Source organism: Sporolactobacillus sp. PKPK-6, assembly GCF_056678885.1.
Map to the genome: position 1 here is coordinate 806,466 of NZ_JBWXPA010000002.1, position 230,686 is coordinate 1,037,151.

Sequence of the window (230,686 nt, forward strand, 5' to 3'; positions counted from 1 at the left end):
TTGATCCCGCAGGATCCTCTGAACCACTTGTTTGACATTATCTCGATAATGTCTTTCATGGCATTTGAAAAAGTACAGAGAAAAAAGTGACTTTGCGCTAAAAGAAATTTATGAAGCAATTCAAAAAAGCGAGCGAAATCTTAACATGATTTCGCTCACTTTTTTACGTATTACGGATTCTTTACTGATCAGCATGGATCCTTCCATCAACGACCGGCAGCAGTGTTTCTCCGCTCAACAAGAATAGTGTCATGCCAAGTTCCATCAGGCATCTGTGCGATTTTCTCACGGTAACCAATTTCGCGAAACCCACATTTTTTATGCAATGCGCGGCTAGCCTTATTTTCCGCAATAATCGCGGATTGAAGCGTCCAAAAGCCTTGTTTTTCAGAAGCCGCAATCACCGCGTTCATCAAAGCAGTTCCTATGCCATGCCCTCTGCCCTCCGAACGGATGTATATACTCACCTCGGCAACGCCTTTATAGCAGCAGCGGCTGGAAACGGGACTCAAAGCGATCCATCCAAAAAAACGCCCATCTGCCTTTGCTGCAAATCGACATGTCTCTAAATGAGCCTCATTCCAATCCTCCCAACTTGGGGCCTCATTCTGAAAGGTTGCTCTTCCTGTTTTGATTCCTTCAATGTAAACAGAACGTACTTCTTCCCAATCAGAAGGCAAAATGGGCACAATATGCACATCAAATAGTTCTGTCAACTTCTCCTGCTCCTTTCGTGCATCCGGCTTTTTTCCGAAACATATCCCTCTACTAATCTATAAATTATAGAATTACAATTTGTTTAGATCCGGATATTCAAAAACAAACCACAGGCATTTGCCTGCGGTTTGTTTGGTTGCTTCAGTATTATACACGTGGAATGATTGTCTGAATGCGTTTGAGTCTTGGCGCGAGCAGAACAACCACGAATGGTGTCAGCGCAATCGGAACAACGTCTGCAATGCCGATCCATACAACGCAGTACCAGTAGCCGAGACCTGTGAAGAACGAAAGCGACAGGCTGGTTGCAAGAATCATCAGGCAGCCGAACAACAGTGACCAGAACAATGATTTCCAAATAAACGAAGTCTTGTTCACGAGCAATTCGTCAAGCGACTTTTTCCGTGTCATGACATAAGCAGGAAGCGCGGCACTGAGCGCTACCGTGATTCCATCGGCAATCAATGTATGCGGCGCGATGAAATATCCGCCAAGAAGTGACCAAACCAATGTGCCGATATAGCCGGCGAAAAATCCGGAAACCGGGCCGAAAAGGAATCCAATAGCAGGAATAATAAACGCAAAAGTTCTGAAATGAACGGCACCCGGGATCAGCGGAATCGGGCTGCCGTAAGCCCAAAGCACGCCGGTAAATACACCGAAGATAACAAAGAAAATGATGTTGACAAAGGTGAATTTTTTCACTACGTAACGCCTCCTCAATAATTTGTTTTTGCAAAAGTAGATAGTATATCTTTAAGCTCTTTGACCGCATAGTCAAACAGCCTTTTGCCTTTTTCAGCAGTTGCATAGGTTGGCGCACCAATCACGCCGCTTTTGGTGACATCGCTTGTTTTCCAGCCGGCATTGTATGGCCCGAACAAGGTCACAAAATCGTTGTCACGCAGGGCCTCAATCGGATCTTCATCGACTGCAAGCTCCATATGCACGGTCTCCGGCGCCGCATGCAGCATCAGTGAGGTTTCCAGCTCGCAAGCATGGAAAACGCCGTATTTCCCAGACTGCTTTAACCCTTTGAGTCCCTTGTCCCAGAATGAGGTGAACCACCAATCGAAGACAAAGACATCCATGCCGAAATCAATTCTCAGGTCGCGGCTGATCATGTTGAGCATGTCCGTATTCCCGCCATGGCTGTTAAAAAGCACAAGCTTCTTAAATCCACTTTTGGCGATGGCACCGGCAATATCATGCAGCACCGCATAATAAGTCTGCGTGCCATAAGTGAGCGTACCGGCAAAACCCATATGTTCATTGCTCTTGCCAACATTCAGCAGCGGAGCAAAAAGCAGCGAACCTTCATCGAATTTCTGTGTCTCAATAAAATGGTCAATGAGCGTGGACAAAATAATAGCGTCTGTCCCAACCGGTAGATGCGGGCCATGCTGCTCGGTCGCCGCTGTCGGCAGGAACACAATCGCCGAATCTTTGTCAATGGCCGCAATCTCATCTCTCGTTAAGTTTTCCCATTTTGAAATCATTGCATGAATCCCCCTGTCCCTTGTAATAAATTCACAATCTTCAAATATTATTGACTGCAGTCAAGGAAAAAAAACATTTCCTGACTAAATCTGAATATAATAGTTGATCTGCAAGATGATCGTCAGCACTGTGGCAATAACAGTCACCGATGCAAAGAGTGCATCGGAATACGTTGCCTTGATCATTTTGTAAGAGGTACGCTTCACTTTAAAATTCAATTTGTAGTAATGCATGGCAAGCGAGATCGCATGGCCCTTACTGAGCACTCGGAACAGCAGCGGCAGTGAGATGATCACATAATTTTTCATCTTCGCAAATGCACTGCATTTATCGACTTCAAGCCCACGTGATTTCTGTGCTTCCATGATCGTCGCAAACTCCTGAACAATCATTGGAATGATCTGAAAAACGAGACCGACCCCGAAAGCGACGGCATAGGGTACGCGCCACGATTGCAACCCGAGAATAATCTGGCTGAAGTTCGTCGTCAGAATCACTGTGTAAAAGGCCGAAATCATTAAGAAAATGCGCAAGGCATATACGGCACCTTTATAAAAGTCGAACCAATCCAAGCTGAATACATAATGATTGCTGAAAATTGTGAATGCTGCCCGGTATATGGTCGGTCCCTCGTTAATGGTGAACGCTCCGAGCACCAGCCATAACAAAAAGATAAATAACAGAAGCACCTTGACTTTGTTTGCCAGCACAAGCATATACTTGCCGATGCGGCCAATCAGCCAAATCGCCAGAAATACGAGAAACAGGAACAAGAGCGCGACGCCACTTTTCACAAAAGAAGTCAGAACGGACATGATAATGAAAAAGACAAACTTTGTTCTCGGATCAAGTCGGTGCAGAAACGAATTCAATTCCACGTATTGCAAAAAGTCACCCATTGCTCGCACCTCCTGTAAAGCCGTCATTCTTTATTCCTGCTGCAATGGCATCTGCGAAACGTTCCGCGTCGCAAGCAAGGGTTTTAAATCCAAGCTTCTTAGATAAACGAACCACTGGAGGCAAATCAATATGGATCTTCTCAAAGAGCGCTTCATTGTCCGCTAACTGCTGCACGCTGCCTTCTTCCAGCTTCGAAGCATGGTCAAGTACGAGTAATTCATCGGACAGTTTAAAGACGAGCGGAATTTCATGGCTGATCAAGATTACCGTCTTGCCCTTGTCCTTCAGATGCTTTATGATGCCCTCCAATTGATTGCGCAAATGAAGATCCATCCCTAAGGTCGGTTCATCCAGTATGATCACATTGGCACTTGAAAACAGGACCGACAGAATCGTCAATAAATGCTTCTTGCCCATGGACAGATTGACCGGAAGCTCTTCCTTATCCTTGAGCAAATCATATTTTTCAAGAACAGATAGTGCCTCTTCTTCACTGAATGGAACGCCTTGAGCACGTGCACAAAAGGTTAATTCCTGATAAACATTTTCTTCAAAAAGCATGTGTTCAGGATGCTGAAATACGAGAATAATATCGCGACTGATTTCGGCTACAGATTTGTCTGAGGTTTCCGCACCCAGGTAGGCAACCCTGCCTTCAGTCGGGCGGTACAGTCCATTCAGATGCTTCACTAAGGTTGTTTTTCCAGAGCCGTTTTGCCCCAATATGGATATGATTTTTCCTTTTTCAAACCCGGCATCAATATGGTTCAATGCCTGAAACCCGTCTTGAAAACTCTTGCTGAGATCTGTTACCTCAAGCACATTTTCTGCATGTTCTTCAGATGGATCCAATGCAGCTGCCGCCTCCGGTTTTTCGAAGCGATCATGAAGCGCATCATATGCTTCATCTAATGTGGAAAAAGGCTGCAATCCTTTAATTCTTTTTGAAAGCTCTCGATAGATTTCAACCTCTTGAGGAATGATGACACCGAGCTGATGCTGAACATCAAACTTGGCGAAGAACTCATCCCTGCTCCCGTCAAAAACTACTTCACCGTTGTCGATTCCGACAACATGATCGACGATTCCCGAAAACCAATCCAGGTTATTATCGACAATAACAGTCGTTTGCCCAGTTGCGCGCAGCTGATTAAGCACCGACTGAATCAAATGCTTTCCCTGCGGATCCAGTGAGCTGACCGGTTCGTCCATGATCACCAAATTCGGACGCATGGCGAGAACAGATGCAATGCACACGGCTTGCCTCTGTCCGCCGGAAAGCGTCGACACAGCCCGTTTTCTCAAATGCTGAATATGCAGCAAATCAAGCACCGACTCGACACGTTCATGAATCTCATCGCTGGCGAGTCCCATGTTTTCCACACCAAACGCAAGTGCGTCTTCAACACCATAACCAAACAGCTGATTTTCAGGTGTCTGGCTGACTACGGAGATCATGACCTCTTCACCTGCCTGAAAGGAACCCGACAGTTCGCCTTTATTCATTAAAGTTGGAATCACTCCGCTAAGAATGCTGACCAGTGTCGACTTGCCGCATCCGCTCGGTCCGACAATCGCCGTAACCTCAGCTTCTCTGATTTCCATATTAATATTTTTTAAAATTTGCGGTGTATCCGCACTATATTTATAGCTGACATTCTCAATTTTGAAGCTCAACGTTATGGACTCCCCGCTTTATTGGATTGCATCAGACGGATCAATAGGGAATAATGGCAGTTCTTCCAGATAGATAATATCATCACGTTTCATAGCGTCATCACCCTCGGCGAGTATTGCGGCCTTGCCGACCAAAGTGCCTCCGGCTCTCTTAATCAACTTTTCCAGTGCCCGTACAGATTCACCGGTACTGATCACATCGTCCACAATCAGAATCCGCTTGCCTTTGATCATTTCGCTCTCTTCTTTTTCAATGCAGAGCAACTGTTTTCTTTGAGTGGTTATTGAGTAAACTTCCGTCACAAACGGATCACTCATATAAGGTTTGATGCTTTTGCGGGCAACAAAGTAACGCTTCTTTCCGCATATCCGTGATAATTCATGGATCAACGGAATTCCTTTCGCTTCCGCAGTAATGAAATAGTCCGCTTCAGGTATGCGTTCCTTCAGCGCCTCGGCGGATTTGGAAACAAGCTCTGTGTCACCTAAAATAACAAAACTTGCAATCTTGATATGATCCGCAATCCGGACAACCGGCAGTTTTCGTTCAACTCCCGCGACCTTGAGTATAAATTCATCCATTCGGTTCACCTGATTTCTTTCAAATTTAACTACACTGCTCGAAATAGAAAAAAGCAGGGAACGGGTGTCCTCTGCCTTGCGACAAGTTCCGTTCGCCATGACAAATGAAGCAATCATGCCGTAAAAATGCATAAAATACCCGATCCGCCAGGCTAAAAGGAACAAGAACACCATAGTGCAGGCAATTTACGGTTGCCGCGTAGAGACTTCTACACCTTATTTGCAGAGTTATATGGTTTCACATTGTATGTAATTCGATTTATTTCGACATCTTTCTTAATAAAAATTATATCACTGTAATAATCTTTTAGCAACAGAATCATTATTCAAACTATTAGTTGATCTTGACCTGACTGTTTGCAATTTATCCTGACGTTCCCAGTGTGCCGCTCGCCGGCATGCTTCAAAAAAAGCAGGCAAATCTTCTGTGCAATTGAGTGATACGCGAACACAGCGTTTGCCAAATAAAGCATTCACCAGCTGCTTCCTAAGATAAAGTATTTGTGCCGTATCATTGGTGTGGAACGAAAAGTAATCCCTCGTTGCAGAGAAAGCTATGTATTTTTGGTGCCATCGATAAGCAGGCATCCGACAAAAAATCGTCTCATCCCAATTCGGGAATGCACCACGCATAAAGGACACCATCGCGTACAGCCATAATTTTTGTTGATGATTAAATCGATTGAGATACTCCAATTGTTCCAAAAAATTCGTAACCGTTTCCATTACTTCAATCACCATCCAGACAAAGTTTAGTCAGGATTAGGATGGCAACCAGCGAACAATCTTATACCCCATTTGCAGCGACAAAAAAAACAAAGCGGAGCAAAAAGTGCCCGGTCCTTACTTTCACAGGATGTGATGACTTTCGCATTGCATACATGACGTACTTCCGCAGGATGCGGTGACTTTCGCGTTGCAAACAGCGTATGTGTCATTAGCGAAAGTTCATTACATTCGAAAGTTCATTACCATATACCGTAAAATAAGCGGAGATTTTCCGGTTATATGCATCATGGCGCTTGGTTCACAGGTACATAAGGGTAATTTTTCCGCCTATGCACAGAAAAACCTATCATTTTCACATTTTTCGATTCGATAAGGGGAAGTTCTCCGTCTATTTAAGCATTTTTTTCGTTCATTTTCTAATTATGCGGAATTTTTTCTTTTATTTCTCAGATCTGGCGCTTACCTGATCGCCTAACCGAATCTTATATGACCTTATCATCATACTGGCAAGGCAAAAAGCGATAAACTCTCATTACCTGTAAAAAAAAACGGAGCAAGTGGCAAACCACTTACTCCGTTTTTAACTGATTCCGTTTTTTAAAGACTTATTTTTTAATTTCCCAATAGCAGCGTTTTGGTGAAACGATTTTCTCTTCTTTCTTCAACTTAGTCATTACTTTGTTGACTTCTTTTTTGTCCAGTCCAGTTGCATCAGCAACTTTGCCTGCGTTTGCAGGTTCTGCGGCTTTTTCAAAATAGGCTAATACGGCATCGTAGCTCTCCATCGTTTGAATCCCTCCGATTATGTATCCTTTTTGAGGATCAACTCTATTATAATCACTCAAATTGGTTTGCGAGCACAAAGAGTTTGTCAATTGTTTTCCAATTTCGCGTTGTGCAATAAGGGCTCAATTTTTCGACACGCAGTGCCAGTTTCGAATTGCGGATACTGTGATGGAAGAGAAGATAGACATTCCGACCGGCAATTTGATAGCGATCCATGCCGAAGTCAGACTCTGATTGAAGCCGTACTTTTTCAGGATCAGGTGCAGTACTGAGCATCGTTACGTAGAGACATTCACCTACTGCGGTTTCCCGTGCACGGGCAATTTCATCTTTACGAAACGGACAATTCCGAATGATCGTTTCCAGTTCACTTTTGTCTCTCACAACAACATGAACGGTCAGACCGAACTGTTCATCAATGATGTGCTCAATCTGTCCTTCGAGCTCATGCTCAGTCTCCTCAGACTCAAGCAGTATGTTACCACTCTGAATATATGTGCGTACCTTTTGGAATCCGGCGATTTCAAGCGCTCCCCGTAAATCTGCCATTTTGATCTTATTTCTTCCTCCGACATTAATGCCGCGCAGCAGTGCAATATAGATCATTTTCTTACCTTCTCTCAAGATATATCATTTTAGCATTGCTTATTTTTACTTATATTTTACATAAACCCTGCTGGCGACTTCAAACTCTACTGATATATTGGTAGAAGCAGACTGCTCATTTAGTTAAATCGTCTTATGCAGTCCATGTACAGCAAAAGCCCATTTTTCGGGAGGGGATTACAATGAAGGATGAAACCACTCATTTGCTCATGATCTCACTTGACGCAGTGAGTACAACTGATACCAACACGCTCATGAAGCTGCCCAACTTTTCGCAGCTCTCATCTCAAGGCACACTTGTTCGAAATGTGCAATCCGTTTTCATCTCGAATACGTATCCTTGCCATAGTTCCATTATCACAGGCGTCCATCCCGACAGACATGGCTTGGTTGAAAATATTATGAGCCAGCCGGGCAATGATGCACCTGATTGGCGACGGGAAGCTCATTTAGTAAAAGCCCCTAAGCTTTATGATAAAGCTGCCGAGATTGGATTGGACGTCTGTTCAATCTTCTATCCAGTGACTTGCGGAGCAAAAATAAAATGGAATTTCCCTGAAGTACCTGGAAAAATGGGAATCCTCGAACGTGCTTCTGCACTGCTGAAAGGCGGAAGCTCGTGGTTCATCCTCTCCTCACTATGGCGAAATAGAAACTATTTGAAGAAAATCTCCGAGCCTTGCCTTGATGAATTTACAACCCATATTGCTCTTGATGCATTGATACAGAAAAAGCCCGACCTCCTGCTCCTTCATCTTCTTGATGTGGATGATCACAAGCATCGATTCGGACCGAGAAGTCAAGAGGCTGCTAACGCACTCACTCGCCTTGATGATCGACTAGGGCAATTAATGGATGCTGCATTTCAAGCATGGGGAGAAGAACACACGGCCATTATCGTATTCAGTGATCACGGATGTCTCAACGTTCATACCTCGGTTGATCCTAATGACTGGCTTAGAGAAAATGGGCTGATTCACAGAACAGAGGACGGCATCGAACACTATGATGCCTTTTTCCACAACGGCGGCGGTACATCATTTCTGAAAATCTTGAATTCATCAGTAAAAGAAACGGTGCTTCAGCATTTTTCCGATTACCTGTCCCACTCTTCAGTAAAACGAAAGCTGTCAGATGAAGAAATGGATATCAGCGGTCTCGATCGAGAATTTCTCTGCGGCATAGAAGCCGCCGATGGATACAGTTTCGGTGAACCGGTAAAAGGATCACATGGCTACAGTCTGGCTCACGATGAATATCAGCCTTTCTATCTTGCAGTCGGACCAAGAATCGGTAAAAATAAGGTGACCGAAGGCGGATGTATTATCGACATATGCCCGTTAGCCGCTGATTTACTCGGAGTACCGCTATGGTCGATGGATGGAAAAAACAGATTGTCAGGGAGCGATCAATTTGCCGAAATTCACTAAAACAGAAAAAAGCTGGATTATGTATGACTGGGCGAATTCGGTATATGCGACCATCATTATGTCCGCGGTCTTTCCCATCTATTTCGCTTCCATCGCCAGGTCCAACGGTATTGCCGGTGACGTCTGGTGGGGCTATGCGACATCAGCTTCTTCTCTGCTCATCGCACTGACTGCTCCCTTTCTTGGTGCACTTGGCGACTTCAAAGGGATGAAAAAAAAGCTGTTTACTTGTTCGCTCCTCTTCGGCGCATTTTTCACCGCGTTCATGGCCTTCACGGATCAACCACTGCTTATGCTGCTCGGCTACAGCTTTTCGTTCATCGGTTTTGAAGGCACTTCGCTCTTTTATGACAGCTTTCTGACCGATGTGACCACTCGAGATCGGATGAATAAAGTGTCGGCGTATGGCTATGCCATGGGTTATTTAGGCGGAAGCACAATCCCTTTCCTCATCTCAATCGCACTGATCCTGTTCGGCAGTTCAATCGGCGTCGATGGAACGCTTGCAGTCAAACTGTCTGTTGTGCTGACTGTACTTTGGTGGCTCATATTCAGCTTGCCTATCCTGCGTCATGTCCATCAGACGCATTACATCAGCATGCCGAAATCAAAAATGTTCAGAAACACCTTTGTAAACATCAAGGAAACTGTTCTTGCAATTATTCACAATCGAAAGCTTTTATTTTTTATGATTGCCTACTTTTTCTATATCGACGGTGTGGGTACAGTGATTTCCATGTCCACTTCATATGGAAGCACGCTGGGCCTAAGCAGCAGTCTAATGATTCTGGCTCTGCTTCTGACACAGATTCTCGCCGTCCCTTTTTCCATTCTGTTCGGTCGGCTTTCCGAACACTTCGGCACGCATCGCATGCTTCAAGGAGGCGTGTTGATTTACATGCTGATCTGTCTGCTTGGTTTTTATCTTGGTTTTTCTTTAGAACCGCATCAAAAAGCATATGAGAATGAGTTTATTCATGTCGTTAATCAATCCAATGCTCAGCTGGATCAGCAAACCATTAATACTGTAGAAAAAAACGGTCGTTCCATTCTAGCGAGTTCCGACCGCACAGAAGCATTTAATAAACAAATGGACGAACTTTCACAATCCATGAACAGCACAGAAAAAGCGGAGCTTCAGAAAATGAAAACGGATGTCGACAGCTTTTTATCCGACACGAATCGATCAAGCGAATATACAAACGCGCTTCACTTCTCGACACTGCTGTTTTGGGTCGTTGCGATTCTTGTGAGTACAAGCCAAGGTGGCATTCAGGCGCTCAGCCGCTCCTTTTTCGCCAAGTTGATCCCGGCTAACCGCTCAAACGAGTTCTTTGGTTTTTATGATATTTTCGGCAAATTCGCCGCTGTAATCGGACCGGCACTTTATGCGTTCAGCGCCGCTCTTACCGGAAGGTCATCCTTCGGCATTCTTAGTCTGCTCATCATTTTTGCTGTCGGTTTTGGCTCACTGACGTTGAGCAAGGTTCACATGAGTACGCAGAAATCAGTAGAAACCGAAGAAGTTTAATTGACTTTTGTTTTAAATTCAGCTTACCAAGTAAAAGGAGCACATGCGATGTGCTCCTTTTGTGATCAGTGATGTAGCAGTTTTGAGGATCCGGGGTACGGTTTATCAAGCGGTAGCTTGATACCGGCCGCCGGCACTTCAAACGGTCGTTCGCCGGAAAGGCCGAAGTAAATGTTCAGTTTGCTGATATCCATCTCCTCGGGATTGTAAAAGTCATTATACTGCAAGGTATGCCTGACACTGTCTAAAATTGTGTACGTCAAGGTTCTCAGATCCGGAACGGCAAATTCAGCTTTCTGATCATACAGCGGCCATTTGAAAAATGAGGCTTGATCGCTGAAAACGACTGTCATTCCCAATCGTCCAACTGATACCGGTTCGGCAAGGGAGAGATCCCATCCGGTCAGACGTGCGATTTCCTGAATTTGTTTTTCAGGAGTCAGCGTACCTTGGACATGAACTGGAAATCGCTTAAACTGTCCATCCATACCAATAAACAAGGTCCCCGACTCAGTTCTTGGCGCTGTACCGTCATCGATCTTGCTCTCAGCAGCCGATGCGGAAAAGGGCAACAAAAGAAAGCACATGGCAATGACAACGGATTTCATCAATGATTCATCGCTCATTTCTGTAAAGATTAGAGTGAACAGCACATTAAGATCATGCGCTTTCATTGTAAGTAGTATCCCTATTTGTCACGGCATCATGCGCCAGTATAAACGAATTCAGTTATTTTTTACTTTCTCTTCCTTTAGCCTCATTGTACCAATAGACTGCAGCCGCCGTAGAAAATAATAACGCGAGTAATCCCAAGGCAATACCCAAGTGCATCACTCCATTTTTGTAAGCGCTATAATATATTTAGTCTATACCCTCACAATGCTTACGTCAAAGTTGAAGACACCTATTTAAAAAAAATACTGCGCCTATTTTCATTTGCTGACTTGCTTTTTAAATGAATGAGCATTTCTTCAACAGCGCTCAGCAATGCGACCAACCCGACAATCCATAAAAATTCCACGCTCTTGAACGTAATATATACAACGGGAGCCATGAAAATAAGCAGACCCGCCAGCTTATTTCCCCATGTATGCACGCTGACAAACGCATGGTATTTATATGCCGCAATGAGTAAGCTTATTATTCTGACAGAGGCGATCAAGACAATGAATAGAGCAAATGGTACAAGAAGATTCCCGGCCCAATAAAAGAATAAAACACATAGAACGCCATACATCATGACATCCGCAAATGAATCCAGACGTGTACCAAACCTGCTCTGACTGTTAGTTTTCCGTGCAATGACGCCGTCAAGGATATCGGTCAGGCCTGTCAATACGTACAGCACGACAAATATCCAGCTGTTTTTATATGTAAAAAGAAGCAAGATTACAAAAATGATCCGGCTTATGCTCAAAATATTCGGTAAGTAGTTCAAAAGGTTCCTCCGGTTGACAGCACATTTCTGAATATCGGACTATAGCTTTTTCTTATAACCCTTGTGATCTTTTAAAAATCCATAGGATTCATAAAACCCGCAGGCATCCGTTCTGTTTCTTTCAGTCACAAGAATCATCTGCGAACACTGTCTTTCCCGTGCCCGTTTTTCCAATTCATTGAGAAGAGCCTTGCCTACACCCATTCGTCGAGCACCACGATCAACAATCATGTTCTCAATGACCAAGAAAGGCAGACAGTCTCCGTATAGCTCGTCACACACCACACCCATAACAGAACCGACCAATCGATCCTCTGAAACAGCACTTAATAATATGTGTGTCTTACGCTGATTTATTTTTCTAAATTGTGCCTTCATTTGATCGATATTGGAATCTTCATTCCAAAACTGGCGATACAAGATTGCGAGTTGTGGCAGGTCCTCAAGCTCCATTTGTCTTATATTCATCGACTCACCTCAGAACATAGGTTCACAGTTTAACAACACCAGATTCCAAAATAGCAAAACCGGGTTCATCGCAACGAATCTCAGCGAGTGCTCCGTATGGCAGGAGACATTTTGGTTCGTTGTGACCGAAACTGCCGTTATATAAAACCGGCAGTTCTTCTTTGCTAAATTCCGCCAGAATTCTTTTAATAATTTCCTTATATTCTTCGTAAAACGTTCCTCTGAACGGTTTGCCGAAAACCAGGCCATTAATTCGATCAAAAATGCCCATCATGCCATAGCTTCTCAAACTGTCTTCAAGCAGCCAAACCGGAGGCATTTCCTCAGATGTTTCAAGAAAAAGTATGGCATCATCGAAGTCGTTTAATTCCGGGAAAAGTGAGGTACCTTTGATCATGTCAATGACTTCCAGACAACCTCCGATCAGGCGCCCGGTTATTATTCCCGTTCCCTGTATGAGTTCGTAATCCGTATTTTTCTCGAATTTTCTTAGTACATTTTTATTTCCGATCACCCATTCAAGGCGCTGCGCTGTATATTCCTTAGAAACCGGAATCTCACCAATTGGCGCACTACTGAAGAGCACTTTATTCGCCCACTCCAAAGTATAGTCGGACATTTTGACGTTCTCAGCAAAATCATTCAGCAGCGACAAGCCGTAAAAACTTGAGATCCCCGCTTTAAGACAGAGAAAGTGAGTAACTGTACTGTCCGAATAGCCGGTCACGATTTTCGGATTGTTGCGGATCACATCAAAATCAATATAAGGGAGCATGCGGATGCTGTCGCTGCCGCCAATGCAGGAAATAATAGCCTTAATCGATGAATCGGCAAAAGCCTGCATCAAATCCTCTGCCCGTTTTTCCGGATGTTTGTAAACATACTCCGTGCCTTTCAAAGTGTTTGGCATTTCAACTACTTTTAATCCGAAAACTTGTTCCAAGCGTTGCTTCCCTTGCAAGTAACGCCAGTTAATTGCTTCGTCCCCAGCTCCGCCCCACGACGAGCTGACCGTTGCCACCGTGTCACCAGGCTTAAGCATCGGTGGCTTGATTAAATTCAGCATATATGTGTTTTCCTTTCGACAATGCACAGGTTCTCAAGAACACTGTTAATCATTTTCAATTACACGTGCAACATCATGGCCACATTCCGCACATTTTCCCTTTAAGATAATACCGAAACGATCCCTATTAATCGTATAACCTACAATTTCAACTGCTTTGCCGCAATTTGTGCAAAAGACATTTCGCTTCAATTGTTCTCGAGTTTGTTTAGGAATAGCTAACCATTTTTCATTTGCAGTAGTCATTCTCTCATTACCTTCGATTCAAGTTTTTTTCACATCTTGACCATACCATCAATTGAATGAAAACCTCTGCAATGATAAAAGCCTTCCATTTCGTCATTTCTGGATGTGAATACGATTGTATTCATTATACCTTTTATCCTTCAATCATTTCTCACATTCATTGAGCAATGGCTCTTTACTTTAAAAATATTGATACGACAATAAAACCTATTGTGATGACAAGGATAAGTAGTCCAATCCCCTTCCAGCCTAAGCTGCCCACTAAATCAACAAGACTGCCATTTTTTGCCCTATTAAACGCATCGTTCAAAGTTCCGGTTGGATTTCTTTTTAATTCTTCTTGTCTCAGTCTTTCTCTTCTTTTTTCAGGTGTTTCTTTGTCATCACTCATGACCACACCCCCACTTTCTATGATTTTAACCACTGTCTCTTAGTTTCTTTAAAATATAGACGGATACTGCAAAAAACTGCTCTATCAATAAACTACAATCTCATTTAATTTAATGACTATTAACAGAAAATCCTTTTCGATCCTATAGCTGATAAATATAACGCATTTCAGTCATCTGCTTCCCGCTAATATCCGATTGTTCCTTCGTCCCATCAAACGTATAGCCGTATTTTTCGTAGAATTTTCTCGCCCGTCGGTTCTCTTCAAACACCCATAAAGAGATCGTATGATAGGCGTGCTTCTTCAAATGGTTTACGGCAAAATCCATAAGCTGTCTGCCACAACCCGTTCCCCATACATCAGCAATGCAATAAATTGCACTGATTTCCGCAGTATCTTCAGACGCATCTTTGTCCCTTGAATGGCCAATCGACATCATTCCTACAGGCTTTCCTTTTAAATAGGCACCATAAAATTCATGTTGACTGATGGAAATCGCTTTTCTAAAAAAAGTCGCTCGCGATTCTGACGTCAACTGATCTAGAAACGTTTGCGGGACAATACCTCGATATGCCTGTTTCCATGATGTCGCATGCACGAACCCGAGGTCCTCAGCATTTGCCAAAACCGCTTTCATAATTTCAAGCATGTCAACGCATCCTTTCGTTACATATAGCCTATATACTTCATAAAAAAAACACGTTCAGTTTTTTCTTCCGGTCAGTGCCACAACATTTATCGTTGCAATATCCCACATTTTTTCCCCATTTTCATAGCAATGGATACGTTCATCAAACCGGTGATTGATTAACTCGTTCAAACGGCTTCGTTCTTGCTTGGTTAATGCAGCAGGATTCAAATTAAGCGCCTTGCTCATGCTATTTAACATGAACAAACGATTCACATTGATGCACTCAATTGCGCGTTCAACCGGCACATCAGCACTATCTGGTGCATAGCTCACCAGTGACATCACGTTGACATTAATGTCTCGAAATCCGTTTTTCTCCATTATTGGTGCATACTCTGACACTGATAGCGGATACTTCCGAATCTGAATTGGTGCCTCGGGCGCGGCCTGGAATGCCTTCTCAAATAGTTTTTGTTCTTCTCCGGCGGTCGGTTGCCAATTTTCACCACTCAGATTCAGCCCTGGCAATACTGTAAGCACAGCTATTGTTCCCCCAGGTTTTAAGACACGGTATTGTTCATGTAAAAAAGCGTTAGGTTCAATATGTTCCATGACCGTGAATGAATAGCACAAATCAAAGGTTTGATCAGTGAAAGGCATAGCAGTAGCATCGCCATTAGCAAACATGCAATCCAGTCCAAGTTCATGAGATTTTGCTTTCGCAAAAGCAATATGCCCCGAGTCAAAATCAAGTCCGGTGACTGTCGTGTGCGGTAAATAGGTTTTGACTCGATGAGCGAACAAACCGCTGCCGCACCCGACTTCAAGTACGGACATACCGTCTTGAATCCGCAACAAGTCCAACCATTTTGTTTTGTTCCCATCATGAAAACGCAATGCTCTGGATCGGTAAAGTTCTTCTGAAGTTTGTACATAATCGGACCAATTGCTATACACAATGCCATCTCCCTAACCACTTTTATTTGAAGCACAACTTCCTCATTCATGGTACTCTATCTTCATAAGGAAACGGGGTGCGGACAATACTTATAAAAGAGTTTTGCGCAGAAAACTTCACACAAATTCCTGCGGCCATTGATCATGGTGCCGATCGCATTGAACTTTGTGACAATCTGGCTGTTGGTGGCACCACTGTCAGCTATGGTGTGGCGGCGCATACTATTCCTTACTGCCACTCCCGCAACGTACCGGTGATGGTGATGATCCGACCGCGGTGCGGAAATTTTGTCTATTCTCATGATGAAGTCCGTATGATGTGCGCGGACATCGAGCAGGCGCGTCGGCTTAAAGCCGACGGCATTGTCTTCGGTTGCCTGACCGAACAGTATCAACTGGATAAAACAGCAACAAATAAATTGATTGAGGCAGCCGGCAATCTGGACATCACTTTTCACATGGCGTTCGACCAATTAGATAACAAGGCACAGCATACTGCCATTGATTGGCTGGCTGCCCATCGTGTTAAACGTATTCTGACCCATGGAGGAACGATGGACGAACCAATTGAGCGCCATTTTGATCATTTGCAGCAACTCATTCAGTATGCGGACGGCCGATTAATCCTTTTGCCCGGCGGAGGCATTTCTACAGAAAATATTGTTGAAGTGGCAAAAAAGTTACCAATTCAAGAAGTGCATGGTACTAGAATCGTGCCGCTCGCCTAGTGATTATTTAAAAATTTTCTTATATAAGTTCAAAAAATTGCCGCCGATTATCAAGCCGATTTCATTATCGCTGTAGCCGCGGCGAATCAATTCTTCCGTGAAAAGAGGAAGATCTTTATGGCTGGCAATCACGTCATATGAGTCGCGCGTGTGCCCCGCAGGCTTAAGCGGAATTTCACTCAGGAAGTTGCAAATATCCAAGCCGATTCCAACATGCTCGATCCCCACAAGATTGACAATGTAATCAAGGTGATCGATTAAATGACCGACATCGCCATCTTCATAAGTATCGGATACAAATGCATTAAACCCGTTCATACCGATCACGCCACCCCTAATCGCCAAGTCACATATTTGTTCATCGGTCAGATTGCGCATCGATGAGGCAATAAAACGCGCGTTGGAATGTGAGGCGATAATCGGCGTACTTGTCCGTTCCAGGACATCGATCAGGCCGACATCGTTCAAATGACTGACATCAATAATCATATTCAGCTTCTCTGCCTCTTTAACCAGCTGAATGCCGAACTCTGTCAACCCACCCTGATGTCCCTCATCTACAGCATGAAAATGGCTTCCGTCAGCAGCAAAATTACGTCTGCTCCATGTCAGTCCGACAAAACGCACACCTAATTTATAAAAAATCTGTAAGAGTCCTAGATCATTCGTTAACGGATCCACACCTTCGAGAGAAAGTAAGATTGCGAGTTTACGATGAGCATGCGCATCTAAAATGTCATCATAAGTCGTACATAGCTGAATTTCATCAGGTGATTCCTCAATCTCCGAATACAAAGCGCTCACCTGATCAAGCGCCATTTTCAACCCCATTTCCGGCAAATACTCACTGGAAATGAACAATGAGCACACCAGAGCGCTCACTCCGCCTGCACGAAGTATCGGCAGAAACTCTGTTTCAATGACTTTTCGATAACCGAGCTTCCTTCGCAGGTCTACTTCCATTAAAAGATCAAAATGAGCATCGAGCGCAATATACTGCTCATGCAGCCGCCTCGCATGTTCCTGTACAGATTCCGCCAACGTAAGTCCCTCCCTGTAAGCAACTCAAGATAATTGATGAGGATCATGAGAAGATAAAATAACGTAATCGAAAAAATTATTTTTATTTCAATTCATCATCCAGCGGAACAACAAATTCATCCAGTGTTTTTCTCCATTGACGTTTCATCTCTGGACCATATTTCAGTGGTTTGGCATCTGAATGAACAACTTTGTATTGATCAAATCGTTTACTGTCAATGATACTTCCGATATTCGGTATGGGGTCTGCCCCCACTACATATTGAATTGCTGATGAATAGAGCTCATTTTTATCCACAAACCAGGTATTCGCAAACACCTCGATCACATGATTACGAGCTTGTGTGAAATACCGACGCTTCACAACAAGAACATCTTCACCCGGATCAATCTCCTTGTTATCAATCGCATTCAATATTTTCCGATAGATTTGTTTGACATTTTCCGCTTTATTCAATTTTTGAAGTGCCTTTTCAATTTCATCACGGATATCTTGATTATGTGCAGTATAAGTGTCTAATAGTCGATCAATATACGCAGAATCAATATCGTACGCCTTTTTCGCATTTTCTCCAAAGAATTCAATTTCTGATAAGTCCGGTCCTATACCAACCGGACCAATTGGCAATGATCCTTTCACCGTATTATAGACACCCCTATATTCGTCTAATGTTTGGACTTGTTCTTGAAGTACTTTTGATTTTTCCATTTCATCATTATAGTCATCATAGGTGACAAGCGCTTCATAAGAATGATTCAGTTCCTGGAATGCTTTCACAAAATCAATTCGCATATTAACTGGCGAATGCTCGTCAATATCTGCTAAGTTAGGTATTGATGTTAATACTTTATGTGCTTTGATGAATCGCTTCTTCGATTCGTCATAGGTTGGATACACGAGGTTAGTTTCTTTTTGTTCCGATGAGTATAGCTTTATCGCTTCTGCCACATTCTTCTCCATTGTATAAGGCTTACGGAAGGTGACAATCAATCCCTTGCTCTTTCCCGGATAGGTTCGGTTGGTACGAGAGAACGCTTGGATCAGGTTTGCATAACTTAGGTTGCGATCCACAAACAGCGTTTGGATTGTCGGTGCATCAAAGCCAGTCAGTAAGCGGTCCACAACAATCACAAGATCAATTTGTTTCCCAAATTCTTTAAACTCTGCCTTCTTACGAGCCAGTCGATTATTGATGTCGCCATTGTAACGTTCAAGATCCTCTATAGACCAAGCAGTATGGTAATACGTATTATATTGTTTGATGATTTTTTCCATTTCATCTTGAATTTGTTTCGCATGATCTTCATTTTCTTGAACCGAATATGTAATCGCGATTCGTGGAAAGTCAGGATCTTCAATGATACGTCCTGTTCGCATGGGATGATCGGAAAATTCTTTAGTTAACCACTCTGGATCTTTAGTTAGTTCCTTGATCGCATAATAATAACGTTTTGCCATATCAATCGAGCTGGTCGTCAAAATAGCAGATTTTTGCGGGTGACCATTTTGAAAATCAAATTTGATATAGGCATTATCCGGGCGGAAAATCTTATGCAACACCTTTTGAATATGTTCGTCACGTTCAAAAACAGTAGGTTCCAGGTACTGTTCTTTTTTGATCCCATCCTTTTGATCAATCAGATCATTAATTCCATCCACACTATAGCTCGCGTACTTTTCGTTTACTTTCAATTGTTTATAAATGTAATTATTCAAAGAATTAGAGTCAATCGTATCTTCATGTTCGACCTGAAAACCTAAGACAGCGCCATCATCTAAGGCATTTTTAATTGTATAGGTATGGAGCACTTCGCCGTATTGATCACAGGTTGTTCGAGCCAATTGACCTTGAGCTTGTTTTTTGTTTTCATCAAATATGGGCGTGCCTGTAAAGCCAAACCAGGTTGAATTGGGAAAAAATTTTTTAATGGCTTCCATACCTTCCGCACTTAACGCTCGATGGCATTCATCAACAACAAAGACAATATGTCGGCCAAGTAATTTCTTAAATCGTTGTGTTCCATTTCGCTCTTCTTGTCTTTGCGCATAGCGCAACGCGGCTTCTAGTTTTTGACGTGTGGTAATGATCACCGTATTGGAATTCGCATCAGTTAAGAGCGTTGCACTTAACTCCTTCGCACTACCTGTACCTACAATCAGGCTATTCGACTTTGCACTGCCTGAAGAAATACCCGTATTGAATTCTGAAGCAAATTTTGTGAATTCCGTGGTGGTTTGATTGTCCAAGTCTTTTCGGTCAATCAACATAATCGTGCGATCAACGCCTGGTTTACGTGCTAATAACTTCGTTGAAACAAAGCTCGTTAATGTCTTCCCTGATCCTGTCGCATGCCAAACGTAACCTGACTCATGTTTCATCGCAGAGGTAAACAAAGCTTCAATCGCATGGATTTGATATGGATGTAAAACCATTAATGCTTTGTTGTCTTGGTCTTCGCTGACAATCATATAATTAGCAATCAACCGATGAGCATCCGGAATATTCAGAACTTGTTTGACAAATTCATAGAGATTGTCTACTTTACGATTATCTTTAGTTCGCCAACTAAAGACAGACTTCTTATACATATCTTTTGGTGAGGCATTGGCAAAATAACGCGTTGTCTGTTCATTGGAAATGACAAACAGCTGCAAAGTAGAAAATATATTATTTCGAAACATTCCTTCTTCAGCATATTTTTTTATTTGATTGAACGCCTGAAATACCCCATCTTTTGCACTAACCTGTTTCAATTCAATTTGAACAATCGGTAGCCCATTAATTAATAGGGTGACATCAAAACGTCGATTTCGACCTTCCATCTCGATCTTTTGTTTCGCAATTTGATGAACCACTTCATAGGTAGAAATTCCTCCACCTATGTCTTGATTAGAATACAAGATTAATGATAGCGAACCAAGCGAAACATCTTCCCGTTCTATGTGAATACGAGCAATTCCATTCTCCCCTTTTAGCCATTTTGCAGCGTCAAAAGGAGTTTGAGTATGTAATAATAATTCAGTCTTTATGCTATCAAATTCTTTATCAGTAATTGGGTAATCACCAAGTTCTGATAAATTATTTTGAGTTATTTTTTTACGTAAGTTCTGCCATAAGTCGTCTTCCGACTTTAAATCCGGACAATAATTCCATTGGTTATGACCTTCACCGAGCACTTCAATCAGCCGACGCTCTACTTCTGCTTCGTCATGGAGTGGATTTTTCATTATTATTACTTCCCCACCTTCGTTACAGCATGCATTTTTCCTAGATAAATTCTCCCAAATTATATCATGATAGTGCTATCTGTTGTGTCATTAAGCGAGTGTTGATACCTGGGAACAAGTAATTAATGAATGACGCAGTTAGCCGTGTACTCATTCAAGTGTACAACTATTTGTTCCAGATCAATTAACAAACATTGTATTATATCTGCCTTTTCACTTATCATTTTTGCCCTCCCTTAACTTATCTGTTTTATAAACGATATACCCTTCGTAATAATAACTGGCGTCAATGCCTTTCATATACACGTCACGGTCATTCACCTTGCTCGTCAAAGCCTCTTTTAACAAATGTTTGATTTCAATATCCTTAATCGGACTGCGTTCCATTGCCAACAAGTAGTCATCCTTATCAACCTGACTCCAGTCCACAACCTGTTTCAACTCTTTTTTTAGTATCAAATCAAGCCAGATGCGCGTGCTTCGCCCGTTTCCTTCACGAAATGGGTGAGCAATATTCATCTCCACATACTTTTCAATAATTTCATCAAAAGTAAACTGCGGCATCTCATCAATATGCTTTAGTGCAGCATCTAAATACATTACAGATGCAAAGCGGAAATTTCCCTTGGCGATATTGACATCACGAACCTTGCCCGCAAAATGATAAATCTCATCAAAAAGATAGGCGTGAATTTTTGCCAACGTTGCAAAAGTTCCTGGAGTCAAACGATTTAAAACACCTGTTTCAAATAACGCAATCGCCTTTGTTTTACTGATTTTTTCTTCCGCTCGCGCAAGCTCCACTGAATTAGTAATCCCTAATTTATTTTGCAGCATCTTACTCACCCTCGTATATTATCTTTGAGTCTAAGAAATTTTTTAATTCAGTATCTTCCTCTTATTATGACCTTCATTCAATATGACAATCATCCAACGCTCTACTTCTGCTTCATCATACAGTGGATTTTTCATTATTACTTCCCCATCTTCGTTGCAACCTAAGTTTTTCGGATAAGCACTATTAAATTATATCATGACAGTGCTCCCAGTTGCGTTTTTAAGCTGATTCTAAAACATGGGAACAGCGTAAGCTGGGGAATGTGACCGATGTTTTTGATGGAACGCATCAAACTCCTGATTATAAGGAGGAAGGAGTTATGTTTTTATCTGTTGAAAATATCAAGACATTACATTCCGAAAAATACATTTCCGAAGAAGCATTTGAAAAAGAATTTAAGTTTAGACCTGAAAAAGGTGACGTGCTTATGACTCGTATTGGGGATATCGGAACTGCAAATGTTGTTGAAACAGATGGACCAATTGCTTATTATGTAAGCCTTGCACTGCTAAAGCAGAAACAACTTAACCCATATTTTTTGCAAGCGAGTATTCATTCGCCATCAATGCAAAAAGAAATCTGGAGACGAACGTTGCACATTGCGTTCCCGAAAAAGATTAATAAAAACGAAGTAGCAAATGTGCCTATCAAAATTCCTAGTCATAAAGAACAAGAGGACATTGGCACTTTTTTTCAGAACCTCGACCACACTATCACCCTTCATCAGGAGAAGCGAGACAAGCTACGGCGCTTAAAAAAAGCTTTTCTGCAGCTAATATTCCCCAAAAGTGGTGAAACTGAGCCTCAGCTCAGATTCGCTAACTTTGTGTCTCCATGGGAACAGCGTAAGTTGGGGGATATCTCAGAAGTTCGAACCGGACCATTCGGAAGTACGTTGCATGCGGATGACTACGTAGAAAATGGTACTCCAATCATTACAACTGAACATTTTAAAAATGGGTTACTGCCAACAAACAAAGTGTCCATTCCGCAAGTTTCCAAGGAAGACGTAATACGTCTTCAAGGATACGTGCTCCACACTGGTGATATTGTTTTTTCACGAGTGGGATCAGTTGATATAAATGCAGTTGTGACTGAATATCATCATGGTTGGCTATTCTCCGGTCGGGTTTTGCGTGTGAGGACGAATTATGATTTAAGCAGTGAGTACATGCACTACGAGTTATCAACTGAAAGAGTTCGTAATGACGTAATTTCACGTGCTGTTGGACAGACAATGCCATCAATTAACACAGAAATTCTAAATGAAACGAAAGTGTGGCTACCATTAAATCATGAAGAACAAACAAAAATAGGTGTTTTTTTCAAGGATCTCGACCACACTATCGCTCTTCATCAAACTAAGCTTGAAAAGCTACAATCACTTAAAAAAGCTTACTTACAAAAAATGTTTATTTAAAAAGGCACATACAATGTACCTTTTTAAATGCTTACTTACATTAACAGAGATAAATGTCGCATGATTTTGTCATTATCTTGATTTTCTAATTCGTGAATAATGTGAAGATAAGTTTCTTGTGTGGTTGTCATGCTTGAATGACCTAATCTTGTTGCTACGCTCGCAATTGACACACCGGCAAAAAGCAGAAGTGATGCATGCGTATGCCGTAGTCCGTGAATGGTGATTATTGGTATATCGGCTTTCATACATAATGTTCTTAAGTGATTATTTACGGTAGAATTAAAAACTCTGCTCTTCACGAAAATCGGTTTATTTTTGTCCGCATTCTTTATTAGTTGAGAAAATTGCATTGCTGTTTGCCAATCAATTTGAACCTTACGCTTAGACGATTCGTTTTTAGTAGGTTGAAACTCTCCCATTGTTCCTTTATAGTTCCAAGTCTTGCTCACTATTATTTTTTGCTTTGAGAAATCAAAGTCATCCGGAGTAAGCGCTAATGCTTCTGAAAATCGTAGCCCTGTTTTTGTAACCAGGAGGATAAACCAATCCCAATTTATTTCTTCTGTGAGATTCAATTGCCTTAGTAGCGCCTGAACCTCAAACTGGTTTAGAAATTTTATTTTCTTTTCGCCAGGCTTCTTTCCTTTTATGATTATTTTTCTGGTTGGATTTTTCTCAATTAAGCCTTCATCCACGGCATCGAGAATTGCGCCTTTCAATTGATGATGAAAATCCATAGTTGTTTGCTTTTCGTGGGTCAATGCATAATCATTCAATAATTGCTGGTACTGTTTTCGATTTAGTTCACCAATTTTTAAATGGGGAGCTAATTCAACAATCCTTTGTTGACTCATGTAATATTTCTGGAGTGTAACAGATCGAATGGCACCAACTTTGTATAATTCAATCCATTCTTCGAAGTACTCATGAAACAATTGATCTGATTTTTTCTTTCTTGCCAAAATAAAACCTCCTAAATAATAGTCGATGAATGAATCATCACTTTAATTATTTAGAAGTTTTCTAATTCCCGCCAATAATTTTTTATATGAACATGAGTTGTAAATAGGCCTTTTTTAATTTTTTTAGTTTGTCAATTCTTTCATGATGAAGAGCAATGAGATGGTCGATATTTTGGAAAATTGTTCCAATTTTCTGTTGTTCTTCAATTGACGGAACCTTTAGCCCATATTCTTTCAATACTTTGATATACAAACGGACACGTGTTCCACCTTTCTTTTGCATTCTTGAGAAGTTCAAAAATAATGGTGCATTGTTAAGATGAGCAAGAATAAAACGTTGATCCGATAAGTCATTTGACTTGAACACTGGGTATTCTTGAGAGACCAATACATCAGTCCCTAAGTCATTTTGATTAAAGTGGAAAATCGAGTCGTCTGACATGTGCCGATATGTAATGTATTCTTTAGGTACAAGATGAAAATCGACTGATTCATCTATTCCTGTTCTGTCCCCTTTAAAATACTCATTCTGCAAAAATAACCCTTTTCGTGATGATGTAGCAACAGGAATGTCAGTCGTTCCTGGAACAACTTCAACGTGTTCTTCTATCAGTTCCCCCAACTTACGCTGCTCCCATGACGACACAAAACCAGTAAATCTTAGCCGAGGCTCTGTTTCACCATTTTGCGGGAACATGAGCTGCAGAAGGCCTTTTTTTATGCGCCTCAGCTTGTAAAGCTTTTCCAGATGAAGAGCGATAGTCCTATCAAGTTGTTTGAAGAAATCGCCGATCTTGGTTTGTTCTTCAATTGATAAAGGAACATTCATTTCTAACTTAATAAAATTCTTTTTATTGAGCACCCTGTTTCTTCCTGCACCTCCGGGAGAAATTAATTCCATTTTTCGTCTAAATGATTCTTGAGATACTGAAAAACGAATAAAATTAACATCTGATTTATCAATTAAAAATGTTGGAAAACGGTGTGATACCAACAATCCATCATCTTCTTTTGTAGCCACAGCAATAGCATGTTCCCAAGCAAAAGTAATGTTAACAATCAGATCATTCTCTTTAACAACATAAAGCTTGTCCATCGCTACTTTTTTAGGATCTTCAACGATTTGATGAAATGTCCCTTTCGCATGCGAGCGAACAGATATTCTTTCGTATGATTTATCAGGTTTTGGCACTTCTCGCAATATTGGGGTAACTAATTCTCCCAACTCACGCTGTTCCCAATCGTCAAAAAAGCCATCAAATCGTATCTGAGGTGTTACCCTCCTTTTCTCCATTATTGAAACACCGCCTTTGTTGCTGCGATGATATCTTTGGACTCGTCTGTTACTTTTAACTCGTCCAGTAGTTTCAAAAATTCTTTTTCAGACTGAGCAATTTCTTCATTTAAGGAGACTATTTCTTTACTCAACTCAATAATGTTAATAGGTTCCTCTTCTTCAAATGTATCGACATAACGAGGAATGTTCAAATTGAATTCATTCTCTTTTATTTCATCAAAGCTAGCAACATGGGCGTATTTCTCAATATCTTCACGTTTTTTATATGTATCAACAATCTTATTTATATTTTCTTTTGTAAGTTTGTTTTGGTTCTTGCCCTTCGTAAACTCCTTACTCGCATCGATAAATAAAACGTCTCGGCTTGTACGGTTTTTCTTTAAGATGATGACGGTTGTCGGAATGGACGTTCCGAAGAAAAGGTTTGCAGGCATACCAATAATAGTGTCAATACTGCCATCCTCTAATAATTTCTTTCGTATCACTCCTTCGGCAGCACCACGGAAGAGCACACCATGTGGCAAAACAATCGCCATCGTCCCGGAATCTTTTAAGTGATAATATCCATGCAATAAGAAGGCAAAATCCGCTTTTGATTTTGGCGCTAATCGTCCGTAACGGTTAAAACGAGAATCATCTAAGAATGTTGTATCCGCCGACCATTTAGCAGAATACGGCGGGTTCATTAAAACCGCGTCAAACGTATACGGTTCATCCGTTGGCCAATCTTTATTCAACGTATCGCCATTACGCAAGCGCATATCTTCTTTATCAACCCCATGCAGAATGAGGTTCATCTTAGCTAGATTATATGTAGTTGTATTAAGCTCCTGCCCATGATATTTCACACTGTCCGGATAGTTCAAATAATTCCGGACATTTAACATTAAGGAACCTGACCCCATGGTTGGATCGAATACACTAAACAAATTTTTAGATTCTTGTCCAATGGTCACGATCCGAGCCATCATATCCGATACTTCGTGCGGTGTGTAAAATTCCCCTGCCTTCTTCCCAGCTTCAGAAGCAAACTGAGAGATGAGGAACTCATAAGCATCACCTATGACGTCACCATTATGACCAATTACATCAACATCATTAAGCTTCTTCAATACCTCTGTAATCGTAATGTTACGTTGTTGATCATCTGACCCTAGTTTTTTTGAATTCAAATCGACATCGTCAAATAAACCATTAAACTGATCATATTTGGTAGACAAATCGATAAATGCTTTATTTAAGTCATTCAACTGAAAAACATTTTGTTTTGCTTGATCTGTCAATTTGTTAAATAGATATTTTGGTTCAATATCATAACCTAACGTATCAACTAAAGTTTCAATCAAATCACTTTTCGTGTCTTTATCGGCCAGAAGTTCATGATACAAATCTGTTTGTTTATCCTGAGTATCATATTTTTCTAACGATTCATCTGCCAATTCAACAACTTTCTCTAGCAATTTATCCGAAAGATATTTATAGAAAATCAGTCCTAATAAGTAGTCCTTGTACTCTGATGCATCCATCTTACTACGTAAATGGTCCGCAGCACTAAATAATTTTGAGTTTAATTCGGATCCCATGTTCTAACTCCCCTTAGGGTTTTTAGAACCATTTTACCATACGAACTTACGCTGTGATACAGCGACAATGTTCAGATGACATTTCCACTATTTTTAATTTAGTTCCTATCGTTCAAAAGTTTTTAAGCCCCCTTACATAATCACCATTAGTTCAATTTCACAAAGAAAAAATACCATCTAAAAAAGCTGGTATCCTGTCATCGTGTTTAGATATTGTCATTTATTATAGGCTCACCATTACGTACCTAAGTGAGGTTAGCTATTTTTTTCTATTCTCTAAATGCCACGTTTTTATGAAAATCGATAATTAAGCCGGATTTCATCATAAAATCAACTCCAAGAATTCCTTTAAACCCATACGTCTCCTTGGTCAATCCTAATTGAATCTGAAATGAACCCATTGAAAAATTTTCGATAGCTAAATCTGTTACGATTTGCTCGTAGCACAATTCACTTTCACCACCAACCGCCATACATTCTTTTCGGTCTGCCATTTTTGCTGTCTATGATAAGTCCAACTTTTTCAACTTCATCCGTATCAAAGATTGTGTTTGAACATCCTGTATCTAAAAGTACGTCATCTAATTGAATCATAGCTCTCTTATAGGCAAGTGACACAGATACGATTGGCAGTCCATCTTTTATAAGAATATTCATTGGAGCTGTTTCCTAATTCCAATAAATTTCTGTTCTTTTACCTCTAGAGTTTCATGATCTGTATGAAAAATATAATATTCTTGAGTAGGGTCGGCTAAATGTAGTTTTTTGTATGCTTTCCAGGCCAAAGTGGATTCGGGGAAATTTGCTATGACTGATAGTTCTTCAAGATAGCGGATTGAATTTTTTGAGTAGGCAGAGATTGCTTGAACAAGTACCCATTGTTCTGGATAGTGTTCACGAATTTGCTCCCATTTCAATTTTAACAGCTCCTTTCATTCTGTTTTACTTACTACATCTAATATATCATTTAATTGAAATTAGGGAACAAGCTGCACAAACTCTAGTGTATTCAATTATTATTTTAGCATCTGTATCCCCTAAAACTTGAATCAGTATTGAAGGAAAACAAGACCCTCCCGGTAGTTTAACCAGGAGGGCAAAATATTGTGAAATGCGTTTATTTTAATGGCCGTGATTATTTTTGTTCAATTCAAGCTTTGCGATGTAGTTGTTCCCTTCCGTGCCAAGCACATAAATGGTTAGCTTTGCACTTTTTCCGTTCAAATCTGTTTCCAGCTGCTTGACATCAAGCGCAATGTTGCCGTCTGATGTTTCATGTGTGTAGTAAGTTTTTGTTTGTGTTTCAATCAACAGACGCGTTCGTACATTCCTGCGTCTGTCCAAGCATAATTTTTATAATTTCACGATCGGTCTGCCGCATCCCTTTTTTTGCCAGAACGCCGACATTATGGATTGTGTTGTCGACTCCTTTTGTGACGATGCCGTCTCCGCTTAAAAACTGCTGATCATTTTTGTACATATTATATCCGAGGATACCTGCATCCACCGCCGCTGATATTTTGGCTGCGCACGAAGGCTTAGCCCCGTCACAGACAATGCCCGAAGTGATAGCGAGGGTGTTCACGATGGTGTGAGCAATCACATCATAATCTCCGCCATAAAGATAAGCGATTCCCGCACCTGCTCCGCAGCCCGCACTGACCGCCCCGCAGAAAGCAGAGAGGCGGCCTATTCCCGTCTTCTGATAGATTGTGACAAGATCGGACAGTACAACAGCACGGTAAAGCTTGTCACGGGATACGTGCAACTCCTTTGCATACTCAATCACTGGAAGGGACGCAGTCATCCCCTGGTTGCCGCTCCCTGAGACGATAACGACTGGCTTTTCGCATCCGCCCATCCGAGCGTCCGATCCTGCTGCCGCTGCAGCCCGGGCACGTGTTCTCACGTCGTTACCATAAGCACTCAGCAGCACCTTGCCGATATTCGCCCCCCAATTATTTTTCAGACCGTCGACAGAGATTGCAGCATTATAATCGATCTGCTGCCCAATCACTTCTGATATGTCTTCAATGCGCACACTGTCGGAAAAATCAACGATATCCTGAACGTTGAGACAGCTTCGATCAGTCAATCGGGTCTTTTCCTTTGATCCAGAGCCCGAGTCATACAATGTTTTTCCACTTCGTGTCATATGGACGATATTTGTATGATACTGTTCGATCACAACGGTTGCTTCATCCGTACCATTTTTGAGCGTAGCAGCAATATAAAAAACAATGTCGTTATCAGCAGGAACAACTGTGATCGGATGGGTCTCCATATATTCAAGCATACGTGTTTTGTCCGTTTCTTTGATGTCTGCCAGCACTTCCAACTTCCGCGAAGCGTTACCCGCGATAACCCCGGCCGCAACCGCCGCACTGATGCCTCTCAAACCATTCGTATTGGGAACAACGACGCTCTTAACATTTTTAATGATATTTCCGCTCACCGTTATGGTGCAGCTTTCAGGCAAAGTTCCCAGCAGCTCCCGCGCTTTCGCCGCTGCATAGGCAACAGCAATCGGCTCGGTACAACCCGTGGCAGGAATCAATTCTTCTTTCAGGATTTTCAAGTAATCGCAATAGATTTTATCGTTTGGCTTCATATTATTAATATATCTCCCTATTGTGCTGGATCAAAGAAACGTAGCAAAAGAGCATCCACTTACTTTTGCTCCGGCAGGCTACCTGACAAGACGGTTAAAAATACAGTTCTGTTCAAGCTTTCACTACCAAGCGTCATCTCTTCGAACCTGCTTATTTTCATCTTATTATTTAATAATACGTATATTAACCCTCATCAATGGAGATACAAGATGAAAATGTGTCCATAGATTGAAAAATGAAACAAAAGGGTCTTTAGGACCATCGCAGATGTCCTGCTGTTGCAGTTTTTATAGTCTACAGGATTCAAACCAACAGTGTGAACCAAGACTTCCCCCTGTTTTGGTTGAGGATTTGGAACATCCTCAATACTCATCTTTTTCCATTGTCCTTTATTTTTAACTATAATGCTTTCATCGCTGCCATCCCCCATCTTCTTACCTCACAAAGTTTCTCTTATCTATTCCTTTTCACTTAAAGACAAATCTTTTCCTCTATTGAACCCACTCAAAAATAAACTTCTAACTTAATCCTTGTTTCTTTTATTTTCTGTGCAACTTCTCATCTATCTTTAAAGATTTTTTCATTTAATAATTATTATAATTACTATTGTAATCTATCAAACCTTCTGCACTGGAGGACAAAGGACATGTTAAAACTAATGAGAGCGATGATTTTGCTTATCTATTTATTGAGCCCTCTCCCGGCAATTTGGATCGTCTATGCAGCGAATCCGCCGGCCTATCAAACACTAAGAAATTTATTACCTATGGTCCTTGGATCCATCTCCTACACATGGCTGCTGGCTGAGCTTGTCATCAGCGCTCGTCCCAAATTTATTGAACGATTTTTTGGGTTGAATCATTTCTACCAATTTCATGGTGCCGCCGCAATTGTGGCGATCACGCTCTCGATGCTCCACAAACAGCTCGAGGAGGCCATATGGTCCGGTTATCTGCATACGGTACGTCAATTTGGCGACCTGGCGCTCACACTATTCCTTGTTCTCGCTGGTCTCTCACTGATTTTCATGACCGGTTTCATTACTCGGCGAATTAGGATCCTCGGGTTTATTCGACATTGGCTTGAAAAAAAGCATATTCTTGATTTTAAATATAATGTGTGGATTCACAATGCTAACGTCATCGCAATTATTTTAGTTTTCCTTCACGTTTTCATATTCAGTGCCTTTTACCGGCAAAATTTCTGGATATGCGGCGTTTATACCGTTTATTTTCTAATCGCCTTTGGCTGCTATCTATACCATAAAATAATTAAAATCAAGCTTGCAAAACGTCAGCCCTATACTCTTGTACAAATCACAACTGAGTCGCCAAGTATCCATACTCTTGTTTTCAAACGCGAACGAGGTTATGTACCTCCATATAGAGCAGGTCAGTTTGTTTTTATCCGAATTCTTGATGGTGGTATTTCAGAAGAAGAACATCCTTTTTCTATTACTTCCAATCCAAATGATCGGCGTTATCTGTCTGTCACGGTCAAATCAATTGGAAACTACACCTCTTCGATTCCAAAATTATCTCCTGGAACGCACGCGACAATTGAGGGACCTTACGGGATACTTGGAAACAGCGCATACCGCACCAAATCCGATCTCGTACTCATCGCTGGAGGAATTGGCATTACACCTATGCTCAGCATATTAAAAGACTTAAGCTATAGAAACAGAAAGCGGCGCGTTATTCTTTTTTGGAACGTTCCGAATAAAAGCGATCTGATTTCCCCAAATTTATTTACTTCTTTAACCGAACAAATGCCTAACTTCACCTTTGTTCCTATTTTATCAAGGGAAGCAAATGATTATGGTGAAACCGGGCACCTGAATCGAGAAAAAATCATTCGTTATTTAGCCGCCCATCACTATCGAATGAAACGGACACATTATATCATTTGCGGCCCGTCGAAGATGATGGATTCGGCTATTGAAACGTTACGTAGGCTGAATGTGCAAAAAAAGAAAATTCATTATGAAAATTTTTCAATGTAAAAGGAGCGTTTCTAATTATGCTATTTATTAAAAAATATACAGTTTATATACTACTCACAGCCATGCTTTTATTAGCTGGCTGCGGAAATCTCGACGCACAGCCACAGAATAAATCGGCGAACAAGTCACAATCAGGAAAACTCAGTTTAAATAAAAAGCAGAAATTCACACTCACAGAATTAAATAAATATAACGGGAGAAACGGACGACCCGCTTACATCGCGGTTAAGGGAATGGTTTATGATGTGACCCACGCACCTGACTGGCATAACGGCAGTCACCATGGTGTTCAAGCCGGACAGGATCTAACTGCGGCGATTGAGAGCGCGCCGCATGGGGCATCCGTTCTCGCAGCCGTTCCAATAGTTGGCTATTTGACGAAAGATAAGAACGCGGTGACAAAAACAAATAACAGCACAACGAATAGCAGTCAATCGAATTCCAGCAAGAATAATAGACGAACATTCACATTAGTTGAGCTGAAGAAATATAACGGACAAAATGGGCAGCCTGCTTATGTAGCCGTTAAGGGAAAAGTTTACGATGTAACCCACGCATCAGGCTGGCATAATGGTCGCCACCACGGTGTTCAAGCCGGACAGGATCTAACTGCGGCGATTGAAAGTGCGCCGCATGGGACATCTGTTTTATCTGCTGTCCCGGTCATTGGCTATCTGACGAAAAATAAGAATACTGCGACAAAGAAAAATTACAGTACAAATCAAAGCAGTCAATCAAATTCCAACCAGAGTAATAAGCGAACATTCACATTAGCCGAATTGAAAAAATACAACGGACAAAATGGGCAACCTGCTTATGTGGCCGTCAAAGGGAAGGTCTATGATGTGACGCATGCACCCGGCTGGCATAACGGCCGCCATCATGGTGTTCAAGCCGGACAAGATCTAACTGCGGCGATTGAGAGTGCGCCACATGGGACGTCTGTGCTCTCATCACTTACCGTTGTCGGTTATTTGAAATAATCATTTGCCCTTCGTCTAGCTCGAGACTCCTATGTTATATCAGGTTGAGCTTGGGAAGAATAAATTATTGAGAAAAACAAAACCCTCCTTTTTGAAAATGGGAGGGTTCAACACATTCGTGATATGCATCTGTTTTATTGACTATTATGTTTTTTGTTCAGTTCAATTTTTGCAACGTAATTATTTCCTTCTGTGCCGAGCACATAAAAGGTTAGCGTCGCATGCTTTCCGTTCAGATCTGCTTCCAGCTTTTTAACATCGAGGGCAATGTTGCCGTCCACTGTTTCATGCGTATAATAAAATTTCTTTTGCGCGTCTGTTTCGTATTTTTTTCCATCGGAAATCGTGTAGCCAATGTACCAGATTGCTCAGTCAGAGGGCTGACATTTGCGGTAACGTTTGCTGGAATAGTGATCTTTTTCTTGCCAACGTAAAGTGCGTATTCGCTTTCCTGTTTCGTTAGCAGCGAAGACGCACGCACACGTTTCGCTGCGGCGTACCCTGCACCTTTTTCCTTGTCATGAACAATATAAGCGACACCGTTTGCCCATGCTTTTTAGAACTGATCGATCTTATATTTTCGAACAGCTGTATCATCGGATGATGCGAATGAATCGTTGACAATGACATAGTCCTGACCGTCAATCGTCTAAGCCCTCTGACGAGAATCAAATGACCAGGTATTGTCCCAGGCGCACCTTTCACATAATGATAGCGTGTGTTGGTTGGATCATTTGTATATTTAACACTGACCGCCGCCGGATATCCTTTGGCAATTTTCTTCTTCAATCCATCGATGTCGGTGAACACGGAATACGATTTATAGCCGTAGCATCCTGCAAGTGCTGAGCTGAATACCCATTTGTCAAAGCCGTCATAGTCATAATAAGCCGTTTCTTCGAGCAGTAAATTTTCTCCCATGCGATTCATCGCCATCGTAATCGTTGTCAGACTGCAGATCGAGTTAGCAATCTTCGGATCACGAATCATTTGCGAATAGGCAGGTGTATCAATATCTTTATTCAGCGTGATCGTGCTCGGATGTTTGCTGGTCGAGTTCCAGCCCAGTTCGGTCGAAGTACCAAGCAGCCGAACGGTCGGTGCCACACGCGGATTGTCGCTGAGCTGGTGATGTACGTATGATCACTCTCTTTCTCATAACCTGACCTTTGGCATGTGCCGAAATGACGGTGCAGGCACAATCGCCAGCATAAAGGCCGCCACGAAAACCATAGCCACTCTAAACATATTTACGAGATGCTTCCTGCCAACCATTATTTGATAGATTATTAAATAAAGCAATAGACAACCAACAATCTCTACCATAGCCCGTAAAAAAGAACGAGACTTGTGTCTCGCTCCCTATTTTCAGTAGATTTATAGAATTCTAAATTTTTAACAAAATCAGCATTACATCACCTTTGTCACTCGGTTTATGCCTTCTTGGAGAAAAATATTAGGAATTTATTACCATGAAAAACGAGTGGGTTAACTAGATGGTAGATTTGTACATTCGGAATGCACGTAGAGGGTGCCTGTTACGATGCTCCATGGAAGAGGGGTGCCCGCACGAACTCCATCAAGGGTCACCTAATGATTGTGGATCTTGCCCAAATGATTGAGCATCCCTCTGATCCGCACAATCTTTACATGCAGCGCATAAATTATTGTTATCAGCCTATGAAAGGATTGACCTAGATGTATCCTTATCAAACATGCTTTAGTCCTAATTTAAGACATGCGCCAAGAAACATCATGTACAATGCTTGTCCCTACCCTTACTACGTAAACGTGCCGAGACTAAATACGTACTTTTCAAATCAGTATGTTCCTTTTCCCTATGGAGCGGGGTATCAATCACGATCTGATGTATCACCGACTGCAATTAATCTGAAGGATTACGGACAGGAGCCGTTTGTCGTTAATATTGAGCAAGCGACGAAACAAAACACTGCTTTTCGAAGAGCTTTATGGACGGGATCCCATTTGCAGCTTACCTTGATGAGTATCAATGTCGGCGAAGACATCGGTCTTGAAGTTCATCCTCACCTTGATCAGTTCATACGGATCGAAGATGGCCAAGGGCTTGTCGCAATGGGCGATCAACAAGATCAACTTAATTTTCAAAGACAAGTATACAAGGACTTTGCGTTCATTATTCCCGCCGGAAAATGGCACAACTTAATTAATACTGGTGATCGGCCAATCAAATTATATTCGATCTATGCACCGCCTCAGCATCCATATGGTACCGTTCAAGAAACAAAAGCCATTGCAGAAGCCGCAGAAAGATACGGCAGCGACTAATTAGAGCATCACAGCCGAACATTGCATAAGCGCATCGCATAAAAAAAGTTTAAAATGATAAGTGCATAAACAAGCATTTATCTTTTAGAAACGGCGGTGCATTTCTGTGTCATCTCTTGACTTTTCTCATGTGTTCTTCACCAACGACAATCAATCTATTCTTAAAGACGTATCCGTCAGCATTGATGCTGGGGATTTTCTTTCAATTGTTGGCCCGTCAGGAAGCGGCAAAAGTACCTTCCTCAAGCTTTGCTGCCATTTAATCAGCCCGACCGATGGAGCAATTTCATTTAAGGGGAAAAATCTGAACGATTATAATCCGATGGAATTAAGGAAACAGATTGCTTATTGCTTTCAAATGCCCTATTTATTCGGTGATCACGTCAAGGAAAATCTTGAATTTCCTTTTGTAGTCAGAAATGTTCCCTTTGAACAAGAGCGAGTCGATGAACTTTTTTCCGTCTTCCATATGGCAAACGATTATTTACATAAAGAAGTGAAAAACCTTTCAGGAGGCGAAAAGCAGCGGATTGCATTGATCCGCAGCTTGCTATTCAAGCCGGAAATTCTGCTTCTCGATGAAGTGACCTCTGCCTTAGATACAGCAAATACCGAAATCGTTGAGCAGGCTGTCAAATCACTCAATCAAAAGGGGACAACCATTCTGTGGATCACACATAACACGGAGCAAAGCAGGAAACATGCCAATAAGCTGCTCACTATTGAAAATGGCGAGATTCACACTTTGGAGGCGATCCAATGAACGGTTCAACAACTATCCATGTCACATCGCTGATGATCGCTTCATCACTGGTCTTTGTCACCCTTTTCTTCTCTTATTGGCAAAAGCTGAAGCTTGAAAAAGAAACCATTATTAGTGTGGTTCGTGCGGTCATCCAGCTCGTCGCAGTTGGTTATGTCTTAAACTTTGTATTCGGTTATAAAAACCCGGCATTTACAACTCTTTTGCTGCTGTTCATGACCTTTAATGCTTCCTACAATGCCGCAAAAAGAGGCCGAGCCATCAAAAGAGGTTTGTTGATCTCCTTCTTGTCCATCGCCGTCGGCACACTTGTGACGTTATTGATCCTGATTCTGTCGGGAATCATCCGCTATGAGCCCTATCAGATGATTCCGATCGGCGGCATGATCATCAGCAACTCAATGGTTGCGCTTGGACTATGCTACAAACAAATGGCATCCGATTTTAAAAATAAGCGAGACGAAATCGAAACAAAGCTCGCACTCGGCGCAGATATTCTTCTTTCATCCAAAGAAATCATCCGCGACTCAATAAAAACCGGGATGCTTCCGACCATTGATTCAGCCAAAACACTCGGCATCGTATCGCTTCCCGGAATGATGACCGGTTTAATTCTTGCCGGTACATCACCGATGGAAGCCATCAAATATCAAATTATGGTTACCTTCATGCTGCTCTCGACAACCGCGATTTCTTCATTCATTTCGTGTTATCTGTCCTACAGAGGGTTTTTCAATAACAGAAAACAGCTCGTTAATCGGCGTGAAAATTAAAAGCACGGTACTTTTCTCATCGAAAAGTACCGTGCTTGTTTTTACTCTTGTAGGCTTTTTCTAAAAGCAGCGCGGTCTAGCTATAGGATTAAACGGTGGAATCGGCGGAATTGGTATTGTTGCCGGCCCGGTGCTTGGAGGATTGTTGGTACATGGAGATAATTGGCGATGGATATTCTTGATAAATGTACCCTTTGGAATTGCGACCGTCCTCTTAACGCTTCTGTTTGTACATGAGAAACAGAACAATAAGGCATCAAAAAAAATAGATTGGAAGGGTCTCATCGTTCTATCCATCGGATTACTTTCTATCCTATTATCTTTTACTCAAGCCGAAAAAAGAGGGTTCCAGTCGGAAAGTGCCTTTTACCTAACAGCAGGCTTAGTCATCTTGTATTTCTTTATACGGCTTGAACGTCGAACACGTGAACCGTTGATTGACTTTGCACTATTTAAATCGATTCATTTTACTCTGCCTTGTATCAGTATGCTGCTCTTTTCGGCCTCATTATTTGGTTCTCAGCCCTATTGGAGCATGTTCTTCCAAAATTTCTGGGGCTTCTCACCTTTATACGGCGGCCTTGCCTTTTTACCTGCTACCTGCTTAATTGCAGCCCTCACACCGATTGCCGGGATTATCGGTCAGAAGAGCGGAGATAGACTGCGTTTTGTCGTCATGTTTGGCGCGCTAATGACCGGTATAAGTTTCATATATGCAGCCGGTATAAATACTGAAAGCTCATACTCAACCGTGCTTCTGCCATCCTTGTTGATTCGCGGAATTGGTATTCCCTTTCTTGTCTCTTCCACCTCATTAATGATGATGAATTCTGTTCCACCCGACAAATCCGGATTAGCCGCCGGAATACTGAACATGAGTAAGAATGTTGGCACTTCATTGGGAGTGGCTGTTCTAGGGCAACTCTTTACATCTGATACCGGTCATACGATTTCAGCTCTTTCCAGGGGATTCTCTGGAAGCACCTTATTAAAGGTAAAGGAATTGGCAACACAATTTATTGTTGTAAAAGATTCAGCCGCAGCACCTATCGCTCAAACGGCAATCATACGCGGCTTTAGTCATCTCGCATTATTCTGTGCTCTTGCATTAATTCCCGTTTTTATCAGCGCCTCAACGCTAAGAAAGAAAAGAAAAAGAAACTAATCTTGTTTCAAAGTGGCAATATCTATTTTTTTCATTTGAAGCATCGCCTGCATCACACGTTGTGCTTTTTCCGGATCAGGATCTTGCAACAGTTCACCTAAAATAGTCGGGATGATTTGCCAGGATACGCCGTATTTATCTTTGAGCCAGCCGCATTGCTCGATCACACCGCCCTCGGACAGCTTGTCCCACAAGGTGTCGACTTCTTCCTGAGTCTCGCAGTTCACAAACAATGAAATGGCTTCGTTGAAAGTAAATGCGTGATCCAATCCGCTGTCCATTGCCTTGAATTCCTGCCCGGCAAGGTGAAACAATGCGTGCAGGACGGTTCCCGCCATCTCCCCTGCGTCATACCCATAACGCTCGATTTGATCAATCGCCGAATGATCAAAAAGGGAGATATAGTCACTCATCGCTTGTTCCGCTTTTCCATGCTGCTTCCCGACGAACATCAGCGACGGGGTGATCATCTGATCGCGATGACCCAGATTCATCTGCCATGAGATACCGAATTGATCCTGAATCCAACCGAATTTCTTGCTGAACGGATAGCTGCCAAGCTCCATCAGAACGATTCCGCCTTCCGAGAGTTTCGCCCAATAGCTGTCCACTTCTTCGGGTGAATCACAATTTACGAAGAAGGAAATTGCAGGTGTGAAGGTAAAATGCGGACCGCCGTTCAAAGCGATAAAGGTCTGACCTTCAAGTTGGAACGTGACGCTCATGATTTTCCCATTTTGTGAGGAATCCGGAGCTGCATCACCATAGCGAGATGTGTTCATGATCGTTGACTGTTTAAAAAGTGACGTGTAAAAAATCGCTGCTTCTTCTGCCTGATGATCAAACCATAGATATGGCACAATTTTCTGCATCAAAATTCCTCCCGCAACTGTAATCGAAGCACATGCTTCATTTCTTCCTTTTTACTTTGCTTTCCGCCTTTTTCACGTTTTCGTCCATGCGAAACGCAACGATACGGTGAATCAATTCATAGGGAAGCGGCTGATCAATGGGAAACTGAATGGCTCCCTTTGAAGTTTTGAGGCCGGTGAGCTCACTTTGAAAAGCGGCAACTCCGCTCGGCGTCGGATAAAAGCCAATATGATTCGCGTATGCAGCAAAATGCACCAAATTTCCGTGCAGCACGAAGGTCGGCATTTGATAACTGATCTTCTCAGTTGCCTCCGGCGCTGTCTCACAGATCACTTTTCGTAACGTTTGAAGTGTTTCCTGTACCTCAGCAGGGAATTGCGCGATGTATTCATCAATGGTTTGGTAAGTCGATTTAGTTTCCATAGATTGCCCCCTCTAAAAACTATGTACTCTGCTCTTGTCATACCCTTTCGAAACGGATCATATGCATCAGTCGCCATTGAGTAATTCGCTGAGGCAACTGTTCTTTTCGTTTTGACGTCTTGTCCTTCACTATAACAAAAAAAACACCTTTAGATGTCAGCGGACACTCTAAAGGTATTAGCACTTATTTTATACAGATTGGTCCATAGAGAACGGATCAATCAAGCGCTTTGACAATCGCCTCATTAAATTCAGGCAGATCATCGGGAACACGACTTGTCACCAATGCATGATCAACGACAACCGGCTGGTTCTTAACTACTGCTCCTGCGTAATACAGATCAGGCTGAATCGATTCATAAGCAGTGAGCGTACGGCCCTTTACCAAACCGGTCTGGATAAAGAGTTGCGGACCATGGCAGATGGCAAAAAGCGGCTTGTCATAGCCCAAAAAATATTTTGTGAATGCCACGAAGCGAGGATCCACGCGTAATTGATCCGGTGAAAAACCGCCGGGAATAAACAAAGCATCGAAGTCTTCCGGTTTTACTTCGTCAATACTTTTATCAATATGAATCTTAGTCCCATGCTTGCCTGTCACTTCGCTGCCGGCTTCTTTTTCGATCACTGTAACTTCGTGACCTGCAGCTTCTAGTGCTTGCTTTGGTGACGTAAATTCAATGTCCTCAACATCATTGGTAACAATAATTGCAATCTTGCTCATCGAACGGTTCCTCCTTAGTTTCTTTTTAATGCCTACAAGATCATGATATACTAGGGCTGTATTTCCTTAAAGTACGCACTTTTTTGTTATTCGGTAACTTAACGGTAACTAAGAATCTGAAATGGGGCAGTAAAATGACTGATGAAGTACGCACAGATGTCCAGGAAAAATTGCTCTCCGGAGACTACAGCTGTGCGAAGGAACTGACACTATCCATGTTCAGCGGAAAATGGAAAATCGTCATTCTCTATCATTTAGGTAAAGACGGTATCTATCGTTTCGGTGAATTAAAAAAATTGTTGCCGAATGCTTCCAATAAAGTGTTGACACAGCAGCTGCGCGAATTGGAACAAGACGAGCTGATCACGCGCACCGTATACCCTGAAGTTCCGGTACGTGTTGACTATCAAATTACAGAGCTTGGACTTAGCCTGATTCCGATCATTGATTTGATGTACGAGTGGGGAACGCAGCGATTAAAACAGCTCACACACGTACCACCGCACAATATTAATGAAGATGCCATTAAAAATAATGAGTGAATCCAACATTTCTCGTGTCGCTTGACATGAGAGATGCTTTTTTTATGTGATTTTTTTTGCCAATTTTTGTTCTATTAGCAAAAAATTTGTTATATTATGAATAGCAAACAAATTGAATGTTCGCGCGCTAAAAATACATCAAAGGGAAGACTAACCATGGACACGAACCTAAAAACAGCTGATCATGATGCTGCCTGCATTCCTCCTCTTATTCTGATCAGCTGCTATTTCTTGTCTTGCTTCATTACGCTCATTGTGTATCTTACAGATGGGACGTCGAACGTCTATTCCAATTTTATGTACTTGCCCATTGCCATTGTTTCCGCATCACAGGGCAAGAAGCCAGGCATGATTCATGCTGCTGTCAGCGCGCTGCTCATCGGCCCCTTTATGCCCTTAGATGTCTCCCTGCATCAAAGCCAGCCACTCGAAAACTGGATGATCCGCCTTACCTTATATGTGATTATTGCATTTGTTATCGGCTTCTTTGCGGATTATTATAAACAAGAATTTGATCGAAACCTCAGACACGAAAAAGAACTCTATGAATCTCAAATTGCTACGATCTACTCATTGGTGCGCTTATTAGAATCAAGAGATGTGACATCCGGTTTTCATGTTGAACGCGTTTCCACACTGTGCAAGCTGCTCGCTGAATATCTGCAGCGTTTGCCTAAATACAAAACCATAATTAATGATGTATTCATTGATAACCTGTATAAATCAAGTCCCTTGCATGATATCGGAAAAGTCGGCATACCGGATAAAATTCTGCTTAAGCCAGGTAAGCTTACTGTAGAGGAATTTGAGGTGATGAAGACACATACAACGATTGGCGCAAATACACTCACACAAGTGCAAGATAAGTATTCGGGAAATAAATTTCTCGAGCTCGGTATTGAGCTCACACGTTGGCACCATGAAAGATGGGATGGAACCGGATATCCCGACGGACTGAAAGGTGAAAAGATCCCGCTTTCCGCACGAATCGTTGCCATAGCTGATGTCTATGAGGCACTGCGATCCAAGCGCGTCTATAAATCGGCTTATTCCCATGAAAAAGCTACTCAGATTATTAAGGAATACCGCAGTTCACATTTCGATCCGAAGCTGGTTGACGTATTTCTTGAGCATGCGGATGCGTTTGAAGCTGCCTTTGATCAATTTAGCAGCTAATTGTCTCAGAAAAACCATGTCATCAATTCCTTGGCGGTGATGCAACCCATTCATACAAAAGGTCATCCAATCCCTCCTCATTTTCATGACCCCGCGCAATAATCACAAATCCATTCCGTTCATAAAAACGCTGCGCCTTATGATTGACCTCGAATGTATACAGCCGAAGCCGCCCACAGGATTCTTTTTTTGCCAGGTCTACAAAAGTCCGTCCAATCCCGCAATTTTGATAGTCTGGATATACGTACAGTTGATTAATTTCCTGCCGATTAAAAGCAAGCAGCCCGGCAACACGATCTGATTGGCTCTCAATGGCAAGCTTAATGTCGTTGTCTTTATTCAACATGTGATTAAGAAAATAGACGTGATTTTCAAACGAATGGCCTTCCTTCCGACCAATCGCCTGCTCCTTGCTTTTCCGCCACATTGTCACAGTTTTCTTGGCGTAGCGCGGATCATAGTCGATGATTTTGATGGTTGGGTTCATAGCACTCCCTAATCCTTTACTCAATTTCTGTAACCTGCTGCAATTGTTCCCCGATTCGGTCCTTACACTGCCTACATTTTTGCTGCATAGCCCTCTTTTTCCGCATAACCAAGCAGATATAAAAATGCCGGAGCAGGGATTCGCACGACTGGGATTCTTGTATGATGGGCGGTCACACCATAATCCTCCGCCCGCTTCGTGATGACAAGAGCACCTTGTGTCTTCTTGCTGTTATCATTAGCAAGCTCAATAATTGCATCTGTTTCCGGAATACGCGAATTTTCCCGATACTTAACTTCGCATAAAATTCTGGCGGCAGGAAGTTCGACCACAACATCGACTTCTTTTTCGTTCTCTTTAAGCTTACGATAATAACCCACCTGCGCATTTGTTGTGTAGTAAAAAGCAGCAATATGCTTATATACTGTCGTTTCAACCATAACGCCCATTTCATTCGGGTCAGTGATGACATCTTCCAACATCAGTACAGCATTACGTATGGCAGCATCAGCGACATAGATTTTTGATCTGCCTTTTAAAATCCCTTTGCCGTCAACCCCTATTGGATCACTTATATAGATTAAATTTGCTTCTTTCAAAAAGCGTATATAATTTGATAAAGTGATCTTGTTCATGCTATCAAGCTCTTTAGCCATCGCTGATATATTGATGATATTTGATGAATTCATACATAGGTACAAAAAGACTTTTTCGAGCTGCAAGGGATTTCGTACATTAAAGAGTGTTAAAATATCTCGCTTGATTACTTTATCGACTACATCTTCACGAAGCATTCTTTGTGAAAATGCATCATCATGCGACAGAGCAAGTTCTGGAAACCCGCCTACGGTAAGATAACGACTAAAGTGCTGTTGCAATGGAGAGAGTTTGGTCATGAGATCAGTTAAATCAGTCTGAGGCATTCGATAAAGCTGCGTTGGACGTATTCCTGACCCGAGTTGCGGTCTTGAAGGTACCTGTAAAAGATCGCAGTATTCATAGAAAGACAAGGTAGGAATTTTGAGCACACTCCATCGGCCTACGCCGCTATCGGCCGAACCCTTTTCTAGAGCCGGGCTCGCCGAACCTGTTGCAACAAGGCGCAAATTGAGATGTGTATCATATAAGGTCTTGATCCATACTTCCCAATCCTCCGCATACTGAACTTCATCAAAGAAAAAATAAAGTTCTCCTTCTGTAGGATAAGCATTCTCATATACCCTTAGTACTCCGTCAAAGCCACCCAGCTTTAGGATCGGATTATCAAAAGATAAGTAAACGATATTTCTAGCGGAGACTCCTTTTTCCAAGAGATCCTGAATGAGCTGATACATAATGGTTGTCTTACCAACTCGTCTTGCGCCTGATAAAATCACAAATCTGCGCACATCTCTATGAAAGAGCAGCTTTTTCGATTCATAATAAGCAAACCGATGGTGCGGCGGTGCCGTTTTCTCAGAGACGGGTATGCCTTTCCACCAGGGATTATATTGAATTAACAAATTCAGTAATTTCTCATCAGTAAATGAAATCATGATTATCCCTCCATATTTATATATCATACTATACATTTTCGTCACATTTATGAATAGTATACTATAAACGTCAAATTCATCATATATCATTATTGATCAGTTTCTACCCCATCATCGAAAATTCAGCTATAACTTATGTACTACACGTGTAAGAATTAAGAAGGTTGCTCATGAAGGAGTTACCTAAGATTTGCACGGCCGAATATGAAGTCATGAAAGTGATCTGGAACCATGCCCCTATCAGCACCAACGAAGGCACAGAAAAATTGAAACGGACGACCAAATGGAAAGGGAAGACATCCAGACAATGTTGAAGCGCCTCGTTCAAAAAGGCGCACTGACCTATCCTTTCTCGCAACAGCAGATTTATCCGCATATCGACTTGATCCGCTTAATGAAACGCGTTCGCTCGTCTTTATTTCTCAGTAGCTTTCTCACCCTTTTCCGTGATGAAAAGTAAGCCCTGAACTCTTGATCTTCTTCAATGAACGTGCTAATCGAAGGATGCTCCTTTACCAATTGCTGAAACCAGTATCGCTCTTGAACGGAACGGACATTGAATGCTCTTTTCTGCTCTCTTGACAAGAAAAAGTACTTACAATAGGAAAGAGAGTCTTTAATCAGTTCCCATAACCCTTGTTCATCGATCATGTCCTTCACCTCAAATATTGATTTTCAATACACCGCGCCGGTCTGAATTCATAAAGACTGATGGAATCGATGGTTGCGCGAAACGGTTTAAAGTGTTCTGCAACAATCGGAAGTGCTTTCTGCACTGCTTCAGACTCATCGATTAACAACGTGGCATGCGCCGCCCATTCATGCTCATCTCGGTTGCCCTGAATAAAATGACTTTGGAGATCAAGCAAGTCATGAGTCACATTAGGTGCAAGAAACAAAACAGTTAAGCCAAATAAGCCAATATGACTGAGTGTCAAATTAAAACTGCTGGTCTCATGACATACAGTTTGCAACCGTTCCTTAATCTCTGATTCTTGATTCGAATCAAAGGAAGCTAACGTCAAATGATAGAGTAGATTGGAGGTTTGTTGTCCACTAATCCCTTGTTCCTTAAGCAATTGCTGAATGTGATTCATTTTGCTCTGTGTTTCGCGGTCAAATTGAGCGAGCACGTATAACATTTTGTCCGGCATTATTTTCCCCTTCATTCATCAACTATAGACCAACGTGTTTCTACCTCATTCTTAAAAAGATCAATTGTCTCGATCTGCTGACATACTTGCCCTTCAAAAGTAAATTTCACAATCCACGGCATTAAGTGCTTCATTCGTTCAAAATCCTCGAATCCGTATGTAGGATCATAATAATTGATGATCGTGCTAAGTGCCGTACCGTGACTTCCGACAGCCAAAATTTTACCACTGTGTTCATTCAGCAAATGATTCAGCTTGCCAATCGTTCGCTCCTGAACCTCGCTCAGGCTCCCTCCATCCTGCAGTTTAAAGCTAAAGTCTTCCCATTGCCTCTTTGAAAACGCATGAAAATCATCAATCCATTCACCGCCCACTTTTCGCTCACGGAAATCTTTAACAAGATGTACATGAAAGTTTTGTTGATCTGCGAATTGCTTGACTGTGTCCACCGCTCGCCTATAAGGGCTGGATAAGACAACATCCACATTCTTATCTTGCAGATAGCCCGTCACCAATTCTCTGTCCTTCATTCCTTTGTCGGTGAGCGGCCGGAGCTTGTCATTATGCACACGGATATCCGATTCAGCATGTCGCACAAAATAAATAATGGTCATTTGGAAATCCTCTCAGTAGATTTTGCCCGAAGATAATCCTCTTTCAGCATGCCAAAAATCTTTGTATCAAAATAGTCGTTATTGTAGCAAATCGCCTCACGTTGAATCCCTTCAAGCACAAACCCATTCTTACGGTAGACTTTTTCCGCCCGGGGGTTAAAGCTGTAAACGCCTAGCTCTACTTTATGAAGACCAAGCACTATGAACCCGTAATCCAAAAACAGTTTAATAGCTTCCGTACCAAATCCTTGATCGCAACCCGCTGCGCCGATCAAGATGCGAAAATTCACATTGAGTGTGCTTTCATCAAATTCGTTGAAAACAACCTCTCCGACTAATTCTCCATTGTCTCTTCGAACAATTCCAAGATCCAGACGATCGGCCTGCTCGCTACGCAATTTGTACCATTCTTTGATTCGTTCCACTTCTTCAGGAGGGAAAGGAGCATTCGCTTGCTCATCACTGTCAACCGATCCAGTCAAACGCCTAAGCTCCGGCTCAGATATTATGTCAATCATTTTTTCCCAATCATTTGCTTCAAAAGGTCTTAAAATAACCTTGACGCCTTCTAAAACAGGCTTCGTGCGAAAATCAAGTTCAGACTTCATGTGCTGCTCCTCATAAAGTTATTCTTAGCAAAAAAATCTCCAATATGGAGAAATAGGTACGTGTGATCAACTTTTCAGCTATTATTATTATTCGGATCTCCAAATAAAATTTTCATGTAATCGCGTCTACCATAAAGCACACGCAAGACATAGATATGATCATGCTCATGACGATAAAAAACAAAATAACTTCCGACTATTAAGAAACGACAATCAATTTGTATGCTCGCTTTTGAAGATAAAAGAGCTCCTGAATCAGGAAATTCAGAAAGTCTGTGGATGGATTTTGTGATTTTGGTAATCGTATTAATCGCTGCTTCTGAGTTTTCAAGCTCCGACTCAATATATTTCTTGATCTCTTTTAAATCGACTTGCGCCATGGGAGATATAGAAATGATCATGTTACAATCCCAATGACTTTTCTACTTCATTAAGCGTTAACCAGCCTTTATCACGTCCGGCTTTTTCGCCTTCAGCGAGCTGTGCCATCAACTTCATGGTTGCTTGCGTTTTCTCGTAATCGGCAAGATCAATGATCGCGTATCTCCCTCTTCCATTCTTAGTAAGAAAGACCGGCTCACCTTCAGCAACATCACGCAACACTTCATTGTAGTTTCTTAAATCCGAAACAGGTTTAATATTCGGCATTGGCTCACTCCTTTAATCGTTGTTTTTATTATACGTTAATCTGACGTAAAATAACACATCAAAAACAACAGCAAGATGACTTATTGGGAAAGATTTAGCACAGCGGTTCGCAGCCTTTTTAGGCACTTGTTAAAAATAAAATTCACATAAAAATGAAACAAGTATCGCTTACTTAACAGTTAACAAACATGCACTGTTGCTAGTATTTAAGGTCAGTCGTTCAAATCTAATCAAAATATAAGAGAAATTACAGGTATTATTATGGGAAGAATCATGTTGGTGTGGCAGAACATCTCCTGCCTGAAGTGGGTCAAACGATACGTTAATTCGAATAATTGCTGGCAGCATTTGCAGAACATATGTTAATAGTGTAAAAATTGGACGTTCAAATTAGAGGATATTCAAGCCGCTTTTGATAAAGTTATAGAAGGAAAAGGAATAATCCAAGTCATCGTCGATTTGTCCTTATTTTCCGATAACAATTTTGTGACGCTTTCATCTGAAACAGAACGGCCAAATGATCATCATCATTTAATCTTGGTATAGCCTAAAAAATGCTGTTAATCATCTTCCAAATCTTCATCCTCAGATAAGCCCAAATATTGTTTTTCTAACTCTATATCCAATAAATCGGCAAACATGAGCACGAGACCGTCTTTATTACTCTTTTCCGCTTCTTCTTCAATTGTTTTCAGAAAATGCCGTTCTTCATACCACTCAACTTTTTCGATCAGTGCATCAAGAAAAACAATTCGTTCATTGATCATGCGAGCGATTTTTAAAATTTCATTTAAAACACACTCTCCGATTCCATTACGTTGATAATCTGTACGAATCGCTAAACGTTCAATATATAAAAAACTACTTTGATCAATCTCTTCAAATCTTCTTATTTCATGTCTCTGTAAAGTAAAATAACCAACTATTTCATCATTATAAAAAACTAAGCTGGTTGCTGCCTCTTTAGTTATTGTGGAAAAATAAGCATCATTTATTAAAAAACGATCCATGCTTGAGTTTGTACATTTAAATTCTTGTATAAGTGATAGTCGTCCTGAGAAACTAGTTCAAAGCGAACGAGAGAAAAATTAATGTCTTTTGCCATCTGAGTCCAATTTCGCCTTTAAACTCTTAATTCGATCTTCTATTAATTCATTATTTTTTCTGATAACTTCAGAAATTTTTTCCGCATCTCGATCATTAATTGTGGGCTTCTCACGAAGAGCAGCTGGCATATTTTTCTCTCCCTTCTTATCGTACATATCAGTACACCACCATATTATTCAATGGTAACAGTATATGCACCTTCTGATTAAACTATAGGTATGCGTTTCAAAATGTACATCATCAGCTACATTTCTATGCCTACATTTTTTCGGAGTCTTACCTCTGTATGGATATTGTTGCAAAAAAAGAGCTCTCCCACTCTTTTACGTGTCAAATGACAGTAGAAGAGCAGAAAAGCAAAGATCTATTATTGGAGTTTAAAAGAATGAACACAGATTTAACATTTTGATTCCATAACCACGTCTTCATTCAGTTCAACGGAAAGCCGTCCGCCTCGCCATTGCACTGAAACGCGGTGATCGCATTCATTTTTCAGTAGCCTTTTCTTGTTCATCTTTTACTAGTTTTTCATCATAGTACTTGATGAATGGAAAGTAAATTAAGAATGCCGCTACCGCACAGATTATAGCTAATATAATAGCCTTCCAATCTCCTGCTGTTCCAATAAACGCTCCAAGTCCTATTGGTGTCGGCCATGGCACTTGGGCAATGATTGGAAGAACGATTTTCAACTTGATGGCAAAATAGGCAATAGATGCAGATGTGATGGGTGCTAAGAAAAACGGAATTGCCAAATATGGGTTATACACAATCGGAAGACCAAAGATGATTGGCTCATTAATGTTGAATAATCCTGGGACGATTGATGCACGGCCCAAAATTTTCAGCTGCTCTGATTTGGCAACAAATGTAATAAACAGAATCAGACCCAACGTCGCTCCTGAACCACCAAGGAATACAAATGAATTTTGAAATTCTCCCGCAAATGGGATATTCGCGCCGTTTATGTTTGCCTGCATATTTGCTAAAACAATCGGAGTCGTGAAGGCAGTGACAACATTGGCACCGTGGATACCTACAATCCATAGCGCACAGATTATGAAATAAATCACGCAAATACCTAACCAACTATTCGTTAAATTGGTTACAAACCCAAATGGAATCGCTACCATTTTAAAAATGTCTGTTCCAAGAATAACTAATGTCCCATTAATGATTAACACGACAAAGGCGATGATGAATGCCGGAATCAATGCCGTAAATGCACGTGATACACCTTGTGGCACAGTATCCGGCATCTTGATGATCCAGTTACGTTTTACGCACAAGCAATAAAGTTTCACTGCAATCACAGCCATAATGATGGCGGTAAAGATTCCTGCTGTTCCTAACCGTTGAATGGTATCACCGATACGAAGGCCATTAACGACCTTTTCGGTATCCGTAATGGAATTCACCAATGCCATTTTTCCATTATTAAACACTAATTCCGGAAGGCATAAGAAGAAAGCAAATAATGAGAGTAACGCACCGTTTAGTGGGTTTACATTGAGTTTGGATTCGGTTTCTTCGATCCTAGTTAATTCGTAGCCAATAACCAAGCCGAAGTAAAGGGCTAAGATCCCCATCGTACTTACATTGGCTAACATGTATAGATCGCTGAAACGATAGAAAGTATTATTGAAGAATCCGCTTAAAGATGGGAAGGTGAGCGGTAAAACGTTGAATACTAAAAACATAGAACCGACGATTGTAAACGGGATGCTTGCTACCCCGGCAGCCATTACAGCTCTGACGATTTTCAACTGAGAAATTTTGGCCATAGGTTGCATTAAATATTTTTCTAGAATTGCAAATCCATTATTCATGTTGTCGCTCCCTTTCGATTGTGAAGTGTCTTTTCATAGTGTTTGATTCTTTTAAAATGTCGATCTTGATTGTGGCGAATCGTTTGTAATCTTTTCAAGATAACCAAGCAGAGTATACTGCTGCCGACTAAAACGATTGAAAGCAGCTGCCCTGCTTCCTTTGTATTTGCCATAATGGGAAATAGTTCAGGAAACAGTGGCGAAAAAATCACCGGCAACAGTGCTACATTGATGAGCAATTGAACCCAATAGTACAACTTAGTCATCGGTGTATTGTTTGTATGGGTGCTATACAGTTTCACTTGTTCAGCTGCCACCAATACTAAAAACGCTAGTAAGCTGACCGGAATAAAAGCGAATTTAGAATGTGCCAGCATTAAAAACAAAAACCAGTATAGATTCACAAAGAAAAAAGCAGCGGTCAGATATCGAACAAGTAAATAGCGATTATAATACATCGTTTTCAAGCTTAATTTGGTCCGGTTGCGCTCCAAATTTCTTTTAATATCTGCCATGTAGGTTCTCCTTTCAATGGAAGCGTTATCATTATTTTCGATACAAATGTTCCATTTCAATAGCGACCTCACGTAAAGTCATGGTCGTCATTAGATGATCCTGTGCATGGATCATGATGATCTCCATCTCAATTTTCTTGCCCTTTGCATAGTCTTGTAGTAATTGTGTTTGAGATTTATGGGCTTTCAGTAACTCTTGATTGGCATCTTCCAACTTCTTATCAGCCATTTCAAAATGACCTTCGCGCATAAATTGAAATGCCTCATGAACCATCGTTCGAGCAGAACCGCTGTGAAGAATAATATCAAATGCAATGACTTGCAAATTTTCATCCATACTAAACCCTCATTTCTTACATTAATCTAATAAAACTTTGGCGAAATTGTTCAAAATTATTCTCACTCAGAATCTCTTTTTGATTTTCCGGTAAATCGATCAGACGAACAATCACTTTTGTGATTGCGGTGAGTTCCTCATTTTTTAGATAAGAAGGGGACAGTAAAAAGATGATCTTGATTTCAGGAAAATCTTGATTCCAATATAACCCTTCAGGAACGATCCCTACAGCAATTTTCGTCTGAAGACCCATAGGTGTTGTTGGATGAGGGACGGCGATCAAATTACTGAAAACGACGGAACTCATCCGTTGTCTACGTCTGATTTCTTCCTTCATTTTTTCTACATAGTTTTCCGATTCGTCTTCACTTAATCGTTGAAGCAGTGCATCAATGACTTCTGTCTTTGTCTTTTTTCCTTTAAAAATGTGAAACCATCTTTCGTTTACTTGCCGGTCAAACAGTTGCTCCTTTTGTTCGAGTGAGATGGCTGTTTTTGTCGATGGTATCGGTCTACGACTACTTTTCGTGTAATGCTCGTCAAGGTACTTCCTAATTTGAGAGATATCCTGCTCATTCAAAAAGACACTAACATGCAGGACGGGTACCCCAAATACTACGGTAGATAAATCGATAGAAGAAATGATCAGATCAATGTTGGCTAAACTTTGATTATTGATTTCATAGTACCCTTGAACATCTACGATATTTAGATGTTTTCCAAACTCCTTGATCACACGATTTCTTATTAGTTGTGCACTTCCGTAACCGGTAGCGCAAATGATCAGTACCTGTAGTTTGCGCCGATCTTTATATTTTTCAATGGCTGCCATCAAATGAAGGGTCAAGTATGCCCATTCATGGTCGTCCACCGTGTAACTTGCCAATGTCGGCATTTTTTCCAGATAACTTTTTGTCAATTGAAAGGCATCTGCATGGTCTCTGATAATTTCTTTGACTAAAGGGTTTTCTAGATGAATCCCTTCCTTCAAACGGACCAACAAAGGTCTCAAATGATCCAAAAGTCCGTTCCTGAGCGGATAATCTTCAACGACCGGGTATCCGGTATCTTCTTCCATTTCTTTTAGAACAGTTCGTAACTCATCCTCCAAAAGGTAATGGGTCTGCTGATGATTGGTCTGCTGACGATTAGACTTAGCCATCAAATGCAGCGCCAAATAAGAAACTTCCTCTTTGGGAATTTCGATGCAAGCAGTTAGTTCAATCCGTTGAACAATTTTTTTCGCAACCGAGTATTCAATATCGCCGATCAATCCTTGCTCAACACCTAGATTACTGATCTTGAAGCCTTTTTTAATTCGCTTGATACTTAATGCTAAATGCAGCACTAAGTTTTGAATAATAAAATCGGATAATTTAATTTTTGCTTCACGACATTCATCTAAAACGATGATTGTCATTTCATCAAAATGAACATCTTTAAAATAGTGACTGTTTCCCATATATTTTTGGAAAGAATTAATAAAGGTTTGTCCAAAAAAGTAATTCATGATGAAATGACGTCTGTCTCGTTCACTTCCCTCGATCCAAACCCCTTTATTAGCAGAGCTCTCCACGGTCAATCCATAGGGCTTCAAAAGATGTTTGATCTTGGAAAAATCTTTTGTTAATGTGGAACGACTTACATATAAACGTTCTGCTAAATAATCCAGCAAAAGGCTCTCGTCTTCGAGCAGTAGCTTATTCAAAATATAATTTTTGCGATCATCCATTTCTTCTGTCGTCGCTTCATTTTCTTTAGCATAGATTTTCGTGTCTTCACATTGAACCAAGAACAAATCAAAGGTCAGTTGCCGAGCAATCGTCAATTGAAACCCATACCCCCGCTTTGAGATGATCTCACCACCATTTTCGTGGATTGTTTTCCTCATATTTTGGATATAGGAACGTATGGTGCGATCCGTTAAGGATAATGCCACCGCAAGTTCATGACTGGTAACAAAGTGATTTTTATGCTCTACTAAAAAGTGAAGCAATTCTCGTTCTTTTTGTTTCATCTTCATCCCGCTTTTCTTACAAGCAAATTGCTAAAGCTAAAAATGTGTCGCTGTCTAATCATTTTGAGAAAAAAAACGATCAGCCTCCGCTTTTCATGGATTAGTTAACACGTCTTTAAAGATGTTCGACGATTAAATCCGCCATTTTTTCAATTCCTGAAGGTATTGGAATATAAGCTTGAAATGGAATACTGACTACCGGTTTCCCGACTTCAACACCAATTGCTTTGAACTGATTGAGATACATCTTGGTTTGTGGACTGATTAAGAAAAGATCAAAATCACTGCTGCGAATCTTTTGTTCACCTTCAGTTGCAGGCACCGCATCCACTTCAATATCGTTTCCTTTTTGTTTGAATAGGTTTGTCGTTTTACTTGCCATTATAGACGATGACATACCAGCTGCACAGATGATCAATACTTTTTTCATAGTTAACCCTCCAAAACATTTAGTTTAAATTGTCGCCATTTGACATGATCACTTGTTTGAACCATTCAAAAGAATCTTTCTTGCTGCGTTCCAACGTTCCTTCTCCCGCATTGTTTTTATCGACATAAATAAAACCGTACCGTTTATCCATTTCGCCGGTACCTGCGGATACTAGATCAATGCACCCCCATGGTGTATAGCCGATCAGATCGACTCCATCATCAACTACCGCCTTTTTCATTTGTTCAATGTGCGCCCTCAAGTAATTGATTCGATACTGATCATGAATCGAGCCGTCAATTTCCACTTTGTCATAGGCGCCCAATCCATTTTCGACAATGAATAACGGCAAATGGTACATATCGGTCAGCCAATTCAATGTGTAGCGTAGTCCTTCCGGATCAATCTGCCATCCCCAGTCGGAAGCTTCGACAAATTCATTTCTCACCAAATCACGACTTTCATCATACGCATAATCACGGTTTTCTTCTTCGTGTTGGATGGCTAATGACATATAGTAACTAAACCCGATATAGTCGACACATCCTTGCTTCAAGTCAGCTTCGTCTTCCGGTGTGACATCGATCTTGAAACCTTTTCCCTCCCAATAATTCAGAATATGGTTTGGATAAAAGCCATGAACATGAACATCCGCAAAGAAATACCGTTTTTCCATCGCCTTTTGTGCCATTAGCACGTCACTAGGTTTACACGTTTTCGGATAGATCGGTCCCATCGCAATCATACAACCGATTTGGAAATCCGGATTGATCCGATGACCGATTTTCACCGCTCGGCTACTTGCCACCAATTCATAGTGAGCTGCCTGGTACATGATCTCTTCCCGATTGTCCCCGGATTGATAATAAATTCCTGAATTGGTAAAGGGAGCAAAATCCGCTTCGTAGTTGGTTTGATTATTAATTTCATTGAAGGTCATCCAGTATTTCACTTTATCTTTGTATCGATTGAAACAAACGGTGGCAAAACGCTCGAAAAAATCAATCAATTTTCGATTACGAAATCCGCCGTACGTCGTTACGAGGTGATACGGCAATTCAAAATGGGAAAGTGTTACCACAGGTTCAATCCCATGCTTTAAACATTCATCGAATAAATCATCGTAAAATTTCAACCCTTCTTCATTTGGTTCAAGTTCATCGCCTTTTGGAAAGATTCGTGTCCAAGCAATTGATGTTCGAAAACATTTAAAGTTCATTTCGGCAAACAATGCAAGATCTTCCTTATAGTGATGATAAAAGTCAATCGCCTCATGATTGGGGTAATATTTACCTTGAACAATACCTTTTGTGATTTCACGGGGATTATCTTTTGAACCAATCGTCATCACGTCTGCAACACTGATTCCCTTACCACCTTCTTGCCAGGCACCTTCTAATTGATGGGCTGCTACTGCCCCACCCCACAAAAAATCCGGACGTAAACTGTTTATCATGTTTCTTCCTCCTCGTATAATGATCTAAGAGTTCGACTTGGCTGAACTCAACTAGATCTGAATACTTAAGATAGTGCTCGTTATCACTACTTCAGTATAAAAATAAAGCGTTTACATAACCAGCGGTACTTTTTCCTTAACACTACGGAAATTCACAAAAAAACTTTGGGCTTTATGGGTGCAGCTTCAAAAAAACAAAAAAAGCTCTCCCACTCTTTTACGTGTCAAATGACAGTAGAAGAGCAGAAAAGCAAAGATCTATTATTGGAGTTTAAAAGAATGAACACAGATTTAACATTTTGATTCCATAGCCGTGTCACCATTCAGCGCAACGGAAAGACGTCCGCCTCGCCGTTGTACTGAAACACGGTGATCGTAGAAAGCGGTCATAATTTCAGGCGTCATGACCTCGCTTGCATGTCCGGATTTGAATACAGTTCCTGCTTTGAGCAGGAGCGTGTGGTCAAAGCACGGCAGAAGTTCTTCGACATGGTGCGTCACGAAAATCATGGACGGTGTCTCTGTCGAATTTGCCAGTTCGGCAATCATGGACAGCATCTGTTCTCTTGCGAACAGATCTAAACCGTTGCAGGGTTCATCCAGAATCAGCAGCTCAGGATCCGCCATTAACGCGCGGGCGATCAGCACGCGCTGCTTTTCACCTTGCGATAAAAGCCCGAACGGCCGTTTTTCAAATGATTCGCAACCAAGTTTGTGTAATAATTCTTGCGCTTTCGCGCACTCGACAGACGATGTCTGATCATAAAGACCGATTGAGGCAAATTTGCCGCTGAGAACGATCGCCTCCGGACGTTCGTCCTGCCTAATTTTCTCAGAAAGGGCTGAACTAACCCAGCCGATTTTCTTCCGCAATTCGCGCAAATCATATGTTCCAAACCGATGATTCAATACGGATAGTGTGCCGCTCGTCGGCCAGATGTAGCCGTTGATCATTTTCAAAAGAGTCGTTTTCCCCGAACCATTCAGCCCGACAAGCGACCAGTGTTCACCCGTGCGGACCTGCCAGTCCACGTTCTTGAGAACCGTGTGATCCGAACGCACCCAACTGATCTTTCGAGCATCAATGATCATACATGGTCCCACCTTTCAGAGATTGCAGACATTCCGATTTTCAACCGAAACCATTTGTTTGAGCAGGGCCAGTTCTTCCAGATCAGCGTTGCCGCCGCTGACAATTAAACCGACATGCTTTGCTTTCACAGGCACACGGTCGAAAAGCACTGCCGCAAGCGAAGCAGCCCCGGCACCTTCGACCAGCATCTTGCTTCGTTCAAGCATCAGAAGCATTGCCTGGGCAATTTCCGAATCTGTGACGGTTACCAAATCATCAAGATAATGTCTCAGGACAGGAACGGTACGTTCGCCTGGTTTATCAACGAGAATCCCTTCGGCTATGCCTGGCGATTGGCGATTTGCCTGTTTCTTAGCATGATGAAAAAGGTTATACGCCGCTGGTGCATGATCGGATTGAACGCCAATCACACGTATGCTTGGCTTAGCACTTTTTAAATAACAGACCGTTCCGGCTGCCAGTCCCCCGCCGCCTATCGGTACGAGAACGGTGTCAAGCTCCGAACATTGTGTGAACATTTCTGCGGCGACTGTCCCTTGGCCGGCGATCACTTGATTATCATCGAAAGCATGAACAAAAACAGAATGATTAGCTTGACATTCGGCAAGCGCCGCTTCATAGGCTTCCTGATAAGATGCGCCCACCAGCACAACCTCAGCACCATAAGCGGCAGTTGCTTGAATTTTCGCCTGCGGGGTACGCTCCGGCATAAAGATTTTTGCCAATGCACCTCGTTTGGATGCTGCATAAGCAATCCCTTGGGCATGGTTGCCCGCAGACGCGGTCACAATACCGCGGTCCAGTTCTTTTACTGGCAAATGAGCCATTTTATTAAAGGCACCGCGCAGCTTAAATGATCCGGTCCGCTGCATATTTTCCAGTTTCAAATGCAGATGTGCTCCGCTGATTCGGTTCAAGGTTGCCGACTCAAGCATCGGTGTACGATGAACAACAGGCGTCAGTATTTCGCGCGCCTCCGTGATATCCGCTGCTGAAACATAATCCCCAATGGTCTTCACCCCTTCATCTGTTGCGATTCGGATTGGTAAAACGGTTTATTGTGCAACATTTGCTGTGATATCTTCGCTGTCCTGCTTGCCTTCTTTAACAAAAGGCATCAGTTTGCGCAATTCTCGTCCAACACGTTCAAGCTCCGAATTGTTTTCTTTTTGCTGAAGTGCATTGAACATCGGACGTCCAACTTTGTTTTCAAGCACCCAGTCGCGTGCAAATTTGCCAGATTGGATATTTTCTAGGACTTTTTTCATACGGGCTTTCACCCCATCATCGATAACATAGCGGCCGACAGTGAAGTCACCGAATTTGGATGTATCGGAGCAGGAGTAACGCATGCCGGTCAGGCCGTTTTCATAGATCAGATCGGTGAGCATTTTCATTTCGTGACAGGTTTCAAAATAGGCATTTTCCGGTTGATAGCCAGCTTCAACAAGTGTCTCGAATGCGGCTTCGATCAAGTGAGTCAAGCCGCCCATCAGTACCGCTTGTTCACCGAAAAGATCCGTCTCCGTCTCTTCTTTGAACGTGGTTTTCAGTACACCGGCACGAGCCGCGCCAAGGCCTTTGGCCCAAGCGAGCGCAAGTTCTTCCGCTTCGCCGGACGGGTTCTGTTCAACAGCGTAGAAAGCCGGAACCCCGCCTCCGTTCAGATATTCGCGGCGGCAGAAGTGCCCGGGACCTTTTGGAGCGACCATGAATACATCAACGTCTTTCGGCGGAAGGATCTGCGTGAAATGGATGTTGAAGCCATGTGAGAAAGCGAGTGCATTTCCTGGTTCAAGCCCATCCTGAACCTCACTGTAATAGACCTCCGGCTGACGTTCATCGGGGAGCAGCATCATCACAACATCTGCCTCAGCAGCTGCCTCCTTGACACTTTTCACCGGAAAACCATCGCGCTGCGCCTTATCCCAAGACTTGCCTGGCCTCACGCCAATTGTTACTGAAAAACCACTGTCACGCAGGTTCTGAGCCTGAGAATGCCCTTGCGAACCGTAACCAAGAACCGCTATGTTCTTTCCGCGCAATACATTTTCATTGATATCTTTGTCATAGTAAACTTTCGCTGTCATTTTCGTATCCCCTTATCTATTTTTAATTTATTGCCAATAGTGAAATATTTTTAACTAAGCGTGTTCAGCCGCGTATCCATTTTCACCAGATGAGGCAACTGAATACACATCAACCAACTTTTCTGCTTGCCTGACAAAACGATTCAACTGACGTTCGCAATCCGCAGCCAGTGTCATCGCCATCTGAAACCGATCCCCTTCTCGCTCAGCATGCAGATCAGCAACCGACAGATTTCCGCGTGCAAGCAGCATAGTTACCCGTGCAAGCACATCAGGACTCGCCGCGGTTTCAACCATTACCGTCCGTTTCATTGACTCACACCCCCGTCATTTCCATAAGGCCTTTGCCGGGAGGAACCATCGGCGCCACATTTTCCAATTGCTTGACAACACAATCGACAAGTACCGGTGTATCGGTTGCAAGTGCTGATTTAATCATCTCAGCTGTACAAGATGGATCGGTCAGCCGTTGGGCCGAAATTCCATAGCTTTCAGCAATTCGGACAAAATCGGGCTGCACTTCAGGAATTGATTCGGCATAGCGTTGTCCATAAAAAGCTTCCTGCCACTGCCGAACCATGCCCAGCGTATGATTGTTCAGAATAAAAATTTTTACTGGAAGCTTGCGCTCTGCAATAACCGCAAGTTCTTGAAGCGTCATCTGAAAGCCGCCGTCGCCTATAATTGCCACAACCCTTTTCTGCGGAAAAGCAATCTGAGCGCCAATGGCAGCCGGAAGGCCGAAGCCCATGGTTCCCAGTCCGCCTGAGCTGACAAAGCGGCTTGGCTGTTCGAAATGATAATACTGAGCCGTCCACATTTGGTGCTGCCCGACATCGGTGGCTACAACAGCGTCAGGTCCCGCAAAGCGGCAAATCTGTTCAATGACGTATTGCGGCAGCAATTCCCGGCTTGCCAGCACATGATCATAGTGGAGCGGATGCGCATCGGCGTAGCCGTTTAGTTGATTCATCCAATCGAGATGATCCGGCATTGGCTCGTTCAAAGCATGCAGCAATTGATCAAGGACCGCCCCAGCATCACCAACCAAGCCATAGTCGGTGTGCACCACTTTTCCAATCTCTGAAGCATCAATATCGACATGCGCCACTTCAGCATTCGGGGCAAATTTTTCAAGATTCCCGGTCAATCGGTCATCAAAGCGTGAACCGATATTCAGCAACAGATCACATTCGGAAAGTGCCATATTAGCAGCAAACGTTCCATGCATTCCGCCCATTCCCAAAAACAGAGGGTGCGATGCGGGAATACTTCCGAGGCCCAGAAATGTCGTAACCACCGGCAAATGACATGTTTCGGCAAACACCCGCAATTTTCTCGCTGCATGAGCATGCAGCACACCTGCTCCGGAAAGCAGCACCGGCCGCTCAGCCTTCTTCAGTGCTTCAACGAGTTGATTCACCACACGGGCATCTGCCTTGTTCGGCACACAATAGCCGGGAAGCTGAAAATCACGAACCAGATCCGGCGCATTTTCCAGTTGTCCCGCACAGATATCTTTGGGCAGATCAACCAAAACCGGTCCCGGACGCCCGCTTGTCGCCAAGAAAAATGCTTTAGCAACCACCTTAGGAAGCTCGCTCGCATTGTGAACGCGGAAATTGTGCTTAGTTACCGATCCGGTAATTCCGATCACATCCGCCTCCTGAAACGCATCAGTGTTAATGGCTTGCCGCGTCACCTGTCCGGTAAAAACAACAAGCGGCAGTGAATCGATCAGCGCATCCATCAATCCTGTGACAAGATTCGTCGCACCAGGACCGCTCGTTGCAAACACAACACCGGGCTTACCCGAAACACGAGCATAGCCTTCGGCGGCATGCACCGCCCCCTGCTCATGCCGGGCAAGCACATGGCGCATGTGGTGGCGATAAACCGCATCATAGAGCGGCAATACCGCGCCCCCCGGATAACCAAAAAGCACTTCTGCTCCCGATTGTCTGATCAATCGGATCAGTAAATCTGCGCCTGTTTCTGTGCGTTGTTTCGTTCTTTCGGTCACTTAAGGTTCCTCCTCTCTTTTTCTGTATAAGCCTTTGTCTCTGAGGCACTTCATCCTTTTCTGTATTTTTCTGCCTCAAGCCCTCGAAATCCGCTTCCGATTTTTCATATCTGCAAGCGGAAATTTTTGGGTTGGCACAAATGTTAATCACTTTAAAAAATTCAGTCAACCCCTCTTTTTGTATTTTTCCCACCATTTTTCAAGCGCTCTTATGGAAGAAAATAACTCAAAAAAATTTTTTGAACTGCAGGCAAACCTGCTGCAATCAGCACAATCAGTAATTTGTGCAAATTTATTATTGACACCGATTTCCAGCAGTGCTATAGTTGCGGTACTAAAAAATTCGACAATTCAGGTAAGGAGCAATTTGCTATGAATCGCCCATTACAACGCATGGTTAAAGCCATTATTATTATTAGCTAGGGTCCCGGCATCCGTTGACAACTTAACGAATGCTTGGACCCAGCTTCGCGTTGGATGGGTTCAGGCAAAGCCGCCCATTCACAATCGAATGGGCGGCTTTTTATTTTGATTAAAACAAGGAGGGTTTTCTGTGAACGACCAATACTGTACGAAACCAAACGTTCAAATGTATCTCACATGGCTTTTAGTCAATCTGTTCCGCGATGTTGTCGGAGGCCGCTTTGTTTCACTCGTTTCTGCGAAAAGCAACGGGAGCAAAAAAATACGTGCTTCATTTCTGCCCTTTCGTTCTGCGCTTCTTCACTTTCCGACGGTAGTATACCCTAGAGAAACGAAATCTTTCATCGTCCGATGCCCGTCACGGGATATCGGCTTCACGATTCACGTTCTTTCTACTGCCGAACATACCGAACCAATCAAAAGAAATTCAAAAAAAACAAGCTGCAATCCGCCCGATTATTCATTCCCTGATTCAATTCATTCACGTATCCACCCTCAACATCAAGGTACGATTCATCAACAGTTCGTTATTCAAAAGCTCAGTATTGCCCGTCGAGATGGTTGATCATTACCTTATTGATGGATCGTTCAGTTTTCCGGATCGAGCAAGTACAGCAATCAAAAATTTAAGCAGGGCGGTGTTCAGACACCACCATTCGAGGTGCTTGTGTGAATCCATCGTAATTCAACCTTATTCTGAAAAAGATCAATCGTCTCAATCTGTTTGCATGTTTGATCATCAAACGTCATTTTCACGATCCACGGCATGAGCTGCTTCATTTGCTCAAAATTCGCAAATTCATAGGTAGAATCATAATAGTTGATGATCATACTGAGTGCGGTGCCATGGCAGCCAATGACCAACACTTGATGATTGCGTTCGTTCAGGATCTGGTTCAATGCGCGGGTCACGCGTTCTTGAACTTCGCTGAGACTTTCGCCGCCTTCCAATTTAAAACGAAAGTCGTTCCACTGCCGCTCGGCATATGCACGAAAATCTTCGACCCATTCACCTACACTCCGCTCACGGAAATCTTCATCCTTATATATAGGAAGATTCTTCAGATTCGCAAGTTGCTTCACGGTGTCCACCGCCCGCTTATAGGGACTGGATAAGACCTGATCAATAGGTTGGTTGCACAGATAATTCGTCACCATTACTCGGTCGCGCATTCCCTTTTCTGTTAAAGGACGCAGTCGATCGTTATGGATCCGAAAATCCGATTCAGCATGACGTACAAAATAGATCGTTGTCATTGAGTAACCTCTTCCTGTGCGTCCACGCATGCCACTTGATTCCGTCCCTCACCTTTCGCCTGATAAAGCGCCCGATCTGCACGGATCATCAACTGAGAAAGCGCAACACTGTTTGATTGAGACAGCGTCACTCCGATACTTGCAGTCAGCAGTACCTCTGATCCGTCATTCAGTATTATTTTCGCATCTTCAATAGACCTTCGAATCTGTTCCGCAATACACATCGCTTTTGCATTGTTCGTATTCACAAGCAAGATCGCAAACTCTTCGCCACCAATACGGCCAAACAGATCATGGTCGCTTAACACGTACCGGACGGCCTCAGCGGCTTTCTGCAAAGCCATGTCTCCGACAGTATGACCAAACAAATCATTGATTTTCTTAAAATGATCGATATCAAAAAATAGTAACGCACGCGCTTCGTTATAAGTGCCCTGTTTCTTCAGTTCATTTTGAGCAGCACGTTCAAAGGCCCCTCGATTATAAATGCCTGTCAGCACATCGATATGTGCAAGAATCGACAGTTTAGCTTCCATTTGTTCCGAATGCCTTCGATAGTAAAAGGCAGCGTACGCAAGGCCAACAAAGTTAGCCACTACACTAGATACGTACATAAACTGCGTCATATATAGGTTTGTTTTCGTCATTGGCGGATACAAATGTGAATAATAAAACAGAAAGAGCGTGGCAGCGAAAAGAAAAAACGTGACGATGAAGCGTAGTGAAATAGACCATCTTGCGAAGAAAACAATCGGCACCAGAGCAAAAAAATAATAGTAATACCCTTGATCCCAGCCAAAAACCAGAATACAAAAAACAGAATGAAGCGCGATCTCACAAATCCAGACAAAGCTCGCAACGCGCGCATAGCCCCTACGATTGAGCACGAAACACAAGAGATCAAGAACAACAGCAAGACAATTATTTATGAATGTTATTGGATTTCCTAAGAAGTAGAAAATCGGAATAAACAGGATATGTGCGACACAGGCAAAGATAAACATAGTATTGCAAAATATGGAAAACTTCCGATCACGATCACTACTACTCGAGTGAGCATTTTGAACCTCTTTGGCCAATAGCGCCCTCATCACTAACTCATCCTCTACATTGTAACCGCTTAATCAATCCCTTTGTTTCTATATCGGAACGCGGAAAAAAAAGCTTAACTGCAAAATATGCCATAACTTTTTTAAGATCAGATCATTATATCATGGTAAGAGTCTGTAAGTTTAAAAAAGATCGCCGGAAGATATATTCTATGGAGGCGAATAGAAGAAGCGAGAGACATCTTCAATATATGGCGCCACAAGCCTCAAGGTGTTCTGCGCTATGTCTAACATCATGATTCGAAAGATCATCCCCATTAGTGGACATGATTTTTCCTACCTTCATTATCTTTATTAATTACTCAATAAACTCATAAAGATGATAAATAGTGTACTAACGACAACACAGGTGATCAGCACATAGCCAAGAATCCTAATCGGCTTCGGGAGCTTTTTCATCTCGATTTTCTCTGGTCTTCCGGAGATTTTGTCAATGTGATCAATGACATCGTTGAAGGGCTTCTTCTCTTTTTCGAGCATTGTTCATCCTCCCAGCATCAATAGTATCTCAGCTAAATAGCTGCTTTTGAAAAAAAGCTTCCCTAGTATGAATCGTATAAAGCAAAACCAGAATTGACCATATCATATTGCCAATGAAGGGCTGTTGATAGTGCGCCAGCGATAGTGCCAGACTTATTGCTCCGAAGAGAAAAGAATAGCTGATCATCGCCCAGAAGCCCCATTTTCTAAGCTTCATATATCCATAAATCATGATCAGTGTGGCAAGAGCAAGCACTACTCTGAATAGGCGATCATATGAACTTGGTAGCGCAAATCGTATCGTTATATTTATTGGGTTGGCATCAGCATCATAAAAAATTGCCGTGAATATCAGGACAAGGGAGCCCAGAATATAAAAGTAGCTAATTAACGAGATACCGAGTGGCTTTTTCAATTAGCCTCACCTCTGAATTGAAGCGTCTTCAACGTAGCATAGCATGATAGATCCTAATTCTCAATAAGGGCTTCTAAAACAAACCTGTCGCCAACTTAGTTCACAACCAATGCCCTCCGCCCCATCGCATTGTAGATCTGGATGAATTTATCCTTTTTCACTTTAACATTTTTGCCACTTAGTGGAGTAGATTCACTATCATTAAAGTACACCCAGTCGTTGTCGGCTCCGGTAACCACAATACAGTGCAATGGTCTTGGTGAGCTAATCCGTTTCCCATCCGGCGTTACCCAAACTCTGGGTGTCGGTAGTTCATGAGTAATGGTGAACCAAACGAGGACGGGTTTTCCTTTCGCTACATAGTCTTGAATGACGCTGAAATCTTTTCCGTATAAGGCTAGGCCGTCGCTGCGGTAGCGGTCAAGGACTTGTTTTAATGGATTGGGATTGATCGTGATGCCTGCGCCATAAGGATCACCGATGAAGCCTACTTCGGGATCGCCCCAGGTTTTCACGGTGCCGTCAGCATTTTTGGTAAGGGGCGTATTGTCTCGCGGCATTTGGCTGGCAATCTTGGCCTTATCAATGTTGATACCATAATAGCGAAGCGCCATCGTCAGAGCGACCGCTTCACATCCGGAGGGCAGCTCTGGTCTTTGTTTAATTAAAGGAACATCAAGCAACTTTAACGTGTGGCTTGATGTTGTTTTAGTTAAGTTGGCGTTCATTGTTGATGACGAAGATTTTCTTGATGAATCGTTCTCGATCACTATCGGTTGAGTATTTTCTTGTTTTTCACTTACATATTTATGATTCGGGGGTAAAGCAGATGATGAATCTGCCTCCACAGTATTTCCACACGCAGTTAAAATAATGCTAAATGAACAGAGTAATAGAATAATAAAAAGAACAGATTTTTTCATAATACACCTCTCTGTTCTTTATATCGGTATAACCCCTAATTCAATTAACTTATTTTTCCATATTTATATCAAAAAAGTTAAATGCTTCATCAAATAATATAATATTGATGAAAAAAATGAGCGTTCACACTCAACATTCTCTGTTTCAACCTACAACCAATGCTCTTCTCCCCATCGCATCATAGATTTTGATAAACTTTTCTCTCTCCACTTTGACATCTTTTCCGCTTAGTTCGGTGGATTCACAATCATTGAAGTAAACATAGTCCTCATCAGCGCCGGTAATAACGATGCAGTGCAGCGGTCTCGGAGCGAATACTTCTTTGCCTGCCGGTGTATGCCAGTATCTCAAAATGGGCATCTCATGTGAAATGGTGAACCAGATGAGGACGGGCTTGCCGCTCGCCACATAATTCTGAACGACGCTGAAATCTTTTCCATACAGGGCAATGCCTCCGCTACGGTATCGATCAAGCACTTGTTTTAACGGGGTAGGATTAATCGTAATGCCATCACCGCGGGGATCGCCGACAAAACCGTCTTCCGGATCGCCCCATGATTTAATCGAGCCATCTGCATTTCTTGTTGCTGGGGTTGTGTCGAGCGGCATTTGGTCAACGATCGTTTGCTTGTCGACGTCTATTCCGTAGTAGTGGAGCGCCATTGTTAAGGCTACGCCTTCACATCCGGTAGGCAGCTCCGGCCTTTGTTTGATTAAAGGTACATCGAGTCGTTTTGTTGTGTTTGATTGTTTATTTGCGGTCATCGCTTCCACGTCCTCAAATCATTTTTTGCTGCATGTATTGATCTCTAATTTTACTTTTCACTAATTTTTATAATTATTATAACAAATCCTAGACAACTGCTTATGGCATAAATCTACCATTATAGTGTTGCTTTAAGATCAAACGCAGAATAATTTTGGGGTTCACGAAGTTGAATTTCAACGCCTTCAACTCGAGCAAGAAAGGTCCCTCGTCTCATCTTTCGAATAAATAAATCCACTTGCCGATCTGTTCCTTCGGCCGCTAGTTCCACTCGTCCATCGTCTCTGTTTCTGATCCATCCTTTTATATGGTACTGACTTGCGATTTGTTTAATAAAATATCGAAAACCCACACCTTGAACGCGACCGGAAACCATCAAATGCACGCTTTTCATAGCTTCATGTTCCATTTTTGCTGCCTCCTTATTCATTTTCAAACCAAAACACCTTACCCATGAATCACGGCAAGGTGTTTGACAAGAATAATAGATCTGACTCGACTTGATTATTTTTTCTTTATTGAATACCTTTTTTTATGAGTTTCTCAAATTCTTCACGAACCTGAGGAACAGACAACCCGACAATGACTTGGAATGCTTTACCACGCCGCACAACACCGTGAGCACCTCCTGCTTTGAACGCTCCGTCAGGCAGAACGATGCTATCGTCTTTGACCGTGACCCGAAGTCGTGTTGCACAGTTAGTGACATCTTGAATGTTGTCATAGCCTCCAAGTGCATCGAGGTACACAGCTGCCGATTCCGTAAATTGATTGCCTGATGCTCCATTTTTTCCGCCTGCTACTTTATTTTTGTAATCCGCTTTGGTATACAGTTGAGTCTCTTCCTCATCCGCTTCACGTCCAGGAGTCGCAAAGTTGAATTTCAGAATTAAGAAGCGGAACAAGAAGAAATAGATAGCAATAAAAATTATTCCGATAATCCATTGAGCTACATAGGTCATCCAATGATTTGCAAACAGTGGAATCCAGTTCTTGGTCGCCATATCAATGATGCCGCTATCCATACTGCCGACAACACCGAAAAAGTACATCGTCGCATCCATGAGGCCGCAAAGCAGTGCGTGAACCACAAACAGCACTGGAGCTGCAAACAAAAAGGTGAATTCAAACGGCTCCGTGATTCCTGCCGCAACGGCTGTCAGAACAGCCGGAATGAGCAGTGCGAGTAGCTTTTTTCTTTTCTCGGGTTTCGCTGTCACATAGAATGCGGCGGCAATGCCAATAGGCGGCCAAATTTTATCGTTGCCAAATAAAGAAAATCCGCCAGCTGGGAACAACGTTTTTAACGATTTCGTTGATTCGGAAAAGCTTTGCATATTGGCAAGCCAGCTCTTAACAATGCCATCTGGAGTCACTGCCGGTCCGTACAAGAAAGGAAGATAAATAAAATGATGAAGTCCTGTCGGAATCAGTACACGTTCAAGAAAACTGTAAATGAACACACCGAGAACTCCAGATGAAGCCATGAACACCTGCAACGACGAAATTCCATGTTGCACCATCGGCCAAAGCCAGCAAGCTAAAAAGGCAACGGGCAGCATGGTGAAAAAGCCAAGAATAACGACAAATGCTGACCCTTGGAAAACCCCAAGCCATTCTGGCAATTTTGTATTAAAGTACTTGTTGTGCAGCCAGACAACAATTGCAGAAAGGACGATTGCGCCGAGAACGCTTGTATCCAGCGTCTTAATTCCGGCAATTAGCTTTAAGCCTGTTCCCTGCACCTGGGTCGGATCAACATTGAAATTGATGCCGAATGTTTTTCCCCAGAATCCTAAGATCGTATTCACATAATAATTAAACGTAAGATAAACAATAATGGATTCCATCGCCGCCCGTCCATTGGCTTCTTTGGCGAGACCAATAGGCAGACCGACGACAAACAGCAATTCCATTTGATTAAACACTGTCCATCCGCCATTCTGAATAATCATCCAGAACTTATACCAAAAAGTACTGGTATCCGCGATTCCGCCGACAATCAATGGATTCGTCAGCATAATGGATATTGCCAGAATTAATCCGGAAAAAGCAAACAATAAAACCGGTGTAAACATTGCTCCGCCAAAGCGTTGAAACTTTTGCATCATCTGAACCGCCTCCTACATAATATCTGATATGAACCATTTGAACGACATAGTAATGTAAACGCTTACGTATTAATTTTATGTTAAATAAAAGCGTTTACAATACGTTTGTGATAAAACGGGAATAAGTCATGCCTAAAGAGAAAGGTTTCAAGAACTGGGAATTGTCACAAGCTTTCTAATGAGCTCAGAGAAACCTAAAATTCTTATTTAACCTTGTTGTTTATTTTTTCTATTCAACTCAGGCAACATCTTACTGCTTTCTTACCGATATCTGCTCGTTTTTTCATTCGCACCGATCCTTTCGGGTAATCAATCCATTATTAGATTTACTACTAAAACTTGAAAGTTAAAAAAGCGCACCCATCCCTTGCCTGCTCTATGATTACTATGAATAATTTAGGTCAGGCCGCCGCTTTTGTCAGCTGTTTCTGGTAGCTGGTAGGTAGCTTCTCTAGAAAATTTTCGATGATGTGATGGACTGCTTGCTCAGAAAGAACATACTCGTCTTTGAAAACTTCTTGAAATAAGTCGATCAACTGCTGAAGCGTTTCGACGAAGGTCACATCCGAAAGCTCATCGACCATCAAATAAAACAACTCACCCAAAGTGCGATCGTCCACCTGTTCACGGTGCTGAACCGCAAGAAGGGAATAACTGATAGCGACCAGGGCGGTGTGCGCAAAAATCCCGTCATAAGACAAACCCTGGTATTTAGCGAGTCGAAGATAGTGCTTGCACATCTTGAAGTACACTTCAATGGACCAGCGTTTTCCATAAAGCTGGATGATTTCATCTTCAGAAAGTTGGATATCGGTTGACGCTAAGACCAGATACTCTTTGCGTTTACGACGGTTGCGGACGTATACGAGTTTCAGGGGTAAGACCTCTCCCTCAACAACCGCTTCTACAACGGTAGAAAGTAGGTAGCGTGAGCGTCCACGACGTTTTTTCTGAGCGTTGAAGATCGCTTTCACGTCCATCATTTGACCATTGAACCGGTAATAAACCTTTTTCGACCGTTTCACCATAGCGACGGTATGAAGGCCAAGTTGACGCAGCTGCTGAAACATTTTAGGACTAGAGAACCAAGAATCAAACAAAACATAGGATGCTCGGACGCCATGCCTCAGGGCAGAAGAAAGCAGTTCTCGAACCACATCAGGCGCTTTACGCTGGGCCTGAAGCTTCCGCTTTCCAGAATGGGTGCGAGCATCAGCTTTTGTACCGCATACCTGATTCTGACCCGAAAGCAAGGAAAAGGTGACCGGCAAAAAAGTGTTGCCGTCACTCCAGCCTAGTTGAAGAAACCGAAAGCCGCGCACATGCCGATGGTTGGCGTGGTCGAATTGAAACGCCGCCAGCTCCACGCGTTTCGCATGGGCGCGTTCATACATGGAATCATCCACAATGAACACAGGCTTCCGTGCCGAATCCGTCAAGGGTTTAATGAACTGAATGATCCGGCAACAGAGCAGAATCAGAAACTTTTGCCAGTTAATCTTGCCGTTGTTGAGCAGGTTGCGAAAGGTCTTATCCGAGAAGTTCAGCTGATTTTGATGCTTCAAATAATCGCGATACGCTGACTTGTTTGAAAAGACCGTGCTAATGAGATAACAGAACAGTACCCGGAAGGGGACCCCCTTTGCCTTTGTGGCGTTTGAGGCTCTCGCAAGTTGACTCAAACGAAATCGTGTAAAAAATTCCTGGACTGAAGAAGAAATTCCAAGAGATGGATGGTCATTTCGTGATATACTTTTCATGGCATGAACACTCCTCGGTTAATTGGGATTCGACACTTCAATTATACCGAGTTATCGGTGTTCTTGCTTTTATTTTTGTGCTAATCCTTTACAGGATAAGCTGTGAAGCCCATTTTTGATGTTTCAAGTTTTAGTTTACTATAAAAAATGAAATGCACCAAAATTATTCTCTCTCATCTATCTTTCTCAAACATCAACCAAAAAAACGATGTATTCGTAGTGGCATTTTTATAGAAATGATGCATGTTAGGTACGCAACTCTTTATCCAATGCAAGACATCTTCTAGATTGGTATTTGAGAAAATTCCCAAGAAACGTGACTTTATCCAATAAAGAAAACGCTTTCCCTAATGCTTTTGAAACTATTGTAACCGTTTCAAAAATGAGTAACATGAGGGGTGTAAACGATAACGAAATAAAAAAATCAGTCAAAAACTCAAATGGAGGGATTCATTATGAAGAAATTTTCCATTGTTATTGCCGGCGGCGGAAGTACCTATACTCCCGGCATTGTCATGACACTACTCAAACACTTGGACCGCTTCCCGATCCGTCAATTAAAACTTTACGATAATGACGGCGAACGTCAGAAAGTCATTGGCGATGCATGCGAAGTTATCCTTAGAGAAAAGGCACCTGAAATCAATTTTGTTGCAACAACTGATCCAGAGGAAGGTTTCACAGACGTTGACTTTGTTATGGCTCAGATTCGTGTCGGAAAATATGCAATGCGTGATAAAGATGAAAAAATTCCTCTGAAATACGGTGTTATTGGTCAAGAAACTTGTGGACCTGGTGGTATTGCTTATGGCCTCCGCTCCATTGGCGGTGTGCTGGAAATCGCTGATTACATGGAAAAATATTCACCGAATGCTTGGATGCTCAACTACTCAAACCCGGCTTCAATCGTTGCCGAAGCTACTCGCCGTCTGAGACCGAATTCGAAAATTCTCAATATCTGCGATATGCCAGTCGGCATTCAAGAACGTATGGCTCAGGTTGCCGGTCTGAAATACTACAACGATTTGGAAGTTCGCTATTTCGGATTGAATCACTTCGGCTGGTGGACCTCGGTTTGTGACAAACAAGGAAACGATTTGATGCCGAAAATTCGCGACTATGTAGCAGAACACGGCTATCTTCTTCCACATGAACAGGGTACCGAAGCCAGCTGGGAAGCAACCTTTGGCATGGCTAAGAACACCTTTGCTCTTGATCCGGAGCGTTTTCCAAACACATATTTACAATACTATCTGTACACCAAATATGAAGCAGAACACATGGATCCGCATCATACACGTACGGATGAAGTTCGCGCCGGTCGTGAAAAATTCGTATTCAGTGAATGCCGAAGAATTGCAGCATCACAATCAATTGAAGACTTGAAATTCGAACCGGACGATCATTCGAACTACATCGTTGATCTCTCCCGTGCGATCGCTTACAACACACACGAACGCATGCTGGTGATTGTTGAAAATAACGGTGCTGTCTCTAATTTCGAACCAACGGCTATGGTCGAGGTCCCTTGCATCGTTGGAGCGAACGGTCCGGAACGTTTGGCTATGGGGACCATTCCGCGTTTCCAAAAAGGCTTGTTGGAACAACAGGTGGCTGTGGAAAAATTGGCAGTTGATGCTTGGGTTGAACATTCTTATCTCAAGCTTTGGCAGGCACTGACCTTGTCGCACACAGTTCCAGATGCAGCGGTAGCCAAGAAGATCCTTGATGACTTGGTTGAAGCCAATAAAGAATTCTGGCCGGAACTGAAAAAAGACGATAAAGCAAAAGCGTTGGAACTCAGCTTAAGCTGATTGATCGTTGCCAATTTTCTAATACCCTGCTATGCTTTTTATAGCAGGGTATTGGAGCATTAGGGCTTCTCATGTTTTCCATTTCTGAAAACGTTTAACATCTGAGTACCTGCCCCTTTAATTTCTGCTCATTAATCGAAACTTAACTTGAAAAAGTTAATTGTTTCAAGGAGACAGGATCATCCTAATGAAACTTGAGATGCTGATTAATAAAAATTACGACCAATTGAATGAAACAGATCTGTCCACTCTGCATTACATCATTGATCATAAAAAAGAGTGCGCGGAGCAAAGCATTACAGAATTGGCTAAAAGCTGCAAAATTTCAAAGTCATCTATTTTGCGTACTGCTCAGAAACTTGGCTTTTCCGGGTTCAGTGAGTTTAAGTATTCACTGAAAAATGACCTGGAACCTGAAGTGGAACACAGCATGGACTATATTCAGCAGACGATAGCAGACATTAACAAAACGATGGATTTATTTCATAAAACCGATCTTGCACCGATTTATGAGAAAATACATTCGGCAAAAAATATTTTCGCATACGGAACGGGTTGGGCTCAGCGCAATGCCATTAATGAATTGGAACGTAATTTTCTTAACAGCGGAAAAATGATTCACAATCTGGTTGCCAAACGAGAACTTGAGATGATCATTCCGTATCTCAATGAAGAGGACCTCTTGATTATTGTTTCGTTGAGCGGCGATATCTCAAATATTATTGATAACATTCGTTTTCTCAGTATGAAGAACGTTCCCATACTTTCGATTACCAATACACGTTTTGATCATAATGAGCTGGCCAATCTCGTGCCGTACAATCTCTATTTTCTTGCAACAGAATACCCCATTCATAAGACGATGCACGTCTCAGAAGATCCGACAGCTCTGGCTGCATTATCCGTCTTATGCGAAGCATTCTTTTTTGGCTACATCAAACAAATTTCAAATAGAGAAGGTGATAGACAATGAAACAACGAATCCGAAACTTGCTTATGATTCAGATCTCTTTTAAAAAGCTATATGGATATCTGACTGCTTTCACACTGATTCTCCCGTTCCTTTACGCTGTCTATCTTTTTTTGACCATGATGCGGGAAAAAACCGATTTTCATACACTGCTGCTCTCGCACCCACTCTATTCCGTTATGTTCATGGGCGTCATGCTGAACTTGTTTTGGGGCTACCTTCTGTTTCAATTATCTCATGACCTTGACAACACGGAAGGAAGAAATTTTAGCTACGGCGTCTTAGCCCTACTGTCTATTTGTCAGTTTTTAGTAGGTAATGTTGTAACCGCTATCATGTCGATTTTTGTCATGATGCACGCAGACGCACAATTGAAAGACAGCTTTTCGATTCGTCATTTGCTGCACTATCGTCTGTTTTCAGCAATTGCAACCGCCCTAGTTCTTTTCTCATTGCTGTGCAGCTTCGCATTAGTACGACTGACATTCTTTACTTGAAAATGAGTGAATAAAAATTGAAAGAGGCGATCGATATGTTCGGCAAACTATTTCAAAAACAAGCACTGAAAGAAGAAAAGGTCTATGCACCAATATCAGGTACATCGCTGATGGTTACAGATGTTCCGGATCCGGTTTTCTCTGAGAAAATGATGGGTGAAGGAATGGCAATCACACCGGATATCCGGACGCATACCATCGTTGCTCCCGTGGATGGCGAAGTGATTCAACTCGCTTCTACGAAGCATGCATTCGGCATCCGTTCGAAATTAGGCGAAGAAATTCTCGTCCATATCGGACTGGATACCGTAGAGCTCAAAGGCGAAGGCTTTGAAAACCTCGTTCATGTCGGCGATAAAGTCAAAGCTGGTCAACCCGTGATGAAGGTGGATTTTGATTTCATTAGCGAAAAAGGGAAAGGCATCGTTGTCCCCATTGTGATCACGAATACTGCGGAAGATAAATTTTCCTTTAATTGGTCAGAATTGACCCAAGTCAAAGCCGGGGAATCCGTACTATTTACATCAACACTTAAATAAAAGGACTGAACCCTTCCACAGACAAAGTAACGAGGAGTGTTGACTTTGAAACTAGTCGCCATTGATCTGGACGGAACACTATTGAACAAGGATCATATAATCAGTTCTGAAAATATGAACGCAGTTTCCGCAGCATCAAAGCATCATCTGGTTGCGATTGCTACAGGACGGGCAATCATGGATGTTCAAGCGATGCTTAGGAACGAAGTGCAGCTGCCTGTGATCGCTTCAAACGGTGCGACAATTTTTGATCGCAGCGGTCAGCTTCTAAGTAAAGAATCGATTCCACAGGATGCTGCTGAACAATTGATTGCATACGCAGAATACCACCATCTCTACTATGAGGTAACGGTGGAGCATGATCTGCTTGCTCCGCCAGACGGCAAGATCATTCTTCGGAAAGAACTTGACCAATTAGAAAATAATCTGACAAAAGAAACAGCGCAAAAGGCTTGGGAACGCGCAGAAGTCCAGTTTAATCAGGCAGGTTGGCTGCCTCGTTCAGAGATAGGTACGCTCATCCGCAACGGCCGTGCCATATACAAACTGCTCATATTTTCTTTTAATATGCATACCCTTGCTGATTTCAAGGAGCATTTCGCTGATCGAACGGATATTACTTGCACCAACTCAGTAGGCTATACAGTGGAATTCAACTCAAGTAAAATCGACAAAGGTAAAGCAATCCGTCAGTTAGCCAAACATTACAGTGTCCATCAAAAAGATACCATTGTCATCGGCGACGGCCATAACGATCTGCCCATGTTTCGCACGGCCGCAACACAAGTTGCCATGGGCAATGCCATTCCTTCGATCAAGGAAATAAGCTCCTATGTCACGCTCGACTGCAATCACAATGGCGTCGCATACAGCTTGAAAAATCAGCTGCAACTATTCTAGTTCATAGTCAAAAAGATCATTCGCTGACTCAGTGAATGATCTTTTTTTATTGCGCTCATTTTCTACTCACTTTTCTTCTCAACTTTTAAAGCAGTAAAAATGTCCCCATCTTTGGCAGACAACCCAAGACGAAGGACAATTTTAGATCTAGATCTGATTCCTATACACAATCAGCAAGGACTCATCTATGGTTTAAACATTTTATACAAACCGGATTCGGAACAGATAACGAACTCTGGAGATTCGTTAATAAACCGGTTTCCGTGTTGCGCTTGAAGAGCACAAGATTGCTTGAGTTTTGATTGGCAGCAATTACAAAGTTCCCCGATGGATCCAATTCAAAATCCCTTGGCCACTCACCACCTGATGAGCAGAATCCTACCGGCTTTAACGCCGCTCCTCCTTCATGCACCTGATAAATACCAATGCTGTTATGACCGCGATTGGACACGTAAATAAAACGTCCGTCTGCTGAAATTTTGATTGCGCCTCCTTGATTATGACCTTGAAAGCTGTCCGGCAATGAACTAACGGTTTGTACTTGAGTGAAGCTGCCTGTTTCAGAATCAAACTGAAGTACAATGATTTCTGAGCTTAGTTCAGACAATACATAGGTAAACGGAGCACTTGGATGAAACACAAGATGTCTCGGTCCGGTTCCAGGAGCCAATGTGCAAACGCTGCGCTGTTGGAATTGTTCATTTTTCAATTCATAAGTAATCAGTTGATCTGTTCCAAGATCTATAGTCACGACAAAACGCTGATCCGGGGTGAAGTCAGCAAAATGGACATGTGTGTGCTCTTGACGCTCCGGATTTGCACCCTTCCCTTTGTGATAGACAGCTGTAATCTCATTTAATTCATTTTCTGTATTCCATTGGTAAGCGACAGCCGCACCTTTATGATAATTTGCTGCCACTAGAATCGTATCGTCGCTGTTCATATCGAGATAACATGGAGGAGCACCTTCTGTGAGATGCTGGTTTATTTTCTTCAGTGTTCCATCCTGATGAAGCGTAAAAGAACAAACTCCACCTTTGTCTCCTTCTTTTACCACTGAGTACAATCGCGTTTGATCCTTGTTGATTGCTAGATAAGTAGGATTGTCTAACTGTGCTGCAACATCCGGCTTGCTCAACTGTGCCTTGTCCTCATCCAGAGAAAAAGAATAAATGCCCTTACTTTCTCCATTGGTATAAGTACCTATATAACCAAGTGTCATGTCGTCATCCCCTGTTCTTCTTTGTGATCAACTTATTTTGAACTCATTTTCTTCTTATTCACCAGAGTCCTTATGTGACGTCTGTGAAACACGTCGGCAAAACTTAAACTTGTTTTTACTTTTATGTTACACGGTATTTTCTGATGTACAATGGTACTTGATCATTCAGGGAAAGTGCCTCCATTATTGAATCAATGATCATTTGCTAAGAAATTTCCCAGAATAGGGTAATTAAAAGTAAATCATTCGATCTCATGAAAGAAATGAAAACTCTTTAACTTATTTGTTTTGCAATCGGAAAATTAGGAAATAGATAAGCACAATAGTTTTAATATAGTAGTAGTTATGTCCATAATAAGAGTACCGGCAGTGATTTGAAACATTCTGCCTTGCTTTTCGTAATTATCTAGTGATAGAAACAGAAACTGAATGTTTTGACATGGGAGTGACTATTTTGACGTTGCAAATACCTGAAGATGTGAACTTATTTGATGAAATGGTCAAACAGGCGAAAGCACATCCGAAGAAAGTAATCATTGAGGATACAAGCAGTTCCTACACCTACAAAAAGTTCTTAATTGCAGTTAATATCATGAGCAAGAAGCTAGAACAGACGGTTGGAAACGATCAAAGGGTTGGTCTCTATTTGCCTAATGTGGTCGGTCAGGTCATTGTGCTCTTCGGTCTGTTTAAGAATGAACAGACGCCTTGCCTGTTAAATTTTACGATGGGCACGACAAACATCATTGACTGTATCGAAACAGCTTCCCTTGGAACTGTGATTACATCAAGAGAATTTGTTAAAAAGGCGGATCTCGGTTTCGTCGTTGAAGAAATGGAGAAACAGGTTAAGGTGATTTATCTCGAAGATTTAGCGCACGGGATTACTGCCTTTAATAAAATTACTGGTCTGATCGAATCAAGAACATCCCGATTAAAGAAAAAGGCACCTGGCGAAGTGATTCTCTTCACATCAGGAACCGAGTCGAAGCCAAAAGGAGTTATCCTGACCCATCGCAACATTTTTGCAAATATCAAGCAGACCTTTGCGCATATCGAAGTCAGGGAAACGGATCGCATTTTCAATCCGCTGCCGCTCTTTCATTCATTCGGAATGACGGTCGGTTCCATTCTGCCGCTTGTCACTAACGTAAAAGCATACCTTTATCCATCACCGCTGCGCTACAAAGACATTCCAAAGGCAATTGAAAAAGATAAAAGTACGCTTTTTGTCGCCACAAACACCTTTTTTGAGAACTACGCCAAATTTGCGACGAAGGAACAATTCCAAACACTGCGAATTGTGGTTGCCGGTGCGGAGAAACTGCAAAATGATGTCAGGAAAACCTACCAGGATAAGTTTGGGATCACCATCTTGGAGGGTTACGGGGCCACGGAAACCTCGCCGATTATCTCACTGAATACGCATGAGCGTTATAAGGCAGGCACGGTTGGTCCGTTAATTCCCCTTATGGAAGCGAAGATTGCTAAGGTTGAAGGGGTGAACGAAGGTGGAAACCTGCTGCTTAAAGGCCCGAATGTAATGAAAGGTTATCTCATTCACGGACAAGGCTTTATTCCATGCGGAGAGTGGTATAACACTGGCGATATCGCCGAGATTGATGAGGATGGCTTTATTCACATCATCGGCCGACTCAAGCGATTTGCAAAAATTGCCGGCGAAATGATTCCCCTGAACAAGGTCGAGGAATTGGCACTGGAGTGCTTTGGCGAGTCTAACTTCTATGCTGTGTGTATTCCTGACAAACGAAAAGGCGAACAAATCGTCATGTTCACAACGAAGTCCAAGGTTTCGTCGCGAGATCTTAAAAAGTTTATCAAGAGTAAGAAAATGTCAATGCTCTATATGCCGGCCAGCATCGAAACCATTGATGAAATTCCACTTCTTGGCAGTGGAAAACCGAACTACTGGAAGCTGGAGAAACTAGCAAAAAGTAAATAAGCGATATATGAAATCTCTTAAATAAGCAAGAGCTCCCACACTTTATTCCAGTTGGGAGCTCTTTTGCATCGTCCAATGGCCAGTTTTACTGTTTACAAGATGAAACAAGATTTTAGTCCCTTGGTCATTCATTTGAAGACACAGAACTCCCCAAAATTTTGGCAGCAAGGGCAGCCAGTTGTGAACGCTCCGTCTCGGAAAGCCCTTCGACAGCAGCACTCAGTTGACGCTCGACCTCCTCACTGCCTATCTGAATCAATTCCCGTCCCGCTGAAGTCACACTCACATTGTATCCGCGCCGGTCGTTTGGAGAAACGTTACGTTCGACGAGACCGCGACGTTCCGCTCGATCGACAAGTCCGGTAATGCTGGATTTATCGAGGTTGAGGTGCTTTGCAAGCTGCAGCATGCTTGGCTCTCGATCGCGGAGGATTCCAAGCAGTCGAAGCTGAATGATTGAGAGTCCATGCTCTGCACCGACTCGTCCGAGGATTTCCTGGACAAGAAACGAGAGTTGAACCAAGCCGTCCACGATTGACAGATCGTTCTGATTTTGTAATGGATTATTGTTCATGTTTTTCACCTTTTTAATTTGGACATTTTCTTCTCATAGTGTACCACATGCTTGACTTAGTTTGTTTTACAAACTATATTGTTTGTAAAGCAAACTAATTATTTATGCAATTGACGAATGGAGGTCTCTATTATGTACGCTGCTGTTGTACGTTCGTTTGATTCTGATCCAAATTATGAAATATTTGATACACCGCAACCTTCAGGCAAAAATGAGGTGCTTGTCGATGTTCTTGCCGCAGGATTACATCCTCGAGTACGTTCTCAGGCTAACGGTTCCCACTATACCAGTACTGATGAGCTGCCGCTAATCCCCGGTATTGATGGTGTCGGACGACTGCCTGATGGTCAGTTGGTCTATTTTATTGCACCCGATACAGCGCTGGGAACATTCGCAGAAAAGGCAGTCATAGATGTGCGGCGCAGTATCCCTTTGTCTGAAGATGCCGATCCGGTTGAAATCGCCGCAGCAATGAACCCGGCAATGTCTTCATGGGTAGCACTCCGTCGACGGGTAGCTATTCAGCCGGGGCAAAAGGTTCTGGTCCTTGGCGCGACCGGAAATTCCGGACAGATGGCCGTCCAAATTGCCAAGCTTCTCGGTGCAAGTCAGGTCATCGGTGCCGGTCGTGATCCGGAACGTCTCGAATCCCTGCCTGCGTTAGGCGCAAATGAGACTGTCTCTCTGGCGGGTGATCTGGAGGCAGCTGCCAAACGTCTTGGTCAAGCTGCATCTGAGGTTGATCTCGTGATCGACTATCTTTGGGGAAAGCCAGCTGAGCTTGCGATGCTCCCGATCCTGATGAAACGGTCAGATCGCAGCAAACTGTTGTCCTGGATTCAAATTGGTTCCGTTGCCGGCCCTACTGCCGCTGTACCTTCCGTTGCCCTTCGCTCTGCCAACTTTCAAGTACTCGGCAGCGGTCAAGGCTCTGTCACGACTGCCGGGTATCTTTCCGAACTTCCGGCACTCACTCAAGCAATTACCGCTGGTCAGCTGAAGGTAAACGCAGCACCTGTCCCGCTTTCCAAGTTGAAAGACGTTTGGAATGCTCCCGCTGAAACCGGGAAACGGATTGTGTTCATCCCAACGATATAAGTGAAATGCAAAAGCGCACAATATCCTAAGATATCGCGCGCTTTTATTACAGGCATGACCTTCATCCATTCTCAGATTCGGCAGGTTTGCCCGCCTCGATCAGTACTTTATTCCTGCCCATGCCGAGAGCCAGCATCAGCATGATGGCACCTGTTCCGAGGAGCAGCCATTCGATCCGGATGAGGTCTGCGATCGGCCCAAAAATCAGCATTCCAATCGGCATCATTGATGTTGAAATCATTCCCATCACCCCGAAAACACGTCCCAAATAATCTTCTTCGACTTTTTCCTGCAGAAGCACGGTCGTCGGAGTATTTAAGATCGGCATAGCCACACCGAACAAAGCCATAAATGCAAGGTAGACCCAAAAGTTGAAAACAAACGCCCCCAACGCAAAGGTACAGAATCCCATCAATATAGCCGAAAAGGTCATTGTCTTCACTTTATTTTGGAAGCCGCCCCATGACGCGATAATCCCACCTCCGCTCATCATGCCGACGGAAAAAGCGATCTCAATCGCAGTTAGGCGCCATACGTCGCTGCCGAATGTACGCGTTACCTGCAGTGGAGTCAGAAAAGCTGCCGGAGCCATCAGCACAAAAAAGACGGCAAAGTACAGGAAGAAAATTTTCAGAAAACCATGGTTATTAATGTAGCGCAATCCTTCTTTAAAATCACTGAGATAGCTTGTTGTCTGCTTCGTCATTGCTTTTTTATGAATGGATATCTTAACAAAGGCAAGCATTGTGCTGATTGCGATTGCCGCTGTAATGACGTCAATAAAAAAGATCACTTCAATGGATGCCATGGTCAGCAAAGCGGCACTGACAATCGGCGAGACAAACATGATCACCGCTTGGATGCTGCCGTTCGTGCCGTTCACTTTTGTCAATTTATCCTTGGGCACAATTTGTGGGAGGACCGCACCGACCGCAGGTGTCTGGATCCCTGTTCCAAAGGCGCGGATTGCCGCCATGAGAAAGAGCAGCCAAATCGAATCAAATCCGGCCAAAAAGAAAATGGCTAGAATGAGCGTTGCCGTGGCCACAAGCCCATCTGATAACATAATAAGGTTCTTTCTATTAAATCGATCTGCCCAAACGCCCGCAACTGGGGACAAAAGAAAAGTCGGAATAAACCCGCAAATAATGTATACCGTCATCATCAACCCGGATCCTGTCCGCAGCGTGACATACCACATCATCGCATATTGAACGAGGGATGATCCAAAAAGTGATACCGTCTGGCTGCTTAAAAAGAGGATAATCGTTCTTAGCCAATTTTCATTCGCAGGAGGCTTTAGTGTCGTCACAGTGAATCACTCATTTCTCTTTAATTTTTCAAATTAGCTCTGCATTGCTGACGCGCAAATTTCCCCCTTCCGGCAGCAAAAAAGAGGGGAGACCTATCCCCTCTTTTTCATCACCTATACTATAAGGTTTCCAAAAACAGACAGACCAATCCCGCTGCTCTAAGCGCAGTCAGAGCTCTCAAACGTATTTAGTTAGCGATTGAAAGCAGAAATTCTTAATCTTATTGATGCTGTCAAACGGAAAACCTCCAAGCTCTTTTGTCATTGATTTAATTTTAACAAAGGTAAGGGCCTCAGACAATGGGTTAGCCTCCACCCAATTGATCACCGCGCCTATTGTATAGACTTTTCATGTTCCAGCAGCCATTTTTTTCTTTCCAATCCGCCGCCATATCCTCCAAGTGCTCCATCCGATTGAATCACACGATGACATGGGATAATGATTGCCAGTTGATTTGCGCCGTTCGCATTTCCGATTGCACGAACTGCTTTTGGGTTCCCGATTAATCCGGCTAGATCCTTGTACGTTGCCGTCTCGCCCATCCGTATCTTCAATAATTGTTCCCAGACGCTTTTCTGAAAATCGGATCCAAAGAACATAATTGGCGTTTTAAACGTGTTAAGACCTTTATTAAAATAGTCATTAAGTTCATTTCTTATTTGATTTGATCGATCAGTCTTTCCTGGTATTATCGAGGCATTTAATCGATTTCTTAATCGTTCAATTTCTCGTTCCAACCCTCGTCTGTCGGCAAATTCGAGTAGATAGAGAAAATTTTCGTCCACGATACTTACCATGGGACCGAGTGGCGTATCAATCCAATCTGCGTAGAGCATTTTTATCTGCTTAGATCGATTCGGTGTTCTGCCCATAATTTTGGAAAACGCATCATGAAATCCGCTTGACGATATGTAGCCTATATCAATTTGCGTATTGATCACTTTTTCTCCTGTGCGTATTGATTTCATCGCAATCCCCATTCTTCTCGCCCTGGCATATTGTACAAAGGTCATGTTGTAGTTTTTCTTGAACTGTCTTCGAGCGGTCGCAGCATGGATTCCCAGTTCATTGAAATCAGAATCCTTCCATCTCTTTTCAGGATTTTCTTCAACGAGAGCTACCATTTTTTGAATGAGCGGCGATTGCTTTTGTGGAAACGATAAAGGATTGCATCGCTTGCATGGGCGAAAGCCCGCTAATAGTGCTTCCTCCGCCGTCTCATAAAACAAACAATTTTCATAATGCGGCTTTCTTGCGGGACAAGTCGCATGACAAAACACACCGGTTGTTTTAATACCTGCAAAAAAGATCCCATCATATGTTGAATTTCGCTCAACCAGAGCGTGATAATATTCTTTTTTCATCGACTCATCTTTAATCACTGCCACGCACCTCATTTCGATATGGAGAAAGGTCTTAGTTCTCTAGCTGTATCATTAATCAAATTATATCTGCAATCTCATGATGGCACATACGAAAAATGAACATCTATTTTTTCAAAATTTATCTGATCCATGTTCATGCATTGGTCTCACTTGTTATCTTTGCCATGGTTCAATTTCCACAAATCGCTTAACGGATGACCTAGTGTCCGGTTCGCCACAGGACGTACTTCCGCACGATGCGATGACTTCGGCGTCGCTCACAGGAAATGAGTGTCATGAGCCGAAGCTCCTTAACTTATCGGACCACTTATACTAAGTTTCTCTAAATCTTTATACTTATTTGTGTAAAAAAAGAGCTGCCTCAAAGTCAAAATGACTTATCAGGCAACCCTTATATTTAGTCCATCTGTTTATGCCGTCGTTAATGATGTATGCTACATATTGCTTTACAATCGAAATTCGATTCACTTGATGCTCCCTTTAAACATGTTTGTTGCTCCATGTATTTGTCCTTAGACATATAGAACCAAGTCCGAAAAGTAAGATAAAAAGAAGCAAGGTCAGAAGTACGCCACATCAAGTTAAAGCAGTTCACCATACATCGTCTAATTTATTGGTATAAAATTCGATTGCTTTTTTATAACTCAGAATTTCAGTATCCGCAGTGGTTTCGATCAAACATTTAAGTAATCGTTCCATAGCTTCTGTATGTTCTTTTAAGTTGTATAAGGTCATCGCATAGAACACTTGAATCGCTCTATTATTAGGAAATAATTCAATCCCCTTAAGAAAGGTGCGCTTTGATTTTTCGTATTCGCCCAATGTTCTATAGGTACTCCCTAATCCTAGTAGTGCTCCTTGCATTTCATCAGAAGGCAATCCTAACTCAATCGCACATTCATAATAGGGGACCGCTTTTGTTTCTTCGCCTAGATTATCAAAACTCCATGCACAATGATAGTTAATCAAAGCGTTTTGCGGTTCCTTCTTTACAAGCATCCTTAATACATCATTAGATTCTTTATAGCTTCCACTTTCCCTTAAACTTATTGCTTTTTCTAGTTCTTTACTCATTTAATCTCCCTCCGGTATTGATCTATTGTCTTATGAAAGCTGCTAATAAGTCAACGTGATCGAACATGCTGCTAAAATGAAAACCCCGGAGAAAAAAGCTTTCTCTGGGGTTTCGTCTGTGCTGATCGCGGCAAAATGATTAAGTTCTGTTTTAGTCATTCATCTGATCCGGTCACAGCTTATGTGCAGCTCTCCTTCTTTAACAACGAGGACCGTTTTGTTCCCCATGACTTTGAAAGGTATTGGCGCATCATTCTGCGCCACTGATGTTGCTTTGATATTGTTCAGAATAAGTTTAAAGGAATCATAGCTTTTCTCGTAACCGTGATGTGTCGCGTTAATCGATACATAAAGTTCCTTGCTCGACTCGCTCAATTGAGCGGAAAATTCGTAAAGGTTGTAGCTGCCATTGCGGTACTCGAAGCTTTCTCCGTCATCCTGATAATGCGTATAGCTGCTTGTTTCTCCATTTTCAGGCGGATACAGATCCAAGGTCAATTGGTCAATGGCTTTTTCTCCAACGTAGTTCTGAACAGGATAGAGCGGGATGATGCTCCCCTCTTTTATATAGATCGGACATACATCAAGCGGCGCTGCCTTCACAATGTATTGACCGCCTTCATAGCTTTCCTTCGTCCAAAAATCAATCCAACGGCTTCCTTTCGGCAAGTAAACAAGCCGCGTTTTGGCACCTTGCTCGACTACAGGCGCGACAAGAATCGCTTCCCCGCAAAGAATCTGATCGTTGATTTCATAGGTTGCCGAATCGTTTTGATAATCGAGCAGCAGCGGCCGCATGATCGGCAATCCGGTTGTCTCTTCATCATGCAGCAGATCGTATAAATAAGGAAGCAGCTGATACCTCAAACCGATGTATTTTCGATTAATGGATTCAGTTTGTTCATCAAACGCCCACGGTTCCTGATCACGCGTGAAAATGCTGGAGTGATTGCGGAACAGCGGTGTAAAGGCGCCAACCTGAACCCAGCGCGACAACAGTTCAGATGTGCAGTCAAAACCGAAACCGCCGACATCCGTCCCGCAAAACGCAACACCGCTGAGTCCGAGATTCATCAGCATCGGCAGTGCCATCCGCAAATGTTCCCAAAGGCTCTGATTGTCCCCGGTCCAAACGGTGGAATACTTCTGAGTTCCGGCATAGCACGCACGTGTAATGACAAACGGACGTTTACCAGTAGACTGCTTGATCCCCTCATACGTTGCTTTCGCCATATAATGTCCGTAGACGTTATGAATTTCGCGATGATCGGTTTGAATTCCGTCATTGTTGAATTGAACATCATCCGGAAGCGGTCCTTTAAAACTAGCCGGCTCATTCATATCATTCCAAATACCGGAAACACCGAGATCAGTCATGATCTTCTGATTGTCCGCCCACCATGCCCTCACCTTGCCATTTGAAAAGTCTGGGAATAGAGCATCGCCAGGCCAAACCTGATTCACATAAGGGAGATGATCCTTATCCGTCGCAAAGTAGTGATTGGCGAGCCCTTGATCATAAATGGCATAGCCTCGATCCTTCTTGACCCCCGGATCAATAATGGTAACCACCTTGAACCCCTCTGCTTTCAATTTCTTCAGCAATTCTTCCGGATTGGGAAACTTCTTGTGATCCCATGTGAACACACGATAACCGTCCATGTAATCAATGTCGAGATGCAGGACATCGCATGGAATCTCTTTTTCACGGAACGTATCAGCAACCTCATTAAGCCGCTCTTCAGGAGCATAGGCCCAGCGGCTTTGCTGATAGCCCAGTGTCCAAAGCTGCGGAAGCGGCGTTGTCCCGGTTAGCTTTGTATAGCCTGTGACGACTTCTTTAACCGAAGGTCCGTAAATAAAAAAGTAATCAAGATTACCGCCAGCTGATGCAAAACTGTAGTAATCGCTGTTCTCCTTACCTAAATCAAATTGCGATTCAAAGGTGGTATCAAAGAAATAACCGAACGCTTGACTGTCCTTCAATGCAATAAGAAACGGAATTGATTTGTACAAAGTTTCAAAGCTCTCAACATGCGGGGACGGATCATCTGTATTCCACATTTTGTAATGGTACCCTTTTTTATTTAAGTGACCCGTCTTCTCGCCAAGTCCATAAAAGAAGGTGTTCGGATCCAATTTCTTTTTTAATCGATAGCTTATTTTCTCTTCTTCCGAAGCAAGTTTATGACCTTCCTCAGCCGCCATGGCAATTCCTTCTCCTGCCCCCCTCCGAATAAAGGCTGTGCCCGTTCCGCGATAGTCCTCACTGAGCATCGTACCGGAAGGATCCGAGATGTTGACTCTAAAGTCGCTCGTTACTTTAACAATTAATTGTTCTGTACGAATGGTCAGCGTTTCCCCAGTAAAATCAACAATGAGTGCTCCCGGCTCTTCTTCAAGATGTTCAATCGCCTTTGACGGACGCCGCTCACCTGCGATCGGTGCAAAGAAGTTAATGATCGAAGGCGTGATCACTGCAATCGTGACTTTATTCTTTTCAAATTCAACCGTTATTCGGTTTTGTTTCCGTGCGTAGCCGATGATTTCACCAAACATAGTGCACCTCCATAATTCGTTCATCCTAACTTATCTTTCAAAACCGAACGTCTCAAATCCTGCAAATTGCTCAATAAAGCCTTAAATACTTCAGGCAGTTTTACATATAAAATTGTAATCGTTTACATGATAATGCAAACATCTGATGAAAATGCCGCTCCGTCTCATTCCATAACATTTCATCACAATTTGCCTTTTCTTTCAAGCATCGGAATCATTTCAAATGAACAAAATCCCAGGTGAAAACACGAACTGTTCTCCCTGGGAAATGATGCTGAATGAATACCTTATTTTCAATAAAGCTGCAGCAATCATTTGGAAATACGTTTTACCGGTATCCAGATTTCACTTCTGAAATTTGGTGACGTTGTGTCTTTGTTTTCATTCCACAGTATCTCCGGTCCTTCAACCGCTTCATAATTGGACGAAGGGAACCATTCGGAATAAATGCGGCCCCACACGTTTTGCAGCGCACTTGGAAACGGCCCAACCGCCTCGAAAACCGCCCATGTAGATGCCGCAACCTCAAGGACTGCAAATTGATCTGGGCATTCCTTTGTTGTTGCTGTTCCGATGTAGTGATCAAGAGCCCCCTTTTCTTCCATTCTGCCTTCAGAAAAGTTGGTCGACGCACTGATAATTCCGGATGGCTCGACATTTGTGAGTGCCTTCAGTTCCTTAATTTTTTGTTCGTCTAAACGCTTCCACATGGCCTCAATTTCCGGATTGACACCACTGAAAATGATCGGCACTCTTTTTTTCAAACCGACAACTCGAAAGGCTTCTTTTTCGACAAGTCTATAGTTCATTTCTCCAACTCCTTGAATCGTCAATTGGAAGGTCATGGGGGGAAACGCTTTAAGTGTTTTCGCCGTGCTTCTTACTTCTGAAGGCGTGATGCCGTGCAATGCCTGAAAAGCTCGAGTAAATGCATCAGCAGAATTGTATCCATAGTTAACGGCGACATCAATCACTTTGCGGTTGTCTTTGAGTTCAAATGCCGCAAGAGTCAGCCGTCTGCGGCGGATATACTCAGAAAGCGGAACACCGGCAAGAAAGGAAAACATCCGCTTAAAATGATATTCCGAACAGCAAGCGCGCTTTGCTGCTTCTTTGTAATCGATGGATTCCGTCAGATGCGACTCAATATAATCCATGGCACAATTCATCTGCCTCAGCGAATCCATAGTCATGACCTCCTTGAACTAAATGTAACAAAAGCAGAGTGAGCAAATCCGACAATTCGTGCACCATTATGTCGGAGTGACGACTTGCCAAAATAAGGAGCTACCTTTGAGTGACCAAGTATCCATGAATGGAGCAGGCCTTTTACTCTTCTATTTTCTTCAAAATTTTTGCAGGATTGCCAGCGACAACTACGTTATCCGGAACATCCTTGGTGACGACTGAACCTGAACCGATGACGACATTATTGCCAATCGTAACCCCAGGATTAATCACCGCGCGCCCGCCGATCCAAACATTGTCGCCAATCGTCACCGGTTTCCCAAATTCCGCACCCGATATGCGCAGCTTCGCGTTGAGCGGATGAGCCGCAGTATAAATGTGAACACCAGGAGCAAACATGCAGTTATCGCCTATGTGAATCTCGCAAATATCTAAAAACACACAATCAAAATTCGCATAAAAATGCTCGCCAACATGAATGTTGTACCCATAATCGCAGTGAAAAATTGGTTCAATGTATAACTTTTCTCCTGTCGAACCGAAGAGCTGTTTTAATAACTCCGCCCTTTTTTCGCGATCGGTCTCAAGCGTTTCATTATATAATCGTGTCAACCTCCGCGCGTTCAAACGATCGCTTTTTAATACCGGATCCGACGCATCATACAGCTCACCATGAATCATTTTTTCTTTTTCAGTTGTCATTAATTGAACTCCTTTTTTTGAATTTCATAGAAAAACGGTGGCCGAATTCCGAGTGTATCGGATCTTAACCACCGAGTATATGAAAAGTTTTAGTTTTGCATTACTAATCAATTAGGCTGTTTATCAAAAGCCTGAAATTTCTCCTTAATCGTATCCGCAGAGTGTTTGAATTTTGCTTCCTCTTCAGCGGTTAACGGCAGGGTGATGACTTCTTCCACTCCGTTCTTACCGATGATCGCCGGCTGACCCACATAGGTGCCGTACTTTTCATTATAGCAAGAGCAAATGTATGCGGCCTTGGCATCCGAAAGCACTGCTTGACTGAGCTTAACAGCACAAGTTGAGATCGCCCAGCTCGTATAGCCTTTGCCGGAATAGACTTCCCAGCCGCCGCGACGAGCTGCCTCTTCCAGATCATCCAGGTTCAGGTTCCGCTCTTTGGCAAGCTCAGTGATGTCCAATCCGTTCACACGAACCGTTGACCATGCACTGAATTGGGATTCCCCATGTTCGCCGTAAACATATCCGGAAACGTTTTTCGGATCACAATCAAATTGATCTGAAACTACTTTTTGCATCCGGGCCGTGTCAAGGAACGTGCCCGTCGCAAAGACTTGCTGCCGGCTAAGTCCGGTATTTTCCTGGAAATATTGCGTAATCGCATCACATGGGTTCATCGTATCAATGGCTACACCGTGAAAACCGGATGCTTTGACCTTCGGCGCTATGTCCTGCACAATATACTTCGTGTATTTGAATTCAGCCCAGCGGTTGCCTTCCGCCTGTTTTTCTTTATAGGCGAGAATATTGCCGGCAGTAATGAACAAGATGTCCGTATCGGCAAGCTCACTGTAGTCATTAATTTTAATGATCGTTCGCGTGTCGATTCGTCCTTGCATATCCTGTAAGTCGAGTTGTTCGGCGCGTGCCAGGCCCTCATTCGTATCAATTAATATCAGTTCATCCGCAATTCCCTTTGAAACCAAAGTGAACGCAACGGCTGCGCCAACGTGACCGAGACCAATAATTGCGTACTTTCTCATATCTGTCTCCACCCTTCTCTTTTATTGATTATGTACATCCCAAGTCTATCTTAGCACAATACGTTTTTACTGAATCAACCATATTTTAAATAGTTTGTGATTTTTAAAGGAATTTTTTTCAAATCATAATAACAAAATTAAGATTTGCTAATGATGCAAACACAACTTAAAATCATATAGTCAAAGTCATACGAATGTACTATTATTTATATCACAAAGATGTCTTTGCGCACATGAATCGATTGTATTTCCCCCAGTTCGAATTAGGGAGGCATAAACCATGCTTGATCATAAATCTAAAAAAAATACAGATCCTTCAACAGACCATGTAATCGAATATCCGGATCTGTTTTTTCGATCATTATTTGAAGGAAACCCGGACGTAACTTTTTATATGGATGTTAACGGGGTGATTGTATTACCAAATAAACGTTTTTCTGAATGTTTTGGCTATATTAATGATGAAATCATTTTAAATAAATTTGAAAAGTTCCTGACGGAAAAGGAAGTACCATCCTACAAAGAAACGTTTAAAAAAGTGATGAGCGGCAAAAAACAGTACATCAACACGACACTGACACACAAAAACGGTACACAAATCGAGTGTCAATTAGCCCTAATGCCGGCACGTTCAGCGGGACAAATTATTGGCGCATTTGGGCTTCTCCAGGATCTAACAAACAAAAATCGATTACAAAAATCCTTAATCGAATCTGAACTGATATTCAAGAGTCTTGCAGATGAGGCATCCTTTGGCATTTTTATTCTTCAATGCGATAAGCTGATCTATGGAAACCCTAACTTTTATGCATCTGTTGGTCCGAATTTTACGAATGGCACCTGTCTCCTAAACACTCTGCATCCTGATGATCAATCAACAACTCAATTAATAATGGATGAATTAACCGTTGGTGGAGCCGGCAAAGACGTGCCCTTACGAGTCATTAAAGAGGACGGCACACATTATTATGAATGTCATATGAAAAAAATTATCTACCAAAACCAATTAACGATTGTTGGCTCGGTCCAAGATGTAACCAAGTATAAAAAAGCACAGTCGCTAACAAAATTTCTTGCGAATCACGACGAACTTACCGGTCTCCCGAACAGCAGATTCTTTCGAGAAAAATTGGAACAGGAAATGGTTATCAGCAACACTTTAGGGCAGAAATTGGCCGTCATGTATTTGGACTTAGATCGCTTTAAATACATTAACGATACGCTAAGTCATCTGGTTGGCGATGAACTGTTGAAGCAGTTCGCAACAAAATTGACTAAGGTCCTTGGGCCTCATCAATTAGCTGCTCGAATTGGTGCCGACGAGTTTCTGGTTCTTTGCCCAAATGTCTTTGATCACACCGTAATCAGCCAAGCAGAAGCAATCATCAATGCATTCGATCACCCATTTATTATTAGCAATTACCGATTGCAGATTTCACTCAGCATCGGCATCAGCATCTATCCGGACAACGGTGATCATTCGGCGACGTTAATCAAGCATGCCGATTCAGCTCTTCATAAAGCAAAAGGGAAGAAGAACAGCAAATATCAACGCTACACCTCCACAATGGATATCGTCGGCTATAAGCGTTTTACTTTAGAGGCGGATTTACAGAATTGGCTTGAATTAAATCAGTTCGAATTATACTATCAGCCTAAGGTAGACATCGGCACCAAACGTATTATAGGCGCTGAAGCACTGATTCGATGGAATCATCCGAAGTGGGGACTGGTCTCACCAGCAGAGTTTATTCCTTTAGCCGAAGAAGTCGGCATCATGCGTAAAATCGACCAATGGATCGAACACACTGCTTGTTTCCAAAACAAAGCATGGCAAGATGACGGTCTGCCCGCGATTCCGATCTCAATCAATCTTTCTGCAAACCGTTTTTTGGATCATGATCTGACTGTGGATCTTTTGGATGTGTTGGAACAGGCACATTTGGATCCGAAATACTTAGAGGTCGAAATCGTTGAAACATCTCTTCTGGAGAATGAAAAAACAATTTTTACAATTATCGACAGTCTTAGACGCAAAGGAATTAAGATTAACTTGGATGATTTTGGAACAGGTTATTCATCACTATCCTACCTTAAGCGTTTCAAAGGACGAATTGATACGTTGAAAATTGATAAGTCTTTTATTGATGCGTTAGATGACACCACCGATGAAAGCTCAAAATATATCACCCAATCAATCATTGAATTGGCCCATTATTTAAACATGAATGTGGTTGCTGAAGGGGTAGAAACTCAGGAACAATTGCAGCTGTTACAAAATTATCACTGCAATATCATACAAGGCTACTTTTTCTCCAAACCGGTTCCAGCCGCTACGTTCGCTAAGCTGTTGCGAAAGGAAAAAGAGGGAGCTCCTGCTGTACCTGTCTCACGAAATCGTGGAGTCTATGAAAACCGAAGAGAGCATTTCAGAGTGGATCTTGATTATCCTCTAGTCGCAATGATAACCCTTGTGCAATTTCATGGGCAGCATGTTAAACTGGGCAACACGCGCATCCTTATTGAAAATATTGGTTCTGGTGGACTGCGCTTTCTTTCTGACCTACGTTTTGGAATTGATTCATCCCTGGTCTTAAAGATTGAAACAACCATTCTTGGAGAAAAAATTACACTTTTGGGTTCCGTCGTTTGGGTGAATGAACTGAAATCCGAGGTATTCCAGTATGGGTTCAAACTTTTGATTGAAGAGAAGAAGCGCATCATTTTTTCTCAGTTATTAAATAAACTTGCACTGCTTCTTAGAGAAAATCCAATGCCACCAGATTGTGATTTTGTGACAACGGGTAAATACGAATTTTTTGCAAAACAAATAGAAAGTCACTCCTAGGCGGATTACTTGTATAAAATATGATCCTGTTTCTTCTTTAATAAAGATGGGAAACAGGATCTTTATGTTATACCGCTTCCGCTGGTTTTCAATCAGCTCTGTTTTAAGTTTGACACATACCTGAAGACATGCCATATTGATTCCACCTGACTTTTAATCTATAGTTTAAGTGAATATCCTTCGATGATTAACACAAATAGTCTTATAAGCTGTTTTTTACCGGACAGCAATTTTTGCATGGATTTTTTTACAAAAAGGTACCTTTGATTTTAAAAAGAGAGATGATGAGTATTGTGAAAGTACTTGCATTGGTTAATAATTTTATCATCTTCATGATTATTTCGTTGATCAATACGATTATTTCGATCAAGCTTCCCATAACCATCTTCCAATTGGATAGCTGGCTGTTTAGGGAAAGGCGCTGGGAAAAAGGCGGCCATTTCTATCAGGACTGGTTTAATGTGAAAAGGTGGAAGAGTCTCTTACCGGAGCTCAGTGATTTTCTGTCCTTCCTTTTTTCAAAAAAACAAATGAAGCGATCCAGCCCGGATTATTTGTACAGATTTGCTTTGGAGACCTGCCGTGCCGAGCTCGTTCATTGGTGCATTATGATCAGTTCTTTGCTCTTTACGCAATGGAATCATACAGGTGTTTCGATGCTTATGATCTTCATTGCTGTCGTGTGCAATCTTCCCTATATCATGATACAACGTTACAATCGACCGAGAATTTTAAGTATTCTTGCCAATAAAAAAACGAACTTAAACGGAAATAGGATAAATGATTTGGAAGTACTCCATAAAGATATATGAAGGGGAATTTTTCTGTGAGTAGAATTCTGTTTATTTCATCTGAGCATACGGGATGCGGACATAAAAGTATCACGGAAGCGCTGAGCAAGCAGCTCCGGCTTTTGTCACCGGATATTCAGTTTACAGTTATTGATGGATTCGACCTGGGAAGCCGTATTCTTCGTTCATCCAGCCGAGGTTATGACTCATTTGCAGTGAAATTTCCTGCTCTTTGGGGTCTCATTTACCGATTGAGCAGTCCATTTAAGCAGCTTGTCAATTGGTTTGTCGCACATAACATCAGAAAGTCATTGTTAGAAAAAATCGACGCCTTTCATCCCGATGTCATCGTATCCGTTCATAATCTTTTCATCGGTTCGGTAATCAATGTCTTAGATCGGGCACATTTGTCTATTCCTGTTATCTCGTTGATTGCGGATTTAGACAATGTCACGAGCCTTTGGGCAGACAAGCGGGCAAAATATATTATATGTCCTTCTGACGAAGCGGAACAAAGAATGCTAAAGGCTGGTATGTCTCAGGATCAATTGTTTCATACCGGCTTCCCGACACGCAGCGACTTCTGTGACTTGAAACTGCCTAAAAAGCCTGATCTCCGTCACATGCGCAAAAATTTTATTTCTATTCTCCTAATGAGCGGGAGTCAAGGCTCGACTCAGGTTCTGAAAATCGCCAAAATCTTGCTAAGTGATGAGAAAATCCATCTAACGATTATTGCAGGACATAACACGGCATTAATCAAATTAATGGAAAGCACTTTGTCCCCCTACATTGGAAAACGAGTGACCATTTATGGATTTATTAAAGAAGTAAAGGCGCGCATGATGGAGGCTGATCTTCTGATCATGCGGGCTAGCCCTAATGTATTAATGGAGGCGGTCAACCTGTGCAAACCCGTCATCGTCACCGGTGCATTGCGTGGACAGGAGGCAAAGAATCCTCATTTTGTCCTTAAACACAGATTGGGACTCTATTGCAAAGACTTGCGCCAATTGCCGACTATGATTTCAGCATTGTTGGAAAATGACGGGGAACAGCTCCTGCAGATCGCTCAGAACCAGTATGAGTTCAAAAAGCCTGAATCGGCGCGCAAGATCACTGAATTGCTCATACAAACAGCAAAGGAACCCAACGCTCTGAAAATCAGTCAATCACTTGAACATTCTTTGACCGACTAAAATTCAAAAAACGTGCAGCAGGAGCAGTTGAATGGCAACAAAAACAAAATTCAAATTACTAATAGGAATAATCATAACTGTTTTAGTCGTCTATTATTCATTCAAAACATTCGGCAGTCTGGATCTAAGCACTGTATTCAATGCGAAAATAAATTGGTTCTTAGTTTTTTGTTCAGTTGCCATTAATATCTATTCAAACTATGTTCGGAGTCTTGGATACACATTGGGCATTGATCCGAATATTAACCGTCTGAGAGCTCTGCAAATCGTTGGTATCGGTCATGCGGCAAATATGATTCTGCCCCTTCATATTGGTGACGGATTACGTTTTGCTTTTTTCCCGGACAACTACAGCGCATTTCGTCGGACGGAATTGGTGATGATACCGGCGATCGCCGACTCGATAGCAATTATCGTCATCTCCCTTTTCGCCGTACCCTTTTCCGGATTTAAAGAGCCCATGATTGTTACAATCTTATGGATTTCTTTCTTTTCATGTATTACCCTCATCGCGTTGCTGCTGACTGTTGTTTCTTTTGTTCCGCGATTTCGAAACTATGTTCATGGCTATCTAACAATCGGAATGCTGAACATGATGCTTTGGGTGCTTTTCTCGTATATACTTCTCCTCCTTTCCATTTGGATGGGACTAATTGCGTTCGGCTTCGGCTGGGGCGCATCTTTGCGTATGTCGCTGGCCGTTTTTGCCACAACAAACCTTATTGGGTTTATACCTGCCTCACCCGGTTCCGTGGGTCTTTTCGAATACGGAGTCATTATCGGTCTTGCCGGACTAGGCATTCAGCAGAGCGCGGCGCTTTCGGCAGGCTTACTGCTTCATTTCATACAATATGCCGCACTGCTTCCATTGGGTGTTGTTCTATATATTCTGGCCCTGCACGGGAAATATGGAAAAGCACTCAGAAATATGCTACATCAGAAACTGTAAAAAGCTGTTTGGGCGATGCACACTTATCATTTGCTAACTCAGTTTAATTAAGCGATTCGATTGGTAAAGTTACAAAGCACAAATAAATGGAATTCATAAGAGGATTAAAAAAGGTGTCAGATGATCATGAAGAATATTACCATTCATTCACCGCATAGAGAGTCGCTAAACATAACTGTCTAAATAATTCCGCAGATAAATGTTCATATTGTTCGTCTACATTTTTTTCATGAGCCATGTATGGCGGAGAATCATTCCATGAGCCCATAGCACCAAAAACATCAGCGGTACTTGCTGCTTTAAAAAGATTCAAATTCTTCTTCGGCATATCAATGAGCAGTTTCATTTCTTTCGTAGATTCCCCTTCTGCAGCAAGGGCAGCCTCATGAAATAAATTTGCAAAATGGTCACATTCAATGAAGTGCGCGAATTTCTCAATTTCATTTAAAACGTTTACCAAGTCTGCTGTATTATCGTAAAATTCCGGCTTCTCTTGAGGTGGATTATCCCAGCGGTGTTCTGTATAGGTGATTGTCCAGGCGTGCCTTTCTTTCTGGAAGTCCCAATGCACTGTATTGTAAGTTACATGACCACTTTTATAAAAGCAGACAAAAATGTTTTGTCTTGAGTTTGAAAATCCAAGCAGATTTCTGTCTTCTACCTGCATCGGCGTTAAGCATTTTATATCTTCTAACCCGCGTTTACAACATTCATCAAACCATTCTGCTACATTACTAGCTTTAAAAGGCTTTTTCCCAAACCATGACTTCTTTTCAATAAGCTGAAAAGTAATGGAATCCTCATATTTGAACGATTCAAATATGATTTTCTTGTTCTCTTTTAGCGCTTTTTTTGCACTTGCAACAATTCTGCATACCTGAAGCAGTTCACCATTCATTTTTTGATTGTGCCCCCTCGTTCCTCTTTGTCCTTATCAGTGGTATATGTCCGATTCCAGTATATTTCAACAATTCCCCATTCTCAATGATAATTATTCAAAACCCAATGTTCTTTTATTAACATTCTTATAGACTCTGAATATATTGCCGCTGTTGCTCTCGGAAATAAACTCCTTGAACTTGCCTTTGATCTGGCTATTATCAAGTACAGCTGCTGCTTTCGTATGATACAGTGCAAATTTCTGTACGATCGCCTCCGCAACACCAAGCTCTGTCACTAAAAAGCGGCGCTTACGCCAAATCTCGATTATGCATCGATGAACTGCTTGCCTGTACCTGCTTGTATTCATGTTCCAGTTCTGACAAAGATAATTCAAATAGATGCCTTCCGTCTTTCTTATAAACTCTATGTGCAATCAGCTGTTCAATTAATTGTTCGCGTCTGTCTTCCACCATCTTTCTCAGTGCACTGCTCATCGTGCCGCATCTCCCTATAAAAAGATAAAAAGCCCAATTGTTCTCTTCCCACAGTGATAAGAAGAGAAATCAGGCTTTTCTTTATGCTGCTCTCAACTTATCTCCAAGCAATGATTCTGCTTTAGGAATTAGCACCGTACCGCAATCAGCCGGTTGCTGAGGTTTCGCAGGGCCATTCCCTCCGCCTCTCTGGATAAGCATTTTTCAATAATTTATATTAGGTATAGTATGGTCGATTATTTATTCCTGTACTCACTATTTAAAAGATCCGCTAATGAATTCTGATCATAAATACGATGACTCTATCATACGTTTGCATGCTTTAATGCTTTCAAAACGGCAACCGCAGAGCGATAATAGAATTCTGCGGCAACGCGGATCCCTTTAGGGTCAACCCGAAACGCAGGATGATGCCAATCTTCGGGTCCGTTCGATCCTACAAATGCGAATACACCGGGTACCTCGCGTTGGAAGCAGGAAAAATCATCCCCGGCCACCGAAACTTCAGGTGTCACCACCCGCACTTCATTTTCATTTGCTTCTCGAATAATTCGAGCTATTTTTTCTTCATTAAATACGGATGGCGTCCCTTGGCCCCATTCCACAGCAATCTGTACGTTGAACGCCTGTTGAAGTCCGTCGGCGATTGCGGCAAAGCGATCAATGATCAAATCACGATCCTGATCGTAAAAAGTGCGTACTGTTCCGAGCAGTTCGACCTTTCCAGGCAGCACATTCCACACGTCACCGCCGTGAATACTGGTAATGCTCACGACCGCTTCATGCTTTGGCGAAATGTTTCGGCTGACGATCGTTTGCGCTGTTTGAACGAACGATGAAGCCGCTACAATCGGATCTCGGGTCCGCTCGGGAATCGCCGCATGACCGCCGATTCCATTAAACGTAATTTTAAATTTGTCGCAAGCCGCCATTAAAGGTCCTGCCTTGATTCCAATGGTTCCCACCGGCAAATCTGGTTTGTTGTGAATACCAACGACCGCATCCAGTCCTTTGAGCTGACCGTCTTTGACCACCTTGAGTCCACCGTGTCCGGTTTCTTCTGCAGGTTGAAAAATCAAACGAACGGTGCCGGGAAGATCCAACTGATTTTGTTTCAGTAAAGCAGCGGCCCAGAGCAAAGCGGTCGTATGAAAATCATGACCGCAGGCGTGCATCACACCTTCATTTTGTGATTGATAGGGTAAGTCAGTTTGTTCATGAATCGGCAAGGCATCAATATCCGCGCGAAGCCCAACAGCAGGACCGTTCAGATCACCTGAAATTTCGGCAAAGACGCCGGTCGGCAGGCTGGTCTCTCGCAACGTAACTGATTGACCCTGCAGCCAGTTTTTAATTCTTTTTGTTGTCTCATATTCATGCAACGACAGCTCCGGGTTCTGGTGCAGCTCTTCGAATATGGATTGAAAGGTCTTACCATCATTTGCAAATCTGCTCATACTTTCGATTCATCTGCCTTGTAGTCGAATTCACCGGTTGCCTGGCCTTCACTTCCGCTTTCGTTCACCAACGTTTCCACCCGGTTCAAAGCATTCAGGATAAACGCCTGATCAAAATTTTTGAAGACAAAACGGAAGCCAAGCTCCGTTTGACATTCTCTGGCAAGAATTTCTTTAGCTTTATCTATATCCTGAAGTTTGAACTGACTCAGCGAATAACTCAGACCCACTCGTTTGTAAAAAGGCAGCAATTTCCGAACTTCAGCATCCTGCCCCAAGGTCGCGAGTAGTACAAGTAAACCGTACGCAACCTTTACCCCATGTTGATAACGGCTCGTCTCCGGAATCTTGCTCATTGCATTATGGACTGCATGGGCACCGGAAGCACGGCCATAATCTCGAGCAAAGCTGCCAACTGTTCCGGAAAGACCGACAATCACATCTGATACAATACGGAAAGCAGGGCTGAGCTGATGGTGTTCCAGGCTTACCACTGCTTCCTCCGAATACCGGAGCAGCAGTTTTTTCGTTTGCAGGGCCGCAGTGAGTCCCAGTGATACAAAGGGATCGATCTGCTGGCTCTCATCTTTCGGTATCGCTTCCGCCTCATACCATTTCGCTAACGTATCCCCTATACCGGCAATGTAGTAGTCTTTCGGAGAGTCAATCAGTAGAGACAAATCGACCAGCACCGCATAAGCGGATTCTTGAAAATGATCGCGGCCGATATGCTCGTGCTGCTGATTATAAATGATGGCAAGCGGCGTATACGCGGAGCATGTACCAAGAACCGTTGGGATACAGATGTATTGAGAACGGAGCCGATGATTGACACCCTTAGCCGTATCTAATACACGTCCGCCGCCGATCCCGATAATTAAATCTGCCTGCCCGATCTCACTCGTCAAACGGTCCATATCTTCATGACTGGATGTTCCGTCATAGCGATGAACCGGCCACTTGACTTCCTTTTTATAGACCTTTTGAAAAGCTGAAAATGATTGTTCACCCGTAACAATATGAACAGACGAAAAAGGAGAAACAAGTTCATCCAGTTGGCTGATGGCATCCTCTGTACACAGATACTGACTTGGACCGCCTCTGACGATTTTTCCTAAATCCATTTTCCCCACCCCATTCTTATTCATATGCTTTATAAATCGCCTGTTCCAGATCGTCAATCAGGTCATCCGCATCTTCCAAACCGATCGAGAGGCGGATTAGCGTGTTGCTCAGCCCGGTTTTTTCACGATTTAATGAAGGAATTTCGCGATGCGTGGTTCGGCCGGGATTAACAATCAATGAACGCGCATCTCCCACATTTGGCAAATAGCTGAAAATGTTTACAGAACTCAGAACCTTTTTTGCCTGTGCTTCGGTTCCTTCAATCTCAAACGCAAAAATTGCCCCAACTCCATGTGGAAAGTATCGGTTCACCAATTCGTGCTGCGGATGCTCTGCCAATCCAGAATAGTGTACTGCTTTAACATGGGGATTGTCTGCAAGGTACCGGGCAATCTTCTTCGCACTGTTCACTTGCTTAGCTAGCCGTTCGGACAATGTTTCAATACCTAAGAGAACTAAATAAGCTTCAAAAGGGCTCAATACAGCACCGAGCAAGCGAAGGTACTTAACCCTGATCCGTGCTGCAAATGCGTTCGAACCAAACGCCTCAATAAAGCTCCGCTCCACATGCTCGTCTTCATTTCCCAGAACAAATTCTTTTTCCTCAAATTGTTTAAACTTGCCGTTCCCATAATCAAAGGTTCCAGCGTCAACAATTAATCCTGAAACAACTTCTCCGTGTCCGCTGATTCCTTTTGTCGATGAATAGACGACGATGTCCGCACCATATCGGATTGGGTTAAAGAGATACGGGGTCGGAAACGTATTGTCAATAACCAGTGGAATACCATGTCGATGAGCCAGTTTTGCCAGTGCCTCTACGTTCGTCACCGTTGTATCCGGATTCGTGACGCTTTCTGCAAAAATTGCTTTCGTATCATCTTTGATCACTGCTTCAACACATTCTAGGTCATTAATATCATCGATGAAGTCAAAAACAATCCCGAATTTAGGAAACAGGGTTCGAAATTCATCAAAGCTTGATCCATAAATATTTGCTGCGGCGATAATTCGACCACCGCCTTCGGCTAGATTTAACAATGTATAGGAAACGGCCGCCATACCTGATCCGACCGCCACCGCTTCTGCGGCACCGTCCAGATCAGCGATTCTTTGTTCAAGAACAGCAGTCGTCGGATTGCCGATTCGCGTATAGCTGAAGCCTTTTTCTTTAAGGTTGACCAGCCGTTCTGCACGCTCCGGATCGCCAAAGCCAAAGGCAACCGTCTGATAGATCGGTACTTGTGATGCATAATTATGTTGTTTCGGATCGTACCCCGCATGTATTTTCAAAGTATCAAATCGTTTCTCCGATTTCTCCGTCATCTCTAGTCCCCATTTCTCATTCAAAAAATTCCCATGTACAAATTAGAGATATGACTGATAGGGAATATGCAATCGTTCTGAGACTTCAGCCATTTCTTTCAGTGTTTCAGGATCGATGGGAATCCCATTTTTCAGGCGGTCTTCAAACGCAGCAGCTTCTTTGTCGCCATGTATGTAAATCTTCTTCCCAGGTTCAGTTGGAAGGTTCCGAATGCGTTCAAGCATAGCAGATAATGCTTCTGAAATATCGCTTGGATCACCAAACAAACGAAGATCGATCGCAGTAAAAAAGTGACTGATTCCCTTTGTCTTGCCACTGCCCAGATCAGCAGAAAGATGTCCTTGCGACAGAATCGACGTTAAAATTTCTACAATTAAAGAATGGCCAAATCCTTTGTATCCGCCATTTTCTTCTCCGCGTCCTCCTACAGGAAGCATTCCCCCTATTTTTGGATGCTTCGACAAATTTCCCCTCAACTTTTTCGCATCTTTGCTGATTTCATTGCGTTCATCAACTGCCCACGCTCCAGGAATCGTCTTTCCCTGTTTGGCATACATTTCGATTTTCCCAAGCGATACGACTGTTGTAGCTGCATCAAAAAGAAAATCATGGGGCTCGGCAGGCATTGAAAAAGCAAGCGGATTACTGCCAAGAAACGGCTGCATCGCATGAGTCGGTATCAAAAAAGGATTGGAATTCGTTGCGGAAATTCCCAGCATTCCTTTATCGCTCGCCATTTTAGCGTAATAGCCGGCCATTCCATAATGATTCGAATTGCGAACCGAGTCAATACCAATGCCGCTCTGTTCTGCTTTTTCAATCGCAAGACTCATCGCTGTTCCCGCCACGAGCTGCCCCATACTCTTGTGTCCGTCCATTACCGCGCTCACCGGCGTTTCCCAAATAACCTCAGGAATTGCGCCGACTTTAATGTCACCGGCAGCGATCTTTCGGTCGTACATCGCCAAACGCTGCACACCATGTGATTCAATACCGAACAGATCAGTGGTCACAATGGATTCGGCAATGATTGAACTGCTCTCTTCTGAAAAACCGTACGCCTTGTATATACTTTTCACCCATTGCTCGATGCTCTGATAATCGTATCGATTTCCCATCTTCGCTTACCTCACAAATCCCGATCGAGATACACGATGTCTTGCCTAAAATTCCAACCCTTTTTGCTCCAAAACTGCTTGCCTTCCTCATTATCAAGCACCACGAACAAACCAATCTTCGTAATCTGTTCTTTTTTAAAACTCGTACAGACTCGGTCAATTAAACGTGTACCGATTCCTTTTCCCTGCTGGTCCGGATCAACTGCCGTATGGTAGATGAATCCCTTGCGTCCATCGGTTCCGCCGAGTATCGTTCCGATGACCCGATCGTTATCGGCAGCGACGAAACAGGTTTCCGGATTCTTGCGAATGATCCGGGCAATTCCGGCGTAGCTGTTATCTAAGGATGCTAGATTCATGCCGGGCACCCGTGTCCATAGATCATAAGCGCCTTCATAATCCTCAGGAACCATCTTGCGAATCTCCATATCTTTTCAACTCCAAGTTATCTTTTTGCTTTTTTCAGTGCGCGCGCCAGATCCTCCAGCAGATCATCTGCATTTTCAATGCCGATTGCTAAGCGAAGCAGACCTTTTGTGATGCCGATTTTCTCCTGAAGTTTTTCATCAAAGGATTCATGCGTCATTGTTGCCGGCTGACAAATCAGGCTTTCAACCCCGCCAAGACTGACGGCCAGATCAAACAATGAGAGTGCCGCCACAAATTGATCCTGATCATAATTCGATGCAAGCCGAATGGAAAGAACGGACCCATGACCCGATGCCTGACGCTGCTGAATTTCTTTTTCCTCCTGCGAGTACGATCCGGGATAGTACAGGCGTTCAATGCCGGGATGAGTGCTGAAAAAATCGATAATCTTATCCGTATTCGCCTCTTGGCGATCCAAACGCACACTCAATGTCTTGATTCCTCGAATCAGTGCATAGGAATCGGTCGGACTCAGGATTCCACCGAGTGTATTCTGCAGAAATTTAAGCTTTTGCGCAATATCCTCTTGATTCGTTGCCACAAGACCGGCAATGACATCAGCGTGACCGCTCAGATATTTCGTTGCGGAATAAAGAACGAGATCTGCGCCAAGAGCGAGTGGATTTTGATAATAGGCAGTTAAAAATGTATTATCAACAATCAGCAACTTGCCTTTCTCATGCGCGATCGTTGCTAGCCGCTGAATATCGGCAACACGCAGCAGCGGATTCGACGGCGTCTCAATATAGAGTGCCGCCACATCATCATCTAAATCCTCTGCCCTCAGTTCATTAAAATCGTGCACCAATTCATAAGCGATGCCTCGATCCTTAAAAAGATTGCTGGCATAGCGATAGGTTCCACCGTACACATTGTTGTTCAGCAGAATTTTATCACCGGACTGAAACAGGCTGAAAACGGCGGACACCGCCGCCATTCCTGATGCAAACGCATAGGAATAACTCGCCTGTTCAATTTTAGAAAACAAGGTTTCGAGATTATTTCGTGTCGGATTCCCGCCTCGTGCATAGGCAAAGGACTGAAAACCATGCAGATCCTCTTGAACATAAGTTGTTGCTAGAAAAATCGGCGGTACCACTGCATGATTAGGATTGTCTTTCGCATCAATCCCTTTTACAATCAATGAATCTAGTTTCACTGTATTCATCCTCCTCGCAGTTCATTGCCTTTGTCTTTGAAAACTGAATGTTTTTAAATGCGTTCTTAGTATGCGCCACAGGTACGGCTGCATTGCTGAATGCTTCGCACTCCCAGGGCAGATAAATCGGCTCCCACATAAGCGATTGAATTAATTGAACAAAATTGATTTTCGCTATACTCATCAATGATCAACCTCCTATAAGCTTTAGTCCGAGACTTTTGCCCAGCGCGTCATTTGCGGCAACTAAGCTAAAAAAGGCAATAAAAAAATGCTTTCTTATGAGAATAGATAAGAAAACATGATGCGTCGGTTCTCTTATCTCTCAGTTTAAACTGCTGGAATTAACACCATACACTGTGTGCTGGTTGTCGGGTTTCATTGGGCCAGTCCCTCCGCCACTCTTGATAAGAAGTTTACTATTTAATTTTGAAAAGAACGTTTAGGTGATAAAACTGATGCACGCGTCACCGCTGAAACAATTCGCATGTGTTTACTAGGTAATATAATATTTTAAATTTATTATGTCAATGCTTTTCTGAATGTTTGATGCAAGAAATCAAACCGGCAGATGTTCACACGTATGACTTCTTGACCAATCGCATAGATCTGCTTCTCATCTTCTGCTTAAGAAAAAACGGGCAAAAAATTCCCGGTTCTTACTACCACAGGATGCAGTGACTTTCGCGTTGCATAAAGGACGTACTTTCACACGATGTGATGGCTTTCGCGTTGCATACAGGACGTATGCGTATTTAGCGAAAGTTCCTTTTTCGAAAGCTCCTTTACAGTTAGCAAAAGTTCCTTTGCTCCAAATGTGGTTTTTAATCATCAACCCCTTGCTTGAACAAACATTTCAATTTCATAACGCATTCTGGTCCTTAATTAAGTAACGAGTAAAATAAGCGGAGATTTTCCGCTTATATGCACCCTGAACATGTTTCGCCGGTAAATAAGGGTAATTTTTCCGCTTATTCAAAGCAAAACCCTTCATTTTCACGTTTATCGATTCGGATAAGGGGAATTTCTCCGTCTATTTCAGCTATTTTTTCGATCATTTTCTAAATAAGCGGAATTTTTCCGTCTATTTTTCAGATTGGGCACTTACCGGCGGGGCAAAATCAAAAACGTTCTTTGCTTGTCAGAGAAGCTGAACGGAGCCTTGCGATTATAGGTGTAGGGACATTTCTCAATAAAATAATCCCGTTTTTGTACTTTAAATCTTCACCAGGATAGGAATCAAACAAAATTTTTTTGGGGGTTGACAAGGATAATCGAATGGTTTAAATTTACCATCAACAAAGTAAGCCGTTCATCAGCTGCTAATCATTAAGACGTTAATGATCGGCAATGAACGGTTTCGCAGTGAGAATCGCAGCAGATCAATAGGTCTTGTCAGCACCTTCTTCATGCGATTTATTGCGGCCGCAATACTGCGTATCTGGTTAATCCCTTAATCAAAGAAAAGAGGTTTTGCACAAGAATACGAATTTTGCAGACACTGAACTTGATTGGTGTGCATTTACGAGTTGTTTTTTTTTAAGTTTAATACCAAGTAAATAGGGCTGTTTAGTTAAATTAATAAAAACTAATCTTTACCTAAACATTTGAGGGTTTGATTTAAGTAAATTGAATTTGCTCTACTTAGAGGGGGAAGCAATCAACATGGCGAAAAAAAGAAAAGCAAGCCGCTTAGTCAAATGGATTCTTTCAGTTGCTGTGGTTATTATTGTGGTACTTGCAACTGTGGTTTCCATTAACCAAATTACAGTGAACAAGAACAAAAGTTCAGCTACTGCAAAAGATGACAATTATGTATTAAAACTCGCAGACTCATCAGGCTTATGCGAAGCACCACAGCAAATTGCGATTGAGAAAGGGATTTTCAAGAAATACGGCGTCAAATATAAGAATGTCAAAATCGGAGACTTGTCAGGTACTGAAGCCCTAACAGCCGGAAAAGTTGACGCGACGAATTCGCTCCTTGCCAGCGTTGTGCAACCACTGACGAACGGTGCAGAGCTAAAGATTACAACCGGTTTGCATACAGGTTGTCTCCAGATCTTAGTAGGTAAGAATTCTAAAATTAAGTCGATCAAAGATCTTAAAGGCAAGAAAATTGGTGTGGGTACGGTAGCCGGCAGTCCGGCAACGTTTGCAAAACGCGTCCTTTCTTACAACGGATTAAATGTATCGACCAAAAACTCAGACGTACAATTTATTCAATATGATTCGGCCAGCTTGCCAATCGTCCTTAGTAAAGGGCAAGTAGACGCGATTGCTGTAGGCGATCCGGATACACAAATCGCTATTAAGAACTATGGCTTTACATCACTAGCTAGTTCCGCAACCACAGCACCATTTAATAAAGAATATTGCTGCGTCGCCTATGTTTCTAATAAATTAGCTAAAGAACATCCGGAAATCGCACGCAAATTCACCCTTGCATTGCAAGAGGCTGCAGAATGGATTGCCAATCATCAAGATGAATCCGTTCATATTCAAACAGATAAGAAATATATTGCCGGCGATGAAAAAACGAACTTGTCAGCATTGGAAACGTACAAATGGGAACCATCCTTTACAGATGCGAAAAAAGCGTTCAAACAAACGGCCGACAGTCTGCAGGATATCGGTGTCATCTCTAAAGATGTTGATACTCAGGCGCTTACTGACCACTCCTTCTTAAAATTTAAAGGGGTAAAATAACAAAATCAAAGAAAAGAGGGGATTTTTTTGGAGAAGGACTCGGTTTATATCAAAAAAATTACCCGGATAAAAGATCGCCAAATTGGTCGGGCTTACTTTGCAAGTATCGCAATCGCAATCAGTCTTATTGCTCAGCTGGCCATTCCTAAGAGTGATGTTTTGATAACCAAATCGCTGCCATGGTATACCGGGCTATTAATCATAGCGTTTGTCATCACGGCAGTGCTCGCAACCTATTATACTTTTTTCGGCGGGCTTGAGAAGTTCGTTTTTAAAAGCTACTTTATTGGTGCGGCATTTCTCGCACTCGGTTTATATAATTTAGTCACGCTGAAATTCGCGTTGATTAAACCCATTTTCTTTCCCGCTCCTGAAACGATTATCAATGTTCTGATTGTCGATGCCGGGTTCTTACTAAAATGCCTGCTTCATTCAGCTTTATTGCTTGCGTACGGATTAGGTATTGGCATCATCACCGGACTTGCTACCGGTATATTAATTGGCTGGTACTCATCGTGGAATTATTGGCTGGAACCACTCGTAAAATCAATAGGGCCGATACCATCCACTGTGTTTATACCGATTGCTCTGTCGGCTTTTGCGACCAGCTTTCAAGCAGCCGTCTTCTTGATTGCTTTAGCTTCATGGTTCCCGATCACTGTATTAACGCAATCCGGTATTGTAAACGTCAAAAAAACGTTTTTCGAGGTTGCCGATACGCTTGGTGCGACGGATTTTCAAAAGATTTTTCATGTTGCCGTACCTGGTGCTCTGCCAAACATATTCGTAGGCATCTTCAACGGAACATGCGGAGCATTCCTAACCCTAATGTCCGCCGAGATGATCGGGGTTCGCTACGGCATCGGCTGGTATATTAACTGGCAGCGTGAAATCATGTCTTATGCCAATGTTTATGCCGGTTTGGTTGTTATTGCAGTCAGCTTCTCACTGATGATTGCGATTCTCTTTAAAATACGCGACTATGTTCTTAGATGGCAAAAGGGGATTATTAAATGGTAGCTACAGGACAAATCACATTCAACAATCTTCGTAAAGTCTTCCCGCCGCGTACAGAGACCGGTTCACCGGTTGAAGCGTTGCATCATGTTAATGCAGAGGTTCAGCCGGGTGAGTTTATCGCACTAATCGGGCCTTCCGGTTGCGGCAAATCAACGCTGTTAAGGCTATTGGCAGGGCTGGAACATCCTAGTCAAGGTAAGATCTTGGTTGATGGCGATCTTGTTGAACGTCCCAGCCGAGAGCGTGGATTAGTTTTCCAAGACCCTACCCTATATCCATGGCTGACGATCGAACAAAATGTCGGCTTAGGACCAAAACTAGCGGGCGAATACCGTGAAAAGCGCGATTTGATCCAGCAATTCATTGATTTGGTCGGTTTAAAGGGATTTGAAAAGAATTATCCCTATGAACTCTCCGGCGGTATGCAGCAACGTGTTGCTTTAGCACGAACGCTGATCAATTATCCGAAAGTCTTATTGTTTGACGAACCTTTTGGCGCACTCGATGCTTTTACACGGATGAAGATGCACGATGAGCTTTTAAAGATTCGGGAACATACAGATATCACGATGGTCATGGTCACGCATGATGTTGAAGAAGCCGTATACTTAGCTGATCGTGTATTCACGATGACGCCTCGACCTGCTATTTTGAAAAAGATCGTTGATGTGAATCTACCGCGTCCGCGACGCAGAGACAGTAAAGCATTCATCGAGAAAAAAGAAGAAATTTTGGACATTCTGAACTTTACTGCTTGATATCACTTGGTCCTGCCCAAAAAAGATAATTAGAAAAATCATTCTCTCATGTTATCGAGGGAATGATTTTTTATTGTTCATATGAGTAGATTAATCAGGATTCTTGTGCTCGTTGCACAAATCGCACAGCCTAAATTCCGCCAAACCTTCTCTTTCGCTGCTGGTATGCATCAAGCGCTCGCATAAATTCCTCCTCTGAGAAATCCGGCCACAGCACATCGGTAAACCAGAATTCCGTGTAGGCGAGCTGCCAGAGCAGGAAGTTGCTCAAGCGTTTTTCCCCACCGGTACGTATCATGAGATCCGGCTCCGGCATACCGGCCGTATTCAGATACTGTGAAAACCGTTGTTCATCCACATCATCGAGTGACAATTTCGCATGATTTATATCCGAGTACATGTCTTTCATCGCTCGCAAAATCTCGTGCCTGCTCCCATAGTTCAGCGCGAAGTTCAACTGGAGACCATCATTGTTGCGCGTACGCTTAGTCGCGTACTGCAGCGCTTTTCGCGTATAGACGGGAAGATATGCCACATCGCCAATTGTTTCAATCCGTACATTATTAGCCATAAGTTCCGGTAGATAACGATTAAGAAACTCCATAGGAAGTTTCATTATAAAATCGACCTCCGATTTCGGCCGTTTCCAGTTTTCCGTTGAAAATGTATAAAGTGTCAAATACTTCACCTTGCATTTGACTGCCGACTTGACGATCTTAACAACGGTTGCCAATCCTTCTTTATGACCGGCAACTCTGGGCATACCCCGTTTCTGAGCCCAACGTCCATTTCCATCCATAATTATCGCGATATGGTTGAGCTTATTATCCCCTAAACAATTGATCCGGTCTTCTGATTGCTTATTATCGATAAAAGTAGTTTTCATTAATGGTATCCATCCTTTCAAAAGGTATTGTTATTCATTTCTCTTCGCGTGCTCCTGACCTCGTCGGCCTCTTTTCTTTTCTTAACCTGCTTTAGCGTTGCCACTATAAGAAAGCTTACAATCACTAACAGTATCCAAGAACTCACTTTTCCAATGTGAACGAGTCTCCAGGAATCCGTTTGATTGGGATATTTCCAAGCACCAAAAAACGTTGCGATATTTTCAGCGACCCATATAAAAAATCCGACAAGCATAAAAGAAAGTGTGAGCGGCATACGATAACGAATTCCATTAACTTCGTATGTGACCCACGATTGCCAAAAAACGATTATGACAAATCCGGTTAGCCACCAACGAACGTCAATCCAAAAGTGATGCGTGAAGAAATTCAAGTAAATGGCAAGAGCAAACGTTACAACGATCAGAAATGGTGGCCACTTAACCAGTTCTACCTTTAGTCTTCTCCACGATTGACACAGATAGCTTGCTACACTTGCGTACATGAACCCACTATACAAAGGCACCCCGAGCAGTTTAAAATACCCTTTCTCCGGATAAGCCCAAGAGCCCATATGCACCTTGAAGATTTCAAGTGCTAGCCCGATAAGGTGAAACAATGTGATGACCTTTAATTCATCCTTTGTTTCCATCCCGGAACGCACCATCCACCACTGCATCAGAAGGAAGATGATAAGTAAACAATCGTAACGTGGCAAAACAGTGAAGGATACGGTTTTTGTAAAAGCCAGAGAAGTAAAGATAACAATAGGAAAGATACACGCTAGCGTCTGTTCATATGCAAAACGAATAAGTTGCTTTAGTGCGTCCATAAGCTTTAACCTTATTATCCTTAAGTGTTTTGAATTTTTTCTAATCAAAAATGTCTCAGCTGAGGCTCCCTTCATCAGGGTCATCAATTACACCAAAATTAATGTCATAGCCCTACGTTTGTCTCAGACCGTTAAATCATTTTCTGATTTTATAACCATTACTTCTTTCATTAGTCTTTGAAGAACAGTAGCAAGAACTGCAATAACCATTGATGCAAAGATTGGAGTCATTCCAACTATAATAAGTCCTGGGGCATCATCTTTATCTGCCAAGAAATAAATAAACGGTATCATGAACACAAACATGCCACAGAATATCATGGCACATTTATTTATAATCTCTAAAGCTCTTACAGATAACTCGGAGAAAGCATGGCCATTGTCAATAGAGTTTAAAATTCTCAAAGCCTGATATAATGCAATGCAAAACGGTATCACGGATCCATAGATACCAAGTACTATGGGGTACAGTATATGGGCGTACTCCGGATTCACAGGATTATTTGCTAACCACGGCAGTCCAAAGATACACAATGCAAGAACTGGAGTTCCAAAAAGACAAACAGCTATTTTTAAAAGTAGTAGTGAACGTTGTTTCATAATAAAAGCACCTCACTATATTATTTTCAAATTGATTTTAAACCAATATTTATTGTTTTTCAATAAATACTTATTGTTTTATGATATTTTTTTATTGTTTATCTGCGCATGTTCTATTTTTGCATTGGGTTTCCGGCCGTCAAAATTGCACCAAGCGCTCATCGTCATTGTCAGGAAAAATAAAAAAACCGCCTTCAGTTGAAGGCGGCTATGTAATCTGATTTTATTTGTTGCAGATTCATTTTCTATGGTCTGCACCTGCACTCGTCAATTACTTTGCATCAGAAGATATTTTGTCTTTTTTCGTTCGAATTGTAACGGGTGTAAAGACGGAAAGAACGATTGCAATTGCAGAAAGTACTATGGCAATGATCGGAAGTGTCTGACCGCTGCCGTCTTGTGCTGCATCCGCGGTCTGAATAATCTTTGTGATCGCATGAGGCGTTTCCGTACTTTCACTGCCTGTCCATTCAACAATACTGCCGTCCTTATAGGTTTGATAGGCATTCCAAGCTAAATTGCCGACTTTTTTAGGATTCAGTGCCCGGAATTGAAATTGCTGGAACGCTCCGGGTGCAATCCCCGTACCATTGGTCGTCCAAGTGACCGTCTGTACGCGTCCATTTGAATTCTTTGATACTTCAGTAGTCCAGCCCGGCACCGGTTGATAGCTGAAAAATTCAACATTATTCGGGATGCGCACAGCCACTTTTGTAGTCGGAATGTCTTTTTCAGTTGGTACGGTTACCGTATAGGTTTCACTTGATCCTGCGACCGACTGAACTGGTTTAACGGATACGTGCGCCGATGCAGTTGTTTGAAAAACAAAGAGAAGTACGGTAGAGAACAACGCTGCTAGTATAATTTGGGTGATTTTTTTCATTTTTTATTACTCCCCTGGTATCATTTGATGCTTACAATGAAATTTTTGTCGACCGCCTGATAGGCTTTATCGAGAACGTGGACGTTGATCAGAAAGCGATGATTCATATCGAATGCATCCTTGACGACAAGTCCTTTGCCGAGCTTTGACAGTGGAAACTGGATTTTCGTCTCACCCATATCCATGTCAATGCAGCGGATCTTTAACACAATCTGTTGCAGATTACGCGCACGTTTCCCCTTATTAAGAACATCCAAATAAAGCGTATTGGGACCAAGTTTAAGCGGTTCAACCTTCAGCGTGAGCTCATAATTTTTTTCTTTCATGTGAACCGTTTTCTTCGGATCTGTCAATACATTCGGCGCATTCTCATTTTTCGTTGACTTTCCATGGTTAAATTTCGGACCGAATCCTTCAAATGTACTGTCCTGGCTTGCCACCTTATGAACTGTTTTAGGAATAGGCGGAGAAACGTTGGTTAATCCGGCAGCAGCCAGTAAAACAACCAGTCCGATCAGGAGTTCACTGACCACACTTTTTTTCAGAAATTCCCCTTTTTCTCTGGTACGCGAATAAGAATATACGGCAAACAACAGCATGATGATCAACAGGGCAGCTTTAATGATAAGGAGCCGGCCATAGGTTGACGTATATAGCGCGTTGATAGATGGTAGATGAATCAGGCTGCCGATAATTCCTGTCAAAAAGATCAGTCCAACCAAAATGATTGCAAAAGGAGAAAAGCGATGAACCGTTTGCCAGTAGACCGTTTTCTGCTGTTCAGGCGGATAATCTTTTTTTACTGCTCTCGGCAAAAAGAACAGAAGGCTGAATAATGAGCCGAGCCAGATCGCGGCGGCGGATAAATGCAGAAAATCCGCAAATACAGCCAGCAGCCTAATCTCCTGATTCTGGACCCCTCCCGCATGACCCAGAAAAGCTTTTGACAAAGAAAACAAAAACAGCAAGATAATCTGTGCCCATATTAGGTAGTCTGCCGTTTGCTCTGATCTCGTTCGAGATACCCCATATTGAAGCACAAAACTTGCAAGCAGGGTACCGAGCATCAGAAACCATATCGGTCCAAACGAAGTCGCAACTAGTGTTGTCCTCAGCGCTTCTCCATTAAATGCGTGCAGCCAATTGACACCTGCGTTACTCGTCACCTGCAACGGCAAGGCAAGGAAAACACCAAGAAGCAAAATTCCTCCGGAGATCCACAGCGCAATACGTGTTGATTTCCGCTTGTAAATAAGCGGACTACGTGCCGGATAAAGGAATTTAAGGAAGACAACGAATCCAAAGTAAAAGGATAGGCCACCATAAATCAGCCATCTTATCACAAGATTATCCGCACCGGGTAAATCGTTGCCCGTTTTGTCTGTCTGTGGAACGGTTGAACGGTTTGCAGGCTGACCGACCTTGAAACCGATCGTTCCGTTAACCGCATGACCATCTGCAGAGATTACCTTCCACTTGATCGTGTAATAACCGACCGCAAGCTTTTTCTTCACGTTATTGACGAGCACAGCAGGATTCTTTTTATCGATATGTGCTTGATTTGTGTCAACACGATGACCATCTTTATCAAGAATCTGCAAGGTCAAAAAGGTCTGCTGTATTTCCTCACTGAATTGAATTGAAACAGTTTTAAAATCAGCACTCGCCTGCTGGTTCTGACCCGGATTTGACTTAATCACATAGGCATGTGCAGACGAAAACTGAGCGAAAAGCAGCGAAAAAAGAATAATAGCAATAAAAGCACAAATGTTTTGCTTCATCATCATTTAACCATCCATTCATTGAAAATTAATGATGTCCTCCAAGGTTCATGCATTAGCAAATAAACAGTCGAGTGATGGACCTCACAATAAAATTTAAAGTAATCATAGCATTTTACTTGGTATTTAGCAACGTACTTTTTCTTGCAGGATATTTAAATCATTTCTACACATCTGAACATAAAAAAGGACACCGTTTTTAATCAGTGCCACTCCAAAAGTTCTTCTATTACTCTTGATTTTTGTTCACAAGGGCTTACCCGTCCGTCTATAGAATTTCCACATACCCTTCTGTTCCATTCACACGAATTCGTTCTCCATCTTTGATCCGTTCGGTTGCGTTTTCTACGCCGACAACCGCAGGTAAGCCGTATTCACGTGCGATCACTGCGCCGTGGGTCATCAATCCGCCTACTTCGGTGACCAAGCCTTTTATAGATACAAATAATGGTGTCCAGCTAGGGTCCGTAAAAGAAGTGACTAATATATCCCCGTCCTCTAGATTCGCATCTTTCATATTTAAGATGACACGCGCACGCCCTTCGATAACTCCGGAAGAAACAGGCAGACCTGCGATCGCTTCGGCTGGAAGATTTTCTCGTTTGTATGCGCCAGTAACTATTTCACCATCAGACGTGATTACACGCGGAGGTGTTAGTTTTTCGTAGAACGTGTACTCGGCTTTTCGTTTGTTGATGATTTGGTCATCCAATGTATCTGAACGTACAGCGTCGTGAAGCTCTTCAAAAGTGAGGTAGAATATATCTTCTTTTTCATGAATAATGCCAGTTTTTACGAGTTGTTCGGCTTCTTTTAGTAAAGCCTGCTTATAAACGAAGTAACGATTAACAATACCATATTTTGGATATTCACGATACCCGATGAAATTTCGGATGAGATCAATCTTTCGTTTTGTTTCTTTGGCTTTTTGTTCACCATCCGGTAATTGCTTCAACTGATTTAATAACTCGTGTTCTTTTTTTAAAGCAGCGCGCCGCCCTTGCTCAAATTTTTGATTACCGGCATTAGGCTCAAAGTTTTTGATGTTACTGAGAATCATCGGGACAAGTGTCGTTGGCTTTTCACTCCAACGCACTCTCGTAATATCGATCTCTCCGCTGCATCTCATACCATATTTTTTAAGAAAAGCGCAGATCGCGTCCTTGGCTTTTTTCCCGCCATCAACCGTAACCAGTTCATCCAAAAAATAATCATTTTTGACATGGTGTAAATAATCAATGACTTCTGGATAAGGACGAATCACATCGGCGACATCCAATAGCGCCAGACCCATTTCCGAAGTAATATTGTTTGGTACCGATTGCGAAAGCGGATCTGCTGCGTTTTTTTCACCTAGCCACGTGTTCATCTTTTCATTGATCCATGATGAAGCATTTATAGCAGCCATAAACACAGCTGTACTTTGTGGGTCAAATAAGATCTTCTTCAGCTCTTGGATATCTTCTCGAATAAAATCAAGTAAATCTAATCCTGATTGTGTTTGGATGTTTTGCTTTAAATCCTCTACGGATTTTTGACTAGCCTTAATCAAATCAGAAACGATTCTCGGATCAATTGCGACTGGTGCTTGAGCATCCGCGGATGTCCCTTTATTGCTTTTACTTGGGTTCTGCTCTTTGTTATCATTCGGTAACGATTTTATAAAGTCTCCCCGCTCGATTATGGTCATAAGTGCGTCTTTCATAAGCGGATCATGTTGTCCCATAGAACCTAACAGAGCTTTTCTGCTGTTCGGTGAAACCAGCATTTGTGTGACATCAACAAATAACCTTCCGCCGGCTTTACGCATGGGTGCAGGAGTAATGAGCAGGTAAAAAGACAATCCCAATGGTTTCATGGCATCGGTCATCATTTGTTGATGCCCAACCGATACATAGACATGATTTTCCTGATCATTTACTTCAGGGATCGGGTATAATGTCGTGATCGGCCGACTCTGGACAACATAAAATGTATGGTCAGCCAAGCACCATTCAATGTCCTGAGGGCGTTCGAAATGTTCTTCAATCGTTCTGCCCATGCGCTCAAGCTGCAAAATCTGTTCATCCGTCAGTACTTGTCTATTCTGCCGTTCCGGCGGGATCTCCCGTTCTTTCGTCCCACCGTCCTTTAAGGCATACATAGCCAGCTTCTTGGCGGATATCTTCTTATCAATAACCTTGCTGTTACGCACTTTATAGTGATCAGCATTCACCAGGCCGGAAACCAAAGCCTCACCAAGTCCGAAACTGGCATCAATGGACAGCACGTTCCTATTAGAAGTGACAGGATCAGCGGTAAACAAAATTCCTGAAGCCAGCGGGAAGACCATCTTCTGAACAACCACAGACAGGTGGACTTTACGATGGTCAAAACCGTTTTGAAGGCGGTACGTTATTGCCCTCTCAGTAAATAGCGATGCCCAGCACTTGCTGATCGCTCTTAGGATTTCCTGCTTTCCCATCACGTTCAAATACGTATCTTGCTGACCGGCAAAGGACGCGGTCGGTAAATCCTCTGCCGTTGCGCTGGATCGTACGGCATAGGCATTTCTTTCTCCAAGTTTTAAAAGGAGACGGGTGATCTCTTCATCAATGACTTCAGGTATGGCTGTCTCCTCGATGGCGTTGCGAATCTCACTGCTCAGTTCACCGATTTTATCTCGGTCTTCTATCTTTAGAAGCGATAACTGATCAAGCAACTCGTTAATCGACATTGTTCCCTCAATGATTCTTTTAAAGGCTTCAGTAGAAATACAAAAACCATCAGGTACACGTATCCCTTCAATCTTGAAAAGTTCACCAAGATTAGCACCTTTACCACCAACAACCATGAGTTTTGTTCTGTCAATCTCCCTAAACCTGAGTACATAAGAGTTCATGCACTTTCCTCCCTTGGAAATGCTTTTTTACACTCCGTGATCATGCCTCAAAGCCCGTCACCGTAACGAGCTATTGCATTATAGCATTGGAAAATGCGAACAAACAGTCTGCATTTACGATTTTTTATATGTTATAATTATTGTGGGGAGATAGGCATTAAAAGCACTAACCGTTGCAAAGGTTGCACTATCTATACTCCACTGAATTTTGAACTTGCTTATAGTACAAAAAGTAAAAAAGAGCGCTTTGGTGAAACGAAACAACCAAAGCGCTCTTTTTTGTAATGAAAACGATGCTTCTATCAAATAATGGTTTCAGCGGTTAACGACCTCTGTTTGTTTTTATTTTGGTGTATTTTCTCTGACAACAGGACAGGTGGCGCAGCGAAATGCTCCGTCCAAGCGCGTATGCCACGTGAAATCCAGTGGAAAAACCTCATATCCTCTGTCCTGCAATTCTTTTTACAAGTCTTTATGGCGTTTTTGAACCACAACCTTATCCGGCGCCAGGACAAGGACGTTTGTCCCCATCTCGTGACGTACCTTACTGTCTACCTCGATAAAATCGTAGGTGTTCAAAGGATAGGGTAGTGGATCTTCCAGAGAAGGACGATGAATAATCCCGGTTTTCTCTCCTATGATCGTCATGCAGCAATCCAAATGCAAGATCCCCTCATTTTTCAAATGTACTGGAACCACCTTGACTTCGCTGCCCAAGAATTTCTGGAGCCACTCTGCTCCCTCCATATTGCTGGCGTACTTTCCAATGCCGACATATACGTAAGGATAATCGACCATAACATCCCCGCCTTCCAAAAAAGCGGAACCTTGTGGATCAAGCTTCTGCACATGAGTGCCGTCATCATACTTTGAAAAGATCGATTCAAAGCCGCGACGTTCCTTTTTTCTCATTTCAATTTGTAGATTTCCTGCAATCATGTTTTCCCCAACGCAGAACACCGCATCCCGAGCATACATTTGTCCTAAACCAGATGACTCGTTTTCCAACGGAACGACTTCGTCCAAATGGATGACCTCAATTCCTTGAGCTTTAAGTACCTGTTCAAAATTTCTCAGTTCTTTTTGAAACTTTTTCTCAAGAAAAAACGGAACCCGCTTTCGCTCCAAATTGCGATAAATCAAAACGTTCAGCAGTTTTTTCCACCAGGCGCTTTCATTCTCCATCTCAATATCATGCGTTCCCGGAAAGTACAGCTTATCGGCAATTCCTAAAACAACGGTTTTTAATGGATCATATTCATTGACGATATGTATGTTCGGCATAAAAAAACCTCCTATTTTTAAATGATTGGACATTGTTTACTTTATGGATCGATTAATTGGACATCTGCATGGCCATATTCCTCTGAAAGGATCTGTTGAATGCGTTTCGCACTTTGTAACAGCACCTGCCTGTCAATTTCCATGTTCTGAGCATTGACTGCAATCCTAACACGAAAGCTCATGCCAACTTTAAAAATGAGACAGCGTGTATCTTTAGAAGCTTCTTGTGGCAAATAGGTTTGGATCGTTCTTTCGATTTTGTTCTTGAGCGCCTGATCTGCAATCGTCCCATTTGCAATTTCAATAAAGCTTAGTTTTAATACCTTAAACGGCGCTTTCACCACGGCCAGAGATAAAGTAATAGTTATAAAGAAATCCCCGGTATAGAGTAAAAATGACAATGGGCTGTTTTTATCAATAAAAGAGAGCAGCACGGCCAGCAGACCAATACCGGCACACATCGTTCCATCCAATAGAGTAGTCTTTGACTCCGCACTCAACATGGTGCTGACATTATTGAGCTGTCTGTTTTTTCTCATGTAAAAGAAATATAAAAAACCACAGAGGACAACGGCTAAAACTTCATAGGGAATGATTGGAAGAACATTGATGACTTTGCCCTTTCCATAAATGAAATAGTTCCATGCTGACTGGCTTACATTGATGCATGCAAAAACAGTAAGAAAGAGAATCATCAGCGATCGAACTAATGCATAAATCGGTTCCAGAACAAACAGACCATTGGGAAAGCGATCACTTGTTTTAACGCTATACTTTGAAATAAGCCTCGCGCAAATCGTCGACAACACGGTAAGTAGAACAAATGACGCATCAAGAAACATGGCTTCGATTTTTGTTATGAAATAGACCGCCAAGCTGCTCAGGCCCATAATGGAATAGGTTATAGTCCCTACGAGCAGAGCTCTTTGTTCTTTCGCTTTGATATTCATTTCTTGTGAATCACCTACTTTCCGCCGGGTTCCTGCTCATTGGCATAAAAGTCGCTGAATTTGTGCAGCATCTTGCTAAGAAGACGGATTTCTTCCGGTGAATATTCTGCCTCCAGCTTTTGGATTGCCAACTGTGTTACCCGGTCAAAATGCTTATACTCTTCGTAAATCTCAGGAGAAACACTCAAATAGTGAATACGCCGGTCCTCTTGGCTTTGCCTTTTTTGTACCAGTCCCTGCTTCATCAATTCATTGACCTTCAAGGTTACCGACGATTTTGCAATATGCAGAATGTTCGCGAGGTGGCTGACGGTACAGTTTTCTGTCATCGAGATTAAATCCAGGTAAAGCAAGCTATTGTACGTAATATTGGGAAATTGCGATGACCCGTTCATCATGTCCAGCTCATTTAATACAACGTTATAGTATAATCGGTCAATTTCCTGGGAAAGTCCCACGTTTATCACATCCTTTTAATTAGGCAATTATAGTTATAATTATATAATTATAATTGCATAACTATATTAGCATAATACTCTCATTAGATCAATAAACTGATCTATTAGTAAAAAGAGAAATAAGCAGGCAAGTCTTAGGTAGGGTCTAAGATTTGCCTGCTTATCTTAAAAGAACGAAAAAGCTCCAGAACCTGATTAATAGGGCTCTGGAGCAAACTGTTAAAATTTTGCCAATGTCAGGCTTGATCCGTCGGTCGAATAACCACTTCGTTAATTGCCATTCGAGAAAACGGATATAGAATGGCTGTTATTGCAAAACAAATGGGAAAAGCAAATCTTTACTTTCCCTTTTCGACATAGACGGCAATACCTCGTTGATACAGCAAATAGCAGCAGCGACATTTGCACTATGATTGCACATCGCAATACAATCGAATATAATTTTGGTATAGGAGGTGTTTCGAATGACAAGAACATCAAATATTTTCGCACGCGTTGAACCTGAAATTAAGGAGCAGGCTGAGCAGGTTTTGAAGCAGCTCGGTATTCCCATGTCTAACGCGATCAGTCTTTTCCTGCGTCAGGTCGTGCTACAGCGCGGAATTCCCTTCGATATAAAGCTGTCCGAAAACAAGCCACTCACTTTCGGATCTCTCAATGAAAAGACATTCAACGATGAAATTGAAAAAGGTTTAGCCGATCTGACAGCCGGGAGAATTACACCGGCTAACCGCGTCGCCGAGAGGATGCGGCAGGATTATGACAAATGAATCTGTGGAAGATTGTATATACCGAGCATGCGGAACGAGACCTAGACAGCATTTATAAGTATATCGCCCTCTCATTGCTGAATCCGGAAATTGCGAAAGAACAAACTCAACGTATAATGCACGCAGCTTCTAAACTGAATGAGATGCCGTTTCGTTTTTCCCTTTATGATAAGGAGCCATGGCATAGTAAAGGTCTTCGCGTCCTACCCGTGGATAAATATCTTGTCTTTTATCTGACAGTGGAACCGCTGAAAACCGTGGTTATCATTCGTATCATGTATAGCGGGCGTGATTATGAGACACAGCTACGGTAAGTAAAAGAAAATAACGGTGAAACGGAGATCAAATGGATAAGCCGTGAGCATATGAAAGCCTTTCACCGTAATTATCTACGCTTTTCGTTCTCTAGATACCACGATGATCCGAACAAATCTTCTACCCAACCCTAAATTAAACTAATGTGTCTTATTACTGATCAAAGCGATCAAGCAATGCACGAGCTTCATCTGTTGACTTTGTGCTCATCAGTTGATTTCTTAATTCACTTGCCCCGCGAAAACCACGGACATAGATCTTAAAAAAGCGATGAAGCGCTGTAAACGGACGCAACTCTAATGCTTCCGAATAGCGATCATGGAGATCGAGATGCAGCCTTAAGAGATCAAGCAGCTCCTTACTGTTATGATCTTTCTGCTCTTTTTCAAAGGCAAATGGATTCGCAAAAATACCGCGCCCAATCATCAGCCCATCAATGCCATATTGATCAGCGAGCTTTAAGCCGGTTTGCCGGTCATGGACGTCGCCATTGATCGTCAAAAGCGTATCCGGTGCCAACTGGTCACGAAGTTTCTTGATCTCCGGGATTAGTTCCCAATGGGCATCTACTTTGCTCATTTCCTTTCTTGTACGCAGATGAATGGTCAGATTAGCAATGTCTTGTTTCAATATGTGTGTCAGCCAGTCGTGCCATTCGTCAACATCCGAGTAACCGAGCCTTGTCTTCACGCTTACGGGTAAGCCCCCTGCCTTTGTTGCTTGGATGATATCTGCTGCAACTTCGGGGCGCAGGATCAGGCCGCTTCCCTTTCCATTCGCCGTCACATTAGGCACTGGGCAACCCATATTGATATCCACACCACGAAATCCTTGCTTCGCTAGACCCATACTCATTTGCTGAAAATGTTCTGGCTTATCCCCCCATATTTGGGCAACAAGCGGCTGTTCATCCTCCGTAAAAGTTAAACGTCCCCGCACACTTTGGATTCCCTCTGGGTGGCAATAACTATCTGTGTTTGTAAACTCTGTAAAAAACACATCAGGCTTGGCAGCCGCACTCACTACATGGCGGAAAACAACATCCGTAACCTCTTCCATCGGTGCCAATATAAAAAAAGGACGTGGTAAATCACGCCAAAAATTATCAATCATCGTTAAAATTCAAATCCTTTCATTATGGGATACCAAATCAAAAAACTTTATCCCCAAAATTGCTTTTTTGCATGCTTAATTAGTTTAAATCAAACTTATCTTTGTCACCAAGCATTTTGCAAAGTTTTTTAGCCATTCACTTTCAACTTTTCAAGATCTTCTCCATGCGTTTGCCTTTTGCCAATTCGTCCACCAGTTTGTCAAGCCACCTGATTTTCTGCATAAGTGGCTCTTCGATTTCCTCGACGCGGTGCCCGCAAATTACACCAGTTATTTTGGCGGCGTTCGGATTTATCTGCGGGGCTTCACTAAAGAAGGTTTCGTAATCGTTATTCTTCACAAGTTGTGCTTGCAGGCCGGAATCATCATAACCCGTAAGCCAACAAATCACAGCATCAACCTCAGATTTGGTGCGCCCTTTACGCTCCGCCTTTTGGACGAGCAGCGGATAAACTCTCGAAAACGCCATCTTATACACACGCTCATTTTTCATAAAGTGTCACTCCTTTTTGCTGGTTGTTTCATACTGCATTATGCAGGTGATACGAACCTTAACCTTGAACAGTAAGGCGTACATGCCTCTATTAAAAAATATTCATTTGAATCATTCATTGGCATATTAGGCATTCATAAATATTGAACGAATACGATTTGGTGAAAAGATATTTAACCTGATATAATTAATTCACAAGAAATAGAGAGTTTATTACCTATGAACTAAGAAAATTTAAGTGCTGCATTTAAGGCAAAAGTGTAGAAACTCCAGCAAAAATATTCGGCAATAAGAAGAACTAAGTATAGTATAGCAAAATATAAAAAAATTCCGAGATCCCTCTCTCAGTATATGGTGGAGAAGAATGCCGAGCTTGTCCTTTCAAGCATCAAACGGGTTTTCTTCGAAGCATGGTATAGAGCATGAAAGGTGATTCAAAAATGAAGATTCTCATCGTCGGCTATTTTACCGAGACCTCAAAATCAACGATTGCAAGGCATTTTCCAAAAGACTGGGATATTGTCATTGTCCCGCCCGGAAAAGAGATGCTGCAACATATTGAAGATTGTCAGGTGATTATACCTGAACATATTAAAGTGGATCACGCCCTGCTTTCTAGAGCAAAAAAATTAAAATTGGTACAGACTGGCGCAGGGTTTGATAACGTAGATATCGATGCCTGCACGCAGCTCGGCATTTGGGCGGCCAATGCTGCAGGCGTGAATGCACAGGCAGTGGCGGAGCACGTCATGGCACTGATTTTGTCTTATTATAAAAACATACCTTTTCTCGATACTTTCATGAAAAACAGGACGGATGAGCATCAATTGGACTATACAGGGAGTGAATTATCGGGCCAAACGATTGGGATTATCGGCTTGGGCGCCGTCGGTAAAAAAGTAGCTGAGTTTTGCAGGGTATTTGATATGAATGTGCTGGCTTATGCTAGACATGCCGCTGCACACTCTGACGGTTTTGTGGAAATGACGGATTTCGATCATCTTGTAAGCGCATCGGACATAGTAAGTGTCCATGTATCCCTAAATCCGCAAACCAAACAGCTGATCAACAAAGCGGTGTTCAAAAAAATGAAGAATACTGTACTATTTATCAACACGGCGCGCGGAGGCATTGTCAATGAACGAGACTTGACAGATGCATTAAAAAACAGGGCCACTTCAGGCGCATGCCTGGATGTGTTTGAGTCCGAACCGCTTCCAATGGACAGCGAGTTCCGGAATCTGAGTAATGTGATCCTTACTCCCCATACTGCAGGTATGCCTGACGGTCTCAAATTCCATAAAAAAAGATATGATTTCTTTGTGAATAATATAAAACGTGTAGCGAATGGTGAAGAACCTGTAAGCAAGCTTAATCAGTTATAATCGTCCTGCAGAGACAATTTGGATCATCGATAAGATTGCAGCTCCTGATCATTTTTGTCTTGTTGCTGAACAAAGTGATCAGCAATGCACGTACTCATTGGTTGACTTTGTGCTCATCAATTGATTTCTTAATTCACTTGACTCTTGAAAACCGAGGACATAGATCTTAATGAAAGATGAAGCGCTGTAAACGGACGCAGCTCTAATTTTGCCGAATAGTGATCATAGAGATCTAGATGCAGCCTCAAGAGATCAAGCAGCTCTTTATTACTATGATCTTTCGCTTCTTTTTCAAAGGCAAATGGATTGGCAAAAATACCGTGCTTAATCATTAGCCGAAAATTCTCTTGTAGCTTATCAATAAATAAGCGGGTACTTTTACTCTGATGGTTTTCTTTGGAGCTCAAAAGGAAGTAGAAGGTTCCGAGATCGCTAAAATGAATCATCTCCCGGAATAATTGAACAAAGCCATAAGTGTCAGGATATTGAGAAAGCGTATCATCCAGAATCCCTTTTTCTTCTGATTATAATTTTTCGAAAGGCAACCAGAACAGATAGCGAATGTGTTTTCTGGGAGAGACCGTTTCTCTCTTTTTTACGCCAAATTTAGCCTCACGGCGCAAATTCTGCACGCGAATGCGCACAGCAGAGTAAGTGCCTTTATAGCCCTTATCTCTCAATTCTTTGACCGTTCGTTTAACCGGTTTCCCCAGATGAACACAGTGTTTGATATGATCCGCATAGGGGTCAATCAAGTTTAGACGTTCAGTAAATACATTGACGGCGCAGTCAGCCGCATCACAAAACCATTTATTGGAACATTAAAATAGTTGAACTTCACGATCACCATAAGGAAGGTCCTTGAGTTGACGCATATAGCGGCTATGTTTTCGATGAGACATGTGGTCGCAGCTTGGACACCTTGCTTGTTTACTTTCTATTTTCATGATCAGAGTCAACTGATCCGTTGTAAAATGCCTATTCAGTAAAAAAGCGTTGGGAGATAACAAGTCGTCTAAAAATTTCAGCGTGCTCACCTCCTACCTAACAAATGCCCATTTCTCAAAAATGTTACTTCCCCAAGATGTCGTAAGAACCAAAACTACTTGACGGTTACACGTAGGATGCCTTGCTTATTTTGAACAATACTACGTTAAATGTTTTCTTATTACAATCTGCAGAAATCAAGATAAAATGAATGAGAAATATACATCTATTCTTCATATATGTCTACAGTCATTTCGACACGCATACCTGCGTACAAGTAACCTTTATGGACTTTTGCTATACCCTTCATGCAACCTAACTCTATTGGAGCACTGTATAGACGTTCAATAACTTCCTTTTTAATAGTTTTAATTATAACTCGTGCTTCACTTTGCTCTGCAAAGCGGATGTTTTTTACCAGTAATTCTTTAGGGTATTTTTGGCCAAAATCCATCCAACCATTAGAACCGTATGTCTCAAAATCAAAATATGATACATTCCCAATTAATATTTCAGTATCTTCCAAACCAAGTTGCCTTAATGCTTTATGCAATCTATTCTTAAATTCATTAAAGTCGGAAATGACTATCAATGCAGGTTGGTCTTCTAACGGTAACTTATCAATATCTTCCGGTGAAAAGTTGTCTGAAAAGTCTTTAAAATATGAAGCTGGTATATTAGCGGTTACCCTGTGTTTTCCCCCACTATCAGGACAAGGGAACAAGCTGTTTTTCATGATGTACACACAAAAGCAGGGCAACTCTAAACTTCGTTTATCTTTCAAAAATAGTCGTTCTCCGCTTATTTCCTTGAGTAATGGTCTGGTATTAGGATTGAAGATGCAGCTAGACTCATATTTTTGAGTCAATTCGGATATACGTTCAACATCTAAACCATCACAAAATGCCAGGGTTCCCTCATAGCCATCTCCTCGCCCATCTCCATATTTTTTGGAGTAATCAATCCACGATTGGGGAGTGTTGAATTTGATTGATCCTGTATCTACAAAGGAATCAGCATATTTCGAACTAGTTAATCTGAAGGCAGCAGAAAAATTATTAGGTTTTGCCCATTCTCCCATAAAGCACCTCTCTTCAAAGTGAAAATGTGTACATTTCATTTTATCAATCGTCCAATTCATATTGGGCGATTTTTTATATCTTCATTTTTACCATATCAAAAAAAAAGATTTAAACATACAAATGTAATTTGAGCGGAACCATTCTCACTATGGCACAGAATAACATAACAACAAGCACTATCAGCGAATACAACGAACAGCTGGTCAGTAGGCTGATTGAAAAAGTCAAGGTCTACGAGGAAAGGTTCGCCGTGGATGGAGTTCAAATCCGGCTTAACGAGAACATTATTTGCAATTTTATGTATATTCCATTCTAATAATTTCATATTTGCTTGTCGACTTCACATTCTACTATTTGTTCCTCGAATATACCCAAAACAAAATACTATCTGTAGTCTCAAAAATATATCAATCAAAATACGGATTTATCACATAGCCCGCTGGATATACCTTGATATAGTCCTCAAGCGGTGGAAAGTGCGAAAGCACATTATGTACAAAATCATAAAGATGATCAATATCATCCAAAAATTCCTGTGAAGTTCCAATATCTCTGTGTCTAAACGAATGAATTGCATTTCTTTTATGCTGTACAGAATCAACCCAAGCGTATTCCGGTGAATTTATATCATCCCATAGCTTTCCACTACTAAAGTCTTTAAGATCATTAAACGACGCTTTTTCCGGTTCTATCATTTTGCCTTTATTATTTGTAATCGGGCTCTTACAATAATCTTCATAAAAAACACAGTAAAAGAATTTAAGCCATGACTCAACGACTGTACCTAGATTTGCACGTGCAAGAATTAGCTCACCTGTAGCCATTGTGAGACCTTTATCAATCCAAATTTTCAATGTTTTAGTTAATTCGCTTTGCCATTCAAGCATAGCATCGTCCAGCTTATCTGCCGCCGAATCCGGCGCTATCCCGCGAGCTGCGCTCCATATGAGAGCTGCATTATTTGTAAGTATAACCAGCACATCATAACGATCTCTTTTAGCCATTATTTTTTCTCCCCTATTTATTAGTCTTATTAATAGCATCAAACATTTTAGCTGGTGCTAATTTACTAAGCTCCCTATTATAAGCCAACGCGCGTTTGGCTTTATTGTGTACAAACACATCAGCGTCAGTTTCTTTAAAGCCTTTTTCTAGAATCAGGTATTGATACAATTCTTTACAAGGGTACAACATGAACTTTTCCTTACGAAGCGTATTAGTTGCTTCCTCTCTATCTGCATCACATATCTTCATCAATACTCGCAGGATTTCTTCATCCTTAACTTTTGCTTCATACAAAGCAGCAGTTACAATTTTTATTTCATTGGTTCTAGCTCGACGTTCTTCCAATGAACCCAAATACATATCCGTTTCCCCCAATAATTAACTCCATATTTAAACTTTAAGTAACTCCGCAATTGCATCTTACGCCGCAGGGTAAGTAGTATATACAAACTCATAAATCTTACGGCGATATTCATTTAATAGTCTATCATCATAGCTTTCAGGCAGTTCGCTCCATAGGGTATCCCTGATAAGAATATCAACTGCAGCCTGCGTCTCTTCCTTTTCTGTCCAATGATCCAACTCACTGATTTTATCCCTAATACGTTCCAGCAATACCTTGGCGAGCTTTTTAATCTTTTTAATCTCTGCGGAAGTAAGAGAGTCCTTTAAGAGCAAATCATACATAGCCAATTCTTCATCATTGTCAAAGCCCTCTCGCACATATCTTTTTTCCTCATCATCCAAATCATTTACGAAGTTGGTTAAGTCAATAAAAGTTTTCTCAATAGCAGCTTTGTCCTGTTCGGCATTGTATTCCTCAATAATTTTCTGATATCGTTCATAATAGTTAATGCGTGACGGATTACGCCTCATCATATTGTCCAACCTGTCATTGATAAGTTCCTGCAAATCTTTCATAAGAAGATTCTTGTTCTTAACACGTGCAAACTCCTGCTGCAAGCGTTCAAAATCAATATGGTTGATGTTAAAGCGGCGACTTTCGACCAAATATCCACTACCATCTTCGTTTACATGCTCTGGCGCCTTAACGACTTTGATATATTCACTAACTATATTGTGTAGCTGAATCATCAAATCCGTATTATCCGAATGCTTCCTTTTCTCCTGCATCTGGTCATAAACTGCACTAATTGCATTTTTATAAGCCCGGTTCTGATCTGTGACTTCCTGCTTTTCGACATACTTAAACAGCTTGAATAGTTCCCTAGCCATAACTTCAAAGCGTTTCTTCACTTCCTCTGAAACGCACATGGCATTGGCCCCCTCTTGAACCAAGGCCAACTTATCAAAGTCAACTGCCTGAACGAGCGCTGACAAATTAAAACCATGCTGTTTCATGTACTCGATGATGTCATTGGTTAAAGCAATGACACGAGCGATCAACTCTGCTTTATCATGAGCAGGATCAGAGCTACCAGTTTCACCTTTGGTTTTTGTATAATCAGCCAAAGCTTTCCTCAACGCTTTGACAACACCAACATAATCAACAATCAAACCATTACTTTTTCCTTCATAAACACGATTCGCTCGTGCAATGGTTTGCATCAAGGTATGCGCCTTTAATGGCTTATCCAAATAGATTGTAGAAAGGCACTTCACATCAAAACCAGTTAGCCACATAGCGCAAACAAACACAATTCGAAACGGGTTATCCGGATCCTTAAATTCCTTGTCCATTTCTCGCTTTTCCATTTTGCTGCGATGCGGTTTAATATCCAGTCCCCATTTTTCAAAAGTCGCAATTTCATTTTGTTCCTGGCTGATGATAACCGCCATCTCAGTATTCTTCATCCACTCTAGTTTACGGCTGATTTCCATGTATTCCTGCTGTGTGGCTCCGGTCAGAGAAGATTCGACTTCCTTTATTTTTTGCTCCCAATATTTCTGAGCCAAATTATACATTCGAACTGCAGTTACTTTGTTGATGCAAACAAACATGGCCTTGCCCGTTGTCCATAACTCAGAGTAATGCTCCACAAAATCCTTTGCAATGGTATCCAAACGCTTTTTGCTGGTAAGGACATGAATATCCTTAGCTAATTCCTGCTCTAGCTTGGCTTGCTGATTGACATCCAGATTAGTCTGTTCTATAGCATTTAGCAGTTCATCATTGATTTCAGGATTGTCAATATCAAGTAGATCGGCTCTATTTTCATAATAAAGCGGAACTGTTGCGCCATCATCTACGGCACGCTTGAAATCGTAAATAGATACATAGCCACCGAATGTTCTTTCAGTAATATTGTCATAAGCAAACAATGGTGTGCCTGTAAATCCTATACGAGAAGCGGTAGGAAGCAATGCACACATATTATCAGCAAATATACCATTTTGAGTACGGTGTGCTTCATCCGATAAGACAATGATGTCGTGGTCAGGAATGATTGGTGGTTCATCTGGTTTATTAAACTTATGGATCAATGTAAATATAAAGCTTGGATTTCCTTTTAACTTCTGAATCAAATCCTCGCCGCTGGTAGCGATAAACTGTTTGGCTTTCGTAGTACCAAGTAAGCCACAAGCTTCAAATGTATCACTGATTTGTTTGTTCAGTTCCTCCCGGTCTGTCAGAATAACAAAGGTTGGAGAGCCAGCAAATTTTCGACGGATTTTCTGTGCAATAAATACCATAGAGTAACTTTTTCCGCTACCCTGGGTATGCCAGAAAACACCCAGTTTACCGTTATTAAGCTTTCGATTCTTGTAAGATTCCACCGCTTCGTTAACTCCAAGGAACTGATGGTTTCTTGCCATAATTTTTGCCGTTGTACCACCGGAAGTATCAAAAAGGATAAAATTCTCTAATAAATCCATGAAGTTTTTCTTATCACATATACCTCTCAGCATTGTTGCCAATTCCACAGAACCGGTATCATCCTCATGCAGACGCTTCCAATCATTAAAAAATTCGTACTTACTACCCAGGGTACCTACCTTGGACTCCAAACCATTGGACAACATCACAAAGGCATTGAAATGAAACAGCTGGGGAATGGTATCCAGATAGTCAGTGTAATTGCAGGTGTATGCATCCTGTACATCCACATTTTGCTTTTTCAGCTCGATAAAAAGCAGAGGAATACCATTCACGAAGCCAACTATATCGGTTCTGCGGCGATATAATTCGCCATGAATCTTCATCTCTTTAACAGCAAGAAAATCGTTCTTTTTAGGCTCGGAATAATTAAATACCCTAACAAGTCTTTCCTCCTGCTCACCGTTAATTTTTTTTACTTTTATAGGTATACCATCTCGGAGCATCCTATATTTTTCACGATTGATCTGCATAAGAGTACTAGAGGATGTATAAGCAAGGAGTGTCTTCATCGCAGAATCACAGTATTCTTCTGTTAGCCAGTCGTTATTATTAAACAAGGCCTTCCGTAGGTAACGGGTAAGAACAATTTCCTTATAACTTTTACGCCCGAAGGTGCCATTCTCGCCAAGGACTTCCTTATTATAGGCAAACTGAACCTCCCACCCTAATTCATCTTGAAGCAGGTTTCCTGCACTATTTTGCACTAATATGTTCTCGGAATATTCCGAACTCATCCTATACACCCCCTTCATCATACATTCTTATAACTTCATTAACTGCTTTCTCAGAATAAAAACACTTCTTTGTTCCTGTTTTTGTTTTGGGATCTAAATATCTTGTCTGACATAGTGTGTTATTCTTTTTTATTTCTGTCATTATATCATTGAATATACTATTAAACTTAATATCTGGTCGATTCAGCTTAACTCGTTGCTGTAGATCTTTATAGGATAACGGTAACAACTCAGGTTCCAATCGAACCAAAGGTGCCTTCTCATCATCCGTAATTCGAACCGCTTTTGTAAGTCTAACATCACCATTTGATTGATCTATAGCAGCAACTAAATCAGCGTTCTCTGCCTTCTTAACACTCGCTGTAAATAAGTCAAAACCAACGATAATTGTGTCGTGTACTTGTTCTTTGTACAAGCCCTTAATGTTTTCAAGTACTATATTTACGAATTTATTGCTACTGTCGCCACCATTTTGTTTAAGATATTCTACAGGGTCAAAAGGTAGCTTCAAACCAACAGGTAATATTATCAAGTTGTCATTTTTAGTAATGTCTTTATTAAAGTACTCCTTCAGAAAACCATCATAATTCAGTACTGCTTTGCTAACAAGCATAAAAATGATAGGATCTAATTTTTCATCAGCATAATGAATATTAGAACATCGATATTCATTCAATAACATGATATTACCAAACACAGCTTGAAATTCTTTGTTCTTTTTAACAGTGTTAATATTATCTCGTACAAGCACCGCAGCTTTTGTTAAGGATATAGTATGATCACTATTTTTTTCATAAATTCTCTTACTGCCTATAAACTTATATACATAAGCCTTAAACGCCAATTCCCACGCATTTATAATTAATATAGTTGCCGTAGGATACCTATAAGGAATATTAGGCTTATTATGTATCTCAATTCCAGCAAATAGCGCAGCCTGTGATGAATCCAAAAGCAGTTTTGTGATAGATTTTCCTCTTGGCATCAGTTTACACCTCAATTTCACCGCTCATAAGATTAGGGAGTAGTCTATCGCGAGCTTGTTGTAATAAAATGATTTGTCTATCGGCATTTGATATCCGTTGATCAATCTCTTTCGCAATAGTGTTGAATTCATTAGCTAAGTTATCATTAGGTATTATAAATTCTTGTGAGTGCAGAGCATCTTTTGTTATAGAAACATATATTGAACCGTTTCCTATGAGGTTATCTTTATAAAATCGATTCTTAAGCATATAAAAAAGAAAACTCTGCAAATTTTCTCTGTGGTTAATTGCAGCTAAGCCACGACCAATAACGATTTTATTTTTTGTTATATTCATTCGCCCTACTGGTGCACGTACACTGAACAAAATACTTCCCGCTTCTGCAATACGTGTAAAACTTGTAGAATATGTTTCATCAATTACAAATCGATAACCATAATTTGTAACGCCTTGATGGAAGGGTAAACCTTGCTGTCTATCATTATAGTATTCTGATTTTGGACTCTGCCCCATTATTATGTCAGCTATATCAATAAGCTTTTTTCGCCCCCACCCCTCCGGTACACCATCAACAATCCTAGTGTTTTCATGCCCAGGGAATCGCAGGTTTACAAACCATTCTTTATACAATCTCATAGCTGCTTCTTCCAACAGCTTAATCTGGTTTTGGTTATTTTCAATCAAATCATCATAAGCAGAGAGAATGTCAGCAATTCGACGTTGAACTTCAATTGGGGGTAGTTCAAATGTGAAATCTCTGATTGTTTTTAATGTAATACTAGCTTGATTTGCTGCACCTACCGCATTTCCTAAATTGTGCTGTTTGAAATCGTTGTTTCTCAATCTATAAAAAAGGAATTTATTATCTAAATGTTCATTATCAACAGGTGATAATTTTACAATATTTTGATTTAGCAAAGCTCCAGTAAACGCCGTAGGTACACAGATTACTTTACCAACTACAGAATCTGGATTAATTTGCCATGACCCAACGGTTTGAACAAGTACATCACACGCATTTAATCTATATTTATTATATTGTGCTGCATCTTCTTTTGAATAGTATTTTATACCATCAAAAGATATAGAATCCATTGTAAAATTTGAAGCCCGTACAATTGGAACTCCTATATTTTTATACTTAATACTTTTAAAAGCAAATCCTTTAAGGGTATTAACAAAGTCACCAAGTTTCACTTTATTCCACTTCATATCCCCAACTCCTCAAAATTCGCCGAAATAGTACCCATCAACTGGTTTGCCTCTGACTGTAAAGCTAAGAGCTCCTTATGGATTTCGGTCATTCTTTCTTCGAAGTTTTCATCATCTTCTTTAATAAGAGCAACGCCAACATAAGCTCCTGGAGTAAGGCTCCAGTTCTTTTCTTCTATTTCAGCTATAGTTGCAACTTTACATAGCCCTAAAACATCCGTATATGTACCTTCGCTGAATTTTTCAGTAAGCCACTTTGCTTCTTTTATCAATATTCGGCATGCCTTGATTTGAGATACTACTTCCTCAATGCAAGCAGAAACAGACTTTTTGAAGCGATCCCAGGTTGTTGCATTTTCATCGATGGATTTAGCAAACTCCTTAGCTTCTGCCTTCTCCAATCCATCACCGTATTCAATAAAAGCTTTTAGTGAAGCATTAAGCTCTGCAGTATACTTTTTCAACACATCATTCAGTGGTAACAGCTGGTTAATATTCTCTGTATTTTTAATGATATCTGCAATCTGAACTCGCAATGGTTTAAGCTTCTCACCATAACCATTCAAAAGTACCGACATACTTTCAAATTCAGTATCGAGTTCCTTGCAGTCATTGATGATTTGAATACTGTAATCCTGTAATAGTTTATTGTACTTTTCTTTCTCTCTGCGATAGAGCCAAACAATAGCATTCAGGTTTTTCATCTGCCATTCACTCCACTCATTGAGTGTTCGATCCACTACGGTATAGTAATTACGGGAATCTATGAAAAGTACTTTATCCTTTAATTCTTCTTTCTTTCCCTTATCAAAAAACCACAGGGAGCAAGGTAGTGAAACCTTGTAAAAGAAATTATTGGCCACTGACATTAAACAGTCTACATGTCCAGTCTGGGTAAGCTGCTTTCTGATTTCTCGTTCCTTATTGCCGCTATCCGTAGCAGAAGCTGCCATAACAAACCCGGCTCGTCCGGTATCATTTAAATAAGCATAGAAATATGAAATCCATAGATAATTGCCGTTAGAGACTTCCTTTTTTTGATTTACTCCTGGCAGTCCAAAAGGTAAGCGTCCCGCATTCTGAGTAGATTCGGCTTTTACTTTATCTACATTAAACGGAGGATTAGCCATGACATAATCGCAACTACCTTCTAGATTATGAGCATCATGATAAAAGCTGTTGGCTTCATCACCGGATTTGATCTTTGCATTTAGACCATGTACAGCCATATTCATGATACATAACTTGGCGTTAAATTCCACTTTTTCCTGTCCATAAAAAGTCATGGCAGAATTAGCATTGATCCCTTCAGCATTGACAATGTTACTGGAAGAAACAAACATACCACCACTTCCACAAGCTGGATCCAACACTATCCCATGAGACGGCTCAATGATATTCACAATCATCTTAACCAGGGATTTAGGTGTAAAGAAAACTCCATCATCCGAAGCAATTGCAGAAGCAAATTTGTTTAAGAAATACTCATAAATACGTCCAAGGATATCATCGTTGATTTCATTCAATGCACTATTATTAAAAATACGCAACAATTCTTTCAATAAATCATTTCTGAAAGAGGTATAGGTTTTGGGCAGTATTCCTTTTAGTTGAGTACTCTCTGTCTCAATCAGCTCCATAGCTTCATTTACTGCCTTACCACAATCAGCATCGTCAGGCAAATTGAGCAGATAGTCATATCGGGCCTTCTCAGGCAAAAAGATAGCACTCTTTTGCTTAAAATCACTAGATTCAACTGGAAGAACGCGTCCATTACGAACAGGACGGTCTTTAAGTATTTCTGCCTCTACATATTTAAACCGGCTATATGCATAACGTAAAAAGATTAATCCGAGGACAGGCATACAATATTCCTGTGAACTTAATTTGGAACCTTGACGTAAGAGATCTGCAGATTCCCATAATTCTGATTCTAATTTTCTTATATTTATCATGAAACAAGCCTCCATTTGTTTGGTAATTAACAAAAATATGCATTAACTGCGTTTGGTATCATCCATTTCCATGATATCGCATACATCGCATTCCAAAGCAATGCAGATTTTTTGTATTATTTCTGTACTAACATTTTCGTTCTTGCCAAGCTTTGTAATCGTAGCAGAACTAATGCCTGCAAGCTTCTGCAAGTCTTTCTTTTTCATATCTCTATCAATAAGAAGCTTCCAAAGCTTTTTATAAGTAATCTCCATTGTATTCACCTCTAAATATGTATAAATACATGATATTATTAACTTCATTATATCGCAAATAATTTCTTTACATTCACATGATTTTTGATTTGTATTTAATTGTTATCCTAAATCTAGTATTGGCATGTGCATATGATGATACATCTATTCTGCCAACCCAACCTTACCTAATTTCAGACTCAATTTTGCCCAGAAATATACCCTCAATATGTTCCGCATACACACATCAAGGGCTTAAGTAGAGTTGATAGATTTACTTTCATTTTATGAAACTCAGTATTTTCAAGGCTTTTCGGACTTTAATTTCTAGACATCATGACAACGCACTCCACGTGCATCGTCTGCGGGAACATATCAACCGGCTGCACCTTTTTCACTTGATACCCGCCTGCGGCGAGCAGCTTGAGGTCGCGGGCGAGTGTGGCTGGATTACAGGAAACATAGACAATCCGATCCGGCTGCATGGTGATCATCGTGTCAATCAGTGACGCATCACAACCCTTGCGCGGCGGATCGACGACGATGACATCAGGTTCGATGCCTTGATCGCGCCATGCCGGAATCACGTCTTCGGATTTTCCGACTTCAAAGGTGGCATTGGTGATCTTGTTGAGCTCGGCATTTTTCTGCGCGTCTTCAATCGCTTCAGGGACAATTTCGACGCCGTAGACGTGTTTTGCTTGTTTGGCAAGGAACAGGGAGATGGTGCCGATGCCGCAGTAGGCGTCGATCACTGTTTCTTTTCCGGTCAGTTGGGCGTATTCCAATGCTTTGCCATAAAGCACTTCGGTCTGGTTCGGGTTGACTTGGAAAAATGATTGCGCCGAAATGGCGAAGGTAACATCGCCGATCTGATCGTAGATGACATCACGTCCCCAAAGTGTTTTAGTTGTGTCACCAAAAATTGCGTTGGTACGCCTTGAATTGATGTTCTGCGCAATTGACTTTATTTGTGGGTAACGCTCGGTCAAGGCTTTAATTAACAGTTTGCGGAATGGCAATTCGTCCGTGCGCGTGACAAAGACAACCATGATCTCGCCGGTTTTCTTGCCAACGCGTGCCATGATATGGCGGAGCACACCGCGATTTTTCACTTCATCATACGGTGTAAGTCCGTTTTCTTCAGCAACTTGGCGGGCAGTTTGCACAACTTCATCGATCAGCGGATCTGTGATCATGCAATGATCCATGGTGACGATCTCGTGGCTGCGTTTCTTGTAAAAACCAAAGGCGAACTTTCCATTTTGCTGGGCGACCGGAACCTGGATTTTGTTGCGATAACTCCATGGCTCGTCCATACCGAGGGCTGGTTCGACGGCGATGTCAGTCAAACCACCGATCCGCTCCAGTGCGTTCTGGACGATCTCTCGCTTGTAAGCGAGCTGACCCTCTGCGCTAATATGTTGAATCGCGCAGCCGCCACATTGTGGATAATACGGACATGGTGGTTCGGCACGACGGTCACTGGTCTCGGTCAATTCGAGCAAGCGGCCATAACCGTAGCCTTTTTTCGTTTTGGTCACTTGAATTTTTGCTTTTTCTCCGGGCAATCCGCCGGGAATGAATAATGTATAGCCATCAACCTTGGCGACCCCGGACCCGTCTTGGGTTAGGTCGGTGAAGGTTACCTCAAATTGTTGATTTTTCACTACTGGTACGTTGGATTCAGACATGAATTCGAACTCCTACTGGTTATGATCTATGGTTTATCAGTCACTTTTACGGCTTTATCGGTCAACTTTATGATTTTATCAGTCACTTCTCCGATTTTATCGGTCACTTTTGCAGTTTTATCGACCAGTTTGCCTATTTCCTTTTGATAAAGTACAGAAACATTGCGTTAACATTAAAAAATGCCATGAACATTGAACAGTTCATGGCTCCTGTTTTATTGAAGCTGCTTGATTCCCTGCTCGGATTCAAGGAGGTGCGCATCCTCGGTTTCTTTTGGCACCATCAAATGGAGATGGTGATAAAGGTTGACGATCTCGCCAGGAAGGTCGCCGCCGTATTCGCCATCGATATTGAGCTGCATCTTTTCTTCTGATTCGATTTTAATTCGGCTTGCCTGTGCGTAAATAACTTTCGGATCTTTCATGTGCTCACCGCGGATCGCCATGGATGCAAGGCGAATAAATTCCGCGAGATTCGCTGACTTCAAAATAATCAGATCAAAGAGTCCGTCATTCAGCTTGGCATCAGGCGCTAATTTTTCAAATCCGCCGACTGAATTACTGTTGGAAACGAGGAAGAGCATGATGTCGCCTTCAAAGGTCCGGTCGTCATAATCAATTTTCACTTTTATCGGTCGGATTGATGGAAGCATCTCAATTCCTTTAATAAAATAGGCTAATTGACCAATCATTGTTTTCAGTTTGCTCGGTACGTCATAGGTCAATTCTGTCAACCTGCCGCCACCGGCGATGTTCACAAAATAGCGATCGTTGACTTTCCCGATATCAATCGGCATTTCATGGCCCTTGCACAGCACATCACAGGCTTTGACGATATCACGTGGAATACCAATGGCACGTGCAAAATCGTTGGTTGTTCCCAAGGGCAGGATTCCCAGCTTCGGACGGTATTCCTTTTCCGCAAGTCCGCTGATCACTTCATTAATGGTGCCGTCGCCGCCGGCCGCGACAACGAGATCGAATTTTCGTTTGACCGCTTTACGTGCAGCCTTGGTTGCATCTTCCTCCCGTTTGGTCGCGTAGGCAGACGCTTCATATCCCGCATCTTCAAGCCGGTCAAGGATATAGGCAATGTTCTTTTTCGCCAGCTCTCGACCTGATGTAGGATTATAAATGATTCTTGCCTTTTTCATGATTATCACCCAATCAATCTCTATATGAAGATTTTCCATTGAACAGAAACATTAGAAAACTTGGCTTCGCCAAACCTCTGACAAAGGCGAAGTCTTAGTTGCGACGGCCATGGATGGCCTAGTGTCCGGTGAGCCGCAGGACGCGGCGTTTTGCCGGACCGCTTATACTATTTTCCTTGAATTTTATATACTTATAGTACAAAAGGGGCCTTCTCATGTCGGCTCAGTTCTTATGCCGTATGAATGATTTCTATTGACTCATCTACGATCATTCTTCATTCATTGTGTCCGATCCAAATGATCACTAATCAACCATCGTCTGATCGTGTTTGGATGCGTTTACGTAAACTGGCGCTGCTTAAGACCCAGCGCTCAGCATTCTTATTTTATTATATTGTAAACGATTTTTAAAATCAAAATCGATCCTGTGAAAAAATTCCTACACAAACAGCCTCAGGAATTAAAATCGGAGAGCATTTGCAGTGGCAAATACCGATTTTGATAAACTTCTGATTTTATCGAGCACTTTCACAAATTTATCGAGTATTTTTCCGGTCTTCAGTGGACTTAATCCGTTCTTGACCACATATTCGACGCGGTCTCTCTGAAAAAAAAGCGGGATTCCCATCAATCAGGAATCCCGCTTTCACTACTTTTTTTTACAGTTTGTTAACTTCATCAAGAATGATCTTGTTGACCATTTTCGGATTGGCTTTGCCGTGTGTTTGTTTCATGACTTGGCCGACAAGGAAGCCGAGTGCGCGGTCCTTGCCGTTCTTGTAGTCAATCATGGATTGCTTGTTGGCTTCAAGAATCGGTGCAAGCATGTCGCGCAGCGCGCCTTCATCAGAGATTTGAACGAGTCCTTTGGCTTTAACGATTTCTTCCGGATCGCCGCCTTTTTCGATCAGATCCTTGAAGACCTTCTTGGCGATCTTGCTGGAAATCGTGCCTTTTTCAATCAGCTTGACTAGCTTGGCCAAGCCTTGCGCCGTCATTGGCACTTGGTCAATGGTCTTGTAATTGCTGTTCAGGTATGCGGATACTTCGCCCATCAGCCAGTTGGAGACAAGCTTAGCATCGGCGCCTTCAGCAACTGCAGCTTGGAAGAAGTCAGACATCGTCTTCGTCTGAGTGAGCACCATTGCATCATATTCCGGAAGACCGAGCTCTTCAACATAGCGCTTCTGGCGTGCATCCGGAAGTTCGGGAATTTCCGCTTTAATGCGGTCGATCCATTCCTGGTCGATCTTTAGCTTAATAATATCCGGTTCCGGGAAGTAACGGTAGTCGTCGGAGCCTTCTTTTCCGCGCATGACGGTCGTTGTCTTCGTTGCATCATTATAACGGCGTGTTTCCTGTACAACTTCGCCGCCGGAAAGCAGCACGCGTTCTTGGCGCATTTCTTCGTAAGCCAGACCTTTTTCAACAAAAGTAAACGAGTTGAGGTTCTTGAGCTCGGTCTTTGTGCCGAACGTTGTCTGGCCATACGGACGGATGGAGATGTTGGCGTCACAGCGGAGTGAGCCTTCCTCCATCTTAACGTCGGAAACATCAATGTACTGCATGATTGCTTTCAGTTTTTCCAAATAGGCATACGCTTCTTTAGGATCGCGCATGTCTGCTTCAGATACGATTTCGATCAGCGGTGTACCGACACGGTTGAAGTCGACGAGAGAGCCTGATCCGTCTTCCAAGTGACTCAGCTTTCCAGCGTCTTCTTCAAGATGCAGACGGTGTACACCAATCCGTTTCTTTTTGCCTTCGACTTCAATCTCGATGTACCCGTTGCGTCCGATCGGCTGATCGAATTGAGAAATCTGGTACGCTTTCGGATTATCGGGGTAGAAATAGTTTTTCCGATCGAATTTCGTCTCTCGGGCAACTTCACAATTCAGTGCCAGTGCGGCCTTAATTGCATAATCAACCGCTTCATGGTTCAGAATTGGCAGCACGCCCGGATGTCCAAGGCAGATCGGGCATGTATTCGTATTCGGTTCAGCGCCGAACTGGTTCGCGCAACCGCAGAATGCTTTTGTTTTCGTTTTCAATTCGACATGGACTTCAAGTCCGATGACTGTCTCAAAATTACTCATTTATTCATCGCCCCTTTGGCAGGCGTTAATGTGAATCCGGCTGTTTGCTCATAAGCATGTGCGGCGCGATACAGCGTCTCTTCGCCGAATGGACGGCCGATCATCTGCAGACCGACCGGAAGTCCATCTGCAAGTCCGCATGGCAAACTGATTGCCGGAATGCCGGCAAGGTTAACTGGAATTGTCAGAAGGTCGTTTGCGTACATCGTTAATGGATCATCGATGTTTTCGCCGACCTTAAACGCTGGTGTCGGCGTTGTCGGTCCTACAATGATGTCATGATTCTGGAACACTTTTTCAAAATCCTGTTTGATCAGCGTACGGACCTGCTGTGCTTTTTTATAGTAAGCATCATAGTAGCCCGAGCTGAGCGCAAAGGTTCCAAGCATGATCCGACGTTTGACTTCTTCACCAAAGCCCTCGCTTCTCGACTTCTTGTACATGTCGATCAAATCATTTGTTTCCGCACGCACGCCATAGCGCACGCCGTCGAAACGAGCGAGGTTCGCCGATGCTTCAGATGAAGCAATAATATAGTAAGCAGGAACAGCATATTTAGAATGAGGGAGTGAAACTTCATCAATCACCGCTCCGAGCGATTCAAGCTGTTTAATTGCCGCGCGAATCTTCTCTTTAACGGATTCATCAATACCGGCACCCAAGTATTCCTTTGGTACTGCCACGCGGAGACCCTTGATGTCGCCGGTCAGTGCCGCAGCATAGTGCGGAACCGGTACATCAGCACTCGTCGAATCATGGCGGTCAAGTCCAGCAATGGTTTCAAGCAGATAGGCGTTGTCTTCGACGGTACGCGTGATCGGTCCGGCCTGATCCAGTGACGAAGCAAATGCCACTAAACCGTAACGCGACACGCGGCCATAGGTCGGTTTCATGCCGACCACGCCGCAGAATGCGGATGGCTGACGGATCGAACCGCCGGTGTCTGTTCCTAGTGCAAACAGGACTTCGCCCGCAGCAACTGCTGCAGCAGAACCACCGCTGGAACCGCCAGGAACGCGTTCCAAATCCCATGGATTTTTCGTAATGGCAAAGGACGATGTTTCGGTCGATGAACCCATCGCAAACTCGTCCATGTTTAATTTTCCAATCGTAATTGCCTTTTGCGCCTTAACCTTGTCAACTACGGTAGCATCATAGAGCGGATCGTAGTTTTCAAGAATATGGCTGGCGCAGGTTGTTTTCAAACCTTTTGTGACCATGTTGTCTTTAATTCCGATCGGCATTCCTGAAAGAATCGCTTCTTCCGCTGTGCCGTTCTCGTCAAGCGCCTTCGCTTCGCTGCGTGCAGCCTCTTCATTCAAGGTCAGAAACGCCTTCACGTCTCCATCGACTTCATGAATACGAGTGAACGCTTCATCGACAAGATCGGATGCCTTAATTTCCTTGCTATGTAACTTTTGAGACAAAGACACAAGGCCTTCTTCAAAAAGTGGCATCTCTGTTATCCTCCTTCTGCTTCCATCAATCCGCTTCCATAATCAGCGGCACTTTAACTTGTCCATCTTCCTGAACCGGTGCGTTTTTGAGCGCTTCCTCGCGCGGCAGCGACGGTTCAACAACATCCTCGCGCATTACGTTGTACATATCCAGCACGTGGGTCGTCGGTTCGACGCCTTGCGTGTCCAGCTCATTCAGCTGTTCGGCGAAACCAATGATATCATCCAACTGCGTTGTGAATGTCTTAATTTCTTGATCAGTAAAAGACAGACGTGCCAAATTTGCCACGTATTTTACCTGTTCTTCGTTGATCCTGCTCATCTTTTTCACCTCCGCCAATCGGCTTTATTTGCCACCTCTTGGCAAATTCCAACAATGCCTTAATCATATCAAATACCATTGACACTATGCAATAACCGCTGTGCTGAAACGATGCGATTTGGCGAAAGTTTACCTAAGGCAAATCACCTAAGGGCTGCCATAGCGAAATTATTCCAAAACCAAGAATGATACCGGCAGAGAAACGATTCACCCAGATCAGCATCTTTCTGTCCATCTTTTCCCGAAAATGACCGACACATACGCAGAGGAGCAGCCACCAGGCAGCAGAACCGCTAAAAACACCAATAACCAGAAAAAGTGATGATTGTACCTCGCCGGAAGCAAGTCCAATACCCGCAAAAATGCTGACAAACGAGAGAATGGTCATCGGATTGGTCAGTGTCAGAGCAAATGTGGTTGTGTAGGCACTGAAGAGCTGCCTGCTGCCTGCAGGGCTCGCCGATTTGTCGGATACCTTTGACCGCCACGTCTTCGCGCCGAGAAAGCAGAGAAAAACACCTCCGATCACATGCAGCCAAATCTGCTGATCAAGCAAAAAGTGAGCTGCAATCGTCAGTCCAAAGGCGGCGATGGCACCATAAATGGTATCTGCACTCGCTGCGCCAATGCCGGACAATAGACCATGAAGCCGGCCAAAAACAAGGGTTCTGCGGATGCAGAGTATCCCGATCGGACCGACCGGAGCCGCGATTGCGAGGCCCAAAAGGAATCCTTTCAACAAAAAGAAGAAATCCATAATTAACTTACGAAAAGCGGTCAGCATGAATCGGGAGCTGTGCCGTTTCTTTTAGCGAATTCATGACAATCGTGGTTCGTGTTTTTACGCCCGGAAGCTTTTTCAATTCACTGCTGATGACGCGATCCAAATCCTTAGTATCCTTGGCACGCACCTTGAGCAAATAATCGTAATCCCCCGCAATATGATGGCATTCTTGCACTTCAACGAGCTCATGGATCAACTCGAGAAATGCTGCGCGCTGCTCGGTCTTTTCAAGCGTGACTGCGACAAAGGCTGTGCATGTATTGCCTACAAGCTCCGGATCAATCATCGCCCCATACGCCTTGATAACCCCTTTTTCCTCCAATCGGCGAACACGTTCCGCTACTGCCGGGGACGACATATCAATTTCCCCGGCCAGATCAGACCATGTCGCACGCCCCTGCGTCATCAATATGCGCAGCATCTTTAAATCAAGCTTGTCCAACGGCTCATCTCCTTTATTATTTTAATTTTTATCTTTATATTAATTAATATACATTGTATTTATGATATTTTCCATATTATTTTAAATTTATTAAAGGAGCAAGTTCCCTGAAAACAAAAAAATGAAACCGCCGCTAAGCAGTTTCACTTCATGACTGATTTAATGCTGAAAAATATGAACATAGGGTTGATCCATAGATTCCGTTCGCTCAATGAGTGCCTCAGGTATATCGCCTGTTGTAATATAAATGTGAATCGGAATACTTCGCTCAAACGGAAAGCGTTTATCCACAAGCGATGTCACGTAGTTCGTAAAGCCGATCATTTCCGACTCATCGACGAATTTATTAAAGTTAATCGTTAAAGTCAAATCACTTAGGTCCTTATTCCGATAGAATGCTTTGCCGATGACTCCCACATAGTTCGGATAGTATTTCTGCACATCGTTCTTGATTTGATTAAATTTATCCAGATCACCTTTATAGCTGTTCGTAGCGTTGTCGGAAGGAAACAGAACATGATGCTCGTCAATACTCGTCCATTTGCCGATGGAACTGGATCCGGCGGAAATTTCCGTCTTTGCAACAAAATCGCCCGGAACATAGGACTGCGGCTCCGCAGTAGTGTATAAGGTTAAGAAGATCGGAATATTCTGCAGATCTTCATAGGTATTATCATTTGAATCCTTATTGTCCTTTCCAATGTTTCGTATCCGCTGAACGATTTGCTGGGCATGCGCCTTGGCCCATGCTACGACTTTCGCACGATTCAATTTTTCAGAGATCGGATAGATCTTGCCATTATAATTGATATTATCCGCATAAACCGAATTCAGTGAGACAGCAACGGACATGCCGGCAATCTTGTATTGTCCCTTGCTGTTTTTCTTCATATAGTCCTGTTCAAGAACGTAATTGATATACTTCGGACTGTTTTTCGACTGTTCAACAATATTTTTTCCTTTTCCAAGTGCTGGATTAATGCCGGGAACAACCGTCTTCTGCTGATCTTTTGAAAGACTTTTATTCGCAGCACGCTGCGGTTCCGATCCGTTTCTGTAAAGTATGCTGTTAATATCCGTATTTTTCATATACTGTCCCATTTGGAATACATAATCATTGGGACTGAATACATCTTTGGACAAATCCATCAAACCGGTTTCCAATTGATCCATATCCACTCGGTTTTTCGGTCCGTATTGAATATAGCCACGCGTTGTGCTGCCGGATTTCGGGCGCAGCATTTGATAATCCGAATCACTCGTACTCGGAATCAAGCTTGCATTCTCTGTCTTGCCGCTGCTGTTCTTAACCGTACTGTTGTCCGAATTGTTAAACCAGCATCCGGAAAGCACTAGTTGCAAGGCGAGCATGACGGAACAAACCGCCGCCGTTTTTTTCCATTTCATTTGGAGCATCCCCTATTCCTTGAGCGTTTCCGCAAAGCGCGCTTCATCCCAGACTTCGATCTGCAGCTCCTGCGCTTTTTTAAGTTTTGATCCTGCTGCCTCTCCGGCAACGACGAGATCGGTGCTGGCACTGACACTGCCGGTTACTTTACCGCCGCGCCGCTCGATCTCTTCTTTCGCTTCATTTCGTGTCATCAACGTCAATTTACCGGTCAGTACCACTGTTTTCCCGTTAAACGGCGAATCCGATTGAGCGGCAACCTCCGGATCCGGTCCGAGATAGGCCATGTTCACACCGGCACTTTTCAATTCATTAATCAGCGCACTTACCTCAGGTTTTGAAAAATAGGTGATCAATGAGTCTGCCATTTTCTCACCGATTTCATCGACGGCCACCAACGCATCCATATCTGCGGATGCCAAGTGATCCATGTCCTTAAATGCTTGAGCCAAAAGCTTCGCTGCCTTGGATCCGATATAGCGGATACCGAGCCCGAAGAGCAGATGTTCAAGCGAATTTTCTTTTGACCGTTCAATGGCGTTCAACAGATTGTCGGTTGATTTCTCGCCCATGCGTTCCATGGAAATCAAGTCGTCGCGATTCAATTTATAAAGATCGGCAACATCAGCAATCAGCTTCTTTTCAAAAAGCTGGGTAATCACCTTTTCGCCTAAACCGTCAATGTTCATGGCGCCTCGGGAGACAAAATGAATCAATCCTTCTCGAATCAGCGCCGGGCATTTTGGATTGATGCAGCGCAGTGCAACCTCTTCTTCAAGCCGCACGAGCTCGCTGCCGCATTCCGGGCAGTGCGTCGGCATCGCATAAGGCAATTCTTTGCCTGTCCTTTGTTCTGTGAGTACGTTCACGACTTCAGGAATAATGTCGCCTGCTTTTCGGATGACGACACGATCACCGATCCGCAAATCCTTCTCTCGAATTAAGTCTTCGTTATGAAGGGAGGCTCTTTTGACCGTTGTTCCGGCAACAGATACCGGGGTAAGCACGGCTGTCGGTGTGACGGCTCCGGTACGGCCGACACTCACCTCGATCGCTTCCAGTGTGGATACGACTTCTTCCGCGGGAAATTTATAGGCTATCATCCAACGCGGCGACTTGACTGTGTTGCCCAGCTGCTGCTGCTGTGCCATATCGTCAACCTTGACGACAATGCCGTCAATGCCATAAGGCAGCGAGTCTCTTTTTTCGGTATATTCTTTTATATAATCAAAAACCTCTTGCATCGTCCGGCAGCGTCGCGATTCCGGATTGACGGGGAGACCAAGCGCTTTGATGGCTTCAAGCAGACCATAGTGTGTTTTGATCTTATCGCGATCAAACCGGCCGGCACTATATAGAAAAACCGAGAGCCTTCGCTTCGCCGATATTTTCGGATCGAGCTGTCTGAGTGATCCCGCCGCAGCGTTACGCGGATTGGCAAAAAGCGGTTCTTCATTTCTTTTGCGTTCCTCATTAAGCTTTTCAAAGGATTTCTTCGGCATGTAAGCCTCGCCACGCACTTCGATATCAATGGGTTCCGGGAGAACGAGCGGTAAGGAACGGACGGTCTTCAAGTTGTGGGTAATGTCCTCTCCGATCGTTCCATTTCCGCGTGTCGCGCCCAGCACGAATTTTCCTTTTTCATACGTGAGCGAGATTGCCAATCCATCGATTTTCAATTCACAGACATAGGTCACGTCATCGCCGACTGCCTGCCTGACGCGGCGGTCAAAATCCAGCAGTTCCTCTTCGCTGAACACATCGCCGAGACTAAGCATAGGAAGATCATGCGTCACCTTGGTGAACGCTTTGAGCGGTTCGCCGCCAACACGCTGTGTCGGCGAATCCGACGTGATCCACTCAGGATGCTGCTGCTCCAATGCAAGCAGCTCGTTCATCAGCCGATCGTATTCGCTGTCCGGCACACTTGGTTTGTCTTCCACATAATATTCATAGCTGTATTGATTCAGTTGTCGGTGCAAATCAATAATATGTTGCGGCAGTCGCTCTTCCATGATTCGTTACTCCTTTAAGCCGTTAGTAAATCATTGTTCCATTTAATGAATGCACAGTCTCTTTCTACTCTAGTCAGTTCAAAAAGGAGGACAAAAAGGGCCGAGGCCAGGCAGAATGCCTCGTCCTGTGGCATGCCTGACACTAGCTCATCCTGAGCGTCGAAGATCAAGAAAGCGCAGTTTCGAGCACCGGAACGTACTTCTACAGGATGTAGTGACTTCGACGTTACTCACAGGACGTGAGTGTAATTAGTCGAAGATCACCTGTAATACGTGAGGAGCGTAGAAACAAGCTGACACAGAGATTCGACAGCAATTTTTCCCGGACTTTTTGAACATCCTCTATTATGACCCGGTCACACTTTCTCAATCGGAGCAAATGCTCCAAGAAGCCGTTTCAAGCCGACTGGGCTTGGGAATACAATATCCAGTTCGACGCTGTCACCCGTTCCTCGAGTGGCAACAATCGTACCTTGACCCCATTTTTTATGCGTCACTTTATCGCCTGAGCGCCATTCTTCATTATTATGATTCTTCTGCAGAACAGGCTTAGGCTTCGTGTATGTCGAAGCAACTCGTTTTTCAAAAGGCGATCCTGATCCGGATTTCGTTGAGAATCGGCCGGAGATTTGTTCCTCTTCCGAATCTTCCCTTGTGATTAATTCTTGCGGAATTTCTTTAATAAAACGCGATGCGGGATTGGCAATCGTTTTGCCGAACAGCATGCGCACCTGTGCACTTGTCAGAAAAAGTTGCTGCTTGGCGCGGGTGATGCCGACATAGGCAAGCCGGCGTTCCTCTTCCATTTCGTCGCCGTCATCCAAGGCACGCATATGTGGGAAAATGCCTTCTTCCATGCCGACGAGAAAAACAACAGGAAATTCCAGACCCTTGGCGGAGTGCAGCGTCATCAGCGTCACCGCGTCCTGAGGTGCCTGGTCGTCCTGTTCGTCAATATCAGCGTCAAGCGCAAGCTCGGTCAGAAAATTAATCAGTGATTTATCATCATTCCCGCTTTCAAATTCTTTCGTCACAGACAGAAATTCTTCCAAGTTTTCAAGGCGGCTCTGCGCTTCAATCGTTCGCTCAGCCTTGAGTGCGTCGCGGTAACCGGATTTATCCAGTACCTCTTCGACAAGCTCGGTCACAGACAGAAATTCCTGCATTTTGGACCAATTAAGAATCATCTCAGCGAAGGCCTTCATCTTGCCTGCCGTACGTGCGGCAATCCCTGTTTGCTCGACATCACCAATCGCCTGCATGAGTGAGAGATCCGCCGCAATCGCGTAATCGGCCAGTTTATCCATAGAGGATGCACCGATGCCCCGTTTTGGTTCATTGATCACGCGTGCCAGGCTGATCTCATCTTCTGGATTAGCGATCAGACGCAGATAAGCGAGCACATCCTTGATTTCCTTACGATCGTAGAATTTGATACTGCCGACCATTCGGTACGGGATATTCGATTTGACAAGCGTTTCTTCAATGACACGGGACTGAGCGTTCGTTCGGTACAGTACGGCAAAATCCGAATACTTGAAGCCGTCCTTGAACAGTTCGCGCATCTTCCCCGCGACATAATAGCCTTCCTCGCGTTCGGTTGGTGCTCGGTAATAGGCAATTTCCTTACCGTCCGCATTTTCCGTCCACAGATTCTTCGGCTTGCGATCGTGGTTGTTCTGAATGACATGGTTTGCCGCATCGAGAATCTTCTTCGTTGATCGATAGTTCTGCTCCAGCTTGATCACTTGTGCGTTCGGATAGTCTTCCTCGAAGGAGAGGATGTTGTGAATGTCTGCGCCGCGCCATCCGTAGATCGATTGATCGGAGTCGCCGACGACACATAAATTTTTAAATCGGTCGGCAAGCATGTGAACAAGCAAGTACTGCGACCTGTTCGTATCCTGATATTCATCGACATGAATATATTGGAATTTCTTTTGGTAAAATTCCAACACTTCAGGGACGCGCTGGAACAGATGCACCGTTGTCATAATCAAGTCGTCAAAGTCGAGCGACTGATTCTGCAGCAGTTTTTTCTCATAATCTTTATAGACATCGCGCGCAACCTCTTCAAAGGGGCCCTGCGCTGTTTTCGCAAAATCAGCGGCTGTTTTTAATTCATTTTTAGCGGAGCTGATTGCACCTAATACACTGCGCGGTGTGAATTTCTTCGGATCCAGATTCTTTTCTTTGAGAATCTGCTTCACGACCGACAGCTGATCGGTGCTGTCCAGAATGGTAAAGTTGCGACTGAGACCCATGCGGTCGATGTCTCGGCGCAGAATCCGCACGCACATCGAATGAAAGGTTGACACCCACGTGTCCTCAACAAGCGGTCCTGCCAATTTTGCCAGCCGCTCCTTCATTTCCTTGGCAGCTTTATTGGTAAACGTGATCGCCAAAATATTCCATGGCGCGATATCTCGTTCGATCATCAAATAGGCCATACGATGCGTCAGTACACGCGTCTTTCCGCTTCCCGCTCCCGCCATGATCAACAGCGGTCCCTCATGGTGCTTCACTGCTTTTAATTGTTCCGGATTAAGTCCTTCCAATAATTCCTGTGAAAGTCGTTCCATTATGATCACTTCCTAAAAAATAGAATCCATATCTGCTCTATAAAAAGACGCACAAAATGCAAAGTCGGCGTATTCTGAATAGATCATCTTCCCAGAACATCGCCGCCTCAATGCATCGTTTCTTCACATTAGAAAACTTGGATTTCTTATCCAAGTCGATCAAGCGTCATCTTATAACCATCTGTACCAAAATTGATGCATCGTTTCACACGGGAAATAGTCGCCGTGCTGGCACCGGTCTCTTCTTCAATCTGATGATAGGTCTGCCCCTCCATCAGCATTCTCGCCACTTGAAGCCGCTGCGATAATGATTGAATTTCGCCCATGGTGCACAGATCGTCAAAAAAACGATAGCATTCCTCGCGATCTTTTAATGTCAAGATGGCGTCAAACAGCTGGTCAAGAGCTTTGCCTCTTAATTTATCAATTTGCAACCTTGTCCATTCCTTTCTCGTCGGTTAAATCCGTAACTTCATCACGTTTTCTGTATGCACAATCACCCTATCGTGCTGATTAAACGACACGGATACAGGTACCTTTTCTTTTTTTAATAAACACAGTACGTTCCTTTCAAACTCGCAAAACCATTACTTATAACATCTTACCTCAAATACGGTCAGTGATAAAGTCGAAGCAGCAAATGTTTTCATCCTTCACCGTATGAAATTCAAATATAATCCAATAAAAAACGTTTTTTATAAATAGTGTTATTTATGTTTACGTTTTCATTGCTATTATGTTAGCCTAGAGATGTTTGTTGATTATACTTAGCGAGGACGTGGGCATTGTGAACATTCTGTGGGATTTCGATGGGACGATCTGTGATACGTACCCGGTATACACGAAGCTTTTTAAACAAGTACTGAATTCAGATCGTGACGAAAAAGATATTTTCGCTCAAATAAAAATCTCATTTTCAACGGCATATGCATATTTCCGCATGACGCCTGAGCAGATCAGTACTTTTCATCAGCTCATCCGCCGCTATCCGTCAGACGGTTTCAAGCCGTTCCCTTCTGTGGAAAAGGTGCTTGCCGCAGCGGACAAAAATGTAATTATGACGCATAATAATCGTGAGGATCTTGTCCGCGTACTCCGTCAATTCGGTCTGGAAGGCTACTTTACAGATATGGTAACCAGCGATAACGGCTTTCCTAAAAAGCCGGATCCGGCATCTTATATTTATCTGGATGAACGCCATGGTTTTGATCTTGCCATCGGCGATCGCACGCTCGACATCATCCCGGCAAAAAAATTGGGCAAGAAAACCTGCTTGTTTCAAAATCATGCCAGCGGTGCCGATTTTTATATCGACAGCTATGATGAATTCTTTGATCGCGTGCACCTGTGAAGTGGCTGCCTTGCGTTTATCGAGCACTTCGCTGATTTCAAACCAAAAAAGCCTCCCGCGGAGACACTGATGACTCCGAGCGGAAGGCTTTTCTCTATCTATGTTTAGTTTGCAGCCGGTTCTTCATGTTCTTCAAGAGTCTGCTTGATATAACTCTTGATCAGTTCAGCCGATGCATTGAAGCCTTCTTGTTCTTTTTTGTTCAAGCGGTATTTAATGATCTTTTCAACACCGTTTTTTCCTAGAATGATTGGAACACCAATCGCAAGGTCATGCTGACCATATTCATCGTTCTGAATGACGGATGCAGCCGTGACACAACGTGCGTTGTTGAGGATTGATTTCGCAAAGAATGCCAGCTCGTTGCCGATTCCAAATTGCGTATTGCCCTTGCGTTTATGAATTTCCCAGCCAAAATGTCTGGCTGTATCTTCCACTTGATCGCGGTCGATTTTGCCGAATTCATCAAAATTATCTTCTTCGTATTGATCAAGCGGCTGGCCGCCGACTGTAACCTGCGACCATGCGGCAATTTGAGAGTCTCCATGTTCGCCGACCATAAAAGCACTGATACTGCGCGGATCGACATCACCGATCACACGAGATAATTGACGGCGCAGACGCATGCTGTCCAGTGCGGTACCCGTACCGATCACATGGTTTTTCGGAAGTCCTGACAGCTTGTAGAACAGATACGTGATAATGTCGCAAGGATTGGTCGCAATCACATATTTTCCTTTAAATCCTGCTTCGCGCAGCTTTGGCACAATATCATAGGTGATCGCTGCCGTGCCTTTGAGCAGTTCCAAGCGTGAACCTTGAGGAATCTGAGACCTCTCCGTTACGGCGACAAGAATTACATCGCACACGGCCAACCCTTCAAGAGGCACCTCAATGACACGTGTGCGTGACGGTGTCAGCTCAATGCTGTCCTCAAAATCCCATGCTTCACCCTTCGCACGTTCGGAATCAATGTCGGAAATATACAGTTCATCCGCCACATTTTCATGAACAATGGCTGAAGCCGCCGCTTTTCCGACATTGCCGATCCCGACAATACCTACTTTTCTAACTGTTTCGTTCAACTTCAATCCTCTCCTTTTGCCTTCTGATATATCCTTTTTTTCTGTATGGGTGACGTATATTTTACACCTTGCAAAGAGGTGAATCAATATTTTTTCGACTATTTGAACTAAATCAAATTAAATAAAATCATGATTGAACATTTATCTTATTCAACTTAAACTAAGATTACTTTATCTATAATCTGAACTTCAATTGAGGGGACATTAATGACCATTGCGTTTCGAGAACTAACCAAAGAAGACATTCCGGAATTCGTTGACATGAGAAAACTGCAACTGCTTGAGGAAGGCGCAATACCAACAACCGATCTGACGAAATCGTTGACCGATTATTTTTTGACCAGTCTCGAGAATGGGAGTTTCGTCTCTTGGATCGCTCTTGTTGACGATAAGATCATCGCAACCAGCGGTATGTCCTTCAGCCGAAGGCCGCCCTACTATGAAAATCCATCCGGCTATGTCGGTACACTGTCTTGCATGCACACCTTAAGCGCCTATCGAAGAAAAGGAATCGCGACAATACTATTGAATCATGTGATTGACGAAGCACGACAGAGACACTGCGGAAAAGTGACAATTACTGCGTCAGCGATGGGGAAACTGCTTTATAAAAGTTACGGATTCAAGCAGAAAGATAATTATTTAGATTATGATTTAAGGAGAACTAGTTGAGGAGCATGTGAAATGAAAATACGCTTAATGGAAATAGAGGATTATGCAGAAGTACACCGACTCTGGACGAATACCAATGGAATGGGCATGCGCAGCCTCGATGATTCCGTTAAAGGCATCGAAAAGTTTTTAAAAAGGAATCCTACTACAAATTTTATCGCTGAAGAAAATCATAAGATTATCGGTGTCATTCTGTGTGGAAACGATGGCCGCAGAGGCTACATCTATCATACGGCAGTAGACAGCAACTACCGTCGTCGCGGGGTTGGCAAACAATTGGTTGATGCCGTCATTAATGCCTTGCGCGAAGAAGATATTAATAAAGTCGCTCTTGTTGTTTTCGCAACAAACGAAACAGGAAATAACTTTTGGCAATCGCTTGGGTTTGACCAACGCGAAGATCTCATTTACAGAAATTTAACCATTAATGAAAAGAATAACTAACCCTTGCTTCGAGGTGACGCTCAAAATGATTCGCTCAGCAACAGCATCCGACATACCTGCACTCAAAGCTTTATGCACACAACTTGGTTATGAAGAAACAGAAGCCGCTATTAAACAGCGACTTCACTACATCATGAATAATCCCGACAACGGCTTTTTTGTCGCTGAAGACCAAGCGGGATGCGTCTGCGGATGGGCGCACATCTTCGGCAAACATTTTCTTGAAGGCGTTTATGCCGAACTCGGCGGCATCGTCGTTGACCGCGCGCATCGCAGACAAGGAATTGGTAGACAATTGCTCGAAGCATGCGAGCACTGGGCCGTTCAGCACGGCTATTCCGAACTGCGCGTCCGTTCAGGAGGAACCAGGGAACAAGCACATCAATTTTACTTGCAGCTCGGTTACGAAAATATAAAATGGCAAAAGGTCTTCAAGCGGAGATTGACGTGACGGGCGCATTGAAAAAGCCGCTTCCCAATCGCATACATATTATTGGTTCCGTGGGCAGTGGGAAAACAACCTTAGCTCGGAGCTTGTCAAAGAACGGTGAGCTTCCCTATTATGAACTGGATAACGTTGTTTGGAAACGCACGCCGTCCGGCGATCTTCGAAGAAGCACTGAGGAGCGCGATCACTATTTAGAACAGATCGTTCGGTCCAAGCGATGGATCATCGAAGGTGCTCACGCTCAGCACTGGGTGCGCAAAAGTTTTGAAGCTGCTGATTTAATCATTTTTTTAGATCCCGCTTATTTTGTGAGAATCTACCGGATTACGAAGCGATTTATCCGGCAAAAGTTAGGCATAGAAGCGGCGAACTACACCGCTTCGTTAACAATCTTCAAGAAAATGTTTGAATGGAATCGCACGTTTGAAAAAGAAAGCAAGCCAAAACTAGTAAACATGCTCGGCCGCAATCCAGCTCATTTCATCATTCTAAAAAATAGAGCGGATATCGAGAAGTACTTTAAGTAATCGTCATGTTTGCGGATCGTACAAATAAACTCACCCACTAACTTAGACACAATAATAAAACCTACTCATTGAAAAAGGACGTGATCCATTATGGATAACTTTTACATTGCAGACGCATTTACCAATAAACCTTTTTACGGGAATCCTGCTGGTATCTATGTGGAGAGTGGTGGGCTGTCCGATACTGAAATGCAGCAGATCGCATCGGAGGTTAATCTCAGCGAGACTGCCTTTCTGGATCAAATTGGTGACTGCTGTTTTTCAATACGATGGTTCACGCCAAAGGCTGAGGTGGATCTTTGTGGCCATGCCACACTCGCATCAGCGCACATTTTATGGGAATTGGCTATAGCCGATAAAGCTCAAATCCATTTTACAAGTAAAAGCGGTGACCTATTTGCCCGCAAAGAAGGCGCGATCATTTATCTTGATTTTCCAGCAGAATTCCCCTCAGAAATCACAGATCTTCCAAAAGAAATAGCAACAAGTTTAGATGTCCCTGTTTTGTCTGTATCTCAATCGCGATTGGATTATATCGTGGAAACAGATAGTCAGAAAAGTGTCGTAAAAGCACAGCCCGATCAGACAATGATTTCTCATTTAGATAGACGTGGACTAATCATTACCAGCAAAAGTCTCTCGCCAAATTATGACTTTGTTTCACGATGCTTCTATCCTAAATTGGGCGTTTATGAAGACCCAGTTACAGGTTCAGCGCATTGCCAGCTTGCTCCCTATTGGGCTGATAAAATGGGTAAAACAAGTTTCAAGGCCATACAATTGTCAAGTAGACAAGGCCAATTGTCCGTTCGCCTCAACAAAGATCGCTGCGAAATTGGCGGACAAGCCGTTACTGTTCTATCCGGCGACCTATTAAAATAAAAGTACAGCACTTTGTTACCTGTCGCCAATATCGTTCAATCGATGCCGGCGGCTTTTTCATTCAATGGCTTCGAACCATGAAAACAAGCTGAGCTGGGTTAGATAGTCTAGTTATACTTTTCTTTCATTCCACGCCTTTATCGGACTCTAAACACTAAACACTCCACATTGATTTTACTTAATAAACAACCGATCCTGTTAATCAACACAGTAGGACTTGCTAATGTTTTAAAATAACGAAAGGTACGAAAAAAATCATACAAGGAGCGCATATTCTTGAAAAGAAAAACATACAAAGGATTGCGTAAAATAACCAAATCAAAGATTCATTAAGTGTTATGTTATTTTCTCTAGAGCTGCTGTTTTCTATAATAAGATGAAGATGTTCCTCAAATGCTTGCAATCAAAAAAAAAAGGCTCCTATCAATAAACGGAACCGGAATTTTATCAATTGAATTATTTTCAACTGTGCAAATCAATGATCTATAAAAACTTTACCATCAAATTTCTCTAGATTAAACATTAATTCTCCTTTTATTGTCTGACAGCTGGTTGGCTCTAACCAACTTTCACTGCACTTTATTGAGCTACTATATTTTCCGCTGCAGATCGTTCATCTGAATGATCCACTTTCGAACTTTCTTTCTTCATCTGTCTAAAGTACCAGATAAACATTAGAATATAGCTGCCCATAGCAAGAAGAGCAAACAGAATCATTTTCAGATCAAGCGTTGCCGCCGCCTTTCCGACAAGAACCGTCAGCATTTTCTCAAGCGGATCTGAGTCGACAGAAGAAAAAAGTGAGCCTTTAGCAAGGCCAGTTGGAAAATTGCCCATTGCTTTTGATGTTGAAGTCAAGAATTCAGCAATCATTGTGGCAGCCCATAGGAACAGCGGAATCATCACGGTGCCAATGATGGTCATGCGCACCACACGTCCTTTAGTGATGATAAGCAGAGCCGGAGCCAGTACAGTCATCAAGATGCCGCCAAGCGGCAGGACATGGTTGCCCGGCAGAATCAAAGCGACAATTAGAAGAATTGGCGCCAGAATATTAGCGACAGCCCAGATTTCAGCACGCGGAGCCAAAATCGGCCAGTCGATTCCAATATAGACTTTCCGCCCGCGTAACCGTTTACTCATAAACGTAGTAATCCCTTGCGAAAGCGGTTCAATAGCCGGGCCAAACCAACCGCCAACATACGCAAATAGTTCTAGAGAAACACCAGCGATAAACACCAACCGAAAAATCTCACTAGGCGACTGACGAGCAAGCAGACCAATGAAAACACCAAGGTAGGCCCCAATCGCAAATTTGCTGCCCCAAAAACCAATTTTTCGGTTCAAGGTCTCAGCATTAAAATCAAATTTATCGATAAACGGTAGAAACCGATCGATAAGCTTGTTGAAAATCATCACAACCGGGGCAATGAGTAGTTCGGGATGTGCAGTCGTTGTGATATTGGTTTTCTCATAGTTTAACAGCTCGTTGATTGTCGGCTTCATAACATCAGCGTTAATCAGAGCCAAAGTATAAACAAACGCTACAAAAACCGTTGTCAGGATAATATTATTTCCTGAATAATGAAGAATGAGTAACCCAATAATTGAAATATTCCAGATGTTGAACAAATCAACGTTCAAGGTCTTTGTCACAGAAAATATCAACAGAATAAAGTTAAGCAAGAAACAAACAAACGCAAAATAAAGCGTATACATTGAACCCCAAGTAATAACCGCTAAAGGCGCCCAGCCAAGGTCTGTTATCTCAAGCGTAGCTCCAGTTTCTTCAACAAAGCTGTTCAACGCCGGACCAAAAGCGCTGGTCAACAGAGAAATAACCGCACTCATCCCTGTTAAAGCAACTGCCATTCGGATGCCGCCTTCAAGTGCCTTTGAAATGGAGACTCCAACAATCAGTGAAAGAAGGGTGATAATAATGAACATCATAGCAGGGGCTCCTAAGTTGATAAAAAATTGGAACCCCTGGTTAAGTTTTTCTACAATCATAACGAATCCTCCTAGTCATTACTAAAACCTCGTAACCGGTTACGTAATTGCAGAAAAGGATCACACATAATATAATCCATTCTCAATATTTTTGCAAGCGGATTCAGAAAGCGTTTGACAAAAAGAAATCTTTGGTGTAAGTTAACTACGTAACCGGTTACGTAAAGGAGTTTATGCTGATGGCAACGATTCGTGACGTCGCAAAAACAGCAGGGGTCTCAGTCGCCACTGTCTCAAGGATCATTAATAACAAAGGCGAAGCCAGTCCCGAAACGATTGCTCGCGTACAGCAGGTCATACAAAAATTACATTACAGGCCAAATTCAATTGCTAAAAGTTTATCCAAAAGACGCTCCAATTTGATCGCACTACTGATTCCGACACTAAAGAACCCATTCTTCCCGGAATTAGTTCGCGAAATTGAGGCTTCTGCCAATCAGAAAGGCTATCATATTTTTCTGTGCAACACAGATGATGATCGTAATAAAGTCAAGTATTATTTAGACTCGATACTTAGCCATTATGCTTGTGCAGCAATTATCAATTCACTTTATGTGGAAAGTAAAGATCTCGAAATGCTGGAATCACATGGGATACTAACTCTGACGATTGATCGTGCGCAATTCAACCATCCCTACTCCGCCATTTCCGTTGACCACAAAACAGGAGCGAGTAAGGCGGTCAGCCATCTGCTTGACCAGGGATGCCGAAAGATCATCCATCTATCTGGGCCAAAAGATCAGATGAGTTCAATAGACCGGTTAAGCGGTTATCAGGAAGCCTTAAATGCTTTTAATCCGGATCTCCCGCAGAAAGTCATTTATGCAAATTTTGATCTCTTCAGTGGTTATCAATCGATTCAATCATTGATCCAGAGCAGTTTTTTATTTGACGGAATTTTTTGCTCCAATGATGCTTTGGCACTTGGTGCAATGCGTGCATGCTTGGAAGCGGGATTTCAAATTCCCGATCAAGTGAAAATTGTCGGTTATGATAATATCCTTTTTTCTCGCTACGTAACGCCGTCTCTGTCAACAATCAGTCAACATATGAAAGAAATGGGAACTCTCGCAATTACAGAAATTATTAGTCTGATGCAGCAACCGAATGTCAAACCGAGAAAGATTCGTATACAGCCTGATCTCGTGATTAGAGAATCATCAACTCAATTGAGGAGGAATCGTCATGAATAAAATAGGACCTTCATTAATGTGTGCCGATCTGGCTCACCTAGCCGATGACATCAGTCAGTTGGATGAAGCAGGTGTTGATTTTTATCATCTAGATGTCATGGACGGCCAATTCGTCTCCAACTTTACCATTGGGCCTGATCTAATTAAAACCATTCGCTCACTGACAAACAAACCACTTGATGCACACCTAATGATTCAAAATCCAGAGCGTTATGTTGACTTGTTCGCCGGCTGCGGAGTCGATATGATGTCCATTCATGCAGAGGCAACAGATAATATCCAGGGAACGCTTGCAAAAATTAAGCAGTTAGGTATGAAAGCCGGTCTGGCACTGAATCCCGCAACTCCGCTTACAGTTCTCGACTATGTCTACGATGTAGTTGATTATGTAGTTATCATGACCGTCAATCCCGGATTTTCTGGTCAGAAATTTATTCCGGCCACTTATCAAAAAATTGCTCAACTTCATGAACAGATTCAGAAGCAAGAGCGGACTATTGAAATTGAAGTAGACGGCAACATTGGTAAAGCTACTATTCCCACCTGTAAAGAAAATGGAGCAACACTCTACATCTGCGGAACAAGCAGCATCTTTCATGATCGTGGAACCCGTCAGGAAAATGTAGCCCAAACCCGAGAATGGCTGAGTTGACTCTGAATCCATGTTTCATACCTAAGCTACTTTGATATTCAATTTCATGTATAAAGACTTATGATCAATGAGAAAACACATAAGTATTAAGGAGGAAGTTATCATGAACTATGATATTGCAGTAGTCGGAAGCATTAATATGGACGTTGTTGCCAAGTGCGGCAAGTATCCAGAATATGGAGAGACCACATTTGCTAATTCTGTAGACATGCTGCCGGGAGGTAAAGGGTCCAATCAGGCAGTCAGTGCTGCCCGTCTTGGAAAGAGAACCTGCTTCATTGGTGCTGTTGGAAAAGATAGTGCCGGTGATCAGCTCATAAATAATTTCCGTGATAAAAATGTGGATGTCACCCACCTCATTCGTAAAGAAAAATTTGGAACAGGTACATTTGTCGCAATCATTGATCAATCTGGTGAAAATACGATGGTTGGCTCCAAAGGGGCAAACGAAGCATTAACCGCGCAAGATATTGAAAGGGCTTTCGATGCTATTGAAGCGAAAATCCTACTGATTCAAATGGAAACGAGTACCGTCTCCATCCTAACTGCCATGAAAATAGCTAAACAGAAAGGTATGTTTGTCATTCTCGATCCAGCGCCTGCTGATGGAATTGTCCCTGAAGCCTTCCAGTATGCTGACTTAATATTGCCTAATGCTCAGGAAACCGAACGTATCACTGGCATTAAAGTAATCGATGAAAAAAGCGCGCAACATGCTGCCCAGAAGATCAAAACACTCGGTGTCCCAAATGTCATCGTCAAAATGGGCAGTCAAGGTTGTCTTGTTTACCAAAATGGTCAATCTACGTTAGTCGACTCGCTTAAAGTGAAAGCGCTTGATACGGTTGGGGCCGGTGATTGCTACGCTGGAGCGATCGCAAGTGCATTAGTCGATTCTGATGATCTCGTTGCAGCTGCAAAATTTGCCACTGTCGCTGCTGGTCTTAAAGTTTCCCGGACAGGCGGACAGAATGCGATTCCCACCTTGCAAGAAGTGGAAAACTATCGAATAGCAAACAGTCAATGATCAACAAACAACTCGCTTCCATACTTATCAATAGACATAGCGCAAATCACCCAACATTCGGCTGCCTATCTTATCTATATATCAAGAAAAAACCATTTGAAAAAGGCTATCTCTGTCTATTGGTTTGATTTAAGCGGCAAAGGGAAGCACAAGTACGCAAAAAGGATACCTTCAACAGGTATCCTTTTTTACATGCTTCACTTTTGCATTAGCCTTGCTTCTTCACGATCGGGATATAGATCTCGCATACCTTTCCTTCGTCCGACATGCAGCGGTCATCGTAGCGCTCAAAGTCGACGCAATCCGGTGCGTACTCGTATCCTGATTTTGGAAACCATTCGCTGAAGATGTAGTTCCACGTTCCTTGAATTGCAGATACAAAGTGTTCGGCATTGCTTGGCGGCGTCGAGAACACAGCATAGGAAGCAGGCGGAATATCGCATGTATGATAGCCGTCCGGTACTGCTTCGCCCTCCTTTCGTTCAACACCGATCACATAATCAAACGCGCCGTTCTGCGGATCTTCAGGAAAGCAGACTCCGTATTCATCATGTGCTTTGACAAAGCGCTCGGCATGGAGCTTATCCATTCGCCCATCCGTCATATAGGCCTGCCAGAATGCCGGAATGGTTTTACTGTTCTCTCCATCAGATGAGGTTGTTTTAATCACATAGCCTGCAAGTTTTACAGCAGGAAGCGTCACAAATTTTGGTTCCAAAATAATTCCTCCAGTCAAATAGTTGTTTGTGCGCGGAAGGCTCGGCGGGTTTGGGCGACCGCCGCGTGCATGCAAGCGATACGTTGCCGGGCTGCAGCCAAAATAACGCCGAAAAGCCTTGCTGAACCCTGAGTGCGTGTCAAATCGGTACTTCAGCGAAATGTCAAGAATCCGTTTGCCTGAAGCAAGTTCGCATGCAGCAAAAGCAAGGCGGCGCTTTCGTACGTAAGCCATCACCGTATAACCCACGCCCCATTGAAAGACTCGGCAAAAATGCCACGTGGAAAATCCGGCTTGCGCCGCTAAACGTTCAGGGGTGATGTCGTCTGTAATATGTTCGTCAACATAGTCCAGCGTTTGTTGCAAGATCACGATCGTGTCCATGAAGCATTCCCTCCAACCGTACGGTAAACCCAGTATATCAACCGCCATAGAAAGATGCTGTTCCAAAATTGCTCAGATGAATGCAAAAAAAGCAACTTGCTCAGAAAACAGCAAATCGCCACCGGTTAAAGTATTTTCCTTTCTTTAAAGACCTCTTTAGCCACGGCTACAGCATTTAAGGCTCGCGGAAAACCAACGTAGACCGCGCAGTGAATGAAAACTTCAACAATTTCTTTAGCCGTTACCCCTACATTCAGCGCTCCATTGATATGTACGCGCAACTGATTTTCGGCACCGCCGATTGATGCAAGACAGCTCAGCGTCATGCGCTCGCGCTCTTTTAAATCGAGAACCGGTCGCGTATAAATATCCGCGAATGCAAATTCAATAATCAATCTTCCCAAATCAGGGGCCACATCCTTCAAAGATTCAATGACCTGATCCCCCGCGTTTCCATCCACCTCAGACAACTTTTCAAGACCAATTTTATAACGATTTTTCTCCATTGCATTCATCCTCCTTTTTGGTACAATCTAAGCGTAAGGGCTGGAGTATACTCCATGTCAAATGAAGAATTGGAGGATGATCCATGTATTTTTCAATCGGCGACTTCTCAAAATTAACTGGACTAAGCATCGATACACTGCGCTATTACGAAAAAGAAAATCTAATTCGACCGGAACGCAATAAGCACAACCAACGCCAATACACGGAAAAAGACAAAACGTGGATTGATTTTATCATGAGACTAAAAGAAACCGCCATGCCGTTAAGAGAGATACAAAGATATGCCAAACTAAGGTACGCGGGCGATCAAACCATGAAAGAACGGTTAGACATGCTTCACGTGCACCGAGAATCAGTACTTGAAAAGAAAAAGCAGCTGGAAAACAATCTTAAGCATTTGGATCAGAAAATCGAAATCTACGAAAAAGCAAGTCGTTCTAAATGAAACGAAAATGTATTATCCAATCGTTAAGCAAAAAACTATGCTCTTGGGGTGATCCTTTGAAATCAGCAGCAGAAAAACGGTTGGCTCACTATTAAAAAATATCAAGATAAATAAAAATCAAGGAGTTGATTCTATGAATCTCGTGGCATTTCTGTCGTATGTTATTGTTCTTGCTTTTACCCCCGGCCCCAATAATTTAATGGCACTGGAAGAAAGTAAACGTCTTGGATTTAAACGATCCTTTCCGTTTATGGAAGGTCTTCTTGCCGGATTTCTGATCTTAGCCATCATCACACTCGTATTTACAGATCGCTTAATGACTTACATCCCGTCGATTGAGCCTTATATGAAAGCTATAGGTTCACTCTACATTCTCTATTTGATTTGGGGACTATTTAGTAAATCGGATAAAAGCGAAAATAAAGAACAATCGAATCAGCAGTTATTTATTTCCGGTCTGATTTTAAACTTGTCCAATGTAAAAGTCATGCTTTACTTTTTGACTGGATACATATCGTTCATTCTGCCTGCCTATGAAAATAGTTGGATTGCCTTACTTCTCGGACTCTTTTTATGCTTTGCCGGGACATGTTCCAATCTGCTTTGGGCTACATTCGGTTCCCTATTTAAAAACTTCTTTAATCGCTATGAACGTTCGGTGACGATCGTCATGGCAGCCTTGCTTTTTTATTCGGTAATCAAAATTTGGTCGTAAAAAAAGAGAGAAAGCATTCAGTCACGAATGAAAGGAAGATTTCTGATGGATGATATGAAGCAGAATCATAAACTGACTATTATTGTTGGTCCTGGTTCAGGCGTCGGACTGAGTATTGCCAGAAAATTTGCTTCGAATGGATTTGGCATTGTACTTGTTGCTCGCAAGAAAGATCGTCTTCAACAATGTGTTTCGGAATTAAAGAATTTAGGAATCAACGCTTTTGGTGTCCCCGCAGATTCAACAGATCCTTCATCTGTAAAAAATGCATTTGAGCAAATAAGAACAAAATATGGGGTGCCTGAAGTGCTTATTTACAATGCAGTGGTAAGGAGAAAAAAAGCTCCGTCTTGTTTGACCGAGGAAGAACTAATGAAGGACTTTAAAGTGAATGTCATTGGGGCAAAGACTTGTATAACAGAGGTCCTTCCTGATTTCGTGAAGCAAAAAAAAGGAACGTTTTTGGTTACAGGCGGTGGATTCGCCCTTCATCCTTCAATTGACTTTTCATCAATGTCGCTTGGAAAAGCTGCCCTGCGCAATTTTATTTTTTCTTTAGGTGAGGAGCTGCAAACAAAGAATATATATGTGGGTACGGTTACAATCATGGGTAAAATAGAAAAGAACACAAAATATGACCCTGAACGTATCGCACAAGCCTACTGGAACATGTATATTGATCAAAATAAGCGAGAATTAATTTTCAAATAAGATTATGATTTTTTTCTTCGCCCTGTTTAACCGTTCACTTTTATTCTGTTCATCAAATATAAAACCATGACAAGAAAAAAGTCATGGTTTTAATCTTTCATTATTTTTCTAGAGTGATTTTCAATCCATTTGCTAATTTCATTAAGACTTATTTTGTTCTGCTGATCGGAGATTTTAACAGTGAAGGAGACAATTTCATCTTTTTCCGCACAGAAATATATCGCGTTCTTTCTGAGAAAAGTGACCAAGGCTACGAATCCTGTTCGCTTATTCGCATTATAGAACGCATGGTTTTGAACGATACTTTGAAAAAGCGCTGCCGCTTTATCATAGATTGTTGCATAAGCATCTTGACCAAAAGCGGATTGCTGTGGTCGATTCACTGCGCTGTTCAATAAAAAAGGTTCCTTTACACCAACTTGTTCCAAGGGCGTATACCGCTTAATTAACAGGGCGTTAATCAGTATCAACTCATTTTCACCGATAAATGAAATGTTCCTCATTTATTCGCCAATTCCTTAATGGCTTCATCATATTGATCCATTACATCCGTGACGATCCCTAGCAATCCCGGATCAATTCCTTTAGGCAGTTGAACTTTACTCTGTTTCTTTATGATCACTGTCCCATCCGGCTGAGGTTCAAACGAAATGTGATCTCCCTGTTTTGCATGAAGGTGGTTTAATATTTCTGCCGGATAGGTCGATCCAAAACTATTACCCATTTTTACAATTTTTCGTTCCACGGTCGCACCTCCATTGTATTCATAAACTCATCATCATTATATTCAACTGTACATACATTATAACAATGCGTCTTCCTATATGCGCAGTTAACCAATTCCTATAGCCAGGGTAGTATTTGGAGAATAAAAAGCTTCGCATTATAGATTAAATTCATCTACATCCCCACTTCGGCGATTTTTTTCATCGATCCTCTGCAGAACTGTCTCTGCTTGCTCATCTTGTTTGCTTGTGGTGATAAACGCGTCGCGAGGGATTCGCCAATGTCCGCCTTCCGTTTGATATGCCTCTTGAAACTTTCCCTTTTCACAGAGCCGCCGAATCGTTTGATCGCTCAATCCCAGTTTTTTCCCAACCTCTTTAGGTGTATAAAAGGGTTTGGTTTCTTCTTTTAATGATGCGATCCTAATGGGTTGCGTATATGCTGTTCGATTGATTCTGTGTTTTACTCTTCCTTGTTTCAATAATGAAACAGTGACCGCTTTTCTGAACTTTGGCTGGTTAGTCGCTGTTAATTGGATCAATCTGTCTATATATTCAGCTATAAAATCATCGTTAATTTGCTGCTGCTCAGCAGCATTAGTTAACTTTTTTTCAAGCTGTTTCAACTGATTTAATTCGTCTCGTTTTGGCAATTTCAGTGATTGGCTGGATAATTTAGGAAGAACAATTCCAACTTGGCGAAAAGATCGTTCAATAGTGGCTTTGAGCACAACTTTTGCCTGTTCTCGATTAATTTTTGACAACGTCTGAACGCTGTCCCACATTTCAATTTGTTCGTAGTCTATTGTTCTCATCATCTCTTCAGCCTCCTTGACTTAATTATAACCAATTGACATTCGAAAAATCAACAATCTCAACATTTTCAACATGAGTGTATAAGAAAAACCGAGCAAAAAGCGCCCGGTCTTTAATCTCCAGCCATGTGTGATTGGTTTGTGTCTTTACAGTGTTGAATCATCGCTTCGGTTGCTCGCTTGCCGCGGGCGCACCGCGAGCCTCCTCAAGCAAACTAATACCTGCGGGGTCTCCCCTGGCCTGCACTCCCGCAGGAGTCTCGCACCTGCGCGTTTGGCTCACAACCTTTGGCTTTGGCGAAAATCATATACTTTCTTTACTTGTTAGAAAACTTGGCTTCGCCAAGCCTCTGACGAAGGCGAAGACTTAGTTGCACTTACACTAAATTCCTCTAAATCTTTATACTTTCTTATTTGTGTAAAAAAGCTGTCTTCACCCTTCAGGCGAAGACAGCTTTTATCACTTATCGGTTATTTTGAAGCTTCCAGTGCGTGATGCCCGATATCCTTGCGGAAAAATACGGCATCGGTTTGAATACGTTCGAGATCCTTGTTGACTGCGTCGCGAGCCGAGCGAAGATCATCGCCCAACCGAGTGACGAGCAGCACGCGGCCGCCATTGGTCAACCAGTCCGCACCGGATTTTTTCGTTCCGGCGTGGAAAAGCAGGGCATCTTCCGGAAGCGCGTCCAGATTTCCAAGCTTCAAATTCTTCTCATAGCTGCCTGGGTATCCTTCGGAAGCGAGCACAACGCCGACCGCTGTTTTTTTACTCCATGCAAGATCAGGCTGTTTGCCTTCCAGTACGTCGAGTACGGTTTGAATGAAATCAGATTCCATTCGAGGCAGCACGACTTGCGTCTCCGGATCACCGAATCGGCAGTTGAATTCGATCACTTTCGGACCGGCAGCAGTCAGGATTAATCCGGCATAAAGCACACCTGTAAACGTGAAGCCTTCAGACACCATGCCGTCAGCAGTCGGCTGCAAAATGGTTTTCACAGCTCCGTCTACAATTGATTGTGCAATCTGTGGAACCGGTGAGTAGGCGCCCATTCCGCCAGTATTCGGGCCTTTGTCGCCTTCATAGGCCCGCTTATGATCCTGAGCAATGGCCAGAGGAACAACTTTTTCACCGTTCACCAAAGCCATTAATGAAAATTCTTCACCTTCAAGATACTCTTCAATGACCACACGAGATCCTGCATCAGCAAACTTTTTATCCTTCATGATCTCTTTTAGACCGTTTTCGGCTTCCGCCATCGTCATGGCGACAATGACCCCTTTTCCGGCAGCAAGACCATCGGCTTTAAGAACAATCGGCGCGCCGACTTTCTGAAGATAATCACTGGCTTCTTGATAGTCCGTAAAAGTCTGATAATGTGATGTTGGGATCTTGTATTTTGCCATCAACGCCTTGGCAAACGATTTGCTGCCCTCGATTTGTGCTGCCGCTTTCGATGGTCCGAAAGCCCTCAGCCCATTCGCCGCGAAAACATCGACAATTCCGCCGACAAGCGGCTGCTCTGGACCGACAAGTGTCAGCGCCACATCATGAGTCTTAGCAAAGGATGCCAGTGCTTCAAAGTCCATAACATCAATCGGCACACATTCCGCAACGGCAGCCATGCCGTCGCTGCCAGGCGCAGCGTAAACTTTTTCTACCAGCTTGCTTTGCGATACCTTCCAAGCCATTGCATGTTCGCGGCCGCCGCCGCCAACAATCAACACGTTCATGATCGTACCCCTTTCAATAAGCGAATAAACTTAATGTTTGAAGTGGCGCATGCCTGTGAGTACCATGGCAATGTTGTATTTGTTTGCCATTTCGATTGATTCCTTATCACGGATGGAGCCGCCCGGCTGAATAATTGCGGTAATACCTGCTTTGGCTGCTGCTTCAACGGTATCGCCCATTGGGAAGAATGCGTCCGAAGAAAGCACAGCGCCTTTTGTTTTTTCGCCAGCTTCTTCCAGTGCGATTTTCGCCGCACCGACACGGTTCGTCTGGCCGCCGCCCATACCGACCATCAATCCGTCATTAACCAGCGCGATTGCGTTTGATTTCACATGTTTAACAATTGTCCAAGCAAACTTCAAGCTTTCCATTTCCGCTTCCGTAGGCTTGCGGTCGGTGACCACCTTCAGATTTTCTTCAATGTCGGCATAACCCTTCGTGTCCAAATCCTGAACGAGCATACCACCGCGTACGGATGTATATTGAGCAAAATCTTGTGGTTCATCACTCATCGTAACTTGCAGTAAGCGAAGATTTTTCTTTTTTTCAAGAATTGCCAGAGCTTCTTCAGAGTATGAAGGAGCGATGACAATTTCAAGGAAGATCTTGTGGAGCTCTGTGGCAAGAGCAGCATCCACTTCCCGGTTCAATGCGATGATGCCGCCGAAAATAGATACAGGATCTGTCTCATACGCTTTGGCATAGGCTTCGTTAACGGATTCACCAATGCCGATGCCACATGGATTCATATGTTTGACAGCGACCGCGGCCGGCTGTTTGAACTCTTTAACAATGCCTAATGCAGCATCTGCATCGCGAATATTGTTATAGGAAAGTTCCTTACCGTGCAGTTGTTTTGCTGCGGCGATCGTCGATTCGTCTTCGATTGGATCACTGTAGAATGCTGCCTTTTGATGCGGATTTTCGCCATAACGAAGCGGCTGTTTCTTTTCATAGGTCAGGGTCAGCTTTTCCGGGAATTCTTCGCCGACTTGCTTGGTGAAATAATCGGCAATCAGCGCGTCATAGGCCGCGGTGTGGCGGAATACCTTTGCCGCAAGCTTTTGTTTGAGTTCAAAAGGAACATCGGCATTCTCGTCGAGACTTTCCGCGACAAGATCGTAGTCACCGGGATCGCAGACAACAGTAACGCTGCGATGATTCTTCGCAGCTGAGCGAAGCATGCTCGGACCGCCAATATCAATGTTCTCAACCGCGTCATCATAAGCAACATCCGGTTTTGAAATGGTTTCTTTGAACGGATATAGGTTAACGACAACAAAATCAATCGGTTGAATACCCAGCTCTTTGATCGCATCCATATGTTCCTTTTTACCGCGAACAGCAAGCAGACCGCCATGAACGGCCGGATGCAGCGTCTTCACACGTCCGTCAAGAATTTCCGGAAAATCAGTGATTTCGCTGATCGACATAACGGGAATACCCGCATTCTCGATCGCTTTTTTCGTGCCGCCGGTTGAGATGAGTTCTATCCCTGCGTCCACTAGTTTCTTCACAAAATCAATAAGTCCTGTCTTATCAGAAACACTGACTAATGCTCGTTTTGCCACTTCGATACATCCTTTCTATTTTCAATCCGCAATATGTCTGTTTATGAAGTACTGCTATATATAGTGCTGCTTACTCATCGGATTAGCTTTAACTATTCCGGCATTGGCTTTTACTTTTCACGATTTAGCTTTGACTTCTCCGGCATTAGCTTTTACTTTCAATCGATTAGCCTTAACTCGCGTGATTGGCTTTCACTTTTCACATTTAGCTTTAACTTCTCCGGCGTTAGCTTTAACTTTCACGTGATTAGCTTTAACTCGGGATGGATCGTTCGATCACTTGCTGAGCAGCTTCGCGATGGTTGCCGGATACACGTTGTGCTCTGTTTCATGGATGCGTGCTTCCAGTGTCTCAACTGTGTCGTTATCTTTCACCGGAACGGCTGCTTGGGCGATGATCGGGCCGGTATCCATGCCCTCGTCCACATAATGAATCGTAATGCCTGTGATCTTTACGCCTTTCTCAAAGGCTTGACCAATCGCATCCAGTCCGGTAAAAGAAGGAAGTAATGATGGATGAATGTTAATAATCCGATGCGGATACGCAGCAAGCATGACCTTGCCGAGAATTCGCATGTACCCTGCAAGAAAAATATACGTGACATCATGTTCTTTGCACGCGTCGGCAATGACTTGTTCAAATGCCGCTTTGGACGGGTAGTCCTTCCTTGAAACGACCAACGTATCGACACCCGCTCGCTTCGCGCGCTCGATAACGGCTGCTCCCGGCTGATCGCAAACAAGCAGTTCGATGGTCGCGGGAATCTTTCCTTCTTGAACCGCTTTGTTGATTGCGACGAAATTCGTACCGTGTCCTGAGGCAAAAACAGCGATCTTATGCTTCATCACAATTCACCAGCGTCAATTCATGACCTTCGACAACTTTTCCAACAACAACCGGTGCTTCGCCAAATGCCTTCAACGCATCCAAAGCTTGGTCTGCATTTTCAGGAGCAACCGCCAGTACCATGCCGATACCCATGTTAAAGGTATGAAACATGTCATCGAGCTGCAGACTGCCTAACTCTTTCAGCCAATCAAACACAGCAGGACGTTTCCAAGCAGAGACGTCCATTTCCGCCGTTAAGCCTTCTGGGAACATGCGCGGCACATTTTCATAGAATCCGCCGCCTGTAATATGTGCAATTCCATGAACATCAACCTTTTTAAGCAAATCAAGTACAGGTTTAACGTAGATTTTCGTTGGCGTGAGCAAAACCTCGCCAACGGTTTTTCCCGGTTCAGGCGCATAGGCATCGCTGTAGGTTAAACCGGCGTCTGCTACAAGCTTGCGGACAAGTGAAAATCCATTGCTGTGTATGCCGTTTGATGCGAGCCCGATTAAGAGATCGCCGACCTTTACATTCTCACCGGTAATCCGTTTCGACTTTTCCACAACACCGACTGAAAAACCGGCAATATCATAGTCATTTTCTTGATACATGCCCGGCATTTCAGCAGTCTCGCCGCCGATTAATGCACAGCCTGCATCGGCACAGCCGTCAGCAATTCCTTTGACAATCGCTTCCGCTTTTTCCGGCTTGAGCGAGGAACAGGCCAGATAATCGAGAAAATAGATGGGTTCGGCGCCTTGCGTGACGATGTCGTTGACACACATTGCAACAGCGTCGATGCCAATGGTGTCATGTCGCTCCGTTGCAAAAGCGATCATCAGCTTGGTACCGACTCCGTCTGTTCCCGAAACCAAGACCGGTTCTTTAATGTTCATTTGGGACAGATCAATTGCACCGCCGAAACCGCCTAATCCGCCGATCACTTCGGGGCGGAAGGTTCGCTGCACATGCTTCTTGATTCGTCCGACTGTTTCATAGCCGGCTTCGATGTTTACGCCGGCTTTTTTATATGCGTTCGCCATGATGATCCTCCTCAGACAAGCAGTTCTTTTTCATGCGGCAGAACCGTATCCGGATAAATTTCCGTCGGGTACTTGCCCGTGAAGCAAGCCATGCACTGTCCGCAGTTCTTCATCGCCGGGTCGCGCCCGATCGCTTTTTTCAATCCCTCAGGACTTAAGTAAACGAGTGAGTCAGCACCGATTAATTCACGAATATCCTCTACTGAATGCGTAGACGCGATCAATTCGGATGATGTTGATGTGTCGATCCCATAAAAGCATGGATGAGTGATCGGCGGCGAACTGATCCGAACATGAACCTCGGTCGCGCCAGCGTCACGCAGCATGCCGACGATTCGGCGGCTGGTTGTGCCACGCACAATCGAATCATCGACCATGACCACACGCTTGCCTTCGATAATTGCGCGGACAGGAGAAAGCTTCATTTTAACCCCTTGTTCACGTAATTCCTGTGACGGCTGGATAAAGGTACGGCCTACATAACGATTTTTGATCATTCCGAGTTCGTACGGGATTCCGGTTGCTTCAGCATAGCCGATCGCCGCCGAAATACTGGAATCCGGAACACCGGTAACAACGTCTGCTTCAACCGGTGCTTCTTGGGCGAGCATCCGACCAAGATTCTTTCTTGCCGCATGTACATTGATGCCCTGAATATTGCTGTCGGGACGAGAGAAATAGATGTATTCCATGCTGCAGATCGCAGGCTCGGTACGGTTGGTAAAGAAGTCGGAATGCAGACCTTCATTGTCAATAACAATGATCTCGCCCGGATTGACATCGCGGACATAAGTCGCGCCGATCAGATCAAACGCGCATGTTTCCGAAGCGACAACCCATGCGTCACCCAATTTACCAAGCGAAAGCGGGCGCAGACCATTTGGATCCAAAGCCGCGATCAATTGGTGTTCGGTCAGCATCGCCAGCGCATAAGCACCTTTGATTATCGATAATGCGTGCTTGACGCTTTCGATAAAATTATCGGCATAGTCACGTTTAATCAAGTGAGCAATAACTTCCGTATCGGATGTCGTTTGAAAAATGCTGCCGCGTTCTTCAAGCTCTCCTTTTAATTTATGGGCATTCACCAAATTACCGTTATGCGCGATTGAGAGCGAGTCTTTTTGTGAGCGAAAAACGAGCGGCTGCACGTTGGCATAGCTGTTACCGCCTTGTGTCGAATAACGAACATGACCAATGGCTGCATACCCCTTGCTCAAAGCATCGAGCTTATCATGGTCAAATACATCATTGACAAGGCCGAGTCCTTTGTGATCATAGATATGCTTTCCATCGGAAACCGCAATACCGGCGCCTTCCTGTCCGCGATGCTGCATGCTGTGAAGGCCGTAATAGGTCAGCTTTGCCGCGTTTTCGTGGCCCCAGATTCCAAAAACCGCACATTCTTCATTCAGTTCTTTGCCGACATAATGCATGACAGTGCCCCTCTCCATTCGTTCTCGAGTTCATTCCGATTCAGAGTGACGGTTGACGATGCAAAGGCTAGGTTTACCGTTTCGCTGCGTGTCACGTTGCCGACAAAAACAGCGTCGCCTACTAATGCTTCAAAATCTTTCTTTGCTGCCTCAGGAACTGTAACCAGATAACGTGACTGAGTTTCTGAGAAAAGCTCTACTGCAGGATCCGTATCAAATTTAAGATCACAGCCGAGCTCCGTGCCAAATACTGCTTCAGCGACAGCGACGGCAAGGCCGCCCTCGGAGATGTCATGAGCTGAAGCAAGATATCCGGATTTAATGGCTTCGAGCACATTCGCTTGACGGCTCTTTTCCAGTTCAAGATCAAGTGCCGGAGCTTTACCGCTCACGTCGCCGTCCATAAGGATCTGCAATGCACTGCCTCCGAATTCAGGCTTTGCCGCCCCGATGACATACACTGCGTCGCCTTCGTTCTTAAAGGAAGCAGTCATGACATGATCAAGATCTTCAACGAGGCCGACCATGCCGACGACCGGAGTCGGATCAATGGCTCCGCGATCCGTTTCATTATAGAGGGAGACGTTGCCACTGATAACCGGAGTCTTCAGGACGTCACACGCCTTTGCCATTCCTTTGACGGATTCATCGATTTCCCAGAACACTTCCGGATTTTCCGGACTGCCGAAGTTCAAGCAGTCAGTGATCGCGAGCGGCACGCCGCCGGAGCAGACAATATTTCGCGCTGCTTCAGCAACAGCAATTTTTCCGCCTTCGTTAGGATCAAGTGCCAAATACTTGGCATTGCAATCCGTTGTCATGGCGAGGCCTTTTTTCGTTCCGCGCACGCGGACTACTGCTGCATCAGAGCCTGGTGCAACAACCGTGTTCGTTTGTACCATATAGTCATACTGACGAGTCACCCATTCTTTTGAAGCTAGGGTTGGCTGACCGAGCAGTTTCTTAATCGTTTTTGCGTAATTATTGATTTCAGGCTTCCATGCCGGAGCCGCTTGATTTGCAAGATAAGCTGCAGGAACCTTGGACGGCATATGGCGAACCGGTGCGGACGCTAAGGAATCCGATGGAACATCGGCAACAATTTTGCCTTTATGCTCAAGGCGAAGCACTTCTTCTTCAATCACTTCGCCAACCGCTACCGCGTGAAGACCCCAGCGGGCGAAAATCGTTTTGATTTCTTCCTCGCTGCCCTTCTTAATAACGATCAGCATGCGCTCCTGTGATTCGGAGAGCATCATTTCATATGGCGTCATTTCCGTTTCGCGCTGCGGAATCAGATCGAGATTCATATGAATTCCGACGCCGGCTTTAGCCGCCATTTCACTTGCTGAGGAAACAAGACCGGCTGCACCCATATCTTGGATACCGACCAGCGCATCATGCTTTGTTAATTCAAGGCAAGCTTCAACGAGCAGTTTTTCCATGAACGGATCGCCAACCTGTACTGCCGAACGCTTCTCATCCGATTTTTCAGAGATTTCTTCGGAAGCGAAGGTCGCGCCGTTAATGCCGTCGCGGCCTGTGCTCGCGCCAACGTACATCACTGTGTTGCCGATGCCGCGCGCCTGACCGACCTGAATGTCGGCATGATCCATAATGCCGACGCACATCGCGTTCACAAGCGGATTTCCGTTGTAGCACGGATCAAATTGAAGTTCGCCGCCGACCGTCGGAATGCCGATGCAGTTGCCGTATCCGGCAATTCCGCTGACCACTTCTTCAAAAAGATAGCGAACACGCGCATTGTCCAGATCACCGAAACGAAGCGAATCCAACAGTGCCACAGGACGTGCGCCCATCGAGAACACATCGCGGATAATTCCGCCGACACCGGTTGCGGCACCTTGGTACGGCTCGATGGCAGAAGGATGGTTATGGCTTTCAATTTTGAACACAACCGCCTGACCGTCGCCAATGTCAACAATACCGGCACCTTCACCAGGACCCTGGAGTACATGTTCGCCGGTTGTTGGAAAATATTTCAGCACCGGCTTCGATGTCTTGTAGCTACAGTGCTCCGACCACATCACCGAGAACAGTCCGGTTTCCGTATAGTTCGGCTTGCGTCCGAGCAGACTCTTCACCTTTTGGTACTCTTCTTCAGTGAGCCCCATTGTACGGTATACTTTTTCCTTTTCAATCTGCTCCGGTGATGGTTCAAGATGTGTAAGCGGCATGAGTAGATTCCCTCCAATGGTTTAGGATCGACTGGAACAGACGAAGACCGTCATCGCTACCGAGCAGTGCATCTGCGGCGCGTTCCGGATGCGGCATCATGCCGAGCACATTGCCGGCCTCATTAATAATGCCGGCGATATCGGCTCTTGATCCGTTTGGATTTTCTCCTGAATAGGTGAAGACAATCCTGTTGTTCTCCTGCAATTCTTTAAGCGTCTCGTCGTCGCAGAAATAATTGCCTTCGCCGTGCGCGATCGGAATGCGGATCACTTCATCATGATCGTAAAGTTTTGTAAATTGTGTATCGTTATTTTCAACCTGAAGATTAACCGTTTCGCAGATGAATTTCAGATGCTTGTTCTTCAGCATTGCTCCGGGCAGCAGTCCCGCTTCGAGCAGAATCTGAAAGCCGTTGCACACACCCAGTACCGGTTTGCCCTCTTTGGCAGCCTTGATGACTGCCGGCATGATTCCGGCAAAACGCGCGATGGCACCTGATCTCAGATAGTCGCCGTAGGAAAAGCCACCGGGAATCATGATCGCGTCATAGCCGTCCAGCGAGGTTTCCGCATGCCACACATAGTCTACTTCTTCACCCAGTCCGTCCTTAATCGCGTAGTACATGTCTTGGTCGCAGTTGGAGCCGGGAAAAACAATGACCGCGGTTTTCACGAATGAACCTCCTCCTCGACTTCATAGCGATAATTTTCAATAACCGTATTTGCGAGCAGCTGATCGCAAATCGTATCAACCTGTTCCGCGACATCTGCTGAGTCTTCCATCTGGAGTTCGATGTATTTGCCGATGCGCACATCTTTAACGGCTTTATAGTCCATATTGTGCAGCGACTGCATGACAGCCTGACCTTGAGGATCAAGCACACTTTCCTTCAATGTAATGAACACCTTCACCTTTTTCATTTGACATCCTCCAAGCGTTTCAAAAGTTTTTCATAGGTTTCGGGAAGATCAGCGATGTTGCGGCGGAAAACATCTTTATCAAGCTTTTCATGAGTGTCCTTATCCCACAGGCGGCAGCTGTCCGGCGAAATTTCATCGGCAAGCACAATGGCGCCAGTTTCTTTCAATTTACCGAATTCGATTTTAAAGTCGACAAGCAAGATGCCTGCTTCAGCGAAGAATGCCTGCAGTGATTCGTTAATGCTGAGTGCAAGGCGGCGGATTTCCGCGAGTTCTTCTTTTGTTGCGATGTCCATTGCCAAGGCGTGATCGCTGTTGATCATCGGATCGCCAAGCTCGTCGCTTTTATAGTAGAATTCAACAATTGTGCGGCCGAGCGTTTCACCTTCAGCAACACCGAGACGCTTTGACAGACTGCCTGCAACGACATTTCGAACAACAACTTCGATCGGAACAATGCTCACTGCTTTGACTAATTGCTCAGTCTCGGAAATCGTGTCGATATAATGCGTGGGAACGCCTTTTCCCTGCAGCATTTTAAAGATCTTGGTGCAGATCGCGTTGTTCAAGCGGCCTTTTCCTTCAAACTGTGCTTTTTTCTGACCGTTAAATGCGGTTGCGTCGTTCTTGTACACCACGCGCAATACGTTCGGATCATCCGTCGTGAACATTTTTTTCGCTTTTCCTTCATATAAAAGCTGACTCATTTGTTTTTCCCCTTTTCGCTGAAGATACAGATTTAGTCGTTCAAACCCAGACGTTCAAAGATAAAGTCAACATTTTTCAGGTGGTAGGTTTCATCAAAGCAGGCATCAATTTCAGCCTGAGTCAATTGATTGGTAATGCGTGCATCGCCTTCAACGATTTCTTTAAATGGCGTTTCCGTCTCCCATGACTTCATTGCGTTCGGCTGAACGATATCATAAGCAGCTTCGCGGCTCATTCCTTTTTCAATCAAGGCGAGCAGAACATGCTGCGAGAAGATCAAGCCGAAGGTACGCTTCATATTGCGTTTCATATTTTCAGGGAAAACGGTCAGCTTCTCAATGATCGTTGAGAAACGGTTCAGCATATAATCCAGGCCGATGGTCGCGTCCGGAAGAATGATCCGTTCTGCCGATGAGTGGGAAATGTCGCGTTCATGCCAAAGCGGCACATCATCGTAGGCAGTCAACATATAACCGCGAATCACGCGGGCAAGTCCGCACATGTTTTCCGAACCGATTGGATTGCGCTTATGAGGCATCGCGGACGAACCTTTCTGACCCTTCGCAAAATATTCTTCAACTTCACGAACCTCTGAACGCTGCAGTCCGCGCACTTCAACCGCGAATTTCTCAATTGAGGTCGCAATCAGCGCAAGTACGGACATATAGTGTGCGTGACGATCACGTTGAAGCACCTGTGTCGATATTGGTGCCGGCTTAATCCCGAGATGTTCGCACACATAGGTTTCAACAGCCGGATCAATGTTGGCGTACGTGCCGACCGCACCGGAAATTTTGCCGTATTGCACTTCGTCAGCCGCGCGTTTGAAACGTTCCAGATTGCGTTTCATTTCTTCATACCACAGAGCTAAAACAAGGCCAAAGGTTGTCGGTTCGGCATGAACCCCGTGGGTACGGCCCATCATGACCGTATTCTTATATTTTTTCGCCTTCTGGCGGATGACTTCAATAAAATGCTCAATATCTTTTTCCAAAATTTCATTTGCTTGCTTCAGCAGGTAGCCTTGAGCGGTATCCACAACATCCGTTGAGGTCAGACCGTAATGTACCCATTTCTTTTCGTCGCCTAGCGATTCGGAAACGGTTCTTGTGAACGCAACGACATCGTGACGCGTCTGTTGTTCAATCTCATGGATGCGATCAACCGTGAATGTCGCATTTTTTCTCAGCTTTTCAACGTCTTCCTTAGGAATTTCTCCAAGTTCCGACCAGCCGGCACAGGCAAGAATTTCCACTTCAAGCCAAGCCCTGTATCTGTTTTCTTCTGTCCAAATCGCGCCCATTTCCGGCCGTGTATACCGATCAATCATGAATGCTTACCCACTTCCTGTTCAATTTTCCATATTCCTAATCTCTCTGCTTGCTCAATTGCTTCATCAACAGTGTCACCAAGGATCGTCAGATGACCCATCTTGCGTCCGGTTTTCGCCGCGTCTTTTCCATATAAGTGGAGGTGCGCGGATTTCAATAAATCAATTTTGTCCAAAACAGGCTGGACGTGCTCGCCAAGAATATTGATCATAATGACCGGTTTGAGCAGCTGCGTGCTGGACAGCGGCAAACCGCAGATCGCACGCACATGCTGTTCAAACTGAGACGTCTCGCAGGCATTAATTGAAAAATGTCCGGAGTTGTGCGGACGCGGTGCGGTCTCATTGACGTACACCTTTCCGTCCGTGCCGACAAACATTTCGACGGCAAGCGTGCCGACGAGCTTGAGGGCTTCCGCAAGCTGCAACGCATGTTCGGTTGCTTCAACGCGGAGACTTTCAGGTATTCTCGCCGGCACTAGAGTATGATGCAAAATATTATGACGATGTATGTTTTCAGCAACCGGGAATACAGAGGTTTCCCCGGTCGTGCTGCGTACAACAATAACAGAGATTTCTTTTTCAAATGGAAGCCATTTTTCCAGTTCAAAAGGGGTCTTTCCTATATAAGGGCGTGCTTCCTCTAAATCTGATTCAGACTTGAGAACGTACTGGCCCTTTCCATCGTAGCCGCCCTGAGTTGTTTTCAGTACGGACGGAAATCCAATTTCAGCAATAGCTTTTTTCAATTCATCATGATTACGGACAGGCATATAGGGAACAACCGGCAAGCCCGCTTCGCGGATTGCCGCTTTTTCGTTAAGCCTGTCCTTGGTTATTTCAAGCAGGTGGCCGCCCTGAGGAAGATAACTGTTCTCCTGCAGGTAGTCCACCGTCTGAACGTCTACATTTTCAAATTCATAAGTAACGACATCGGCGCATGCCGTCATTTTTTTCGCGCCTTCCGGATCGTCGTAATCAGCAACGATTGCGATGTCTGCGACTTGCGCGCACGGGCAATCCTTAACCGGATCAAGTACAGCAATCCGATAGCCCATTTGCTTGGCACTGATTGCCATCATCCGTCCTAATTGTCCACCGCCGAGAATGCCGATGGTTTGTCCCGGCAAAATCGTTTTCTGTTTCATTTCAGATCACTTTCCTTTGCCTTCTTGGCCAGAGATGCACGATAATCTTCTAAACGGTTCTTCAACTGATCATCGAATGCCGAGAGCATCTGAGCAGCGAGTAAACCGGCGTTGGTCGCCCCGGATGCACCAATCGCAACAGTTGCCACCGGAATGCCGGCCGGCATCTGAACAATGGATAATAATGAGTCCATGCCGCTGAGTGCCCGAGATTTCACAGGAACGCCGATGACCGGCAAGGTCGTCTTTGCCGCGGTCATACCCGGTAAATGTGCGGCTCCGCCTGCACCTGCAATAATCACTTTGATTCCGCGTTCGCGTGCAGTCTCCGCATACTCAAACATTAAATCAGGTGTACGGTGCGCGGACACAACCTTCTTCTCATAAGGGATGTCCATCATATCCAAAACATCGCACGCATTCTTCATGGTTTCCCAATCGGAGCTGCTGCCCATAATCACACCAACTACTGCTTGACTCACAATACTGCCTCCTAAATAAAAAGCATTTAAAAAGAGCGTGAACAAACACATTGCCGAGCTGAATCGACATCATCAGCTCTTTTTCTGTCTCTCAACCTCTTTAAACACAGTCAAAATCTAGACAATAAAAAGCCCAGAACAGCTGTTTTCCTGAAATGAAGAGAAAACAACCGTCTGGTCTTTAACCGCGGGCAGCGGCTTCCAACAAAACGTTGCTATTTTCCCTTCATAGTCCGGCAATTTCCGGTCGCCAGGTAGAGACAGTTGGGCCATATTCCCAAAAATATATGAGGGTTCGCTTTTCTTTTTGACCCTCTCATCATATCAACAACATTCACCGCATGTCAACCGGATTATCGAACATTAGATGAAATGTTTCGTACTATTGTTCGCCTTTTGACGAAATCAATTTTCCGTCGAAAACACATTGCCGACCGATGCATTCCGGTCCTGATTCCGTTTCTCGAAAAATCGGACGCTCTGTCCGCCTGATCGGCGCGTATCCTTCGGCTTTCATCCGTTCGAGGCATTGACTGATGGTCTCATCTTCTCCGACAGTAAATTGCTTTTTCAATAGCGTAATGTTTGATCGCTTATCCGAATTCCCTTGCTTTCGTTTTCCCAATGAATGTTCACCGCTCCATGTCAATCACGCGCAGCTGCACGCGTTAAATGTCATCTTTTATCGAAATTTCATATTTTTATTATATCAATTAACCTGCTGCTTCGACAGGCTTCGTCGACACTTCATTAATGAACGTAAAAAGCAAGTGCGACAAAACCAAGTGCAATCAATGTTGCACCGATGGTCCCTGTCACCATGTGAATCATGTAACTTGGAATACGCTTCAGGAAGCTTGCTTCGATCGCCATGGCTATACTTGCAGAATCATCCTTTCCCTTCTCATGCTCCGCTTCCACAATTAAGTGGTCACCAGCCTGTCTCATCTCTTTCGTCAGATAAAAGCTTGCACAGAGCACAGCCATTCCAAGAATCCAAAACAAAATCGCAATGATTAAAGCAGCCATTTCGTTCACGCCTTTCAGGATAGATTATCCTTATCATGTCACTGACGAGGAGCATGTATTCGGCAATACAGGGATCCTGCAAAATGCATTATGCCGCGAAAAATGTTTTGAAGCGAAAAGGGACATTGGTTATGCTTTGAGCAGGTGCACAGGTCGCGTTAGAAAAACCGGGCAAACTGAGCGCGACCGCGGGTGCACTTCGAGCCCGCAGGCAACTTCTGGCACATCCTACTTCTGTTTCACTAAGCATTCTGATCCTTATAAGCAACAAATAAAATAAGCGGAAATTTTCCGCTTATATCACCATGGAGCTTATTTTGCCGGTAAATAAGGGTAATTTTTCCGCTTATGCACAGCAAAGCTCTCTATTTTCATGTTTTTAGATTCGATAAGCGGAATTTTTCCGTCTATTTAAGCGATTTTTTCGCTCATTTTCTAAATAAGGGTAATTTCTCCGTCTATTTATCAGATTGGGCGCTTACCTCATCGCCCAACCGCTAAGAGCAGATGGGAATCAGCAGCTTATGAGGCTCATCGTCAGCAGGGCAGAACGATAAATTTTCTTTACCTGCAAAAAAGCCTTCCTCAATGAGGAAGGCTTTTAAAAAGATCGCTTTTAGATTAATGCGAAGAAGACGATGAAAACAAAGAACAGTACGTAGACAATCGGATGAACTTCTTTCCAGCGTCCTGCCGTGATCATCGTGATCGGGTAAAGAATGAAACCAAGTGCGATACCATCAGAGATGCTGTACGTCAGCGGCATGCCGAGTACAGTCAGGAATGCAGGAACCGCGATTTCAAATTTGTCCCAAGGAATTTGTTTCAAAGCAGATGCCATCAGTACACCGACAATGATCAGCGCAGGTGCGGTTACTTGTGATGTAACAACAGACAGCAGCGGCGAGAACAGCATGCCGAACAGGAACAAAATACCGGTAACAACCGCAGTGAATCCGGAACGTCCGCCGACTGCAATACCTGTTGATGATTCAATGTAAGCAGAGGTTGGTGATGTACCAAGTACAGAACCTGCAAGCATTGATGTCGAGTCAGCAAGCAGTGCTTGTCCGACGCGCGGCATTTTGTTGTTCTTCATGAATCCGGCTTGTTCAGCAAGTCCGATCAGCGTGCCGGCCGTATCAAAGAATGTAACAAGCAGGAACGTCAGGACAACAACGCCGAGCTGTAATGTATTGATGTCCGGAACATGCGTAATAGCCTTGCCGAAAGTAGGCGCGAGGCTAGGCGCAGTCGAAACAATCGAAGACGGAAGCGGAATCAGTTTGAAAATGATGCCCACAATCGAAGTCAGAACCATGCCGATGAAAATAGCACCGGGAACTTTTCGAACCATAAGGATGATCGTGACAATCAATCCGAAGATGGTCAGCCAAGTTGTGCCGACATTCAGCGGTCCGAAAGCTACTGTCGTTGCTTTGTCGGCAACGATCAAACCGCCTTCATGAAGGCCGATAAATGCGATGAATAAGCCAATACCTGCAGCCATTGCCAGCTTCAGGCTTTGCGGAATTGCGTCAATAATAATTTCACGAAGCTTGAAAATCGTAATCAGAAAGAACACTACCGATGCAATGAATACGCCGGCCAGTGCCGTCTCCCACGGAATTTTCATGCCGATGCATACTGAATAAGCAAAAAATGCGTTAACACCAAGCCCCGGTGCGATTGCAATCGGATACTTAGCTATGATACCCATGATCAAGCAGCCAAGCGCACTGGAAATCGCGGTTGCTGTGAATACAGCACCTTTATCCATGCCTGATGCACCGAGAACACTCGGATTGACGAACAATATGTACGCCATGGAAATAAAGGTAGTCAAACCAGCAAGTGTTTCACGGCCTAAAGTTGTCTTTAACTCGGAAAATTGAAAATAACGTGACAACCAATTCTCGTTCACAATAATCCCCCTCATTTTCTTATTTTGTCCGCATCCGCCAATATTTGTCGATGAACGGCTATGAACCCAAAATAAAAAAGCTTCAAAGCCAATGAAGCGAATAGAATAAATGCAATACTCATGATGACATGTTGAAAATTAATTTCGACGTATGCAGACAAAATAAAACTCTTTTTTTACATCGTTCATTATATCAGCAGATAGGAGCCGCCGTCAACGAAACAGCGAACGCTATATAATTTATTTTGGTAAACGTTCGGAATTAGAAAAAAGAATGGCCCATTCGGGCAAAACCAGCCACCAATCAATTCGCCTTTATGTTATTCAATAGAAAAGAGACAGTCTCAAAGTTCAAAACGGATTTTGAGACTGCCTCGCTCTTTTCATTGGGCTTTTCTTTTTGGGGATAACACCTATTCATACTTCATGGAGATAGGGTGCAGTTTTCAAGCAGTTTATATTCCTACAAATTCGGCTGTTTGTCTGCAGGCCATGTGTGAACAACCGGATTTGGGACGGACAGCTTCTTTTTATGTGTCCATAGAGATGCCGTTTGAAGCGTTATATAATTATCGGAAATTCCATTTACCAGCCAACGCTTCTGATTTTTATCATAAACCAGCCGGAAATTGATGCCTCGCTGATAGGAATCGTCTTTCATTTGTTTCTCTTTCTTTAGCTTATAACCGTATTTATAGGAAACAACAGTATCTACTGAGGCGTTCCATTGATCCCCGAAATGCGTCAGCGTCAGGCTGTCCGGATCAACCACCATCCCTAAATAGGCAGATTGAACTTCATCCAATTGTCCCTTTATTTGTTCGAATTGCATCATTCGTGCAGCCGATTGGGTCTTTTTAAATTGTTCCGAAGCAGAAGGAAGTTTTGTCGGTACATATTCAGAAGTCTCCCAAATGGATACTTCGCTGTTAAACTGATTAATGCGCTCAATCACTGCTTTTTGCACCGACGCATCACGTGCTATCCAGGCCGCCGAATTGACGTCGATTGTTATCGGTTGATCCCACACTGCTATTTTTTCTTTTTTTACAAAAATGCCTAAATCATTGGTCAGCTGTTTTTGAAGAACATAGGTTCCGGGAAGAATTCGTCCATACTTGGTTCCCTTATGTGCAATTCCCTGTTGATCAGCATTGAGTGCCAATTGTTCACCCTTGCGCAACCCAGTTACCGTAATCGGCTGCGTTTGAAGCTTCAATTTATAATTTTTAAAAAGCAGATAGCGTCGTCCCTGTTGCGTGATACTCAGGACGCCGTCCGAATCTAATTTTTTTGTCTGTGCCGCCTTTGTCAGGCTGTCGGTTATTTCTCGATAGGCTCCCTTGTGCGTACGCAAATAATTAAGCAGTGCCTGAGATGAGGATTTCGTAATTTCAGCACTTTTATTATCTGAAATGAGCAGCTGCTTGAGTGCTGACGCATCGTTAGTCTTGATCGTCTCCTTAAAGCTCTGAAGCAGGTGTTCTGGAGAAGACTTCGAGTGACCTATACCGACTAGAATAAGAAGAAACATTAATATAAGTACGAACGTGCCGATGATCACCATGCTGCTTTTTCCTAATCGCATCGCTTTCACGTCTCCTTCCGTATTTGCCCATTCTATGCTGCAAAATTCGTGAAGTGACTCCTATTTAATCAAAGCTGCATTTTTTCATGCGGATGAAAATGGTACAAACTGATCCAGTCTATTTTTAAAGGTGATCACATAGAACTGACCGTAGACTTTTTGACGGTTTCATGACAAACCGAACTTCAAACAATTTTGGGGGGCGATGACGATTAAACTTAAGCTTTTGCTCATCATGGGACTCGCACTTCTGCTGCTCATTGCCGGATGCGGCAACTCAAGCAGTAAGAAAGAAGAAGGCAAATCCGATATTGCGACGGTGACAGTGAAAAACGGCCAATATATTACAAAGGATGGTCAAGAAAACTCCGACGATAGCGCACTGCTCGCGCTCAATATCAGTATTACCAACCACTCCGACGATTCGCTGGATCTGCTCACTGATGACTTCTCACTCTATGATTCCAAGAATGAAAAAGTATCGGTGGATGACTCCATCTATGACGATTCAGAAGGCAGCTTTAAAATGCTGGACACTGACTCCCTTGCCAAAGATAAAACCGTAACCGGCTACATTCCGTTTCGAGTCGCCAAGAACAAAACCTATGAACTGCACTTTCAGCCAAACGTCTATAAAGGAGATAAAAAGGTTGATGAAATTGTTGTAAAAATTAATACCAAGAAGTTCAAAGACGATCAGCAGCAAATTAAGGATTCCATGAACGCCTATATACAAACTGTTTTCTTTGGAAAAGATGATTCGAACTACGCAACCCTTGTCGCCAATGATGCAAATAAAGATAAAGCGCAAATGAAAGACGTATTCATCAAAAATATGGGCAGCGAGCTCGATGATCAGTTGTCTGATGAGCAAACCAATCAAATTTATGAAGCCTTTGAAAGCGCCAATCGTGAAAAAGGAAGCGTCGTTCTAAAGGTTGATACAGCCCTTCCGGATTCAGCCGTTGTCGAAGTTACTCCAAAAGTACTTTTCCTCGACGACATGTATGACGAGATTGAAAAATTGAAGGATCAGTTTATTGATGACAACCGCGGCAAATATTCGGACTATGATGCTGCGCTGAAAGGCTGGTATGTGTACATGGCAAAAAATATTGGGGAGGTGTTTAAAAATACTGATACACAGACATCCGACGACAGCTATAAAATCAATCTTAAGAAGGAAGGAAACAAATGGGAGGTCGATTCTGAAAAAAGCACGGCAAATTACGATTACGAGGGACTGCTCAGCGATATGACGGGCGGGTATTAAATTAATGTCGCCAATGCTTTATGGACTAAGCTGAATTGAGCAGGTGCGCTCAATTCGCTTTTTTCAACCGAGAAAGCGGGACAAGCGGATAGCAGTTGAGACGAATGGGTTTTCTCTCTCTTCGGTTGAACTTTCCAGAGATTGGGTTGAACTTTTCGAGTGTTGGGTTGAATTTCCGCTCTTCGTTTGAAATTAGTTACAACTTTTTAGAAGTTCGTTACGATTTTTCCTTAGTTCGTTACGAATTTGAGAGTCTTCGTTACGACTTTTTCTCGATTCGTTACAAGTCCAGACATCCGCACATCTTACGAGTTATTGCACCTCTTCCGTCTACTGCGCAACAAAGATGCAACCCACTTTACTGTTGCTTAAAACCTCAATTATTTGCTCGACACAAATCAGACAAAATCAAATGGCCACTTTGTGACAGCGTTTTCGTAATTGTTGCCAATCCACTGGTTATAAAGTAAATTATATATGTGAATTAATTCACAAAGTCATGATCCCTATTTTCCGAAGGAGGACCACCATATGGCTATTGAAGAACAAGCATTACATCCAAAGGATTCGAAAAAAGAAACATTGGAAACGATGATCGATCAATTGGTAACGAATGCTCAGACCGCACTGGATGAATTTAAACCGCTTGACCAAACGCAAATTGATGAGATCGTACGACAAATGGCTCTGGCCGGACTTGATCAGCACATGCAATTGGCGAAAATGGCCGTCGAAGAAACCGGACGCGGTGTTTATGAAGATAAAATGATTAAAAATATTTTTGCAACCGAATACATTTATAACTCAATAAAAACTAACAAAACCGTTGGCATCATTAACGAGGATCCGTATGAAGAAATTGTCCAAATCGCCGAGCCAGTTGGCGTCATCGCCGGTGTTACTCCAGTGACCAATCCGACATCAACGACGATGTTTAAATCCATCATTTCAATCAAGACAAAAAATCCGATTATTTTCGCCTTCCATCCGTCGGCGCAACAATGCAGCAGCGAAGCGGCTCGCGTGGTTCGTGATGCCGCGATACGTGCCGGAGCACCGAAAAATTGTATTCAATGGATTGAAACACCATCACTTGCCGCAACCCAGCAGCTGATGCATCACCCCGGCGTGGCTCTCATTCTCGCGACCGGCGGTTCAGGCATGGTTAAATCCGCCTACAGTTCAGGCAAACCGGCGATCGGCGTTGGTCCTGGGAACGTACCTGCGTACATCGAAAAAACGGCCGACATTAAGCAGGCGGTGAACGATCTGATCCTTTCCAAGACCTTTGACAACGGCATGATTTGCGCCTCGGAACAGGCAGTCATTGTGGACGCAGCAGTCTATGAAGCGGTCAAACAAGAAATGACCGCAAACAAATGCTACTTCTTAAATGATGAAGAACGGAAAAAAGTAGAGACACTGGTCATTGATGAAAAGCGTTGCGCCGTCAATCCCAAAATTGTCGGCAAGTCGGCCGCATACATTGCTAATCTTGCCGGCGTCACAGTTCCGGATGACACTAAGGTTATCATTGCCGAGCTGAACAGTGTTGGCCCGGAATCACCGCTTTCACGTGAAAAACTGAGTCCTGTGCTCGCCTGTTTCAAAGCGAAAACAACCGAAGAAGGCTTACAGCGATGTGAAGAAATGCTTGAATTTGGTGGCATCGGGCACTCGGCAGTTATTCATTCAAACGACCAAAAAGTAATTAATGCCTTTGCTATGAAGATGAAGGCCGGCCGTCTGATCATTAATGCGCCATCGTCACTCGGCGGTATTGGGGACATTTACAACCACTTTATTCCATCACTGACCTTGGGCTGCGGCACGTACGGCGGCAACTCAGTATCCACAAACGTCGGGACAGCGAACTTGATCAATATTAAAACGATGGCCAATCGCCGCAACAACATGCAGTGGTTCAAGGTTCCGCCGAAAATCTATTTTGAAAAAAATTCAACCAAGTATTTGTCGGTGATGCCGGATATTACACGCGCTTTTATCGTTGCCGATCCGGGCATGGTTAAATTCGGCTACGTCGACCGTGTTGTCCACTATTTGAGAAAACGAAATGAACCGATCCAGTACGAAATTTTCTCTGATGTGGAACCGGATCCATCCGTCACTACTGTTATGAAAGGTACTGAAATGATGCGCAGCTTTAAACCGGACGTAATCATTGCCCTGGGAGGCGGTTCGGCAATGGATGCGGCAAAGGGTATGTGGCTGTTCTATGAAAGCCCGGAAACAGAGTTCTTTGGACTCAGACAAAAGTTCTTGGACATCCGGAAACGTGTCTTTAAATTCCCTGATCTCGGTAAAAAAGCAAAATTCGTCGCAATCCCAACCACGTCGGGAACCGGATCAGAAGTGACTTCTTTCTCCGTGATCACAGACAAAGAAAATGATATGAAGTATCCGCTCGCCGACTATGCGCTGACACCAAATGTGGCGATCATCGATCCGGAATTCGTCATGACTGTACCGCCGCGCGTGCTCGCCGATTCCGGTATGGATGTGCTCACGCATGCGATTGAAGCCTATGTGTCCAACATGGCCAATGATTTTACAGACGGACTTTGTATCAAAGCAATTCAACTCGTGTTCAAATACTTGCCGCGCTCCTATAAGGACAGCAGCGACAAATTAGCAAAAGAGAAAATGCATAATGCGTCAACCATCGCCGGCATGGCATTCTCTAATGCATTTCTGGGAATCAATCACAGCCTTGCGCACAAGCTTGGCAACGAATTCCATCTGGCACACGGCCGGTGCTGTGCGATTCTTCTGCCGCATGTCATCCGTTACAATGCTCAGAAGCCGACGAAGTTCACATCGTTCCCGAAATATAAACACTTTATTGCCGATGAACGCTATGCAGAGATTGCACAGATCATCGGTGTAGGCGGAAAGACGACTGAAGAAAGTGTGGAAAACCTCGTTCAGGCGATTAAAAAACTGACTCAAGAGCTGAATATGCCGATGAGCATTGAAACAAATGGTGTCAGCAAAGCAGCTTTTGAAAAAGCTGTTGAAAAGATGTCTGATCGTGCATTTGGCGATCAATGTACGACCGCCAACCCGAAGATGCCGCTGGTTACCGAACTGGAAGCAATCTATCGTCAAGCATTCAAGGGCATCTAGACCCTACACCCAACAACAAAATGAAAAATCGAGAGGAGACGAATCCTCTCGATTTTTTTGTTTATTGAAATCTGCTTATGCTTTCGAAAGGCCAATTAAAAAGCCCACGTTTCACAGACTAGCAAATTCTTATCAGTTATTCTTAGGCGTAAGTAATTTGTAAAGCAATTGTTCGGTATAGTGATTAAACGATGCCGACGTTCGTGTTCTCGGCCGCTCAAGAGGGATGGCAAGATCTTCGCTGACTACGCCCTGCTCAAGCAGAATAACACGATCCGCTAATCGAACTGCCTCTTCCACATCATGAGTCACAAGGATGCAGGTCAGGCCCTGCTTTTTCCATACCTTTTCAATCAAGTCCTGCATTTCCATCCTGGTCAATGCATCCAGCGCGCCGAGCGGTTCATCAAGCAAGAGCAGTTCCGGCTGATTGATTAATGCCCGCGCGAGCGCGACTCGCTGTTTTTGCCCGCCGGATAATGTCAATGGATATTTATCAGCAAATCCGGACAGACCTACTGCTTCCAGTGCTTCCACAGCACTTTTTTTCCAATTGCCATTCAAGCCGATGCCAACATTATCAACCACCTTTTTCCAAGGAAGAAAGCGGCCATTTTGAAACATTAAGCGTGCCGAATGATTGATCCCCGCCAGAGGCTGCCGGTTCTGTTCCACTTCGCCTTCTGTTTGTTGCTCTAAACCGGCAATCAGCCGTAGCAGCGTACTTTTCCCGCACCCGCTTCTCCCAATGATTGCGACAAATTCGCCTTCGCGAATGGTAAGGTTGACGCCTTTAAGAACCTGCTGATCCTGATAATGTTTGCGGATGTTCCGCAATTCCAGCACAACCTTTTTCGATCCATAAAGTTCATCTTGGCTATGAAGTACAGTAACCGGTCGATCATCTGCCTGTCTTAAACCTGTGACCAACGCAGCCACCTCCTCTCAAATAGTTTTGCAATCAGATCGGAACATTTGCCGAGTAATGCGTAAATCAAAATGGAAAGGACGATAACATCCATCTGCATGAATTCTCGTGCATTCATTGCCATATAGCCGATTCCCGAGTTTGATGATATGGTCTCCGCGACAATTAAGGTTGTCCACATCACACCGAGTGCGTAACGGACGCCGACGAGAATTGATGAGAGTGCACCTGGAAAAATGATATGCGTAAAAAGTGATAATCCGTTTAATCCATAGGCTTGTCCCATTTCTACTAATTCCTTATCCACATATTTAATGCCATGATACGTATTAATATAGATCGGAAACAGCACACCGAGTGCAACTAGGACAATTTTCGGTGTCTCGCCAATGCCGAACCAGAGAATCATTAAAGGAATCAGAGACAGATGCGGTACATTGCGCAGCATTTGCACAGAAGAATCAAAAAGTGAGTCGGAAACTTTAAAAATTCCATTGCACAGTCCTAAAACAAAGCCTGTAATACCCCCGATCAAGAAACCGCTCATCGCGCGATAGAGACTGATCCCGAGATTATTCATCAATTCCCCGCTTTTAAACAACCGAATCCCTGCACGAATAACACCGAGCGGCGAAGGAAGCACCGTTGCGGATAGGACTCCCAATGACGATAATCCCTGCCAGACGAGCAGCAAAACGATCGGAATCAGCCACGGGAGAACATGCATCAAATCTTTTCTTACATTGATTTTCATGATTTATGCCTCCTTAATTGCTCAGCAACGCATCACGTACATTGATTTTCTTCGGAATGATTTTTAATTGATAGAATTGATCCGCAATCGATTGTTGTTCATCGAGAATAGTGCTATTCATTTTGTCAATGCCATAGGTGCGGCGATTGACAGACATTGCTACAATGTCCTTATCCATTTTGAGGGCGTCTGCCAGCTTTGCAATCAATTCCGTATGGTGGCTATTTGCCCAATCCATGGCTTCTGATACTTGACTCATAACTGTTTTGGTGACCTTTGTATGACTTTTTGCAAAGCTGCGTTTCGCCAAGAAGAAGTCGCGATCAGTCGTAATCCCCTTGCCGTTGACAAGCATTTTTGCATTGCCGGTAATCTGTGCTGCCGCTGTGAATGGATCCCAAACTGCCCAAGCATCAACATTGCCCTTCTCAAACGCGATACGTGCATCTGCAGGCTGCAAGTACACAGGCTGCACATCATTCAATGTTAAGCCTGCTTTTTTTAATGCTTTGACTACAAGATAATGAGAGCTGGATCCCTTTGAAAAAGCAATCTTCTTCCCTTTTAAATCGGCAAGCGATGTAATTGAGCTGTTTTTCTTAACAACAATGCCGCTGCCGACATTTTTGGATTTTCCCACGCCGACGTAGACGATGTCCGTACCTGATGCTTGTGCGACGACCGGCGGCGTATTTCCTGTTCGACCATAGTCAATGCTTCCGGCCCGCAGCGCTTCAAGTAATGCCGAACCCGCTTGGAACTCTTTCCACTCCACTTTATATCCTTGTTTCTTTAGCGCTTTGGCTAGATTTCCTCTGATCTGAGCAATGTTAAATTCATCGCCTTTTTGGTATCCGATGCGAATGACTTTGTTTCCGGTGTCCGATGATGATGTTCCGCACCCGGAGACAAGAAAACCGATAATGAGTATAAGTGACAGAGCGAGCAGCTTTGATTTACGCATGATTATTAATTCTCCCTATTTCAAGATTTTGAACGAGCAAATGATGCTTTAACAGGCTTCTTTGAACTTTCCCTGTTGGTCCGGTGGGTATTTCGGGCAAGAATTCTATGGTTTCCGGCCATTTGTGTGCGGATAAGGATCGCTTGCATTGCTCCCAAACAGCCCGTATAAGTTCCTGCCGATCAGTCTGGACTTTCTCTTCAGCGACAATATAAGCGGCAACTCGTTCTCCGTACTTTGGATCATCCAACCCAATAACGGCAGCTTGTTTTATCCCGGAAACCGTTCGGATGACCTGTTCCACTTCATAAGGGCTGATTTTCTCGCCTCCGCGATTAATTAATTCCTTTTTCCTTCCTGATATGAAGACATAGCCGTCTTCATCAACCCAGCCAACATCACCGGTGTGAAACCAGCCGTCTTGGAAAGCGTCCTTTCCTGCGCCGTCTTCATAGCATCTGATCACATTGTCGCCGCGTATCGTAAGCTCTCCCACTTTCCCGCACGCCAGTTCCTGATCCTGATCATCAACAACTTTCAATTCCAAGCCGTACGGAATGCCGACCGATGCAGGTTTACGTTTCATAGGCGGCAGCGGGTTAACACAAATCTGACTTGCTGCCTCAGTCATACCGTAGGATTGGATCAGCGGAATGCCAAAGACATCATCAAATTGTTTTGCCAGCTGCGGTGCAAGCGGAGCTGACGCGGATCGGATCATACGCAAAGAATCAGGAATGACCGTCGGTTTCGGAATCTTAAGCAAAATCGAGATGATCGCCGGCACCGCCGATACCCAGGTCACCTTGTCTTGGATGACAACATTCCAAAACTTAGACGCGCTGAACTTTGGCGCCATTATGATCTGCCCTCCTGAAAGAAGTGTAGACAAAACGGTGACAACCTGAGCATTGATATGAAAAAGCGGAAGTATGTTATAAGCACGATCGGATGCGCTCAGTCGGTGCGAGGCGATAATATGCCGCGCTGCCGCATACACTTGCCGGTGTGTCAGGCCGACTGCCTTCGGTGCCCCGGTCGTTCCTGATGTATAGAGAAGAATGGCTGTTGCATCTTCAGGAGGCTCGACCGAAGTACATGATTCAAACGCGGCCTCCGCATTCCATACCCTTATCCATTGGTGATTATTTCTGAAGTAATAGGACAGATCCGACAAATCCCCATGATAAATGCAGAGCGAATTCAAAGAATAAGCCATCGTGTCATCGAATAAAACGGCAGCATGCCGATCGTGAACGAACCCGTGAACCGGTCGGCACCTCTGTATGAATCGTTTAAATTCCGTATCCGTCATTTCCGGATTTACGGTTGCAACAACTGCTCCGTAATCCATAATTGCAAGGAAGAAACAAAGAAATGAATAGGAGTTTGGCAGTCCGAGAACGACCCTGTCCCCTTTTTCAATCCCCGCATGCACCATAATTGCTTGAATTCTTTTGATTTCGGATTGAAGTTCGCCTGCCGAATACCAATGATTGCCTTCATTTATCATAGATCTGTCACTTGGCTTCATATGCTCATGCAATTCGCGTGTTAATTGTGACATAGACGTTATCTCCTTTAATTCGTTTATTTTGTTTCTTCAGGCAAAGCTGCAGGCTTTGACCGCTTCAGGCTCGGCCATTTTGAACGACGACCAATGCAATAGGACAGAATCGGTGTTTTATAAAAAGCATAGGCAATAAGCATAGATGCTGCGTAAACAAAAAGAATGGCAAGCGGCAGAGACAAGTAAAAAGCAAGTGAACCGACTTTTAAATAGGGTACAAAATAAGTACCGACCAAATAGAGCGGAAAAGGCTGCGCCAGATACATACCGAACGACGTCATTGATGCGGTCTGAACGAATCGATTAAACACCGGCCCGCTCCCTGTTTCCCTGCGCTTCGCCCAGTACCTTCCGATAAAAATCAACAAAGCGATGATCAGAATAGTGTAGGGCAGATATACAGGCTGATGCACAGACTGAGCAGCACGATCGCTTTCATGTAAGATGACGCGGTTTAAATAATAATGCAGGCACATACCCATCCAGCTGACGGCAAGGATACCGATCAGCAATTTGATATGCCGATCAATAAATGTGCAAATCTCGTTATAGTGACACGCTGCCAAGCCGCCGAGTACAAAATAACATTGGTAGGTGACGACGAACACGCCGTAATGAGACAATAAGTACGGCCAGCTAGATGTATCCAGATGAGGCAGCACAAATTTGATAAAAACCGTTGTGATCAATTGCACATACACACTCCATAGGAACACATGCAAATGCCACTTTTTAAACTTTTGCAGCCCGCGAAGCATAAATGGGAACACAAGATAGAATTGAAACGTAACGAGAACGTAGTAAATATAAAATTGATCCCCATGGATGAACGCAAGCCACAAATCATTCAGGAATTGAAATAGAGGCTCTCGTGTATGCATTAAATAATCATTCTGAAACAAGAGATAGATAATGTTCCAAAACAAATAGGGAATGCCAATGAGCAAAAAGCGTTTCTTCCAAAAATCTGCAATCCGCAAATCACGGTTGGCGTAAACGATAAACAAAATAAATCCCGTAATAAACATGAATGCCATACGTGTGACATGCATTGAGGAATGAATCGCCGACATCGTCACAGAGCTCATTGTCCATCCTTTCAGCTGACTGTCAAAGATACTCATTGTATGGACGGAGAGAACACCAAACATAATGATCGCTCTCATCAAATCAATTTCATATAAATGTTTTCTTTTCAATAAAACAACTCCTTGCTCGTAACAATTTTCAGACATAGATTATCATCGAATCCTTAACAATTTCTTAATTGCACATTGCGACTTTATTACATAACAGCGTTTACGCTTTATATCGAAACCGTTTACATATTTTGAACACTTCGATACACTTGTTGTGAACAGATTCACATGTTTAGATTTAAGGAGGATAAAAATAGTGAAACTATTGATGTACGGCGTACAAGATCACGAAAAGAAGATCATCGCAGACTGGGCTGAATCACATAAAGTTGACATAGTGACCACACCGGACTTCCTCTCCGAACAGACCGTTGCACGTGCAAAAAGCTTTGACGGCATCTGCATTCAACAGCCGATTGCGCTTGGCGGACCGAAGCTGTACGCACAGCTGAAGGACTATGGAATCAGGCAGATCGCGACACGCACGGCAGGCTATGACATGATTGACTTGGCCGAAGCGGAAAATAACGGCTTAATCGTCACAAATGTTCCTGCCTACTCGCCTTATGCCGTAGCAGAGCTTGCAGTCACTCAGGCCATGCAGCTCGTTCGCCACATTCCACAATTTCAGAAGCGCATCTCTAATCAAGATTTTCGCTGGTCCGGTCTGCTTTCTAAAGAAATCCGCTCATTAACCGTCGGCATCGTGGGAACCGGCCGCATCGGAGCCACGGCCGCCGAGCTTTTCAAAGGACTCGGGGCAAAGGTTATCGGCTTCGACCAATACCCAAACGATCGCGTCAAATCAATTCTCGACTATCGCCCATCGCTGGAGGCTGTACTGAAAGAAGCAGACATTGTATCCCTGCATACGCCTCTCTTTGATTCAACACGGCATATGATCAACAAAAATACATTAAAACTGATGAAAAAGAGTGCTTTTCTTATCAACATCGCACGCGGAGGGCTCATCAACACAGAGGATCTTATTGATGCACTCGCAACCGGAGAAATTGCCGGGGCTGCGCTTGACACATTTGAGAACGAAACCGTGATTAACAAAAATCTAAGCGGACAACCGCTTGATGATCCGCTTCTCGCTAAGTTGATCGCTATGGATCAAGTCCTGTTGACACCACATGTTGGTTTCTTTACGGAAACAGCCATTCAAAATATCGTTGAAGGCGCGCTTGACTGTGTTGTTGAAGTTCTGGAAACCGGCACAAGCAGAAACCGTGTGCAACAGCCGGAATAAGCGTAGAAAATAAACCATAAACAGATTAGAAAACTTGGCTGCGCCTCTGACAAAGGCAAAGGCTTAGTTGCATTTACACTAAATTCCTCTAAATCTTTATACTTTCTTATTTGTGTAAAAAAAGGAGATCATTTAGCGAACGAATGATCTCCTTTTTATAGTGTACCTTTGATTTGATGGCTGTTATACTTATGAAAAAGAAAGGAGATGATCATGATGGCAAGCGAGTTGCAAATGGTGATGCAAGCCATTAAAGAGCTTGGAAACAACATCAGCACGCTCGATGAACGGATGGGCAAGTTTGAACAGAGAATGGATCAGCTTGACACACGAATAAATCACATGGAGAATGACATGCGCTCCGGATTTGCTGCATTGAAACAAGAGATTAAAGACAAGCACTTTGATGTACTGGACCGCATTGATCTTCTGCGTGAAGATGCCTTAAACACATCATTAGACGTTCAGCGCATCAAACGATTAGAAAACTTGGCTTTGCCAAGCCTCTAGCAAGGCGAAGTCATAGTTGCACTTATACTATTTTCCTTAAAATTTATCACTAGCGTTGCAGTAATCAAAACTGATGATTCAAAATACTAGGAATAGTCGAATTTAAAGAGGCTAGCCAACAAAAAAATCCTTTACAATGGAAGGATAGGTGATTCTATCCAAATCCAAAGAAAAGGATTCACGCATGGATAAGAATACACATCTCTCTTCATTTTCGCAATGGTTAAATCAGATAAACTTTAAACAGCTTGACGAAACCCTCGGACAAACCGGCGGTGACAAGTACGTGAAAAAGCTGACGACAAAGGCTTATATGACCCTTTTTCTGTATGCTCATCTCCAGAAAGAAGACAGTCTGCGTTCGATTTCGGACTGCGTCTTAAGTGAAGAGCTTCAGAAAGCAACGGGTCTCTCGTCGATCAGCGCCTCACAACTCTCAAGAAAAAATAACTCGGTTGACCCGCAACTGTTGATGATGCTCTTTCTTGATCTGGTCGCCAAGATTAAAGGCAAACGAGCACCCCAAATGGATGAACAGCTTAGGGTTGTGGATTCGACGACGATATCCCTGAATGCTCAGCGCTATCCATGGGCTCACTTTCGCAAAACCAAAGCCGGCGTCAAGCTGCACCTTCGCCTTGTCTTTATGGGAAAAGGGCAAGTGTTTCCGGAAAAAGCAGTCCTTACATCCGCTCAAGTCAATGACCGCTCGCAACTCGATGTGCTCGTTGACGAGAAAGAAGCCATGTATGTCTTTGATCGAGGCTATGTGGATTACCAGGCCTTTGATCGTTTTTCCGAAGAGGGGATGTTCTTTGCTTCCCGTTTAAAAAAGAATGCCGTTATCCATGTCCTGCACAACTATAAAGTCCCCGAGAAAAGTTCTCTTTTATCGGATCAAATGATCCTGCTGGGCAGCATTCAAAACCAAACGGAAAATGCCTTCCGTCTCATCGTGGCGCAAGACGATCAGGGGAAGAACATTCGGATCATCACCAATCGTTTTGACTTGTCGGCGACAGAAATCAGTGATGTCTATCGTCATCGATGGGCCATCGAACTTTTTTTCAAATGGCTGAAGCAACATGTTCGGATCCAAACATTTTACGGACAAAGTGAGAAGGCTGTCCAGAATCAACTACTTTTGGCGTTGATTCATTACAGTCTATTCGTTTTGATTCAGCAGAAACTTAAAACGACGAGTTCAGTACTTCAACTGAACCGATGGTTCAAAGCTGTGCTTTGGAAATCCTGTGAGCAATGGTTCCGCCGTATTCGTTTTCAAATGAATAAAAGGAAACGAGTAACCTAAAGGCACCTTAAAGGCTGTTGACACTTGGACACTGATTAACTGGATAAAATTGTAAAATGGATCGAGTCACCTTTTAGGTGGACATTAACTTTTTTGGCTTTGGTAGAAAAAATACAAATTCTGAATAGTTCGTCAATATTTATGCAACGCTAGTGAAAATTTATATACTTTTTTATAGTAAAAATTAAAAAAGCGGGACTTTAACCGCGCACGCGCGATCATACTCCCGCTCCCTTTTCTTCACTTCACAGTTCTTCATTACTTCTGATCAAACCACGCAGGGTTATTTCGATCATTGCAATCACCCTGTCGATGAACGGCATGAGATCGTCAATATTCGAATTCGGGTGTTTCTTTAGATAAGTCATCGTCCGATTACTGTAATCATTAAAAATACAGAGCAGTACCTCTTTTAAAAGATTCGGGTCTACATCGTCCTTCAAGTCGAGTTTTTCAATCGTATCCCCAACGAAATCCGGAGTCATTGCATTCAATTCATTATATAGACTAATCATTTTTTTCGTCAGTTTTTCCGGAGGTCGAGTAAATGCATTCATGATAAACTGGAAAATATCTGGATATTTTTTATAAATACTGATTTCCATGGCACATATTCTCCGCATATCTGCAAGCATATCAGACGATAAATTCCAGTTCTCATAGTCAAGCTCTTTCATTGTAAACCGTATGGCATAATCCACACTTTCTTCAAAGAGTTTCTCTTTAGAATCAAAATAGTGAAAGATCAGCCCTTTTGAGACGCCCGATAATTTTGCGATCTGATTGGTCGATGCCCGGTCAAATCCCTTTACCGCAAATTCATGAATCGCAGCGTTCAAAATAGCCTTTTCTTTCGTTTCATCCATTACACTTTCAAATCCTTCCTCTTATATGTCCAAAGCGCAAGCAGACAAGAAACCACGATCACAATCAGGTCGGTCACAATGTATTTCCATTCAATCCCATTCTTAAAAACAGTGCTCGGAAGCGCCGTGTCAACCGGCGAGAAGAAAACCAGTGCCTGAAAATCATCATTCATCTTACCCACAACACCAAGTATAAAGGTAAGAAAAACAATACCAAGAGATAATGAAGTCGCCGATTTATTTGTGGACAGGAACGCCGATAATAGGAAACCGAACGCAAGAAAAGTAAGGCCCATTACCCATCCGGAAAAAGCTAATTGTGCAAAGCTCTTAAACAGCCCAGCAACGGATGCTCCCGACTCCTTGAAGAGGATGCATCCCAAAAAAGCAATGACCATTGATACTGCCCAGTATAATGTATATAGCAAACTGTTGGCGAGCATTTTCGATCCAACGATGGAAAGACGCGTAATCGGCTGAGCATAGAGATAGCCGATTGTTCCCTCCGCCTCTTCTCTGGCAAGTGCATTGGTTCCGAGCATCGCTGCGAAAATACCGGTGGCAATGATCACATACTGGTATTCATAACCAAAGTAGCCTTTGATCGTCGCCAGAGCCGCCATATCCGATAAATTGAATGCCTTCAGCATATCTTTCGGCATTGACTTCAAGTCCATCTGCTGCAGACCCATGTCCTTCATTGCGGGAAATAACGACACCAAACCAAGCGTCAGCAATCCGACAACAACAATCCAAATCAAAAGTGTTTTTATGTGTGTCCTGCATTCAAGCTTGAATAAGGTCATAATCGTTCACCCTCCTGACGTTCATACATAGACATGAACTGTTCTTCCAAATCACGATTCGCAACAGTAACATCTTCAAGATCTACTGAAAGATTCGACAAGGTTGAGAACAGCTGCGGCAAGCCGCCTTCATAGAGAAAACGCGCTTCATGTTCCTCTTTTTTCGTGCAGGTCGCACCAATAGCCTTCATTTCATCGAGCGGCAGCTTGCTTCCTTTCAAGACAACAATCTTCATCTTTTTATTGACTTGAGACAGATCTTCAACACCGATCAACTGGCCGCTGCGAATAAACGCGACCTTTGAACAATAATCCTCAACTTCTTTCAGGTTGTGACTTGAGAGGAAGATGGTCGCCCCCTGTTCCTGCTTTTCTTTGAGCACTCGGAACAGCCGAGCATGCATCAGCGGGTCAAGTCCGTTCGTTGGTTCATCCATGATAATTAACTCCGGATGATGAATGAGTGCGCAGACTAATGCAACCTTTTTCTTATTTCCTAAAGACAGATCACCGAACTTCTTCTTGCGATCAATCTGAAACAGTTCACAATAGCGATCAATCTCCGCCTGATCGCCTTTCATTTGATGAAAATCAAGCGTATAGCGAATCAGATCCTGAACGCGCAGCTGCGGATAAAAACGGACATCGCTTGGCACATAGCCAATTCTTTTCTTGACCTCCAGATCATGCTGCGGAACATTTTTTCCGAGAAGTGATATCTCCCCGCCGCTTCGTTTAATAAAATTCAACATCATATTCATTGTTGTCGATTTGCCTGCTCCATTCGGTCCGATGAATCCGAAAAATTCACCTTGCTCAACAGAAAAGGACAGATCATTCACAGCAACAAACTTGCCAAAACGTTTACTGATGTGGCTCAATTCAATAACCGGCATCTCAGTGAACCTCCTTTTGATCACGCTTTGACCACTAGGTCAATGACACTATAGCATGCATTGACCTAGTGGTCAACACTCTTGTTCACGTTTTTTCCGGCTAAAAATGATGACAATTTTTTGCTCAGTCTAGGAGTGATGGCCAAGTTTGGTATGTATAGACATCCTCATCAATCACATAATAATTGACGAAAAAGGGGGGAGAAACAATGGCAAAACCAGATGATCGTTCTGACAATTGGGAGAAAATCGGCCACAACATCGGTAACACGCAGCAAAACATTGACGAAACCAATGACTATTTAAAAGCGCACGGCGATGAAATGAACGAGGATGAAAAACGTCAGCTGCATGAAAAAAACAAGCGACGCAAGGACAGCGTAGAAGGACTGCGCGATGAACTGAAAGATGAAACCGCCTTTAGCAAGACTCATTAATTATTAAATACCGATCGGCAACGCCGGTCGGTATTTTTCATGCCCTCCTGAGAACAGGTGCCCAGTATGACTCTGTTTGGATATTAGCCTTAAGTCTTAGAGGAATATATGGCTGAGGCTTATTCCTGAAGATCCGTCGTCAAGTTAAAGTATAGGTACATTGATCGAAAGGATTGCCCGTCATGTATGCTTATATCTTACTTACTCATTCAAAAACACTGCCCGCAAAACTCGTCCGGCTTTGGACCGGTGATACCTATTCACACGTGGCCATTTCTCTTGATTCACCTATGACCGCTTACAGCTTCGGTAGGAAAAGCAGGCTGAACTTTCTTAACGGAGGATTTATTGAGGAACAGTTCGCTGATATGGATCAAGCAACGCAAATCAGCGTTCTGCGTCTTCCAATGACTCAGAATGCCTATTATCGAGCTCGTATTCTGCTCGCCTACTTTCAAGATTACGGTGACTCCTATCATTATAATTTTAAGGGAATTATCGGCATCATGCTTCACCGCAGAATAAGCGGAATAAATGCCTATTTTTGCTCTCAATTTGTTTCAACACTGCTCGAGAAAAGCGGCGCATACCGCTTCAGCAAGCCCGCCTATTTTATCAAACCGTCTGATTTTCTCGTTCTGAACGAAGCGGAAACCCTTTATTCCGGAACGCTTGGCGGCTACTTGTCACCTGCAGCTGATTCCGGCCGTTTAGCACCGGCCGCTCAATGGGCTTAGATATACTTTACCATCAGATACTCGTCTACAAATCCGCTGTCTTCCTTCATTGCGTCATAATCTTCGCCGTAGATCTTAAATCCGAATTTTTTGTAGGCGCGAATCGCAGGCTCATTGTTCGTGACGACAAATAAATAAATTTTGGTAACACCGTCTTTTATCACATCACCAATCATAAATTCGATGATTTTTCTGGAAAGGCCCTGACCTCGGTATTCTGGCGATACATAGACGCTGGTGAGTGTTGCACGGTGCGCCATTTTCGGCAGCGTTTCCCGATGCAGTGATGCAATCGCGATCAGTCGTTCCTCATCGAAACCGCCAACAGTCAAGACATCGGGGTCAGACAGATGTTTACGAATTTGATCCATTGTCCGATTTTGTTCCGTATTCAAGTCCGATGCGTATGCCTCCGGATTATTTGTCAATGCTTCGAGCCTCAATGCGCGATACTGCTCCGCATCTTCGGCGGTTAATGGTTTAAAAAAGACCATAGCAAGCCCTCCACAACATATTCTCTATGCTATTATGAACTTATTCTCGATTTTTAATGAGGTGGAGACTGTGCGCATTTTCGGAACCGTGAAAAACGGAGTGAACTATATACTGAGAAAAGGCGCCTATGCTGTAATTTTTGAAGGCGACCGCACAGCGTTGATCCGCGCTAACGGCAACCAATATTTTCTTCCCGGCGGAGGAATTGAGTCTGGTGAGACAGATGAACAGTGCCTGAAGCGCGAGCTGCTTGAAGAAACAGGCTGCACCATCGATGAGATTCACTATTTTGGCCATGCGCAACGTTATTTTCTGTCAACGCTTCCCGTTGTTCAGCCCATGGTCAGTGACGGTTATTTTTATACCGCACGGCTTGGTCAGCAAGTACAGCAGCCGACTGAATCCGACAACTTCTTAGAATGGATTGATGTCTCGAAATGTGGTCAGTTGTTATTCCACGAACATCAGGCATGGGCGGTTCAAGAAGCTTGGGCGCAGTCACAGCACAGGCCATGATTCGTAAATGGTTGCCTGATCGGGACGTGACTGATTGCGTAACCAATCGACCGCTTTCAGCACAAGCGGAGATGAATTATTGATGTTCAGCGCGTCAATGCTGATCCAGTGCGCGCCGGCCGAATCCTGTCCGTCAAATTCAGCAGGACGCTCAAACGATCCGCTGATCTGCGTCACTAGATAGAAAACCGCGACATGATGGACATGAGTGAACTGCTTCCAGTTCCACGGCAAAAAGAAGTCAAAGGTGCCAATTTGAAAGCAGTCGGAAACCGCCATGCCGGTTTCCTCATTAAATTCTCTGTGCAGTGTTTCGATCAATGATTCGCCAGGTTCCTGGCTGCCGCCAGGCAAATCGTAGCGATGAATATACGGGCCGCCGGTTTTGTCGATAATAATGATTTTGTTGTTGTGTTCGGCAATACCGTAGCAACCGAATGCTGTATGGTAGTTTTTTTCTTGGTTGGGCATGTGCTCAAGCCTCCTTGTTTGTGTTTATCGACCACTATTCAGATTTTATCAGTCACCTTGACGAATTTATCGACCGCTATCCAGATTTTATCAGTCACTTTGACGAATTTATCGATCACTTTTAACTTTTTATCGACCGGTTTGATTTTTCGGCAAATACGTCCTCTGATAAATAGTAAATCCTAGACTTTTTTTCACCCTCGTAACGAAGTGCTGTTCGATGAAGCAAGCGTCTCGCGGTTAAATTGGGCCTTAGCATGAGAAAATCGCGGCATTGGTTGTTTGTAATTGCCGGCCCGTGAATTAGATAATAGTCGCGTCATGCAAGTAAATGCGCGGTTCGAGAGAGGTATGCTCGCAATGTGGACAAATCCAGCTCTGTTTCAGCTTCTCCATTGGCATTGCACCGCACTCGGGACAGCGCACACCTTTTATGATTGCTTCGGGGTTGATCAATGATCGAAAGGGTTTGATAATCAGTGGCTTATGGGCCGCAAGCAGTGCATCTGAAATGTTGTCCAAATCCCTCACAGACAAATGTGCTTTGCTGAATTGCTTACTGAAACGTGAAAGCTCTGCTCTGAGATTTGCCCGCCGAACTACCTGGCTCATTTTTTCGCGGCTCCTCAATCCTTTAAATTGCAGCTGAGCGTTTGAAGCGATCACCACACGATTAATAATCGGCAGTGACCAGTCGTGTTCATTCAACCACTGTTGCAGCGAATCAGTTAAATACTCGGCCTGTGTAATGGGATCAGCGCAAAACGATCACAAAGAACAAGAAAATCAATTTGGAAAACGTGGACATAGTCTGACAAACGGAGGTTGTGGAAAATACGAAATTCTTTGTCGGGGAGATAGCTGAGCGGATCGTCCATAGATTGCTCACCATGCCAACCGGCGAACGCCCTTTTATAGAGCGACAGCACATGATCACGCGTACTGCCCGCTTTCATCCGCCGCGTCAGCGCTTCATACTGGAGCACGTGGTATGGGATTTGGATGGGTTTGTCGAACACTCGATCGCCTCACTTTCATGATAAGAAGTTCGACGGCTGGATTTCCAAATCCTTCTCTCGACGCTCAATCCTCTAGAATCAAATCCAGACTCTGCCTGCATCCCTCAACAATGTCCGCATTCTGCCGATCATAACCGTACATGAACAGTGAAACCGTTGTAAAAGCCGCCTTCCACCTAGCTAATGCTTTCGTCGCATCGCTCACTTCACCATAAACCGCAAAAAATTGCGAACGCGCACCATAAGGCAAAAAGCTGTACACAATCGATAAATCCACAGCAGGATCACCAATATGAACATCTCCCCAGTCAATCACACCGGTCACCCTGCCAAGCTGATTACTAATTAGATTCCGAATATGCAGGTCGCCATGCACCAGACACCGTTGCTCAGCCAGAGGAATCGGATCCGTTTTTTCGACGTATTGCCGTAGCTTACCAACTCGATGATACAGATTCTGCATCGCTAACTGATCCACACGTTGGAGCAGCGCCATTTTGCGTTTCCCAATGTCCAGCCGTCCGAGCTCATCATCGGGAACACCTAGTGCAGCAGCCTGTTCTGCCGGAAAATGATGCAGAGCTCGCAAAAATTGAGCCAAGTCTGCTGCCGAACGCGCACGTTCTTCATGGGTCAGGATAACCGGCAAATACCCGCGAACCTTCTCATAACCAAGAAACGGCCATGAAAACTCAGCGTCCGGATTGCCAAAAAAAAGCGGTTTAGAAATCTGCAGCGGTAAATGATCTGCCAGTTTTGGCAAGATTCCACTCTCCGCACGCAGCAGTCCAACCGCTATCTGCCGGCGAGGAAATCGAAATACATACCGTTCATTGACAAGATAAACAGTATTGTCGTAGCCTTCGCCTAGCGCAGAAACCTTTGCTGGCGCGAGCTCAGGAAACTGCCGTTCGATCAATGTTCGCGCTAATTTTTCTGAAACCACCTGCTCCGGATCCCATATATTTCCCAACATCGTCTCCTCCTTTCGTCATACATGTCATTGTCTTTTCCCATTTTTCAAGCTAATATAAATACAAAGAACTGCACCCTTGCGCTGTTTGAATGTGAGATGAGTATTGATGGATGTCTATGTTGCCAGGCAACCGATTTTTGATCGGAAAATAAATCTGTACGGCTATGAACTGCTTTATCGAAAAAGCATGAATAATTATTTCGAAGGAACCGATGATAATCAAGCCACAGCAGCATTGCTGTCAAACTCCATATTGGTCATGAATTTCGACCAGCTCATCGATGGAACGAAAGGGTTCATCAATTTCTCGGAAAATTTTCTCACCAATGACTTTCCAAAATTACTGTCTCCAAATAAAATCATTGTGGAGATTCTAGAAAATGTTCCCCTGACCCAGGAGGTTATCGATGCCTGCAAAGGGTTAAAGAAAGCCGGCTACACACTGGCTTTGGATGACTTTACCTTCGATCCGAAAATAATGCGGTCTCCGCTGATGACACTGGTCGATATGATCAAGATTGAATTCAATCGGAATCCGCTGCATCAGCAAATTCGCCTGATCAAGAAATACGGACAGCAGAAGCTTTTTTTAGCTGAAAAAATAGAGACGGAAAAAGAATATACCTTGGCGCTTCGCATGGGCTACCATCTCTTTCAAGGTTACTTTTTCAGCAAGCCGGCGATGATTAACGGAACCGACATTCCTTCGTTCAATTATCATGTGCTGCACATCATTAAAGAATTAAAAAAAGAGGACGTCAATTTAAGAGCTCTCTCCAAACACTTTCAGCATGATCTTGGACTCACCTATAAAATCATGCGGATTGCGAATACTCTCCATTACGGTGCGATGATTCCTGTCCGCTCCATTCAGAATGCCCTCACACGGATCGGTGTAAAGGATTTATCAAAATGGATGCATCTTTTTCTTCTTCAAGAGCTTCAAAACCTGCCTAACGCTGAGTTAATCAAAGCTTGCATTATTCGTGGGCGCATGCTGGAAAAGCTGGCGACACTCCTGAATGCACAGGACGAGGAGGACAACTACTGCCTCGTCGGACTCTTTTCCTCAATTGATGCACTTACGAATCAAAAGATGGAAGATATTCTCGCTACGCTCCCTTTTCCCGCCGAAGTAAAAGAAGCACTGATGGGACAAGACAATAACTTCAGAACCCATCTTAATGGTGTTCTCTTACTCGAACAGGCAGATTGGGCTGCACTTAACGACTACTTAGAGCAATTTGCGATTTCAAAACATGCCTATATGGCAGCCTATATTGACGCGATCAAGTGGCAGCAATATCTTCCTTAATCCATCGTTATTGATTTTGCCTGTTCTTCGCCAGGTGCGGAAGTCCCAGCAACAAAGATGCTGCCAAACTGCCCATTACTCCAAAGCTCAGGGTAAAGCCCAACTTCTCAATCATCCATCCTGTCAGTGGAAAGAGAAGAATCATCGTCACGCTGAACAGCATGCTGGAAACGCTCAGCAGGGTTGCGCGGCTGGACGATGGGATCAATTCATTAAAATAGTTGCTGAAAATTGGCTGGCTGACTGCAACCAGTGCGTTCATCACGATGAAGCAGACGATCAGCATCACCAGCTGATTCACATAAGACAAGATGAGCAGCACGCACAATAGAATGGAAAAATACTTGATCAGTCGAACTTGACCGACTTTTTTTTCTATTTTGGGTGAGATTTTCGCTCCGATAATTTGAAACACAGCCGAAATGACCATCAGCAGACTGATTTGAATCCCTTTGAACCCGCGCCCATCCACGAATGACTGAAAATAAAAGTAGTACGTTGCGGCAATACCTTGAAACAGAGCAAAGAAGAACATGAGGAAGCGCAGTTGAGCGTTTTCTTTTAAAAAAGCAGCGGCGTTCTTCAAAATGGCGAAATATCCGGTAATCTTTTCTTCTTTCCGTTCCGATTTCACGGGTTCAACCATCATCATGACGGACAGAATCGCCAGCAATGAAATCCCGATCTGGATCCAGTACACACCTTCAAAGTAAACATTGACGAACCAGCCTGCGACAAAAATGCCCAAGGTGTCCGTAAATTCATAGATTGCGTTGACATTCGCCGATACTTTGATGTACTTCTTTTCCTGTTTCAGATTGCGCAGCGACTCGTAGATCAGAGCCTCATTCGTACCGGAGTTAAGGTTATAAGACCATGCAGAAATAATAAACCCGACAGCAAACCACAGAAAATCATGAGAAAAAATCAAGATAAAGCTGCTCACAATTGAACAGACGCGGCCCAAAATCAAAACCGCTCGATAACTCAAGCGATCGGCAAGTGCCCCGCTCGGCACCTCAAATATAAAGCTGCTGACGTGAAAAATGCTCTCAAGCAGCCCCACTTCGACCAGCGACATCCCGCGATGCGTCAGATAAAGTACCCAAAGCGCCGCCACACCAAAAAAAGAACAGAAATAATAAATGTAATTATAGCGCACATTTGCGCCAATACCTCTTCTCCACATCACAATACATCACAGCCGTCCCAGAAAGAATAGTAATAAAATCAACTTGATTATCGTATCAAAAAAAGACCTCTTGAGGAAGAGAATCCTTTTATTTGTCTTTTATGCCGACAGTCTGGTCGTCTCGCGGTCGAATCACGTGTTTGCAAAAGCCAGACGTATTACGGGTAACGATCAAGATACTTTTTATAAAGTAAGAAAGACCGGGCATATGTGATTGATTTGTGTCTTTATGGTGCTGAATTCATCGCTTCGGTTGCTCGCATCAACTGAGCGCGACCGCGGGTGCACCGCGCTTTCGTGTCTGTTTTTCCTACTTTTTATTAATCCGTAAAATCTTATACTTTCTTTTCTTGAAAAAAGACCTGAAAATCTTGGTTCATCAAGATTTTCAGGTCCTTGAAGGCGTATTTAGAGGTTTGAAAGTAACCATTCATATTCTTCTTCAGTCTATTAAAATTTCTCTAATTCTAGCAACCTAATGAATCATTACCTGCGAATCATTTATTGCTGCGGCTGTCCGGATTGGATACTCAGTCCGCCGTCTACCGGCAGATTGACACCATCAATCGGATCAGATTCGTCCGAAGCAAGAAAATACATGACCTTCGCAATTTGCTCCGGTTTAGCTAAACGTCCCAGTGGAATTGCGTCCCTGAACTGCTGTTGAACCTCCTCTGGATTCTGAAGAAACATAGGTGTTTCCGTTGCACCCGGATTCACATTATTGACCCGGATATTGTATTTCGCAAAGTCCAGAGCTAAGGAACGAACCAGATTGACCACAGCACCTTTAGCAGCATTATAGGCAGCCATTCCAAAATCACCGCAGAGTCCTGAGATCGAAGCAGTATTTACGATTGTTCCGCCTTTATTGTCAATCAAAAGTGGAACAAAATATTTAGACATGAGAAAAACAGATTTAACGTCAACATTCAGCACTGCATCCCACGTTTTACTGTCCGTATCCGTAACACTGCCCATTCTCGCAATCCCGGCATTATTTATTAACGAATCGATTGTTGCAAACTTAGCTTTAATCTGATTTGCCAGACTTGAAACAGCATTTTCATCAACAACATTGACCGCGTACGTGTAAACTTCAACCTTTGTTTTCTGCCGCAATTCCGAAGCTGCCTTTGCCAAGCCTTCTTCATTTAAATCGACCATCAAAACATCCCAGTTGCGTTCAGCAAACAGTTTTGCCGCTGCTAGTCCCATACCCGATGATGCACCAGTGATTACAACACGTTTCATATTCAGATCTCCCCTTCATAAGTCGCTTCGACCGAATTGTAATGCTTCATTCGCAGTCTCTGGTAAAAATGGGCTGCGTTTTTACCAGGGTAGCTCCTATTGTAAACCGCTTACATGTCCATTATTGGCTTCTTATCACTTTTTTGCAATAGAGACTAATAAAATTTGGAAAAGTGTTCGGTTATATTAGAGAAACGTAATGATCATCTACCACTCTTCACTATAAAAATGCCTTGTATCCCCTTCCTTAAGCATAGGAATTCCAAGGGTTCATTAAGGAAGTTTGCTTTTTAATAATGGTGCAATCAATTAGAGATAATTTTGGTTCCAGCGCTGATCGATACGGAAAAATTTCCAGATAATATACGAAAGCCCCCATATCGTGACAAAAAGAACGCTTAATCCATAGCCGACCCAATTTAAATTAATCTGCTGCACCCAGTTCCAAAAGCCGCCTTGCAGCTGGAACGCCTTACCCGCAACCTGACTCAGTTCTATGGCACCGATCATTAATGCCGCAGCAACCGAAATGGCCGTAACCGTAATATTGTAATAAATTTTTCGAACAGGCGTATCGAGCGCCCAGCGGTACGCACGTGTCATCATGACCGAATCAGTTGTGTCCATAACATTCATGCCTGCTGCGAAAAGAATCGGCAGAGCAAGTATGGCAGCAGCAGACATATGCGCTCGTGCGGACTCTGCGGAAAGTGCAAGCAGGCTGATTTCTGTCGCGGTATCAAACCCTAAACCAAACAAGAAGCCCAGCGGAAACACGTGCCAGCTCTTGTTGATAAACGCAAAAAGCGGTGCGCACACGCGGGACAGAAAGCCTCGGGACTGCAGCAGCTGTTCGAACTTTTCCTGATCGAAAGCACTCTTTTTTAATTGAATAAACATTTTCTGCAAATCAATTAAAACAAATAGGTTAATGATTGCAATTGCGATCAAAAATCCACCGGAGACCGTGGCGCCTATAACACCGCCGACACGTTCGAATTGCGGCAGATGATTCTGCACCCAACTCACGGACAAGGCTAAAACCAAGGCCATGAGCAGAACTACGGATGAATGGCCGAGTGAGAAATAAAAGCCGACACCCATCGGGTTCTCCTTTTGCTGCGTCAGTTTCCGCACAATGTTGTCAATAGCTGCGATATGATCCGCGTCAAAGGCATGACGAAGACCGAGTGTATAGGCGACAAGTCCAAGCCCGAGCATGACCGGATTATTTTCTGCCACAAGAAAAAGCAGACCAATACCAACAACATGCAGAATGATTGAACCTAAATAATAGGGCAGACACTTTTTCAACACGTTAATTCTTCCTTTCGTTCTCATCGTTAAAAAAAACGGCATCCATTTTCGAGATTCGAAAATTTCAGCCGCTCATTGATGTCCCTATACTTAAGAAACAAAGGCCTTGCGTTCTTCTGCTGAAAGGGTTTCGTTCATCCGTCCGCTGCGGAAGCCGCTCAAATCAAGTGTCACATAACGGAAGCCAAAATCCATGAGCGTCTGACTGACCTTATCATTCAATTCAATGAAGTCGTTTAAACGTTCTGCCGGAACCTCAACACGGGCAATCTCACCATGATAGCGGACGCGGACAACAGGGAAACCGAGATCGCGAATGTATTTTTCCGCCTTCATGACTTGATCGATTTTTTCCAACGTGAGTGTTGTTCCGTAAGGGAAGCGGGAAGATACTGAGCATGAAGAAACCTTGTTCCAGTTGTTCAGGCCAATTACTTTTGCCAAAGCACGAACATCGGTTTTATAGAAACCTGCTTCCTGCAGAACGCTTCGTGCGCCTGCCTCTGTCCGGGCGCGCAGACCTGGGCGGAAGTCGCTTTCGTCATCCTTAATCATGCCGTCCAGTACAAACTCGAAACCAACAGCCGCCGCGATCTCGTTCATTCGCGCATAGAAGCCTTTCTTCGCATAGTACCAGCTGTCCGGCGTATTGTGTTTGATATGTTCTTCAGACAGATAGTTGAGTTCAGTTTTCTTAACAACAGCACCCAGATCCTTTGCCAAGGAGACGGCTTTGTCAAATTCCTCATCCGTAAAAAGTTCGGAGTTGGCAACAACGGCGAGCACATTGTCTTTGCCCAGCGTTTCCAGTGCCATTTTCAGAACGAGTGTACTGTCAATACCTCCGGAAAAAGCAACAACCACGCGATTCATCTTTTTCAATTGATCAACGAGAGCCTGTTTTTTTTCAGTTAACGTACGCATCAGTATTTACCTTCCTTTTTTATAGTTATTTTTATTAATGACAGCCTGGTTATAGTCCGAGGAATCCTCGGGCGAAAAGTGCGGCACAAGCAGCGCCTAAGAATGGTGCGATGCCCGGAACGATCATGCCGTATTGCCAATCGTTGCTCGCTTTGCCGCCAGGAATCGGCAGAATCGCATGGGCAATACGTGGACCCATATCACGTGCGAGGTTCATCGCGAATCCCGTCGGACCACCCATACCCATACCGATTGCCCACACAAGAAGGCCGACACCAATCGGCACAATGCCTGGTGTTTTAATCGAAGCGATGGCTAAGATTCCGGTAATAAAGATAAACGTATCAATAAATTCGACGAAAAAGTTGCGCGGCAAATGACGCACATTTGGATTTGTTGAAAAGATGTTGCGAATTTTGACCCGATCGACGTCTTTGGACGCATTGAATTGATCATAATAAGCGATAAAGACAACAATGGAACCGAAGATACCGCCGAGTACTTCTGCGATGCTTAATGGAATGACACTCGTCCATGGAATATTGCCAAGAACGGCTTGAGCAACAACCATCGCTGGGTTAATACAAACATCTCCGAAGATAAACAACGAGATGGTAATACCAAAACCCCAAGTTGTAATAGCAAAAATGTGACCGGAATTCTGATATTTTGATGTATTGAGCACCTCACAGCAATGGACGCCAACACCAAAAACAATCATTAATGCTGTCCCTAAGAATTCAGCAACGAGTTGATGAATCACAGTATTCCCTCCAAATAATCTAATTCTGATTCAATGAATCCAGCAGCTGCCGTCGAACCTCCTGCTCAACCGCAGCTAGAGAAACACCATATGAGCGTGCAGCCTGAGCACAATCGTCATACTCAGCAGTCTGCTTAACGACACCGTCACGGCTGGCAACCTTCACACGAATTGTTCCATACTTTGTTTCTACCTTTTTAAAGCTGCGCTTCATGATTGACCGCTGCATTAATTGATAGCGAACACCAAGGGTGCAGGTGTGTTTCAGCAGCAAGTCAACAAATGTTTCGCGTTCTTCCGGCGCGCAAAGAACAGAGAGCTTGCATGCCGGTCGATTTTTCTTCATGTAAATCGGTGTAAAAAATACATCGAATGCGCCTGCTTCAAGCAACACATCCATTGCAAATCCTAGTGATTCTCCGCTTTGATCATCAAGATTTGCTTCGATCAGCAGCACCGTATCATGATCCGTATTCACCGTCTGCATGCTTTTCTTCGTTTCAAAGAGCAACGCGCGCAGCGCATTAAAGGAACCGGTGTCGCGCTTGCCGAACCCGTATCCGGTCTTGAGCAGAATTCCATCCTCCGGAATGGATCCGTAGTGACTGACGATCTCCTTGACAAGGCCCATACCGGTCGGCGTAATGAGTTCGGTCTGAACATCCGTGCGCTGTTTTATTGGGATATTGGTGCCGATACGCATCTGCATGACAGCGGGAACCGGTACCGGCATCTGCCCATGTGCAACTTGGATAAAACCGGACCCATCGCTTAGTGCGGACGCGCGCACATCATCGACGCCTAGTAAGTCCAGTGCGACAAAGCAGCCGACAATATCGACAATCGAATCCATAGCGCCGACCTCGTGAAAATGGACATCAGCCAGAGGCATCTGATGAACGGCCGCTTCTGCTTTGGCGATCTCAGTGAAAACGGCAATCGATTGCTTCTTGATCTTTTCAGCTAAGCCGCTTGCATTGATAAGGGAGCAAATGTCGCTCAAATGCCGAACGTCATGATGGTGATGGTGGTCATGATGTTCAATAAATCCGTGATCCTTTTCATGATTTAGTACGACGTCAAAGCTTGTCCCGTAGATACTGTTTTTCGCAAGGCGCTCATTGTGAAGCTGATAATCGCTGACATGCAATTGAGCGAGTTCCGATTGAAATCGGTCAAAGTCGACACCAAGATCAAGCAGTGCGCCAATGAACATATCACCGCTGATTCCTGAAAAAGCATCTAAATAAAGAGTTCTCATCTTAATCCTCCATGCAGGCCAAAGCCATTTTACAAATGATTGATCATGCTGGCTGAGTAGGCAGCACCAAAGCCATTGTCAATATTCACCACGGTGATCCCCGATGCACAGCTGTTGAGCATTGTAAGCAGCGCCGTCACCCCTTTTAAGTTGGTGCCGTAGCCAACACTCGTCGGCACCGCAATCAAAGGCTTGTCGATCAAACCGCCGACAACACTGGCAAGTGCGCCTTCCATACCGGCAATGACAATCACAACCTTTGCCGCGCGAATCACATCCAAACGGGCAAATAACCGATGAATACCGGCAACACCGACATCATAAACCCGTTTCACGCAGTTCCCGTAAGCTTCAGCGGTAACTGCTGCCTCTTCGGCAACCGGAATATCGGAGGTCCCGGCGGTCACAATCGCAATATAGCTGCTGGTTTTCTTCACTTCGGCACGATTCACAAGCGCGCAGCGTGCTTCTTTGTAATAAACAGCATCCGGCTCAACCTTTTTTATTGCTTCAAACTTCTCCGAGGAAAGGCGCGTACATAAAATGTTCACCGTCTGCTTGCGCATGGTCTCAATGATGCCGATGATTTGCTCGGCCGTTTTACCTTCGCCGTAAATCACTTCCGGATAGCCGTTGCGCTGCTTCCTCGTCAAATCAACCTTTGCAAAACCAATATCCGCAAAACCGTTGTCTTTTTCATGTGTCTTCGTTTGACTGGGCTCAGTAGCATCTTGGAGCGGCGTATGCAGTTCATCATTTTCCATTTCCTGTCCACCTCTCCTCTTGTTCTGGAATTGTTATTGAACGATAACACCCAAGCCGTCAGGAATAACCGTTATTTTGGCATCCTTGCCTTCACGCGCATAAGCCATTTCAAGTGCTTGATCAAGAGAAGTCGCAAGATCCATATGCATACGGGTAATCAGTTCAGGCTCCACCAAATCAGAAACCACAATGACATGATGATGAACCAGAATACGAGCCAAGATCTGAGCTGTCCATTGATCCGGGACTGTTTTCAGCTTCGGTGTATTGATGGCGCGATCCAAGAATTCCTTTGGATCGGCAACATCCGCGATATTATGATAGAAGCCTGCGCCGCCATGTCCGTCTCGGCAGCCGGCAACCATGATAATTGTGCCGCCTTCCTTATTCGTTGCTTCAGCAGCTGTCATCCCTTTTACCGCTTGATAGATGTTCTGATCCAAAGGGTAGCCGCCATTCGTTGAGATGGCGATGTCACAATCAATCTTTTTGACACTGGACAGTCCGCGAAGAAATTCACAGCCCTTTTTATGTGCCTCTTCCATATCTCCGGCAAAGGAACCAATGATTTTCTTGTCCTCATCGAGCACGACATTAACGATAAAAGCTAGATTTGCCTTACGTGCCGCATAAACCATATCCTCATGAATCGGATTATGATTTAGATTCCCGGTACGTGCTTTATGGGAATCAATAAATGGGCCGGAATGATTGGCCATGATCGTTTTGTAGGAAGCAACACCTGGAAGCACGGATTTGCGTCCCCCTGAAAATCCGGCGAAGAAATGCGATTCAATAAATCCTTCCGAAAGCAGCAGATCGGCTTCGGCGGCAATTCGATTAATGATGCAATCGCCTCCGGACGGCAGTTGGCCGATTTTGACCATCGCCGCGTCGTCTGTCGAAATATGCATGACAATTTCTTCTTCATCGACAATCTTTTGTCCATATTTGTTAACAAGTTCTTCACGGGTAGATGGGCGATGAAAGCCGGTTGCAACCAGAATACGGATGCGCGCATCCGGAGAAGCTTCACGTAACCGTCGCAAAAGGATCGGTGTAATAATGTGTGACGGTACCGGACGCGTGTGATCCGAGCTGATAATCACGATATTTTTCTTGCCTTTGGCCAGTTCTTCCAAAGGCGCGGAGCCGATTGGATGATCAAGCGAATCCTCAACGATCTCGTTTTCCGACCGATCCGTGTGGTAAGTCGCTGCTTGAGATACTAATTTGCCTGCAAAATTGCGCTCGGGCAGATCAGCCTTGATTGTTGTTTTGTCATATGGAAGTTCAACGCTAACCATTTATGGACAGCCTCTTTTCAGATCTTTTTGCTTTGCAAATAGCAAGTAGAAAAGATTTGTGATTCTTAGTATGAGAAAAAGTGACGCTTGACATGCGTATCACTAGCTCCCACAACCTTTTCTTTGTGCACCATCTGTTATAAATCAAAACAAAAAGTCTGTCCGTTCCGTTTGCTATTATCAAAAAAAGTTAACAAATGTTTACTTTATTTGTGACATACATCGGATAAAAAACAGTTAAAATAGGGTTAAATGTAACAATTGTATCTCTATTTTTTTACTTGAACGATTGTGATGGGAAGGAAAAATCCATGGTATTAAGTGAAATCGAATATTTGATTAATTTTCTAGATGCGCACGATGTACCAACAATTAACAAAAGTAGACATACCTATCTGACTTATCACGGCCTCGAAGAACGGTATACTTATGTTCTTAAAAAGGGAATTATAAAAAACAGCATTATTCTTCAAGACGGACGAGAATTCAATCTCTCCTATATCGTAAAACCCGATGTAATCTCACTGCTTCGGGATGAGGTTTCCAAGTTTACGGAACAGCCTTTTAATGTACGCGTGGAATCAAATGAAGCAACCTTTTATCAAGTGGACCGTGTCACCTTCTGGAAATACGTCAATGCGACGCCTGAGCTGCAGAACTATATCAAAAGTTATTATCGCAAGAAATTATCGGAGAATATTTTCCGTTCTCAACGAATGATCATGAATGGGAAAAAAGGTGCCGTTTGTGCGTTTATATACAGTCTGATTGATTTATTCGGCCGAAAAGTGCGTGAGGGTATTTTGATTGATTTCATGTTAACAAATGATGATATTGCCGGCTTCTGCGGCATCAGCGCACGCAGCAGCGTCAATCGAATGCTTGGTGAATTAAAAAGTGACGGTGCACTGATTGTCAAAAATCGAAAATTGATCATCACAGATATTAGTTATCTATTGGATCATATTGCTAACTAACATCGTCAGCCGTTGCATGCTGCTCTCTGGAACGGTTAAAAAAACAGTAACAAGGCGATGCACTTCGGGGCAGCCTTAATCCAAATATTCATTTATAAGTGAGGAGATCGCATGAAGACGCCACTCTATTATCAGATGTCTGAATATGACTGCGGCACAGTAACGCTATTGAATGCAATCAAATACCTTTTTCCTCGAGAAGTGATTCCGCCTGATGTGATCAAAGCAATTACCACCTATTCTCTTGATACATATAACTCGGATGGTGAAGTCGGCAAGAGCGGCACGTCAAAAGCGGCAATGAAGTTTATCGCCGAATGGCTGAATCATAACGGGCCAATTAAAGGACTGCCTATCCATGGAAACTATTATGCAGGTGAGCATGTTCATTTGGGAGAACGCAGCGAAATCATTGATGCGATTAAGAACGGCGGCGCGGCCATTTTTCGATTAAACTATGGCGGTGAGCATTATGTGCTGGCAACAAAGGCAGATACGACGAACCACTATCTCTATTTATTTGATCCTTATCTTGATGAAGATCTAAAGTACACAGACGGTATCGTTCTGCTCGACGGATTTCCCTATGACTATAACCGAAAAGTGCCGTTCCATTTTTTTGAGGAAGAAGATGACCAACAAGTTTATGCGCTTGGCAAAAAAGAGGACAGAGAAGCAATTGTGTTCTTTGTGAGCGACAAAGTTAAGGATGCGGGCAAAGGAAAACAATAGAATGCGGTGAATCAATGGAAAATGGATAACGAACAAAAAGGCCGAATCCTCAAATACGAGAGATTCAGCTTTTGCTTTTTTATGGGTTCGTTCATGACCTGATGCTTGATTCACAAATGCGATGTTTGGCGGTTGAACAGCCAAATTAATCATTAAGTGAACCAGTCTGCCTAGCATTTACCGATGCCAATCACATACTGAATGAATTTAGATTATAGAGCAGACACATTTTCAACACTTTATTTCTTCCATTCTTTCTCATCATTTAAAGTTAAGAAAAACTTGGTGAGGGTAAGTCTCTGACGCCAAGATTTTATTTTAAGCCCATTTTCTTCTTCTCATTCTAAGCGTTAGTTTTCTGATGTAGTAGGTGCTCACGACAAATACGGTCATAATGGTTGCGTATGTGGCGATGACGTGAAGAACGTTTGCACTTCCGCCGTCATGCCCCGATCCATGAAATTGAGTTCCATTTGAAAGATCTGGCTTTTGCCCATTTTCGAAATTCGGTTTTTGTCCGTCATTTCCAAAATGAGTATGTTGTCCACTATCAGCGTCAGAACTGCCATGTCCCTCTATTTTTCCGCTGCTGCTTCCGCTAAAAACAGAATTCACACTCGCTATTTGATTGAAAAATCCTGTTTGCTGGATTTCGTACACGCCAACGATAAGAATAATGAGCGCTGCAAGTTTTGCTGCATACGAAACCCATCTTTTTTTCGATTTGAATTGGATTATCTTTTTGAAAACGTTGATAACCCAATGCCAATGTATGCCGATATGAATCCCGACCACAATTAAAGTAAGAAATGAGAAAGCGATATGAGCAGACTTAAACCACCCTTCATTTCCAAGGTTAATGTTTGGGAACACAACTCTCGAAATGATAATTCCGCTAAAAATAATGAAACTCATTGAAATCAACAGCAAAAGATTCAATGCATAATTGCCCCGTGCTTTCCATGGTAGATTTTTATCGAATAGCTTTATTGTTACATTTTTGACCCAATTTAAATTCAACAACACATGGGTAAAGAACATCACCGCAAAAACAAGCCCTGCGATTTCATGATAGGCCAGCCCGCCTAAAACGCGTGTATTGAAAAACAGAAGAAACATGATTGCCATAACGATGTCAATAGTAAACTTAATATAATTCTTCTTCATTAGGTCTGACTCACTCCTAGGAAACATGATATAAGAACTATAATCGCGCTTTCTTAATTTCTGCTTAAGGATTTATTACACTGCGCCGTTGAATCTTGCATTTCCCGGAAAACTTCCGGATGATCCGCTAGTGACATGCCATAAAGCAGCAAAGATACTGGCGGCACATCTATATGAGGCATCAATCGAAAACGAGCAAGTGTCGCTTGTTCAATTGATTTTTATCCCGATCAGATATACCTTTAATTGTGAACACATCATTTCTCACTGATCACCGTTTTGGAAATTTCCTTTCAAGATTTTTATTGTTCAGGAGTGATTGTTTTGAGAAGTCAGGAAATCGTATTAAACTTTGCAAAAGGACTTCATACGCGTACGGCGGCCGCTGTTGTCAATAGGGCAGACATGATCCAGAATAAGTATCACGTGCGTCTGTTCATTGCTTTTCATGACCGGCGCATACCTGCGACAAGCCTGATGCCGCTTGTCAATTTAAAGATCAGAGACAAGGATCGATTGACGCTCATGGCAACAGGCGCGGATGAAGAACAAGCGCTAATTGCTTTCCATCATTTTTTTGAAAGCGGATTCGAAGATTTAAATAATCAGACGATCAACGAGATTGATACCATTTTAAATGAAAATATGATCACAACCGAAGAAATTTTCCATAACATTGCAAATGGTATTATTGTCACTGATCAAGCGGGCCGAGTGATTCTCTTTAACTCGTTTGCTGAACGGTTGTTTCACATGACAAGCGATCAAGTCATTGGTGAACCCTTTAACTCAATACTTCCCCTGCCTAGTTTAGTACTTAAAGATGATGCTCCTGAAGCGATGATCCGCAAGGTCATTAATAACCAGGTTCTTTTAATCACACGTCGGCCGCTTGTCATTGATGGACAGACGCGCGGAACAATTACTATTCTGCAGAACATCTCCGGATTAGAGAAAGTCAAAGGAGAATTGAAAGAGGTTAAAGAACTAAAAGAACGCCTGCAGCTTATCTTAAAATATGTTCAAGACGGCATCTGTGTCATGGATAAAAAAGGCGTGGTTAATTACGTTAATGACGCTTATTTAAAGATACAAAAACTCAATAAGTTGGATGTTATCGGCAAGAACATCAGCGAACTTTCACCACATGGCATCAGACAAACGGTTTTAAAGACCGGTCACAGTGTTAAAAACAAAATAATAAAGAAAAACGACGACGTCATGATTCTCTCTAATGTCAGTCCGATTATTGTTGACGGCGAGCAGGTTGGTGCCATATCAATTGTGAAGGATCTGCGTGAAGTTCAGCAACTGACCGAAAAGTTGAATCAAGTCACCTCACGCGCCGAGTACCTGGAAGAGGAACTGATCAGATCCCGAAATCCGGAAAAGATCTTCAGCAGCTTTATTGGCAAAAGCGGCAAAATAATTGACGCTCTGTCCATCGCCCTCAAGGCTGCCCGTTCGAAGGCAACAATCTTGATTCATGGTGAAAGCGGTACGGGTAAGGAAATGATCGCCAAGGGCATTCACTATGCCAGCGCTTATCGCAACGGACCGTTCATTAGGGTCAATTGTGCCTCCATTCCTGAGAATTTGTTTGAGAGCGAATTGTTTGGTCATGAAAAAGGATCCTTTACCGGAGCTGTATCGCGGCGACTTGGTAAATTTGAACTGGCTCAGCATGGCACCATTTTTCTCGATGAAATCGGCGAGCTGACTATTCATATGCAGGCTAAAATTCTGCGCGTCTTGCAAGAAAAAGAGATTCAGCGCATTGGAAGCGAGACTGTTCAGAAGTTGGATATTCGGATCATTACCGCAACCAATCGCAATTTAGAAGAAATGGTAAAAAAGGGAGAATTCCGTGAGGATCTTTACTATCGACTTAATGTCATTCCCATTTTGCTTCCGCCGCTTCGCGAACGAAAACAAGATATTGCCCTTCTCGTTGAACATTTCATGAATAAATTTCAGGAAAACCGTGTCCAACCGATTCTTGGTATCTCCAACGACGCCATGGAATCTTTGCTTGCCTACGCATGGCCGGGGAATGTCCGCGAAATTGAGAATCTGTTTGAGCGTTTATTTACGTTGGTCGATAATGACTATATTGAAGCGGAGGATCTCCCAGCCTATATTCGCGGCAAAAAATTAAGCACGCAGCAACGTTCACATGTCGAACTGCTTTCGTCTGATCACGTACTGCCCATGGAAAACTATGAAAAAGCCATTATTAAGAAGGCTTTGGAGAAATACGGAAGCTGTAACGCTGCCGGCAAAGCTCTGCATTTAAATCATAAGACCGTTGCCGCCAAGGCACGAAAATATAACCTCATCCCATAGAAATTGCCCACGTTGGTGTTTATTACCAACATGGACAATTTTCTTGCGCTATTTTACCATGCCGCTATTTGGTAAATAGGATTGCAGCACTGTTTTTGCTTTCCCATTCATTTGGCATCAAAAATGCTTTGTTAGTGGTGGCAAGGAAAATGGGAGGCGGAAAAAATGGAAGCGTTTTTAGGAGAACTGGTCGGTACATTTATCATGGTCCTTTTAGGAGACGGTGCAGTCGCCAATGTCATTCTGAAAAAGTCCAAGGCGGAAAATTCCGGCTGGATTGTCATTACAGCTGGATGGTCCTTCGCGGTTGCTCTTCCGGTTTGGCTTTTCGGCAGTGTCAGCGGCGCACATTTTAATCCTGCCGTGACTTTGGGACTCGCCTTCATTGGTAAATTTCCATGGAGCAATGCAGCCGCATATATAACAGCACAGTTTATCGGCGCATTTCTTGCTGCGGTCGTTCTGTTTATCCACTTCTACAAACATTTTGAGGCAACGTCAGATCCGGCAGTTAAATTAGGTGTTTTTTCCACCGGTCCCGCGATTCGCAGCAAGTTTTTCAACTTTTTCGGCGAATTCATTAATACGTTTGTCCTTTTATTCGGTATTATTGGTATCGTCTCGCAGAAAATGGCTCCCGGGCTCATGGGCCTCGCCATCGGCATTCTCATTTTTGCCATTGGCCTTTCACTTGGCGGCACCACCGGATATGCAATTAATCCTGCGCGGGATCTGGCCCCGAGAATTGCTCATGCACTTCTACCAATTCCCGGAAAAGGCGGCTCAGATTGGGCCTATGCCTGGATTCCCGTTGCCGCTCCAATCCTTGGAGGTGTTTGCGGAGCTGCTGCCTACGTTCTTCTTTTCCACTAAGTAAACGATTAATTATATATTAGGGAGGCATTATCATGAAAAAATTGATCAATCAACCGGAAGACAGTTTAAATGAAATGTTGCTTGGCATGACCAAGGCATACCCTGATTATTTAACAAGACTTGAGAATACAAATGTACTTGTTCGCCAGAATTTAGACGGCCAAAAAGTTGCCGTGGTCAGCGGGGGAGGCAGCGGTCATGAACCGACGCATGCCGGCTATATCGGAAAAGGCATGCTGGATGCCGCGGTCGCCGGCGATATTTTCACATCGCCTACACCTGATCAAATCTATGAAGCAATCAAAGCCGTAGACAGAGGCAAAGGTGTGCTGCTCGTTGTGAAAAACTACAGCGGCGACGTAATGAATTTCGATATGGCAAAAGAAATGGCAGAAATGGAAGGCATTGAGGTCGATCAAGTTATCGTGAATGACGACGTTGCTGTGGAAGACAGCACTTTTACAACCGGACGGCGCGGGATCGCCGGAACGGTACTCGTTCATAAAATCGCCGGAGCAGCGGCTGAACGCGGATGGGATCTACAAAAAGTAAAAGCAACCGCTGAAAAAGCGATTAAAAGCATCCATAGTATGGGCATGGCACTCAGCCCCTGCACCGTTCCTTCAGCCGGAAAACCAAATTTTACGTTAGCTGAAGACGAAGTCGAAATCGGCACCGGTATTCACGGTGAGCCGGGTACGCACCGCGAGAAAATTAAAACAGCCGATGAATTGACTAAAGAACTTTTTGATAAAATCCAGGCCGATGCACCGATTAAATCAGGTGACGAAGTGGCATTGATGGTGAACGGCATGGGCGCCACTCCGCTGATGGAGCTTTATATCGTTAATAATAAAGCACATGACCTTCTTGAATCACTCGGTGCGACCATTCATCGCACCTTTGTCGGTGAATACATGACTTCTCTTGAAATGGCGGGTATGTCGCTGACTGTTATTAAATTGGACGATGAACTGAAATCACTGCTTGACGACCTGGCAGACACACCGGCACTCAAAATAATCAAAAAATAAAAAGGGATGGATGACTTATGGCAGAGCTAAATCAAGTGATCGACGTGCTGAATCACGTGGCAGACATCATTGAACAAAATAAACAGCATTTAACGGAATTAGACGGAGCGATCGGTGACGGTGACCATGGAATTAACATGAGCCGCGGCTTCTCCTTTGTAAAGAAAACACTCGATGAAGGCAGCTTCGAAACCGCCGCCGACCTTTTCAAAAAATGCGGTATGGCTTTAGTTGCTCATGTGGGCGGAGCATCCGGACCGCTATTCGGCACGGCATTTCTGAGAGCCTCAATGACACTCAAGGATAAAACAGAGGTCAGCGTTGCAGATTACGTCAGCCTGCTCAAAGCTTCGATTGAAGGTATTAAGATGCGTGGAAAATCAGATGCCGGTGAAAAGACGATGCTTGATGCGCTGATTCCGGCCTATGAAGCTGGCGAAGCGGCTGTGAAGCAAGACAAAGATGCACAGGAGGTTCTTCAAGCCGTTAAGGATGGAGCGGAAAAGGGTTTGAAAGAGACGGAAAAGCTCGTCGCTAAAAAAGGCAGAGCAAGCTATGTCGGCGAGCGCAGCCTCGGCCACCAAGACCCGGGAGCAGCCTCTGTTGCTCTGATTCTGGGAGCCGTAGCAGACTACTTTGCAGAAGCTTGAATTTCAATTTTGTTCGAACAGAAAGATTAATTAATCGAGAAAGGATCTGTTAAAATGGTTGGAATCGTACTTGTTTCGCATAGCCGAAAAATTGTAGAGGGCATTAAAGAACTTGCCTCTCAGATGGCTAAGGATGCACCGGTCGCCCTTGCCGGCGGAACCGAAGATGATCGACTGGGCACGGATATGAGCAAAATCAGCAATGCCATCCATGACGTCTATTCTGAAGATGGTGTGCTCGTTTTCTTTGATATGGGCAGCGCTTATATGAATGCGCAGATGGCTCTCGATTTTCTTGAAGATGACAGCAGCAAAGTCGAAATTGTCGACGCAGCCTTTGTTGAAGGTGCCATCACTGCGATTGTCGATAGCAGTTTAAACAAAAGCATGGACGAGATTAAAGCCGATATCGCCTCGATGAAGCTTGGCAAAATGCCGTGATAGCTGAATAAAACGGTTTGAAATGATGCAGCACCCTCTTGCTTGATAACAAAAGCGGAGGGTGCTGTTTTTGTTTTATTGACTTTGGAAACCCGGTCTTCACCGTGATTATTTCGTTCTTGAACCCTGTTCGTGCATTGGCATCACGGTTTCGTGCATTGATTTGAGTTTTTCGTGCATTGAATCACTTTTTTCGTGCATTGGATCCGGTTCTGACCAATGTTCGTTTACTAATCGTTTCCACAGAAAATTTTTAAACAGTTATCCGCAAGTTGATCTTAACTGCAACCGCTTTTCTAATGTCGATCGTTCCATCTGCTTTTTCCGGTGTATAGTTCAATTCGCACAGCGCTGAATGGCCGATGCCTGCATTATTCCATTCATTCGAACTCTCTTTTTCTGGAGCGAGTTCTTTTAGCAACGTCCCCAGTGTCGCGCTCATGATCCCGGTGCTGATTAAAATCACATCTGTTTTACCCGTGACGACCTTCCCCAACTTTTTTCACTGCCCATTACGTTTCAATTAATTCCATTATAATTGTCTGGGGCACTACAACAAATTCTAATCAATCGGGAAGGGGATCGGTTCTTTTGCCCGATATTGAGCAGCTGACAGAAACATGCGCACTGCCACTACTTTTATTGATTTTCCTGATATCGGCACCTTTTATGGACGCACAAGTGATGCTGACGTCCTCTGCCTCAAGGCAGAAGAACGAGCCAAACATTTATATTCTGAATATACCGTAGCGAATCAGCAGTAACCGATCACTCAGTGTGAATGGTTATGATCACAGAGAAAGAATTTGATGAATATGCGTTTTCAAATCCGGCAAGACCTCTTCCTCAAACCAAGGATTTCTTTTTATCCAAATATAGTTTCGCGGTGACGGATGAACCAATGGAAAATAGTCAGGTAAATAACTGCGATACTCTTTAACAGTCTGAGTTAACGTCATTTTTGAACGCGTCTTCAGGTAGTACCGCTGGGCATAAGAGCCAACTAATAAGGTTAACTCAATATCCGGCATCGCTCTAATGAGTGGATCGTGCCATTTTGCAGCGAATCCCTTTCTCGGCGGTAAATCACCGCTCTTTCCTTTGCCGGGGAAATAAAAATCCATTGGGAGCACAGCAATTTTTCCCGAATGATAGAAAGTATCTCTTGATACACCCATCCAGTCTCGCAAACGCGCGCCGCTTCGATCGTTCCACACTATCTTTGTATTTTGCGCGATTTCACCCGGAGCCTGGCCGATGATTAACAGCTTTGCCGTCGGAGCAGCATAGTAGAGTGGTTCGATATTTTTATTTGTGAAATGACTATTTTCAGGATCCGCTTTTATTCGATTAAAAATATCTTTTAACGCATTCATCTTCGTTGCCTCCAAAATAAGAGAATAGCCTAATCAGAATGGTGCCGTCTTCAAATTCAAGATCTGCACTCATTTTAAGCATGGTTTGAAAACCGAGTGACTATTCTCCACCTACACATTTTTTTGATAATGATTCTCAAATTCAAGAATAAGCGCATATTTTTATTTTGTCAGGCTACTGTAGCTTTTCACAAAGTGACAATTATGTGACACTATAGTTAATCGAATTGATGCATTCAAAGGCTGTCCCACCGAAAATCCGATAACCATGCATGATTGTACCGAATAAGCCAAAATACTATATATTGATTATACAATTGACTTTAATACAATATCTAGTTACGATGAGCAGGAAACGTAGTTGAGAGGAGTAAAATAATGCAGATTAAGTTATCTGATGCTTACATACAAAAAATAAAGTCGGACGTTCAGCCACACTGGGGCGAACTTGGATGGGTCACCTATAAAAGAACCTATGCCCGCTGGATTGATCCGCTTGGCCGCTACGAAGAATGGGACGAGACGGTAAGGCGAGTGGTTGAAGGCAATATTAATCTAGATCCCAGACTCCATACGGATCACGTATCCGAAGCAACCGTCCATGAGCTTGGAAAAGAAGCCGAGCGTTTATTTAAACTCATTTACAGCCTAGCCTCCACCCCATCAGGGCGCAACCTTTGGATCTCCGGTACGGACTATCAGCAGCGTGTCGGCGATGCATTGAATAATTGCTGGTTTATTGCAATTCGTCCCCAAGTCTATGGGGACAGTCACATCGTTCCTTTCTATCTGGAGAAAGAGCAGCCGGCCGTATCCATGCCCTTCTCTTTCCTGTTTGACGAATTAATGAAAGGCGGCGGTGTCGGTTTCTCCGTTTCCAAAGCAAATATTCGTCAAATCCCTCCGGTGACGCGTCACGTGAAGCTGGATATTCTAATCAGTAAAGAAAATGGCGATTACGCCGCAGCGCTTGAGGCGGGCGCGGAAGATGCCGATACCTGGTATCAGGATCATGACCGCACATCTTGTCTCCGCTACCGAACACCTGATACACGCGAAGGATGGGTAGAATCGAACGCCCTGCTCATTGATGCCCACTTCTCGTCTATGATTGACCATGCATCCCATGTGGTCATCGATGTCAGTTCGATTCGTGAAAAAGGGAAAAAGATTAAAGGATTCGGCGGCGTAGCCGCAGGTCCTGTTCCGTTCATCGAAATGCTGGGCGCAGTAAACCGTGTGCTGAATCAGGCAAACGGGAAGTCGCTCACATCCGTGGACTGCACGGACATCTGCAATTTAATCGGCAAAAATGTCGTTGCCGGCAATGTACGCCGCAGTGCAGAAATTGCCCTTGGTGATCCGGACGACCAAGCCTTCGTCACGATGAAACAGGATCAGGAACAATTAATGGATCATCGCTGGGCCTCAAACAACAGTGTGCTGGTCACCCCTGATTATAATCACTACGATGCGGTTGCCGAGGCGATTGTCAAGAATGGAGAACCGGGTATCGTCAATCTGGACAACATCCGCAACTACGGGCGGTTTGCAGACGGCCGTCAGCCGGGCATCGACGCTGATGCAGAAGGAACGAACCCCTGCGGCGAAATTTCATTAGGAAACGGCGAACCATGCAACCTATTTGAAGTCTTCCCCGGCATTGCGGAAAAGATGGGCTGGTCGATGGAAGAAGTGTTCAGTCTTGCCGTCCGCTATACCAAACGTGTGACGTTCTCGCACTATGATTGGCAATGCTCAAGAACAATCATTGAGAAAAACCGGCGCATCGGCATCTCAATGAGCGGAATTCAAGACTGGGTACTCGAACGATTTGGCGAACGTCTCGTCAGCGGATTTGTGGAGGCTCAAGATCCGGAAAGTGGAACTTTATATCAAAAACCAATTTTTAATGAGCGAGCGGCACAATGTGTTGATGCCTTTTATCAAATGATCGTCAAAGCCGATCAACGGTATTCCCAGACACTCGGCTGCAATCCATCAATCAAACACACGACCGTCAAGCCATCCGGAACGGTCTCAAAGCTTGTCGGGATATCCGAAGGAATGCACTTTAGTTTTGATAAATACTTGATTCAGCGCATCCGTTTTCAGGATAGCGATCCCTTGCTGCCCGCACTGCAACAAGCCGGCTATACGATCGAAAAAGATGTATACTCTGAGAATACGATGGTCGTCGAATTCCCGGTCAAAGCCGGCAGTGCCGATCATCAAGACTTTGTATCCGCAAATGATGTGTCGATCGGAGAACAGTTTGCGACACAGCTGTTTCTGCAAACCTACTGGGCGGACAACTCGGTCAGCTGCACCATTACGTTTCATAAAGAGGAAGCGTCAAAGATTGCCGATCTGCTTCAGCAATACCGAAGACGGTGCAAGTCAACCTCGCTGCTTCCCTACAGCGGACACGGCTTCGCTCAGGCACCAAAAGAGCCAATCAGTAAAGAAACGTATCTTGAGCGAAAAGCCAAAATTCGCGCGGATGTTGCTGAACTCTATCAAACGCTCCGTCTCAAGGAACAGAAAGACCTTGAAATCGTCGGTCAAAGCGACTGCGTCGGTGGCGCTTGTCCTGTAAAATAAGTGACCTGGAGGGTATCATGATGCTGGCCATTCATAAAATGACACTGCTCGCTTTGCTGACTGCAACCGCGGTCGCCGGCCGACTTGCAATTCACGGAGTAAATATCCAACCGGCAACACTCATCATCATTCTGACCGGATGGTTTTTTGGCTGGAAAATGGGGGCTGCGGAAGGGTTGTTAACCGCGCTGGTCTCCGATCTGTTTCTCGGTCTCGGCTACTGGACACTTTTTCACCTGGCCGCTTGGGGATTGATCGGACTCCTGTCCGCGCTGCTTCCACAGAAGCAGTGGCTCTATTTCTTATGGCTGTTCGTGAGCGGATTAGTGTTTGGTATGATCATGGCCTTGTCCTATTTTATTTTCACCCAGAATCCCTTAACGATCGTCGGTCTCTGGATCAGCGGACTGCCTTTTGATCTCTATCACGCGGCAGGCAATCTCATTTTCGGTTTGTTTTCTCCGCTTTTGTTCAAAGTCTTCGCAAGTGAAGCTCGTAAATTGAACAAACAGACCCGTTAAACAAACACCCTATACTAAGAGGAGACAAAACTAATGAAAACCATTTATCGCGTCATCATTGCGCTACTTGCAGCCGCCGTATTATTTGGTGCGGGCTTTTGGGCCGGACATCAAACGGCGCAGAACGCTGCATCAAGCCCAGCCGCACATGCGGCTCAAACCACTGCTTCAAGCGCTTTTATCAGCATTAAGAACGGTTCCCATGTGCAAGAAGGCAAAATCGCACTTTCAAAAAACGAAACCGTCTTTCGTCTGCTTCAAAAATTCAGCAAAAAACAGCATCTGGAAATGAGCAGCAGCGGCAGTGGCAAAATGGTTTATGTAACCAGCTTAAACAACAAAAAAGCCTCAAAAAAAGCCGGCTGGCTGTTCACCGTTAACGGCAAACAGCCCAATGTCGGCGCTGGTGCCGTAAAAGTTCAAAAAAATGATCAGATCGTCTGGTACTATAGCAAGTTTTAATGACGTTAGAGCAGAGGTGAAAAAACATGGCAATTTATACGCGAACGGGTGACAAGGGGCAGACCAGCATTATTGGCGGTCGGCGGGATAAGGACGACATTCGAATCGAAGCCTATGGAACGGTTGACGAAACCAATAGTTTTGTCGGGTTGGCCATTGCCCAGCTAGATCCCGCCCTATTTCAGGATCTTTTGGATGATTTGGAGAAGATTCAACATGAATTGTTTGACTGCGGCAGCGATCTGGCAAGCGTGATTAAGGAACGACCGAACAAATTACACCAAGAAATGGTCGATTGGCTGGAGAAGCGGATCGATGCGTTAACCGATGAAGCGCCGAACATTGAACGCTTTATTCTGCCGGGAGGGACGGCCGCATCCGCCTCGCTCCACATCGCCCGCACCGTGGCACGACGAGCCGAGCGATGCATCGCAGGTCTTATGAAGCAGGATCAGGCACTGTCCTCTCTGCCCTTGCGCTATATCAACCGTCTCTCTGATTACTTTTTTTGCCGCCGCACGCATCGCCAACTGTAGGCTCCATGTAAAGGATGTTGCCTATGTTCGAAGTGCTCGCGTCTTTCGGGGGAATAAGCATGATACTAAGAACTAAGCGCAGCATTAATCCATCTCATAAAGGCTGGTGTCACCATGCGTCGCTTAGCTAATTTCTTAAATGCAGATGGCATCGATTTGAAGCGAAGCTTAGTCAATGTGACGCATTGCCGCAATTGCGGCAGAGCGTTGAATGTCTATAAAATGCGAATGGTCGGCGGGCCGCGAAAAGGTTCATGGACGACGATCACCGAGCCTTGTGACTGCTCGTTGTCTCAGCAAGCGCTACAAGAGGCCGACAGAATCAAGCGTGAACGATTTAACGAACTGTCGACGCTCAACGATGCCTTAAAACAGGCAACATTAAAAAATTTTTCCGCACAGAATGCGTCACAGATCCATGCCGTTGAACATGCCGTTGAATTTGTTGAAAAAATAGGAGAAAATAAGCCGGCGAGAATGTTCTATTATGGCAAACCCGGCCTTGGAAAATCGCATTTAGCCGTTGGAATCAGTAAACTGCTTGACCAAAACTATCATAAAACATGCTTATTTATCGATGTTCCAGCTCTAAAGCTCATCTTTAAATCAACCTGGACGAAAGAGAGTACGCTCACAGAGCGCGATCTCATGGCCTTCATCGCTGATGCCGATCTGCTCATTCTGGATGATGTTGGTGCTGAAGGGATTACTCCATGGACGAAGGAGCTCATCTTCGCCATACTCAATGCGCGGTTATCGAAAAGTCTGCTGGTGACGACAAATCGATCAATCTCAGAACTCTATCTCGATTACGGTCCTAAAATTATCGACCGCTTTCTAGAAAATATGTCCAAAGCGGATCTTGTACACTTAGACGGTGACTACAGCCATCGTCTTGCACGCTTTATCGAGGATGATGAACAGTAACACTAATCGTCGTACTAGAAAGGCAAAATTATAAATTTTTCACCTGTGAAAAAAAGTCCCGTCAGCTTTTCCTGACGGGACTTTTTAATTGATGACATAACGCGCTTCAAGTTCTTCCGGATCAAGCAAGGTCACTGTTTGCTTCTCGCGATGAATCAACGCTTTATCCTTTAATAACTTAAATTTACGGGACAACGTTTCTGGAGTCGTACCCAGGAACCCCGCCAATTCCTTCATTTTCACAGGCAAATCGAAGGTCAGGGAATCCTTTGCCTTCGCTAAATCCAGCAGATAGACCGTTAATCGCGTTTCTACAGCTTCCATGAGTAAAAATTTTGACTGGTTCTCCGCAGAAACCAGTTTTTCTGCATTCGTCTCTAATAATTTCAGACTGATCTGAGGATACGTCAGCAGCAGCTTCCGGAAGTCTTGGTGAGCCAGTGTGCATACCACCGTTTCTTGAAGCGCTTCGCCAATTAAGCTGTCGTTTTCTGTACCGAATAATGCCGTTTCGCCTTCATACCCACCCGGTTCGACAACGCGCAGAAGCTGCTCGCGACCAGAGCCGGAAATCTGATAGACTTTCATGCGTCCTTTGGCTACAATGGTCAACTGCTTCTGATCATACGGTTTGAAGATCTGTTCCGCTTTCTTATAGACATGACGTTTGGTCAGTTGATCAATTTTTTCTAAATCAGACTCGTCCAAATGATTGAACAGAGGGACCAAGATCAGACAGCTATGCTTCCCCATCATTCAAACCTCCATTAATTAATCATCATCGTCTTCTTCTAACCCCTCTCGAGGAGCATGACCTAAGAACGCCTGTAACTCACGGATCTTGCGATTATTCCAGCCTAATTGCTGCACCAGAAGCGCTTGAAGTGCCGGTTTATCCTCTTTTTCAGCTAATTTAATCGCGCGCGTGATAAACAGATTTTGCGTATCAAAGTCTTTCACCGCAACCACAAGCCATTCTTTAGCAGAGAGATACTTGAATTTCCCATGTTCCTCCAACATACTGTAACGGTTGAACTCCTCAGTTGTTGTCGGAATCACTTCACTTTCATCTAACAACACTTGTGCAAGCTCGTCAAATAACCTGATTTCTGTTTGGATCGCCTGGCTGAAGAATTCCTTTAAAAATGGAGTCTCGGATCCTTTGGCATAAAAAACGGCCTGAGCCAGCTTTTCCTGATGAATCTTCAGATTGGCTAAAATATGACCGGTCATCGCTCCGGCGGTCGGGATGTGGTGATCTTTCTCCGACTGAGAAACTTCTGCTTCATACAACGCATCGATTGACATACGCGTTCCTCCTCTGAATTTATGATCCTTAAGCTTCCTTTACTTTTATCGATTCGACTTCATAACCGAGTTTCGACACGATCTGCGCAACCGCTTTGGCTGAGATCTTATCTGTATCGATTTCTGCTTTAACCTTGCTGGAATTAAACAAGACTTTCGACTTTAAAATGCCTTCCTGATGTGCAAGGCCGGTTTCAATTTTTTGCAGGCATGACGGACAGGTCAGCGCCTCTAATTGTAAAATTACTTTTGTCATCTTGAACGCCCCTTTCTTTTGTTTACTAGTTCAGTTTAAAGCGATTCGTTCATTAATAAATTGACAGGTATCAACTTTTAGAAAATCCGGGCAAATAGCGCCCGGTCCTTAATCTCCAGCCATGTGTTATTGGTTCGTGTCTTTTCGGTGCTGAATCGTTGCTTCGGTTACTCGCGATCAACTGGTGCGCTCGCGGGCGCACCGCGAGCCTCCTCAAACAGGCAGGAATCTGCGGGGTCTCGCCGGAACGCTAATCCCGCAGGCGTCTCGCGCTTACGTGTCTGGATTTATTATCTGGGGCCAGCATGCTCAAAATCATAAACTTTCTTAACTTGTTAGAAAATCCAAGCCACGCTTGGTCCTTAAACCATCCTGATTTTTGTGTACGCTCCGATTGCTCGCTTGCCGCGGGCGATCCGAGAGCCTCCTCAGACAAGCAGGAATCTGCGGGGTCTCTCTTGGCTCGCTATCCCGCAGGCGTCTCGCATCTTCGCGTTTGATGCACAGTCTTTTGCGTAACCAAAAATCATATACTTTCTTTACCTGTTAGAAAACTTGGCTTCGCCAAGCCTCTGGCGAAGCCAAGTTTTCTAACACTGATAAAAAAGTATAAAAAAATTAAAGATTCAAGGAAACGAGTGTAAGTGCAACTAAGCCTCTGTCTGCGCCAAGGCTTGCCAATCTGCAAGTTTTCTAATAAATCATTTTGATCCTTAATTAAGTAACGCGGCCAGGATGCAAATAAGCGGAGATTTTCCGGTTATATGCATCCTGGCGCTTGTTTTACAGGTACATAAGGGTAATTTTTCCGCTTATGCACAGAAAAACCCTCCATTTTCACGTTTTTTGATTCGATAAGCGGACTTTCTCCGTCTATTTAAGCGATTTTTTCATTCATTTTCTAATTAAGCGGAATTTTTCCGTTTATTTCTAAGATTGGGCCCCAGTGTTAGAAAAATAGTCGGAAAGAGCAACGTGTTTATTCAGCATGCTTCGTGTGGTACCTTAACAAACGCATCCCGTTCATGATGACCACTAAAATGCTGACTTCATGGACGAACATGCCGCTCGCCATATAAATATAGCCAAAGATCAGACCAATCAATAAGAACGCAACGGTAGCAATGGCAATAATAATATTTTCTTTCATATTTTTTACCGTTTTCTTCGTTAATCCATAAGCATGGACAAGTTCGGTAAATCTGGACTTCATTAAAACAATATCTGAGGTTTCCACCGCAACATCGGTCCCGCTGCCCATGGCAATGCCAATATGTGCCGAGGCAAGGGAGGGGCTGTCATTGACACCATCCCCGATGAAAGCGACCGTATGACCCGCCTTCTTCAACTTTTCTACATAACCCACTTTATCTTCCGGCAACAGCTCTGCATGAACTTCATCAATACCAAGTTGCTGGCTAATCGCCTGCGCAGTCCGCACATTGTCACCCGTCAGCATAACCATTCTTTTGATGCCCATTGTTTTTAACGCTGCTAAAGCTGCTTTAACCCCGTCTCTTGGCGTATCGGCGATACCAAGCATAAGCGCCAGTTGCTGATCGACCGCAACTAAAACGGTGGATATTCCTTTCTCTTCCATCTCAGTTAATTTTCGTTCCTGTTCATGGTTCAGTTGAACCCCGGCTTCAGTTAACAGGTTACGATTACCAACCAGGACGGTCTGGTTTTCCACAACTGCCCGGATTCCCTTACCCTTAACCACTTTGGTTTGCGTCACCTTCAGATGACTGTAATCAATAGCATGCGCCTCGGCATAGGCTAAGATCGCCCGACCAAGTGGGTGATCGGATTCCTTTTCAATAGCAGCTGTATAGGCTAACCCGCGTTGCTGACCAGGCATGGCATTCATTTCTACGAGCTCAGTCTGTCCTTTCGTTAGCGTGCCCGTTTTGTCAAAGACTAACGTATCCACCTTACTGAACGTATTCATGATCTCGCCGCCTTTGATCAGAACGCCGCGTTTTGCGCCATTACCGATACCGGCGACATTGGATACCGGAGCACCGATCACTAAGGCCCCCGGGCAACCCAGGACTAAGATTGTGATGGCCAGACGGATGTCCTGCGTGATCCCCCAGACAATTATTCCCAATAAGAGAACGGCTGGCGTATAGTAGCGGGCAAAATGATCAATAAACTTTTCCGCATGTGATTTCGTATCCTGAGCTTCTTCAATCAATTCAATGATCTTACCGAATGTGGTATCCTCACCCACACGAGTTGCCTTAATGCGTAACGTTCCATTGTCTAAAAGAGTCCCAGCAAAAACGGTCGCGCCCACTGACTTATCAACAACCCGCGATTCGCCCGTGACACTGGCTTCATTCAGATAGCCGTGACCTGAGGTGATCACCCCATCCACCGGGACCTGTGCACCCGTCTTCACTAAGAGCTCATCACCCTCATTGACTTCATCACTATCCGTTTCCTGCACCTGACCATTCTCTTGATAAACCCAAGCTTTCGTCGGAGCCATTTCAGTCAGGGTTTTAATTGAGTTGCGCGTTTTCTGCAAGGTTTTCTGCTCCAGATAACTCCCGAACAAAAACAGAAAGACAACGATCGCCGATTCGTTATATTCACCAATGAAAAGGGCACCGATCACAGCGATACTGACTAACAATTCGATGCTGATGACCTTAACGCTCAAGGCCTGCCATGCATGAATCAAAACCGGTAAAAAGCCGACAAGTGTAGCCGCGATAAAGGTCGCCGTATAACCTAATTCCCATTGAAAAAGTCCTTTACTTAAAAAGCCGAGGACAATCAATGCACCGGTCAAATAGGTGATGTGTTGGTTATGTTTCTGTACCCATTTCTGGACGTTCATACAGCCTCCCCCTCCTTTTTATAACTCAAGGATAAACGAAGACCAAGGATATAAAATTGACCGCTGTCAAGAAGTAACGATTTATTGTAAATTAAATGATTCGATTTCATTCCTGAAGTTCGCGCGGCTAAGGTTCCTTTTTGGTATGGGAAGACTTTATTGAAGCTAAAAGATGCGCTATGATTGAATCAATGATTTTTAAACGAAGATGCAAGAAGCGGATGATTGACCGCAATGTACAAAGCAAAACAAGGCTGATTGACGGATTGCAAAATCGATAAAGTGGGTGATGACATGAACATTGACGTAGTGCAGCACGTTCCCTTTGAAGGACTCGCATCTATTGAAGAATGGGGCAACGATAATGGCCATACCTTTCGCATGCATAAGCTCTATGAAAATCCCTCAATACCCCGGATCGACGATCTTGAATTTCTGATCCTACTCGGCGGACCAATGAGTGCAAATGATCAGGATCAACAATGGATTGACGAAGAGCGCAGATTAATCAGCAAGACCATTTCCGAGAATAAACCTGTATTTGGCGTCTGTTTAGGCGCTCAACAGATTGCTAAAGCATTAGGAGCCGCTGTTATTCAAGGCGATAAAGAAGTAGGCTGGCTTCCGATACGTTCCGTTTCTTCTAGGTTACCATTTATACCTGAGGAATTGACTGTTTTTCACTGGCATGGAGAGCAATTTGGACTTCCCGATCGAGCGGAACGATTAGTGAGCAGCGCGGCATGTCAAAACCAGGGATTTATCTACAGTGAAAAAGTGATTGGCTTGCAATTTCATCTGGAAATGACCCCTACTAGTATTCAGGGATTACTCACCCATGACGGAGATTATATTGATCACTCACAATTCGTGCAAAGCGCTGAGGAAATAACCGACTTTGGTATTCCTGAACAAAACAAAACGGTTTTATTTAGACTTCTAGACTACTTAGTGAAGAACAAATAAATTTAAAAAGAGCTGATCGTTTCGTGACCGTATTTTCTAAAGAATGAGGGATCAAAGATACAGCAAATGTTCCCGGTTGTACATCATCAACTGTCACGCTCGTACCATTGATGGCAATTGAGCCTTGTGGAACAAATCATTAAATTTGATAGGTCTTCTCTTTAGCTTTTTCAATACTCATGTGCATTACGGATTGCGCATGATCGTGCATAATCTTGACTTTCAATAGTTTCGGCAAGAGACATAATCCATTGACTATTTGACCATAAAAAAACCTCCTAAAGTTGAATTTGTTCGTTCACCTTAGGAGGTTCATTCACTTTCTTCACTTGTTCCACGCAATAAATCCGAAACAGGTGTGTTCAACCCCTGTAGAATCGGGACTATTGCTTCAGATTTACTTAATGCTAATAAACATATTCATTAAAATTGATCAATGAGCAACTGTCTTAGTTCATCCAGTCCCGGTTGACGCGGATTGGCCGGTGTGCATTGGTCGTTATAGATCAAGTCAACCAATTTATCAAGTGCATCGTCAAACTGTTTCTGCGTCACACCATTGGCCGACAGTTTCGGCACAACATCCAAAGCTTTCATTAAAGCTGCTACCTTATCACAGAAGGCTTCAACCAGTTCTGCATCGCTCGTTCCTTGCATGCCCAATGAACGTGCAATGTCGGCATAGTCTTTTTGACCGCGATATACTTCGTAACGAGGGAACGGCGTCCGTTTTACTCTGCCGGAGACACCATTGAAACGAATGACATGCTGCATTGCGATTGAAATGGCCAAACCATGCGGTAATCCAAATTCCCCACCGGTTTTATGCGCAAGCGAGTGATTGATTCCAAGGAAGGCATTGGCAAACGCCATACCACCCAAAGTAGCCGCATAATGCATTTTTTCGCGTGCCTGCTCACCCGAGAGTGTCGGGTTCTTAGGATCATACTTATAGGATTCTTCCAGGTTCTCAAAGACAAGCTTAATTGCCTGCAGTGACCACGGACGTGTAAATTCAGATGCCATAACTGAAACATAAGCTTCCAAAGCGTGAGACAGTGTATCCAGTCCGGACAGCGCAACGGTTCTTTTCGGAACGGTCATGACAAATTCCGGATCGACGATGGCAATTTGCGGTGTCAGTTCATAATCGGTCAATGGGTATTTAACATGTGTGTTATCGTCTGTGATTACCGCGTACGGCGTTACCTCAGACCCTGTTCCGGATGTTGTCGGGATGGCAACCAACTGGGTCTGCGTTTGATGATGGAATTTAACGATTCGTTTGCGGATATCAATGAATTTCTGTTGCAAACGCGTGAACAACTCACTGACTTTTTCATAGCTGTCTAAGAATCCGGGTTCTTGTTCCAGTGAGTACTCATAGATAAAGCGGGCAATTTTAGACGCATCTAGCGCAGATCCACCGCCGATCGCAATGACTGTATCCGGTTGGAACTCGCTCATTTGTTTTGCGATTTCGATCGTCTGCCCCAGTGTTGGGTCAGGTCGAACGGTCCCATAGATCGACGTTTTTACCACATTATCTCGAATTTCCAACTGTTCATAAACCTTGTCAACGAAACCGAATTTAACCATTCCCGGATCCGCAACAATAAATGCCCGTGAAACTTTTTCAATGTCCTGGAGATAAGAAATTGCATTTTTTTCATAATATATTTTTTCCGGTAAACGAACCCATTGCGGACGATTACGACGTTTTGCGACGGTTTTGATATTCAATAAGTCTTCAGTTGATAAGTTATGCGACAATGAATTTTTCCCCCATGATCCTGTTCCTAAAGTCAAGCTTGCACGCAGTGCATCTGTGTAAATATCGCCAATGCCTCCGATTGAATCCGGTTGATTCACTAGAATTCGAGCGGCCTTAGTCTTTTCGCCGTACTCATTGATAAACGGATCTGCCTGTGAGCCGATTTGAATCGCTGCATTGTGTCCTGCTCCTTGGTAATCCAAAAGAGCTGCAATAATTTGAACACCTTGATCACGATCCTTAGCTTTATAAACAGACAGCAACGGAGACAGCTTCTCAGAGGAGAGTTTTTCGCCAATGTTCTTCGGGTCAAGCTCAAACAACATAACATCCTTGCCCTCCGGAAGAATGACACCTGCCTGTTCCGCAATCCATCGAGCAGGTCTGCCGGCAACCGGTCCGTTTACACCATGGTTGTCATTGAAAACGAAATCAGC

228 protein-coding genes, 6 pseudogenes and 4 riboswitches (2 of these 238 only partly in view) are annotated in these 230,686 nt (G+C 43.5%); of the genes and pseudogenes, 68 read left to right on the plus strand and 166 right to left on the minus strand.

Going from position 1 to position 230,686, the window contains the following annotated elements; all coding sequences use genetic code 11:
- A protein-coding gene (locus AC1MBV_RS14720) for a glycoside hydrolase family 68 protein (protein WP_255749153.1) crosses the window boundary here: on the plus strand, nt 1-35 show its 3' portion. It extends 1,306 nt beyond the left edge of the window; only the last 35 of its 1,341 coding nucleotides appear in the window; its start codon lies off the left edge, out of view; its stop codon occupies nt 33-35.
- A gap of 171 nt (nt 36-206) precedes the next feature.
- Here AC1MBV_RS14720 and AC1MBV_RS14725 read toward each other — a convergent pair whose 3' ends face one another.
- The 9 genes from AC1MBV_RS14725 to AC1MBV_RS14765 all read right to left on the minus strand — a co-directional run bounded on the left by AC1MBV_RS14725 (nt 207) and on the right by AC1MBV_RS14765 (nt 7,497).
- The gene (locus AC1MBV_RS14725) at nt 207-716 is read right to left on the minus strand and encodes an N-acetyltransferase family protein (RefSeq protein WP_480948618.1); all 510 of its coding nucleotides are present in this window, start codon (nt 714-716) and stop codon (nt 207-209) included.
- Between the two features lie 148 nt (nt 717-864).
- Nucleotides 865-1,422, minus strand: a complete 558-nt coding sequence (locus AC1MBV_RS14730; protein WP_255749155.1) for an aminotriazole resistance protein — start codon at nt 1,420-1,422, stop codon at nt 865-867.
- Between the two features lie 14 nt (nt 1,423-1,436).
- Nucleotides 1,437-2,216, minus strand: coding sequence for a creatininase family protein (locus tag AC1MBV_RS14735; protein ID WP_255749156.1), 780 nt, complete (start codon nt 2,214-2,216; stop codon nt 1,437-1,439).
- Between the two features lie 84 nt (nt 2,217-2,300).
- Nucleotides 2,301-3,116, minus strand: coding sequence for an energy-coupling factor transporter transmembrane component T family protein (locus tag AC1MBV_RS14740; protein WP_255749157.1), 816 nt, complete (start codon nt 3,114-3,116; stop codon nt 2,301-2,303).
- Entirely contained in the window at nt 3,109-4,794 is a 1,686-nt protein-coding gene (locus tag AC1MBV_RS14745; protein WP_480948619.1) for an ABC transporter ATP-binding protein, read from the minus strand. The genes AC1MBV_RS14740 and AC1MBV_RS14745 overlap by 8 nt, the downstream gene beginning before the upstream one ends.
- An 18-nt stretch (nt 4,795-4,812) precedes the next feature.
- Nucleotides 4,813-5,376, minus strand: a complete 564-nt coding sequence (locus AC1MBV_RS14750) for a phosphoribosyltransferase family protein (RefSeq protein ID WP_255749182.1) — start codon at nt 5,374-5,376, stop codon at nt 4,813-4,815.
- Between the two features lie 153 nt (nt 5,377-5,529).
- A riboswitch (purine riboswitch) is annotated at nt 5,530-5,632 on the minus strand.
- Between the two features lie 35 nt (nt 5,633-5,667).
- Nucleotides 5,668-6,102, minus strand: coding sequence for a hypothetical protein (locus tag AC1MBV_RS14755; RefSeq protein WP_480948620.1), 435 nt, complete (start codon nt 6,100-6,102; stop codon nt 5,668-5,670).
- A 608-nt stretch (nt 6,103-6,710) separates the two neighbouring features.
- Nucleotides 6,711-6,950, minus strand: a complete 240-nt coding sequence (locus AC1MBV_RS14760) for a MarR family transcriptional regulator (protein ID WP_480948621.1) — start codon at nt 6,948-6,950, stop codon at nt 6,711-6,713.
- The gene (locus tag AC1MBV_RS14765) at nt 6,943-7,497 is read right to left on the minus strand and encodes a DUF1697 domain-containing protein (protein ID WP_255749161.1); all 555 of its coding nucleotides are present in this window, start codon (nt 7,495-7,497) and stop codon (nt 6,943-6,945) included. Before AC1MBV_RS14765 ends, AC1MBV_RS14760 begins: the two co-directional genes overlap by 8 nt.
- A gap of 182 nt (nt 7,498-7,679) precedes the next feature.
- Between AC1MBV_RS14765 and AC1MBV_RS14770 the strand changes: the two genes are divergently transcribed.
- On the plus strand, nt 7,680-8,927 hold the full coding sequence (locus AC1MBV_RS14770; protein WP_255749162.1) for an alkaline phosphatase family protein: 1,248 nt from the start codon (nt 7,680-7,682) through the stop codon (nt 8,925-8,927).
- Nucleotides 8,928-8,985: 58 nt separating this feature from the next.
- Nucleotides 8,986-10,458, plus strand: a complete 1,473-nt coding sequence (locus AC1MBV_RS14775; RefSeq protein ID WP_480948790.1) for an MFS transporter — start codon at nt 8,986-8,988, stop codon at nt 10,456-10,458.
- A 65-nt stretch (nt 10,459-10,523) separates the two neighbouring features.
- Here the strand turns inward: AC1MBV_RS14775 and AC1MBV_RS14780 are convergent, their stop codons facing one another.
- The 8 genes from AC1MBV_RS14780 to AC1MBV_RS14815 form a co-directional block, all read right to left on the minus strand.
- The gene (locus AC1MBV_RS14780; protein WP_480948622.1) at nt 10,524-11,132 is read right to left on the minus strand and encodes a hypothetical protein; all 609 of its coding nucleotides are present in this window, start codon (nt 11,130-11,132) and stop codon (nt 10,524-10,526) included.
- A 230-nt stretch (nt 11,133-11,362) separates the two neighbouring features.
- The gene (locus AC1MBV_RS14785; protein WP_255749165.1) at nt 11,363-11,896 is read right to left on the minus strand and encodes a CDP-alcohol phosphatidyltransferase family protein; all 534 of its coding nucleotides are present in this window, start codon (nt 11,894-11,896) and stop codon (nt 11,363-11,365) included.
- Between the two features lie 39 nt (nt 11,897-11,935).
- A complete protein-coding gene (locus AC1MBV_RS14790) occupies nt 11,936-12,364 on the minus strand; it encodes a GNAT family N-acetyltransferase (protein ID WP_255749166.1) in 429 nt (142 codons plus the stop codon).
- A 22-nt stretch (nt 12,365-12,386) separates the two neighbouring features.
- A complete protein-coding gene (locus AC1MBV_RS14795; RefSeq protein WP_255749167.1) occupies nt 12,387-13,430 on the minus strand; it encodes a S66 family peptidase in 1,044 nt (347 codons plus the stop codon).
- Nucleotides 13,431-13,475: 45 nt separating this feature from the next.
- Complete coding sequence (locus tag AC1MBV_RS14800) at nt 13,476-13,676, minus strand: hypothetical protein (RefSeq protein ID WP_255749168.1); 201 nt, start codon at nt 13,674-13,676, stop codon at nt 13,476-13,478.
- A 175-nt stretch (nt 13,677-13,851) separates the two neighbouring features.
- Complete coding sequence (locus AC1MBV_RS14805) at nt 13,852-14,067, minus strand: DUF6366 family protein (RefSeq protein WP_255749169.1); 216 nt, start codon at nt 14,065-14,067, stop codon at nt 13,852-13,854.
- 142 nt (nt 14,068-14,209) lie between these two features.
- Nucleotides 14,210-14,716, minus strand: a complete 507-nt coding sequence (locus tag AC1MBV_RS14810) for a GNAT family N-acetyltransferase (protein ID WP_255749170.1) — start codon at nt 14,714-14,716, stop codon at nt 14,210-14,212.
- Between the two features lie 54 nt (nt 14,717-14,770).
- Nucleotides 14,771-15,655: a class I SAM-dependent methyltransferase gene (locus AC1MBV_RS14815; RefSeq protein WP_255749172.1), complete on the minus strand. Its 885-nt coding sequence runs from the start codon at nt 15,653-15,655 to the stop codon at nt 14,771-14,773.
- An 86-nt stretch (nt 15,656-15,741) separates the two neighbouring features.
- On the opposite strand from AC1MBV_RS14815, the gene AC1MBV_RS14820 reads away from it, so the two are divergent.
- Nucleotides 15,742-16,383 (plus strand): copper homeostasis protein CutC, encoded by a 642-nt coding sequence (locus AC1MBV_RS14820; protein ID WP_480948791.1) that lies wholly within the window; start codon nt 15,742-15,744, stop codon nt 16,381-16,383.
- Between the two features lie 3 nt (nt 16,384-16,386).
- On the opposite strand, the gene AC1MBV_RS14825 is transcribed toward AC1MBV_RS14820, so the two are convergent.
- From AC1MBV_RS14825 to fic, 3 genes are all read right to left on the minus strand, one after another.
- Complete coding sequence (locus tag AC1MBV_RS14825; RefSeq protein ID WP_480948623.1) at nt 16,387-17,424, minus strand: dipeptidase; 1,038 nt, start codon at nt 17,422-17,424, stop codon at nt 16,387-16,389.
- Nucleotides 17,425-17,506: 82 nt separating this feature from the next.
- Nucleotides 17,507-20,653 (minus strand): type I restriction endonuclease subunit R, encoded by a 3,147-nt coding sequence (locus tag AC1MBV_RS14830; RefSeq protein ID WP_480948624.1) that lies wholly within the window; start codon nt 20,651-20,653, stop codon nt 17,507-17,509.
- 213 nt (nt 20,654-20,866) lie between these two features.
- The gene (fic, locus tag AC1MBV_RS14835; protein WP_255749175.1) at nt 20,867-21,490 is read right to left on the minus strand and encodes a protein adenylyltransferase Fic; all 624 of its coding nucleotides are present in this window, start codon (nt 21,488-21,490) and stop codon (nt 20,867-20,869) included.
- Between the two features lie 245 nt (nt 21,491-21,735).
- Here fic and AC1MBV_RS14840 point away from each other — a divergent pair.
- A pseudogene (locus AC1MBV_RS14840) lies at nt 21,736-22,911 on the plus strand (restriction endonuclease subunit S); the annotation flags it as partial.
- 35 nt (nt 22,912-22,946) lie between these two features.
- Here the strand turns inward: AC1MBV_RS14840 and AC1MBV_RS14845 are convergent.
- The 9 genes from AC1MBV_RS14845 to AC1MBV_RS14885 all read right to left on the minus strand — a co-directional run bounded on the left by AC1MBV_RS14845 (nt 22,947) and on the right by AC1MBV_RS14885 (nt 29,798).
- Nucleotides 22,947-23,876, minus strand: coding sequence for a site-specific integrase (locus AC1MBV_RS14845; RefSeq protein ID WP_255749177.1), 930 nt, complete (start codon nt 23,874-23,876; stop codon nt 22,947-22,949).
- Between the two features lie 82 nt (nt 23,877-23,958).
- On the minus strand, nt 23,959-25,170 hold the full coding sequence (locus tag AC1MBV_RS14850) for a restriction endonuclease subunit S (RefSeq protein WP_480948625.1): 1,212 nt from the start codon (nt 25,168-25,170) through the stop codon (nt 23,959-23,961).
- Nucleotides 25,170-26,756, minus strand: a complete 1,587-nt coding sequence (locus AC1MBV_RS14855) for a type I restriction-modification system subunit M (RefSeq protein WP_480948626.1) — start codon at nt 26,754-26,756, stop codon at nt 25,170-25,172. The genes AC1MBV_RS14850 and AC1MBV_RS14855 overlap by 1 nt, the downstream gene beginning before the upstream one ends.
- A 269-nt stretch (nt 26,757-27,025) precedes the next feature.
- Nucleotides 27,026-27,250, minus strand: coding sequence for a hypothetical protein (locus AC1MBV_RS14860; RefSeq protein WP_480948627.1), 225 nt, complete (start codon nt 27,248-27,250; stop codon nt 27,026-27,028).
- Complete coding sequence (locus tag AC1MBV_RS14865; protein ID WP_255748996.1) at nt 27,213-27,413, minus strand: hypothetical protein; 201 nt, start codon at nt 27,411-27,413, stop codon at nt 27,213-27,215. The genes AC1MBV_RS14860 and AC1MBV_RS14865 overlap by 38 nt, the downstream gene beginning before the upstream one ends.
- Entirely contained in the window at nt 27,410-27,673 is a 264-nt protein-coding gene (locus AC1MBV_RS14870) for a hypothetical protein (RefSeq protein ID WP_255748995.1), read from the minus strand. Before AC1MBV_RS14870 ends, AC1MBV_RS14865 begins: the two co-directional genes overlap by 4 nt.
- Before the next feature lie 205 nt (nt 27,674-27,878).
- Complete coding sequence (locus tag AC1MBV_RS14875) at nt 27,879-28,067, minus strand: hypothetical protein (RefSeq protein WP_255748994.1); 189 nt, start codon at nt 28,065-28,067, stop codon at nt 27,879-27,881.
- Nucleotides 28,060-29,367: an L-cysteine desulfidase family protein gene (locus AC1MBV_RS14880; RefSeq protein ID WP_255748993.1), complete on the minus strand. Its 1,308-nt coding sequence runs from the start codon at nt 29,365-29,367 to the stop codon at nt 28,060-28,062. Before AC1MBV_RS14880 ends, AC1MBV_RS14875 begins: the two co-directional genes overlap by 8 nt.
- Nucleotides 29,368-29,561: 194 nt before the next feature.
- Complete coding sequence (locus AC1MBV_RS14885; RefSeq protein ID WP_480948628.1) at nt 29,562-29,798, minus strand: hypothetical protein; 237 nt, start codon at nt 29,796-29,798, stop codon at nt 29,562-29,564.
- 216 nt (nt 29,799-30,014) lie between these two features.
- Between AC1MBV_RS14885 and AC1MBV_RS14890 the strand changes: the two genes are divergently transcribed.
- Both AC1MBV_RS14890 and AC1MBV_RS14895 read left to right on the plus strand, forming a co-directional pair.
- On the plus strand, nt 30,015-31,373 hold the full coding sequence (locus AC1MBV_RS14890; protein WP_255748991.1) for a ferredoxin reductase family protein: 1,359 nt from the start codon (nt 30,015-30,017) through the stop codon (nt 31,371-31,373).
- Nucleotides 31,374-31,390: 17 nt separating this feature from the next.
- Nucleotides 31,391-32,356 (plus strand): cytochrome b5 domain-containing protein, encoded by a 966-nt coding sequence (locus tag AC1MBV_RS14895; RefSeq protein ID WP_255748990.1) that lies wholly within the window; start codon nt 31,391-31,393, stop codon nt 32,354-32,356.
- A 232-nt stretch (nt 32,357-32,588) separates the two neighbouring features.
- Here AC1MBV_RS14895 and AC1MBV_RS14900 read toward each other — a convergent pair whose 3' ends face one another.
- Together AC1MBV_RS14900 and AC1MBV_RS14905 are read right to left on the minus strand one after the other, a co-directional pair.
- Nucleotides 32,589-32,837, minus strand: a complete 249-nt coding sequence (locus AC1MBV_RS14900) for a hypothetical protein (protein ID WP_255748989.1) — start codon at nt 32,835-32,837, stop codon at nt 32,589-32,591.
- Nucleotides 32,816-33,463, minus strand: a complete 648-nt coding sequence (locus AC1MBV_RS14905) for a C39 family peptidase (protein WP_255748988.1) — start codon at nt 33,461-33,463, stop codon at nt 32,816-32,818. Before AC1MBV_RS14905 ends, AC1MBV_RS14900 begins: the two co-directional genes overlap by 22 nt.
- A gap of 591 nt (nt 33,464-34,054) precedes the next feature.
- On the opposite strand from AC1MBV_RS14905, the gene AC1MBV_RS14910 reads away from it, so the two are divergent.
- The 4 genes and pseudogenes from AC1MBV_RS14910 to AC1MBV_RS14925 all read left to right on the plus strand — a co-directional run.
- Nucleotides 34,055-34,663 (plus strand): cupin domain-containing protein, encoded by a 609-nt coding sequence (locus AC1MBV_RS14910; protein WP_480948629.1) that lies wholly within the window; start codon nt 34,055-34,057, stop codon nt 34,661-34,663.
- Between the two features lie 106 nt (nt 34,664-34,769).
- Entirely contained in the window at nt 34,770-35,426 is a 657-nt protein-coding gene (locus tag AC1MBV_RS14915; RefSeq protein ID WP_255748986.1) for an ABC transporter ATP-binding protein, read from the plus strand.
- Nucleotides 35,423-36,199, plus strand: coding sequence for an ABC transporter permease (locus AC1MBV_RS14920; RefSeq protein WP_255748985.1), 777 nt, complete (start codon nt 35,423-35,425; stop codon nt 36,197-36,199). Before AC1MBV_RS14915 ends, AC1MBV_RS14920 begins: the two co-directional genes overlap by 4 nt.
- 76 nt (nt 36,200-36,275) lie before the next feature.
- Nucleotides 36,276-37,364: pseudogene (locus AC1MBV_RS14925) on the plus strand (MFS transporter); the annotation flags it as partial.
- Here AC1MBV_RS14925 and AC1MBV_RS14930 read toward each other — a convergent pair.
- The 3 genes from AC1MBV_RS14930 to AC1MBV_RS14940 all read right to left on the minus strand — a co-directional run bounded on the left by AC1MBV_RS14930 (nt 37,361) and on the right by AC1MBV_RS14940 (nt 39,384).
- Nucleotides 37,361-38,236, minus strand: coding sequence for a VOC family protein (locus AC1MBV_RS14930; protein WP_255748984.1), 876 nt, complete (start codon nt 38,234-38,236; stop codon nt 37,361-37,363). The pseudogene AC1MBV_RS14925 and the gene AC1MBV_RS14930 overlap by 4 nt on opposite strands.
- 37 nt (nt 38,237-38,273) lie before the next feature.
- Entirely contained in the window at nt 38,274-38,660 is a 387-nt protein-coding gene (locus AC1MBV_RS14935; RefSeq protein ID WP_255748983.1) for an iron chaperone, read from the minus strand.
- A gap of 217 nt (nt 38,661-38,877) precedes the next feature.
- Nucleotides 38,878-39,384 (minus strand): type 1 glutamine amidotransferase domain-containing protein, encoded by a 507-nt coding sequence (locus AC1MBV_RS14940; RefSeq protein ID WP_255748982.1) that lies wholly within the window; start codon nt 39,382-39,384, stop codon nt 38,878-38,880.
- Between the two features lie 134 nt (nt 39,385-39,518).
- Here AC1MBV_RS14940 and AC1MBV_RS14945 point away from each other — a divergent pair, with 134 nt between their 5' ends.
- A complete protein-coding gene (locus AC1MBV_RS14945; protein ID WP_255748981.1) occupies nt 39,519-39,926 on the plus strand; it encodes a winged helix-turn-helix transcriptional regulator in 408 nt (135 codons plus the stop codon).
- A 156-nt stretch (nt 39,927-40,082) separates the two neighbouring features.
- Complete coding sequence (locus AC1MBV_RS14950; RefSeq protein WP_255748980.1) at nt 40,083-41,102, plus strand: HD-GYP domain-containing protein; 1,020 nt, start codon at nt 40,083-40,085, stop codon at nt 41,100-41,102.
- 22 nt (nt 41,103-41,124) lie between these two features.
- Here AC1MBV_RS14950 and AC1MBV_RS14955 read toward each other — a convergent pair whose 3' ends face one another.
- Together AC1MBV_RS14955 and AC1MBV_RS14960 are read right to left on the minus strand one after the other, a co-directional pair.
- Nucleotides 41,125-41,589, minus strand: coding sequence for a GNAT family N-acetyltransferase (locus AC1MBV_RS14955; RefSeq protein ID WP_480948792.1), 465 nt, complete (start codon nt 41,587-41,589; stop codon nt 41,125-41,127).
- Nucleotides 41,590-41,660: 71 nt separating this feature from the next.
- Complete coding sequence (locus tag AC1MBV_RS14960) at nt 41,661-43,124, minus strand: ATP-binding protein (protein ID WP_480948630.1); 1,464 nt, start codon at nt 43,122-43,124, stop codon at nt 41,661-41,663.
- Between the two features lie 212 nt (nt 43,125-43,336).
- Here AC1MBV_RS14960 and AC1MBV_RS14965 point away from each other — a divergent pair, with 212 nt between their 5' ends.
- Together AC1MBV_RS14965 and AC1MBV_RS14970 are read left to right on the plus strand one after the other, a co-directional pair.
- On the plus strand, nt 43,337-43,438 hold the full coding sequence (locus AC1MBV_RS14965) for a hypothetical protein (protein WP_480948793.1): 102 nt from the start codon (nt 43,337-43,339) through the stop codon (nt 43,436-43,438).
- Complete coding sequence (locus AC1MBV_RS14970) at nt 43,408-43,584, plus strand: hypothetical protein (RefSeq protein WP_480948631.1); 177 nt, start codon at nt 43,408-43,410, stop codon at nt 43,582-43,584. Before AC1MBV_RS14965 ends, AC1MBV_RS14970 begins: the two co-directional genes overlap by 31 nt.
- 196 nt (nt 43,585-43,780) lie before the next feature.
- Here AC1MBV_RS14970 and AC1MBV_RS14975 read toward each other — a convergent pair whose 3' ends face one another.
- The 18 genes from AC1MBV_RS14975 to ilvB form a co-directional block, all read right to left on the minus strand.
- Entirely contained in the window at nt 43,781-44,278 is a 498-nt protein-coding gene (locus tag AC1MBV_RS14975; protein WP_480948632.1) for a 2'-5' RNA ligase family protein, read from the minus strand.
- 11 nt (nt 44,279-44,289) lie between these two features.
- Entirely contained in the window at nt 44,290-44,892 is a 603-nt protein-coding gene (locus tag AC1MBV_RS14980; RefSeq protein ID WP_480948633.1) for a histidine phosphatase family protein, read from the minus strand.
- Nucleotides 44,889-45,500, minus strand: coding sequence for a GNAT family N-acetyltransferase (locus AC1MBV_RS14985; protein ID WP_480948634.1), 612 nt, complete (start codon nt 45,498-45,500; stop codon nt 44,889-44,891). The genes AC1MBV_RS14980 and AC1MBV_RS14985 overlap by 4 nt, the downstream gene beginning before the upstream one ends.
- A gap of 74 nt (nt 45,501-45,574) precedes the next feature.
- Complete coding sequence (locus AC1MBV_RS14990; RefSeq protein ID WP_480948635.1) at nt 45,575-45,901, minus strand: type II toxin-antitoxin system RelE/ParE family toxin; 327 nt, start codon at nt 45,899-45,901, stop codon at nt 45,575-45,577.
- 1 nt (nt 45,902) lies between these two features.
- Nucleotides 45,903-46,148, minus strand: a complete 246-nt coding sequence (locus tag AC1MBV_RS14995) for a type II toxin-antitoxin system prevent-host-death family antitoxin (RefSeq protein ID WP_255748976.1) — start codon at nt 46,146-46,148, stop codon at nt 45,903-45,905.
- A gap of 560 nt (nt 46,149-46,708) precedes the next feature.
- The gene (locus AC1MBV_RS15000; RefSeq protein ID WP_480948636.1) at nt 46,709-47,158 is read right to left on the minus strand and encodes a GNAT family N-acetyltransferase; all 450 of its coding nucleotides are present in this window, start codon (nt 47,156-47,158) and stop codon (nt 46,709-46,711) included.
- Nucleotides 47,159-47,236: 78 nt separating this feature from the next.
- Nucleotides 47,237-47,410, minus strand: a complete 174-nt coding sequence (locus tag AC1MBV_RS15005; protein WP_480948637.1) for a hypothetical protein — start codon at nt 47,408-47,410, stop codon at nt 47,237-47,239.
- A gap of 330 nt (nt 47,411-47,740) precedes the next feature.
- Nucleotides 47,741-49,084 (minus strand): PTS cellobiose transporter subunit IIC, encoded by a 1,344-nt coding sequence (gene celB / locus AC1MBV_RS15010; protein WP_480948638.1) that lies wholly within the window; start codon nt 49,082-49,084, stop codon nt 47,741-47,743.
- A complete protein-coding gene (locus tag AC1MBV_RS15015) occupies nt 49,081-49,599 on the minus strand; it encodes a hypothetical protein (RefSeq protein WP_480948639.1) in 519 nt (172 codons plus the stop codon). Before AC1MBV_RS15015 ends, celB begins: the two co-directional genes overlap by 4 nt.
- A gap of 31 nt (nt 49,600-49,630) precedes the next feature.
- Nucleotides 49,631-49,936, minus strand: coding sequence for a PTS cellobiose transporter subunit IIA (locus AC1MBV_RS15020; protein ID WP_480948640.1), 306 nt, complete (start codon nt 49,934-49,936; stop codon nt 49,631-49,633).
- Between the two features lie 16 nt (nt 49,937-49,952).
- Entirely contained in the window at nt 49,953-51,953 is a 2,001-nt protein-coding gene (locus tag AC1MBV_RS15025; RefSeq protein ID WP_480948641.1) for a BglG family transcription antiterminator, read from the minus strand.
- A 115-nt stretch (nt 51,954-52,068) separates the two neighbouring features.
- Nucleotides 52,069-52,383, minus strand: a complete 315-nt coding sequence (locus AC1MBV_RS15030) for a PTS cellobiose transporter subunit IIB (protein ID WP_480948642.1) — start codon at nt 52,381-52,383, stop codon at nt 52,069-52,071.
- Nucleotides 52,384-52,402: 19 nt separating this feature from the next.
- The gene (locus AC1MBV_RS15035; RefSeq protein WP_480948643.1) at nt 52,403-53,839 is read right to left on the minus strand and encodes a 6-phospho-beta-glucosidase; all 1,437 of its coding nucleotides are present in this window, start codon (nt 53,837-53,839) and stop codon (nt 52,403-52,405) included.
- 291 nt (nt 53,840-54,130) lie between these two features.
- Entirely contained in the window at nt 54,131-54,931 is an 801-nt protein-coding gene (locus tag AC1MBV_RS15040) for an ABC transporter ATP-binding protein (RefSeq protein WP_480948644.1), read from the minus strand.
- 15 nt (nt 54,932-54,946) lie between these two features.
- On the minus strand, nt 54,947-55,951 hold the full coding sequence (locus AC1MBV_RS15045) for a threonine ammonia-lyase (protein WP_480948645.1): 1,005 nt from the start codon (nt 55,949-55,951) through the stop codon (nt 54,947-54,949).
- Nucleotides 55,952-55,987: 36 nt separating this feature from the next.
- Nucleotides 55,988-57,022, minus strand: coding sequence for a ketol-acid reductoisomerase (gene ilvC, locus AC1MBV_RS15050; protein WP_480948646.1), 1,035 nt, complete (start codon nt 57,020-57,022; stop codon nt 55,988-55,990).
- A gap of 54 nt (nt 57,023-57,076) precedes the next feature.
- Nucleotides 57,077-57,334, minus strand: coding sequence for an ACT domain-containing protein (locus tag AC1MBV_RS15055; protein WP_255748965.1), 258 nt, complete (start codon nt 57,332-57,334; stop codon nt 57,077-57,079).
- Nucleotides 57,335-57,338: 4 nt separating this feature from the next.
- Nucleotides 57,339-59,045 carry a biosynthetic-type acetolactate synthase large subunit gene (gene ilvB, locus AC1MBV_RS15060; protein WP_480948647.1) on the minus strand — a complete coding sequence of 569 codons (1,707 nt, stop codon included), beginning with the start codon at nt 59,043-59,045 and terminating at the stop codon, nt 57,339-57,341.
- 553 nt (nt 59,046-59,598) lie between these two features.
- Between ilvB and AC1MBV_RS15065 the strand changes: the two genes are divergently transcribed.
- Complete coding sequence (locus tag AC1MBV_RS15065) at nt 59,599-60,033, plus strand: hypothetical protein (protein ID WP_480948648.1); 435 nt, start codon at nt 59,599-59,601, stop codon at nt 60,031-60,033.
- Between the two features lie 77 nt (nt 60,034-60,110).
- Here AC1MBV_RS15065 and AC1MBV_RS15070 read toward each other — a convergent pair whose 3' ends face one another.
- From AC1MBV_RS15070 to AC1MBV_RS15110, 9 genes are all read right to left on the minus strand, one after another.
- Entirely contained in the window at nt 60,111-60,725 is a 615-nt protein-coding gene (locus AC1MBV_RS15070) for a histidine phosphatase family protein (RefSeq protein ID WP_480948649.1), read from the minus strand.
- Nucleotides 60,722-61,816 (minus strand): GGDEF domain-containing protein, encoded by a 1,095-nt coding sequence (locus tag AC1MBV_RS15075; RefSeq protein ID WP_480948650.1) that lies wholly within the window; start codon nt 61,814-61,816, stop codon nt 60,722-60,724. The genes AC1MBV_RS15070 and AC1MBV_RS15075 overlap by 4 nt, the downstream gene beginning before the upstream one ends.
- A gap of 312 nt (nt 61,817-62,128) precedes the next feature.
- A complete protein-coding gene (locus AC1MBV_RS15080; RefSeq protein WP_480948651.1) occupies nt 62,129-62,314 on the minus strand; it encodes an amino acid transporter in 186 nt (61 codons plus the stop codon).
- Between the two features lie 28 nt (nt 62,315-62,342).
- Nucleotides 62,343-62,729: a hypothetical protein gene (locus AC1MBV_RS15085; protein WP_480948652.1), complete on the minus strand. Its 387-nt coding sequence runs from the start codon at nt 62,727-62,729 to the stop codon at nt 62,343-62,345.
- Between the two features lie 95 nt (nt 62,730-62,824).
- Nucleotides 62,825-63,652: a C39 family peptidase gene (locus AC1MBV_RS15090; protein ID WP_480948653.1), complete on the minus strand. Its 828-nt coding sequence runs from the start codon at nt 63,650-63,652 to the stop codon at nt 62,825-62,827.
- A 145-nt stretch (nt 63,653-63,797) separates the two neighbouring features.
- Nucleotides 63,798-64,418 (minus strand): C39 family peptidase, encoded by a 621-nt coding sequence (locus AC1MBV_RS15095; RefSeq protein WP_480948654.1) that lies wholly within the window; start codon nt 64,416-64,418, stop codon nt 63,798-63,800.
- Nucleotides 64,419-64,537: 119 nt separating this feature from the next.
- The gene (locus tag AC1MBV_RS15100; protein WP_480948655.1) at nt 64,538-64,828 is read right to left on the minus strand and encodes an acylphosphatase; all 291 of its coding nucleotides are present in this window, start codon (nt 64,826-64,828) and stop codon (nt 64,538-64,540) included.
- 106 nt (nt 64,829-64,934) lie between these two features.
- Entirely contained in the window at nt 64,935-66,530 is a 1,596-nt protein-coding gene (locus AC1MBV_RS15105; protein WP_480948656.1) for an alpha-glucoside-specific PTS transporter subunit IIBC, read from the minus strand.
- Nucleotides 66,531-66,931: 401 nt separating this feature from the next.
- A complete protein-coding gene (locus AC1MBV_RS15110; RefSeq protein WP_255749780.1) occupies nt 66,932-68,290 on the minus strand; it encodes an IS4 family transposase in 1,359 nt (452 codons plus the stop codon).
- 455 nt (nt 68,291-68,745) lie between these two features.
- On the opposite strand from AC1MBV_RS15110, the gene AC1MBV_RS15115 reads away from it, so the two are divergent.
- The 5 genes from AC1MBV_RS15115 to AC1MBV_RS15135 all read left to right on the plus strand — a co-directional run bounded on the left by AC1MBV_RS15115 (nt 68,746) and on the right by AC1MBV_RS15135 (nt 73,010).
- The gene (locus AC1MBV_RS15115) at nt 68,746-70,104 is read left to right on the plus strand and encodes a 6-phospho-alpha-glucosidase (protein WP_480948657.1); all 1,359 of its coding nucleotides are present in this window, start codon (nt 68,746-68,748) and stop codon (nt 70,102-70,104) included.
- Nucleotides 70,105-70,291: 187 nt separating this feature from the next.
- Nucleotides 70,292-71,077, plus strand: coding sequence for a MurR/RpiR family transcriptional regulator (locus AC1MBV_RS15120; RefSeq protein WP_480948658.1), 786 nt, complete (start codon nt 70,292-70,294; stop codon nt 71,075-71,077).
- On the plus strand, nt 71,074-71,571 hold the full coding sequence (locus AC1MBV_RS15125) for a hypothetical protein (RefSeq protein WP_480948659.1): 498 nt from the start codon (nt 71,074-71,076) through the stop codon (nt 71,569-71,571). The genes AC1MBV_RS15120 and AC1MBV_RS15125 overlap by 4 nt, the downstream gene beginning before the upstream one ends.
- Before the next feature lie 35 nt (nt 71,572-71,606).
- Nucleotides 71,607-72,110 (plus strand): PTS sugar transporter subunit IIA, encoded by a 504-nt coding sequence (locus tag AC1MBV_RS15130; RefSeq protein WP_480948794.1) that lies wholly within the window; start codon nt 71,607-71,609, stop codon nt 72,108-72,110.
- Between the two features lie 45 nt (nt 72,111-72,155).
- Nucleotides 72,156-73,010 carry a Cof-type HAD-IIB family hydrolase gene (locus tag AC1MBV_RS15135; RefSeq protein ID WP_480948660.1) on the plus strand — a complete coding sequence of 285 codons (855 nt, stop codon included), beginning with the start codon at nt 72,156-72,158 and terminating at the stop codon, nt 73,008-73,010.
- Between the two features lie 181 nt (nt 73,011-73,191).
- Here the strand turns inward: AC1MBV_RS15135 and AC1MBV_RS15140 are convergent, their stop codons facing one another.
- Nucleotides 73,192-74,232: a lactonase family protein gene (locus tag AC1MBV_RS15140; RefSeq protein WP_480948661.1), complete on the minus strand. Its 1,041-nt coding sequence runs from the start codon at nt 74,230-74,232 to the stop codon at nt 73,192-73,194.
- Between the two features lie 439 nt (nt 74,233-74,671).
- Between AC1MBV_RS15140 and AC1MBV_RS15145 the strand changes: the two genes are divergently transcribed.
- Nucleotides 74,672-76,195, plus strand: a complete 1,524-nt coding sequence (locus AC1MBV_RS15145; RefSeq protein ID WP_480948662.1) for an AMP-binding protein — start codon at nt 74,672-74,674, stop codon at nt 76,193-76,195.
- A gap of 124 nt (nt 76,196-76,319) precedes the next feature.
- Here the strand turns inward: AC1MBV_RS15145 and AC1MBV_RS15150 are convergent, their stop codons facing one another.
- On the minus strand, nt 76,320-76,769 hold the full coding sequence (locus AC1MBV_RS15150) for a MarR family winged helix-turn-helix transcriptional regulator (protein WP_255748952.1): 450 nt from the start codon (nt 76,767-76,769) through the stop codon (nt 76,320-76,322).
- Nucleotides 76,770-76,901: 132 nt separating this feature from the next.
- Here AC1MBV_RS15150 and AC1MBV_RS15155 point away from each other — a divergent pair, with 132 nt between their 5' ends.
- Nucleotides 76,902-77,867, plus strand: coding sequence for a quinone oxidoreductase family protein (locus tag AC1MBV_RS15155; RefSeq protein ID WP_255748951.1), 966 nt, complete (start codon nt 76,902-76,904; stop codon nt 77,865-77,867).
- A gap of 61 nt (nt 77,868-77,928) precedes the next feature.
- On the opposite strand, the gene AC1MBV_RS15160 is transcribed toward AC1MBV_RS15155, so the two are convergent.
- The 7 genes from AC1MBV_RS15160 to AC1MBV_RS15190 form a co-directional block, all read right to left on the minus strand.
- The gene (locus AC1MBV_RS15160; protein ID WP_255748950.1) at nt 77,929-79,179 is read right to left on the minus strand and encodes an MFS transporter; all 1,251 of its coding nucleotides are present in this window, start codon (nt 79,177-79,179) and stop codon (nt 77,929-77,931) included.
- A gap of 333 nt (nt 79,180-79,512) precedes the next feature.
- Nucleotides 79,513-80,559 carry a bifunctional transcriptional activator/DNA repair enzyme AdaA gene (locus AC1MBV_RS15165; protein WP_480948795.1) on the minus strand — a complete coding sequence of 349 codons (1,047 nt, stop codon included), beginning with the start codon at nt 80,557-80,559 and terminating at the stop codon, nt 79,513-79,515.
- A gap of 597 nt (nt 80,560-81,156) precedes the next feature.
- Nucleotides 81,157-81,639 carry a tetratricopeptide repeat protein gene (locus AC1MBV_RS15170; protein ID WP_480948663.1) on the minus strand — a complete coding sequence of 161 codons (483 nt, stop codon included), beginning with the start codon at nt 81,637-81,639 and terminating at the stop codon, nt 81,157-81,159.
- Between the two features lie 159 nt (nt 81,640-81,798).
- Nucleotides 81,799-84,198 carry a glycoside hydrolase family 31 protein gene (locus AC1MBV_RS15175; RefSeq protein ID WP_480948664.1) on the minus strand — a complete coding sequence of 800 codons (2,400 nt, stop codon included), beginning with the start codon at nt 84,196-84,198 and terminating at the stop codon, nt 81,799-81,801.
- 311 nt (nt 84,199-84,509) lie between these two features.
- The gene (locus AC1MBV_RS15180; protein WP_480948665.1) at nt 84,510-85,385 is read right to left on the minus strand and encodes an AraC family transcriptional regulator; all 876 of its coding nucleotides are present in this window, start codon (nt 85,383-85,385) and stop codon (nt 84,510-84,512) included.
- 142 nt (nt 85,386-85,527) lie between these two features.
- The gene (locus AC1MBV_RS15185) at nt 85,528-86,088 is read right to left on the minus strand and encodes a sugar O-acetyltransferase (protein WP_255748946.1); all 561 of its coding nucleotides are present in this window, start codon (nt 86,086-86,088) and stop codon (nt 85,528-85,530) included.
- A gap of 107 nt (nt 86,089-86,195) precedes the next feature.
- A complete protein-coding gene (locus AC1MBV_RS15190) occupies nt 86,196-87,131 on the minus strand; it encodes an L-lactate dehydrogenase (protein ID WP_255748945.1) in 936 nt (311 codons plus the stop codon).
- A 280-nt stretch (nt 87,132-87,411) separates the two neighbouring features.
- On the opposite strand from AC1MBV_RS15190, the gene AC1MBV_RS15195 reads away from it, so the two are divergent.
- The 4 genes from AC1MBV_RS15195 to AC1MBV_RS15210 all read left to right on the plus strand — a co-directional run bounded on the left by AC1MBV_RS15195 (nt 87,412) and on the right by AC1MBV_RS15210 (nt 92,918).
- Nucleotides 87,412-89,979, plus strand: a complete 2,568-nt coding sequence (locus AC1MBV_RS15195; protein ID WP_480948666.1) for an EAL domain-containing protein — start codon at nt 87,412-87,414, stop codon at nt 89,977-89,979.
- A 284-nt stretch (nt 89,980-90,263) separates the two neighbouring features.
- A complete protein-coding gene (locus AC1MBV_RS15200; RefSeq protein WP_255748943.1) occupies nt 90,264-90,791 on the plus strand; it encodes a glycosyl-4,4'-diaponeurosporenoate acyltransferase CrtO family protein in 528 nt (175 codons plus the stop codon).
- 14 nt (nt 90,792-90,805) lie between these two features.
- Nucleotides 90,806-91,969: an MGDG synthase family glycosyltransferase gene (locus AC1MBV_RS15205; RefSeq protein ID WP_255748942.1), complete on the plus strand. Its 1,164-nt coding sequence runs from the start codon at nt 90,806-90,808 to the stop codon at nt 91,967-91,969.
- 31 nt (nt 91,970-92,000) lie between these two features.
- Nucleotides 92,001-92,918, plus strand: coding sequence for a lysylphosphatidylglycerol synthase domain-containing protein (locus AC1MBV_RS15210; protein ID WP_255748941.1), 918 nt, complete (start codon nt 92,001-92,003; stop codon nt 92,916-92,918).
- Nucleotides 92,919-93,054: 136 nt separating this feature from the next.
- Here AC1MBV_RS15210 and AC1MBV_RS15215 read toward each other — a convergent pair whose 3' ends face one another.
- The 10 genes from AC1MBV_RS15215 to AC1MBV_RS15260 all read right to left on the minus strand — a co-directional run bounded on the left by AC1MBV_RS15215 (nt 93,055) and on the right by AC1MBV_RS15260 (nt 101,093).
- Nucleotides 93,055-93,816, minus strand: coding sequence for a hypothetical protein (locus AC1MBV_RS15215; RefSeq protein WP_255748940.1), 762 nt, complete (start codon nt 93,814-93,816; stop codon nt 93,055-93,057).
- Between the two features lie 93 nt (nt 93,817-93,909).
- Nucleotides 93,910-94,167: a DUF4180 domain-containing protein gene (locus AC1MBV_RS15220; RefSeq protein ID WP_480948667.1), complete on the minus strand. Its 258-nt coding sequence runs from the start codon at nt 94,165-94,167 to the stop codon at nt 93,910-93,912.
- Nucleotides 94,109-94,294 (minus strand): Fur-regulated basic protein FbpA, encoded by a 186-nt coding sequence (locus tag AC1MBV_RS15225; RefSeq protein ID WP_255748938.1) that lies wholly within the window; start codon nt 94,292-94,294, stop codon nt 94,109-94,111. The genes AC1MBV_RS15220 and AC1MBV_RS15225 overlap by 59 nt, the downstream gene beginning before the upstream one ends.
- Nucleotides 94,295-94,388: 94 nt before the next feature.
- Nucleotides 94,389-94,494: riboswitch (SAM riboswitch) on the minus strand.
- A 105-nt stretch (nt 94,495-94,599) separates the two neighbouring features.
- A complete protein-coding gene (locus tag AC1MBV_RS15230; RefSeq protein WP_480948668.1) occupies nt 94,600-95,751 on the minus strand; it encodes an amidohydrolase in 1,152 nt (383 codons plus the stop codon).
- Entirely contained in the window at nt 95,748-96,875 is a 1,128-nt protein-coding gene (locus AC1MBV_RS15235) for an iron-containing alcohol dehydrogenase family protein (RefSeq protein ID WP_480948669.1), read from the minus strand. Before AC1MBV_RS15235 ends, AC1MBV_RS15230 begins: the two co-directional genes overlap by 4 nt.
- Before the next feature lie 16 nt (nt 96,876-96,891).
- Nucleotides 96,892-98,202 carry an O-acetylhomoserine aminocarboxypropyltransferase/cysteine synthase family protein gene (locus AC1MBV_RS15240; protein ID WP_480948670.1) on the minus strand — a complete coding sequence of 437 codons (1,311 nt, stop codon included), beginning with the start codon at nt 98,200-98,202 and terminating at the stop codon, nt 96,892-96,894.
- Nucleotides 98,203-98,244: 42 nt separating this feature from the next.
- On the minus strand, nt 98,245-99,321 hold the full coding sequence (locus tag AC1MBV_RS15245) for an Ldh family oxidoreductase (RefSeq protein ID WP_480948671.1): 1,077 nt from the start codon (nt 99,319-99,321) through the stop codon (nt 98,245-98,247).
- A gap of 11 nt (nt 99,322-99,332) precedes the next feature.
- Nucleotides 99,333-99,749 carry a GNAT family N-acetyltransferase gene (locus AC1MBV_RS15250; protein WP_480948672.1) on the minus strand — a complete coding sequence of 139 codons (417 nt, stop codon included), beginning with the start codon at nt 99,747-99,749 and terminating at the stop codon, nt 99,333-99,335.
- Nucleotides 99,750-99,766: 17 nt separating this feature from the next.
- Nucleotides 99,767-100,909 (minus strand): trans-sulfuration enzyme family protein, encoded by a 1,143-nt coding sequence (locus tag AC1MBV_RS15255; protein ID WP_480948673.1) that lies wholly within the window; start codon nt 100,907-100,909, stop codon nt 99,767-99,769.
- Nucleotides 100,875-101,093 (minus strand): hypothetical protein, encoded by a 219-nt coding sequence (locus tag AC1MBV_RS15260; RefSeq protein WP_480948674.1) that lies wholly within the window; start codon nt 101,091-101,093, stop codon nt 100,875-100,877. The genes AC1MBV_RS15255 and AC1MBV_RS15260 overlap by 35 nt, the downstream gene beginning before the upstream one ends.
- A gap of 131 nt (nt 101,094-101,224) precedes the next feature.
- Nucleotides 101,225-101,323: riboswitch (SAM riboswitch) on the minus strand.
- Nucleotides 101,324-102,574: 1,251 nt separating this feature from the next.
- On the opposite strand from AC1MBV_RS15260, the gene AC1MBV_RS15265 reads away from it, so the two are divergent.
- The 3 genes from AC1MBV_RS15265 to AC1MBV_RS15275 are packed head-to-tail and all read left to right on the plus strand — an operon-like array spanning nt 102,575 to nt 105,396.
- A complete protein-coding gene (locus AC1MBV_RS15265; RefSeq protein ID WP_480948675.1) occupies nt 102,575-103,618 on the plus strand; it encodes an ABC transporter substrate-binding protein in 1,044 nt (347 codons plus the stop codon).
- Between the two features lie 27 nt (nt 103,619-103,645).
- A complete protein-coding gene (locus AC1MBV_RS15270; RefSeq protein ID WP_480948676.1) occupies nt 103,646-104,638 on the plus strand; it encodes an ABC transporter permease in 993 nt (330 codons plus the stop codon).
- Nucleotides 104,632-105,396 carry an ABC transporter ATP-binding protein gene (locus tag AC1MBV_RS15275; protein ID WP_480948677.1) on the plus strand — a complete coding sequence of 255 codons (765 nt, stop codon included), beginning with the start codon at nt 104,632-104,634 and terminating at the stop codon, nt 105,394-105,396. Before AC1MBV_RS15270 ends, AC1MBV_RS15275 begins: the two co-directional genes overlap by 7 nt.
- Before the next feature lie 130 nt (nt 105,397-105,526).
- On the opposite strand, the gene AC1MBV_RS15280 is transcribed toward AC1MBV_RS15275, so the two are convergent.
- The 9 genes from AC1MBV_RS15280 to AC1MBV_RS15320 all read right to left on the minus strand — a co-directional run bounded on the left by AC1MBV_RS15280 (nt 105,527) and on the right by AC1MBV_RS15320 (nt 115,949).
- Entirely contained in the window at nt 105,527-106,282 is a 756-nt protein-coding gene (locus tag AC1MBV_RS15280; RefSeq protein ID WP_480948678.1) for an isoprenyl transferase, read from the minus strand.
- A 17-nt stretch (nt 106,283-106,299) separates the two neighbouring features.
- Nucleotides 106,300-107,112: a DUF817 domain-containing protein gene (locus AC1MBV_RS15285; RefSeq protein ID WP_480948679.1), complete on the minus strand. Its 813-nt coding sequence runs from the start codon at nt 107,110-107,112 to the stop codon at nt 106,300-106,302.
- A 123-nt stretch (nt 107,113-107,235) separates the two neighbouring features.
- Entirely contained in the window at nt 107,236-107,712 is a 477-nt protein-coding gene (locus tag AC1MBV_RS15290; RefSeq protein ID WP_480948680.1) for a DUF2975 domain-containing protein, read from the minus strand.
- A gap of 271 nt (nt 107,713-107,983) precedes the next feature.
- Nucleotides 107,984-108,595 carry a YcnI family copper-binding membrane protein gene (locus tag AC1MBV_RS15295; RefSeq protein ID WP_480948681.1) on the minus strand — a complete coding sequence of 204 codons (612 nt, stop codon included), beginning with the start codon at nt 108,593-108,595 and terminating at the stop codon, nt 107,984-107,986.
- 20 nt (nt 108,596-108,615) lie between these two features.
- Complete coding sequence (locus AC1MBV_RS15300; RefSeq protein ID WP_480948682.1) at nt 108,616-110,379, minus strand: copper resistance CopC/CopD family protein; 1,764 nt, start codon at nt 110,377-110,379, stop codon at nt 108,616-108,618.
- Between the two features lie 265 nt (nt 110,380-110,644).
- Nucleotides 110,645-113,257, minus strand: a complete 2,613-nt coding sequence (ppsA, locus tag AC1MBV_RS15305) for a phosphoenolpyruvate synthase (protein WP_480948683.1) — start codon at nt 113,255-113,257, stop codon at nt 110,645-110,647.
- 462 nt (nt 113,258-113,719) lie between these two features.
- Nucleotides 113,720-114,541, minus strand: a complete 822-nt coding sequence (locus tag AC1MBV_RS15310; protein ID WP_480948684.1) for a dimethylarginine dimethylaminohydrolase family protein — start codon at nt 114,539-114,541, stop codon at nt 113,720-113,722.
- A gap of 41 nt (nt 114,542-114,582) precedes the next feature.
- Nucleotides 114,583-115,491, minus strand: a complete 909-nt coding sequence (locus AC1MBV_RS15315; RefSeq protein WP_480948685.1) for a cation efflux transmembrane domain-containing protein — start codon at nt 115,489-115,491, stop codon at nt 114,583-114,585.
- 14 nt (nt 115,492-115,505) lie between these two features.
- Nucleotides 115,506-115,949 carry a MarR family winged helix-turn-helix transcriptional regulator gene (locus AC1MBV_RS15320; protein ID WP_480948686.1) on the minus strand — a complete coding sequence of 148 codons (444 nt, stop codon included), beginning with the start codon at nt 115,947-115,949 and terminating at the stop codon, nt 115,506-115,508.
- A 464-nt stretch (nt 115,950-116,413) separates the two neighbouring features.
- On the opposite strand from AC1MBV_RS15320, the gene AC1MBV_RS15325 reads away from it, so the two are divergent.
- Nucleotides 116,414-116,719, plus strand: a complete 306-nt coding sequence (locus tag AC1MBV_RS15325) for a type II toxin-antitoxin system RelB/DinJ family antitoxin (protein WP_255749434.1) — start codon at nt 116,414-116,416, stop codon at nt 116,717-116,719.
- Entirely contained in the window at nt 116,716-117,033 is a 318-nt protein-coding gene (locus AC1MBV_RS15330) for a type II toxin-antitoxin system RelE/ParE family toxin (RefSeq protein WP_255749436.1), read from the plus strand. Before AC1MBV_RS15325 ends, AC1MBV_RS15330 begins: the two co-directional genes overlap by 4 nt.
- A gap of 154 nt (nt 117,034-117,187) precedes the next feature.
- On the opposite strand, the gene AC1MBV_RS15335 is transcribed toward AC1MBV_RS15330, so the two are convergent.
- Nucleotides 117,188-118,147 (minus strand): tRNA dihydrouridine synthase, encoded by a 960-nt coding sequence (locus AC1MBV_RS15335; protein WP_255749438.1) that lies wholly within the window; start codon nt 118,145-118,147, stop codon nt 117,188-117,190.
- Between the two features lie 142 nt (nt 118,148-118,289).
- Complete coding sequence (locus tag AC1MBV_RS15340) at nt 118,290-118,640, minus strand: DUF2200 domain-containing protein (RefSeq protein ID WP_255749440.1); 351 nt, start codon at nt 118,638-118,640, stop codon at nt 118,290-118,292.
- A gap of 440 nt (nt 118,641-119,080) precedes the next feature.
- Between AC1MBV_RS15340 and AC1MBV_RS15345 the strand changes: the two genes are divergently transcribed.
- Nucleotides 119,081-120,025: an NAD(P)-dependent oxidoreductase gene (locus AC1MBV_RS15345; protein ID WP_480948687.1), complete on the plus strand. Its 945-nt coding sequence runs from the start codon at nt 119,081-119,083 to the stop codon at nt 120,023-120,025.
- A 78-nt stretch (nt 120,026-120,103) separates the two neighbouring features.
- Here AC1MBV_RS15345 and AC1MBV_RS15350 read toward each other — a convergent pair.
- The 20 genes and pseudogenes from AC1MBV_RS15350 to AC1MBV_RS15445 form a co-directional block, all read right to left on the minus strand.
- Nucleotides 120,104-120,360: pseudogene (locus AC1MBV_RS15350) on the minus strand (tRNA-dihydrouridine synthase); the annotation flags it as partial.
- A gap of 878 nt (nt 120,361-121,238) precedes the next feature.
- Nucleotides 121,239-122,093: a hypothetical protein gene (locus AC1MBV_RS15355; RefSeq protein WP_480948688.1), complete on the minus strand. Its 855-nt coding sequence runs from the start codon at nt 122,091-122,093 to the stop codon at nt 121,239-121,241.
- A 408-nt stretch (nt 122,094-122,501) separates the two neighbouring features.
- Complete coding sequence (locus AC1MBV_RS15360; RefSeq protein WP_480948689.1) at nt 122,502-123,098, minus strand: hypothetical protein; 597 nt, start codon at nt 123,096-123,098, stop codon at nt 122,502-122,504.
- 13 nt (nt 123,099-123,111) lie between these two features.
- A complete protein-coding gene (locus tag AC1MBV_RS15365; protein ID WP_480948690.1) occupies nt 123,112-123,444 on the minus strand; it encodes a hypothetical protein in 333 nt (110 codons plus the stop codon).
- A 75-nt stretch (nt 123,445-123,519) separates the two neighbouring features.
- A complete protein-coding gene (locus tag AC1MBV_RS15370) occupies nt 123,520-126,675 on the minus strand; it encodes a type I restriction endonuclease subunit R (protein ID WP_480948691.1) in 3,156 nt (1,051 codons plus the stop codon).
- Nucleotide 126,676: 1 nt separating this feature from the next.
- Nucleotides 126,677-127,660, minus strand: coding sequence for a DUF3644 domain-containing protein (locus AC1MBV_RS15375; RefSeq protein WP_480948692.1), 984 nt, complete (start codon nt 127,658-127,660; stop codon nt 126,677-126,679).
- Nucleotides 127,661-127,664: 4 nt separating this feature from the next.
- Nucleotides 127,665-128,873, minus strand: coding sequence for a restriction endonuclease subunit S (locus AC1MBV_RS15380; RefSeq protein WP_480948693.1), 1,209 nt, complete (start codon nt 128,871-128,873; stop codon nt 127,665-127,667).
- On the minus strand, nt 128,870-130,828 hold the full coding sequence (locus AC1MBV_RS15385; protein WP_480948694.1) for a type I restriction-modification system subunit M: 1,959 nt from the start codon (nt 130,826-130,828) through the stop codon (nt 128,870-128,872). The genes AC1MBV_RS15380 and AC1MBV_RS15385 overlap by 4 nt, the downstream gene beginning before the upstream one ends.
- Before the next feature lie 42 nt (nt 130,829-130,870).
- Nucleotides 130,871-131,083, minus strand: a complete 213-nt coding sequence (locus AC1MBV_RS15390; RefSeq protein WP_480948695.1) for a helix-turn-helix domain-containing protein — start codon at nt 131,081-131,083, stop codon at nt 130,871-130,873.
- 299 nt (nt 131,084-131,382) lie between these two features.
- Nucleotides 131,383-132,756 (minus strand): 23S rRNA (uracil(1939)-C(5))-methyltransferase RlmD, encoded by a 1,374-nt coding sequence (gene rlmD / locus AC1MBV_RS15395; RefSeq protein WP_480948696.1) that lies wholly within the window; start codon nt 132,754-132,756, stop codon nt 131,383-131,385.
- Between the two features lie 215 nt (nt 132,757-132,971).
- Nucleotides 132,972-133,910, minus strand: a complete 939-nt coding sequence (locus AC1MBV_RS15400) for a diacylglycerol kinase (protein WP_480948697.1) — start codon at nt 133,908-133,910, stop codon at nt 132,972-132,974.
- A 659-nt stretch (nt 133,911-134,569) separates the two neighbouring features.
- Entirely contained in the window at nt 134,570-136,006 is a 1,437-nt protein-coding gene (gene gatB, locus AC1MBV_RS15405) for an Asp-tRNA(Asn)/Glu-tRNA(Gln) amidotransferase subunit GatB (RefSeq protein ID WP_480948698.1), read from the minus strand.
- Nucleotides 136,003-137,463, minus strand: a complete 1,461-nt coding sequence (gene gatA / locus AC1MBV_RS15410) for an Asp-tRNA(Asn)/Glu-tRNA(Gln) amidotransferase subunit GatA (RefSeq protein WP_480948699.1) — start codon at nt 137,461-137,463, stop codon at nt 136,003-136,005. Before gatA ends, gatB begins: the two co-directional genes overlap by 4 nt.
- A gap of 25 nt (nt 137,464-137,488) precedes the next feature.
- Nucleotides 137,489-137,785 (minus strand): Asp-tRNA(Asn)/Glu-tRNA(Gln) amidotransferase subunit GatC, encoded by a 297-nt coding sequence (gene gatC, locus AC1MBV_RS15415; RefSeq protein WP_255749468.1) that lies wholly within the window; start codon nt 137,783-137,785, stop codon nt 137,489-137,491.
- A 133-nt stretch (nt 137,786-137,918) separates the two neighbouring features.
- Nucleotides 137,919-138,569: a LysE family translocator gene (locus AC1MBV_RS15420; protein WP_480948700.1), complete on the minus strand. Its 651-nt coding sequence runs from the start codon at nt 138,567-138,569 to the stop codon at nt 137,919-137,921.
- Complete coding sequence (locus tag AC1MBV_RS15425) at nt 138,550-139,011, minus strand: Lrp/AsnC family transcriptional regulator (protein ID WP_255749469.1); 462 nt, start codon at nt 139,009-139,011, stop codon at nt 138,550-138,552. Before AC1MBV_RS15425 ends, AC1MBV_RS15420 begins: the two co-directional genes overlap by 20 nt.
- Nucleotides 139,012-139,170: 159 nt before the next feature.
- Complete coding sequence (locus AC1MBV_RS15430; protein ID WP_480948701.1) at nt 139,171-140,418, minus strand: CamS family sex pheromone protein; 1,248 nt, start codon at nt 140,416-140,418, stop codon at nt 139,171-139,173.
- Nucleotides 140,419-140,430: 12 nt separating this feature from the next.
- Entirely contained in the window at nt 140,431-142,434 is a 2,004-nt protein-coding gene (gene ligA, locus AC1MBV_RS15435) for an NAD-dependent DNA ligase LigA (RefSeq protein ID WP_480948702.1), read from the minus strand.
- A 356-nt stretch (nt 142,435-142,790) separates the two neighbouring features.
- Nucleotides 142,791-145,016, minus strand: coding sequence for a DNA helicase PcrA (gene pcrA / locus AC1MBV_RS15440; RefSeq protein ID WP_480948703.1), 2,226 nt, complete (start codon nt 145,014-145,016; stop codon nt 142,791-142,793).
- Between the two features lie 146 nt (nt 145,017-145,162).
- Nucleotides 145,163-145,450, minus strand: coding sequence for a YerC/YecD family TrpR-related protein (locus AC1MBV_RS15445; protein ID WP_255749474.1), 288 nt, complete (start codon nt 145,448-145,450; stop codon nt 145,163-145,165).
- 353 nt (nt 145,451-145,803) lie between these two features.
- Here AC1MBV_RS15445 and AC1MBV_RS15450 point away from each other — a divergent pair, with 353 nt between their 5' ends.
- Entirely contained in the window at nt 145,804-146,367 is a 564-nt protein-coding gene (locus tag AC1MBV_RS15450) for an HAD-IA family hydrolase (protein ID WP_480948704.1), read from the plus strand.
- 104 nt (nt 146,368-146,471) lie between these two features.
- Here AC1MBV_RS15450 and AC1MBV_RS15455 read toward each other — a convergent pair whose 3' ends face one another.
- Nucleotides 146,472-147,452 carry an L-lactate dehydrogenase gene (locus tag AC1MBV_RS15455; RefSeq protein WP_255749478.1) on the minus strand — a complete coding sequence of 327 codons (981 nt, stop codon included), beginning with the start codon at nt 147,450-147,452 and terminating at the stop codon, nt 146,472-146,474.
- Between the two features lie 207 nt (nt 147,453-147,659).
- Between AC1MBV_RS15455 and AC1MBV_RS15460 the strand changes: the two genes are divergently transcribed.
- The 5 genes from AC1MBV_RS15460 to AC1MBV_RS15480 all read left to right on the plus strand — a co-directional run bounded on the left by AC1MBV_RS15460 (nt 147,660) and on the right by AC1MBV_RS15480 (nt 150,425).
- Nucleotides 147,660-148,124 (plus strand): GNAT family N-acetyltransferase, encoded by a 465-nt coding sequence (locus tag AC1MBV_RS15460; RefSeq protein WP_480948705.1) that lies wholly within the window; start codon nt 147,660-147,662, stop codon nt 148,122-148,124.
- 12 nt (nt 148,125-148,136) lie between these two features.
- Nucleotides 148,137-148,568 (plus strand): GNAT family N-acetyltransferase, encoded by a 432-nt coding sequence (locus tag AC1MBV_RS15465; protein WP_480948706.1) that lies wholly within the window; start codon nt 148,137-148,139, stop codon nt 148,566-148,568.
- A 25-nt stretch (nt 148,569-148,593) separates the two neighbouring features.
- Entirely contained in the window at nt 148,594-149,019 is a 426-nt protein-coding gene (locus tag AC1MBV_RS15470; RefSeq protein ID WP_480948707.1) for a GNAT family N-acetyltransferase, read from the plus strand.
- The gene (locus tag AC1MBV_RS15475) at nt 148,986-149,543 is read left to right on the plus strand and encodes a P-loop NTPase family protein (RefSeq protein WP_480948708.1); all 558 of its coding nucleotides are present in this window, start codon (nt 148,986-148,988) and stop codon (nt 149,541-149,543) included. The genes AC1MBV_RS15470 and AC1MBV_RS15475 overlap by 34 nt, the downstream gene beginning before the upstream one ends.
- A 90-nt stretch (nt 149,544-149,633) precedes the next feature.
- Nucleotides 149,634-150,425: a PhzF family phenazine biosynthesis protein gene (locus tag AC1MBV_RS15480; RefSeq protein WP_480948709.1), complete on the plus strand. Its 792-nt coding sequence runs from the start codon at nt 149,634-149,636 to the stop codon at nt 150,423-150,425.
- Nucleotides 150,426-151,004: 579 nt separating this feature from the next.
- Here AC1MBV_RS15480 and AC1MBV_RS15485 read toward each other — a convergent pair.
- On the minus strand, nt 151,005-152,435 hold the full coding sequence (locus AC1MBV_RS15485) for a PTS transporter subunit IIC (RefSeq protein ID WP_177184814.1): 1,431 nt from the start codon (nt 152,433-152,435) through the stop codon (nt 151,005-151,007).
- 179 nt (nt 152,436-152,614) lie between these two features.
- Between AC1MBV_RS15485 and AC1MBV_RS15490 the strand changes: the two genes are divergently transcribed.
- The 3 genes from AC1MBV_RS15490 to AC1MBV_RS15500 all read left to right on the plus strand — a co-directional run bounded on the left by AC1MBV_RS15490 (nt 152,615) and on the right by AC1MBV_RS15500 (nt 155,307).
- A complete protein-coding gene (locus tag AC1MBV_RS15490; RefSeq protein ID WP_480948710.1) occupies nt 152,615-153,628 on the plus strand; it encodes a LacI family DNA-binding transcriptional regulator in 1,014 nt (337 codons plus the stop codon).
- The gene (rpe, locus tag AC1MBV_RS15495) at nt 153,621-154,280 is read left to right on the plus strand and encodes a ribulose-phosphate 3-epimerase (RefSeq protein ID WP_480948711.1); all 660 of its coding nucleotides are present in this window, start codon (nt 153,621-153,623) and stop codon (nt 154,278-154,280) included. Before AC1MBV_RS15490 ends, rpe begins: the two co-directional genes overlap by 8 nt.
- Before the next feature lie 103 nt (nt 154,281-154,383).
- Nucleotides 154,384-155,307 carry a ribokinase gene (locus AC1MBV_RS15500; protein ID WP_480948712.1) on the plus strand — a complete coding sequence of 308 codons (924 nt, stop codon included), beginning with the start codon at nt 154,384-154,386 and terminating at the stop codon, nt 155,305-155,307.
- Between the two features lie 208 nt (nt 155,308-155,515).
- Here the strand turns inward: AC1MBV_RS15500 and AC1MBV_RS15505 are convergent, their stop codons facing one another.
- Nucleotides 155,516-156,409, minus strand: coding sequence for an effector binding domain-containing protein (locus AC1MBV_RS15505; protein WP_480948713.1), 894 nt, complete (start codon nt 156,407-156,409; stop codon nt 155,516-155,518).
- A 125-nt stretch (nt 156,410-156,534) separates the two neighbouring features.
- Nucleotides 156,535-156,915 carry a carboxymuconolactone decarboxylase family protein gene (locus AC1MBV_RS15510; RefSeq protein ID WP_480948714.1) on the minus strand — a complete coding sequence of 127 codons (381 nt, stop codon included), beginning with the start codon at nt 156,913-156,915 and terminating at the stop codon, nt 156,535-156,537.
- Nucleotides 156,916-156,998: 83 nt separating this feature from the next.
- Between AC1MBV_RS15510 and AC1MBV_RS15515 the strand changes: the two genes are divergently transcribed.
- The 3 genes from AC1MBV_RS15515 (at nt 156,999) to AC1MBV_RS15525 (ending at nt 158,787) form a co-directional block, all read left to right on the plus strand.
- The gene (locus AC1MBV_RS15515; protein ID WP_480948715.1) at nt 156,999-157,361 is read left to right on the plus strand and encodes a MerR family transcriptional regulator; all 363 of its coding nucleotides are present in this window, start codon (nt 156,999-157,001) and stop codon (nt 157,359-157,361) included.
- A gap of 133 nt (nt 157,362-157,494) precedes the next feature.
- Nucleotides 157,495-158,076 (plus strand): LysE family translocator, encoded by a 582-nt coding sequence (locus tag AC1MBV_RS15520; RefSeq protein ID WP_480948716.1) that lies wholly within the window; start codon nt 157,495-157,497, stop codon nt 158,074-158,076.
- A 45-nt stretch (nt 158,077-158,121) separates the two neighbouring features.
- Nucleotides 158,122-158,787 (plus strand): SDR family NAD(P)-dependent oxidoreductase, encoded by a 666-nt coding sequence (locus AC1MBV_RS15525; protein ID WP_480948717.1) that lies wholly within the window; start codon nt 158,122-158,124, stop codon nt 158,785-158,787.
- A gap of 89 nt (nt 158,788-158,876) precedes the next feature.
- On the opposite strand, the gene AC1MBV_RS15530 is transcribed toward AC1MBV_RS15525, so the two are convergent.
- The 19 genes from AC1MBV_RS15530 to AC1MBV_RS15620 form a co-directional block, all read right to left on the minus strand.
- Complete coding sequence (locus AC1MBV_RS15530; RefSeq protein WP_480948718.1) at nt 158,877-159,290, minus strand: type II toxin-antitoxin system death-on-curing family toxin; 414 nt, start codon at nt 159,288-159,290, stop codon at nt 158,877-158,879.
- The gene (locus AC1MBV_RS15535) at nt 159,287-159,532 is read right to left on the minus strand and encodes an AbrB/MazE/SpoVT family DNA-binding domain-containing protein (protein ID WP_480948719.1); all 246 of its coding nucleotides are present in this window, start codon (nt 159,530-159,532) and stop codon (nt 159,287-159,289) included. Before AC1MBV_RS15535 ends, AC1MBV_RS15530 begins: the two co-directional genes overlap by 4 nt.
- A 138-nt stretch (nt 159,533-159,670) precedes the next feature.
- Complete coding sequence (locus AC1MBV_RS15540; RefSeq protein WP_480948720.1) at nt 159,671-160,330, minus strand: helix-turn-helix domain-containing protein; 660 nt, start codon at nt 160,328-160,330, stop codon at nt 159,671-159,673.
- Between the two features lie 468 nt (nt 160,331-160,798).
- Nucleotides 160,799-162,064, minus strand: coding sequence for a phosphoribosylamine--glycine ligase (purD, locus tag AC1MBV_RS15545; protein ID WP_480948721.1), 1,266 nt, complete (start codon nt 162,062-162,064; stop codon nt 160,799-160,801).
- A 30-nt stretch (nt 162,065-162,094) separates the two neighbouring features.
- Nucleotides 162,095-163,636, minus strand: a complete 1,542-nt coding sequence (gene purH / locus AC1MBV_RS15550) for a bifunctional phosphoribosylaminoimidazolecarboxamide formyltransferase/IMP cyclohydrolase (RefSeq protein ID WP_480948722.1) — start codon at nt 163,634-163,636, stop codon at nt 162,095-162,097.
- Between the two features lie 276 nt (nt 163,637-163,912).
- Nucleotides 163,913-164,482 carry a phosphoribosylglycinamide formyltransferase gene (gene purN / locus AC1MBV_RS15555; protein ID WP_480948796.1) on the minus strand — a complete coding sequence of 190 codons (570 nt, stop codon included), beginning with the start codon at nt 164,480-164,482 and terminating at the stop codon, nt 163,913-163,915.
- Nucleotides 164,472-165,512 (minus strand): phosphoribosylformylglycinamidine cyclo-ligase, encoded by a 1,041-nt coding sequence (purM, locus tag AC1MBV_RS15560; protein WP_480948723.1) that lies wholly within the window; start codon nt 165,510-165,512, stop codon nt 164,472-164,474. Before purM ends, purN begins: the two co-directional genes overlap by 11 nt.
- A gap of 11 nt (nt 165,513-165,523) precedes the next feature.
- On the minus strand, nt 165,524-166,948 hold the full coding sequence (gene purF, locus AC1MBV_RS15565) for an amidophosphoribosyltransferase (RefSeq protein WP_480948724.1): 1,425 nt from the start codon (nt 166,946-166,948) through the stop codon (nt 165,524-165,526).
- Nucleotides 166,924-169,146, minus strand: coding sequence for a phosphoribosylformylglycinamidine synthase subunit PurL (purL, locus tag AC1MBV_RS15570; RefSeq protein WP_480948725.1), 2,223 nt, complete (start codon nt 169,144-169,146; stop codon nt 166,924-166,926). The genes purF and purL overlap by 25 nt, the downstream gene beginning before the upstream one ends.
- On the minus strand, nt 169,127-169,819 hold the full coding sequence (purQ, locus tag AC1MBV_RS15575) for a phosphoribosylformylglycinamidine synthase subunit PurQ (protein WP_480948726.1): 693 nt from the start codon (nt 169,817-169,819) through the stop codon (nt 169,127-169,129). The genes purL and purQ overlap by 20 nt, the downstream gene beginning before the upstream one ends.
- Entirely contained in the window at nt 169,816-170,067 is a 252-nt protein-coding gene (purS, locus tag AC1MBV_RS15580) for a phosphoribosylformylglycinamidine synthase subunit PurS (RefSeq protein ID WP_255749070.1), read from the minus strand. Before purS ends, purQ begins: the two co-directional genes overlap by 4 nt.
- Nucleotides 170,064-170,774, minus strand: coding sequence for a phosphoribosylaminoimidazolesuccinocarboxamide synthase (purC, locus tag AC1MBV_RS15585; RefSeq protein WP_480948727.1), 711 nt, complete (start codon nt 170,772-170,774; stop codon nt 170,064-170,066). The genes purS and purC overlap by 4 nt, the downstream gene beginning before the upstream one ends.
- A gap of 32 nt (nt 170,775-170,806) precedes the next feature.
- A complete protein-coding gene (purB, locus tag AC1MBV_RS15590) occupies nt 170,807-172,105 on the minus strand; it encodes an adenylosuccinate lyase (RefSeq protein ID WP_480948728.1) in 1,299 nt (432 codons plus the stop codon).
- Nucleotides 172,102-173,253, minus strand: a complete 1,152-nt coding sequence (gene purK, locus AC1MBV_RS15595; protein ID WP_480948729.1) for a 5-(carboxyamino)imidazole ribonucleotide synthase — start codon at nt 173,251-173,253, stop codon at nt 172,102-172,104. The genes purB and purK overlap by 4 nt, the downstream gene beginning before the upstream one ends.
- A complete protein-coding gene (purE, locus tag AC1MBV_RS15600) occupies nt 173,250-173,786 on the minus strand; it encodes a 5-(carboxyamino)imidazole ribonucleotide mutase (protein ID WP_480948730.1) in 537 nt (178 codons plus the stop codon). Before purE ends, purK begins: the two co-directional genes overlap by 4 nt.
- A gap of 158 nt (nt 173,787-173,944) precedes the next feature.
- Nucleotides 173,945-174,046, minus strand: a riboswitch (purine riboswitch).
- 71 nt (nt 174,047-174,117) lie between these two features.
- A complete protein-coding gene (locus AC1MBV_RS15605; protein WP_480948731.1) occupies nt 174,118-174,384 on the minus strand; it encodes an NETI motif-containing protein in 267 nt (88 codons plus the stop codon).
- A 101-nt stretch (nt 174,385-174,485) separates the two neighbouring features.
- Nucleotides 174,486-174,764, minus strand: a complete 279-nt coding sequence (locus AC1MBV_RS15610; protein WP_255749074.1) for a hypothetical protein — start codon at nt 174,762-174,764, stop codon at nt 174,486-174,488.
- Nucleotides 174,765-175,380: 616 nt separating this feature from the next.
- Nucleotides 175,381-176,673 (minus strand): NCS2 family permease, encoded by a 1,293-nt coding sequence (locus tag AC1MBV_RS15615; RefSeq protein WP_255749122.1) that lies wholly within the window; start codon nt 176,671-176,673, stop codon nt 175,381-175,383.
- Nucleotides 176,674-177,151: 478 nt separating this feature from the next.
- On the minus strand, nt 177,152-178,276 hold the full coding sequence (locus AC1MBV_RS15620) for a TcaA second domain-containing protein (protein ID WP_255749075.1): 1,125 nt from the start codon (nt 178,274-178,276) through the stop codon (nt 177,152-177,154).
- 205 nt (nt 178,277-178,481) lie between these two features.
- Between AC1MBV_RS15620 and AC1MBV_RS15625 the strand changes: the two genes are divergently transcribed.
- Together AC1MBV_RS15625 and adhE (AC1MBV_RS15630) are read left to right on the plus strand one after the other, a co-directional pair.
- Entirely contained in the window at nt 178,482-179,549 is a 1,068-nt protein-coding gene (locus AC1MBV_RS15625; RefSeq protein WP_480948732.1) for a DUF5105 domain-containing protein, read from the plus strand.
- A 531-nt stretch (nt 179,550-180,080) separates the two neighbouring features.
- Nucleotides 180,081-182,696: a bifunctional acetaldehyde-CoA/alcohol dehydrogenase gene (gene adhE / locus AC1MBV_RS15630; protein WP_255749078.1), complete on the plus strand. Its 2,616-nt coding sequence runs from the start codon at nt 180,081-180,083 to the stop codon at nt 182,694-182,696.
- 132 nt (nt 182,697-182,828) lie between these two features.
- Here the strand turns inward: adhE (AC1MBV_RS15630) and AC1MBV_RS15635 are convergent, their stop codons facing one another.
- From AC1MBV_RS15635 to AC1MBV_RS15655, 5 genes are all read right to left on the minus strand, one after another.
- Complete coding sequence (locus AC1MBV_RS15635; RefSeq protein WP_255749123.1) at nt 182,829-183,542, minus strand: ATP-binding cassette domain-containing protein; 714 nt, start codon at nt 183,540-183,542, stop codon at nt 182,829-182,831.
- Between the two features lie 68 nt (nt 183,543-183,610).
- Nucleotides 183,611-184,378 carry an aliphatic sulfonate ABC transporter permease SsuC gene (gene ssuC / locus AC1MBV_RS15640; protein ID WP_255749079.1) on the minus strand — a complete coding sequence of 256 codons (768 nt, stop codon included), beginning with the start codon at nt 184,376-184,378 and terminating at the stop codon, nt 183,611-183,613.
- Nucleotides 184,379-184,391: 13 nt separating this feature from the next.
- Nucleotides 184,392-185,342, minus strand: coding sequence for a sulfonate ABC transporter substrate-binding protein (locus tag AC1MBV_RS15645; RefSeq protein WP_255749080.1), 951 nt, complete (start codon nt 185,340-185,342; stop codon nt 184,392-184,394).
- Nucleotides 185,335-186,909, minus strand: a complete 1,575-nt coding sequence (locus tag AC1MBV_RS15650) for an AMP-binding protein (protein WP_480948733.1) — start codon at nt 186,907-186,909, stop codon at nt 185,335-185,337. Before AC1MBV_RS15650 ends, AC1MBV_RS15645 begins: the two co-directional genes overlap by 8 nt.
- Nucleotides 186,910-186,932: 23 nt before the next feature.
- Nucleotides 186,933-188,111, minus strand: a complete 1,179-nt coding sequence (locus AC1MBV_RS15655; protein WP_480948734.1) for an acyltransferase — start codon at nt 188,109-188,111, stop codon at nt 186,933-186,935.
- Between the two features lie 196 nt (nt 188,112-188,307).
- Between AC1MBV_RS15655 and AC1MBV_RS15660 the strand changes: the two genes are divergently transcribed.
- From AC1MBV_RS15660 to AC1MBV_RS15670, 3 genes are all read left to right on the plus strand, one after another.
- Nucleotides 188,308-189,306 carry a D-2-hydroxyacid dehydrogenase gene (locus tag AC1MBV_RS15660; protein WP_480948735.1) on the plus strand — a complete coding sequence of 333 codons (999 nt, stop codon included), beginning with the start codon at nt 188,308-188,310 and terminating at the stop codon, nt 189,304-189,306.
- Between the two features lie 216 nt (nt 189,307-189,522).
- Nucleotides 189,523-189,816: a hypothetical protein gene (locus AC1MBV_RS15665; RefSeq protein ID WP_255749084.1), complete on the plus strand. Its 294-nt coding sequence runs from the start codon at nt 189,523-189,525 to the stop codon at nt 189,814-189,816.
- A gap of 184 nt (nt 189,817-190,000) precedes the next feature.
- A complete protein-coding gene (locus AC1MBV_RS15670) occupies nt 190,001-191,128 on the plus strand; it encodes an IS4 family transposase (protein WP_480947342.1) in 1,128 nt (375 codons plus the stop codon).
- 245 nt (nt 191,129-191,373) lie between these two features.
- Here the strand turns inward: AC1MBV_RS15670 and AC1MBV_RS15675 are convergent, their stop codons facing one another.
- Genes AC1MBV_RS15675 through AC1MBV_RS15685 form a run of 3 tightly spaced genes read right to left on the minus strand, consistent with a single transcriptional unit; the run spans nt 191,374 to nt 193,696 of the window.
- On the minus strand, nt 191,374-191,994 hold the full coding sequence (locus tag AC1MBV_RS15675; RefSeq protein WP_255749085.1) for a TetR/AcrR family transcriptional regulator: 621 nt from the start codon (nt 191,992-191,994) through the stop codon (nt 191,374-191,376).
- Complete coding sequence (locus AC1MBV_RS15680) at nt 191,994-192,800, minus strand: ABC transporter permease subunit (protein WP_255749086.1); 807 nt, start codon at nt 192,798-192,800, stop codon at nt 191,994-191,996. The genes AC1MBV_RS15675 and AC1MBV_RS15680 overlap by 1 nt, the downstream gene beginning before the upstream one ends.
- Nucleotides 192,797-193,696, minus strand: coding sequence for an ABC transporter ATP-binding protein (locus tag AC1MBV_RS15685; RefSeq protein ID WP_255749087.1), 900 nt, complete (start codon nt 193,694-193,696; stop codon nt 192,797-192,799). The genes AC1MBV_RS15680 and AC1MBV_RS15685 overlap by 4 nt, the downstream gene beginning before the upstream one ends.
- Before the next feature lie 209 nt (nt 193,697-193,905).
- On the opposite strand from AC1MBV_RS15685, the gene tlp reads away from it, so the two are divergent.
- Nucleotides 193,906-194,133: a small acid-soluble spore protein Tlp gene (gene tlp, locus AC1MBV_RS15690; RefSeq protein ID WP_255749088.1), complete on the plus strand. Its 228-nt coding sequence runs from the start codon at nt 193,906-193,908 to the stop codon at nt 194,131-194,133.
- A 182-nt stretch (nt 194,134-194,315) separates the two neighbouring features.
- Entirely contained in the window at nt 194,316-194,870 is a 555-nt protein-coding gene (locus AC1MBV_RS15695; protein ID WP_255749089.1) for a C40 family peptidase, read from the plus strand.
- Here AC1MBV_RS15695 and AC1MBV_RS15700 read toward each other — a convergent pair.
- Nucleotides 194,867-195,364, minus strand: coding sequence for a GNAT family N-acetyltransferase (locus AC1MBV_RS15700; protein ID WP_255749090.1), 498 nt, complete (start codon nt 195,362-195,364; stop codon nt 194,867-194,869). The two genes, AC1MBV_RS15695 and AC1MBV_RS15700, sit on opposite strands and share 4 nt — an antisense overlap.
- 70 nt (nt 195,365-195,434) lie before the next feature.
- Here AC1MBV_RS15700 and AC1MBV_RS15705 point away from each other — a divergent pair, with 70 nt between their 5' ends.
- Nucleotides 195,435-195,881: an NUDIX domain-containing protein gene (locus AC1MBV_RS15705; protein ID WP_255749091.1), complete on the plus strand. Its 447-nt coding sequence runs from the start codon at nt 195,435-195,437 to the stop codon at nt 195,879-195,881.
- On the opposite strand, the gene AC1MBV_RS15710 is transcribed toward AC1MBV_RS15705, so the two are convergent.
- The 4 genes from AC1MBV_RS15710 to AC1MBV_RS15725 all read right to left on the minus strand — a co-directional run bounded on the left by AC1MBV_RS15710 (nt 195,864) and on the right by AC1MBV_RS15725 (nt 198,344).
- Nucleotides 195,864-196,352 carry an NUDIX hydrolase gene (locus AC1MBV_RS15710; RefSeq protein ID WP_255749092.1) on the minus strand — a complete coding sequence of 163 codons (489 nt, stop codon included), beginning with the start codon at nt 196,350-196,352 and terminating at the stop codon, nt 195,864-195,866. The genes AC1MBV_RS15705 and AC1MBV_RS15710 overlap by 18 nt on opposite strands.
- 303 nt (nt 196,353-196,655) lie before the next feature.
- Nucleotides 196,656-197,060 carry a hypothetical protein gene (locus tag AC1MBV_RS15715; protein ID WP_480948736.1) on the minus strand — a complete coding sequence of 135 codons (405 nt, stop codon included), beginning with the start codon at nt 197,058-197,060 and terminating at the stop codon, nt 196,656-196,658.
- Between the two features lie 20 nt (nt 197,061-197,080).
- The gene (locus AC1MBV_RS15720; RefSeq protein WP_255749094.1) at nt 197,081-197,371 is read right to left on the minus strand and encodes a nuclease-related domain-containing protein; all 291 of its coding nucleotides are present in this window, start codon (nt 197,369-197,371) and stop codon (nt 197,081-197,083) included.
- Between the two features lie 64 nt (nt 197,372-197,435).
- On the minus strand, nt 197,436-198,344 hold the full coding sequence (locus AC1MBV_RS15725) for a phosphotransferase (protein ID WP_255749095.1): 909 nt from the start codon (nt 198,342-198,344) through the stop codon (nt 197,436-197,438).
- 109 nt (nt 198,345-198,453) lie between these two features.
- On the opposite strand from AC1MBV_RS15725, the gene AC1MBV_RS15730 reads away from it, so the two are divergent.
- Nucleotides 198,454-199,662: an EAL and HDOD domain-containing protein gene (locus AC1MBV_RS15730; protein WP_255749096.1), complete on the plus strand. Its 1,209-nt coding sequence runs from the start codon at nt 198,454-198,456 to the stop codon at nt 199,660-199,662.
- Between the two features lie 7 nt (nt 199,663-199,669).
- Here AC1MBV_RS15730 and AC1MBV_RS15735 read toward each other — a convergent pair whose 3' ends face one another.
- The 8 genes from AC1MBV_RS15735 to larA form a co-directional block, all read right to left on the minus strand.
- Nucleotides 199,670-200,851 carry an MFS transporter gene (locus AC1MBV_RS15735; protein WP_480948797.1) on the minus strand — a complete coding sequence of 394 codons (1,182 nt, stop codon included), beginning with the start codon at nt 200,849-200,851 and terminating at the stop codon, nt 199,670-199,672.
- Nucleotides 200,852-201,355: 504 nt separating this feature from the next.
- Nucleotides 201,356-202,108: a meso-2,3-butanediol dehydrogenase gene (gene budC / locus AC1MBV_RS15740; protein ID WP_255749098.1), complete on the minus strand. Its 753-nt coding sequence runs from the start codon at nt 202,106-202,108 to the stop codon at nt 201,356-201,358.
- A gap of 309 nt (nt 202,109-202,417) precedes the next feature.
- A complete protein-coding gene (locus AC1MBV_RS15745; protein ID WP_255749099.1) occupies nt 202,418-203,449 on the minus strand; it encodes a HoxN/HupN/NixA family nickel/cobalt transporter in 1,032 nt (343 codons plus the stop codon).
- A 66-nt stretch (nt 203,450-203,515) separates the two neighbouring features.
- Entirely contained in the window at nt 203,516-204,349 is an 834-nt protein-coding gene (gene larE / locus AC1MBV_RS15750; RefSeq protein WP_480948737.1) for an ATP-dependent sacrificial sulfur transferase LarE, read from the minus strand.
- A gap of 49 nt (nt 204,350-204,398) precedes the next feature.
- Nucleotides 204,399-205,112: a D/L-lactic acid transporter LarD gene (larD, locus tag AC1MBV_RS15755; RefSeq protein WP_480948738.1), complete on the minus strand. Its 714-nt coding sequence runs from the start codon at nt 205,110-205,112 to the stop codon at nt 204,399-204,401.
- 19 nt (nt 205,113-205,131) lie between these two features.
- Nucleotides 205,132-206,373 (minus strand): nickel pincer cofactor biosynthesis protein LarC, encoded by a 1,242-nt coding sequence (larC, locus tag AC1MBV_RS15760; RefSeq protein WP_480948739.1) that lies wholly within the window; start codon nt 206,371-206,373, stop codon nt 205,132-205,134.
- 29 nt (nt 206,374-206,402) lie between these two features.
- Nucleotides 206,403-207,137 carry a nickel pincer cofactor biosynthesis protein LarB gene (gene larB, locus AC1MBV_RS15765; protein WP_480948740.1) on the minus strand — a complete coding sequence of 245 codons (735 nt, stop codon included), beginning with the start codon at nt 207,135-207,137 and terminating at the stop codon, nt 206,403-206,405.
- 33 nt (nt 207,138-207,170) lie between these two features.
- Nucleotides 207,171-208,445 carry a nickel-dependent lactate racemase gene (gene larA, locus AC1MBV_RS15770; protein WP_480948741.1) on the minus strand — a complete coding sequence of 425 codons (1,275 nt, stop codon included), beginning with the start codon at nt 208,443-208,445 and terminating at the stop codon, nt 207,171-207,173.
- Between the two features lie 311 nt (nt 208,446-208,756).
- Between larA and AC1MBV_RS15775 the strand changes: the two genes are divergently transcribed.
- Together AC1MBV_RS15775 and AC1MBV_RS15780 are read left to right on the plus strand one after the other, a co-directional pair.
- A complete protein-coding gene (locus AC1MBV_RS15775; protein WP_255749105.1) occupies nt 208,757-209,422 on the plus strand; it encodes a Crp/Fnr family transcriptional regulator in 666 nt (221 codons plus the stop codon).
- A gap of 111 nt (nt 209,423-209,533) precedes the next feature.
- Entirely contained in the window at nt 209,534-210,154 is a 621-nt protein-coding gene (locus AC1MBV_RS15780) for a hypothetical protein (protein WP_480948742.1), read from the plus strand.
- A gap of 318 nt (nt 210,155-210,472) precedes the next feature.
- Here AC1MBV_RS15780 and AC1MBV_RS15785 read toward each other — a convergent pair whose 3' ends face one another.
- The gene (locus AC1MBV_RS15785; RefSeq protein ID WP_480948743.1) at nt 210,473-211,321 is read right to left on the minus strand and encodes a DUF4405 domain-containing protein; all 849 of its coding nucleotides are present in this window, start codon (nt 211,319-211,321) and stop codon (nt 210,473-210,475) included.
- Nucleotides 211,322-211,645: 324 nt separating this feature from the next.
- Here AC1MBV_RS15785 and AC1MBV_RS15790 point away from each other — a divergent pair, with 324 nt between their 5' ends.
- From AC1MBV_RS15790 to dhaM, 5 genes are all read left to right on the plus strand, one after another.
- Entirely contained in the window at nt 211,646-213,667 is a 2,022-nt protein-coding gene (locus tag AC1MBV_RS15790; protein ID WP_480948744.1) for a sigma 54-interacting transcriptional regulator, read from the plus strand.
- 165 nt (nt 213,668-213,832) lie between these two features.
- Entirely contained in the window at nt 213,833-214,540 is a 708-nt protein-coding gene (locus AC1MBV_RS15795; RefSeq protein WP_480948745.1) for an MIP/aquaporin family protein, read from the plus strand.
- Nucleotides 214,541-214,575: 35 nt separating this feature from the next.
- Nucleotides 214,576-215,577 carry a dihydroxyacetone kinase subunit DhaK gene (gene dhaK / locus AC1MBV_RS15800; RefSeq protein ID WP_480948746.1) on the plus strand — a complete coding sequence of 334 codons (1,002 nt, stop codon included), beginning with the start codon at nt 214,576-214,578 and terminating at the stop codon, nt 215,575-215,577.
- A gap of 17 nt (nt 215,578-215,594) precedes the next feature.
- Nucleotides 215,595-216,227, plus strand: coding sequence for a dihydroxyacetone kinase subunit DhaL (gene dhaL, locus AC1MBV_RS15805; RefSeq protein WP_480948747.1), 633 nt, complete (start codon nt 215,595-215,597; stop codon nt 216,225-216,227).
- 54 nt (nt 216,228-216,281) lie between these two features.
- Nucleotides 216,282-216,668, plus strand: coding sequence for a dihydroxyacetone kinase phosphoryl donor subunit DhaM (gene dhaM / locus AC1MBV_RS15810; protein WP_480948748.1), 387 nt, complete (start codon nt 216,282-216,284; stop codon nt 216,666-216,668).
- A gap of 259 nt (nt 216,669-216,927) precedes the next feature.
- On the opposite strand, the pseudogene AC1MBV_RS15815 reads toward dhaM, so the two are convergent.
- Nucleotides 216,928-217,164 (minus strand): annotated as a pseudogene (locus tag AC1MBV_RS15815) (malate:quinone oxidoreductase); the annotation flags it as partial.
- A 124-nt stretch (nt 217,165-217,288) separates the two neighbouring features.
- On the opposite strand from AC1MBV_RS15815, the gene AC1MBV_RS15820 reads away from it, so the two are divergent.
- The gene (locus AC1MBV_RS15820) at nt 217,289-217,432 is read left to right on the plus strand and encodes a hypothetical protein (protein ID WP_480948749.1); all 144 of its coding nucleotides are present in this window, start codon (nt 217,289-217,291) and stop codon (nt 217,430-217,432) included.
- A 27-nt stretch (nt 217,433-217,459) separates the two neighbouring features.
- Here the strand turns inward: AC1MBV_RS15820 and AC1MBV_RS15825 are convergent, their stop codons facing one another.
- Entirely contained in the window at nt 217,460-218,044 is a 585-nt protein-coding gene (locus AC1MBV_RS15825) for a uracil-DNA glycosylase family protein (RefSeq protein WP_480948750.1), read from the minus strand.
- Nucleotides 218,045-218,422: 378 nt separating this feature from the next.
- Here AC1MBV_RS15825 and nrdJ point away from each other — a divergent pair, with 378 nt between their 5' ends.
- From nrdJ to AC1MBV_RS15850, 5 genes and pseudogenes are all read left to right on the plus strand, one after another.
- A complete protein-coding gene (gene nrdJ / locus AC1MBV_RS15830) occupies nt 218,423-220,648 on the plus strand; it encodes a ribonucleoside-triphosphate reductase, adenosylcobalamin-dependent (RefSeq protein WP_480948751.1) in 2,226 nt (741 codons plus the stop codon).
- A gap of 17 nt (nt 220,649-220,665) precedes the next feature.
- Nucleotides 220,666-221,169, plus strand: a complete 504-nt coding sequence (locus AC1MBV_RS15835) for an ECF transporter S component (RefSeq protein ID WP_480948752.1) — start codon at nt 220,666-220,668, stop codon at nt 221,167-221,169.
- 33 nt (nt 221,170-221,202) lie between these two features.
- Complete coding sequence (locus tag AC1MBV_RS15840; RefSeq protein WP_480948753.1) at nt 221,203-221,631, plus strand: DUF4430 domain-containing protein; 429 nt, start codon at nt 221,203-221,205, stop codon at nt 221,629-221,631.
- Nucleotides 221,632-221,657: 26 nt separating this feature from the next.
- Nucleotides 221,658-222,243, plus strand: a pseudogene (locus AC1MBV_RS15845) (cob(I)yrinic acid a,c-diamide adenosyltransferase).
- 38 nt (nt 222,244-222,281) lie between these two features.
- On the plus strand, nt 222,282-223,094 hold the full coding sequence (locus AC1MBV_RS15850) for an ATP-binding protein (protein ID WP_093672845.1): 813 nt from the start codon (nt 222,282-222,284) through the stop codon (nt 223,092-223,094).
- An 84-nt stretch (nt 223,095-223,178) separates the two neighbouring features.
- Here the strand turns inward: AC1MBV_RS15850 and AC1MBV_RS15855 are convergent, their stop codons facing one another.
- The 4 genes from AC1MBV_RS15855 to AC1MBV_RS15870 all read right to left on the minus strand — a co-directional run bounded on the left by AC1MBV_RS15855 (nt 223,179) and on the right by AC1MBV_RS15870 (nt 227,509).
- The gene (locus AC1MBV_RS15855) at nt 223,179-223,847 is read right to left on the minus strand and encodes a Crp/Fnr family transcriptional regulator (RefSeq protein ID WP_218143243.1); all 669 of its coding nucleotides are present in this window, start codon (nt 223,845-223,847) and stop codon (nt 223,179-223,181) included.
- A gap of 18 nt (nt 223,848-223,865) precedes the next feature.
- Complete coding sequence (locus AC1MBV_RS15860) at nt 223,866-224,402, minus strand: ferritin-like domain-containing protein (RefSeq protein ID WP_255749117.1); 537 nt, start codon at nt 224,400-224,402, stop codon at nt 223,866-223,868.
- 28 nt (nt 224,403-224,430) lie between these two features.
- Nucleotides 224,431-224,658 carry a heavy-metal-associated domain-containing protein gene (locus tag AC1MBV_RS15865; RefSeq protein ID WP_093672839.1) on the minus strand — a complete coding sequence of 76 codons (228 nt, stop codon included), beginning with the start codon at nt 224,656-224,658 and terminating at the stop codon, nt 224,431-224,433.
- Nucleotides 224,659-225,637: 979 nt separating this feature from the next.
- Entirely contained in the window at nt 225,638-227,509 is a 1,872-nt protein-coding gene (locus tag AC1MBV_RS15870; protein WP_480948754.1) for a heavy metal translocating P-type ATPase, read from the minus strand.
- Between the two features lie 294 nt (nt 227,510-227,803).
- Here AC1MBV_RS15870 and AC1MBV_RS15875 point away from each other — a divergent pair, with 294 nt between their 5' ends.
- On the plus strand, nt 227,804-228,475 hold the full coding sequence (locus AC1MBV_RS15875; protein ID WP_480948755.1) for a type 1 glutamine amidotransferase: 672 nt from the start codon (nt 227,804-227,806) through the stop codon (nt 228,473-228,475).
- On the opposite strand, the pseudogene AC1MBV_RS15880 reads toward AC1MBV_RS15875, so the two are convergent.
- Nucleotides 228,441-228,596 (minus strand): annotated as a pseudogene (locus AC1MBV_RS15880) (hypothetical protein); the annotation flags it as partial. The gene AC1MBV_RS15875 and the pseudogene AC1MBV_RS15880 overlap by 35 nt on opposite strands.
- Nucleotides 228,597-228,898: 302 nt before the next feature.
- Nucleotides 228,899-230,686: the 3' portion of a bifunctional acetaldehyde-CoA/alcohol dehydrogenase gene (adhE, locus tag AC1MBV_RS15885; RefSeq protein WP_480948756.1), read on the minus strand. 906 nt of this gene lie beyond the right edge of the window; only the last 1,788 of its 2,694 coding nucleotides appear in the window; the start codon falls outside the window, past its right edge — the gene reads right to left on this strand; its stop codon occupies nt 228,899-228,901.

Excerpts from the sequence above, each read along its gene's own strand:
- AC1MBV_RS15225 (WP_255748938.1), bottom strand. The coding sequence starts at position 94,294 with ATGAGCAGTGCACTGAGAAAGATGGTGGAAGACAGACGCGAACAATTA.
- AC1MBV_RS14960 (WP_480948630.1), bottom strand. The coding sequence starts at position 43,124 with ATGATTTCATTTACTGATGAGAAATTACTGAATTTGTTAATTCAATAT.
- AC1MBV_RS15055 (WP_255748965.1), bottom strand. The coding sequence starts at position 57,334 with ATGAAACGGACGGTAATGGTTGAAACCGCGGCGAGTCCTGATGTGCTT.
- AC1MBV_RS14950 (WP_255748980.1), top strand. The coding sequence starts at position 40,083 with ATGGACACGAACCTAAAAACAGCTGATCATGATGCTGCCTGCATTCCT.
- AC1MBV_RS14810 (WP_255749170.1), bottom strand. The coding sequence starts at position 14,716 with ATGCTTGAAATTATGAAAGCGGTTTTGGCAAATGCTGAGGACCTCGGG.
- AC1MBV_RS15095 (WP_480948654.1), bottom strand. The coding sequence starts at position 64,418 with ATGACCGCAAATAAACAATCAAACACAACAAAACGACTCGATGTACCT.
- AC1MBV_RS15870 (WP_480948754.1), bottom strand. The coding sequence starts at position 227,509 with ATGAACGTCCAGAAATGGGTACAGAAACATAACCAACACATCACCTAT.
- AC1MBV_RS14780 (WP_480948622.1), bottom strand. The coding sequence starts at position 11,132 with ATGAAAGCGCATGATCTTAATGTGCTGTTCACTCTAATCTTTACAGAA.
- AC1MBV_RS15840 (WP_480948753.1), top strand. The coding sequence starts at position 221,203 with ATGAAAACCATTTATCGCGTCATCATTGCGCTACTTGCAGCCGCCGTA.
- AC1MBV_RS15735 (WP_480948797.1), bottom strand. The coding sequence starts at position 200,851 with ATGTGGAGAAGAGGTATTGGCGCAAATGTGCGCTATAATTACATTTAT.
- AC1MBV_RS15665 (WP_255749084.1), top strand. The coding sequence starts at position 189,523 with ATGGCAAGCGAGTTGCAAATGGTGATGCAAGCCATTAAAGAGCTTGGA.
- larA (WP_480948741.1), bottom strand. The coding sequence starts at position 208,445 with ATGGTTAGCGTTGAACTTCCATATGACAAAACAACAATCAAGGCTGAT.
- AC1MBV_RS15700 (WP_255749090.1), bottom strand. The coding sequence starts at position 195,364 with ATGGTCTTTTTTAAACCATTAACCGCCGAAGATGCGGAGCAGTATCGC.
- AC1MBV_RS14860 (WP_480948627.1), bottom strand. The coding sequence starts at position 27,250 with ATGGCAGACCGAAAAGAATGTATGGCGGTTGGTGGTGAAAGTGAATTG.
- AC1MBV_RS15530 (WP_480948718.1), bottom strand. The coding sequence starts at position 159,290 with ATGAGGAACATTTCATTTATCGGTGAAAATGAGTTGATACTGATTAAC.
- AC1MBV_RS15850 (WP_093672845.1), top strand. The coding sequence starts at position 222,282 with ATGCGTCGCTTAGCTAATTTCTTAAATGCAGATGGCATCGATTTGAAG.
- AC1MBV_RS15100 (WP_480948655.1), bottom strand. The coding sequence starts at position 64,828 with ATGGAACATGAAGCTATGAAAAGCGTGCATTTGATGGTTTCCGGTCGC.
- AC1MBV_RS15865 (WP_093672839.1), bottom strand. The coding sequence starts at position 224,658 with ATGACAAAAGTAATTTTACAATTAGAGGCGCTGACCTGTCCGTCATGC.
- AC1MBV_RS15015 (WP_480948639.1), bottom strand. The coding sequence starts at position 49,599 with ATGGCAGATATTAAAAGAAATTTGGAGCGCAACCGGACCAAATTAAGC.
- AC1MBV_RS14885 (WP_480948628.1), bottom strand. The coding sequence starts at position 29,798 with ATGGGGGATGGCAGCGATGAAAGCATTATAGTTAAAAATAAAGGACAA.
- AC1MBV_RS15335 (WP_255749438.1), bottom strand. The coding sequence starts at position 118,147 with ATGATTGATAATTTTTGGCGTGATTTACCACGTCCTTTTTTTATATTG.
- gatA (WP_480948699.1), bottom strand. The coding sequence starts at position 137,463 with ATGCCACTTTTTGAAGAAGGCCTTGTGTCTTTGTCTCAAAAGTTACAT.
- purK (WP_480948729.1), bottom strand. The coding sequence starts at position 173,253 with ATGAAACAGAAAACGATTTTGCCGGGACAAACCATCGGCATTCTCGGC.
- AC1MBV_RS14755 (WP_480948620.1), bottom strand. The coding sequence starts at position 6,102 with ATGGAAACGGTTACGAATTTTTTGGAACAATTGGAGTATCTCAATCGA.
- AC1MBV_RS15695 (WP_255749089.1), top strand. The coding sequence starts at position 194,316 with ATGTATGCTTATATCTTACTTACTCATTCAAAAACACTGCCCGCAAAA.
- AC1MBV_RS15250 (WP_480948672.1), bottom strand. The coding sequence starts at position 99,749 with ATGGAGATTCGCAAGATGGTTCCTGAGGATTATGAAGGCGCTTATGAT.
- AC1MBV_RS15795 (WP_480948745.1), top strand. The coding sequence starts at position 213,833 with ATGGAAGCGTTTTTAGGAGAACTGGTCGGTACATTTATCATGGTCCTT.
- AC1MBV_RS15675 (WP_255749085.1), bottom strand. The coding sequence starts at position 191,994 with ATGGATGAAACGAAAGAAAAGGCTATTTTGAACGCTGCGATTCATGAA.
- AC1MBV_RS15780 (WP_480948742.1), top strand. The coding sequence starts at position 209,534 with ATGAAGACGCCACTCTATTATCAGATGTCTGAATATGACTGCGGCACA.
- AC1MBV_RS15035 (WP_480948643.1), bottom strand. The coding sequence starts at position 53,839 with ATGATAAACAGTTTACGTCCGGATTTTTTGTGGGGTGGGGCAGTAGCA.
- ilvC (WP_480948646.1), bottom strand. The coding sequence starts at position 57,022 with ATGACAGCGAAAGTTTACTATGACAAAGATATCAATGAAAATGTATTG.
- AC1MBV_RS15300 (WP_480948682.1), bottom strand. The coding sequence starts at position 110,379 with ATGATGAAGCAAAACATTTGTGCTTTTATTGCTATTATTCTTTTTTCG.
- AC1MBV_RS15355 (WP_480948688.1), bottom strand. The coding sequence starts at position 122,093 with ATGGGAGAATGGGCAAAACCTAATAATTTTTCTGCTGCCTTCAGATTA.
- AC1MBV_RS15195 (WP_480948666.1), top strand. The coding sequence starts at position 87,412 with ATGCTTGATCATAAATCTAAAAAAAATACAGATCCTTCAACAGACCAT.
- AC1MBV_RS15075 (WP_480948650.1), bottom strand. The coding sequence starts at position 61,816 with ATGAGGGCGCTATTGGCCAAAGAGGTTCAAAATGCTCACTCGAGTAGT.
- AC1MBV_RS15265 (WP_480948675.1), top strand. The coding sequence starts at position 102,575 with ATGGCGAAAAAAAGAAAAGCAAGCCGCTTAGTCAAATGGATTCTTTCA.
- AC1MBV_RS15400 (WP_480948697.1), bottom strand. The coding sequence starts at position 133,910 with ATGAAAAAGGCAAGAATCATTTATAATCCTACATCAGGTCGAGAGCTG.
- AC1MBV_RS15385 (WP_480948694.1), bottom strand. The coding sequence starts at position 130,828 with ATGATAAATATAAGAAAATTAGAATCAGAATTATGGGAATCTGCAGAT.
- AC1MBV_RS14865 (WP_255748996.1), bottom strand. The coding sequence starts at position 27,413 with ATGAATATTCTTATAAAAGATGGACTGCCAATCGTATCTGTGTCACTT.
- larC (WP_480948739.1), bottom strand. The coding sequence starts at position 206,373 with ATGAGAACTCTTTATTTAGATGCTTTTTCAGGAATCAGCGGTGATATG.
- AC1MBV_RS14795 (WP_255749167.1), bottom strand. The coding sequence starts at position 13,430 with ATGCTGAATTTAATCAAGCCACCGATGCTTAAGCCTGGTGACACGGTG.
- AC1MBV_RS15285 (WP_480948679.1), bottom strand. The coding sequence starts at position 107,112 with ATGGACGCACTAAAGCAACTTATTCGTTTTGCATATGAACAGACGCTA.
- tlp (WP_255749088.1), top strand. The coding sequence starts at position 193,906 with ATGGCAAAACCAGATGATCGTTCTGACAATTGGGAGAAAATCGGCCAC.
- AC1MBV_RS15330 (WP_255749436.1), top strand. The coding sequence starts at position 116,716 with ATGAATCTGTGGAAGATTGTATATACCGAGCATGCGGAACGAGACCTA.
- larB (WP_480948740.1), bottom strand. The coding sequence starts at position 207,137 with ATGGAAAATGATGAACTGCATACGCCGCTCCAAGATGCTACTGAGCCC.
- purM (WP_480948723.1), bottom strand. The coding sequence starts at position 165,512 with ATGGCGAACGCATATAAAAAAGCCGGCGTAAACATCGAAGCCGGCTAT.
- AC1MBV_RS15430 (WP_480948701.1), bottom strand. The coding sequence starts at position 140,418 with ATGAAATGGAAAAAAACGGCGGCGGTTTGTTCCGTCATGCTCGCCTTG.
- AC1MBV_RS15040 (WP_480948644.1), bottom strand. The coding sequence starts at position 54,931 with ATGATCATTGATGCTCGAAAGATCAGTTGGGTGCGTTCGGATCACACG.
- AC1MBV_RS15120 (WP_480948658.1), top strand. The coding sequence starts at position 70,292 with ATGAAACTTGAGATGCTGATTAATAAAAATTACGACCAATTGAATGAA.
- AC1MBV_RS15650 (WP_480948733.1), bottom strand. The coding sequence starts at position 186,909 with ATGTCACAATTAACACGCGAATTGCATGAGCATATGAAGCCAAGTGAC.
- AC1MBV_RS15260 (WP_480948674.1), bottom strand. The coding sequence starts at position 101,093 with ATGAGTATAGCGAAAATCAATTTTGTTCAATTAATTCAATCGCTTATG.
- AC1MBV_RS15245 (WP_480948671.1), bottom strand. The coding sequence starts at position 99,321 with ATGGGAAATCGATACGATTATCAGAGCATCGAGCAATGGGTGAAAAGT.
- AC1MBV_RS15020 (WP_480948640.1), bottom strand. The coding sequence starts at position 49,936 with ATGGATGAAAATTTGCAAGTCATTGCATTTGATATTATTCTTCACAGC.
- AC1MBV_RS15485 (WP_177184814.1), bottom strand. The coding sequence starts at position 152,435 with ATGATTGTAGAAAAACTTAACCAGGGGTTCCAATTTTTTATCAACTTA.
- AC1MBV_RS15230 (WP_480948668.1), bottom strand. The coding sequence starts at position 95,751 with ATGAGCAGATTTGCAAATGATGGTAAGACCTTTCAATCCATATTCGAA.
- AC1MBV_RS15345 (WP_480948687.1), top strand. The coding sequence starts at position 119,081 with ATGAAGATTCTCATCGTCGGCTATTTTACCGAGACCTCAAAATCAACG.
- AC1MBV_RS14990 (WP_480948635.1), bottom strand. The coding sequence starts at position 45,901 with ATGATCATTTCTATATCTCCCATGGCGCAAGTCGATTTAAAAGAGATC.
- AC1MBV_RS15475 (WP_480948708.1), top strand. The coding sequence starts at position 148,986 with ATGGCAAAAGGTCTTCAAGCGGAGATTGACGTGACGGGCGCATTGAAA.
- AC1MBV_RS15185 (WP_255748946.1), bottom strand. The coding sequence starts at position 86,088 with ATGACAACTGAAAAAGAAAAAATGATTCATGGTGAGCTGTATGATGCG.
- AC1MBV_RS15210 (WP_255748941.1), top strand. The coding sequence starts at position 92,001 with ATGGCAACAAAAACAAAATTCAAATTACTAATAGGAATAATCATAACT.
- AC1MBV_RS15380 (WP_480948693.1), bottom strand. The coding sequence starts at position 128,873 with ATGAAGTGGAATAAAGTGAAACTTGGTGACTTTGTTAATACCCTTAAA.
- AC1MBV_RS14940 (WP_255748982.1), bottom strand. The coding sequence starts at position 39,384 with ATGAGCAAGATTGCAATTATTGTTACCAATGATGTTGAGGACATTGAA.
- AC1MBV_RS14970 (WP_480948631.1), top strand. The coding sequence starts at position 43,408 with ATGGAAAGGGAAGACATCCAGACAATGTTGAAGCGCCTCGTTCAAAAA.
- AC1MBV_RS14850 (WP_480948625.1), bottom strand. The coding sequence starts at position 25,170 with ATGGAGAAAAGGAGGGTAACACCTCAGATACGATTTGATGGCTTTTTT.
- AC1MBV_RS14800 (WP_255749168.1), bottom strand. The coding sequence starts at position 13,676 with ATGACTACTGCAAATGAAAAATGGTTAGCTATTCCTAAACAAACTCGA.
- rlmD (WP_480948696.1), bottom strand. The coding sequence starts at position 132,756 with ATGTCTGAATCCAACGTACCAGTAGTGAAAAATCAACAATTTGAGGTA.
- AC1MBV_RS15625 (WP_480948732.1), top strand. The coding sequence starts at position 178,482 with ATGACGATTAAACTTAAGCTTTTGCTCATCATGGGACTCGCACTTCTG.
- AC1MBV_RS15785 (WP_480948743.1), bottom strand. The coding sequence starts at position 211,321 with ATGAAGAAGAATTATATTAAGTTTACTATTGACATCGTTATGGCAATC.
- AC1MBV_RS15105 (WP_480948656.1), bottom strand. The coding sequence starts at position 66,530 with ATGATGCAAAAGTTTCAACGCTTTGGCGGAGCAATGTTTACACCGGTT.
- budC (WP_255749098.1), bottom strand. The coding sequence starts at position 202,108 with ATGAAACGTGTTGTAATCACTGGTGCATCATCGGGTATGGGACTAGCA.
- AC1MBV_RS15110 (WP_255749780.1), bottom strand. The coding sequence starts at position 68,290 with ATGAAAAGTATATCACGAAATGACCATCCATCTCTTGGAATTTCTTCT.
- AC1MBV_RS15280 (WP_480948678.1), bottom strand. The coding sequence starts at position 106,282 with ATGAAAACTACTTTTATCGATAATAAGCAATCAGAAGACCGGATCAAT.
- AC1MBV_RS15140 (WP_480948661.1), bottom strand. The coding sequence starts at position 74,232 with ATGACACTTGGTTATATAGGTACTTATACCAATGGAGAAAGTAAGGGC.
- AC1MBV_RS15200 (WP_255748943.1), top strand. The coding sequence starts at position 90,264 with ATGAGTATTGTGAAAGTACTTGCATTGGTTAATAATTTTATCATCTTC.
- AC1MBV_RS15510 (WP_480948714.1), bottom strand. The coding sequence starts at position 156,915 with ATGGAGAAAAATCGTTATAAAATTGGTCTTGAAAAGTTGTCTGAGGTG.
- AC1MBV_RS15835 (WP_480948752.1), top strand. The coding sequence starts at position 220,666 with ATGATGCTGGCCATTCATAAAATGACACTGCTCGCTTTGCTGACTGCA.
- AC1MBV_RS14975 (WP_480948632.1), bottom strand. The coding sequence starts at position 44,278 with ATGCCGGACAAAATGTTATACGTGCTCGCTCAATTTGACCGCGAAACA.
- AC1MBV_RS15155 (WP_255748951.1), top strand. The coding sequence starts at position 76,902 with ATGTACGCTGCTGTTGTACGTTCGTTTGATTCTGATCCAAATTATGAA.
- gatC (WP_255749468.1), bottom strand. The coding sequence starts at position 137,785 with ATGAGCAGGATCAACGAAGAACAGGTAAAATACGTGGCAAATTTGGCA.
- gatB (WP_480948698.1), bottom strand. The coding sequence starts at position 136,006 with ATGAGTAATTTTGAGACAGTCATCGGACTTGAAGTCCATGTCGAATTG.
- AC1MBV_RS14955 (WP_480948792.1), bottom strand. The coding sequence starts at position 41,589 with ATGAACCCAACCATCAAAATCATCGACTATGATCCGCGCTACGCCAAG.
- AC1MBV_RS14995 (WP_255748976.1), bottom strand. The coding sequence starts at position 46,148 with ATGCCGAATATTAAACCTGTTTCGGATTTAAGAAACTACAATGAAGTG.
- AC1MBV_RS15180 (WP_480948665.1), bottom strand. The coding sequence starts at position 85,385 with ATGGATTCGCTGAGGCAGATGAATTGTGCCATGGATTATATTGAGTCG.
- AC1MBV_RS14775 (WP_480948790.1), top strand. The coding sequence starts at position 8,986 with ATGTCCGCGGTCTTTCCCATCTATTTCGCTTCCATCGCCAGGTCCAAC.
- AC1MBV_RS14805 (WP_255749169.1), bottom strand. The coding sequence starts at position 14,067 with ATGAGTGATGACAAAGAAACACCTGAAAAAAGAAGAGAAAGACTGAGA.
- AC1MBV_RS15370 (WP_480948691.1), bottom strand. The coding sequence starts at position 126,675 with ATGAGTTCGGAATATTCCGAGAACATATTAGTGCAAAATAGTGCAGGA.
- dhaK (WP_480948746.1), top strand. The coding sequence starts at position 214,576 with ATGAAAAAATTGATCAATCAACCGGAAGACAGTTTAAATGAAATGTTG.
- AC1MBV_RS15000 (WP_480948636.1), bottom strand. The coding sequence starts at position 47,158 with ATGGATCGTTTTTTAATAAATGATGCTTATTTTTCCACAATAACTAAA.
- AC1MBV_RS15685 (WP_255749087.1), bottom strand. The coding sequence starts at position 193,696 with ATGCCGGTTATTGAATTGAGCCACATCAGTAAACGTTTTGGCAAGTTT.
- AC1MBV_RS15390 (WP_480948695.1), bottom strand. The coding sequence starts at position 131,083 with ATGGAGATTACTTATAAAAAGCTTTGGAAGCTTCTTATTGATAGAGAT.
- AC1MBV_RS15340 (WP_255749440.1), bottom strand. The coding sequence starts at position 118,640 with ATGAAAAATGAGCGTGTGTATAAGATGGCGTTTTCGAGAGTTTATCCG.
- AC1MBV_RS14735 (WP_255749156.1), bottom strand. The coding sequence starts at position 2,216 with ATGATTTCAAAATGGGAAAACTTAACGAGAGATGAGATTGCGGCCATT.
- AC1MBV_RS15670 (WP_480947342.1), top strand. The coding sequence starts at position 190,001 with ATGGATAAGAATACACATCTCTCTTCATTTTCGCAATGGTTAAATCAG.
- AC1MBV_RS14910 (WP_480948629.1), top strand. The coding sequence starts at position 34,055 with ATGTATCCTTATCAAACATGCTTTAGTCCTAATTTAAGACATGCGCCA.
- AC1MBV_RS15620 (WP_255749075.1), bottom strand. The coding sequence starts at position 178,276 with ATGCGATTAGGAAAAAGCAGCATGGTGATCATCGGCACGTTCGTACTT.
- AC1MBV_RS15125 (WP_480948659.1), top strand. The coding sequence starts at position 71,074 with ATGAAACAACGAATCCGAAACTTGCTTATGATTCAGATCTCTTTTAAA.
- AC1MBV_RS15240 (WP_480948670.1), bottom strand. The coding sequence starts at position 98,202 with ATGACGGAGAAATCGGAGAAACGATTTGATACTTTGAAAATACATGCG.
- rpe (WP_480948711.1), top strand. The coding sequence starts at position 153,621 with ATGAATAAAATAGGACCTTCATTAATGTGTGCCGATCTGGCTCACCTA.
- AC1MBV_RS14890 (WP_255748991.1), top strand. The coding sequence starts at position 30,015 with ATGTTAAAACTAATGAGAGCGATGATTTTGCTTATCTATTTATTGAGC.
- AC1MBV_RS14920 (WP_255748985.1), top strand. The coding sequence starts at position 35,423 with ATGAACGGTTCAACAACTATCCATGTCACATCGCTGATGATCGCTTCA.
- AC1MBV_RS15860 (WP_255749117.1), bottom strand. The coding sequence starts at position 224,402 with ATGTCAATCGATGCGTTGTATGAAGCAGAAGTTTCTCAGTCGGAGAAA.
- AC1MBV_RS15505 (WP_480948713.1), bottom strand. The coding sequence starts at position 156,409 with ATGGACACGATCGTGATCTTGCAACAAACGCTGGACTATGTTGACGAA.
- AC1MBV_RS15825 (WP_480948750.1), bottom strand. The coding sequence starts at position 218,044 with ATGAATGCGTTAAAAGATATTTTTAATCGAATAAAAGCGGATCCTGAA.
- purN (WP_480948796.1), bottom strand. The coding sequence starts at position 164,482 with ATGAAGCATAAGATCGCTGTTTTTGCCTCAGGACACGGTACGAATTTC.
- AC1MBV_RS14980 (WP_480948633.1), bottom strand. The coding sequence starts at position 44,892 with ATGACCATTATTTATTTTGTGCGACATGCTGAATCGGATATCCGTGTG.
- fic (WP_255749175.1), bottom strand. The coding sequence starts at position 21,490 with ATGCTGCAAAATAAATTAGGGATTACTAATTCAGTGGAGCTTGCGCGA.
- AC1MBV_RS15295 (WP_480948681.1), bottom strand. The coding sequence starts at position 108,595 with ATGAAAAAAATCACCCAAATTATACTAGCAGCGTTGTTCTCTACCGTA.
- AC1MBV_RS15470 (WP_480948707.1), top strand. The coding sequence starts at position 148,594 with ATGATTCGCTCAGCAACAGCATCCGACATACCTGCACTCAAAGCTTTA.
- AC1MBV_RS14770 (WP_255749162.1), top strand. The coding sequence starts at position 7,680 with ATGAAGGATGAAACCACTCATTTGCTCATGATCTCACTTGACGCAGTG.
- AC1MBV_RS15610 (WP_255749074.1), bottom strand. The coding sequence starts at position 174,764 with ATGGCTGCTTTAATCATTGCGATTTTGTTTTGGATTCTTGGAATGGCT.
- AC1MBV_RS15515 (WP_480948715.1), top strand. The coding sequence starts at position 156,999 with ATGTATTTTTCAATCGGCGACTTCTCAAAATTAACTGGACTAAGCATC.
- celB (WP_480948638.1), bottom strand. The coding sequence starts at position 49,084 with ATGAATAATGGATTTGCAATTCTAGAAAAATATTTAATGCAACCTATG.
- AC1MBV_RS15745 (WP_255749099.1), bottom strand. The coding sequence starts at position 203,449 with ATGAGAACGAAAGGAAGAATTAACGTGTTGAAAAAGTGTCTGCCCTAT.
- AC1MBV_RS15680 (WP_255749086.1), bottom strand. The coding sequence starts at position 192,800 with ATGACCTTATTCAAGCTTGAATGCAGGACACACATAAAAACACTTTTG.
- AC1MBV_RS15315 (WP_480948685.1), bottom strand. The coding sequence starts at position 115,491 with ATGAATATCAAAGCGAAAGAACAAAGAGCTCTGCTCGTAGGGACTATA.
- AC1MBV_RS14740 (WP_255749157.1), bottom strand. The coding sequence starts at position 3,116 with ATGGGTGACTTTTTGCAATACGTGGAATTGAATTCGTTTCTGCACCGA.
- AC1MBV_RS15235 (WP_480948669.1), bottom strand. The coding sequence starts at position 96,875 with ATGGATTTAGGAAAAATCGTCAGAGGCGGTCCAAGTCAGTATCTGTGT.
- pcrA (WP_480948703.1), bottom strand. The coding sequence starts at position 145,016 with ATGGAACGACTTTCACAGGAATTATTGGAAGGACTTAATCCGGAACAA.
- dhaM (WP_480948748.1), top strand. The coding sequence starts at position 216,282 with ATGGTTGGAATCGTACTTGTTTCGCATAGCCGAAAAATTGTAGAGGGC.
- purD (WP_480948721.1), bottom strand. The coding sequence starts at position 162,064 with ATGAACGTGTTGATTGTTGGCGGCGGCGGCCGCGAACATGCAATGGCT.
- AC1MBV_RS15190 (WP_255748945.1), bottom strand. The coding sequence starts at position 87,131 with ATGAGAAAGTACGCAATTATTGGTCTCGGTCACGTTGGCGCAGCCGTT.
- AC1MBV_RS15325 (WP_255749434.1), top strand. The coding sequence starts at position 116,414 with ATGACAAGAACATCAAATATTTTCGCACGCGTTGAACCTGAAATTAAG.
- AC1MBV_RS15290 (WP_480948680.1), bottom strand. The coding sequence starts at position 107,712 with ATGAAACAACGTTCACTACTACTTTTAAAAATAGCTGTTTGTCTTTTT.
- AC1MBV_RS15460 (WP_480948705.1), top strand. The coding sequence starts at position 147,660 with ATGACCATTGCGTTTCGAGAACTAACCAAAGAAGACATTCCGGAATTC.
- AC1MBV_RS15375 (WP_480948692.1), bottom strand. The coding sequence starts at position 127,660 with ATGCCAAGAGGAAAATCTATCACAAAACTGCTTTTGGATTCATCACAG.
- AC1MBV_RS15310 (WP_480948684.1), bottom strand. The coding sequence starts at position 114,541 with ATGCCGAACATACATATCGTCAATGAATATGATCCATTAAAAACCGTT.
- AC1MBV_RS15070 (WP_480948649.1), bottom strand. The coding sequence starts at position 60,725 with ATGACAACGATCTATTTTGTACGTCATGCTGAATCGGATTTTCGGATC.
- AC1MBV_RS15090 (WP_480948653.1), bottom strand. The coding sequence starts at position 63,652 with ATGAAAAAATCTGTTCTTTTTATTATTCTATTACTCTGTTCATTTAGC.
- dhaL (WP_480948747.1), top strand. The coding sequence starts at position 215,595 with ATGGCAGAGCTAAATCAAGTGATCGACGTGCTGAATCACGTGGCAGAC.
- AC1MBV_RS14830 (WP_480948624.1), bottom strand. The coding sequence starts at position 20,653 with ATGAAAAATCCACTCCATGACGAAGCAGAAGTAGAGCGTCGGCTGATT.
- AC1MBV_RS15115 (WP_480948657.1), top strand. The coding sequence starts at position 68,746 with ATGAAGAAATTTTCCATTGTTATTGCCGGCGGCGGAAGTACCTATACT.
- purB (WP_480948728.1), bottom strand. The coding sequence starts at position 172,105 with ATGATTGATCGGTATACACGGCCGGAAATGGGCGCGATTTGGACAGAA.
- AC1MBV_RS15465 (WP_480948706.1), top strand. The coding sequence starts at position 148,137 with ATGAAAATACGCTTAATGGAAATAGAGGATTATGCAGAAGTACACCGA.
- AC1MBV_RS14895 (WP_255748990.1), top strand. The coding sequence starts at position 31,391 with ATGCTATTTATTAAAAAATATACAGTTTATATACTACTCACAGCCATG.
- AC1MBV_RS15080 (WP_480948651.1), bottom strand. The coding sequence starts at position 62,314 with ATGCTCGAAAAAGAGAAGAAGCCCTTCAACGATGTCATTGATCACATT.
- AC1MBV_RS15820 (WP_480948749.1), top strand. The coding sequence starts at position 217,289 with ATGCGCACTGCCACTACTTTTATTGATTTTCCTGATATCGGCACCTTT.
- AC1MBV_RS14750 (WP_255749182.1), bottom strand. The coding sequence starts at position 5,376 with ATGGATGAATTTATACTCAAGGTCGCGGGAGTTGAACGAAAACTGCCG.
- purL (WP_480948725.1), bottom strand. The coding sequence starts at position 169,146 with ATGCCGCTTACACATCTTGAACCATCACCGGAGCAGATTGAAAAGGAA.
- purF (WP_480948724.1), bottom strand. The coding sequence starts at position 166,948 with ATGCATTATGTCGGCAAAGAACTGAATGAAGAATGTGCGGTTTTTGGA.
- AC1MBV_RS15480 (WP_480948709.1), top strand. The coding sequence starts at position 149,634 with ATGGATAACTTTTACATTGCAGACGCATTTACCAATAAACCTTTTTAC.
- AC1MBV_RS15875 (WP_480948755.1), top strand. The coding sequence starts at position 227,804 with ATGAACATTGACGTAGTGCAGCACGTTCCCTTTGAAGGACTCGCATCT.
- AC1MBV_RS14935 (WP_255748983.1), bottom strand. The coding sequence starts at position 38,660 with ATGGAAACTAAATCGACTTACCAAACCATTGATGAATACATCGCGCAA.
- AC1MBV_RS15175 (WP_480948664.1), bottom strand. The coding sequence starts at position 84,198 with ATGTTTGGTGAAATCATCGGCTACGCACGGAAACAAAACCGAATAACG.
- AC1MBV_RS15025 (WP_480948641.1), bottom strand. The coding sequence starts at position 51,953 with ATGAAACAAAAAGAACGAGAATTGCTTCACTTTTTAGTAGAGCATAAA.
- AC1MBV_RS14930 (WP_255748984.1), bottom strand. The coding sequence starts at position 38,236 with ATGCAGAAAATTGTGCCATATCTATGGTTTGATCATCAGGCAGAAGAA.
- nrdJ (WP_480948751.1), top strand. The coding sequence starts at position 218,423 with ATGCAGATTAAGTTATCTGATGCTTACATACAAAAAATAAAGTCGGAC.
- AC1MBV_RS15220 (WP_480948667.1), bottom strand. The coding sequence starts at position 94,167 with ATGAATACAAGCAGGTACAGGCAAGCAGTTCATCGATGCATAATCGAG.
- larE (WP_480948737.1), bottom strand. The coding sequence starts at position 204,349 with ATGCGTACGTTAACTGAAAAAAAACAGGCTCTCGTTGATCAATTGAAA.
- AC1MBV_RS15520 (WP_480948716.1), top strand. The coding sequence starts at position 157,495 with ATGAATCTCGTGGCATTTCTGTCGTATGTTATTGTTCTTGCTTTTACC.
- AC1MBV_RS15855 (WP_218143243.1), bottom strand. The coding sequence starts at position 223,847 with ATGGGGAAGCATAGCTGTCTGATCTTGGTCCCTCTGTTCAATCATTTG.
- AC1MBV_RS15215 (WP_255748940.1), bottom strand. The coding sequence starts at position 93,816 with ATGAATGGTGAACTGCTTCAGGTATGCAGAATTGTTGCAAGTGCAAAA.
- purS (WP_255749070.1), bottom strand. The coding sequence starts at position 170,067 with ATGAAAAAGGTGAAGGTGTTCATTACATTGAAGGAAAGTGTGCTTGAT.
- AC1MBV_RS15645 (WP_255749080.1), bottom strand. The coding sequence starts at position 185,342 with ATGCGTAAATCAAAGCTGCTCGCTCTGTCACTTATACTCATTATCGGT.
- AC1MBV_RS14765 (WP_255749161.1), bottom strand. The coding sequence starts at position 7,497 with ATGATCTATATTGCACTGCTGCGCGGCATTAATGTCGGAGGAAGAAAT.
- AC1MBV_RS15710 (WP_255749092.1), bottom strand. The coding sequence starts at position 196,352 with ATGCCCAACCAAGAAAAAAACTACCATACAGCATTCGGTTGCTACGGT.
- ppsA (WP_480948683.1), bottom strand. The coding sequence starts at position 113,257 with ATGAACTCTTATGTACTCAGGTTTAGGGAGATTGACAGAACAAAACTC.
- AC1MBV_RS15775 (WP_255749105.1), top strand. The coding sequence starts at position 208,757 with ATGGTATTAAGTGAAATCGAATATTTGATTAATTTTCTAGATGCGCAC.
- AC1MBV_RS14985 (WP_480948634.1), bottom strand. The coding sequence starts at position 45,500 with ATGAAGTCTGAACTTGATTTTCGCACGAAGCCTGTTTTAGAAGGCGTC.
- AC1MBV_RS14790 (WP_255749166.1), bottom strand. The coding sequence starts at position 12,364 with ATGAATATAAGACAAATGGAGCTTGAGGACCTGCCACAACTCGCAATC.
- AC1MBV_RS15275 (WP_480948677.1), top strand. The coding sequence starts at position 104,632 with ATGGTAGCTACAGGACAAATCACATTCAACAATCTTCGTAAAGTCTTC.
- AC1MBV_RS15420 (WP_480948700.1), bottom strand. The coding sequence starts at position 138,569 with ATGCTGACCGCTTTTCGTAAGTTAATTATGGATTTCTTCTTTTTGTTG.
- AC1MBV_RS15730 (WP_255749096.1), top strand. The coding sequence starts at position 198,454 with ATGGATGTCTATGTTGCCAGGCAACCGATTTTTGATCGGAAAATAAAT.
- AC1MBV_RS15030 (WP_480948642.1), bottom strand. The coding sequence starts at position 52,383 with ATGAAAAAAGTATTGATCATCTGTGCAGCTGGTATGTCATCGTCTATA.
- AC1MBV_RS14880 (WP_255748993.1), bottom strand. The coding sequence starts at position 29,367 with ATGAAGCCAAACGATAAAATCTATTGCGATTACTTGAAAATCCTGAAA.
- adhE (WP_255749078.1), top strand. The coding sequence starts at position 180,081 with ATGGCTATTGAAGAACAAGCATTACATCCAAAGGATTCGAAAAAAGAA.
- AC1MBV_RS15540 (WP_480948720.1), bottom strand. The coding sequence starts at position 160,330 with ATGATGAGAACAATAGACTACGAACAAATTGAAATGTGGGACAGCGTT.
- ssuC (WP_255749079.1), bottom strand. The coding sequence starts at position 184,378 with ATGAAAATCAATGTAAGAAAAGATTTGATGCATGTTCTCCCGTGGCTG.
- AC1MBV_RS14945 (WP_255748981.1), top strand. The coding sequence starts at position 39,519 with ATGACTGATGAAGTACGCACAGATGTCCAGGAAAAATTGCTCTCCGGA.
- AC1MBV_RS15005 (WP_480948637.1), bottom strand. The coding sequence starts at position 47,410 with ATGTACGATAAGAAGGGAGAGAAAAATATGCCAGCTGCTCTTCGTGAG.
- ligA (WP_480948702.1), bottom strand. The coding sequence starts at position 142,434 with ATGGAAGAGCGACTGCCGCAACATATTATTGATTTGCACCGACAACTG.
- AC1MBV_RS15525 (WP_480948717.1), top strand. The coding sequence starts at position 158,122 with ATGGATGATATGAAGCAGAATCATAAACTGACTATTATTGTTGGTCCT.
- AC1MBV_RS15130 (WP_480948794.1), top strand. The coding sequence starts at position 71,607 with ATGTTCGGCAAACTATTTCAAAAACAAGCACTGAAAGAAGAAAAGGTC.
- purE (WP_480948730.1), bottom strand. The coding sequence starts at position 173,786 with ATGTGTTTGTTCACGCTCTTTTTAAATGCTTTTTATTTAGGAGGCAGT.
- AC1MBV_RS14855 (WP_480948626.1), bottom strand. The coding sequence starts at position 26,756 with ATGGGATCCGAATTAAACTCAAAATTATTTAGTGCTGCGGACCATTTA.
- AC1MBV_RS14965 (WP_480948793.1), top strand. The coding sequence starts at position 43,337 with ATGAAAGTGATCTGGAACCATGCCCCTATCAGCACCAACGAAGGCACA.
- AC1MBV_RS15500 (WP_480948712.1), top strand. The coding sequence starts at position 154,384 with ATGAACTATGATATTGCAGTAGTCGGAAGCATTAATATGGACGTTGTT.
- AC1MBV_RS15150 (WP_255748952.1), bottom strand. The coding sequence starts at position 76,769 with ATGAACAATAATCCATTACAAAATCAGAACGATCTGTCAATCGTGGAC.
- AC1MBV_RS15170 (WP_480948663.1), bottom strand. The coding sequence starts at position 81,639 with ATGAGTAAAGAACTAGAAAAAGCAATAAGTTTAAGGGAAAGTGGAAGC.
- AC1MBV_RS15490 (WP_480948710.1), top strand. The coding sequence starts at position 152,615 with ATGGCAACGATTCGTGACGTCGCAAAAACAGCAGGGGTCTCAGTCGCC.
- AC1MBV_RS15145 (WP_480948662.1), top strand. The coding sequence starts at position 74,672 with ATGGGAGTGACTATTTTGACGTTGCAAATACCTGAAGATGTGAACTTA.
- AC1MBV_RS15360 (WP_480948689.1), bottom strand. The coding sequence starts at position 123,098 with ATGGCTAAAAGAGATCGTTATGATGTGCTGGTTATACTTACAAATAAT.
- purC (WP_480948727.1), bottom strand. The coding sequence starts at position 170,774 with ATGAGTCAGCTTTTATATGAAGGAAAAGCGAAAAAAATGTTCACGACG.